Genomic DNA, 174,821 nt, shown 5'->3' with positions numbered 1-174,821 from the left:
GAACAGCTTCCGTGTCAGTTCGTGCTCGATCAACAGGCGCCGGAATTTCAGCAGCGTGGTCGCATCCGGAACGTTCTCGACTGCCAGATCGATGCCGGCGAAGGCGCGCAGCGCAATGCTGTCATACAGCGCGTCTTCCAGCCCTTCGTCCGACAGCCCGTACCACTGTTGCAGGAAATAGATCCGCAGCATTCGCTCCAGGCCAATCGGCGGACGGCCTCGCGTGCCCTTCGGGTAATGCGGTTCGATTGCAGACAGCAAACGCTGCCACGGCACAATCTGCTCCATCTCCGCCAGGAAGCGTTGGCGCCTCGTCACGCGCTTCTTGCCTGCAATTTCCGCTTCCGCGAAGCCGATCTGCCTCTTCATCCTCGTGAGTCCGTTCTGTGAGCTGCCTTCTATAACGTCTTCGGCTACGTGAGCGATGACCGCCGAGTTCCATTAATCAGCGTTTCCCTAAGCGGTCTAAAGAGAAAGAGCCGTCGGAGACTGCGTGGGGCCACATTGTCGGGCGAGCACCCTTTGCGCGACATCGACCGAATCAGCTTCGCGTCGCGCATACGTGAGAGCCACCCCGGCCAGCAACGTCTTCTCCCGGTCGGTCAGGAGCTGCAGGTTGACGCCCAGGTCTCATTTAGCAATTGATTGGTCTTCTCCAGGATGTCGTGTTCAAGCTGCAATTGGCGGATATCGCGTCGAAGCGATTCGACCTGCCGCTCCAGTTCTCCCCGCTCAGGGGCGTGCGGCGAATCGTTGTGGCGTTTCATGAAAGGCCGGACAGGAACGCTCACCACTGTCCAGAAAATCCAGGCGGTTCATTACAAGTACATGGACTACCTCCAGGTAGTCCAAGACGGTGTAAACCCGATGGATCCCGCGACGAACTGACGCGTAATATCGGTTCGGCTAAAAATCTCCTCAATTTCTTCGCCGGAGTAGGCATGCGACTGTCCGATTTTATCGTGCAGGAAATGGAGCCCATTCTGGCGCAGTGGGAGGCGTTTGCCGCCACGCTGCTGCCAGCCGCTGGCAACATGGGCACCCTCGCGTTGCGCGACCACGCGCAGCAGATTCTGGAAGCAGTAGCGAGGGATTTGCAGACTTCGCAGACCAGGGAAGCGCAGCACGAAAAATCCTTGGGGAGGGCACCCCGGCTGACGGATGCGCCGGAGACAGCTGCGCAATCCCATGCGGTCCTGCGCGCTCGAGGCGGTTTCAACATCAACCAGCTGGCCGCGGAATACCGCGCTTTGCGTGCAAGCGTGCTGCGTTTGTGGATGGATGAGTGTCAGCCCGATGCGCCTCATCTGGATGACATCATCCGCTTCAACGAGGCCATCGATCAGGCGTTGGCCGAATCACTCGGTTTTTTCAGCACACAAGTCGATCAGGCTCGCAATCTGTTGCTTGGGATGCTCGGACACGACATGCGGAGCCCGCTGCAGACGATCCAGGTGACAGCTTCATATCTGTCCGCGCTCAATGCGGGGCAGCGCGTTTCGGAAGCTGCAGCCCGTCTGGTGCGCAGCGGCGCCCGGATGCAGGCACTTCTGGATGATCTGTGCGATTTCAACCGAACAAGGCTCGGGCTAGGTATTAACGTCATACCTGCTCCCGTTGATCTGACGAACGTGTTCACTGATGAGCTGGACCAGTTGCGCGCAGTCCATCCAGACCGGCAGATCGAGCTCGAGGTGCACGGTGACGTTCAGGGTGTCTGGGACGGTCCGCGTCTGCAGCAACTGCTCGGCAATCTCGTTCTGAATGCGCTCAGATATGGCGCGCGAGACGCGCCCGTGCGCGTCGTGGTGACTGGCGAGGAGGCCGAGGTGCGCTTCGAAGTCTGCAATAGCGGACCAGCCATCGAGGGACTGTTGCTGGAGCGCATCTTTGATCCTCTTCAGCGAGGTCCAGAGCGAAAAATCAACGAGGACGCGCAAGGCAGCCTTGGGCTCGGGCTGTATATCGCGAGCGAAATCGCCAAGGCGCATCACGGCGCGATCGAGGCGCGGTCAGATAAAGCAGAGACCGCATTCGCCGTACGTCTGCCGCGCCGGGCGTAGCAGGCGAGCCAGGCTTGGTAACGGGCATGCCACGAATTATGTGGGTGGGGGGATCTGCTGGTGGTTTTACACCTGCCGAGACGCGCCTATTCCATCGCCGGTCCTCACAGACCGACCACGACTGCATGAAGCAAATCCGCGGCATCGTGGCAATAGCAAGGGTGCGCGCCCCGATTACCTATTCGGTTCGTGCTGCTCCATGCGCGCGATCAGCCTCGATCATTAGAACCCGGTCAGATCTCATCGAGAAAACGCGCGCGTGCACGCTTCGCCGTCATATCAGACCAGGATGGAGTTGCGCGGACGAACTCCGGCTCACGGCATTCGGCCTGGAAGTGCCCGACCGCGCAGCAAGGATCGCAACGGCTGAAGCGGGAAGAACCAAGGTGTCAGTCGCCGCCATGGGGGTCTCGCGTCGCCATTATTGTTTCATCGCGCCAGTTGCGTTCGAGTTTGACGCGCCTTGAGGCGACATCGCCTGCTCACGCTTCTGCATCAATGTGCCACTGGCGGGCTTGCTGTTGCCGGCGTCCGCAGCACGGCCCATGCTCTGGCCAGCGGCACCCGGCTGCGCGTTTTGAGTATCGCGGTGTGCTGGCGCAGCGTTGCCGGTGTTGGTCTGCGCAAATGCGCAAGCGCTAGCGATGATGGAAATTGCGCTGATTCCTGCCATTATCAACTTCATGATCGTCTCCCGTTCCGGACCTGCTTTTCCATCTCTGACCTGCGTGCAGCATGACGCATGCCCGGAGGAAGTGGCGAACAATAAGCGTGCGCTGTTGCCGCCCGCGAGAAGGGGAGCGAAATCTCTTGCCATCTTTTACCTTGTGTCAGCGTGCAGGCGCTGCTCTGTAGCGACGGTTCCCGTACGGGCTCATTGCTGACGATGTGACGGGTCACGACCGTTGCATCATTCCAGTCAAATCTGAAAACCCAGGTGGATGGCTCAACCCGGGTTTCAGCAATCTCGCCGCTTTGCAGGCCATCCGCTAAGAACGGGACCGGCCGTACAGCAAACACCGCCTGGCTGCGTGTGTAACGTGTGGCTTCGCATTCCGACAGCTTGGGCTTAGGGCCAGCATCGCGAATCGATGGCTCGCCAGCGCGCCGCGGCGGGGTACTCGGAGTCGCGTGGCGCCCGCGCATAGGTCAGGCGCGCTGCAATGAACCTGTCGACGGTGTCAAGCAACGCCGCTATCGAGGCAGGCTTTCGCAGGAACGCTGTCCAGCAGCGAATCTCTCCCGTAGGTTCCGGCATAGCCGACAGCAGCACCACCGGTAAGCCGGAAAACACCGCCTGACACTTCAGACGCCGGCAAAGCTCCTTGCCGTCCATTTCCGGCATCTCCAAATCGGTGATAACGAGTTCCGGAAAATCCGTGTGGGCCTTCTGCAGTGCGTCCCATCCGTTCTCCGCGAGCACAACACGGTGTCCGCGACTCTCCAATGCCAGTTGCAGCGCGCATCGGTTTTCAAGGTCATCGTCGATGAGCAGTACGGTGGACATGACACGACATGGTGGAAGGATCCTACTGGGTCTCGCAAGCGGCATACCTAGGTAGCGCCCGCTGCCTGTTCGACTACCCTCTGCGTCCAACACGTGGGCGGTCGGGCCACATGGTTGCGGCATTGCGCTCGCCCGCTTTGCTCTTACCAAAGCAGTAGCGCAAGTCCGCCGCACCCCGTTGACTATATTGGATACGTCGACCGGTGAGAGTCATCGACTTGAACCGGATAATCATAAAACTTCCGTCTGAAAGTTAATCGATTTGGTGTTTTGGTGACGGCTTGGGTCATGTCAGCGATCACAGGAGTTCCTCGCTGCGAACGCGGATGCGCCGCCGACCAATTCGCGGGACGGCCGATTCGGCCAGTTGTTACTGGTCGGAACGATTGGCGAGTTCGAGTTTTTCTGCCGCCGCGGATCATTGAAAATGGGATTTCACTGACCTGGAATTTTGCGGTTACCCGATGGATATTCACTTCTGTCTGGTGAAAAAACGGTCGTTTTTTCTCGAATTAGTGTCGGATTCTTCCGTCGTTGTTCTGTCTACGCGGGGTAGACCCACACAATCAGCGCACAGTTAATTAACGAAAAACCATAATCCTTGCAAGGCATGAATAACCACGATCGGTTATGAAAAGTTGAAACCTCGGCTGGGTTGTGTAGCGGCGGCAAGCCTTGGACTTGCAGTCGGAAGGGAGTCCGCAAATACCGTTTATGTCTGCGGCCGGTCACGACTCTGCGGCAAAAGAATTCGCTCCGGCCTTGCACGTAAATGCAGGGAACTACGTTTGTACAGTATCGCGTGATCGGTTCGATATTCGATCTGAATGAGATCGCAGTGCCGGACTGAAATTTTCGACCTGGAATACGAGGCTATTCACCCTTGGTTGCGCAAACGAAATATGGGTGTCCCATGAGGTCTTGTCCATTCTGTCCGAAACACACTGCATTGACAGTTTCGTTGCTTGCCAGCGCCGCGACGCTGGCTCCCGGCACGGGCTTCGCTCAACTGGGATGTTCGGCACGAATCCTGCGCTTCTTCACGCAGCAACGATTCTTTCCTATGATTTAAGCAACGGCGAGCCCGCCGGAGCTGCCATTGCCGAGTCGCAGGACCGGGGGGCCGCACGCCTGCGCCGTGACATCGAATCAAAGCAGCCGTGCGCGCATGTTTCGATGATTCACCGGCTACCGGGCGATCTGGATGGCAACGCTTGGGCTACCCCGCAAACGAACGGAGCGTGGCGATGAAGCGGAGCAAGTCACCCCAGCCGGTCACGATGCTCGAAGCACTGATACCGATCGCTGGCCTCGTCTTTCTCGTCAGTCTGTCCTTCTACCTGTTCGGCGATGGTGGTGCGAACGGGCCGAACCAGGTGGCACTCGTCGTGGCGACCATGCTGGCCGTATTTGTCGGTTGGCGTCGCGGTCATTCGCTCGCTTCGCTGGGCGAGGCCGCGAATGCCAGTGTCAGTTCCGGTATTGGCGCGATTCTCATCCTGTTCGCAGTCGGCGCGCTGATCGGCACGTGGGCGCTCAGCGGCACGATCGTCGCCATGGTCTATTACGGGCTGAAATTGCTGAGCCCGGACTACTTTTACGTCACGGCGGCTGGAATCTGCGCGGTGATCTCGTTCGCCATTGGGACCTCGTGGACTGTCGCGGGTACGATCGGAATCGGCCTGATGGGCATTGCGCACAGCATGGGCCTGAGCCCCGCCATAACGGCCGGTGCAGTGATTTCCGGCGCTTATTTCGGCGACAAGTCTTCGCCGCTCTCGGACACCGCGAATCTTGCGGCCGCTGCCGCGGGTGCCGATCTGTATCAACACGTGCGCGAGACGCTGCTGACATCACTCGTCGCGATTGTCATCACGCTGGCCGTGTTTTATCTGCTTCGCCGCCCGGGCGCCTTCGATGCGAGCGCCGAGGTTGCTGCAATGCAGAGCGCATTCTACATATCGCCCGTGCTGTTCCTGCCGCTCATTCTTGTCGTCGTGCTGACGCTGTTCCGGCTTCCGCCATTTACCACCATCTTTCTTGGCGCATTGGCGGGTGGCGTGGTTGCCGTTTTCGTCGAGCCAGCGCGAGTCCTCGCATTTGCCGCCGCGCGAGAGGGCGTGCCGATCCCGATTGCGATGCTCAAAGGCGTATGGCTTGCGCTTGGGAGCGGCTACAGGTCCACGACTGGAAATCCAGTGCTTGATACGCTCCTCACTCGCGGCGGTATGGACAGCATGTTGAATACTATCTGGCTGATCATCACGGCGCTGGCATTCGGAGGGGTGGTCGAGAAGTGCGGTGCGATAGAACGCCTCATTGCTCCGGTAGTCAATTGGGCCAGGAGCGGTGGGGCGCTGGTCGGCTCCCTGGTCCTGGCGACCATCGCGACGAACATCGTTACGGCAGACCAGTTCATCGCAGCCGTGCTGCCGGCCCGGATGTTCAGAAATGCATTCGCGGCACGCGGCTACGCGCCCATCGTGTTATCGCGTTCCGTTGGTGATTCGGCCACGACCACAGGCGCGCTGATCCCTTGGAACAGTTGCGGCGCGTTTATGGCGGTGACCCTTGGCGTGCCGACGCTCAGCTATGCGCCCTATGCCGTATTTTGCATGGTAAGTCCGCTGCTGACGGTGGCGATCGCCTACGCGGGTATCCGCATGCCACGCGTCCCTCCAGCCCAAGCCGGGACCTCAACGGCAGGCGGCCCCCCAACTCCGGTCCATGAAGACGCCAAACAGAATTGACGGGTATTCTTACTCGAGTCGTGAGGCACCCTCGCTCGTGGCCGATACCCGGCGCGCGATGTGTTTCCAACCTATTGCAAGCGTTCTTCCGTCCGACGAACCGTCGGCAATACTGTAAGGAGCAGTCAAGATGAAAATGCAACGAAACGCTCCCCGGATCGCGTCCATGATGCTCGCCGCGGCGTTCACACTGGCTCAGGCAGGCGTCGCGGTGTCGCAGACGGCTGCTCCGCAGAGCGCCAGCGAGATGCATAGGACCGGCATGCCCGAGACGCAGCAGCAGGGCGACATATCGTTCGTGACCGGCGGAGTGGGTCGCGACGAGTCGACTGCGCTGCGGCAGGCACGAAGGCAGTGGCCGTTGTCTCTGCAGTTCACCGGTCCCGGGGCGAGCTATGTGGCCGACGTCCAGGTGAAGATTGCCAAGGCTGGCGGCGCGGCCGTGTTCGAGGCCACGTCGAAGGGGCCGTACATGCTCGTGCGGCTGCCTCAAGGGCGCTATACGGTCAACGCCACTTACGGCAGCGTGACCAGAAGGGAGACCGTGAACGTCCGCGGCAATGGCAGCGCGCGTGCGACGTTCGCGTTCCCGTCCACCCACTGAGCGCGGTCCCGACGCCGCGCCGAAGGTCGCGCGCGTCGCGTTCGTTTGACCGAGCCATAGGCTTATTTGGCTTTTACACGCCAGTATCTGTACTTTTGCGGAACGAAAGCCTCATGCCTTGAGCACGTTCTTCCCCTTCGTCCCGAGCAACGGCAAGTCGCGGATCCGCACACCGGTCGCGTCGTCGATCGCATTCGCGAGCGCCGCGGCGGCCGGGCCTTGCGCCGCTTCTCCGACCCCGAGGAATGGCAGGCCCGGCCGGTCGATCAACAGCACGTCCACGCGTTTGGGTACGGACGAGAAGCGCATGATCGGATAAGTGCTCCAGTCATAGCTCGTGATGCGTTGCGGGTCGAAATGCGTTTCTTCATAGAGCGTCCAGCTCGTGGTTTGCAAAATGCCGCCTTCGATCTGATTGCGCACGCCGTCCGGATTGACGATCTGTCCGCAATCGACGGCTGCTACGACACGCTCGATGCTGAGCTCGCCGGTATCGCGCATGACTGTCACGTCCATCGCGACGGCAAGGTAGGCCATCAGGTTCTTGTATTGGGCAAACGCAAAGCCGGTACCGTGCGAGCGCGGGCTCGAGTCGCCCGTTCGCGCGCTGCGGGCTCGCCAGCCGAATTGATCGACTACGGCGCTAATGACGCCATGCGCGCGCGGATCATCGAGATGTTTGAGGCGAAACGCCACGGGGTCGGCGTGCGCGGCTCTGGCGAGCTCGTCGATGAAGCTCTCGATCGCGAACACGTTCATGTGCGCGCCGAGCGAGCGCATGGCAGAGACGCGTATCGGCATCGTCGGCACGAAATGATGCTGCACGTGCAGGCTGGGCACGCGGTAAAGCGGAATGCTGTTGCGGTCGCCTCCGCCTTCAGGCATCGGAATCGGCTTCGGCGGCGCGGGGGTGAACGGTTGCGCAAGGAGCTGCGCCGGCAACAGGCGGCCCGCATTCTCGATGCGGTTGTTATGCGTGTTGCTCCATAGCTCGTAACGCCAGTCGGCAAGCGTGCCTGCCGAATCGAGCGTTGCATTCGCCTCGACTGTCATGGCCGGGCCGAACGGCTCCCACATGTGTTCCTGTTCGCGCATCAATTGCACGCGCACCGGGCGGCCAGGCAGCTCGCGTGCAACGAGGGCGGCGTCGGCCGCGACATCGTCCGCGCCGTTGTGTCCGTAGCAGCCCGAACCTTCCACATGGACGCAGCGCACCTTGTCGGGTGGCATCGCGAGCATTTCGGCGATGCCCGCACGCAGCGGATAGACGCCTTGCGTGTGCGTCCACACGGTCATCACATCGTTGTCGAGCTGCGCGACAGCGCACGATGGCCCAATCGAGCCATGCGTCAGATACGGCCTCGAATAGCGCGCCCGCAGCGTCGCCACAGGCGCGGCCGCGCCCGTCGCTGCGCCCTGATCGGCCACCGCGATTTCCTGTGAAGGCAGACTCATCAGCAAGGCGTGAACGTTCGCCGGATCGGGCAGCGGCGGCCCGGCCTGCCATTGCGCAGCAAGCGCAAGCTCACGCATCGCGAGGATCGCGCGCCATTCGTCGTCGGCGACCACTGCGAGGTAGTTGCCGTTGCGCACGACCTTGATGACGCCGGGCAGCGCCTCGACGCGCCCGCTATCGACTGCGACGAGGCTCGCGCCATAAGACGGCGGCCGCACGACGCGGGCATGCAGCATGCCGTGCGGCCGCAGGTCCTGGACGTAGCTCGCGCCGCCCGTCACCTTGCCCGGGATATCCACGCGCGGCAGCATATGGCCAATCAGCGCGTAGGCCGATGGCGGCTTGTTCGGCGCGTCGGGCTGCGCGTTCTGATGGAGGTCCGCGTATCGCACGGCTTCGCCATAGCTCACGCGTCTTCCGTCGACGGCGATGATGGCGCCGTCGCGCGTCGTCAGGGCCGCTGCGTCGATGCCCAACTGCGACGCCGCGCTCGCGACCAGCAGCGCGCGTACCTGAGCGGCGGCGTTGAGGATCGCGGTGCCGCTGTCCGCCATCGTGTGACTGCCTGCGGTGTAGCCTTCGTTCGGCGTTGCGGCGGTGTCGGCGGTGATCAGCTCGATCGCATGAGGCGCGAGATCCAGCTCTTCCGCGGCGACCTGCAGCAGCGCGGTGCGAATGCCCGTGCCAAGCTCCGCCTTGCCCGTGAATACGCTCACGTGGCCGTCAGGGGCGACCTTGATCCACGCATCGAGCAACGGCGTGCTCTTGAGACTGCCCGGCAGCTTCGGGGCGCTCGCGTTGAAGGTGCCCGCTTCGGTGGTGGTTTGCGCAAGCGCGGCCATGCCGGGCACGATCGCGAAGCTCACCATCAGCGAGCCGCCAACGAGGAAGCGGCGCCGCGCGGGGTCATCGGGGCCGCTGCCGTGAGCGACGGAGGACGGGCGGCCGTCGCTCACGACTGCGCTCCCTCGTTCGTTCGCGGCGAACCCGTCGCGACTTGCCGGATCGCCGCGAGAATGCGCATGTGCGTGCCGCAGCGGCACAGGTTCGGCTGCATGTAGCGGCGGATCTGTTCATCGCCTGGGTGCGGGATTCGCTCCAGCAGCGTGTGCGCGCGCATGATCATACCGGCGATGCAATAGCCGCATTGCGCGGCTTGCTCGTCAATGAAGGCTTGCTGAAGTGGTCCCGGATGTTCCGCGCTGCCAAGTCCTTCGACGGTTCGCACTGGCCGGTCGCCAACGGCCACGACCGGCATGAGGCACGAGAACACCGGCTCGCCGCCGACGCTGACCGTGCATGCGCCGCATTGACCGAGACCGCAGCCGAACTTCGCGCCATCGAGCTGCAACTGGTTGCGCAGCACGTAGAGCAGCGGCGTTGACGGGTCGACATCGACCGTATGACTGACTCCGTTGACGTTGAGCGTGATCATCGTGGCAGGCCGTCCTTGCGAAAATGCGCGACCGCGCCGGCGTCGAGCGAGGGCCACGCGTCGCGTGCGGTGAAGCGTTCGCGCGTGTAGTTGGCGAGCTCCGCTATCTGCGCATCCGTGAATGTGTTGGCGAATGATGGCATGAAGGGCGCGCTATCGCTTTCGTGCCAGTCGATTCCATCGAGGATGATACGGACCATGTTGCGCGGGCTGTCGGCGTTGACGGCCGTGGAAAGGGACAGCGACGGTCGAGCGCCCCCGCTCGACATCGGCGCGCCTTCGGCATGGCACGATGCACAGGCCGCGGAGAATAGATTCGCGCCGCCGCCGGGCGCGGTGGACACGGGCGCGGCGGAAGCGGAGGGCGAGGCGACCGGATGCTCCGGCATGCCTAGGCCCCCGGACGACAACGCCAGCAGATACGCGGCAATCGCCTCTACGTCGGAGGCGGACGCGTCGGCGAGCATGCGCGTGACGGGGCGCATCGGACCCGCCGCCGCCCCATGGGCGCTCGCGAGGCCCGTGCGCAGATAGCTGACGAGCTGTGCCTGCGTCCAGGGCGTGGGGCGTGAAGCGAGGTCCGTCAGCGCGGGCGCATCCCATCCGTCGATCGTGCCGCCTTGCAGCGCGCGGTCGCGGCGCTCGGCACCGAGGCGGTCGAGCGGCGTGTGGCACGCACCGCAATGACCGAGGCTTTCGACCAGGTATCGTCCGCGTGCGACGTCCGGCGCTTCGGGCGGGGCCGGCGCTGGTTCGGTACCGGTATGCAGGTAAAAAAGATTCCACACGGCGATGAGGGGCCTGAAGCCGAGCGGGAAGATCAGCTCGTTGTGCGGTGCAGGCGCCTTGACGGGAGCGCGGCTCATCAGCCACGCATACAGCGAGCCCATATCGGCATCGCTGATGTGCGTGAAGTGCGGATAGGGGAACGCGGGATAGAGCAGATGGCCGTCGCTGGACACGCCGCGCCGCATCGCGCGGGCGAACGCGTCGAGCGACCAGCCCCCGATACCCGTCTCGTTGTCCGGGGTGATGTTGGTCGAGTAAATGATGCCGAAGGGTGTTTGCAGTGGCAGTCCGCCCGCGAGGGGCAGGCCGCCCGTCGCGGTGTGGCACGCGACGCAATTGCCAACGGCCGCGAGCTTCGCGCCGCGCGCCGCGGCCGCGGTATCGCTGCCGGCCGCGATGGGCGCGGTGACGGCAGCCGGCGCGGGCTCCCCAGCATGCGCGGTGGGTCCGCCGTATGCGGCCATGAGGGCAACCAGAACAACGGCCACGCCTGCACTCGCCACCCGTCCTTTCATCTAGCCTCCATCGCCGAGCCGTCCGCGCATCATGGTTCCATGACTACGTCGCGCGGCTCCAGGTGGCGCAAGCGGCGTTCCTGATATTCGCGGAAGTCTGCGGCTGTCCGCCGCTCCGCGGTTGGCCGCTGTCTACGAGGACGGAAGCTTTAGGGTCGAACAGCGGGAGGTCGCGATAACGGTCTCGCCTAGCCGGCTGCGATCGCGATGGCGATCTGCACGAAAAGCACCTTGACGATGGTCATCGACGGAAAAATCATCGCGTACATGACGTCGGGCTGATCCGTCGGCGCGATGCGGTTGGCGAAGGCGAGAATCGCGGGATTGCCGGTGGCCCCGCAGATCACGCCGACCGATGTATCGAAAGACAGTCTGAAGACCCACAGGCAGCACACAGCCGTGACGCCGACCAGCACCAGCAGCGTGATCACGCCATAAAGCAGCAGCAGCGGTCCGGCAGTGCCGACGGTCGCGACGAACTTCGGTCCGCAAGACAAACCCACCTGCGCGAGAAAAATCGTCAGCCCGAGATTGCGCAGCACGAGATTTGCAGAGAGCGGCATTACCCACACGAACGGTCCGCTGCGGCGCGCCTTGCCGAGGCACAGCGCGACCAGTAGCAACGCCGCGAGACCCAGGCTGAACGCGCCGAGACCGGGCGCGCGCAGCGGGATCGCGCCGACCAGCAGCCCCGCTGCCGCGCCGATGCCCAGACAGATGAAACTGAGGTCGGCCGTGCCCTTGATCGAATCGCCGAAAAACGCGCGGACCCTCGCGCGATGCGCGCTACTGACGAGCAGGCCGACGCGGTCGCCTGCTTCGAGAATGAGCTCTGGCGTCGACAGTAGATCGGCGTCGCCGCGCCGCACGTGCGCGACCGCGCAGTTCACGCCATCCGGAAAGCGCAGATTGCCGAGCGCCGTGCCGACGACCGACGGACTCGATGCGAACACGCGAATATAGTCCAGGTCTTCCCGATGACTCGAGATACGCCCGGGCTGTAGCTCGCCGCATAGCGCCGTTGCTTCGTCGAGCGGGCGGCGCTCGGTGGCGGTGGCAAGGAGGACGTCGTCGGCGCGCAGCGTGAAGTCGTCGCTGGGCAGTTGATTGTGATGCGCGCGCCGCACGGCCGCGATCACTACGCCGGCAGGCAGGCGAGTCGAGAGCTCCGACAGCTTGAGACCGAAGAGACTGGCATTGCGCAGCGCGATTTCCGCGGTCTCCAGCACCTTCGCGGGCGGTTTCGGTATTTTGGCTTTCAGGACCGAGTTCAGCACATAGAGGAATAGGATCGGCCCGGCCACGCCGAACGGATAGGTGACGCTATAAGCCACGGCGGCATCGCTGCTTTTCATCGATGCGATGGCAACCTGCAGGCTCGCCGTGCTGGTGCCGCTGCCGGCGAACATGCCGAGCGCATCGGCGAGCGTGATGCCGAAATGGATGAAGGCGCACGCCACCAGACCCGAAGCGATCACGCCCAGACATGCGGCCGCGTTGGCCTTCATGCCTTCCCGGCTCGTGAGTCCGCGGAAGAACTGCGCGCCGTACTGAATGCCGATGCCATACAGAAACAGCAGCAGACCGAGCGTGCCCAGCAACGCCGGCGGCGCGGATTTCGGCGCGAACGCGCCGAGCGCCAGTCCAACGAACAGCACGGCCCCCGAGCCTAGAGCCACGCCCTTGATAGTGATTTCGCCGACCAGGTAGCCGAGCGCGATGGTCAGAAAAAGCGCGAACAGCGGCTGAGTTTCGAGGAAAGTTCTGGCTGCTTCCATGCCGCCCCCTATAGGTGGACAAAGCAACGCGACTGAGCGCTTCCACCGGGCAGGCCTCGCGTTCGACGCACGGCAGTTGCTGACGATACTCGTTGCTGCTATCGCATTGCGCCTGCGAGGTTGCCCGAGCCGAGACCCACGATCAGATCGAGTGCGCCGTTTTTCAACGCTTGCGTCGCGACCACGCCCGCTGCTTTCAATGCGGCCGCGTCGATGCGCGACGCGTCCGATAGCTCGACACGCAACCGCGTGGCCGCCAGCGCGTCGAGCTTCCTGATGTTGGCCGCGCCGCCCAGCGCCGCACGAATCTTTTCCGCGCGCTCCGTTTCCTGCGGCGAGCTTTGCACCGAGGCGGCCACAGCCGCTGGAGCCGCCGCCGCTGCGCCTTCCACACCAGGCACCCCCGCCGCCGGCAAATCCGCTTCGGCGCCCGCTGTCTTCAGATAGTCCTGCATGTCGGTTTTCATGTTCTCCGACAACGGCCCGAAGATCGCCTGCACGCCGTTGCCCATGCGCACCACACCCGCGGCACCGAGCGCCTTGAGCTTGGGTTCGTCGACGCCCGCCGGGTCCTTCACGGAGATGCGCAGCCGCGTGATGCAAGCGTCGAGACTCGTGATATTGGAGCGGCCGCCAAAGGCGAGCACGAGTTCGCGCGAACGTCCTCCCGCGCCGCTCGCGGCAACCACCGCTGTTTCCGCCGCGTCGTCTTCGCGGCCGGGTGTCTTGAGGTTGAAGCGCGTGATGACGAAGCGGAACACGCCGTAATAGATCACCGCGTAAATTGGACCAAGGATGAAAACGTACCACGCGTGCGTGGCCTTCCCACCGATCAGGTTGAACATCAGAAAATCGATGCCGCCTTGCGAAAATGTGAAGCCCATGCGCATGCCCAGTGTGTTCGCCACGAACTGCGCCGACGCCGCGAGGCATGCGTGAATCAGGTAAAGCACCGGCGCGACGAACAGGAACGCGAATTCGATCGGCTCGGTGATGCCGGTGAGGAAAGAAGTCAGCGCGGCCGAGACCATCATGCCGCCGACGGCCACCTTCTTCTCCGGCTTCGCGCAATGCCAGATCGCGATCGCCGCGGCCGGCAGGCCGAACATCTTGAACAGGAACGCGCCCGCCAGGATGCCCGCGGTCCGGTCGCCCGCGAAAAAACGGGTGATGTCGCCGTGAACCGTCCTGCCGGTCGTCGGGTCGAGGTAGCTGCCCATTTCGAAGAAGAACGGCACGTTCCAGATGTGATGCAGGCCGAACGGAATCAGCAGACGTTCGACGAAACCGTAGACCGTCGCGGCGGTGCGCGGGTCGGAAACCGCCGCCCAATGCGAAAAAGCTTTGATCGCGCTGCCGATCGGCGGCCACACGAAAGACAGGATCGCGCCGAGCACGATCGAGCCGATCGCGGTCACGATCGGCACGAAGCGCTTGCCGGCGAAGAAGCCGAGATAGGGCGGCAACGTGATCCGGTAGTAGCGGTTGAACATCCATGCCGCAAGACCACCGGCGAGGATGCCGCCGAACACGCCGGTCTGGATCGACGGTATGCCCATGATCGTGTCGGTTTCGACGCCCTGGAGCTTGCCGATCACACCCAACGTGGCCGTCATCACCAGATATCCGATCGTTGCGGCGATGCCCGAGACGCCATCGTTCTCGGTGAAGCCGAGCGCGACGCCGATCGCGAAGATCAGCGGTAGGTTGCCGAAGATCACGTCGCCCGCGTTCTTCATCAGCGCGAGCACGACGGCCGGCACGTAACCGTGAAAGTCGGTGGCGCCGAGACCGAGCAGCAGGCCGGCCACCGGGAGCACGGCGACGGGCAGCATCAGCGATTTGCCGATCTTCTGCAAGACTCCGAAGGCATGCGAGAACATGGCTGATCTCCTGTTGATCCGCTCACTCGGCAAAGCGCGACAGATGCGCGCGGACTTCCGCGGCGGTGCCCAGACACAGCACCTCGGCGGCGAGCTTCCTGGCTTCTTCGGTCGTCACGCGTGCAAGCTGAGCCTTGATCGAACCGACCGCCGGAATGCTCACGGACAGCTCGTCGATGCCAAGGCCGACGAGCACCGGCACCGCCATCGCATCCGACGCGATGCCGCCGCAAATGCCGACCCATTTGCCATGCTTGTGCGCACCGTCGACCGTCATGCCGATCAGACGCAACACCGCCGGGTGCAGCGCGTCGGCCTGCTTCGCGAGTTGCGGATGGCCGCGGTCCATTGCGAGCGTGTATTGCGTGAGATCGTTCGTGCCGATCGAGAAGAAGTCGACTTCGCGTGCGAGCGGCTCGGCGATCAGCGCGGCCGCGGGGACTTCGATCATGACGCCGACTTTCACGCTCGCCGCGCGATCGCCGGCTTCTTCGAGCAGGATCTTGCGCGCTGCCCGCACCTCCTCGATCGCGGCGATCATCGGGAACATCACGTGCAGATGCCCAAGCGGCGCCGCGCGCAGGATCGCGCGCAGTTGCGTGCGGAAGATGTCGGGACGCTCCAGGCTCACGCGCACACCGCGCAGGCCGAGAAACGGGTTGTCTTCCTTCGGCAGCGGCAGATACGACAGCGGTTTGTCGCCGCCGACGTCGAGCGTGCGGACCACGAGCGGCCGCTCGCGGCCAAGCGCTTCGGCGACGGCGCAATATTCGGCGGCCTGTTCGTCTTCGGTTGGCGCGGTGTCTCGCGCGTCGAACAGGAACTCGGAGCGCAACAGGCCCACGCCTTCGGCGCCGGCCGCGACCGCGTCGCGTGCTTCCTGCGCATTGCGGATGTTCGCGACGACTTCGACGCGGTGGCCGTCGGCCGTCATTGCGAGTTTGGTTGCCGCGAGCTTTTCGTCTTCGCGTTTGGCGGCCTGGCGGCTGATGCGTTCGCGCGCCTTCTCGAGTTCCTCGGCGCTCGGGTTGCGCCGCAAGCTGCCGCGCGAACCGTCGAGCACGACGGGCGTGCCGTCGGCGAGTTGCAGCGCGCGCGCGTCGATACCGCAGATCGCCGGAATGCCGAGCGAGCGCGCGAGGATCGCGACGTGGCTCGTCGCGCCGCCGCTCGTCGTGCAAAAGCCGAGCACCTTGCTGCGATCGAGCGACGTGGTGTCGGACGGCGACAGTTCCTCGGCAATCAGGATCGATTCGTCCGGCACGTCGATCTGCGCCTGCTTCACGCCGGCGAGCAGCGCGAGCACACGGCGGCCGACGTCGCGGATATCGCCGGCGCGTTCGCGCAGCAGCGGATTGTCGAGCTTTTCGAGCGTGCTTGCCTGGTGCTGGAACGCATCGCGCCACGCGAACCCCGCGCCCTTTCCCGCGCTGATGCTGCTGATCGCGGCGTCGTTGAGGCCAGGATCGTCCAGCAGTTCGAGATGCGCGTCGAGAATCTGCGCTTTCGACGGATCGGTGAGCGTCGCCTTGAGCGCCTCGATCTGCTGACGCGCCTGATGCTGGGCCGCTTCGAGTTGCGCCCGTTCGCGTTGCGGCGACTCGCCCGCTTCGTTCACCTCGATGACCTGCTGGCGGAACTGCACGATCCTGCCGACCGAAAGCCCTGGCGAAGCGGATACGCCGATGAATTCGTTGGTGTCGGCGGGAGCCGCTTCGGTCGGTGCTGGCACCGGCGCAGCCGGTGCGGTTGGCGCAGCCGCCGCGGGCGCATCGCCGGGTTTTTCGCCCGATCCCTCGCCAAGCAGACGCGCGACGGTGCTGGCCGCCTCCGCCGCGTCGGGACCGCGGGCCTCGACGCGCAGCTTGTCGCCGAACTTCGTTGCGAGCCCCATGATCGCGACGACGGACTTGGCATTTGCGCTGGCATCGCCGCGCAGCAGCCGGATCTCGGACTTGAATTTCTTTGCCTCGACCGCGACGACCGCGGCGGGCCGTGCATGCAGGCCCGCTGGATTCGGCAGCGTGATCTCGTCGGAGAAGATCGCGCCGGTGGCGCTGGCCGTGTCCTTGTCCTCCATGCTGCCGACCAGCTCGACGTACAGCGCGACGTCGGTGCCGGCGACGACGAGCCCTTTCGCGGGAACGTAGCGCGTGACGAGATCGCCATTGGCGATCACCATTTGCGTGAGCAGGCTGGTTGCTTTTGCGCCGACCGCGATTGGGTCGAAGCGGATCAGCGGCGTGCCCGTCGCGACGGCGTCGCCTTCCTTGACCAACGGCATGAAGCCCTCGCCGCGCAGCAACACGGTGTCGAGCCCGATGTGCAGCAGCACTTGCAGACCGTTGTCGCCGGTGATCGTCGTGGCGTGGCCAGCGCTATGGAGTTGCGTGACCTTGCCGGCAAGCGGCGACAGCAGTTCATCCGAGGTCGGATCGATCGACACGCCATCGCCGACCATCTTCTGGGCGAAGACCGGATCGGGCACGCTCTCGAGAGGAACCAGTACGCCCGACAGTGGTGCCATCAACCCGATGCGCAGAGGACGCTGAGGAGCTTTCATCGCCAGGACTCCTTGTACATTGACGCTCGCCTCAGGTGGCTCGACTCGAGCCGCATGGGCGCGACATTCACACGTGCGGTCGGCACCATTGCCGCTCACGCCGCTCACCCACTTGTGAGCGGCGCACGTTACAAAAGCGTCGGTGACAAAAACTCGGGAAACCAAACAAGGTCACGCACGTCGCCCGTGTGCGCCCGCGCAGCCTCGACCGGGATGAATGGAGAAACGTCAGGCGCGCTCCGACGGCGCGGTTTGCGTTTGCCGGGCCGCCTCGTACCCGTGCGCAACCCTTTGCACCTTGGTCCCGGAAAAAAGGACCCGGAAAGCGCTCTGAAAAAGAGCATATGTTACTGAGCGCAGATTGCAAGACAAGACGATTTCGGACGGGAACGCCTGAAATTTGCAATTTCCTGGCGGGAGATGGAGCGGTCTTTATTAATTGGCGTGTGACGCGTTCATTGATCTGTGTTTTATCCGTTTAGCGAAAGGCGGCGGCCCGACAAGACGCTCACCCTTGCTGTTCAGAGTAGATCCGTGACGACATCCACCGTATCGAACTCGATGAGCAATTCCGCGCCCAACGAGGCGCCTACAGATGCAATCGGCATATTGGGGCGGTTCTCTTTTCCGAAATATGATTTTTCTAGCGCATGGAGGGCGCGCTGATAATCAGGGGACTGGAAATCCGTGAGTACCTTCACTTCATAAATAACGTTCTGGATGAGGAAATCGTTCGCAAGACAGCGCGTCGCGCCCTTGAATTGAACGCGAACCCGGTCTTTCCTATTGTCGAACATCAAGGCAAGCTCAACGATGCTTGCCTCACGGTCCGCGGATACGCCCATCAAATACCAGTCGTGGAACGCATTGAATTTCTTGATAAGGTCCATCGCGTAATTCCTTCAGGGACTCCAGGGGCTGAATGGAACAACATAATCGCCGCCATCTCGCACACCGTTGTCCCAATTGTGCGCGTGGGGCTTCAATCCGTTGTGTACATGGTCAAAGTCGAGATCAACGACCGGCTTTCTGTCATCCCCGTACAGCCGCATTTGCCCGCTACCTGGGTTTGTGTACCAGGTTCCCGGGTCTCCGAGGTTCGGAGGCTCGCGGCTTAGGCACGACAGCAATCACATCGCCGCTCTCGACGGCACACTGTAGCGCTCGAACGAGTTGCTCAGGCGCGGGGCCGCTTGCATATGCGCCGCCCTGAGCATGGCGCATGAACCTGGCGAGCCGGGCTAGCTGGCTCGCGTCGCGCGTGAGCTCCCATGAACTTGCCGAAGTAATGAACTGGCGGCCGGTGCGCACCTCGTCGCTGGACGTGTTGCCGCGATATTCGTGCCGCGTGTAGAGCGTGCAGCTCCGACGGGCCCCCACTTTCAAGTCAATCGCCATCCGCCTCCCTCGTGCGATCAGATCAGTTGGTATGCCTATCACGGGGGCTCCATTGCACGCTGCAAAAAACGAAGCCCTCAAACCGCCGCGAACGCTGCAATACCTCTATGGCGGCCCTGAGAACGCACGGCGGCGCGACTTACGAGACCTCGTAACATTGTGGAAGACTGTCAAGAAAACAGTTGGAGCGTCGATGGTTTGGCCAATGCGCATCACATTGCTGATGGCGAACGCTTCCGTGCCGACGCATATGGAAGAGCCGGCCGCGGTCGTTTCGCGAGACTAGCTGACTCATAGCGAGATATCGCCGCAGAGGCATTGTTCAGCCACACCTTCTAGTCTTTTCATCGGACGACTCTTTTTCCGACACGAGGCCCAGCCTAAAGTACGAGCCTTCAATCTGGCATCAAGGTCATCATGCAAATCGATACACCTGCAATCCCGGCATCGTTGGAAGGACATTCAACCTCCGCGGGTCAATGGCTTTCCGTCATAGCGGTAGCGGTAAGCGCATTCGCCTTCGTCACGGCCGAGTTTTTGCCTGTCGGGCTGTTGCCGCAAATCGCACACGACCTCGGCGTGTCGACCGGTGTCGCTGGCCTCATGGTCACCACGCCCGGCGTGATGGCCGCGATATTGGCGCCGACGCTGATAGTCAGCGCGGGCCGCATGGACCGCCGATACGTTTTCCTGCTCCTCACTGCGGTACTGTTGATCGCGAACGTCGTGTGTGCCATCGCACCGAACCTCGCGATCATGCTCGTAGGACGGGCTCTGCTTGGCGGCGCGCTGGGTGGCTTCTGGACTCTGGCGACGGCGGCGGCTCCTCGACTCGTGCAAGCAAAGGATGCCGCCAAAGCGACCGCGACCATTCTGACCGGCGTGACCTGCGCAACTGTGATCGGCGTGCCGCTCGGGACGTTCATCGCATCGTTTGCATCGTGGCGCATGGCGTTCGCCGCCACCGCGGGCCTCGTGTCGCTCGCCTTACTGGCGCAGGCGTTCCTCGTGCCTTCGTTGCCGTCGGCATCGGCGTTGCGGATCGCCGATTTCAAAACCCTGCTTGTCCGGCCTCATACGAGGTTGAGCATGGTGATGGTCGCGCTCGTCTTCGGCGCGCATTTCTCGACCTACACGTATATTGCGCCGTTGCTCGAACACGACTTCTCGTTGAGCGCGATCACGCTGTTGCTGTTCGGATTCGGTCTGATCGGCTTCTTCTCCAATGCGTTGACATCGATGGTGATTTCGGACCATCTAAAGAAATCCGTCGCCGCGATGGTTCTGCTGCTATTGGGCGCGATGTCGTCGATGTTGCTGCTCGAACATTCGCCGATCGGCGAGACCGCGGGGATGCTGCTGTGGGGAATCGCGTTCGGAGCGCTTCCGCTTTGCTTCAGCGTGTGGATTCAGCGCGGCACGACAGACCTGCCCGAAGCGGGGTCGGCCATGTTCGTCAGCATCATCCAGGTGGCGATTGCGGTGGGCTCGGCAGTGGGGGGCACCATTGTCGACCGTGCGGGCGTTCACGCTGACTTCACGCTGGGACTTGGACTCGCGCTACTGGGCCTCGTGGCACTGCAACGGCTTGCTGTATTGGAACGGCCGGCCACGGCGGCTTCTCTTGATTGCGCCTGCGATGCGTCGGTCGACTGACGCGTCGAGACAGTGCGTCGCGTGACTGGACCGCACCGCGCTAGCCAGCTGAGGCGACCGCCAGGCGACGGAAGCCGTCAAACAGCCGTCTTCACGACTCTGGGTTGAAACGGGGCGTTGAGCGGCACGTCGCCAGCGGCCTCCTTGCGGGCGGCGCTCGTCGATAGATAGCGCAAACAGCACACGCGCAAAAAAGACGCGAAATTCAACGGCTCTTCGCCGCGCAAGGCGACCAGTTCGTCGTGAAGCTTCACGACGAACTGGGTCGTCGTCACGTTCTCGCGGTTGGCGATTTCCCGAAGCACGTCCCAGAAGAGATTTTCGAGCCTCAGCGTGGTCACGACGCCATGAATGCGCAGCGCGCGCGTACGCGACTCGTAGAGGATCGGATCAGCGTTGACATAGACGTTGCACATATGTTCAGCCTTTCTCGCGAATGATGACGTCGCAGGACGCGAAGCGCGCGGCGCGGGCGCTCATGCCGTCGCGATCGAGCGTAACACGGTTGGTCGCCCGCGATGCCGCGCCTCGGTCGAGGCGCGCTCCTTCAATGCGCGATGCGCGTGCCCAGCAGCGCAAGGAACTGCGCGAGCCAGTTCACGTGCGAGGTCCATGCGGGCGCGGTGACGAAGTTCTCGTCCGTGATCGCGTCAGGCCAGTCGAGCGCCACGTACTGCGCGCCCGCGAGCTTCACTTCGGGCGCGCAGGCCGGATACGCCGAGATGCGCCGGCCTTCGATCACACCTGCCGCAGCCAGCAGTTGCGCGCCGTGGCAGACCGCGGCTATCGGCTTCTTCGCTTCGGCGAATTGGCGTACCCAGCCGATCACCTCGTCGTTGAGCCGCAGATATTCGGGGGCGCGGCCGCCGGGCACGAGCAGCGCGTCATATTGCGCGGGGTTCACCGACGCGAAATCGGCGTTCAGCGTGAAGTTATGGCCACGCTTTTCGGTGTAGGTCTGATCGCCTTCGAAGTCGTGGATTGCGGTGCGAATCGCGTTGCCCGCGCGCTTGTCGGGCGCGACGACGTCCACCGAATGCCCGACTGCCGCCAGTGCCTGAAACGGCACCATCAGCTCATAATCTTCGACGAAATCGCCGGCGATGATAAGAATTCGCTTTGACATGCTTCGTCTCCTCTCGAATGGGGTGGGAAATGGCGAGGCGGACGCGCTATCGCGGTGTGAAGGCGGCGGCCGTTGAGAAGCAATATAGCGATCGACGCAGTGGGCCAGGTAATACGCGGCTAAATGCCGACCAGGGATTTCACTGAGCTGAACGGAATTCAGCCCGAATGCGGCAGACGATCGCGGTGGTGGAGCAAAGAAAAAGAGTCGCGCTCCATTCGAGTGCGACTCTTTTATCATTGGGAACGTCCATTCAACCGCGCAGATTCGACACACATCGCTGCAGCACCTTGCGCAGCGTATCGACCGGGATTTCCGTTACTCCGTCCAGCATGGACGCTTCGAGCGCGTCGATCGCCGAATCGCATTCCTGCAGTACCCGACGCCCTTCGTCGGTCAGAAACAGATGAATCAGTCGACCGTGGGTAGGATGCCCCACGCGTCCGACCCAACCGTTGGCTTCCATCGTCTTGACAACTTCGTTGGCCGACTGCGGCGTGATGAACGAGCGTTCGGCGAGTTTCGCATTGGTCATCGCGCCGCTGGCGCTGATGACGGAGAGCGCGGTGAACTGAGGCAAGGTCAGCCCGAATTCACCCAGTACATCGATCAAACTGCGTTTGAGCAGGCGGTCGAGTTGGCCGACCACATAGGAAACGCGGGAAGGTGGCGCACCGGTTTTCGTTGAACCGGCCTGTTTGGCAAGGGGCGTTCGCCGCTTCTCCATTGTCTTGATCATTATCAGGTTGCCTTAGGTGTTTCTACCAGGCATATCATATTCTACTTTCAATATCAGGCATCCTGAGACTAGACTCATCATCAATTCCGGGGGTGCTGTGGGAAGGATTCTGATAAGTGGCGCAAGATCATTGTCAGAAATCTTCTCCTTCCCATGGCCGCTTCGTCGAAGAACGAAGCGTGGCTCGCCTCTGGCAATTCAATCAAAGGTGAAGGAGACGTCATGTCAAGTGTTGCTAATCGGTCGAGTGCGGTGGGCTCCAGTACTGCACTAACGTTGGCATTGTGCTTTCTCGTCGCGGTATTGGAGGGTATCGACCTGCAGTCCACTGGCGTTGCGGCGCCTCGAATGGCGCACGAGTTCGGCTTGTCGGTCAGCCAGTTGGGGCTCGCTTTCAGCGCCGGCATGTTGGGGCTTTTGCCGGGCGCGATGATCGGCGGCAGACTCGCCGACCGGATCGGCCGCAAGCGCGTTCTGATGATCTCGATGGCGATATTCGGCATCTTCTCGATTGCGACCGCGCAAGTCTGGAGTTTCGAAAGTCTGCTGATTGCTCGCGTGCTGACGGGCATCGGGCTCGGCGGCGCGATGCCGAACCTGATCGCGTTGTCGTCCGAGGCGGTCGATGCGCGTCACCGCAACACGGCGGTTAGCGTCATGTATTGCGGTATGCCGCTCGGCGGCGCGCTTGCCGCATTGATCGCCGTACTGAGCGCGGGTGCTACCGCGTGGCGTCATATCTTCTACGTGGGCGGAGTCGGACCGCTGATCATCATTCCGCTGCTGATGGCATTGCTGCCTGAGTCGCGCGAATTCGCCACCGAATCGCGGGAATTCACGACGGCGGACAAGCCGCTCCTTTCGACGCGCGAAGTCCTGTTCGGCGAGGGGCGCGCCGCCGCGACGATCGGTATCTGGATCAGCTTCTTCTGCACGCTGATCGTTCTTTACTTCCTGCTGAACTGGCTGCCTTCGTTGACCGTGGGGCGCGGCATGAGCCGTTCGCAGGCCGGGATTGCCCAGATCTTTTTCAACGTCGGCAGTGTGATCGGCGTACTGGGCATCGGTCTGCTGATGGACCGCTTCAGACAAGGCCTGTCAGTCACGGCAATCTATGCGTGCATCGTCGGCGCATTGGTCGCGCTTTCGCAAGTCGCCAGCATCGAGACGCTGTCCGTTGCCGTGCTGTTTGCCGGAATGGGCGTCGTCGGTGCGCAGTCGATGCTGTATTCGCTGTCCGCCGCCAGCTATCCGACCAGCGTGCGGGGTACGGGAGTCGGCGCCGCGGTGGCGGTGGGACGCGTCGGCTCGATTGTCGGCCCCGTAGCCGCCGGGCAATTGCTTGCGATGGGAAAGAGTTCAGCGCTCGTCATCGGCGCGAGCGTGCCGGTGACGATCATCGCGGCGATTACAGCATTGCTCGTCATTCGCTCCAACGCCGCGAAACGCTAACTCGTCGTTGATGGACCCAACTGGCCCGGCGTTTTCGCGCCGGGCCATTTTTCCTGCGTCATTCGCGATTCGTCGTGCCTCGGGCCCGCAGATCAAGCAACCTGACGGCGTTCTCCTTCAGAACGAGCGGCTTTACTTCGGGCTTGATGTCGAGCGTATCGAAGTCTTCGAGCCAGCGGTCGGGGCGGATCAGTGGGAAGTCGGACGCGAACAGCACCTTGTTGCGCAACAGCGTGTTCGCATACTTGACCAGCTCGGGCGAAAAGTACTTCGGCGACCAGCCCGACAGATCGATATACACGTTCGGCTTGTGCAGCGCGATCGACAGCGCCTGCTCCTGCCATGGCCAGGAGGGATGCGCGATCACGATCTTCATGTCGGGGAAGTCGGCGGCGACATCGTCGAGGTAGATCGGCTCCGAATACTTGAGGCGCAAACCGCCGCCGCCGCGCATGCCCGAGCCCATGCCCGAGTGTCCACTGTGAAATACCGCCGGCAGCCGGTACTCGGCAATCACTTCGTAGAGCGGGTATGCCATGCGGTCGTTGGCGAAAAAACCCTGCATCGTGGGGTGAAACTTGAAACCGCGCACGCCGTGCTCCTCGATGAGCCGCCGCGCTTCGCGCGCGCCGAACTTGCCTTTGTGCGGATCGATGCTGGCGAACGCGATCATGATGTCGGAGTTTTTCTGCGCGAACTCCGCGACCTCTTCGTTCGAAATGCGGCGGCGCCCGATGTTCGCTTCGCAGTCGACGGTAAACATCACGAAGCCGATATTGCGCTCCCGATAGTGCTCGATGGTTTCGGGAATGGTCGGGCGGCGCCCCTGTTTGAGCACGGTGCCGAAGTATTTGTCGGCGGCTTCGTCGAATTCTTTGGCAAACAGGTCCGGTGGTTGGCAGCACGACACCTCGGCATGCACGTGGGTGTCGATGGCCTTCAGTTGATCGATGTTCAATGGCGTTTCCTATGTGTAATCAAAGCTGATGCGTCAGGCTGCGCGAAGATTGCGCACGCACGTCAGCAGCAGGTTTTTCAGCATCCGTGAATCGTGTTCATCGATTTCGCCGAGCATCGATTGCTCGACCCTGTCAGCGGCACCGTCGCACTGAGCCAGCAATGTTTCGCCGGCCTTCGTCAGCGACAGCAGCCCGACGCGACGGTTGAGCGGACCGGCCACGCGCGTCACCCATCCATTCGCTTCCATCGATTTGACGACCGCGCTGGCCGCTTGCGGCGTGATCAACGAGCGCTGCGCGAGCTGTGCGTTCGACGAACGTGCGCGCGCCCGCAGCACCGACAGCGCGGTGTATTGCGGCAACGTCAGACCATGCGAGGCAAGCGCTTCGGAAAGCTGCCGCGTGAGAATCTTGTCGAGCTGCCCGGCCAGGTAGCTGAGACGCACCGGAGCGGCAGCGTGCCTTCGATCGCGCAGGTTGCGCCGCGCCGTGGCGCGCGGTGTCGATTCAGACCCTGACGGCTTTCTCGTGATCGTCGGCATAGGCGGTTAGGGGTTTGTACCAAGACTTCGATATTGTACTTTACTTATCAGGTCACCTGATATTAAATTGAGTTCAGGCCGCGAGGGCGGCATTGATACGGAGAAGCAGATGAGTTACGAAGGACGCTGGAAAACGGTCAAGGTCGCGGTCGAAGGCGGAATCGCCTGGGTCACGTTCAATCGTCCGGATAAGCGCAACGCGATGAGCCCGACGCTGAACAAGGAAATGATCGACGTTCTCGAGACGCTCGAACTCGACGCCGAAGCCCAGGTTCTCGTGTTGACCGGCGAAGGCAGTGCATGGACGGCCGGCATGGACCTGAAGGAATATTTCCGCGAAGTGGACGCGGGCCCGGACGTGCTGCAGGAGCGGATTCGCCGCGACGCGAGCCGCTGGCAATGGCAATTGCTGCGCATGTACTCGAAGCCGACGATCGCCATGGTCAACGGCTGGTGCTTCGGCGGCGGCTTCTCTCCGCTCGTCGCCTGCGATCTCGCGATCGCCGCGGACGAAGCCGTGTTCGGCCTGTCCGAAATCAACTGGGGTATCCCGCCGGGCAACCTCGTGAGCAAGGCGATGGCCGATACCGTCGGTCATCGTGAAGCGCTGTACTACATCATGACGGGCGACACCTTCACGGGTCCGCAAGCCGCGAAGATGGGTCTGGTGAACAAAAGCGTGCCGCTCGCGCAACTGCGCGACGAAACGATCGCTCTCGCGGCGAAGCTGCTGAACAAGAACCCGGTCGTGCTGCGCAACGCGAAGCATGGCTTCAAGCGTTCGCGCGAACTCACGTGGGAGCAGAACGAAGACTACCTGTACGCGAAGCTCGACCAGGCGAACTATCGCGATCCGGAAGGCGGCCGCGAACAGGGCCTCAAGCAGTTCCTCGACGACAAGAGCATCAAGCCGGGCTTGCAGACCTATAAGCGCTAAGCGGCGCACTTCAGCAGGACGACTGAGGAGACGAACACATGCATCAAACGAACCTGTTGATTGGCGGCGCGAAACGTGCCGCGTCGAACGGCAAAACCTTCGAACGCATCAATCCCGCGACGGGGTCGGTTGCCACCCGCGCCGCGGCGGCCACCGTCGAGGATGCCGATGCGGCCGTCGCCGCCGCAGCGCGCGCGTTCCCGGCATGGGCGGCGCTCACGCCTACCGAGCGCCGCAAACGGCTGCTCGCCGCCGCCGAGCGCATGGACGCGCGCACGGCCGAATTCATCGAGATCGGCGCGGCCGAAACGGGTGCGATGGCGAACTGGTACGGCTTTAACGTCATGCTCGCGGCCAACATGCTGCGCGAAGCCGCGGCGATGACGACGCAGATCGACGGCGCGGTGATTCCGTCCGACGTGCCGGGCAGCCTCGCAATGGCCGTGCGCCAGCCGTGCGGCGTCGTGCTTGGCATGGCGCCGTGGAACGCGCCCGTGATCCTCGCGACGCGCGCGCTCGCCATGCCGCTCGCGTGCGGCAACACGGTCGTGCTGAAGGCATCGGAAGGTTGTCCCGGCGTGCATGCGCTGATCGGCGAAGCGCTGAACGACGCGGGTCTCGGCGAAGGCGTCGTCAACGTGCTCACGCATGCGCCGGAAGACGCGCCCGCGATCGTCGAGCGTCTGGTCGCGAATCCTGCCGTGAAGCGTGTGAATTTCACCGGTTCGACGCGTGTCGGCCGCATCGTCGCCGAGCTGTCCGCGCGCCATCTGAAACCCGCGTTGCTCGAACTCGGCGGCAAGGCGCCGGTGCTCGTGCTCGACGACGCGGACCTCGACGCTGCCGTCGAGGGCATCGCGTTCGGCGCGTTCTTCAATCAAGGGCAGATCTGCATGTCGACGGAACGCGTGATCGTCGATCGCAAGGTTGCCGATGCGTTCGTCGAAAAGCTCGTCGCGAAAGCGCGCACGCTGAAGGCAGGCGATCCGACACAGCCGGGCTCGATCCTCGGCACGCTCGAGAGCGAAGCCGCCGCGCGGCGCATTCGCGCGCTGGTCGAAGACGCCCGCGAAAAGGGTGCGAAGCTGCCGCTCGGTTGCGAGGTGAAAGGCGCGATCATGCAGCCGGTGATCGTCGAGAACGTGACGCGCGAGATGAAGCTTTATGCCGATGAATCGTTCGGCCCGGTGGTGACGGTGCAGCGCGTGGACGGCGACGAAGAGGCGCTGACGGTCGCCAACGATAGCGAGTACGGCTTGTCGGCCGCCGTGTTCAGCCGCGATATCGCGCGCGCGATGAACGTCGCGAAACGCATCGAGTCGGGCATCTGCCACATCAACGGCCCGACCGTGCACGACGAGGCGCAGATGCCGTTCGGCGGCGTGAAGGCGAGTGGTTATGGGCGCTTCGGCAGCAAGGCGTCGATTCCCGAGTTCACCGAGTTGCGCTGGATCACGGTGCAGACGAGTCCGCGTCATTATCCGATCTAGACGTCGGCTCCCGGCCGCAACGATTGCGGCCGCCCCATCCTTGCATGAAATGGCACAACTAGGAGACAGGTTTTGGAATCGGAGCACAGCCACGCAAGCTCTCTGGCGACCGGATACCGGAGCGTCGCCATCGGAGCACCTTCAGCGCGGATCGAGAAACGCGGCGACTGCTGGTACCTCGAGACACTTGAACCTCTGGGTCCGTTTCCGGAGCGGTTTACGGACCGCCTGCTGAGCGGCGCACGCGCGCATCCCGACCGGCTGCTCGTCGCACGACGCGATGCCGGTGGCGCGTGGCAGGGCATCACGTATGCGCAGATGCTCGAGCGCGCGCGTGCGATCGGGCAGGCGCTGCTCGATCGTGATCTCAGCGCGGAACGCCCGTTGGTGATCCTGTCGGGCAACAGCGTCGAACATATGCAACTCGCGCTCGGCGCGATGTGGGCGGGTATCGCTTATGCACCCGTTTCGCCGGCCTATTCGTTGATGTCGGGCGATTACGGAAAGCTGCGCCATGTCCTCGAACTGCTCAAACCGGGTCTGGTTTACGCGGACGATATCGGCGCGTACACAGCGGCGCTCGATGCCGCGCTGGGAAGCGACGTCGAACGTGTCAGCGCGGTGCCCGCGCCAAACGCGTCGAGAGTGACGCGCTTCGACGCATTGCTCGACACGGCCCCGCGCGACGTCGACGCTGCCAACGCGCGCGTGAACGGCGACACGATTGCGAAGTTCCTGTTCACGTCCGGCTCGACGAACCTGCCGAAAGCCGTGCCGACGACGCATCGCATGCTGGGCGCAAACCAGCAGATGCTGCTCGAAACCTTTCCGCAGTTCGGCATCGAGCCGCCGGTCCTCGTCGACTGGCTGCCGTGGAATCACACGTTCGGCGGCAGCCACAACGTCGGCATCGTGCTGTACAACGGCGGCACGCTCTATATCGACGACGGCAAACCCGTGGCCGGCAAATTCGACGAGACGCTGCGCAATCTGCGTGAGGTCGCGCCGACCATCTACTTCAACGTGCCGAAGGGTTGGGAAGAACTGACCATCGCGCTGGAAAAGGATGCGGCGCTGCGCGAGCGGTTTTTCTCGCGCGTGAAGATGTATTTCTTCGCGGGCGCCGGTCTGTCGCAGGCGGCGTGGGAGCGTCTCGAGCGCGTAACGCTCGAACATTGCGGAGAGCGCATCCGCATCATGGCCGGGCTCGGCATGACCGAGACCGCGCCGTCGTGTCTGTTCACGACGGGACCGGTATCGTGCGCCGGCTATATCGGCTTGCCGCCGCCCGGGTGCCAGACCAAGCTCGCGCCCGTCGATGACAAATTCGAAGCGCGCTTTCGCGGCCCTCACGTGATGGGCGGTTACTGGCGAGCATCGCCGGCGCTTCAGAGCAGCGTGTTCGACGATGAAGGCTACTACCGCACAGGAGACGCCGTGCGTTTCGTGGACCCGCAACGTCCCGAACTGGGCCTGATGTTCGATGGCCGCATTGCGGAGGACTTCAAGCTTGCGTCGGGAACGTTCGTCAGCGTCGGGCCGATGCGCGCGCGCATCATCAGCGAAGGGGCGCCCTACGTTCAGGATGCCGTCATCACGGGGATGAATCGCGACGAAGTGGGCGCGATGATTTTTCCGCGCCTCGACGCATGTCGCTCGTTGGCGGGTTCGCCCGCGGCTGCGAGCGCCGAGGACGTGCTCAACACGGCCGCCGTGCGAGATTTCTTCAGCGAGCTCGTCGCGCGGCTGAATCGGAGCGCGACAGGCAGTGCCTCGTTCATTGCCCGCATGCACCTGCTGAGCGTGCCGCCGTCGCTCGACCTCGGCGAGATCACCGACAAAGGCTCGATCAATCAGCGCGCCGTGCTCCAGCACCGGGCCGCGCTCGTGGAAGCGATGCACGTGGCCGACGCCGCCGACGCGACCGTGATCCATGCGCGCAGAGGCAGCTAGTCCAGGGACAGGAAGAAATGACGTTGACTTATCAGGCGCCGCTACGCGACATGCGCTTCGTGATGGACGAGTGGCTCGACGCCGCTTCGTGGTGGCGCGACGTGCCCGACTGGCAAGACCTCGACTCGCAGACCGCGCAGCAGGTGCTCGAGGAAGCGGCGCGTTTCGTCGAGGAGCGCATCGCGCCGCTCAACGCGAGCGCCGATCTCGAAGGATGTCGTTTCGACGCGGGCAAGGTGACGACGCCCGCGGGCTTTCGCGAGTCCTACGCGGAATTCGTCGAAGCGGGTTGGCCGACATTATCGCTCGACACCGGGCACGGCGGACAGGGTCTGCCGCAGCTTCTCGACGTCGCACTTCAGGAAATGCTCGCGGGCGCCAACCATGCATGGTTGATGTCGCCCGGGCTCACGCACGGCGCGACGGCATGCTTGCAGACGTATGGCAGCGAACGCGTGAAAAAGGCATTGCTGCCGAAAGTCGCGAGTGGCGAGTGGCTATCGACGATGTGTCTGACCGAGCCCCAGGCCGGCAGCGATGTCGGCCTGATCCGTTCGCGCGCGACTGAAGCACCGGGCACCGACGGGTATTTCATCGACGGCAGCAAGATCTTTATCAGCGGCGGCGCGCACGATCTGACGGAGAACATCGTTCATCTGGTGCTCGCTCGAGTGCCCGATGCGCCGCCCGGCACGAAAGGGTTGTCGCTGTTCGTCGTGCCGGAATGGCTGGAAGACGGCGACGGTGGGCGCTCGTGCAATGGTGTCTATTGCGAAGGCATCGAAAAGAAAATGGGCCTGAAAGGCAGCCCGACCTGCACGATGCGCTTCGAACGCGCATTCGGTTGGCTCGTCGGTGAAGCGCATCGCGGTCTCGCGTGCCTGTTCGTGATGATGAACGCGGCGCGGCTGCAGGTTGCGATGCAGGGCCTCGGGCATGCGCACACCGCGTGGCAACGCGCGCACGCTTACGCGCAGGAACGCGCGCAGATGCGTGCAGTGAGCGTGCCGCCCGGTGCGAACGTCGCACCGGGGAAGGCTGCGCCGATTGCGTTTCATCCGGCCATGCGGCGGATTCTGATGGAGCTGCGCGCGATCGTCGAAGGCGAGCGCGCGATCGGTTACTGGACCGCGCATTGGCTCGACATCGCCGCACGTCATGCCGACGCCGCCGAACGGGAACAGGCGGCGCAGCTCGCATCGCTGTTGACTCCGATTGCAAAGGCGTTTTTTACGGCCAACGGTTTCGGCGCTGCATCGAACGCGCTGCAGGTGTTCGGCGGCTACGGCTACATCCACGAGTACGGCATTGAACAGACGTTGCGCGATAGTCGCGTGTCGATGTTGTACGAAGGCACCAACGAAATTCAGGCGATCGATCTGCTGATTCGGAAGGTGCTGCCCGATGGGGCGGTGGCGTTCGATGTGCTGCTTCGCCACGTGCGCGCGGAAGCGCGGCTGTGCCAGGAGTCCGATCCGCCGGTTCGTGCGGCCGGCGCGAAGCTCGCAGAGCTCGCACAGACAGTGGAGAGCACGACACGGTCGATCAAGGCACGCCACGCGCAAGACCCGGAGACGGCATACCGGGTCGCGGACGACTATCTCGCGATGCTTGGCTGGATGCTGCTGGCGTTCGCATGGGCGCGCGCGCTGCGAATTGCGACGCCGCAATGCGAGGCGGAAACATTCTATGTGGAGAAGCGGGAGACGGGCCGCTTCTTCTTCGACTACCCGCTCGCGGCCTTCGCTTATCGCCGCAGCCTCGTTGCAGCCGGGTGCGAGGCAACGCTGCCGTACGTTTGAAGGTCAGCTCGAGCAACACCTGCCGGATCAATACCGCTCGGCCACGTATTTAAACGGATAGTCTGGTTCCTTATAACCGTCGGGCTTTTGCCGTTTCGGCAGCGAGACCTTCTTGCGGGCAGGCTGCTTGTACGGAATCCTCTGAAGCATGTCGCTGATGATGTTCAGTCGCGCGCGCCGCTTGTCGTTTGAATTCGCTATGAACCACGAAGCATAGTCGGTGTCCGACGCCGCGAGCATCTCATCGCGGGCACGCGAGTAGTCATACCATCGGCTATAGGATTTCAGGTCCATCTCGGTCAGTTTCCAGATCTTGCGACCGTCGTGGATGCGTGCCTCGAGACGTCGGGTCTGTTCCTCGGGGCTGACCTCGAGCCAGTACTTGAGGAGGATGACCCCGGATTCGACGATCGCCCGCTCGACGAGCGGCACGGCCTTGAAGAACGTCTGCACGTCCTCCTCGGAGCAGAAACCCATCACGCGCTCGACGCCGGCGCGGTTGTACCAGCTGCGGTCGAAAATGACGATCTCGCCCGCGGCCGGCAAGTGCGGCACGTAGCGCTGCATATACATCTGGCTTTTTTCACGTTCGCTAGGCGCGGGCAATGCAACGACGCGGAAGACGCGCGGACTGACGCGCTCGGTCATCGCCTTGATCGTGCCGCCTTTGCCCGCGCCGTCACGTCCCTCGAAGACGACGCAGACCTTGCTTCCCGTTTGCACGACCCATTCCTGCAGCTTGACGAGCTCGACATGCAGATCGAAAAGCGCCTTGCGATATTCCTTGTACGACAGCGCCCTGTCTTGCTCGGGCTGCTCGTTTTCCGACTTCGTTTTGGCCATTCTCTTCTCCCCAGCGCGGACTGTTCCAGCGTACTACGCAATGATCCATTCCCAAGGTAGAGCGCGACGCGAAGCAGGGCCATACGACCTTGGTCCAATATCGCCGGTACAGGGCGCGCTGTATGCTGCGGGCGTCTGCTCGCGCCTGCCCGATCCGACTGTGCTCGTCGCGCCTCATCCGTATGCCAGCAAAGGGCAGGTTCGGTTCACGTCATCGCCACAGGAGGCCTCATGGATGCCACGGGTCACACGGAGCAGGAAAACGTCGGCGACAGGGAGCCGGTTCTCGATGTCGTCGATCGAGTGTGCGAGTCATGTTTCGGCCTCTTCATGGCGCTGACGTTCGTCGGCACCGTTTCGGCCGTCGGCGCGGGTGCCGACGCGGGGCACAAGATGTTCTACACCGCGCTCGGCTGCAATCTCGCATGGGGCCTCGCGGACGCGGTGATGTTCCTCGTGCGTACGCTGGTGGCTCGCGGCAGGCGTGTGACGCTTGCGCATTCCGTGCGAGGCCAGCCGAATGCGGCCGCGGGCGTTCGGACGCTTCGCGACGCAATGGCCGCGTGGCTCAGACCGTTGATCGGCGATACGGAGCTCGAGTCCATCCGCAGGCGTGTTGCGGCGCGGCCGGATCTGCCGCAGCGAGCAGTATTCGTGCGCGATGATTTCACCGCCGCCGCGGCTATCTTTGTGCTCGTAGTAGCCGCAACATTCCCGGTCGCGTTGCCCTTCGTGCTGTTCGCGAACGTTCCGACGGCGCTGATCGTCTCCCGTGTCTTGACTATCGCGATGTTATTCGGCAGCGGCATGGCGCTGGGGCATTACGCGGGATTTCGCGGCTGGCAGGCCGGCCTTGCGATGGCCGCGGTCGGCGTCCTGCTCACCGTGGCGATCATCGCGCTCGGCGGATGATCGAGGTCGGCCCCGCCAATCAGCTTCGCTGGCTTCGCGTTTCATTCATCATCGACACCGCGCTTCCTGTAAGACCAAGGTCCGATTCCGCAGCGGTTTCAGCGTGACATCATGTATCTGCAAGCGTTGTAGTCGTCGCATCCGGATACCGAAGAAAATCGACGCGCGGCGATGGCATTGATGGTTCCTTGGGCGGCTATGCCGCTTCACGGCGGAGAAAAAAGATCGAGGCTTCCAGCCATCAGGACTGGCGACTCGGATCGTAACCAGAACGGAGTCGATAGTGAACAGACGGAACTTTGTGCACACGCTCGCGCTTACATCCATGGCCGCGAGTCTGGCTTTGGCGGGTTGCACGACGACCGGAGGCAGTGGCGAGAGCGCCACTACCGACGCCGCCAAACGGCAGGAGATCGACGCGGCCGTGAACGGTGCGCTGTCGAAATTGTTCGATACGGTGCAAGGCTCGCACGAACTCGTATCGAAGGCGCAGGGCGTGCTGGTGTTTCCTTCGGTGAGGAAGGCGGCGTTCATCGTCGGTGGCGAGTACGGTGAAGGGGCATTGCGCGTCGGCGGAGCGACGGTCGGCTATTACAGTACCGCCGCGGCATCGTTCGGATTGCAGGCCGGCGCGCAGTCGACCGCCGTGTTCTTCCTGTTCATGACGAAAGATTCGCTCGATAAATTCCGCAACGCGAAGGGCTGGTCGGCGGGCGTCGATGCTTCGGTTTCACTGCTGAAAGTCGGCGCTACCGGCGCGATCGATACCTCGTCGGTGACCGCCGAGGTCGTCGCGATGGTCTTGACCAATACGGGCTTGATGGCCGACCTGTCGCTGGCCGGCACCAAGGTTACACGCATGAATCTGTAGCAGGGCGCGGCAAGCAGCGGCATTCGATCGAATCGTCATGGCGCTGTCACACGGCGGCGCGTCTACCGCGTGTTGCGCGGTTTCGTTACTGCGAGGCCGCGCGACACGCTACGCGTGCCTTGGCACGGCGACGCGCAGCGGATAGTTTTTGGCGGACCCACCCCACCTAGCCTCCCAATCATCCCTCCCGTTGTCCCCACGAAACGCTGCGAGCCAGATGCGCTCGCGACTCGCAGCGACGCTGCCTGTAATCTGCACTGACCTTCCTGTTTATTCAATACCGGTAGAAAAGACGAAGCCGAAACACGCCTTCTCGCCGCGGTGCTGCGTTTAGTCATCTGCCTGGCATAATTTTATTTTTTGTGGTCGATGAATGAAAATGATTCGCACTGGAATAGCGGGCGATAAAAGCGTTGAATTGCGTCAAAAAAACCTATCGCCGACCAATTAATTAAATTGGAGAATTAGCGTTGGGTATACCCGCTGACTCTGCGATTCGCGATGCATGAAAGCTTTACGGTTGGAAGTTTCCATCTGAAAGCGCTATCGCGCCGGGCTTCACGGGCTAGTGCAAATCCGTCACGGCGCAGGGAACATTGCGGCTCGTACGGCGACGTTGCCAGTTTGCTAACTTTCCTGTGCGTGCAAACGGGCGGCACGGACACTGCCTCGCCCGGCAATAACTAACTGCCTAACAAACTCTGTCGCCATTTTCAGATTGATGGCGGACAACGCAGAACACTATTGAGTAGTTTCCCGAGTAAGCGGCATAAATTAAGGTAACCCTTCGGTAAGTGATTCTGGATAGCCTATACTGACTTCCAGCCACCCGACGTGCGAAGTAGCGATTGTGAAGTCAATTATGTGGTTCGAAGCCCAAAGATAAAGACGTCGCAGTTGTACGGAATCCGTTCGCACTGGACCCGGAGGTGCCAATGATTAATCTGATCGTGTACGGCAGACACCTGGCGATCGGGGTAGCGGGAATTCTCACGGCGCTGCACGCGCAACCGCGCCACATGGGTCAATGCGGCCCGTCCCAGATCGACAATGCGCGCAACGACGGTCCTCCACTATCCGGGCACGACCGTTCCAGACAGTTTTCACCCAGGCATCACCGGTTTCAGCACGCTCGCAATATCCCCGGCGTGTCGAGCCGACAGAGTACCCGCGATACCCGCGAGCCGCCGTACGCGTTGCCGGCATGGCGGCGCTATGTCGCCGCTTGCGCGTCGTGGCTGCGAGGCGAAGGCGATAGCAGCACGCGGCGCATCCTCGACGCGAGCATGCCGCTGTGCGAGACGCTCGAAATGTTGCCGGTTCCGATCGTCACGGTCGACCAGCGGGACCAGATCATCTTCGCGAACGCGCGGGCGGCGCAACTGTTCGGCTACACGAGGGAAGAGCTGATCGGCGCGCCAACCGCCAAGCTGTTTCCGATCGATGGCATCAATGCCGATCGGTCGGGCCCAGGCAATCGTGGCGCGAAGATACAAATCCCCGGCGTCACGACCACGCAGATTCTGATCGCGCGGCGGCGCGATGGCGGCGGCTTTCACGCGGAGGCGGAAACCACGCGATGCCGCGTGCACAATCAGGAATTGCGGATCACCGCGATATCGGATTGCAGTGCGTGCGGCGAAGTCGATGGAAATACGAGGGATCTAGCGCATCTCGCGCGCGTTTCTTCATTGGGCGAACTTGCCGGATCGCTCGCGCACGAGTTGAAGCAGCCGCTTACCGCGATCCTGTTCAACGCGCAAGCCGCACGCAAATTCATGGATGCGGAGACGACCAACGTAGTGGAGCTGCGCGAAGCGCTCGAAGACATCGTGGCCGACAATTGCCGCGCGAACGAGGTGCTGCAAAGGATTCGCGCATTGGTGCGCAAAGGCGATGTCGAGTTGCAGTTGCTGGACGTCGGCAACGTCGTGCGCGACATCGCGACGCTCGTGCACAGCGATGCGTTGACGCGCAGCGTGCGCACGAGCTTCGACATTCCGAACAATCTGGCGCTCATTTGCGGCGACAAGGTTCAGCTTCAGCAGGTGATCCTGAACCTGCTGCTCAACGCTTTCGACGCGGTCAAGGATTGCCCTGCCGCGGACCGCCTCGTCGAAACGACAGCGCGTGAGGAAGCGGACGGACTGATACGGATAACGGTAAAAGATCGCGGCCAGGGCCTCGACGTCGACAGCATGGAAAGGATTTTCCGGCCATTTTTCACCACCAAACCGCAGGGGCTCGGACTGGGTCTTTCGATCAGCCGCACGATCGTCACGGCGCACCGCGGCCGGCTGTGGGCGGAAAACAACGAGGGCAAAGGGGCATCGTTTCACGTCACGCTTCCCGTCGCGACCGATATCCGACAGAGACTCGTGCCCCGATCATCATGAACCAGACCAACACTCGCGTCTTCATCGTCGACGACGACGACAGCGTGCGCAGCGCGCTCGCCCGCTTGCTGCGCGCCTCCGGCTACCAGGTCGAATGCTTCGACAGTCCTGAGGCCTTTCTCGAACGAGCCGATCTGACGAGCATGCCAGCCTGCCTCGTTCTCGACCTGCAGATGCCGGGCATGACGGGACTCGAAGTGCAGCGCAAGCTCGATCAGCTGCTGCCGATCGTATTCCTGACCGGGCACGGCGACATCAGCTCGAGCGTCGACGCGATGAAAGGCGGAGCGGTCGACTTTCTGCCCAAGCCGGTGCGCGACTCGCTGTTGCTCGCCGCGGTGGATCGCGCGCTCGCGCGCGCGTGTGTGGAAAGCAGGCGGCGCCACGAACGCGAGGAAATAGAAGAGCGGATGCGGCATCTGACCCGCCGCGAACGCGAAGTCATGGAACTCGTCGTGACTGGCCGCCTGAACAAACAGGTTGCGAGCGATCTGGGCGCGGCCGAAAAAACGATCAAGATTCATCGGGCCCGCGTGATGGAGAAGATGAAGGCCCGATCGATCGTCGACCTCGTTCATCTGGTGCGAAAGGGCGGCGTTTGTACGGCCGACGAAGAATAATCGCCCGAACCAGGCGCCGACTCCCGCGTTGCGCCGCCACTTTGAGCGGCGCTGGCCGACATCGCTAGTGGACCAAAGTCTTATATCTCATCGGGGTTTCAACCAGTACGCTAAGGCATCAGTGGTCCACTTTCCGGAGCGACTGCGCGTTCGCGCTGTCATATGGTCAACCCTAACCAATTCGTTGCGGTGGTCGACGATGACGAGTCGGTGTGCCGAGCCATCAAGCGTTTGCTGCATTCCGAAGGTATCAGGGCGGAGACGTTTTGCAGCGGTGACGAGTTCTTGAATGCGCTTGTGGCAATTCCGTCGTATCGCCCTGCCTGCGTGATTCTGGATGTCCAGATGCCGGGAACCAACGGCCTGGAAGTCCAGCGTCAGCTCGCGCAAATGGGCGTGCCGGTCATCGTGATTACCGCCTATGACGACCTCTCCGTCCGCCAGAGCGCGCTCGCGGCCGGCGCGGCCGCGTATCTGCGCAAGCCTTTCACCAGCGCGATTCTGTTCAAGGCGGTCGAGGTGGCCATCGGCGGTCCGCCGACACCCTGAACGCGCGTCTTCGCGCCGGATGATATGAGACCAAGGTCCGATTGTCGCCGTTTCTTCGGACCACCAAACTGAACTCAGTCAACGCGTCGAACCGACACCGGCTGCGCCGCACCGAATTCGAAACCGGACGGGTTGCGGCGCGTGCGTGCCTTTGCGCGTGCGATGCGCCGCGCGGAGTGCGGCAGCGTTCAAGGATAAAAGCGGGAGCGCACGTGATGAAATCAATTTCGGTTTGTCTCGCGATTCTTCTCGGTACCGCTGCGATGCAGGTGGGCGCGGCGGACTTCGACGGCAGCAAGCGGCTGATCTGCGCGACGATCGACGCGCACGCCTGCGATCCGGGCATCGCCTGCACACGCGCGTTGCCCGCGGATCTCGGTCTGCCGAAATTCCTGACTCTCGACTTCGACAAACGCGCGGTCGTCGGTCCCGCGCGCACGACGCCGATGCTGTCGGTCACCAAGGAGGCGGATCAGCTCCTGATCCTCGGCAATGAGTTGGGCTTTGGCTGGACGCTGGTCGTCGATTCGACGGACGGCGAGATGACGCTGACGATTGCCAACAGAAACGATGCCTTCGTGCTGTTCGGCAACTGCACGCCTTTGTGATCAGGCGGAGTGCGCGATGAAAACCGTACCCGTTTCCCTGGTCTCGCCGCGGCCGGATTCTCGCGGCGCTCTCCCATTGCTCGCCGTCGTCGCGGCGCTGACGCTGCTCACCTTGCTCGCGTCGTGCAAGAAGGCGCCACCGCCGCCGGTCGCCGCCGCGCCGGAAGTGACCGTGATGACCGTGACGCAACAGGACACGCCGGTCGACTTCGAATTTACCGCGCAAACGCAGAGTTCGCGTGAAGTCGAGATCCGCTCGCGGGTGGACGGCTTCCTCGACAAGCGCATGTACACCGAAGGCGCGTTGGTCAAGACGGGACAAACGATGTTCCAGATGGACCGCAAGCCGTTCGAGGCCGCGCTGCGGACCGCGAAAGGGCAACTGGCCCAGCAGCAGGCGCGTCTCGAAGTCGCCAAGGCCAATCTCGCGCGCGTGGTGCCGTTGGCGGCGCAGAACGCGTTGAGCAAGAAGGATCTCGACGACGCGGTCGGCAACGAGAAGCAGAGCGCCGCCGCGGTGATCGCCGCCCAGGGCGAAGTCGACACCGCACTGCTGAACCTCGGCTACACGACGATCAAGTCTCCGCTGAACGGCCTGTCGAGCTTCGCGCGTCTGCAGGATGGCAGCTACGTGACGGCGACCTCGAACGGTTTGCTGACCTACGTGTACCAGCTCGATCCGATGTGGGTGAATTTCAGCATCTCCGAGAACGAGATGCTGAAGTACCGGGATGACATCGCGGCAGGACATCTGCGATTTCCCGCGCACGACAATTTCTCCGTGCATCTGATTCTCGCCGATGGCTCGCCCTATGCCGAGCAAGGCCAGATCAACTTCGCGAACCCGGCGTTCAATACCGAAACGGGAACCTTCCTCGTGCGCGCGACCTTCGAAAACCCGAAGGGCACCTTGCGCCCCGGCCAGTTCGTGCGGGCCCGCGTTTCCGGCGCGATCCGGCCCAATGCGACGCTCGTGCCGCAGCGCGCGGTGTTGCAGGGCGCGAAGAGCAACTTCGTGTGGGTCGTCGATAGCGACTCGAAGGCGCATCAGCGCGTCGTCGAAGTCGGCGACTGGCAGGGCGATAACTGGTTTATTTCCGACGGACTCAAGGCGGGCGAGCGCATCGTCGTGGACGGCGCGCTGCGCGTTACCGCGGATTCGCAGCTGAAAATCATCAAAACCCTGGCGGCCGGCGGGAAAAGCCAGGCGGCGGTGGCGACCGCTGCATCGCAAGGCGCCGCGGCAGCGCCCGCCGCCGAGTGACGGGGCAGTCGCCATGAACATTTCGCGCTACTGCATCGATCGGCCGATTTTCGCGTCAGTCATTTCGATCGTCATCACGCTCGGCGGCGCATTGGCGATGTTCTCGCTGCCGGTCGCGCAGTACCCCGATATCACGCCGCCGCAAATCACGGTGTCCGCCACCTATCCGGGCGCCAGCGCCGAGGTCGTCGCGAACAATGTCGCCGCACCGATCGAGCAGCAGGTCAATGGCGCGGACAACATGATCTACATGAACTCGTCGAGTTCGTCGACCGGCAGTATGACGCTTAACGTGTACTTCCAGATCGGCACGAACCCCGAACTGGCCCAGGTCGACGTGCAGAACCGCGTGAATCTCGCGCTGCCGCAACTGCCGCAATCGGTCCAGGCGCAGGGCATTCAGGTACAGAAAAAGTCACAGGCGTTCATGATGGTGATCGCGATCTATTCGCCCACCAACCGCTACGATTCGACGTATATCGCGAACTTTACGAACATCTACGTGCTTGACGCGATCAAGCGGATTCCGGGCGCGAATCAGTCGAGTATTTTCGGCAATCCAGACTACGCGATGCGCATCTGGCTGAAGCCCGACCGAATGGCGCAGCTCGGCGTGACGGCCGCCGACGTGCAACGGGTCGTCGCGAACCAGAACCAGCAGTTCGCGGTGGGCAGTATCGGACAGTCGCCGACCAGCGGAGAGGTCCAGCAATCGTTCGCGGTCACGACCACGGGGCGCCTCGCCGAGCCTTCGCAGTTCGACAACATCATCGTGCGCGCCGCGAACGGCGGCGCGGCGATCGTGCGGCTCAAGGACATCGGCCGCGCCGAGCTCGGCCAGAAAGACTACTCGATTCGCAGCCGCTTCCAGGGCAAGCCGGCCACCGTGCTCGCCGTGTATCAGCAGCCGGGCGCCAACGCGCTCGACGTGGCGAAGCAGGTGCGCACGACACTCGCGGAACTGAAGAAGTCGTTTCCGGAAGGCATGACCTACGAAATCGCGATGGACACGACCGAGTTCACGCGAGCGTCGATCTCGGACGTGATCCATACGTTCTTCGAAGCGCTGGTGCTCGTCGTGATCGTCGTGTTCGTATTCCTGCAAAGCCTTCGCGCGACGCTGATTCCGATCATCGCGGTGCCGGTGTCGATCGTCGGCACCTGCATGTTCATGCTGCTGCTGGGCTTTTCGATCAACATGCTGACCTTGTTCGGCATGGTGCTCGCGATCGGTATCGTCGTCGACGATGCGATCGTCGTGATCGAGAACGTCGAGCGCAACATGACCGTGTACAAGCTGTCACCGAAAGAGGCCTCGAAGAAGGCGATGGACGAAGTCGCCGGCCCGGTCGTGGCGATCGTGCTGGTGCTGTGCGCGGTGTTCGTGCCGGTCGCGTTTCTCGGCGGCATCACCGGCCAGATGTACAAGCAGTTCGCGATCACGATCGCGATTTCGGTGGTGCTGTCCGGCATCGTCGCACTGACCTTGTCACCGGCGCTCGCCGCGTTGCTGCTTAAAAGCACGCACCACGAGAAGAAGGGCTTTTTCCGCTGGTTCGACAATCAGTTCGCCCGCATGACGTCGGGCTATACACGCGCGGTCAAGCTCATCATCAAGCGCTTTGTCATGGGGCTCGTGTTTTTCGCGGCGATGATCGCGCTGGCGGTGCTGATGGTGCGCTCGATTCCGTCGGCGTTCCTGCCGCCTGAAGACCAGGGTTATCTGCTCGGCGCGGTCATCATGCCGGACGCGGCTAGCCTCGACCGCACCGGCCAGGTGTCGCAAGTCATCACTGACTATTTCATGAAACAGGAGGCGGTCGGCAGCATCACCACGGTCGATGGTTTCAGCCTGCTCGACAACCAGAACAAGAACAATGCCGGCACCTTCTTCGTCGGCCTGAAGAGCTTCGACGAACGCTATACGCGCGCCAACCGCGCGACGCAGAACGCGCGCCAGGTGCTGCTCGACGCGTATCGCCACTTCGCGAACGTCCAGGAGGGCATTATTCTGCCGGTCAACCCACCGTCGATTCCGGGGCTCGGCACGACGGGCGGCACGGAGGTGTGGATTCAGAGCAAGGGCGACGCGACCATCACACAGCTCGCGGGCGTGGCCGACCAGTTCGTGCAGAAAGCGCGGGCGCGCAAGGAGCTGACCGGCGTCACGATGACCTTCAATGCGGCGTCGCGGCAACTGCTGGTCAACGTGGATCGCGACAAGTCGGAGACGCTCGGCGTGCCGGTCGAAGACGTCTATAGCGCGATGCAGACGATGTTCGGCTCGCTGTACGTATCGCAGTTCAATCGTTCGAGCCGGCTGTGGCAGGTGATCCTGCAGGCGGAGCCGCGGTATCGCCTGAAGCCTACTGATCTCGATCAGATCTTCGTGCGCAGCACGAACGGCACGATGGTGCCGATCAAGTCGGTGGCAAGCTACCGCTTTACGACGGGCCCGGACCTCGTCACGCGATTCAATAATTTCCCGGCCATCAAGGTCACGGCGAACGCCGCGCCGGGCTACAGCTCCGGACAGGTGATCTCGACGCTGGAACAGATCGCCGCGCAGATGCCGGAAGGCTACGACGTCGCATGGAGCGGCGAAGCATTCGAGGAACGGCAGTCGGGCGGCACGTCCGGGCTCGTCTTCGTATTCGGTCTCGTGATGGTGTTCCTGATCCTCGCCGCGCAGTACGAGAAGTGGTCGCTGCCGGTCGGCGTGCTGATGGCGGTGCCGTTCGCGCTGTTCGGCGCGCTGCTCGCGATCATGCTGCGCGGCCTGTCCAACGACGTCTACTTCCAGATCGGTTTGACGATGCTGGTCGCGCTCGCCGCGAAGAACGCGATCCTGATCTTCGAATTCGCGGTGCTCAATCGCGAGACCGGCGCCTCGGTGTTCGACGCGACGATGACCGCGGCGGAAGAACGGCTGCGCCCGATCGTGATGACCTCGCTCGCGTTCATTCTCGGCTGCGTGCCGCTCGCGATCGCGACGGGCGCGTCGGCCAACAGCCGTCATTCGATCGGCACCGGTGTGATCGGCGGCATGTTGGGCGCGACGGCGATCGCCGTATTCTTCATCCCGATGTTCTATTACCTGCTCGAATCCATGTCGTCGCGCTCGAAGGGAGGCAAAAAGCCGACGCCGGGCGTGGAGCCCAGCGGCGGCGCAGGACGCGAACCCTCGGCGGTGCCGGGGCCCGGTGCGTCGAGCGAGGCGCCGTCCGCGCCGCAGGCAGGTGAATAACATGCACGGCACGGCACCGGCGCGTTTGCTCGCCTCCGTCATGCTGCTCGCGCTGAGCGGATGCCTGCTAGGCCCCAACTACCAGCGCCCGGCGGTCGACGTGCCGGCCACTTATCGTTTCGCCCAGGGCGAGGCCGCGGGCATCGCCAACGCCGTGTGGTGGGAGCAGTTTCAGGACCCGGTGCTCGATCAGCTGATCGCCGCCGCGCTGCAGGACAATCGCGACGTGAAGGTCGCGGCCGCGCGGGTGGACGAGTTTCGCGGGCAGTTCGTGACCACGCGCTCCGGGCTGTTCCCGCAGCTTTCGGCAGGCGCCGACGCGTCGCGTCAACGGGTCTCGCAGGACGAAGGCGTGCCGGTGCCGACGGGCGTGAGCCCCGTCTACAACCAGTTCGACGCGACGCTGGCGGTGTCCTGGGAACTCGATCTGTTCGGCAAGGTGCGCCGGGAGACGGAGGCGGCACGCGCGAATCTGCTCGCAAGCGAAGAGGGCCGCCGCGCCACGATTCTGACGCTGGTGAGCTCGGTCGCGTCGGCCTACATCAATCTGCGCAGTCTGGACCGGCAGCTAGAGATCGCGAAGGAGACCGTGCAAAGCCGCGCGGAATCGGTGCGCGTGTTCGAGGCGCGCTTCCGCTACGGCGAGGTCTCGCAGATGGAACTCGCGCAAAGCCAGTCGGAGTATCAAGCCGCGCAAGTCACGATTCCGCAGCTCGAAGCGCAGATCGCCCAGCAGGAAGACGCGTTGTCCGTGTTGATCGGCAGGAATCCCGGCGCGATACTGCGCGGCCGTGAGCTGTCGCAGATGGGCACGCCGCCGATTCCCGAGGGGCTGCCGTCCGATCTGCTCGAACGCCGTCCCGACCTGCTGGAGGCCGAGCAGACGCTGGTCGCGCAAAACGCGCTGATCGGGGCGGCGCGCGCGCTGTACTTCCCGTCGATTTCGCTGACCGGGCTGTTCGGTTCGGTCAGCGCGCAGTTCTCGAATCTGTTCACCGGCCCGGCGCGCGTGTGGTCGTTTGCCGGCAGCGTCACGCAGCCGATCTTCACGGCGGGCAACATCACCGGCCAGGTGCACCAGGCCGAAGCGCGCCAGCAGGAATCGCTGTACTCGTACGAAAAGGCGATCCAGGTAGCGTTCCAGGAGGTCGAGGACGCGCTCATCTCCGTGCAGAAGACGCATCAGGCACTCGATGCGCAAAACCTCCAGGTCGAGGCGCTGCACACCTATGCGCACCTCGCGCGGCAGCGCTACGAAGGCGGCTATACGAGCTACATCGAAGTGCTCGATGCGGAGCGCAGCCTGTTCAACGCGCAACTGACCTATGCGCAAACTCAAGGCGCGGTGCTGGCCTCGTACGTCACGCTCTATAAGGCGACGGGCGGTGGCTGGGTGGCCGAGGCGGAAAAACTGACGGCGCCGCCGCCCGCGCCGCAAAACTCGCCGGCGATGGCGCCGGTCTCGCAGAACGCGCCCGCGCCGGCTGGAACGTCGGGTGCAGTGGAGGCGAGATGACGGGCAACGAGCTGATTGCGTGCGAAGAGTGCGACCTGCTTCAGCTCGGCGCGCCGCCCGCCGCCGGCAATGCGTTGCGCTGCCGGCGTTGCCGCGCGGAGCTCAGGCGCGGACGCTCGAACGGGCCGGAGTATGCGCTCGCATTCTCGTGCGCGTCCGCGGTGCTGCTCGTGATCTCGAACGTGTTTCCGATCGTCGGTCTGTCGCTGAACGGCCATGTCGTGCAGACGACGCTCGCGGGTTCGGTGCGCATGCTGTACAGCCACGGCTCGTGGCCGCTCGCCTTGCTGGTCGGCCTGACGACGATCGTCACGCCGGTGCTGCAAACCGCGGCGATGCTGTGGCTGCTGCTGCCGCTGCGCTTCGGGCGCGTGCCGTGGCGGCCGGCCGAGTGCTTTCGTCTGTTTCAGTTCGCGCGGCCGTGGGGCATGACCGAGGTGCTGATCCTCGGCTTGCTGGTCGCGCTGGTCAAGCTCGCGCATATCGCCAAGGTGGTGCCGGGCACTGCGCTGTGGTCGTTCATCGCGCTGATGCTGCTGCTCGCGGCCGCGGCGGCGACCTTCGATCCGCATGAGGTGTGGGCGCGCATCACGGCAGCGCGTGGCGCGCGGGCGTGGCAGTTGCCGCCGATCCGCGTGCGCCGCAACGCCATCACGGCGTCTGCCTACGGGCTCGTGCTGTGCGAAGAATGCGGCCTGCTGCTCAAGCAGCCCAGCGGCGCGGTCAAGCACGTCTGTCCGCGCTGCAAGGCGCCGTTGCACCAGCGCAAGCCCGCGAGCCTGTCGCGAACGTGGGCGTATCTGGTGGCCGCGATGGTGCTCTACATTCCGGCCAACGTGCTGCCCGTGATGGACACGAGTTCGCTGTTCGGCACGCAGAAGGACACGATCCTGAGCGGCGTGGTGTATCTGTGGGTATCGGGCTCGTGGCCGCTCGCCGTGCTCGTATTCATCGCGAGCATCGTCGTGCCGATGCTGAAGATTCTCGGCATCGGGTATCTCGCGCTGTCGACCCAGCTTCGTTGGCAATGGCTGCCGGGGCAGCGCACGCGGATCTATCGCCTGATCGAGCTGATCGGTCGCTGGTCGATGCTCGACATCTACGTGATCACGATGCTGGTCGCGCTGGTGCAGTTCCAGGCGCTGGCGACGATCAAGGCGGGGCCGGCGGCGATCGCGTTCGGCGCGGTCGTCGTGCTGACCTTGCTCGCCTCGATGGCGTTCGATCCGCGCCTGATGTGGGACGCTTTGGAGACCGAACGTGTCCACTCCGACTGAAGAGCCCGAACTGCCCGCCGCGGAGCCGGTGCCGCGCTCGCGCTGGCGGATGCAACTGGTCTGGCTCGTGCCGATCGTGGCGATCCTGATCGGCGGCTGGCTGGCGGTGAAGGCGGTGATGGAGCGCGGCGAGCAGATCAGCATCAGCTTCAAGACCGGCGACGGTCTCGAAGCGGGCAAGACCAAGCTCAAGTTCAAGGACGTCGATATCGGCGTGGTCGAAGCGGTCTCGCTGACGCCGGACCACAAGCGCGTGGTGGCCAAGGCCGAGGTGACGCGCGACGTGTCGGACCTGCTCGTCGACAACACGCGCTTCTGGGTCGTGCGTCCGCGCATTTCGGGCGGTACGGTGTCGGGGCTCGGCACGCTGCTGTCGGGCTCGTATATCGACGTCGACGTCGGCAATTCGCCAAAAGCGCGCCGCAGTTTCGTCGGCCTCGAGGAGCCCCCCGTGATCGCGAGCGACGTGCCAGGGCACGAGTACACGTTGCACGGCACGGGACTTGGCTCGCTCGACGTGGGTACGCCCGTGTTTTTCCGCAGAATTCAGGTGGGCCAGGTCGCGTCGTACCAGTTGGACCCCGACGGCCACGGCGTCACGGTGAAGGTCTTCGTCAACGCGCCGTATGACCGCTTCGTCAGAACCGACACGCGCTTCTGGCACGCCAGCGGTGTCGACATGTCGTTCGACAGCAGCGGCTTGCGCGTCGAAACGCAGTCGATCGTGTCGATCATCATCGGCGGGATCGCGTTCGAATCGCCGCCTGGATCGCAGGTAGAGACGAGCGCCGATACCAGCACCCGGTTCGACCTGTACACCACGCGCGCCGACGCGATGAAGATGCACGATCGCATCGTCGTCAAATACGTGGTGAACTTCACGGATTCGGTGCGCGGTCTGACGGTTGGCGCGCCGGTCGATTTCCGCGGCGTCGAAATCGGCGAAGTGACGGCGCTCTACACGCGCTTCGATCCGGACACCCGCCGCTTCAGCAGTCCGGTCGAGATCAATCTCTATCCGGAGCGGTTCACGTCGCGCTATCAGAACGACGGCGCCGGCGGACACCTCACCAACGACCCGCGCGGTCTCGCGAACTATCTGGTCGAGCACGGCTTCCGCTTCCAGTTGAGAACCGGCAATCTGCTGACCGGCCAGCAGTATCTCGCGCTCGACTATTTCCCCGACGCGCCGAAGGCGTCGATCGACTGGAACAAGACGCCGCCCGAAATGCCCGCGATTCCGCGCACGCTGCAATCGCTGCAGGAATCGGTCACGCGACTGCTCGCCAAGATCAACAACATACCGTTCGAGGATATCGGCAAGGATGCGCGCTCGACGCTGCGCACCACCAACGCGATGCTCGGGCAGCTCAACACGCAGGTCGTGCCGAAAGCGCGCGACACGCTGCTGTCCGCGCAATCGACGCTCGATTCCGCGAATGCCGCGCTGCAGCCCGACTCGTCGCTGCAGCAATCGACGGAGGACGCAATGCGTGAATTGACTCGCACCGCTGCCTCGCTGCGCACGCTGGCCGACTATCTGGCGCAGCATCCGGAATCGCTCGTGCGCGGCAAGTCCGAGGACAGGAAGCCATGACAGATGCGATGCGCCGCTTCGCGGCCGGCCTGATGCTCGCGCTCGCCGGCGCTCTGCTCGGCGCCTGCAAGTCGCCGGCGACGAACTTCTACACGCTGAGGCCCGACGAGTCGTTGAGCAGCACCGGCGCGAGCCGGCCGATCGCGGCGGTGATCGGTCCGGTCACGATACCCGAGATCGTGGACCGGCCGCAGATCGTCACGCGGATCGCTAACAACGAGGTCGCGGTCAACGAATTCGACCGCTGGGCGCAGCCGCTCGGTGGCGACATCGGCCGCGTAATCGCGGCCGATCTCGGCGCGCTGCTGAACTCGCAGCAGATTTCGGTATTCGATGCGGTACGCGATCCGTCCGTCGTCTGGCGCGTGCGGATCGACGTGATGCGCTTCGAGTCCGTGCCGGGGCGCGACGTCACCGTCGATGTGCTGTGGACCGTGCGGCCGCCCGGCAAGGTCCGCGCCATCACCGGCCGCTCGGTCGCGCGCGAGAGCGTGTCCGGTCCCGGATTCGAGCCGATCATCGCCGCCCACGATCTCGCGCTCGCCTCGGTGAGCCGCGATATCGCCGCAGCGGTGCAGGCAAAACCCGCTCAATGAGACGTCGCGCTGCGTCACGTCGACACGCGCCGCGCCCGAACCCGTGCGCTGCACCGGGTCGCGCGCACAATAAGACCTTGGTCCGATTGCTAGAGCTCTGGGCCAACTCCACGATTCAATCGATGCACGGCGCGTGCCTCGGCACCGATCGTGACGCGCACCTTTCAGGAGTCTTCCGATGGACGCTGAAACGCTGTTGTCACAAAGCCAGGACATTGCCTCAAAAATCACCCACGTGCTGCAGAAGCGCACGCAAATCGCCCAGCGGCATCTGAATGAACGGGTCACCGAAACGCTGGGGCTCGATCACGATGGCGCCCCGACCGCAAGCGCGATGCCCGCGCCATTCGATCCGCTCAGTGCGTGGCAATACACGGTAGATGCCGCGCAGCGCTCGCTGCTGTTCTGGGACACGCTGTACCGGCGCGGCAACGAGTTCGTCGAACGCAGCGTCAGCGGTCCCGCGCCGGTGCTGCATTTCGAGTACGACATGGTGCTGGACGGCCGCAAGTTCGAACGGCCGGTCAACTATGCGCTGCTGCAACTTCGTCCGCTCGAAGGCGTGGGCGTGGACGTGCGCAAACGCCCGTATCTGATCATCGATCCGCGCGCGGGGCACGGCCCCGGCATTGGTGGCTTCAAGGACGATTCGCAGGCGGGCATCGCGCTGCGCGCGGGCTATCCCGTCTACTTCGTGGTGTTCTTTCGCGACCCCGAGCCCGGTCAGACCCTGCTTGACGTCTGCAACGCCGAGCAGCTATTCGTGCGGAAGGTGCGCGCGCTGCATCCCGACAGTCCGAAGCCCGCGATCATCGGCAATTGCCAGGGCGGCTGGGCGGCGATGATGCTCGCCAGCTCCGACCCCGAGGAGACCGGCCCGATCGTCATCAACGGTGCGCCGATGTCGTACTGGAGCGCGGCCTGGAGCGAAGGCGAGGGCGACAACCCGATGCGTTACGCGGGCGGCATGCTGGGCGGCGCGTGGCTCGCGTCGTACGCGGCGGATCTTGGCAACGGCAAGTTCGACGGCGCGTATCTGGTGGAGAACTTCGAGAACCTGAATCCCGCCAACACGTTCTGGGACAAGTACTACCACCTGTTCTCGAACGTCGATACGGAGCCGCCACGCTTTCTGGAATTCGAGCGCTGGTGGGGCAGCTACTACCTGATGAATCGCGAGGAGATCGAATGGATCACGCGCAACCTGTTCGTCGGCAACAAGCTGTGGTCGGGCGGAGTGACGAACAGCAGCGGCCAGGCTTTCGATCTGCGTGAAATCCGCTCGCCGATCATCCTGTTCGCGTCGATGGGGGACAACATCACGCCGCCTCAACAGGCGTTCAACTGGGTGGCGGACCTTTACGGCAGCACCGAGGAGATCAAGTCGCGCGGCCAGGTGATCGTCGGTCTGACGCACCAGAACATCGGGCATCTCGGCATTTTCGTGTCCGGGAAAGTCGCGAAGAAGGAGCACAAGCAGATCATGTCCGTGCTCGAGACCATCGAAACCTTCCCGCCCGGACTCTACGGCATGACCATCAACGAGGCCAGCAACGCGGCCGGGGAGATCGAATACGAAGTCGAATTTCATGAGCGGCGGCTCGAGGAGATTTCCGCGCATTTCAACCGCTTCGGCCGCATCGACGAAAAGCCGTTCGAAGCGGTCGCCGCGGTGTCCAATCTGAATCAGCGCATGTATGAACTGCTCGCGCGGCCGTTCGTGCAGGCGATGTCGAACGAAACGAGCGCCCGCCTGCTGCGCCAGTTTCATCCGCTGCGCTGGCAGCGCTGGGCCGTGTCCGCGATGAACCCGTGGCTTGGCTGGCTGCCGGCGGCCGCGCAGTCGGTTCGTGAGAATCGCCAGCGGGCCGCCGCCGATAACCCGTGGAGCAAGCTCGAACACAACGGCTCGCAAATGTTCAGCGCGTCGCTGGACTATTACCGCGCGATGCGCGACGCGGGGACCGAGGCCAGCTTCTTCAGCGTGTACGCGAATCTGTATGCGACGTATCTGAGCAAGCCGGGCGCCGATGGCGTGGCCGCGCAAGCCGGCGCGATCGATCCGCGCGAGCTGCCGTTCGTGCGCACGGCGTTGCAGGCGATCGGCGACGGCGGCTACACGGAGGCGCTCGGGCGCGCGGCCTTTCTGTTGTCGCGCAAGGGCGGGTCGTTGCCGCTCGCGCGCCTGGAGATGCGCAAGGAGATCGCCGAAAGTTACGTGGAGTACCTGCCCGACATCAGCCCCGATCACTGGCGGCGGATCCGGGGCGAGCAGGAAATCATCGTCAGCTTCGAACCGGACGAGGCGATAGCCACGCTGCCGAAGCTGCTTTCCCACAGCGAGGACCGCGAGCGCTTTCTACAACTGCTCGACAAGCTGGCGAGCGACGAGCGCGTGTTGAACACCGCGCCCGACGCCGCGCAAAAGGAGGCGTTCGAACGCATCCGCGCGGTGCTGGGTTCGCGCGAGAGCCGCAAGCGCAACGCACGTTTGCCCGACCCCACTCGCACGTGAGCAACCGGCGCGATGCGCGGCAGGACGCAAGCGTGACGGAACCGTGTGCACGGCGCCCGTGTGCACGGCTCCCGTCAGCATGGCGTGCCACGCGTCACGAATCCAACGCACCGTACACACGAGGAATACGCAGATGGAAAAGCACGCGAAGTATCAGCGTCTGATCGATTTCTGCCGGACGCTGCCGGCGATGCCGACAGCGGTCGCGCATCCGTGCGACCAGAGTTCGCTCAATGGCGCGGTCGAAGCAGCCGGGATGGGACTGATCGCGCCGCTGCTGGTCGGGCCGCGCGCGCGCATCGAAGCGATTGCCGCCGAACACGGCATCGACATTTCGAACTTCACGATCGTCGATGCGCCGCATAGCCATGCCGCCGCGGCAGCAGCCGTGCAACTGGTGCGCGAAGGCAAGGCGGAGGCCCTGATGAAAGGCAGCCTGCATACGGACGAGCTGATGGCCGAGGTGATTCGCCGTGACACCGGCCTGCGCACCGAGCGGCGCATCAGCCATTGCTTCGTGATGGACGTGCCCGGGTACGAGAACGCGCTGATCATCACCGACGCCGCGATCAACATCTTGCCGACGCTCGAAGAGAAGGTCGACATCCTGCAGAACGCGATCGATCTCGGGCACGCGCTGAAACTTGACGAAGTCCGCGTGGCGATCCTGTCCGCGACCGAGAGCGTCAATCCGAAAATTCCATCGACGGTGGAAGCGGCGGCGCTGTGCAAGATGGTGGACCGCGGGCAGATCACCGGCGGGCTGGTCGACGGTCCGCTCGCACTCGACAACGCGATCAGCATTGAAGCCATGCGCATCAAGCAGATCGAGTCGCGGGTGGCCGGTCGCGCCAATGTATTGATGGTGCCGGACCTCGAAGCGGGCAACATGCTCGCGAAAAGCCTGTCGTTTCTCGCCGGCGCGGACGCGGCGGGCATCGTGCTCGGCGCGCGCGTGCCGATCATTCTGACGAGCCGCGCGGATTCTCTGTCGACGCGTCTCGCGTCGTGCGCGGTCGCCGCGTTGGTGGCCAAGGCACGGCGCGAGGCCGGCAAGGTGGTCGGGTGACGTCATGGCGGATGTGATCCTCGTATTGAACGCAGGTTCGTCGAGCCTCAAGTTCAGCGCCTTCGACGCGCAACAAGCGCAACTCGAGCTCATTTTGCGCGGTCAGATCGAAGCGCTGTACACGAGCCCGCGTTTTCGCGTGACGGACCGCGACGGTAATGCCAGCTCGCACGAATGGGGCGATGGCCATCGGCTCGGCCATCAGGGCGCGATCGAATATCTGGGCGGTTTTTTGCACGACCACGGCGGCGGCAATCAACTGAAGGCGGTCGGGCATCGCGTCGTGCACGGCGGGCAGCGCTTTGCCGGCCCCGTCCTCGCGACCTCCGAGGTGATCGACCAGCTGGACAGCCTGAGCCCGCTCGCGCCGCTGCATCAGCCGCATAACCTGACCCCGATCCGCATCCTCGCGCAGCTGCGTCCCGACCTTCCACAGGTCGCGTGCTTCGACACCACGTTTCATCGCACGCAGACCGAGACCGCGCAGGCCTATGCGCTGCCCCCGTCGATTACCGACCACGGCGTGCGGCGCTACGGTTTTCACGGGCTCTCGTACGAATACATCGCGAGCGTGCTGCCGGAGATCGCGCCGGCCGCGGCGGCGGGGCGCACCGTCGTCGCGCATCTGGGCAACGGCGCGAGCATGTGCGCGATGGTCGCGGGCAAGAGCGTGGCGAGCACGATGGGCTTCACGGCGGTGGAAGGCCTGCCGATGGGCACGCGTTGCGGCAGCCTCGACCCCGGCGTGATGCTCTATCTGCTCGACGAGCTGAAGATGGATACGCAGTCGATCGCGGACCTCATTTACAAGGGCTCGGGGCTGCTCGGCATGTCGGGCATCTCGGGCGACATGCGCGTGCTGCTCGACAGCAACGACCCGCGTGCCCGCTTTGCGATCGACGTCTACACCTACCGGATCGGGCGCGAACTCGGCAGTCTCGCCGCGGCGATGCAAGGTCTCGACGCACTGGTGCTGACGGCCGGCATCGGCGAGCACGCCGTCGCAATCCGCGAGCGCATCGTGCGCGATGCCGCGTGGCTCGGCGCCGAACTCGACGAAGCGGCCAATCGGGCGGGCGGCCCGCTGATCACTCGCGCCTCGAGCAGGCTGCCGGTCTGGGTCGTGCCCACCAACGAGGAACTGATGATCGCCCGCCATACGCGCGCTGTCGCCCCATAGAGGAGTATCACCATGACGATCGAGCAACCGCGTTTGATTCTGGAGGGAGCGAAGGCCCTCGTGACCGGCGTCGCCAACGAGCATTCGATTGCCTACGGATGCGCGAAGGCGTTTCGCGACCTCGGCGCGAGCGTCGCGCTCACCTATGCGAACGACAAGGCGCTTCCTTATGTGGAACCGATAGCCAAAGCACTCGATGCCGAGATCTTCATGCCGCTCGACGTAACGGGCGAGGACGAAATGGAGGCCGTGTTCGACCGGATCGAGAAGACATGGGGAAGCCTCGATATTCTCGTTCACGCCGTTGCATGGGCGCCGAAAGCGGATCTGCAGGGCGGCTTGCTGCAATCGTCGCGCGAGGGCTTCCTGAGCGCGATGGACATCTCCTGCCATTCGTTCGTGCGGATGGCGCGCCTTGCCGCGCCGCTAATGAAAGACGGCGGCACCATGCTGACAATGAGCTACTACGGCGCGAACAAGGTCGTGCCGAACTACAACCTGATGGGCCCCGTCAAGGCGGCGCTCGAAGCCTGCGCGCGCTATCTGGCGTTCGAGCTGGGACCGAAGGGCATCCGCGTGCACGCGATTTCTCCCGGGCCGCTGCAGACCCGCGCCGCTTCGGGCCTGAAGGATTTCGAGCTGCTGCTCAACGAAGCGGTGCAGCGCGCGCCGCTCGGCGAACTCGTCGACATCATGGATGTCGGCTATACCTGTGCGTTTCTGGCCACGCCGTATGCCCGGCGGGTGTCCGGTTCTACCTTGTATATCGACGGCGGATTGAACATCGTGGCATAGGGCCTGTTCACGCTAATAACGGGCTTGCGCTGGCCGCCAGAAGGGCCGAGCGCAAGGATTGCGACGCAGCGAATACTCGACGTATTCGCAAGGAGCATGACGCGGCGATCGGCCCTTCTGGCGGCCAGCCCCGGGAAGGATTTTTTTAAAACAGGGGAACGTGCCTTTCCGCGCGTATTGCGGCGTCGGTCGTCGCTTGTTTGGCTCGGCCAAACGGCGCTCCTCTCTCCTTGCACTACGCGCGGAAAGGCACGTTCGCAAGCCCGTTATTAGCGTGAACAGGCCCTATGGTCTGGAGGAGTAAGCATCATGGCTGAACTGTTTCTTGGAAACGTCGAGGAAAGCGTCTCCGACGAAGAGATCGGCGAGTTCCTGATTCGCTACGGGTTCCCGCGCTTCAGCTCGATCCAGCGGGTGCACGGCACGGGCTCGCGGCCAGGCGCGGTGGTCGTCTTCGACGACGTGCCCGCGGACGGGCTGCGCATACTGCAAAGCCGCGTCCATAACCTGTTCTGGAAGAACCACACGATCGTCGCGCAGCTGCTGCCGGAGCGCGACGAATCGTGACGGGCGACGGGAGCCGGGGATGGGTCTGCTGTCGCGGTGGCTGACCAGGCGCAACGCTTCCGAAGAGAGCGACGATCAGCAGACGAAGGAAATCGTCGAGCGGATCGTCGGGCTCTGTCCGTCGTTGCGGCTCGCGCGCAACTATGCGTCGCGCCTGCGGCCCGCCGTGCAACACACGACCGCCTATCTGCTCCGGCTCGCCGATGAAGTGCCGCCGACGCGCGAAGCGAACGCGGCGGCGTGGGCGACAGACCCGTATATCCACGCCTTTTTCGCCACACCCGACGACGTCTGCCCGGTCTTCAACCGCTCACACGAGCTGAACACGTTCTTCAGCGACCATCCCGCTGCCGATCAGGTATTCGCGGTGCTCGGCATGGCCATGGACGAGCGGCGTATTTTCGGCGTCGGGCAACACGGCGAAACGACGCAAACCGATCTCGCGCAGACGACCATCAACTTCAGCGATCACCAGGTGCGCGTGTGCGAAGAATCCGAAGCCGCGTTGCGGCGCCAAATCGTGTTGCGGATCGTCGATCAGCTCGTGCTCGAAGCGCTCGGCAAGATCGAGGCCGACACCTCGCGGCAGGACGAATTGCAACGCGAAAGGGCGCTGCTGAAAACGCGCCTGACGATTCTCGAACGGCAAGGGGCGGGCGTGCGCTCGCTGCTTGGTAGCGACGCGACGTCGAATTACGCGGAAGTGGCGAAGCTGCAGGCGCAGATCGAAGAGAACGATCAGGCTCTGGCACAGTTGGGCCTGAAGACAGAGGCGCTGGAGCGGCATCTCGACGTGATGTGCGGTGTACTGGGGGCGCCGGATGCGCATTTCTACGTGCGCAAAAGCGTGTACCGGCTCGACCGGATGAACGTCGTCCTGGAAGAGGGAGAGACGCGGCCCGCGCACGAAATCGAGTTTCGCCTTGCGCGTCTGCCGGCGAGTCCCAATGCGATACGGGTGTTCTCGACGGTGCGTTTTCGACGCGCGGACTTTACGCCTCCCCTCAGCGGCCTCGCGCAAGCGCACCGCCTGATCTGACGCGAGCCATGCCCGCTATTTGCCGGCGACCGGCTCCACGGAGATGGCCACGGCCTCGGTATAGACCGCTTGTATCTGGTCGCCTTTTTTGATCCGCTTGAGCTGTTCGGGATCCTGCACGATCAGATCCACCGTATTGCCTTGCGGGCCTTTCAGCGTGACCGCGCCGCTCTGGTGATTGACCGCGATGACGTTAGCCATGATCGTAACTTCGCGCGAGGCCGAGCCGCCGGGTTTCGCGCCCGCCGGAGTGCGTTCGAGCGTCTGCGTTTCGTTGGCGGTCAGCGGCGCGTTGCCTTTTTTCAGCATGATGGTCAGAGCCTGCGAATACTCGGCCTTGACCACGTCGCCGACCTTGATCTGATCGAAGTTGCGCGCTTCCTCGCCGACCACGACCTGCACGACCTTGCCCTTCGGGTCCTTGAGCAAGACGGTGCGCGTTGCCGGCTCGATGCCGACGACCGTCGCGGTCGTTTTGACCGTGCCCGACACGGTGACTTTGCCGGGCTCGCTCTTGACCGTGACGGGTGCCTCCGTCTGAGCGAACCCCGTATTCGCGAGACACACGAGCGCCGCCGCGATGATCAGTTTGCGGTTAATCATGCTGCTCTCCTTGCGCGATCAATTGACCGTGTAACCCCGCCCTGACATGCAGGCGGCGAAAGCGCGATTGAACGTGTCCATCGAGCCCTGCGTTTGCGACTGCGATTGTGCCGCGGCCGCGCGCCGGTTCTGCCGCGCGCGCGACCCGCCGACCATCGTGCCGGTCGCCGCGCCGATCGCCGCGCCCTTGCCGGCGTCGCCCGCAATCGCGCCGATGATCGCGCCGCCGGCCGCGCCGCGCGCGGCGCCCTGCACGCGCTCGCCGCCTCCCACCGCGGGGCCGGAAGGCGGGGGCGGGGCATTGGCGACCATGGTCGGGTCGATGCCGGTATTGCTCTTCGCCCACGAATAGCAGGCGCCTTCGTCCTGCTGCTGTTGCTGCGGGCTTTGCCCTCTGGCCGGATAGGCAATCGGCCTCGATTGCGCCAGGCCTTCCAGCGATAGCGACGCGCTCAACGCGGCGACAACGGCATATTTCGTAGACTTGTTCACGACAGCTCCTTGCGTGGGCACACGCGGGTGCGAGTCGCCGGCTTCCTGTTTGCTCAGGCGTGAGGGCGCAACCGGCACCCGTGAATGGGAATTCTGGTGGGACCGGTTGCCGCGCGGTGGATGCGCAGCAATGGCAGGTTCGCGTTCATCATGGTGTCGCGGGCCTGTCGTGCGCAATCGGACCAAGGTCGTATTTGCAATTTCGTCCATGGTTTCCAAACTGTATTCATGCGACAGGTGCAGGTCGTTTTCATTGCTTCGGACAACTGTCTGTCAAAGATCATGGCCATGCCGCCCGGGGCCGCCGACGAAGCGCAAGGGGAAGCATCGATGGACCGCGATTCGCGTGCTCGTACACGCATCATCCCGTTTGCAACGGCGCTCGACGACGAGGCGAAGCGCGCGCGACGCATCAGCCATGTACTGGGCGCCGCGCTTCTGGCGTGCTGCGGCGCGTTCTCGACTGCGGTGTCGCTGGCGCAGGCGCCGGCCGCGAACGCCCCGGCGAACGCGGCCCCGAACGCACCCGTTTCCGCCGCGGCGCTCGACAAGCTCGTCGGACCGATCGCGCTATATCCGGACGATCTGATCGCGATCATTCTTCCTGCCTCCACCTATCCCGTCGAAATCGTGCAGGCCGATCGCTTTCTCGACCAGTACAAAAACGACAAGTCGCTGAAGCTCAACGACGCGTGGCACGATCCGGTGAAGGCGCTGCTGAATTACCCCAGCATCGTCAAGAACATGAGCACCGATCTCGACTGGACGATCAATCTCGGCGAGGCCGTCGTTGCCGATCAGGGCTCGGTGCTCGAAGCGATTCAGCGCTTCCGGCGGCAAACGCAGTCGGCGGGGCATCTGAAATCCGACGACAAGCAGGTCGTGGTGGTCGAGAAGGAAGTGATCAAGATCCAGCCGGCCGATCCGCAGGTGATCTATGTGCCGCAGTACAACCCGCAGACCATCGTGGTGGCCAGCGCGCCCGTGACCTACGCCTACGCGCCCACGCCCTATCCGGCCTACTACTATCCGTACGCGCCCGGCGCCGCGCTCGCGACAGGGCTGATCTGGGGCGCGGCGATTACCGCCGCCTGGAACGGCGGGCACTATGAAACGCATTACGGAGGCGGCGGCAACAACAACATCAACATCAACCGCGAAAGAAACGTCGAACGCGGCGATAGAACCGTCGAGCGCGGCGATAGGAACGTCGAGCGCGGCAATATCAACACGGGCGACATCAACCGCGGCGGTGGACGCGGGCAGGGAGGGGGCACCTCCGCGTGGACCTCGGACAAGAAGCCGGGCCAGGTCAGCGGTATCTCGGATCGCTCGGCGCGCACGCAACGGGTCGGCGATCCGCCGTCGCGCGGCGGCGGCGCGGGTGCAGGCGCGGGCGCGGGCGGTGGGTTGGCGGGCGGCAACCGCGGCGGCGCGGGCGGCGGCGCAAACTATGCAGGTGGCGGCGCGGGTGGCGGCGCCGGCGCAAACTTCGCGGGCGGCGGTGCTGGCGCGCAAGGGCGGCCGCAGCCGTCCCAGCGTCCGACGGCGTCGGCGGGCACACGCGAGGTGAGTCAGCGCGCGTCGCCTGGGGGCGGCGGCGATGCGTTCAGCGGCTACGGCTCGGCGCGCGACGCGCAAGCCAACAGCGCGCGCGGCGCGGCGAGCCGTCAATCGACGCGTGGCGGCGGAAATTCCGGTGGCGGTGGGTTCTCCGGCGGTGGCGGCCGTGGCGGTGGCGGTGGTGGATTCTCGGCGCGGCCCAGCGGTGGCGGTGGCGGCCGCGGCGGCGGACGGCGATAAGGAGCAGCCATGAGCGGACAAAGCATCACCGGAAAGCGCCCACGCGACGATTCGCGGCGACGTGTGGCCACATCGCGTCGGCTGTGCGCGATGGTGCTCGCGCTGTCGATTCCGTTGGCCGCGCTCGCCGCGGGGCAGCGCACTTTCGCCACCCCGGAAGACGCGGTCGCCGCGCTGTCCAGCGCACTGAAGACCGACGACGAAGCGTCGCTCGTCGCGATCTTCGGCGAAGCGCACAAGAGCCTCGTGGTATCGCCGGATCAGGCGGAGAACGAGGCGAACTGGGCCAAGGCGAGCAAGGAGCTCGAGGCCTATCACGTGCTCGACGACAGGGGACCGAACCGGCGGATTCTGCTGGTCGGCGACGAGGCGTGGCCGATGCCGATACCGATCGTCAAAGAGGACGGCACCTGGCGCTTCGCCACCGAGCAGGGCGAAGAAGAACTGATCAATCGACGGATCGGCGCCAACGAACTCGAAGCGATCAAGGTGCTGCAGGCTTATATCGGCGCGCAGCGTCAATACGCGTCGCGCGACCGGAACCACGACGGCCTGCTCGAATACGCGCAGAAGCTGGCCAGTACACCCGGCAAGCAGGACGGTCTCTACTGGCCCACCGACGAAAACAGCGACGAAGAAGAGAGTCCGTTCGGCCCGCTCGTCGCCGCGAGTTCCAAATATCTGAAAGGCCACGCGGCGGGCGATCCTTACCGGGGCTACCATTTCCACATCCTGACTCGGCAGGGCAAGAACGCGCCGGGCGGCGCGTTCAGCTACGTGATCAACGGCCACATGATCGCGGGTTTCGCGATGGTCGCTTACCCGGCGCGGTACGGCACGAGCGGCGTGATGACCTTCGTGGTCAACAACAACGGCGTCATCTACCAGAAGGACCGTGGCGCGCACGCGCCGCCTGTGACCGAGTTCAATCCGGATCACACGTGGCAGCGCGTCAAGGATTCGCTCTGAGCCGCTCCGGGTTGGCTGAGGCGAAGGCCGTACAGCGCGCCCGTGCTTCCGTCAGGTCCGCTTCCGTACTCGAGGCGCTACGTTGAACCATCCACAGAGCGTCACCGGCCGCGCGTCTTCCACGCCACCCGCGCGCGGGTGGCGCTGCGCGTTTCCTCCCGCGCAGTGGCTGCGAAGCTATCAGCCTCGATGGCTCGCGAAGGACGCGGTCGCCGGCGTGACGCTCGCGGCTTATGGCATTCCGGTATCGCTCGCCTATGCGTCGCTCGCCGGCTTGCCGCCGCAATACGGCATCTACGGCTATCTGGTCGGCGGCCTCTGTTATGCGCTGTTCGGCTCGTCGCGCCAGCTCGCGATCGGCCCGACCTCGGCGATCTCGATGCTCGTCGGCGTGACGCTCGTGCCGATGGCCGGGGGCGACCCGTCGCGCTGGGCTTCGATCGCGGCGCTCACGTCCGTGCTGATCGCGTGCATGTGCGTGATCGGCTGGCTGCTGCGCTTGAGTTCGCTCGTCAGCTTCATCAGCGAGACGATCCTGCTCGGCTTCAAGGCGGGCGCCGCGCTGACGATCGCAATGACCCAGCTGCCGAAGCTGTTCGGGGTGAAAGGCGGCGGCGAATTCTTCTTCGAACGGATCGCCGTGCTGTGGGGGCAGCTTCCGCTGACCAACCTCGGCGTGCTCGGTTTCGGCCTCGTTTGCATCGCGTTGCTGCTGCTCGGCGAAAAGTTTTTGCCGGGGCGTCCGGTGGCGCTCGCCGTCGTCGCTGCCTCGATCGTCGTGTTGTCGGTCACGCCGCTGGCCAGCCGCGGCTTCACGCTCGTGGGCGCGCTGCCTCAAGGCTTGCCTGAATTCCGTCTGCCCGGGCTGCGGCTGCGCGATGTCGACGGCATCGTTCCGCTGGCGTTCGCGTGCCTGTTGCTGGCATACGTCGAGAGCGTTTCGGCCGCGCGCGCGCTCGCGCAGGCACATGGTTACGAGATCGACGCCCGCCAGGAATTGCTGGGTCTCGGCGCGGCCAATCTGGCCGCGGGATTGTTCCAGGCCTTCCCGGTTGCGGGAGGGCTTTCGCAATCGTCGGTGAACGACAAGGCCGGCGCGAAAAGCGCGCTTGCGCTGGTATTCGCGTCGCTGGCGATCGGCTTCTGTCTGATGTTCCTCACCGGACTGCTCGCGAATCTGCCCAACGTCGTGCTGGCGGCGATCGTGCTCGTGGCCGTGAAGGGCCTCGTCGACGTCGGCGAACTGCGTCATGTGTGGCGCGTGAGCCGCTTCGAATTCGCGATTTCGATGGTGGCGTTCGCGGCGGTGCTGTTGTTGGGCATCCTGAAGGGCGTCATCGTTGCGGTGCTCGTGTCGATGCTGCTGATCATCCACCGCGCCGCGCATCCGCATGTCGCGATGCTCGGGCGTATTCCCGGCACGCGCTATTTCTCGGATCTCGAACGTCATGCCGAGAACGAGACGATTGCGCATGTGCTGGCGGTGCGTGTCGAGGCGTCGTTGCTGTACTTCAACGTCGAGCACGTGCGCGAGACGATCTGGCGCATGATCCACGCCGCACCCGAACCGGTCCGGCTCGTGATTTGCGATCTGTCCGCATCGGCGGTCGTCGATCTGGCGGGCGCGCGCATGCTCGAAGCGATGCACGGCGCGCTGGAGGCCGCGGGCGCCGCGATGAAGGTCGTCGGCGCGCACGCGGACGTGCGCGACATGCTGCGCGCCGAGGGGCTCGAAGTTCGTGTCGGCCACATCGGCCGACGCGGCTCGGTGGCCGACGTCGTCGACGCGTTCCAGCAAAACGGCGATTTCGCGGACGACGCGGATCGCGGATGAACTCGAGGAGAAACCCATGTCACGTCAATTTCGTCCTGGCGCGGGCGCGCCCGCACTCGACGCCGCGTACGCCCACACGATCACGCAGTGGCTTGCGGCAGCGGCGCTGCTCGCCAGCCCCATGTTGTGTTACGCAGCGAACCTGAACTTTCTGAAAGACACGCCCATTACTTACATGCGCCAAGCCGACCGTAAAGCGCTCAACGACGCGGCGCAAAAGGCGCTCGATACAAAAAAGGATGGCGAATCGTATGAGTGGAGCAATGCGGGCACCGGCAATTCCGTTTCGATCAAGGGCACGGTGACGCCGCAGGACACGACGAAGGACGGCGATCGAACCTGCCGGACCGCGACGCTGACCGCGGTCGCGAAAGGACAGACCCAAACGTGGACGCCGATCGTCTGCAAAACCGGCAATGGGCCGTGGAAGATTCTGCGGCAATAAGCACATGCGTGTCGCTTCATACGCATCTGAACATGGCGGCGTCGCTGCGCCGCCCCAGTTGCACGAGCACGTACCATTTGCCCTGTTGATGCATAATTTGTCCAGCGTTTCGCGGCTCATGCACAAGGCAAACACATGGAACACTCTTACGCTAACGACGATACCGGCAATCTGATCCTGCTCGAACACGTCAACCTGAAAATCCCCAACCAGATTCTCGCGACCGCCTTCTACGTCACCGGCCTTGGGCTCACGCGCGATCCGTTCGTGATGACCGGGGTCGAGAATATGTGGATCAACGTCGGCCGGTCGCAGATTCACTTGCCGCACGGGGCGGCGCAACGTCTGCGCGGCAGTGTCGGTCTCGTGGTCGGCGAGCTCGAAGCGCTGGTGAGGCGGCTGCGCTCGGTCGAACCGCTGCTCGCCGGCACCGCGTTCGGCTGGACGGAGCGCGCAGGCAGTGTCGAAGTGACGTGTCCGTGGGGCAACCGCTACGAGTGCCTCGATCCTCTCAATCGATCCGCGCCGGCTCCGTGGTCGGACATCGATCTGGGCATCGCGTTCGTGAAGATGGATGTGCCGGTCGGCAGCGCGTTGCCTATCGCGCGCTTCTACCGCGATATGTTCGATGCGACCGTCGACATCGAAGAGAGGCATGGATTGCACCGCGCGGTGATCGATATCGGCACGCATCAGCAACTGCTGTACGCGGAAACGACCCAGCCCATTCCTGAATACGACGGACACCACATCGCCATTTACACCGCTGCTTTTTCGGGGCCGTTCACACGGCTCGCCGAAAAAGGTCTGGTATATGGAGAAGAGCCGCATCAATACCGGTTTGCCGACCTGCTCGATCTGTCATCCGGAGAGCGTTGCTTCCGGCTCGAACACGAAGTACGGAGCCTGCATCACCCACTTTACGCGCGCCCGCTGGTGAACCGGAATCCGGAACAGACCAACCGGAACTATCAGCAGGGGGCCGATTCGCGCGGCGGCCGGTTCTGATCGGCTCAACGAGCGGCCGCAACGCGAAGCGACCCAGGTGAAAACGCCACGACCAGGGCGGCGGTCAGCGACCACAACGGTGCACGCTGATCGCTCGCCACTCCTTAACGATTTAATCTAGAAAATCCACAACACATCGCCTACCCTTAAACGAGCCGGTTTTCCGCGGACCCGTGCATCACTTCTCCCCTCTCTGCGAAGCCGACCCGTCCTGACAAAGCTAACAACGATTCGAAGTCGTACGCTTTTGTTGTCTGCGAGGGTTGCGCCATCGTGCTCTTTCACGCTGTCGTCCGCGTGGATCCATGTCGCACTCCTGCGCTGCAATTCATAGGAACGATAAAAAGCTAGGAGACGCTCATGCCATTCAACCGTATTCAGGGAATTGTCGGCCTGCCACTGCTCGCCATCGCGTTCGGCTTGCCTGCGGCTCATGCCGCCGACGAAGTACAGAACAGCTCGACCACCACCGCCGCGCCGGTGCCATCGAGGCTTCAGCCCGTGACCCAGGATCAGCTCGATCGCGCCGGCAGCATGACGGCGGTCTGGCTCCATCCGAACGGCTCGTACGCGCAGACGCGCTATTACCCCGGCGCGCAGATCAACCGGACGAACGTCGCGAAGCTCAGGCCGGCGTTCATCTTCCAGACGGCCGTCAACGAGTCGATGGAAACGGCGCCGATCGTGAAGGACGGCGTGATGTTCCTGACCACCTCGTTCAATCACGTATACGCGATCGATGCGACGACGGGCAAAGAGTTCTGGCATTACAAGCACAAGATGGGTCCGGTCACGACGTTCTGTTGCGGGCCGAACAATCGTGGCGTCGCGATTTCGGGTGACCGGCTCTATATGGGCACGCTCGACTCCAAGCTCGTCGCGCTCGACGCCAAAACCGGCAACGTGCTGTGGCAAAGCCAGATCGCCAATCCCGACGAGGGCTACTCGGAAACGATGGCGCCGACGGTCGTCGACGGCAAGGTGCTGATCGGCACGAACGGCGGCGAGTACGGCATTCGCGGCTTCGTAAAGGCGTACGACGCGAATTCCGGCCAGTTGCTGTGGACCTTCTACACGATTCCGGAAACCGGCCAGGAAGGCGTGTGGGCCACCAAAGACGCGACCGGCCGCGACGAGAAGCGCGACATCGACGCGGAGAAGAAGCAGTTGGCCGACAAGGGCGGCGACTTCTACAAGACGCTCGGCGGCGGTGTGTGGATGACGCCGGCGATCGACCGGAAAACGCACACGGTGTACTTCGTGGTCGGCAACCCGTCGCCGGACCTGTATGGCGCGATCCGGCCGGGAGACAACCTCTATACGGATTCGCTCGTCGCGATCGATCTCGACACCGGCAAGTACAAATGGCACTACCAGTACGTGCCGCACGACGTCTGGGACCTCGACGCAGTGAGCCCGCCGGTGCTGATCGACGTGCGCGACAACGACGGCAAGATGATCCCCGGCATCGTGCATGCGGGCAAGACCGGTCACGTGTACGTGCATGATCGTGCGACCGGCCGTCTGATCCGCTTCTCGCAGGCGATGATTCCGCAGGAAAACATGTGGACCCTGCCGACAGCAGCCGGCGCGCGCATGCTGCCGGGCGCGAACGGCGGCGTCGAGTGGTCGCCGATCGCGTTCGATCCGCAAACGCGCCTCGTCTACGCGGCCAACCTGAATCAGCCGATGACGTACCAGGTCGAGGACGCCGCCTATCCGGGCGGCAGCAAGCTGTGGCTCGGCGGCGCCTTCAAGCTGATTCCGTCCGAGGCGCAATGGGGCAAGCTGTCGGCCGTCAACGTCGACACCGGCAAGATCGCGTGGGACTACAAGACCGACCAGCCGCTGATCGGCGGCGTACTTGCAACGGCGGGCGGTCTCGTGTTCAACGGCGAGGGCAACGGCCTGTTCCGCGCGTTCGATGCCGCCACCGGCAAGAAGCTGTGGGAGTTCCAGTGCGGCGCGGGCGTCAACGCGCCGGCCGTGTCGTACACGGTCAACGGCAAGCAGTACATCGCGGTCGCGGCGGGCGGCAATACGCAGATCGACTTCAAGCGCGGCAATAGCGTCGTCGTGTTCGCGGTGCCATGAGGCGGCCGGCGCCGCGGGGAGCGCCGGGTGGGGCGCGCGCTGCATGGGTGGCGCTGCTGTGCGGCGGACTGATCGCCGCATGGCTGCCGTCGGGCGCGCGCGCCGACGCCGAGGCGGGCAAGGCGAAAGCGCAGGTGTGCGTGGCCTGTCATGGGCCGATGGGCAATTCGACCAGTCCGGACTATCCGATTCTGGCCGGGCAAACCGCGCGCTACCTGTATCTGGAGCTGAAGGACTTCAAGCAGGGACGGCGCAGCGATCCGCGCATGTCGCCGATGGCGGCGAACCTGTCGAGCGAGGACATGCAGGACCTCGCCGACTACTTCGCCGCGCAGAAGCCCGTATCGGTGCCGTTCAACGCGGATGGCGCGAGCATCGAGGCGGGCAGCAAGAAGGCCGCCGAGCTGTTGTGCACGATGTGCCACCTGGGTGGCTTTTCCGGGCAGAACGAGATTCCGCGCGTCGCGGGCCAGCAGTATCAGTACATCGTCAAGCAATTGCAGGACTTCCGCTCGCACACACGCACCAACGATGCGGGCAACATGACCAGCGTGACGCGTAATCTGACCGACGACGACATCCATCATCTGGCCGCTTATATCAACAATCTGCATTAGCACGGGGAAGACACCATGACAGACATGTTCACTCGGCAGCTTGCGGCCGCCGTTCTGCTCGCCAGCGCATTCGGCGCATGGGTGCCGGCGCTCGCGCAGGACCAGGGGGAAATCAACCGCCAACTGCTCGCGGCCGCGAAGGACGACGATCAGCAGTCGGTCGTCGCGGCGCTGCAGCGCGGCGCGTCGGTCGATGCGATGAACCGGATCGGCGACACCGCGCTCGTCACCGCGTGCAAGAAGGGCGATACGGCGATGGCGCGCACGCTGATCGAGCGCGGCGCGAACGTGCAGCATGCGAACGCGCCGGGCGATACACCGCTGATGGCCGCTGCCTACGGCGGCTTCGACGAGATCGTCGCGCTGCTGCTCGCACATGGCGCCGAGCCGCTCGCGACCGATCGCGTCGGCAAGACCGCGATGGAATACGCAGCGGGCCAGGGGCAAACGAAGGTCGTCGGTCAGTTGCTCGATGCGGGCGTCGACGTGAACCGGACCTACAAGAACGAACTGACCGCGCTGATGTGGGCGGCGGGATACGATCGCGCGGAGACCGCCCAGCTGTTGCTCGCGCGCGGCGCGAACCGGTCGTTGAAGGACAATCGGGGGATGACGGCGAAAGACATCGCGGTGCAGACGAAGTCGGAGCGCGTCGCGGGGTTGTTGTCGGCGGGTTAGCGGCTCGAATCACGCACGCAATGCCGGCCGCGCTTGCGCCAGAATCGCCGGCAATGCCTCGAACGAATCGATCAGCGCGTCGCAGAGCGGCAGGTCGGCGCCGCTCGCGCTGCCATAGCCGTAGCTGACGATGAAGACCGGCAGACCGGCCGCGCGCGCCGCCGCGACATCGACCGATGAATCGCCGACCAGCACGCAACGTTCGGGCTCGACGTCGAGCAGCCGGCACGCGTGCCAAAGCGGCTCGGGCGACGGCTTCATGCTCGCCACGGTGTCGCCCCCGACCAGCCCGTCCAGATAAGCGGCAAGCCCCGTTTTGTCGAGCAGCGCCGCCGCCAGCGCCTGCGGCTTGTTGGTCACGCACGCGCAGCGGTACCCGTGCTGCTGCAACGCGCGCAGCCCGGCCATCACGCCAGGAAAAACCCGACCCAGCGCCGCGTTGGTCACTGCGTAGTGCCGCTCGAATACCGCTTGCGCGTGCTCCAGTTCGACGCGCTCACCGAGGCCCGCCGCATCCAGCGAGCGTTGCACGAGCTTGCGCAGGCCGTTGCCGATGAAGCCGGTCACCCTGTCGTACGGCAGCGGCGTGGCGCCGAAGTCCGTCAGCATCAGGCCGGCAGCCGCGACGATGTCCGGCGCGGTATCGACCATCGTACCGTCGAGATCGATCAGGACAGCGTGGTAGTCGCCGTTCATTGCCATGTCGCGCTCGCGTTCGCCTGGTCCGCGTTCAGTGCGCCGTGCGCGGCCGAATCGGGACGACGCGTGGCGTCTTGATGCCAGCGGCGCAGTGTCGCCAGATCCACCCAGCGATGCCATTCGCCGCGCACCATCGCAACGATCGGCGCGTGCGGATCGCCGAGATGAGGCAGCACGGCCAGCGCGCCATCGAAGTCCTCATGCGCGGTAAAAGCGCTCGGCGTGACGACGACGGGCACGCGCGCGGCGCGCGCTGCCAGCAGGCCGTTGCGCGAGTCCTCGAAGGCGAGACAGGCCGCGGGCTGCAAGCCGAGCTGTTCGAGCACGTGGCGATAGACGTCGGGGGCGGGCTTTTTCGCCGGCGTGGTGCCGGCGTCGCCGATCGCGGCGAAGCGATGGCGCCAACTGGCGCCGAAATGCGCTTGCAGCAGCGCGTCAAGGTTGGCGGGCGTCGTGGTCGTCGCGATCGCCACGCGTAGACCGGCCTCGTTCGCCTCGTCGATCAGACGCGCGATGCCGGGTCGTAGCGGCACGCCGCGCTCGCGCATGCGCTCGGTGTAGTGGCGCGTCTTCAGCGCGTGCAGCGCGTCGACGGCCTCTCGCGCTCGCGGGCCCCCGGCTTCCTCGCACTCGACCGTGCGCCAGTAATGCAGCAGACGCTCCTTGCCGCCCGCCACTTTCAGCAAGCTGGAATAGAGCGCTTCGTCCCAGAACCAGTCGAGGCCCGCTTCGGCGAACGCGGCGTTGAATGCGTGCAGATGAGCAGTCTCGGTGTCGGCGAGCGTGCCGTCGACGTCGAAGATGAGGGCTTGCATCGTGCGGTCCTCGCAAGGGTGGGGTGCCGTTCAGACACGCACCACGATAGCCGAGCCGTCCGCCGATTCAAATTCAGAGATTCTTTCGCCGCCGATAAGCGGGACTTTGTGTGCCGGCACGCACCGAACACGCACGCCGCGCCGCGTCATCTGCCCAACTGCGGATCGGTCACGAAGCCCAGCTTCGTCAGTCCGCCACGCTGTGCCGCCGACATCACGATCGCGACACGCTCGTACGGCACCTTGCGATCGGCGCGCAAATGCAGCTCCGGCTGCGGCGTCGCGAGGGCGGCTTGCGCGATGCGCGCGCGCAAGGCGTCGTCGGTCACCGGCTGACCGTCCCACAGCACCGTACCGTCCGCCTGCACCGCGACGTCCACGTGCGCGGGCTTGAGCGCTTCCGGCTGACTGCTTGCGTGCGGCAGATCGATCCTGACCGCGTGTTGCAGCGCCGGAATGGTGACGAGAAAAATGATCAGCAGTACCAGCATCACGTCGACGAGCGGCGTCATGTTGATCTCGTTCATCAAACCTTGATCGTCGTCGTCGGAGAAAGGGCTCATTGCCATTCGAGGTCTCCGTCGCGGTTTGCGTTCGTCGCGTTGGTGCCGCGCGGCACCACACGCATCTGCGGCCCGGCGCTCGACGGCAACTGCGAGCCGGTCACGAAGTACGCGTGCAAGCCGTGCGTGAAGCGCTTCAGGCGCGCGACGATCGAGCGGTTCGCGCGCGTCAGACCGTTGTAGCCGAGCACGGCGGGAATTGCGACGAAGAGCCCGAACGCCGTCATGATCAGCGACTCGCCGACCGGGCCGGCGACATGATCGATCGAGGTCTGACCGGTCTCGCCGATCACGATCAGCGCATGGTAGATGCCCCACACGGTGCCGAACAGCCCGACGAAAGGCGCGGTGCTGCCGATCGACGCGAGAATCGCGAGGCCGCTTTGCAGGCGCGCGATCGTCTCGTCCAGCGTGTCCTGCAGACGCCGGGTGATCCAGTCGGACACGTCGATGCGGTCGTGCAGATGCTGCTGCGTCTGCCGATGGTGCGTCGCGGCTTCATGGCCCGCCAGCGCGAGCGCTAGCAGCGGGTTGTCGTGCGCGCCCGATTCCGGATGGCCGAGGCTGCGCAGCCCGTCGTCGAAGCGGTCCGCGCTCCAGAAGCGCGCGTCGCTCCGGGTTGCGCGCCTGAGGCGGATCAGTTGCCACAGCTTCACGATGATCACCGTCCACGACAGCACCGACATGATCACGAGCACGCTCAGAATGCCGCGCGTGACGATATCACCTGAATCCCAGACGTTTGCGAGTCCGTAGTGTTGCATGGCGAGTTCCTTCGTTTGGTGTCCCTGGTCTGTTTGGCGGTGCGCTCACCCTGTCGCGTCACTCGGTCAGTCCGAACACGAACGACTGCGAGTACGCGGCGCGCACCGGCGTGCCGTTTTCGGTGTACGGCTGGCAGGCGCCCGCATGGACGGCGGCGAGCGCCGCGTCGTCGAGCCGTGCGGAGCCGCTGCTGGTTTGCAGCTGCGCCGTTTCGATATGCCCGCTCAGCCCGACGACGAAACGCACGATCGCTGTGCCATGCTCGCCGCGCCGCTTCGCGATGTCGGGATAGTCGGGCTTCGGAATCGAGCAGTCGACGTGCGACACGTTGCGCGGCTCGGTCGACGCGGGCACCGCCGGACGGACGGCGGAAGCCGATGCCGCCGACGGCGCGGCGGCTGTTGGCACGGCGGCTTGCGTGACGGGCTGCGCGGTGCTTTCGCGTGTCGGAGACGGTGTCGGCACAGGCTTTTCCACACTGCGTGGCACCCGCGCGCGAGGCTGCGGCGCCGGTTTGACGCGCACGGCGGGGTGCGTGACCGGCGGCGTTGGCGCCGTCGGAACGACAGCGGCGGGTGGGGGCGGCGCGGGAGGTGAAACAACCGGAGCGGGAGGCTCGGGGCTCAGCAGCGACGCGGTGATCGTGCGCGGCTCGACCGGACGCTCGACGATCCGGTTACGCGCGCTCAACGCGATGGCGAGCAGCACCAGATGCGCGACGATCACGGCGCCCAGCACGATGGCCGCGCGACGGTAACCGGCCGCGGCATTCGTAGGACTTGCTGGGTTCACCATGGCAACTTGCAGCATCATCGCCACCTCCGCGCTCATTGTCCCCCGCCGACCCCGCTTTTCAAACCCGCGACGGCCGGCGCGAAGCAATTCGGGAAAATCTCCCGCCGATCCGCGTTGTCAAACAATCGCCCGGTGGGCTACCTTGAAACGATGACGCGAACCATCGCGGCGCCGCCATATCAACCCGGAGTACAACGATGCTGGAGACACGGATTTTCCCCCGACCACCACGCCGTTCCCTCGCGCTGGCCTGCGCGCTCGTGCTGGCCGCGAGCGCCGCGCATGCCGCGGCCGCGCCGCTCGCCTACGTGACGAGCGAGAAGGCCGGCGTCGGCGTGATAGATCTCGACCAGATGACGCTCACGCAGACCTTTCCGGTCGGCGCCGGTGGCCCGCGCGGCCTGAGCCTGAACGCCGACGGCACGCGTCTGCTGGTCGCCAACAAGAACACGAACGATCTCGCGGTGATCGACACCGCCACGGGCAAGGTGGTCCAGCGCGTGAAGATCGGCAAAAACCCTGAATATGTGCGGGTGCGCAACGGCTACGCATACGTGACCTACGAGCCCGGCGAGGACGGCGGGCCGCCGGGAGCCAAACCCGACGCGAAGGGGGACAATAAGCCCGAAGCGAACGCGGGCAACAAGCCCGGCGCGGACGACGACGACGCGAACAAGCCGCCCGCCGAAATCGCGATCATCGATATGAAAAACTGGCACGTGATCCGTTCGGTCACGAGCGGCCACGAAACCGAAGGCATCGAATTCTCGCGCGACGGCCAGATGATGCTGGTCACCAACGAAGGCGACGATACGGTATCGATCTATCACACACGAACCGGCGCGCCGATCCGAACCGTGAAGCTCGCGGCGGGCGGGCGGCCGCGCGGCATCCGGCTGTCGCCTGACGGCAAGCATTATGTTGTCACGCTGGAGTCGCTCAGCAAGTTCGTCGTGATCGACGCGCACACGTTCGACGTAGTCAAGACCGTCGACACCAAGCTTGGTCCCTATGGCGTCGCGTTCGGCCCGAACGGTCAGCGGCTCTTCGTGGCCGCCGCGCGCGACAGGGTGGTGCAGGTGTTCGACGGCCACACGTACGAACATGTCGCCGATGTGCCGGTCGGCCAGCGCTGCTGGCATTTCAGCTTCACGCCGGACGGCTCGAAGCTGATGGTCGCGTGCGGTCGCTCCGACGCGGTCTACGTGCTCGACGCGAAGAGCTATCAGCCGCTCAAGCAGATCGGCGAGCTGCCGCTCGCGTGGGGCATCGTCACGTATCCGCACAGCGACGGCTCGATCGAATCGCATTGAGCGAAGCGGGCGAATGAGCTGTTCGCGGGTGAGGATCATTACGCGTCTTCAAAAACGAAACAGCCCCGTCGAAGCGGGGCTGTGTTGATGAAACAGGCGGGGAAATCAGGAAGTGCGACGCGCCGCGAGTGCCCGGTCGATGAACCAGAAGGTCACCGTCCGCTAAAAATTTCCATGTCACTTGACGTCCAGATGAGATTCGTCGCATCCGTAAGCGATGCAACGAGCTCGTTCAAGAAGAAGGACTCCCTAAGTCAGCAACCTATATAAGAGAGCAGGCGAGCCGCCGCGCAACCGACTACCTTTTGATGAGCCGCCTGACGGCGAGTCGGACAGACTGCGGGAGCCTGGAAAAAGCCCCGCGGGAGAGGCGATACAAAACATATCTCGTCATCACGCGGATAATCTTCTGGTCGAGGGGCAAGGAGTTCAGCGTGGTTTTTGGAAAGACCTCATAGTCGGACGGTTGCCCAAAGCCCAAAAACATCGAGATCTGGTCATTCAACCGGGTGATGAATTCGGTGTTGACGATAATCGGCTCGGACCTTTGGATTTCGCTGTCTACCTGGAGGAAGACGCTTTTCCTGACGAAATTCTTGTTGTTGACGGGCCTCGCTCTGTGTATGCCGTATGTGTTGTAGATCAGCAAGGAGCCACTGGGCATCTTGAAGCTTCTGATCGCGGACTCGTAGTTCGCTTCGATAAACTCGTCGGTATAGTCGCTATATGCCTTTTCGCCCGACCAAAGGTGAGAGCCTTCGATATATTGAAACTCGCCATCCTCGACCTCCGAGACATAAAAAATAAAGATGATTCCCGGAATATGAGCGAATGCTTTGTCAGTCTTGTTGTCGGTGTGCCACTGCATATGGTGTCCACCATATGTTTCATAATAACGCAGCGCTTTCAGCCGGAATTCGTTGCCCAGATATCGCTCGCAGATTTTGAGCACTAACGACGAGGTGGCAAAGTTGTAGAAGGTCTTCGAAACTGCGAGAAGATTGGTCAGGTAGTACTGTTTCTCGGAGTAGACGCCGCTGATGGAGTTTTCATTCAGCCCAATTCTCGTTTGGGTCGCGTCGCGCTCGATGGTTTTCAGCGTGTATTGCGATATCGCCGAGGGGAAGGCGTAATATCCATTTTCATTTAGATCGCTGACGATCTGATCGATGTCGACAGAGAGAAACTCACTGCAAAATAATGCTGCTTCATTTTGCTTGTCACCGGCCCGGACACGACGTGAGCTTGTCGCTGTCTCGTCGACGCTGATTTCAAGGCTGCAGCCCGAATCGTCAATATTGAGGGGCGCGCTTGCCATTGTTTTCTCCCATGGTTTTTTCGACCTCTCACTGCCCGTTTGTCGAATCGAAATGGACAAACGGATGTTAGTTGCAGGGATGTCGTCGAAATCGCGGAGTCGGAAGACGACAAGATTTTGGCCAGCCGAGACCCGAGGCTGCGCCAGTTAGCGAAAAGATCACGAGCCGTGATCTCTGATCGTCTCCCGTTTGTGTGACGAGAACCGCGCCTGGCGCCGCGAAGCCGAAACCGGAGCTGCGGCAGCTGAAGAGGCACCGGCGCGCGCAATCGCATCCCCAAGCTTGCCGAATGGCAGTTTGGGGTCGAGTTTAAGCATTCAGCGAGGCCACGGTAGCAGCCGTTCGAAGTCGTCGCGCGGTGAATGGCCGATCTGGAGCGATGGGCGGATGCGTTAGCGTCGATCCACGAATTTTGGGAATGGCCTGACGGTATCTTCGGCAAGAAGCACTGGTCACCGCGGACAGCTGGGAAATGCGCGCTGGCGACCGCGTCCCCGATGCCCGAAATTGACGTCAATTTTTCCACGCCCGGCTTTCTACGGCGGCTGAAGTCTCAGCCTGCACGGCCGGCGGATTCTGACTTTCGAGAATCGGTTCGTCTGTCAGTCATTTTCAGGTCAATGAAATCCATATAAATCAATAAGATACGCGACCTCCACGTCAGGCGATCGATGGCACGGGCCTTGCGTTGTTTAACGCATAGAGCATTCAACGCCATTAAAGCAGTCCACATAGGACTCACCTGCGGAGACGACATCCATGATTCGATTTATCCCCCCGCGCTCACGCGCGCGGCGCTACTAAGCCGCAACTCGACTTTTCCCACTCTGCCCTGGTCACCGACTGCCTCCCGCGGACGGCGGGACAGATGCGTCCGTCGATTGTTCGTCACTGTATCCGGCACGCCCGACGATGCCACCCCGCAGTCCATTCAGAAAGCAACCCACAAGGAGACGATATGCAAGTCACTGGTATGTTGTACGGCTCAAGACTGTTGAAATTCGGTGGTTTTCCCACTGCCGAAGTTCTCGGCCCTGACGCAAGCGAAGAGCAGATCAAAGCCCTGATCGATCGTCATGGCTCGGTATTCGTGAAGCCGATGTTCAAGGGTGGGATAGGCAAAAAGGGCAAGGCGGGACTCATCGGGCGAGCGAGCGACCTGAAAACCGCACTGAAGGAGAAGGAGCGCCTGTATTTCACCGAACATCGGCATGGAAATCAGACCGCCAAGGCTAATGGCGTGACCTTCGAAGGCGCAGTGCCGGCGCAGCACGAAGTGTATTTCTCGATCACTGATTCGACGCGCTTCAGGGCGCCCACGATGACACTCACGCATCACGGCGGCGTCGACATCGAAGAACTTGATCCGAGCATGATCGTGCACGTGCCGTTCGATCCGCTCACCGGACTGAAGGCGTTCGTCGTCGCGAACGCGCTGTCGCGCCTGAACGCGCCTAAGGAAATCATCTCGCCGCTGGTGCAACACCTGCCGAAACTGTGGGAGCTCTATCACAACTTCGGTATGACGACGCTAGAGCTAAACCCGATCCGCATGCAGGCCGGTCGCGATGGCCGGCTGACGCCAGTCGCGTGCGATTTCAAATGCGGCTTTGATCGCGACGACGTTCGCTGGCAGCGGCTCGACATACCCGCGCACGTGTTCTCGGTCGACTATTCCGATTTCGAATCAGAGATCAACCAGTTGCGGACCTACCAGGGTCAAAGCGACGTCTACGTGATCAACGAAGGCGGCACGATCCTCGCGCCGACTTTTGGCGGCGGGGCCAACTCGCTGGTGTCGGAGATTCTGGGCGACGACGCGATCATTTCCTCGGACTTCGGTGGGAATCCTCCCTACGAAAAGATGAAGGAAGTGGCTCGCATCTGTTTCAAGCACTGGCTGAAACAGACCAACGTGCTGTTCATCATCGGCGGGAAGTCGAACAACACCGATATCTTCGAGACGCTGCGCGCAATGGCCGATGCGTTGCGCGAGCATTTCAGCAAGAACGGACCGACGCCGCTTTACGTGGTGATCGGGCGCGGCGGCCCTAATCTTGTACGCGGCATGGGCGCAATGCGTGACACCTGCGATGCGCTCGGCCTGCCCTACAGCATTTTCGGGTTCGATTCGGATATCAGCGAAGTCATCCAGTACGCGAAGGCGGCGGACGCGTGGATGAAAGCAGGCGGCCGCGAGCTGGTCTCCGCGACGCTCAACAGTGCGCAAGGCTCGCCCGCCCAGGCCTGAGCCGTCATGACTCGAGCATAAATCAATCTGGAGGAAGACCATGTACAGGCAAGGTGCAGGAGATTTCAAATACTACGTCGGCATCAGTTCGCTCGCGCAGGCTGCCTGCCGCGAGGACCGCGTGTGCGTGCTGAACATACTCGGGGGCGAGTCGCGGCAAGTCACGCCGGTGGGCCACGCGTATTCGGGAGGTAACGTCGTTTTCGGCACGTCGCCCGGACGCCGCGGACAGGTGCTGGAGACTTCGCTTGGCAATATCCCCGTGTACAACAGCGTGCTGGAAGGGCTGCAGGACGGCCATCGTTTCAACTGCGGCGTGATCTATTTGCCGCCATCCGCCGCGCGCGACGGTGTGGCCGAACTGATTCGCGTTAATCCAGAACTGAAGAAGATCTTCATCGTCACGGAGAAATTGTCCGTGCACGATTCGCGCGAAATACGTGCGATGGGACAGCAAAACGGCATCGACATCTTCGGCGGCAATAGCCTCGGTATTGCCGACGCATGGAACCGCGTGCGCATCGGCGGCGCACTCGGCGGCGATAGCCCTGACGAGGCACTCAGGAAAGGCTCGATCGCGATCTTCTCAAACTCGGGAAACTTCACGACAACGATCGCGACATACCTGCGAATGGCCGGCTGGGGAACGACTACGCTGATGTCGAGTGGGAAGGACGTTTATATCCATTTCGCGGCGCCGGAGTTCGCGTTCGCGCTCGCCAATGACGCGCGCAGCAAGGCGGCCGTGCTGTACTCGGAGCCGGGCGGATACTACGAACTCGAAGCGAATTTCAGCAAGCCGGTGGTCGCCTGCGTGGTCGGCCGCTGGAAGCAGAAACTGACGCGCGCGGTCGGCCATGCGGGAGCATTGGCCGGCGGCAACGACGACGCTGCATCAAAAGAGCGCTGGTTCATGGAGAAGTTTGGCGTCGATCGACCGTTCACACCGGACGATCCGGTGTGCAGCGCAAAAGGCGCGCTCGTAACCAATATCGCCCACATTCCGGCGGCCCTGACGGCGGTGATGCATGAAAACGGCGCGCGGCCCGACTTCGCGCCAGAAGGCAGTCTCGCGCTCAAGCCGTGGTTTCGCTCGTCAATAGGAATTGCATTGCCGCCCGAGCTCGACCTGCCGGTTGTCACAGCGTTGCCGCCGTATGACGCACAGATCGCCGCGCTAAACCAACAGGTCGGCATCGTGTTGCCCCGCCAGAATATGAAGGACGCTTCGGGCGCATCGCAGATGGACCCGGACACGCAGGTGACGAGTCTGCACGGCGTGCCGGTGCTACAGGCCGCGCAGTATTCGCTCGAGGGCAACCTTTGCCTCGCGCTGTTGCACGAACCGGGGGGCACAAACGACGCGAAACTCGTCAGTGTTGCGGTCGGTGCCGAACTCAACCTGCATGGCGATACGACGCTCGCGGCGGCGCAGGCCGCTCGTGACGCGGGCAATGCGCCAAACAGCGTACTCGCGGCGGCGGCGAGCATTGTCGGCCCGGGTCGCGCCGATGGCGCGCGCCGGGCCGCGCGAGCGTTGGTCGAACTCGGCACCACGGCTGGCTTGCGGGACGCGCTCGACGAGGGGCTCGAGTTGTCGTTGCTGCAGTCCGACGATGCCGAGACGCGAGCCTTGCTCACGCGTGAGGTGCCTGACGAAAAGGCCCAGGCGATGCTCGCTGGCCTGACGGATAGAGAGGCGAAGTCCGCGTTCATCCGCTATTTACAGGGCCTCGACGGACACCCGAATGCCGATGCCGTGCTGGCTGCAATCACCACGACGCTCGCGTGGGGGCCGTTGATGCGCAAACGCGTATCGCGGATGACCGTCGAAAACCTGCCATGGTGGATGCGCCTGTTCGGAACGCTGATCGGCGCGTCGGTCGACGCCGGACAACATGAAGCGGGACGCTTCTGCGGTATCGCGATGGACGAGGTGCTAGGACAGCGCTCGCTGACCGATGTTGCGTGCGCCGCGTTGATTGGGGGTAAGCCGGATGAAGCTGAGCTGTTTGGATTTCAGACACTCGTGGGCCTGCTGCTCACGAACGGACCGGGCGCGATTTCCGCGCAGGGCGCGAAGGGCGCGGTATCGGCGGACGGTCCCGAAACGCCGGAACGAGTCCAACTCAACAAAGCGATGGTCGGCTTTCTCACCCACGCGGGCTACGCGCATGGCGGCAATGGCTTCGAGGGAGTGGCGTTCCTGCTTGAGCGTTTCAAGGAGGTCGCGATGACCGATCCCGGTGATCCGGCGCACGGTCTCGACCTGAAAGCGATGGCTGCCGGATTCGCACGTGCATATGGCGAGGAGCGGACACAACGCAAGGAGGTCGGCGCACAGCAAGCCACGGCACTGCCCTGCATCAACCATCCGGTGTTCAAGGGCAAGCCCATCAACGTCGATCCTCGTGAGGCGTTCGTGCGTCAACGCTTCGAAGCTCGGGGCGAGTACAACGTCTTCCACGACTACTACCGTGCGCTGGTGCAGGCGTTGTACGACGAAAACGTGACGCGCAACGTGTTCGCGGTCAACGTGGATGCAGTGATTGCCTCGGTGTTGCTGAAGATGCTGTGGGCGCGCCATCGGGCTGGCGAGTTCTCCAGTCAGGCGCTGGAGACCGCGGCCTTTACCGTGTTCCTGTATGGCCGGATGATCGGCTGCGCTGCGGAGGTTGACGACCACTTGAATCGCGGTCGCAACCTGGACACTCGCACACCTCAGGCAAACGTGCGATTCGTCGCGTGAGAGCCAAAAGCTGTATTACGATCGACTGATCAGTCCGAAGACCGGGCCGCATTCGACTGATTTATCGGAATGCAGCACCGGGCTTCAAACGCCGAGGAGACACGTCGTGCCAGTCACTCCACACACATCACAGCCGGTACCGGTGCCGGCGCCGCAACCCGAAATCAAGCCCCGATTCTGGCCTGAGGGCTGGTGGAAACTGATGGAATACCGGATCGGCATTATTCCGCTGCCGGTCTACGTTATCCTGCTCGCGCTGATCGCGGGTTTCGCGATCACCGGAAAGGTGCCCGGCGAGATATCAATGGCGATCGCCGTATTGGCCTTCTTCGGTTTCACCTGCGCGGAGATCGGCAAGCGCCTGCCGATCGTGCGCAATATCGGCGCGGCCGCGATCTTTGCGACCTTTATACCTTCCGCGCTGACCTACTACCACCTATTGCCCAAGCCAATCCTCACGCTTACCACGGATTTCACGAAATCGACCAACTTCCTGTACCTGTTTATTGCGTCGATCATCGTGGGCAGCATTCTGAGCATGGACCGGCGTGTGCTGATTCAAGGCTTCATCAAGATCTTCGTTCCGCTCGGGCTCGGCTCGGTCGCGGCGGGCATCGTCGGGACGCTGGTCGGCACGGCACTCGGGCTCGGCGCGCGCCATACGTTGTTCTATGTCGTGGTACCCATCATGGCGGGCGGCATCGGCGAAGGCGCGATACCTTTGTCGATCGGCTATTCAGAAATCCTTCATCTGCCGCAGGGCGAATTGTTCGCCCTGGTGCTGCCGCCCGTGATGCTTGGCAGTCTCACCGCGATCATCTTCGCGGGCGCGCTCGATATGGTCGGCAAACGCTTTCCGCATCTCACGGGTCAGGGGCGTTTGCAAGCCGGCGAGGTGGACCAGATGAACCCGGTGGAGGAAGAAATTCGCGGGCACGTCGACGTCTCCCACATCGCGGCGGCTGGAATCACTGCCATTACGCTGTACCTGCTGGGGCTGATGTGTCGCAACATGTTCGGGCTGCCCGCGCCGGTGGCCATGCTGTTTCTCGCGGTGCTGGTCAAGCTCGCGCGGGCGGTATCGCCGCCATTACAGGAAGGCGCGTTCGTCGTATATAAGTTTTTCTCGACGGCCGTGACCTATCCGCTGCTGTTCGCGATCGGCGTGGCGATGACGCCGTGGGACAAACTGATGGCTGCGTTCACGCTGGCGAACATCGTCACGATCGTCGCGACGGTGGCCACACTGATGGGGACCGGCTTCCTGGTCGGGCGCATGTTGAAGATGTACCCTATCGACACAGCGATCGTGAACGCCTGTCACAGTGGGCAGGGCGGGACCGGCGACGTCGCCATCCTCACGGCGGCCAACCGCATGCAACTGATGCCGTTTGCGCAGATTGCCACCCGCATTGGCGGGGCGATTGTCGTCACGGTCACGCTGATCGTTCTAGCGCGCATGGGATGATGAGTTGCTATTGGCAAGCGTCGGGACGCCGTTCCCCACGTCGGGATCGGCAGTCATTCTGCAATTGAGCGCCGCGGGGCGACCTTGGGCATGAAAATAAGCGGTATTCCGTTGTGGGGATGGATGGCCGCCGCCGCGCTTTACGTCGGTGTGGCTGCCGCCGCGGTCGAGTTTGCGTGGGACCGTTCGATCGGTGCGCTTGTGGAGATCGGCGCACACCGGCTCGACCTGTATGCTGCCAGCCTCGGGAGCGAGTTCGGACGCTACGAGATGATGCCTTCGATCGTCGCCAGGCAGGAAAGCGTGCGCGCGTTGTTGAGTGCGATGCCCCACCCACCGGCCGGACTTCTACAGACGGTCAATACCTATCTTGACGCAGTGAATCGCGACGCCGGCAGCGTTGCCGTAGACGTGATCGACCAGCACGGTCTGGTCATCGCCGCGAGCAACTGGAATCGGCCAGAAAGCTTCGTCGGCACCAACGTGTCTTATCGGCCGTATTTCCAGGACGCGCTCGCACATGGATCGGGCCGGTTCTTCGGTATCGGCACGAACACCGGCATGCCTGGCCTCTATTTCGCGAGCGCGGTGCGAGAGGATGGCGGGCCGATCGGGGCCACGGCCGTCAAGGTCAGCGTAGACGCGCTTGAATCTGCGTGGAGAGTGCCGGGCGTCGCGGCGATGGTGATCGATAGTAACGGCGTGATTGTCATTTCCACGGTTCCGGCGTGGAAGTTCACGTCGCTTAGACCGATAACGGCACAGCAGCAACGCCAGATCCAGGCATCGCGGCAATATGCCGGCCGTAGCGTAGAAGCGCTGCCATACCGGCGTCTCGGTGACTGGGACACTTCGGCGTGGTTTGCACGCTTTCCCGACTGGAGTCGCCCAGGCCACGAGCGGCGATACCTGGCAATGTCGCGAACCGCGCCCCAGGCCGGCGATTCGATCATGATTCTGCTCGACGTGTCCAGCGCGCGGCGCCAGCAACAAATCGCGCTTGCGTTCGTCACGGGGGGCTTCCTCATCATCGGACTGTATTGCCTCTATGCGATCCAGCGCCGCCGCGCCATAGCGGAAAAACTCAGGGCACAGGACGCGCTGCGCAGCGCCAATGATCGGCTGGAGATCACGGTTCGCGAGCGCACGGCGGCACTGACGCAGGCCAATGAAAGGATGCGGGAGGAGATTGTCGAGCGCACACGCACCGAGCAGCTACTGCGGGATTCCCAGCAAGAGGTCGTGCATGCGGGCAAGCTCGCGGTGCTCGGACAAATGGCGGCCGGTCTGACGCATGAACTGAACCAGCCGCTCGTTGCCATCAAAACGCTCTGCGACAATGCACGGACGTTTTTCGAACGCAATCAGCCTGCGCCTGCCATCGGAAACCTCGAGCGAATTTCGCGGCTCGTCGACAGCATGGCGATACTCACAAGCGAACTTAAGACCTTCGCCCGCAAGCCTGAATTCGAACGTGTCGCGGTGTCACTGAATGAAGCGGTCGCGCATGCGGTGCTGATCTACGAAGCACGGATTCGCGATGAGCAGGTGCAACTCGATGTCCTGATCCCGGCCGGCACGACGATATGCGCAGAGCCGAGCCAGCTGCAGCAGGTGATCGTCAACCTGCTCGGCAATGCGCTGGATGCCGTCGCGGATCAGGATAAGCGCGTGATCGCCATCGAAGCTTCCAGAACCGAACGGCCGAGCCGTGTGCGGTTCACCGTCAGCGACAGTGGCGCGGGCATCGCGCCGGAGGTTCTGGCGCATCTATTCGAACCATTCGTGACGACGAAGCCGCGAGGCCGCGGCCTGGGTCTCGGGCTCGCGATTACCTCGCGTCTTGTGGACGGCTTTGGGGCGCGAATCTCCGCTGCAAACCGACCCAACGGCGGCGCACAATTCACGATTGAATTCTCCGTGGCGACGGAGCAGGAGGCAGCCAATGGGCGATGAGATCAGCGTTGTTGTGGTCGAAGACGATGAGAACGTGCGTCTCGGCGTCGAGCAGGCGGTTGCTTTGGCTGGCTTTCCAGTGCGGGCGTATGAGTCGGCGGCCGCGGCGCTGGCGGAGGTCGCACCGGGTGCACCGGTGGTGATCGTGTCCGATGTACGGATGCCGGGCATCGACGGTCTGAAATTGCTCGAACGTGTCCTTGCGATCGATCCACAGATCCCTGTTGTACTGATCAGCGGGCACGCGGACATCGCGACAGCGGTGGGGGCGATGCGAACGGGCGCCTATGATTTCATCGAGAAGCCTTTTTCGTCGGACCACATCGTGAGTCGTGTAACACGCGCTGTCGAGAAGCGCCGTTTGACGCTCGAAGTGCAGGGTTTGCGCGCGGCGCTGCACAACTGGCGGGGAATAGAGGCGCTTGTGCTCGGCAAGTCGCCCGCGATCGTCGAGGTTCGACGGAAAATCCTGCGGCTGGCGGATACCTCAGTGTCGGTGCTGATTACCGGCGAAACGGGCACGGGCAAGGAACTGATCGCCCGTGGACTGCACGATTTCAGTGGGCGCCGCGATCATCATTTCGTTGCGCTCAACTGTGGCGGCTTACCGGAGCAGCTATTCGAGAGTGAGCTATTCGGTCATGAGGCCGGTGCGTTCACGGGTGCAATCAAGAACCGCATCGGCAAGATCGAATGGGCCACCGGCGGCACGCTCTTTCTGGACGAGATCGAAACCATGCCGATCGCATTGCAGATCAAGATGCTGCGGGTATTGCAGGAACGCCAGATTGAGCGACTGGGCTCGAACGAGGCGATAGCTGTCGATTGCCGGATCGTGGCGGCATCGAAGGCAGATCTCGTCGAACTTGCGACAGACGGACGTTTCCGCGCTGACCTGCTGTATCGGTTGAACGTCGCGCTGATCGATTTACCCCCTCTGCGCGAACGTCGAGAAGACATACCGCTGCTATTCGAGCACTTCGTACTCGCTGCCGCACTTCGTTTTGGGCTGTCGGCTCCGATTGTGTCTGCATCCCAGGTCTCGGAGCTAATGACGCATCAGTGGCCGGGCAATGTGCGGGAATTACAGAACGTCGCGGATCGCTTTGTCCTTGGGCTCGATGGCGACCGCCTGCTGCCGGCCGGCGGGCAGCGGATTAAAACCGGAACGCTTGCGGAGCAACTTGCCCATTTCGAACATATGCTGATCGCGGATATGCTGCGGCGGCACAACGGGAATATCGCCGAGGCCAGCGCTGAACTGGGAATGCCGAAAAAGACGCTCTATCACAAGGTGCGTCAACTGAAGTTTCCGGGCGGAGACGAGCAAAGCGAAGGACTCGACGCTTGAGGGAGCGCCCCGATCATGCAGCGCTCAATATCGCGAATCGTGGCTGCTTCCTGAGTGGAACGGACGTGTGAATGTCCGAGTAACGACGCGAACGAATGACGGTTGATGGCCGCACTGAGACCGACGATCTGACATCGTCTGTCCGACCAAGTCCTACTTTCTACGCAGCAACTGACTACCCGGCAACGGCGATGTCGCAGCCGAATGGACAAACCGGCACAGCTGGTCGCACGATTCGATATAACGATATTTCGGCACACTGCCAAGCACCTCGTCGTAACGCGACGCGACTTGGCCGACAGTGACGGTTTGTTCCGTCGACACCTGCCAGCCATGCCCCTGTGCGGCAGCGGAGATACTGCTGTCCAGCACGGTCCCCGCTTCGCGAAAAAGCGCGACGTGTGCTTCCGGGCAAGCGGTTCCGAGCATGAAGTACGTCATATAGAGCATCCGCAGCAGACTCACCATCGTCTCTGCCGTCCCGTGCCCGGATCGAAAGACTGCCAGAGCAAGATGGCCTTCCAGAGAAAGATCGCGCAAGAAAGCCACGCGCACCATAAAACCCTCGATTGAAGAGCTGCTGCATAGGGACCGGCAGCTTTTGCGTCAGGAATACAAATGCGGTGCCGTCGACAACCCAGTACCGTACGAGCCATCTGCCGCCACAGCCAGTCCCTGCTGATCGAGGATTGTTCAATCAGTGCCGTATTGAGGTGACCGTGGCCCGTAAAGCAGCCCGTTCGGCGGCCCGGCATGCAGAAGCCGATAGCTCGTCACTCCGGCAATATCGTGCCCCCTGTCCGTCAGCGAATTCGCAACCTGCTTGATCGCTGCCATGACCAGCATGCCGATCAGGCTACCGCCAGCATTGTTGTTGCCCTCATTGCTGTTGGCGCTCGCACTACCCTGCCATAGCACGTCACCGGTCTTGAGATCGACCAGCCTGGCGGACGCCGTTACTACTGTTGCACTGTCGACGATGTGGTACACGGAGCCGTACTGTGTGATCTTCGAATACAGCGCGGCGTCAGCACCGAAGATCTCCCGAAGCTTCGCGGGGGAGGTTGCCTGAATATCGGCCGGGACGGTCAGGCCGTTCTGGCGGAATGTCTCATCCATCACCGCCACTGGCACCACGTAGTAACCCGATTCGGCGAGTGGCATCGTCATCTGCGAAAGCATGCTGTTCGTCGCCTGCACGTCGGTCGTCTCGTTTTCGGGCGGTAGAACGAGGATTGAGTGCGGCCGGCTGTTCCTGAAAGCGGTGTAATCGGCATGCTTGACGGGTTGCGCACACGCAGCTAACAACGCGAACGTCGAGCGGGCAAACCAAAGTCTGAAAGAAAGGAATCTGGACATGACGGCTCGCTTAAGGCTGTTTCGTTTTATGTTTCATCAGGAAGTCCATGTAGGTCGAGGACTCCGGAAACAGCTGCTTCTCGGACTCGAACTCCTGCATGGCCTGGGTATCGTTCCCGACACTCGCGTACAGCATGCCCAGTTGCGCATGAAATCCCGGCGGCGGCGTGTGCCCCTTGCCGCGGATGTCCTGGAGGGCCTTTTCCAGCGCCTCGATCTGCTCCTGCGGAGCCTTTTCTCCCTTGAGATAGTCGTACACGGCCGGCTGGTAGCCGGTCCACTGGTAAAGCGGCTGGGGGCGGTTCGCCGCGCATCCCGTGAGGAGCATGGCTGTCGCCATTACTGGCAGACAGATTCCCCGCATCATGCGGCTATGTTTCATCGTGAATCGCGTCATTATGTTTATTGCAGCTACGGTTGAAAGTGAATGGCCGCAATGGCCCGGCGCACTTACTGTGCGGCCTTCAGCGTGCCTGCATCGACCTGCTCGACCAGATGATTGACGGCCTCCTGAATCGCCAGATCGAGCACCTTGCCGTTCAGCGTCGAGTCGTAACCGGCGGTGCCGCCAAAGCCGATGACTTCACGGTTCGAAAGGCTGAATTCACCTGCCCCCTGGCTCGACGCCACGACTTCCGATGTCGTCGTGTCGACGACGTTCAGACTGACCTTTGCGTAGGCCACCTGACTCTTGCCACGGCCGAGGATGCCAAATAGCTGCCGGTCGCCAACCTCCTTGCGACCGAACTCCGTTACGTCGCCGGTGATGACGAAGCGCGCCCCCTTGATCGATTGTGCTTTTTTGAGGAAGCCTGCTTCCTGGCGGATTTCGTCGAGGTTGTCGCGATCGAGCACATTGAAGCGCCCAGTCTGCTGGAGCGCCGTAATCAGGATGGTTTTGGACTGACCACCCAGACGGTCAACGCCGTCCGAGAAGATGCCGCGCATATAGCTCGACCGGTTGTCGAACTTGCCGACTGAAATGCCGATGGGTTGGCCCACTGCTGGCTTCTGCGCACTGGCGACGGGAGGCACCGGCAGCGAGCGCGACGACTCGGTTGCACATCCGCCCAGCGCCACGACAACGGCAACAGCAACGGCTCCAAGACCATTCGTTTTCGATAACTTCATTTTGTTTTCCTCTTTGTTGAAACGCCGAAAACCCGGATAGCGTCGACGGGGTGAATTTCAGAATTGAGCGGTCAACTGGAAACCGAGCGTCACGCGCGCAGTGGGAAAATCTGACGGCTTGTAGATCGGCGTCCCGGCGAACAGGTCATAGGCGAGCGCGCCAGCCTTTGCTGATGCACTACCGCGCATTCCGAGCACCGCACCTGCCAGCTGTGTACCGGCGAGATATGTGGCGTTCGGTCCGAACACGTGCCCGTAGTCGATGCCTGCGTAAAGTGACTGTCCGGTCGATCCAACCGGTAGCTGCAACTCGTTGCGCCAGAAGAAACCGCGTTCGGCCGCGAGCATCGTTTCGCCGTCGAAGCCGCGCACCGTGTAGCGGCTGCCGATGGTCAGGTCATCGATATAGTTCAGCGTATTGTTCGTGAACTGGCCGTGCACGCTCGTCACGTAACGCAATGGCTGGCTTGCTATCCTGAACGGCACCGACAGGTTCGCGTCGAGGATGGCCATGCGGAAGCGGTAAGTCGGGCCATTCTCGTAGAAGTCTGGTGTCGCCCCGAGTCCGCCCACGCCCTGACGGTACGCGAGGCTGCCGTCGAACTGCGACGCGCCGAAGTAGTGGCGATCGGTCAGGCCGGCCTCGATGAACGTGTTGTTGCGCCGCTGCTGCGGGATGTCGGTGTCTTCAATGAAGCTTTCACCGAAGCGCTTCGTCAGGCGGAACTGCGCGCCAAGTACGTTGTTCTGGCTGCGCATGAGCACGCGCTGTAGCCTGAAGTCCGCCGTCTGTGCATTGCCGCTCGAAACGAAAGTCGCGTTAGCGCCCGCGATCTGCTGGTAGTACGTGTTCGTGTAGGCCGATAGCGTGCCGGTCCAGTAGCCCCACGGAATCGAATACGAGCCGTTCCAGCCGTGCGAACCGAGGCCTTTGTCGCCGAATTCGAGGTCCTGACTCACGCCGACGTTGAAAATGTCGTTCAGCCCGAGCGGATTGTCGATGCCAAGGCTCAGGTTGCCTTGCAGCTTGCCGGTGGCCCGCGTGCCCGAGTTGTCCACCGACGCAACCACCGTCCACGGCTTCGCGCGCTTTACCGTGACGACAACGTCGCTTTCGCCAGGTACGTCAGTGGGTTCGATTTTCATGTCCACGTCCTGACTGCTAACGCGCTTCATCTGTTCGAGTCCCTGTTCGAGGTCGCGTAGATTCAGCACGTTGCCGTTTTGCGTCGGGAATGCCGACTTCCATGTGCCGCGCGTGGCAGGATCGGCAAAGCGAACCTTGCCGATGACTCCCGGCACCAGCGCAAACTTCAGCGTCCCGGTTGACAGGTCCTGCTCGGGCAGCAGCACGCGCGTGGTGATGTCACCCCGGCTCAGGATGGTCTGTTGCAGTCCCTTCGTGAGCGTGTCGAGTCCCGCCTTGCCTACACATTGGCCCGTGTAGTGGTCAAGCCATTCGCGCGCGAACGCGAAGCGGTCCAAAGGCAATGCAGATGCGCCTTGCGAGCGGACGGCATCAGGTAGCGACACTGGCACGTCAAGCACGAACGAGTCAATGCGGAAGCACGGCGTTTCAACCGGCAGATCAGGCCAGCCAGAGGCGTGCTCAACCTTCGAACGCACCGAGGGCGCATTGACAGTGGCATTGCGTTCCTGCGCATTGCGTTGCTGCTCAACCTGCTGGTTCTGTTCGGCGCTGGCGCGTGCCGCCGCTGCGGTGTCGGCTGGCGTAGGCGCTTGTTGAGCGTTTGACGCGAACGATACCAAAGCCGTAAGCGGCAGCGCCGCCAGGCTCTTGCTGATTTCCATTGCTAAATAATTTTGTGATGCCTATATGGCCGCATCGCGAACCTTATATAGGGTTCGCGTGCGGTCAACAGCCGGGTGGATTTATCGAGGGGTGAATACCCTGTATAGCAAGTCAAAACCTGCCGCTTGAACTATCGACCTTGCTTGTTCAAAGAATCGAACTCCTGCGACCGACAAGGGATATTTCGAAACAAGCTCGATTTCACATCTGGCGCCCGTAGCATCGGGGTAGTTTTGATACAGCTCGCCGCCCTCTACGAACCGAAGGTAAGAATTGATCTTCTCTTGCAAAAGCCAAAGATGTTCCTTTTCTTCTTCGGGGTCATCCCATGCAAGATGGTCAGAAATTGCCAGGCGCGCGATCTTTTTAGCCGGATCAATACCGATAAAGTCAACTACGTTCGTTTCAGAAATCGACATTTACTTAGATTGACCCAATAAGGTCACTTGCCGGCAGTCGTCTCAGTAGTTCGCTTGAATCCGAACTGACTTCCTCTTTGCCAAAAGTGATTTTTACGTGACCGTCTTTGAGTATGGCCGACGACGAAGCAGGCAACGCCAGAAACGGAATTACTTCCGGCCGCTTGCTCGCGATTTCAAACAGTGACGCTAAACGTCCATCTCCAGAAGTATTCTCTTCAGTCGTGAACAGCCATCCTGAACCAGTGCCCTTCGGCGGATCGCGGAACATCTGAAAATTCTTCGCCTCCATGAAGTCGGGGGAGATGACTCCAGACTGTCTCAACGAGGGGAACGAAGGCTCTACACCCAACAGTTCCGCGACCCTCTTTTGAACGATCAATTGTCTGTACATTTTGCTTGCGCCGCGTTCCCAAACAATCGGAACCTCACTGAACCGAGGTTCCCAAACGTCCAGCTCACCAGTTTCAGTGGACTTCAGCATTAGCATCATCCAACCCATCTGAACGGTTTCTCCCGCCTTGAAGACAGTCCCCTGTCGAACTGCATCTTCAAAGTAAGAGAGTATCGGTTCTGCTCCGAACGCTGGACCGGATGGTAACGAGACTACGATATCGGGATGTCCGAAGAGTCCCCGAAAGTTCGTTTTCGCTTCAGTCATGATCTGATTTACGCGCCTATACGATGGATAACCGACTCAGATCAAGCAGATCGGGATTGGCGTTTTCAAGCGCATCTTCGAATCGGTTCCATCCGTGCTCTTTTACGAACAAGCATTCCGCTTCGATCAACGGGACGAGCCACACAATTACCGTCGGGATTGCGTCGCCATCGTAACAAACCAGCGGCTCAGGAAAAATGACCGGGCTCGTCGCATATATTGAATCCGCCGCCACCCCCGGTATCAGCGGAACACTTGGCCCGACTACGTCGCCGCGCAGTAATGGCCGCTTTTGGTCCCTGACATATGTGGCGAAGGTCAGCAGGAACGATGCGACATGTGCGGCTGGGTAGCTATCCCATGCAGCGAATATGAATTCCTGGCGGCAATACTTACCCTTGGGGAGCAAAACCTTGGATTCGCTTAGGCTAATAGTTGAGAACGTCGACGCACCCTTAAATGGTTGATTCGCGAAACGCACGACCTGCAGCACGTCACCAACGGCCGAATCGTCCTTCCAGCCTTCAGCGATAAAGCCAAGATTCGTTTCCAGATGTTCAATGAGTGTCATGTTATTGGCCTGCTGGATTCGCACCACGCGATTTCGGGCAAATAACGTGTCTCAACTGCATACGGCCTTCATGTTCGCGAGTGAGCCATCCAAATTGCTCGACATTGATCGGTTGCCCGCAGATGAAGCACTGGTTCGGCCATCCATGAGCACGCCAGTTTGCGATGTTCTGGAAGTCCGCTCCGTGTCCATATGCGGTCCACTCGTATCGAGACATACCTAGAAGCTCATGAACTGGAACAGTTCTGTTCATGTCTTCCAAAATCTCGCTGAGAATGTCTTCGGCATTCTCTTCCGTAATCTTCCCTTCAATCAGGTCTTGCAATACGTCGTACTTTTTCATGGCCTTAACGATTATTTAGCTTTCGACCAGGAACGGCATCCTTGTACAGTTCACCCGTCATCGGGTCCGCCGACCCCAAATGCACCCCTCGTTTGTTGTAGACCTCAATATCGTTATGAGTGTAGTCCCATTCATAGAGCAGCTTTCCATCAGTCTTTACGCCATTGCCTGCGTTACTCAGACCTTGCCAAATCGGGCTATCAGCTTTCGACGGATTAGCTTGGCGGCCGTTTTCTCCGTTGCCGCCAGCGTTCAACGTCGCGATGTCAGGTTGGTACGCCGCTGATCCAGCGCCCGCAACGAGCGCTTGGCCCGCGCCATTCGCTATCACCATCCCCGGACTAGCAGTAGGCGGCACGCCACCACCCACACCAACTATCGCATTCAAGCCGTTCGCAATGCCTTGCAGCGCCAGAGAGAACAGAGACGGAGACTTCTTCCCGAGGTCGCCCGTCAACGTACGCTCATCATCCATCGACTGGTTGTACAGTTGCACATTCGATGCCATCGCCGCGCCGGCCGTACCGCCGACGACAGCTCCACCGACGCCCGCTGCAATGTTGGCCGCGAGATTGCCGATCAGCTCCGATCCCGTCGCTGACGCTACACCCTTAGAGATATCGTTCAGCGAACCGGCCATCTTCGACGCCACGCCCGCGCCAGCAGCGCCTCCAATCGTGCTGAACGCGCTACCGCCACCGAGCCCACCAATCAGCGCACCGCCCGCAACGTGCAGTTCGGCGCGCGAATCACCACCCTCCTTCCAGTTGTTGTAGTCAGCCGCTGCTGCGGCCATGCCTTCGCTGTCGCCGCGATCGGACGCGGCCTTGTAGGCCGCCGCCGCTTCGTCGCGCTTCATATCCGCATACGCACCGATACCTTGCGACACCGCCTGACCCGCCGCCTGTGCAGCCTGCATCGTGTCGGCCTGCTGCGAAAGGATAGCGTTCACGTCCGGCGTTTTCGCAACCGTCCCGTTCGTGTTCGTCGTGTCGCGCGACAGGTTCGCAACGTCCTGCGTCTGGTCCGCGCCGTTCGTCAGGTTGATCGTACCCGCGCTGATCGCGCTGCGCGTCGTTGCGCTCTGGTCGCCGCTTTCGTTCTGCGAAATCATCGGCGACACGCCTGGATGGCCGCTCACCGAACCGGGGCCAACCGCCTTGCCGGTGTTACCTCCAAAGCCCACGCCCGCACTGATGCCGTTGCTGTTGGCGTCATAGTGGGACTGGTTCTGGATGTCGCTGAACGTGAGCGTGCCGGTCGTCAGGCTGTTCTGCGACGCGTCGGCCGTGCTCGATACCACACCGCCCGTCAGATCCGTGTTGCCCTTGACATTGATGTTGAATCCACCGTCCCCGGCATTTATCCCGGCCTGTTCGTTGACGCCTGCATAGTTCGAATCGGCATGGCCGTTCTGCGCGCTGAAGCTGGCGCTGCCACCGCCCTGGCTGATCGTGAATCCGCCGCTCGTGCTGCTCTGGTGCGCAGCGCTGTTCGTCACATCCTGCACACTCACGATATTCAGGTTGCCGCCCACGTCAGCCGCGATCTGCTTGCCGTTGATCTGCGAGCCGATGATGTTCGTGTCGCCGCCCGATATCACCGTGACGCTGTTCGCGCCGTTCACATGCGAAGCATTCTGGATTGACGCGTCGCTGTTCGCGTCGCCATGCGCGTTCGACATTGCAGCCGAAACGCCAAAGCCGCCGCCCAGCGTGTACTGCACGCCAACGCTTGCGCTGCTGGAACTGTTCGAGCTACGCGTCGAATCGGTGTCGGTCGTGTTAATGACGTTCACCTGGTTTTTCGCCGCCAGAATGACATCGTTCGCGCTAATGTTCGACCCGGCGATAGTCAGGTCGCCGTTCGTCGCCACGAATCCCGCCGTGCCGCCTGCCTGTACGCCGGAGCCGCGTTGCACCGTTTGATCTTCCGACGACTGGCTTTCGCTCTTGCTGGACCCGATGCTGACCTTGATGCCAATATCCGGCTTGCCGTCCGCTGTCACGCCCGCAGAGGTCAGGCCGGTCAAGGCAACGTCGCCCGCCGCCGCAATGCTATGCAGCGCAGCCGCACGTTCGTTGCCTGTGCTGGTCGAATTCTTCGCGGCCTGACTTTCCGAATACGCGTTGTTGATCGCATCACCGACCGAACCCGCCAGGCCAATCGTGAGGCCGCTGCTGCTCGTCTTCTGCGTCTGCGCCTGGTGCGATGTATCGGTGGCCGCGTCGATGATGACGTTGGCCGCCGTTCCGGCGAGGTTCCCACCTGCGACAAGATCGCTGCCCGTGACGTGCAGGGTGTTGCCCGCCTGAATCGACAGGTCGCCGTTCAGCGAGCCGATTGTGCTCGCGTTGTTCGTGACACTCGATGCCTCGTCGGTCGTCGCGAGTTTGTTGGTGCCGACCGTGACGCTCAACCCGCTTGTTCCCAGACCCGTTCGCGTCTCCTCATAGGTGCTGGACGACTGCATGGTGTCCTGTGACGTGGTGATCTTCACGTCATGCGCGGCACTGAGCGCGACATCGTTCGTCCCGACAATCGTGCTGCCCTTGACGTTGATGTCGTTGCCACTGGCGATAGTCACGGCGTCTGCGGAAACCATGCTGCCCTGCGAGAGCGTGGCGGTGGTGTTGCCCGAACTCGCCACTTCCTTGCCGCTTACGATATTGCTGTGGCTGTGCTGCTCCTGTTCGTTGTCGACGTGCGTTTCCGTTGCCGCACCGATGTTGACGTTACCGGCTGCGGCGAGCGTCGCGGTTCCCTGGTCGAGACTGATCGCGCTGCCCGTGACATTGATATCCTTGCCTGATACAACGGTCAGCGAATTGCCTGCATTGAGCGTCGTAGCCGTGAGCGTATCGTCCGAGCGGTGCGACGACTCCGAGTAACTGACGTGGCTATCGCTACCGGAACCGTTGCTGTCAACTGTTGAAGTTGATTTTGCCGCCTGCAAGTTCACATTGCCATTCGCAGCAAGTGTGCCGCCGCCCGCGAGATTAATGTTCGCGCCCGTCGCCGTCAGATCGCCGCCGACGCCAATCTGCGAAACGCCGCCAACGTTAATCGAACTACCCGTCGTCTGGTTGATGTCGGTATTCGACACCCCGTTCGCGCGCTCGACGATCTTGTGTTCGCCGGTCTGTACCGACCCAATATCGTAGTTCCCGCCCACGGCCATACCGAGGTTGCCGCCCACGTTCAGGTTGCCCGCGTTCTGCTCGACGTTGCCGCCCGTGACGATCACAGCATCGCCCGCCACGTTCAGGTTCGCAACAGGGCCGAGCGTCGTCGTGGTGCGCGTCGCACCCGTCGCGCTAACCTGATCAACGGTCTTGACCGCCGTGTTCAGCAACAGGTCGCCGCCCGCGTTCAGCGCGAGGCTGCCCGCGTTCACGGTGGCCGAGGTCAGGTCAACATTGCCGGTGGTCGCCAGCGACATCAGGCCGCCGCTTTGCAGCTTGCCGAACGCATTGTCGATCTGCTGGCCCTGGATCGACAGCGTATTGCCTGCCTGCATCGTGCCGCTATTCGTGAACGTCTGCGTGTTCTGAAGGTCGATGTCGGTCGCCGCGATTAGCGGTCCGTTCATGTCCTGCTGGCTGGCCTTCGCGAGATAGACGACGGGCACGAGTACCTGTTGCCCGTTGACGGTCTCGGTCTGCATGATGATCACGTTGCTCGTGAGCGCTGCCACCTGTTCAGCCGACAGGCTCATGCCGAGCGGCAGATCAAGCGACTTCGACAGCGACGCGCCCGCGTCGAGCATCGCCTGATACATCGACTGAAGGTCGGTGTACGGACCGAGTACCGCCTTGCCGGTGAGCGACGTAATCTGGTTCCGAACCAGTTGCTGTTCGTAGAATCCATCGCCCAGGCGCTTTTCCGTCGTCTGCGGATTCAGGCCAAGCTGTTGCAGGTAGTAGTCGCTCGATATGAACGTCTTCTGGTTCGTGAACGCCGGGTTGGTCTCGATCAGGTAGGTTGCACCCGGTGCGGTCGCGGGGCTGAACAGTCCGCCCTGGGGAATCGAGAGGTTTTGCAGCACGTTCTGCGCAGTCGCATTGGCAATGACCGGATTGACCATACTGCCGCCGCCATTGACCGAAGCTGCCCCGGCCTTCGTGCCATTCGCGTTGCCGCTCACGCCGCCGACAGTGACGCCGCCCAGCGACTGACCGGGGGCAAGACCGAGCGACGGAATGCCCGCGTTGCCCGCCGTGTTATCGATGTTCACGCCCGTGCCGGAAAGCGTTCCGCCCGCGACGAAGCTCGACTCGTAGCTCGGGAGCGCGTAAGAGCGGATATCAGCCGGTGCCGCCTGGGTATAGCCGCCCGGCCGTGAGCCAACAAACGGCGCATCGCCAAACGGTAGCGTCCAGTTGTGTTCGGTGTTGTCGTAGTTGTTGTAGTGGTAGTAGCCTGAGTACGTGACCTGCACTTCGGGCGCGCTCTGCCCCTGCCAGCTATTCTGGTCGAGCGTGATAGGCGCGGCGATATTGCCCACTGCCGCGACCGCGCTCCAGTAGTTCTGGAACAGGCCGACCTTCGACGCGTCCAGATTGCCGCCCGCCATGATTTGCGCCTGCGGACTGATGCCCGCAATCAGGTTCGCGAGTGCTTCGCCCGTATAGGTCGTGTACTGGTAGCCGCTATTCCACTGACCGCCGTGCGGCGGGATCGTGTACACACCGCCAATCATGGTCAGGAATGCCGGGTTATCCGGCTGGGAGATGCCCCAGCCTATGTCCTGACCGGAGCAGGCGGCCATGTCGACCGCCGTGCAGCCCGACAGGCTGATGCCGAGCTGCGCGAGCAGGGCCGGATCGACCGACTGATTCAGGCCCGTCGTGGTCATCGTCGTGCGCGTGTTCGTCACCTGAGCGGCGTGCAGTTCCATGTCGCCGGCCGACTCGATCAGCGCCGACTGGTTGCGGATCAGGCTAGCGTTCGTGTAACTGCCGTCCGCATTCTTTCCGCCCGCCAGTACCACCTTGCCAAGACCGTAAATCGCCGTCGTCGCCTGGGTGTCGGTCGTCGTCGTGTCGTCGCGGTTCTCGATGTCGTTCGACAGCAGTTCGAGCGTTCCGTTACTGTCCGTCGCGCCGATCAGCGCGGTTGACCCGACGTTCGTAATCGATTGCGTGGCGTTCAGCGAGACGCTGCCGCCGACCATCGTCCCTGTGTTCTCCAGCGTGTTCGAATGCGTCGCGAGAGTGCCGCCTGCCATCATGACGCCGCTATTCTGGACGTCGGTGGCATTGATGTTCAGGTTGTTCGCCGCCTCAACCAGCGCGCCATTGCTGAACGTGCCCGGCAGGGTAAAGGACAGGTCATGACCGGCGTTGAACTGCACATCTGGCGTGGGCACGAAATCGCCCTGAACGCTCACTGCAACGTCATTGGCCGCGCTGTAGGCACCGCCGCCCGTCAGCGTCGCGGCATTCACGGTAAGGTCATGCGTCGCGCCAATCTGGCCGTTCGCATTCGTCAGCGCGCCCGTCGTCGTGATTGCGACATCGCCATTCGAACCGGCAAGGTTGCCGATCTGGCCGCCGCTGTTGTCCACGATGTCCGCCTGAACCGCGAGGCTCGCGCCGCTCAGTTGACCGCCCTGCGTATTGGAGAGCGATGACGTGTCGACGGCCACGTTACCGTTGCCCGTCATCACGCCGCCACTGTTGACGGTCTGACTGCCGCCTTGCACGGTCATGTCGCCCGTGCCGAGATTGCTGACGAGACCGTTCGTGTTATTGACCGACGCGGCCTGAACGGCGAGCGTGCTCGCGTCGCCCGCCGCACCCGTGCCGGACTGGATCTGTCCGTTCATGTTCGTCAGCGTGCCGCTGCTGGAGAGAGACAACGACGAGAGAGAACGAACCGAGCCTTGCGTGTTGTTCAGGTCGCCCGCGATGTTCGCAGCGATATTGCCTTGTGCCGCGAGCACGCCATACAGGTTGTTCAGGCTTGCCGCCTGCACTGCGATCTGCCCCGCCGCAATGATCTGGCCGCCGATGTTCGAGAAAACGCCTGCGCCATAGCCGGGTGCGATTGTCAGCGTGCCCGTACCGGCATTGAGAATAGTACCGTAGTCGTTGACGAGCGCACCGGGCGCGAGCGTGAAGTCTACGCTGTTCGTTTGCAGCGTGCCGCCGTTTGAATTGTCGAACGTGCCGCTGATGCTGAAGCCCATCGACGACGGCCCATACTGCGTGATCGTGCCGCCGTGGTTCAGCAGGTCCGTCGCTTTCAGTGCGAGCTGGTTTCCCTCAATATCGCCGCCGCCATTGTCGAGCGTCGTGCCCGTCGTCAGCGTGAGGTCGGGCGCGACAATCGAGCCTCCGTCATTGGTCAGCGAGCCCGTGCTGATGGTTTCCTTCGTACCCGCACCGATCTGGCCGCCGTTATTGTTGAACGTGCCGCTCGTGATGTTCGTATCCGTGTTCGACAGCAGCTTGCCGTTCGTGTTGTCCAGTTCCCCGCCGACTGTTGCCGTCAGGCCGTTCTGTGCGATCACCGAACCCGATGCGTTATCGAGCGCGCCGCCCTGAATCGAGCCCTCGCCGTTCGTGGCAATCCTGCCGCCGACGTTGGATACTTCGCCAGCACCATTACCCGAATTGATCGACAGCTTGCCGGTCCCGGCATGCGTAATCGTGCCGCCATCGTTGTCGAGCGCGGCTGGTGCAAGAGTCAGGTCCGTGCTGTTGGTCTGGAGTGTGCCGCCTGCCGAGTTGTCAAGCGTGCCGGTCAGGTCGAGCGTCGTCGCGCCAGTTCCGGTCTGCGTGACCGTGCCGCCGTGGTTCACAAGGTTAGCGGCGTGCAGCGTGAACTGGTCGGCGCTGGTCGTCCCGCCGCTGTTGTCGAACGTCGCGGCGAGAAGTGTGAGCGCGCGGGCCGCGCCAAACTGGCCGGTGTTCGTCAGCGTCGTGCCGGCCGAAAGCGTCATGTTCGCATTGGTCGCGAACGTGCCGCTGTTGAACAGAGCCTGCACGGCCGACGCAATCAGGCTCTGGACCGCAGTGATAGACCCTGCATTGGCGACCTGTCCTGACTGGATGCTGACGTTCCCGTTGCCGCCGATAGCGCCGCCCGCGCCGTTGTTGAGCAGGCCGGTCGTCGTGATGGCAACGCCGTCTGCGTTTAGCGACGCGACGGTTCCGCCCGAGTTATCGAGCGAACCACTCGACGAAGAAAGCGCGCCTGCGGCCTGCATCGTGCCGCCCTGGTTATTGATTGCGCCCGTAACGGACTCGGTCAGCGTGCCACCCGAAACGATCTGGCCATTGTGGTTCGAGAGTGCGCCCGCAGTGATGGTTTGCGCACCACCCGACGACATTGCGCCGTTGTCGTTCGTGAGCGTACCGGCCGCACGCGCGTCAAGCGCTCCGCCCGCCGTCGCGGTTGCGCCCGACAGGTTCAGGTCACCGCTGTTCGCAGCGAGTGAAAGCGCGCCGTTCGCCGACGTGCGACTGCCAGCGAGATTCACGCCGCTGCCTGAGAGCGACGCACTACCACCTGCGACATTCTGGCCATTGGCGTTCAACTGGCCGGATGCCGTTACGTCCAGGTCGCCGGTCTGCGCGAGAGAGCCGTCGCCGTTCACGCCCGCCGCGAGCGTGCCAGTCGAAGTCACCGAGCCAGCGCTCAGGGAAGTATTCTGCTGCGCGGCAACCATGCCGCTGTTCGTGACCGTACCGCTGGCCGAGAGCGTCGCGCTTTGCTGCGCGTAAGTCGTGCCACTGTTCTGGATATCGCCGCCGGTTGCGGCAAGATTGCCGCTTGCGCTCGTCTTGCCGGTGAGAGCTAACAGACCGTTCGATTGCAGCGTCAGGTCGCCCGCCTGCGCGGCGATCACGCCCTGGTTCGAAACACCTACGCCATACTCGTTGCTCGCCAGAAAAATCCGCCCGCTGTACATCCCTCCCAGCTGGCTCACATCAATCGAGACGGCTGGTGCGGGTCCGTCGCCTGCGATCGGCGTGAACGCAAGTGAGTCGTGACCGATCTGGTTTGCGCCCGTGATAACATTCAGGCTCTTTCCGGCGTACACCTCCGCATTGACCTGCACCGCGCGGGCCAGGAGGTCAACCTGGTCCACAGTCGAACCGTCGAGTCCCGCGCCTTGCACGGTGATGTTGCCGCCCCTTACACTAAAACCGGTGAGCGAACCATCGGGTGCGAAGTTCGGCGTACCGGTCGTCAGAATGGCACGCGAGGTATTCAGAAAGCCGCCGCCATTCACCGAAATGCCGGAGCCGTTAGCGATCACCACCTCTGCGCGTTGCCCTGCAACTTCGAGATGGCCGTTGATCTGACTCGCCGCGCTGCTGTTGACCTGGTTCAGGATGATGCGCGCGGCCTGGTTCGCCCCGAAGTTCGCGTTGCCATTGATCTGCCCGGCCTGCTGCGTGCCGGTGATAACGGGCGAATTATTGAGAATTGCGCCGTTTTTCTGTACGTCGAACTGTCCGTATGTATTTACGGATACACCAGCCGAAGACGGACGGTTAATGTCAACCTGTGGCAGACCATTCTGTGTCTGGATCACGGACGGCGCATGGGTACCACCCGGCACAATCTGCGCATGGGCGAGCATCGGGGCAAACAACGCGCCGCCCAGCCCCACCAGCACGGCAAATGCCACAGGGTGCAGCGCGAACCGGAAAGCATGCCGCCCGCTCGATTGAGCGATATGTGCCGCGCCTGCTACTTCTTCCTGATCGGTCTTGCGTGCGCCGCTCGCCGTTTCCTCAACCGCGACCAGCATACCTCTACATTGGCTGAAAACCAGCCTGAACATGTTCTTATTCATTCTGTGTAGCGTATTTTTTGACGTGTCGAAAATACCTCAAGCCACTGCTCGAGTAAGTCAAAGATTGTCAGCGTGTGCAGAGCAACAACGAAAACTGAAAACAAGATCTATCTGATGGACGCGTACGACAACATATGCAATCACAATATGCAAAACGAATAGACGTCTGCTTATCGCCGTGCAATTGAAAAAGGCGGCATCAAGCCGCCTTCATTGGATTGCTGACAGAGCCAGTTAGTGCTTCGTCGTGGTAGTGCCAGGAGTCGCAAGTCTGTCCTCAGCGCTTCGCGCGGCATCGGCCAGCAGGTCTGCCGCATCGCGGGCGGTGAGACGACGGTTCGGAATACCCTTGGCGTCGAGCGCCAGAACCGTGAACAGTTCATGATCGCAATTGTTCATGCGCCTGTAGTCCTCGCCGATATGGATCATGACCTCAAGCGGATTCCGCTGATCGCTTAGTCTCTAGTTCCAAGTGCAACACCTTGAATGAGGTAGGGTGTTGCGATAAAGAAGAACTACAAGCATTTGAGTGCGGAAGAACGCGCGGCGATCATGATCGAACATCAAAAGGGCGGCAGCATAAGAACTATTGCGGGGCTGCTGGGGCGCAGCGCTTCGACGGTGTCGCGCGAACTGGCGCGTAATTGCAGCGTGGACGCGCCGCGCTACTGTGCGACGCAGGCGGCCTCGGCCTATCGGCTGCGTCGTCGGCGCTGCGTACGGCCGCGCAAGTTGATCGAAGGCAGCGCGCTTTATCGGCATGTGCATGATCACCTGGTCTACTGGCGCTGGTCGCCGCAGCAAATCGCTGCCAAACTGCGGGCCATGTATCCAGACGACCCAAGTCAGCACGTCAGCCACGAGACGGTCTACGCTGCCATTTACACTTATGCACGTGGCTCGCTGAAACCGGCCATGGTCGCAGCCTTGCGCCAAGAAAAACCGGCGCGCGGAAATCGGCGCACGACGCTTGCTGGCGGCAGCTATGTTCCCGAGGACTTGCGCATCCAATATCGCCCCGAGCAGATCGAGCAACGGCTGTTGCCGGGGCACTGGGAGGGCGACTTTCTTTAAGAAGAACTTAATGGGTGTCGAAGCTGCAATCAATCGTGACGTGAAGGTCTTTCTGCATCAGTACGAATACGACGCCCTCGTATCAGTGCTTTTTAATACGGGTGAGAACCACAGCAGGATTGACGCATGGTATCCAGAAACTCGGTGTCATCATCTCGCCGGGTACCTCAACCGGGGGGAGTACCAAAAAATGGGGGACGTAATTCGATCTTTCATCGCGCAACGAGTGCCAAAGCGCCGAAAATCCGAAGCAAAGCTATTTGAAACGGGTATGTACGATGCGAGCCACTAATATTGCGATTCTTCTTTTCTTGGCATCTTCGCCAGCATATCCGTCAAGCTCGATCTATGGCTCTGCGTTCGACCACACGAAAGCCACGCCGACTAGTCAATACTTCGCCGGCAAAACTGAAGAACAAATCCAACGATTTTGCAAGAATGATGCCGTTGCAACAATGGACGTTTCGGCTTGCGCTCAACACGATTTCGAGCGCGTTACACAGACGCTCGAAAAGAAAGTATCCGCAATAGAGCGGATCATGGCTGACGGCGACAAGGAACTTCGGACGCGTGGCGAACCCGAGGCACTTCCCTATTTTCGGAGAGGACAGGAGAACTGGAAGCTCTATCGCGACAACGAATGTTATGCAGACGTGTATGAGGTTGGACAGGCATCGTTGCGATTCGTCGAGTTTTGGGACTGCATGACTAGAATTACCAGGAACCGGCTTGATGAACTGACAAAGCCAATTAATGAGTAAGCCTGGTAAAACGAGTGCTAATCACTAACGGGCGCAACCCCGCTTGCCACGAATGCGCGCGATGGCCTCGACCAACGAATCAGGCTGGATAATGTCGTGACGGTTTGCCGTGCTCAGGACAGCTTCCACGAAGTGAAACATGGCGGCGCCCGGCCGCCGCGCTTCAATATGATCCGCCCCGCCAAGCACCACTACTTCCACGCATACCTCATCCCCACCCAGAACCCCCTCGGCGCACCCGGCCCGACGAACTGCTCGTTGACCGGCGCCGTGCCGTTGAACGTATTGCCCGGTCCGGTAAAGAAGTTCTCCCCGAGCGCGCCGAAGCTCGCATAGCGCTTGTCGAGCAGGTTCGACACCGACGCGAACACCTGCAACTGTTTCGTCACCTGGTAGCTGGTGTCCATATCGATCAACAGATAGCCGGAGATCTTGCCGTTCACGTCCTGGTTGTTCTCGTCGCCCTGCGCGTAGATGCTGCCGCGCCACGTCAGATTCGTGCCGATTCGCCATTTCGCGGTGGCCGCGTAATCGAGCCGCAGCTTGACGGTCGTCGCCGGAATGCTCGGGATGTGATCGCCGGGATGCACGGTGATGTTGCCGTTCGCGTCGGCGCTCGAGTTGCTGGGGCTGCTTTCGACCCATGTCGACTGGTAGGTCGCATTGACGTAGCTATAGCTGCCGGTCACCGTGAACGGACCATACTTCGTCTGCCCAGCCAGTTCGACGCCTTGCCGGCGCGTGCGCCCGACGTTCTGGAAAAACCCCTGCGAACTGCCCGCGCCGGTGCTGCTGATGAACTCGATGTCGTTGTCGAGCGTCGTGCTGTAGGCAGCCGCGCTCCATGTCGTGTTGCCGCCGATCCTGCCGCGCGCGCCGACTTCATAGGTCTTCGAAATGACCGGCTGCAACGACGGATCGGAGATGAAGTCGTTCGGCAGCGAACACGGCGCGTTCGGATCGGCGCAGGCCAGCTCGATCGCGGTCGGCGAGCGCATGCCCTCGTTGTAGGTCGCGTAGGCGGTGAGCGCCGGCGCCGGATTCCAGTTGATGCCGACCGCCGGATTGAAGCGCGAGAACGTATGGTGGCCGTCGAGCTGCGGCTGCGTGCCGGATTCGTCGCCGATCGTCGCATCGGCCCAGTTGTAGCGGCCCGACAGCGTCAGCGACCACTGCGGCGTCAGCGACAGCGTGTCGGTCAGGTAGATGCCGTAGTTCGTGTTGTGCGTGTTCGCGTTGGTCTGCTGTGCGAAATTCCCGATGCCGACCGTCGCGCGCGAATCGGTAAACGTCGCGTCCTGCGACGACTGCGTGAAGCGCGAGTCGGCGGCGTCGACGGCCATGCCCGCGATGAACTGGTTCTGCATGCCGCCGAGCTTGCCGAGCAGCGTCAGTTGCAGGCTCGCGCCGTAGCTGTCGGTCGTCACGGTGGACTGTACGTTGGTCGCCTGCAACGTGTCGACGGTGCCGTCGGGATTGATCGTGCCGTAGTCGTTGTTGACGTTGCTGCTGGTGTTGGCATTGCGAAAGTGCCGGTAGTACGCGTTGCCGCTCAGTTCGACGTTGTCGTTGAAGTAATGATCGCCCGACAGCGTCAGATAGCCGGCGCTGTTCTGATTCTGATCGGGATACGTGTACGGTTGCCTGGGGTTACCGAGGAACGAGCGCGGAATGGTTTGCGCGCCGTGCAGATCGTTGTCCGCGCCGCCGGCCGATAACGACAGCGTCGTGTCGGCGTCGGTATAGCGCAGCTTGCCGAACGCCTGGCGGATGCGGCTCTCGTTCTGCTCGGCCCAGCCGTTGTCGTTCGCGGCGTTGGCGGTGAAGTAGTAGTCGAGGTTCTGGCCGATCGTGCCGCCCTGTTCGATCTGCGCGGCCTTGCGTCCCCACGAGCCGCCCTGAATTTCGGCCTCGCCGACCGGGTTGTCCTTGCCGTTTTTCGTCGTGATCGACAGCGCGCCGCCGAGCGTATTGAAGCCGAAAGTCGGATTGGAGCCGGGGATCAGCTGCATCGTGTCGATCGCCTGTTGCGGCAGCAGGTCCCAGTTCACGACGTCGCCGAACGGTTCGTTCACGCGCACGCCGTCGACGAATACCGACAAACCTTGCGGCGTGCCCAGCAGCGGCGACGCGGTGAAGCCGCGATAGAACAGGTTCATCTGATACGGGTTGCCCTGCGCGTCGGAGATCGTGACGCTAGGCAGATTCGCCGCGAGGTAGTCGCTGAGTGTCTGGCGGCCCTGCCGTTGGATATCGGCCGCGTGGACCGTCTGCACGTTGGCCGGCACCAGCGTGAGCGGCGTGCCGATGCCGAGCAGCGGCGTGGTGCCTACGACGACGATCGGCGCGAGGGTCGTGGTGGGTGTCGTGTTGCTGTTGGCGTTGTCGTCGGCTGTGCCGGAAGAGGCAGCGGAAGAGGCAGCGGAAGACGCCGAGGCCGGCGCCGACGCCGCGACTGGCGGCTCCGCCTGCGCCCATACGCTCGTGGACAGACCGGCGAGCGCGCCGCCGACGCAGAAGGTGATGCCGGCACGCCGCTGAAGCCGGCGTTTGCGGCGTGCTTGTGATCGCATGCTCATCGTTATTGTCTCCTGCCGGCTTGATTTGTACGCGTGTCGCGCGTTGTTTGACCTTGGTGTAAAGCTTCGCATACGCGTCTGTAAGACGCGCGGGAGCTTTTCCCGATCTGCCGGGGAAGCGTTCCCAAACTCGCGCAAAACCCGCTGCGTGTGCCGGCGCTGAGTAGAATGCAAGCGTCATGTCAAGCGAACCGATCCATTCCTCTTCCGCTGACCGAGCGCCGCCATCGTCGCCGATATGGCGCGACCTCGGCTGGGTCGTCGCCGTGACCGTGCTCGCGGCGGTGCTCGGCGCCGCCTTCGATCTCAGCGAGAAGGTCTACCGGTTCACGCGTGGCATGGAGCGCTTCCAGCTCGACGAGTTGCCGGGCGCGCTGTTCGTGCTGTCGATCGCGCTCGCGTGGTTCGCGTGGCGCCGCTATCGCGATGCGCGCCGCGAACTGCGCCATCGCCGCATGCTCGAGGAACAGGCCGAACGGCTGCTCGCCGACAACCGGCGCCTTGCCAGTCAGGCGCTGCAGGCGCAGGAACTGGAGCGCCGCCATCTGGCGCGCGAGCTGCACGACGAGCTGGGTCAATACCTGAACGCGATCTCGCTCGACGCGGCGCGCATCCGCGATCTATCGGGCGAGCGCGAGCCGGAAATTCATCGCATCGCGCTTGGGCTGATGCAGAGCGCGACGCATGTGTACCGCGAGATCGGCGGCATGATCCGCCGCCTGCGGCCGATCGGTCTCGACGAATTCGGCTTGCCGAGCGCGCTCGAACATTGCGTCGACGGCTGGCGCGAGCGCTTGCCCGAGGCGTCGTTCTCGATGACGATCGAAGGGGATTTCAGCGGCCTCAGCGATGCGTTGACGATCACGCTGTACCGGCTCGTGCAGGAAGGACTGACGAATGTGTCGAAGTTCGCGCGCCGCTCGCGCGTCGAACTGTTCATGGTGCGCGCGCCGCGCGAACACAACGGCGCGCAGATCGACGAGATCGTCGTGACGATGGCCGACGACGGCCCCGGCACCGATCTGACCAGGCCGCGCAGCGGGCTCGGGCTGATCGGCATGCGCGAACGCGTCGAGGCGCTCGGCGGCGAATTTCACATCGCGAGCGAGCCGCAGCGCGGTTTTCTGTTCTGCGCGCGCGTGCCCGCTCAGGCGGGGCTGGCCGAGCCCGTGAACTGAAGCCCGAGGCGGCTTGCCATCTGCGCAAGTTGTACGCCGTTGTCGGCGCCGAACTTCTGCCGGATCACCGATTGGTGGTTGGCCACCGTTTTCTGACTCAAGCCCAGCTTTTCGGCGATGCTCGGCAGCGTATAGCCCTGCACGAGCAGCCGCAGCACCTCGAACTCGCGCGCCGACAACTGACGCCCCGGCGGCCCTTCGTTGAACGCGGTGCGCAGCGCGAGCGCCTGCGAGATGTCCGGGCTCAGGTAGCGGGCACGCCGCGCGATCGAGCGCACCGCTTCGACCAGCACGTCGGGCGCGCTCGCCTTGGTCACGTAGCCGAGCGCGCCCGCGTCGAGCGCGCGCCGCACGAAGATCGATTCCTCGTGCACGCTGAAGATCAGCACGCGCGCGTCCGGTTCGCGCGCGAGCATGCGCCGCATCGCTTCGATGCCGCTTGCGCCCGGCAGCGCCACATCCATCACGACCACGTCGGGCCGCAGCGCGCAAAAACGCTGGTAGGCCTGCGCGGCGTCGCCCGCTTCGCCGCGCACCTCGACGTCGGCATTCAGTTCGAGCAGACGCCGGTAGCCTTCGCGCACGACCGCATGGTCGTCGACGAGCAGAACGGAGATGGTGTCGGCACTCATGATTGGACTCCGGGTGACGCCCGGTTATCGCCGCCGGCGTCGGGCTCGCGGGCAGCGGCCGCGAACTTGCGTGAGTTGGCGTCGTTGCGGAACAGGATCGGCTGTTCGCGGGCCGCTGCTGTCGCCCCGGTTGCGGATGCAGATCCCGATGCTGCACGCCGCACGATCTTGACCACGGTGTCGTGAAACGGCGACTTGTCGCAGACGGGGTCGGCGTTGGCCGCGTCGCCGGTCAGCAGGAAGGCCTGGCAGCGGCAGCCGCCGAGGTCGAGGTCCTTTTCATCGCAGCTGCGGCACGGCTCCTTCATCCACCGCAAACCCCGAAAGCGGTTGAACGCGTCGCTGTCGTACCAGATCTCGCGCAACGGCATGTCCTTCACGTTCGGCAGCGTCAGGCCGGGCAGGCCGCGCGCCGCGTGACACGGCAGCGCGGCGCCGTCGGGCGCGACGCCGAGGAACACCGCGCCCCAGCCGTTCATGCAGCGCTTCGGACGGCGCTCGAAGTAGTCGGGCACGACGAAGAAGATCTTGCAGCGCTCGCCATGCGTGCGGCGATAGCGCGCGACCACCGCTTCGGCTTCTTCGAGCTGCTGTTGCGTCGGCATCAGTTGCGCCTGGTTCTCGCGCGCCCAGCCGTAGAACTGCGTGTTCGCCAGCTCCAGATATTCGGCGCCGAGAGCCAATGCCATCTCGATGATCTTGTCGACATGCGGCAGGTTGTAGCGATGCAGCACGCAGTTCATCACCATCGGAAAGCCGTGCCGCTTGAGCGCGACGGCGACGCGCTGCTTCAGTTCGAAGGTGCGCGTGCTGCTCAGGAAGTCGTTCAACTGCTGCGTCGAATCCTGGAAGGACAGCTGGATGTGATCGAGCCCGGCGGCCTTCAGATCGCCGAGGCGCTGATCGGTGAGACCGACGCCCGACGTGATCAGGTTCGTGTAGAAGCCGAGCCTGTGCGCTTCTTCGACGAGTACTTCGACGTCGTCGCGCACCAGCGGCTCGCCGCCCGAAAAGCCGAGCTGCACCGCGCCGAGCGCGCGCGCCTCGCGCAGCACGTCGAGCCATTGCCCGGTGGTCAGTTCGCGGTTGTGATCGGTGTAGTCGAGCGGGTTGTAGCAGAACGCGCAATGCAGCGGACAGCGATAGGTCAGCTCCGCGAGCAGCCACAGCGGCGGCGGCACGACGGCGGCCGCGTCGCTTTGCACTTGCGCGCCGGGTTGAGAGGCAGGTTGAGAAAGATCGGTCATCGCGCTACTCCAGCCAGCCGCGCCCATGCGCGTCGGCGATGAAGGCCCGCACCTCGCTGCCGATGCCGGTCGTGTTGAACGCCTGTTCGAGCTCGGCGATCAGCGTATCGATGTCGCGTGTGCCGTCGCAGCGCTTGAGGATTTCTCCCGCGCTTTGATTGAGCTTCACCATGCCCTCCGGGTACAGCAGCACGTGCGCGTTCTGCGCGGGCTCCCATTGCAGGCGGAATGGCTTCGCGATCGCGAGCGGCGTGGCGGGGTCGGCGCGTGTCGAGTCGTTCATTGCGGAAATGCCTTCTCGATCGCGTCGAGCATGGTCCACAGAATGTCGAGCTTGAACTGCAGGATGTCGAGCGCCCGTTCCTGCTGATCGCGTCGCGTGAAATGGGCAAGCGTGACCTCGAGTCCGTGCTGCACATCGCGCTGCGCGAGTGAGATGCGCGAACGGAAATACGCGAGGCCCTCCGCTTCGATCCACGGATAGTGCTCGGGCCAGCTCGCGAGCCGGTCGCGATGCACCTGCGGCGCGAACATTTCGGTCAGCGACGAGCACACTGCTTCCTGCCACGGCGCGCGGCGCGCGAAATTCACATACGCATCGACGGCGAAGCGCACGCCCGGCGTCACGTGTTCGAGCGACCACAGTTCGTCGCGTGTAAGGCCGACCGCATCCGCGAGACGCGCCCAGGCTTCGATGCCGCCTTCCGCGCCATCGTAGCCGTCGTGATCGAGGATGCGCAGCACCCAGCGGCGGCGCGTCTCGCGGTCCGGACAGTTCGACAGCACGGCCGCATCCTTCAGCGGAATGTTGATCTGGTAGTAGAAGCGGTTCGCGACCCAGCCGCGAATCTGCTCGCGCGAGCAGCCGCCGCTATTCATCTTCACGTTGAACGGATGGTGGATGTGATAGGCGGTGCCCTTCGCGCGCAACTGCGCCTCGAATTCTTCACGGCTCCAGGCGGGTCGGTCGATGCCTTGAGTTCCCGTGGTACTCGCGTCGCGTGTTGGTGTCGTGTCCTGAATGTCTTTCGCGTTCATGCCGTCTCCGTTTTATCGTCGTTCACAGCCGCGCCTCGTTACCGCATCGCTCCGTACTCTTCACTGCGCGCCTCAAAGCTCGAAGCTCATTGCGTCGTACGCGACCTCGATGCCATGCTCGCCCAGCATGCGCCGCTCGGGGCCGTCTTCGATCAGGATCGGATTCGTATTGTTGATATGGATCAGCACTTTGCGTTTCGCGCCGAGCGAATCGAGCGTTTCGATCATGCCGCCCGCGCCGCTCTGCGGCAGATGGCCCATATCCGCCGAGGTCTTCTTCGACAGGCCGAGGCGGATCATTTCGTCGCCGGTCCACAGCGTGCCGTCGACGAGTAGCAGATCGGCCTCGCGCATCGCCGCCAGCACGTGCGGCTCGATCGCGCCGAGCCCCGGCGCGTAGAACACGCGCCGGCCCGATTGCAGGTTCGTCAGCACGAGACCGATGTTGTCGCCGCGCTCCGGCGCATCGCGATGCGGCGAGTACGGCGGCGCCTTGCTCGACAGCGGCAGCGCGTCGATGCGGATGCCGGGCAGCGCGTCGACGGCGAGCGGCGCGCCGTCGAGCGCGATCCGGCGGTGCTCGACTCCGCAGTAGTGCGACAGGATCGGCGCGACCGGAAAGCCGGAGCGGAGGTCTTGCCAGACCGCATCGGTCGCGTATAGCGGCAGCGGGGTGTCGCGTTCGCGCAGCATCAAGAGGCCGGTCACGTGGTCGATCTGCGCGTCGATCACGAGCACCGCGGCGATGCCGCTGTCGCGCGCGCGCCGCGCGGGTTGAAGTTCGGGATGTGCGGCGATCTGCGCGAGCAGATCGGGCGATGCATTGACGAGCAGCCAGTCCTCGCCATTCGCGCTGACCGCGATCGACGACTGCGTGCGGCGCGTCGCCTTCACCGTGCCGCGACGCACTCCGTCGCAATTGCGGCAATTGCAGTTCCACTGCGGAAAGCCGCCGCCAGCCGACGAGCCGAGTACCTTGATCTTCATGCCGCGCGACGCATGCTGCTGCGCCCCTCTTCGACGGTGGGAGTGAACATCGCGGTGAGCGCCTGCGCGACGCATGCATGCAACGCGGGGTCGCTCGTCAGATGACCCGCCGCGCTGACAGACTCGACGCGCGCCGACGGAACCGCGCGCGACAGACGTCGCAGATTGCCGCGCGGACACACCGGATCGCGCGCACCATGCACGGCCGCAATCGATACCCCGGCCGCCGCCGCGCGGCGCGCGAGCGACAGCAAACCCGTCTCGCCGAGCCAGCAGCGATGCGCGAGGTAGTGCGCCTGAATCCGGTATTTGCCGATCAGCTTGCGCACGTGGCGTTGGGATTCGCGTGGGTTTCGCAGGTTCGCACGTCGTTGTGCGGCGCCTCGCGGCGATGCGCTCGCGAGCACCGCGTTTTCATAGCCGCGCCAGGCCAGCGCGAGCGCGCGTTGCCGCGCTTCATTCGCGCCGTATTGCAAGGTGTCGCCGCAACGCGCGGCCAGTGCCGCGGGCTGCTCGCAGCGAGCAGCGGCACGCAGTCTCGACCACGCACGCGGCGCACGCTTGCGTGACGCGATGAACAAACCGCGCACTTCGCGCGCGGACGTCAGGAACAGGCCGCGCAGCACGACGCCCGTCACCGACCGCGGACACTGCCCCGCATAAGCGAGCGCGAGCGCCGCGCCCCACGATCCGCCGAGCACGCCCCAGCGCGCGAAGCCGAGCCGCGCGCGAATCGCTTCGAGATCGGCGATCAGATAGTCGGTGCGGTTGTGGCGCACGCTGCCGTGCGGCGTCGAGGCACCGGTGCCGCGCTGGTCGATCAGCACGACGCGAAAGCGCTGCAGATCGAACAGCCGCAGCACGCCGGGCTGACTGCCGCTGCCTGGGCCGCCGTGCAGCACCGCGACCGGCACGCCGTCGCGCGCGCCGGCCAGCGCATACCACACGCGATGACCATCGCGCGTGCGCAGCGTATGGACTTCGAGCGCGGCGGCTGCCTGCGTGTGGCGCGATAAGCCTCGCATCGTCATGGCAGCATCCTCGCGAGCAGGTTGTCGCGATCGATCCACTGATGCTTGAACGCGCCCGCCACGTGCAGCACGATCAGCGCAATCAGCGCGAAGCCGATGGCGTGGTGAAGGCCGAAGAACAGCGCGCGCAGATGCGCGTCGTCCCAGCCCCACTTCGGCAGCAGGATGCCCCAGAAGCGCGTGCCGTAGGTGTTGAACGACGAGCCGAGATACCCGGCAAGCGGCATCGCCACCATGCCGACATATAAAAGACCCTGCGTAGTGCGCGCGGCGGCGCGTTGCCACGGTGGCATCGGCGGCAGCGGAGGCCGGTGAAGGACCAGCCGCGCGACGATGCGCAAAAGCACCAGCAGGAAAACCGTCATTCCGAGCGACTTGTGCAGATTGATCAGCGTCGCCTTGACGGGCAAGCCCTTCGGCAAGCCGACCATATAAAGCCCGAGTGCGAGCAGCCCGACGATGCCGAGCGCGATCAGCCAGTGCAGCGCGATCAGCAGCCCGGCATAGCGCGGGCCGCCGGCGCTGGCATTTGCGTTGACGTCGATATCAGGCTTCGCGTTTGCAGAATCCGCTGTCCTCATGCCCTGTCTCCATGCAACATCGTTGCGGGACGTTTCTTTTTTGCCGAACACCGTTTCAGTCGCGGCTGACATAGCTGGTTCAGCCGGCGATCAGTATTTCACCGCGGCCGTCGACCGCGAGGTCGCCCGTGAAACGGACCGGCAGACGGTCCGCGCGCCACTGCGAAAACGGCGCGATTTCGGCCGTGAGACTGCGTATGAGCAATGACCAGAATACGTCGAAACCGTGTCCGCCGCCGGTGAAAGTAGGGGGCGGCAGTGGCTCTGGCCGTTGCGCGAGCAGGAGCGTGCCACGCCTCATTGCATAGGCATAATGCGCGCCCAGTTGCCCCGCCACGCCGACGGTTCCCGCCACCAGCCGCGACGCCGCGAAGTCGCCCGCGTTGCCGCCGACCAGCACGAGGCCGCGGCGCATCCGGTCGGCGAGCCGCGCGCCGGCGTTGCCGTGGATCGTCAGCGTGCCGCCGCTCATGCCTTCCATATCGCCCGTCAGTGCGCCGGCGGCGAAGTCGCCGCTGTCGCCGCGCACCGTCACGCGTCCGCCGCGCATTTCGCAGCCGGTGAAATGCCCCGCGTCGCCGTCGATTTCAAGCAAGCCGCCGCTCATTCTGAAGCCGCTGTAGTCGCCGACCGAGCCGCGCGCGACGAGCCGTCCGCCGTCCATCTGCGCGCCGAGCCGGTCCAGCCACCGCGCGGCGCCGTCGATCAGCAGCGTGGCCATGTCGTCGCCGGACGCAGGCGCGTCGTCGCGCGAAACCTCGAAGACGTCGCCGACCACGCAGCGCTCGTTGCCCGCCGGCAGCACGATGCGCTCGATCTCGGCCACGCTCATGCTGGCCAGCGCCGCGGGTGACAGCGCTGCGGCATCGACGCGAAAGCCGGGTGGTGTCTTCACGCGCAACGTGGTCGTGCTCATGCGTGACTCCCATTGAGCCCCGCCGCCAGTTCGTGCAGATGAAAGTGGTACGGCCCGAGCTTGCCGCCGTAGTTGCCCGCCGAAATGCGCAGCACGCCGGCCGCGCGGCCGAGTCCGGCGGCCGCGCCGATCCCGGCCGTCATCGCCGCGCCGACGTCGGCGTCGGTCAGACCGTCGATGACGATCTCCAGCACGCAGCCAACGTCCGCGCTCAACTCGCTGCGCCGCGCGAGGCCGATCAGGCTCGGGCAGAACGCGTCGTTGGTCGACGCGGTCGCGCCCGCGTATTTCGAGCCGATCTTCGAGCCCGAGCGCACGATGCCGCCGGGAAACGGCATGATCACGTTCGGCAGCCGGCGCATCGCGGCGACCGCGGCTTCGGCCGCCGCGAGCGCGGCGCCCAGGTCGCGCGCGAGCAGCAGCAGGTTGCCGCCGCCGACGGCCTTGACCGTCGTCGCCATGTCTTCGCAGACGAACTCGCCGTCCATCACCGGCACGCGCCAGTAACGCGTGGGTCCGTTCCCCGCGTCGATCATCTTCGCGATCTGCCAGCCGTCGCCGAAAAAGCGCAGCCCGCTGCCGAGCGGCGCCGGGTCCGACAGCGGCGCGCGGCTCGTGGCCGGATCGATGCCGCCGTAGACGGCCGTGCTCGGACAGGTGAGCACGCACTGGCCGACGCGCCGTCCGATCTGCTTCGCGAGCTCCTTCGACGACACCGCGAACAACAGCACCGCGACGCCGGGCCGGCCGTCGGGCGTGGCAGCGGGCGCGAGCGCACGCTCGACGCCCGCCTCGCAGCCGCAACCGATCACCGAGGTCGCGAAGCCCGCCAGCGAGTTCGCCGCGTGCATCGCCCACGTCGGCGTGTGCGCGGTGATCACGAGCCGGGTCGCCTTCATCGGAAAGGCTTCGGCGAAGGTCGCGTCGATCGCGGTGCCGTTGATGTCGAGTGGGGCGGGAGCGTTCATCGTGGACGCGTCAGGTTAGACATTCGACGGGCAATAGCCGTCCGCCGCGGCAGCAGCGGCAGGCTTCGTCGTCGCTGATCGCGGCGTGCGCGAAGTTGCTCGCGAGGTTCGCGTCGCTATACGCGCGCAGCGTTGTCTCGATGCCGCGATCGAATTCCGGCGCGACGAAATGGATACCGCCCGTTGGCGTCGCGACCAGCGTGCCGTCGCGCGCGACCAGCTCGCCGTCCTTGAACACATAGGCCGGCGACGTGAACATCCGCTCGCGGTCCGGCTCGTCGCGATAGACGGCGATGTCCGCCGCCGCGCCCGCGCCGAGATGGCCGCGATCGCGCAGGCCGAGCAGCCGCGCGGGACCGGCGCGCGTGATGATCGCGATCTCGTACAGCGAGAATTCGCGTTTGAGCTCCGGCAACGCACTGGCGACCTGCGCCTCGGGATGCAGCTTCGCCAGTTGCTCATCGCGAAACGGCTTGTCCATCAGCAGGCGAATCAGATGCGGGTAGCTCGTGAACGGTCCGCCGTTCGGATGATCGGTGGTCATCGCGACGCGCCACGGGTCGTCGACGAGCAGGAAGATTTCGAGGCCGATGATCCATTGCAGCGCGTTCACGTAGCTCTGTTCGCGATAACGGAACGGCAGCACGCCGCAACCCGCGTCGCACTCGATATCGCCCACCACCCACTTGTGCGGCCGCGCGAGCGGCGCGTTGCGGAACTGCATCATCGTGTCACCGGAGGCCGTGACGGTCTGTCCGAAGATGATCTGACCGACGTCGATCGACACGTTCGGCCGCGCGTTCACGGCCTCGGCAATCTGCCGCGCGCCCGACGAAAACTTGCGCGAACCCTCGGTGCCATAGCTGTGAAACTGGATATGCGTCAGATGGATCGGCAGACCGTCGGCGGCGTCCATCGTCGCGATGGTCGAGGCGAGGTTGCCGGGCACGCCGAGGTTGCTCGTGTGCACGTGCAGCGGATGCGGCACGCGCAGCTCGGTCAGCGCGCGCGTTAGCGTGCGCAGCACGTCGCGCGGCGTGATGCCGTAGTGCGCGTGCGGCTCGTCGACGTTTAGCGAGCGCTGGTTGAACTTGAACGCCGAGATGCCGCCGGGGTTCACCACCTTGACGCCGAGCGCCTTGCTCGCGGCGATCGTCCAGCCGACGTAATCGCGCAGACGTTCGAAGTCGTCGCGCGCGGCGAGCATCCGCAGGAACAGCTCGTCGTTGCCGAGCATCACGTACGCGCCATGATCGATGATCGGCGTGTCGCCCATTTCGAGGTGCGTGTGGCGCGCGTTGGACGGCATCATCGCCGGCTCGAACGCGGCCGTGTAGCCCATTTCGGCGTAGCGATAGCCGGTCGCGAGCGTGCCCGGCGTGCAGACGCCGCACGACGGCAGGCGCAGGTAGCGGCCGTTGTCGTCGCGCGCGGCTTCGTAGGCGGCCTCGCGCGGCGCATGGGCGCCCCGCGCATCGGCGCGATGGTCCTCGGGCAGCAGCAGGCGCGACAGATTGGTCTTGCCGCCGCCGATATGCGAATGCAGGTCGATGCCGCCCGCCATCACGGTCATGCCGGTCGCGTCGTATTCGCGATCGACGGGCGTGGTGGCGGGCACGTCGACGATGCGGCCGTCGCGGAACGTCAGGTCGCGGCGCTCGCCGTTGACGTTGTGGATCGGGTCGAACACCGTGCCGCCCTTGAGCCGGACGAGAGTCATGGCTGATCCTCGCGCGTACTCGAGCGTTCGCTCAGTTGCCCGCTCAATCGCCCGCTCAGCTTCGCGGCAATCGACGCCACCGACTCCAGCGCGGCACCACGCGCGGCGGTGAGCGGCATCACGACCGTGCCGTCGACGCGAAACAGATGCCCGCCGCTATCGACGCCCGGTGTCGCGACCGGCACGAACACGGTGTTCGCGCCGCGCGCCTTGGCGGCATCGGCGAGCGCCGGATGACCGAGCACGATCAGGGCAAGCGCGGGATCGAGCGACGCCGGCCACGCGTGCGGCGCGAAGCCCGCGATCCACAGCAGCGCATCGACTTCGCGTTCGGCGAGCAGCCGAGCCGTCCGATAGCGGTACGGATCGTGATCGAGCGGCGCGGTGCCCGCGGCGTGCGCCGGCATCGACACGCGCGTGCGCAGCGGCAAGCCGGACAGCCACGTGACGGTCTGATTGACCGTCAACGCGCCGTCGTCGCCGCCGAGCGCGAGACATGCCGCGCGCGTCGTGCGATTCACGGCCTTCACGATCCGGTTCAGCGCTTCGATCAGCAGCGCCGCGTGCGGCGCGGGCAGTGCGGCCGGTTCGTAGACGACCACCGTATAGCGCGCGCCGGCGATGCGTGCGTGCAACGACGCGAGCGCGGTTGCCACGTTGGCTGCGCTGCCATCGCCGTGGCTCAGCGCGGCGGCGTCGCGTCCTTCCGCGAGCGCTGACCACAGCGCGAGCGTGTCGTACGGATCGGTGTCCGGCAGCAGCGTGTCGATGCGCGTTTGCGCGAAGCCGGCCGCGGCGGGGTCCGCTTCGCAGCCGACGAAGACCAGCTCGCGCGCGAGGTCGGTGCCCGCCAGCGCGCGCGTGAAAAAGCGCGGATAGCGCCGCGACGGCTGACAGCCGAAGAACACCAGCAGGTCGGCGCGCGCGCGCACTTCGGAGAGCGTCGTAAAGAACGAGCCGCGGTCTTGCAAAGCGAGCGTCGCGGGCGTCAGCGCATCGCCGTGCAGATGATCGAGGATCGCGCCGCAGGCGGCGGCAAGCGGATACAGCGCGCGGATGCCGGCGACGTCGGTGGCGAGGCCGCCGAATAGCGGGCGGCGCGCGTTCGCGAGCCACTGCGCGGCGCTCGCCAGCGCGGCATCCTTGTCCGCTTCGTCGCCATCGACGGTGCAAGCGCATTGCGCGTCCGTCGCGCCGTACTGCGCGAGCGCGTGAGCGAGCCGCGAACATTCGGTGTCCGGCACATCGAGCGTGCCGTCGTCGTGGGCAGCGGCGGCCAGGTCGTCGCACAGCAAAGGGCAGAACGGACAGATCCAGTCGCGTGTGAGCGCCGCGGCGCGCGTTGCGCTCGGGCTGGGGGTCGATGGATCGATGGAGGGGCTATGCATGGGGCAGGTTTAGCAAGCTCCATGCCGATCTGTCGACCCTGCGGTAAACGTGCCTGATCCTGCGTCGGCGCGCGCGTCAAAGGCCCACCGCGCCATACAAAATGTGTGCCGTTCTGGAGCAGAGTGTCAAGCAGAGTGTCACACGCGAACAGTCCGGCTTGTGTTGCGTTTACCGACAGCGCTGTCAGGACGCGTGGCATGGAAATTGTATGGAAGGCCTACGCGGAATCGGAATTCGCGCAGTCGATCTGTCGATCGTGCAGCGCGGAGGCCACCAGCCAGGCGCTTGCGCCGGTGCCGGCCGCGGCGGCCAGATCGTCGCGATTGCGGATGCCGCCCGCGCCGATCAGCGTGGTGTGCGCGGCGGCCTGCGCGCGCACGCGCTCGAACGTTGCGAGATCGGGGCCGGCGTAGCTGCCGACCTGGTCGAGCGTCATCGCGATCACGCGCGGCGGCCACCACGCCGACGAGCGGTCGAGCGCGGCCGCGGCGAGCAGTTCGCCCGCCCGCTGATCTAGCGACAGGATCGGCGCAAGGCCGGCGCGCTGAGCCGCGTGCAGTGCGTGGATATCGCGCAGCGTCTCCGAGCCGAACACAGGCACGAGAGTCGCGAGGTGGGAACCGGCAGCAGGGCTGTCGTGTTGATCGATGGCGTCGTCGATGCGCTCGAATAGCGCGCGCATCGACGCGTAGTCCGCGAAACCCGCGTCGAGCCACAGTTCGATGCCGGGCAGCGCGGCCCGCAATGCGGCGAGCGTCGAAGCATGCGCGCCGCGCTGCAGGATGGCGCCGAGATCGGCGATATAGAGCGTGCGCGCGCCGCTGGCTTCGAGCAGCGCGCGGGCGGTGGCAAGTGGGTCGCTCGTCGCGACGAGGCGGGACTGGATGGGCCGATAGGCGCTCCGCTCGCCGCGCACCGCGCGTACGACCTGGCCGTCGAGCAGATCGAGAACAGGTATCACCTGCATAGGGGCGCTTTCCTTTGACCAGAATCTTTGTCTACGAGTATCTCACCGGCGGCGGCATCGACCCCCAGCTCGCCGGCCCGGGCAGTCTCGCCGATTTGAGCGCGCTGATCGTCGAAGGACGCGTGATGCGCGACGCGCTGGTCGACGCTCTGCGTGAACTCGACGGCGTGCAGGTCACGTTCGCGACCTCGCGCTTCGAAACGCCAGGGGCGGGCGAGGCCCATTGTATGGCCGCGCCCGGCGAATCGATGACGGCGTTCGTCGCGCGCGCGGCGCGCGAGCACGATTACGCGTGGGTCGTCGCGCCGGAATGCGACGGGCTGCTGCTGCGCTTTCACGATGCGGTCGGTACTGCGCGCTGGCTCGGCTGCGCGAAGGAAGCGATCCGCGTCGCGTCGAGCAAGAGCGCGACGGCGGCGTGTCTTGCCGCGCATGGCATTGCGACGACGCCGGCGCTCGAACCCGGCGATTCAGCCGCGCAGCACGACGGCCGGTGGGTGGTCAAACCGGACGACGGCGCGGGCGGCCTCGACACCATCGTGTACGAGCGCTTCGCCGATGCCTGCGCCGAGTACGAGGCGCGCGCGGCGGCGGCGCGCAATCCGGTGCTGCAGGCGTGGGTCGATGGCGAGCCGTTGAGCCTGTCGCTGATCTGCCGCGGCGACGCTACCAAGCTCCTCAGCATCAACCGTCAGCAGATCGGGCTGAGCGGCGGCGACGCGTCGGGTGATGTTGCGCGGATCGTCGAGTTCGACGGCGTGCTGGTCGATCAGATCGACCAGCACAGCGACATGGGCCGCGCGCTCGACACGCTCGCGCATCGCGTCGCGCGGGCCATCCCGGGTTTGCGCGGCTTCGTCGGCATCGATGTCGTGTGGCATCCGCAACTCGGGCCGGTCGTGATCGAAGTGAATCCGCGTTTGACGGTCGCTTATGCGGGGCTGTCGGCGGCGCGCGGCAGCGGCCTGACGCGCGCGCTGCTGGCCGCGCATGGCGTGCGCATCGAGCGCTGCGGCGCGGCGCGCGCCAATTCGGCGACGTACGAGGTGCGCCCTTGAGCCCCGCCCGTTCGAACCCGGCGGCGCGGTTCGGCTGGGACGTCGGCGGCGCGCACGTGAAGGTGTCGCTCGTCGACGGCAGCGACGCCGTGCTGGACGTCGTGCAATGGCCGTGTCCGCTTTGGCAGGGGCTCGACCATCTGCACCGCACGATCGACCTCGTCTTCGAGCGCTGGCCGCAGGCCCGCACGGACGCCGCGCAGCATGCGGTGACGATGACCGGCGAGATGGTCGACCTGTTCGCGGATCGCGCCGAAGGCGTGCGCGCGATCGTGGCCGCGCTCGCGCAGCGGCTCGGTCCATCACTGCGTTTCTACGCCGGCGCCGCCGGCTGGCTCGCCGCCGCCGACTGCGCGGCCGGCTGGCGCCACGTCGCGTCGGCGAACTGGCTCGCGACCGCGAGCTGGGTCGCTACCTGCATGGCGAACGCGCTGCTGATCGACATCGGCAGCACCACCACCGACATCATTCCGATCGTCGACGGCCGCGTCGTCGCGCGTGCCGCGACCGATGCGGGCCGGCTCGCGACCGGCGAACTCGTGTATCACGGCGTCGTGCGCACGCCGTTGTGCGGCGTCGCGCAGCGGATCGAATTCGGCGGCGCCATGCTGAACGTGATGAACGAATGGTTTGCGACGACCGCCGACGTCTACCGGCTGACCGGCGAACTGGACCCGCTGCACGACGTGCAGCCGAGCGCCGACCAGGGGCCGAAGACGCAGGCGGCGAGCCGCGCGCGGCTCGCGCGCATGATCGGGCACGACGCGCACGACGCGTCGGACGTCGAATGGCTGCACTTTGCGCGGCGCTGGCGCGCGCTGCAGGTGCGCGAAATCGGCGCGAACCTGATGCGCGTGGTCGCCGCGCAGCCGGCGCTCGCGGCCGCGCCGCTGGTGGCCGCCGGCTGCGGCCGCTTCCTCGTCGCCGCATTGGCGCGCGACGAGGCGCGCGGCTATATCGACTTCGGCGCGCTGGCGGGCGTGCCCGATGCTTGCGCGGCATGGGCGGCGACCTGCGCGCCGAGCGTGGCGGTCGCGCTGCTCGCGGCGCGCGAGCCGGGCGCCCAACGGCGCGGCGCGCGTGGTATCGCGGCGCGCGCGGCATGAGTCGAGAGGCGCGGCGCGCAATCCGGGGACGCGGCGCGCCGGCGCACGAGTAGCGCAAAGAGGGGCAGGGGACACGATATGGCGAGCGGGACAAGTTCGGTGATGAACGAGGTTGCGAAACGACGCGACCCGGCCGGGCACTCAACTGGACACGAGGGCAACAGTCATGTGGGTGGTCAAGATCGGAGGCAGCCTGAGTCACGACCCGGCACTGCGCCACTGGCTCAGTGAGCTATGCGAAGTCGGCGGCGGACGGGTCGTGATCGTGCCCGGCGGCGGCGATTTCGCGGACAAGGTCCGCCAGTACCAGGGCGAGTGGAACTTCGACGATCTGGCCGCGCACAACATGTGTCTGCTCGCGATGACGCAATATGCGCTGCTGATGCAGGGTGTTTCGCCCGAACTGGTGATCGCGTCGAGCGAGGCGAAGATTCGCCGCACCCTGCGTGACGGTCATGTCGCCGTGTGGGCGCCGACCGCGCTGATGCGCGACACGCCCGACGCGATGAGCAACTGGGACACGACCTCGGACAGCCTCGCCGCCTGGCTATCGACGATGCTCAACGCGGAGCGGCTGGTCGTCGTCAAATCCTGTCCGATCGCCGTCGACGATCCGCTCGAAACGCTGGCCGCGTCGGGGGTGATCGACCGCAAGTTCGTCGACTACGTGAACGATGCGAACTATGTGGTCGAATTGCTCGACAAGAGCAACGTCGCGCTGATGCGCGACCGTTTGCTGAATATTCCGGTGATGTGATCGGCTGCTACAGCCGCGTCGCGTTCGTCGAGCCCGGCAACGGCGCCGCGCCATCGACGCGAATCTCTCCAGCCGGCCGATGCAACGCGCTCGCCCATTGCGCGACGCGCTCGGGGTCGAGCCGCGAGCGGCGCCCGTCGGCGCACAGCGCGGTGCGAAAACCGGCCACGTCGGGCGCCAGCGCGCGGATCTGCGGCAGTTGCGCCCAGCCGAGCGCACCGGCGATGCCCGCCATCGCGCCGCGCTGACGCGCGAGCCGCAACCAGCGCGCGAGCGAGTCGACATCGACGTGATCGAACAGCGTGCCGCCGTCCTTGCTCGCGGTATCGAACATCAGGCCGGCGAAACCGAGCGCCGCGGTGTGGCTGACCAGTTCGTCGTCCATGCCGCCGTCGCATAGCAGCACCGGCACGACGCTAGCCGGCAGATTCGCGAGCTGCTCGAGGCAGCGGCGCGCGGCCGGTCCGCGCGCGACGCCGACCTTCACATAGTCGACGCCGGCATCGCTGACGTCGATCACGCGCGCGGCGATCTCGTCGAACGCATCGGCCGGCACGTCGCCGATCGCCGCGCTGATCGGCTTGACCGGGTAGCGCGCGCGAAGTTGTTGCGCGATGTTGGTGATGGCGCCGATCGACAGGCCGCCGAGCGCGCCGTCGTCCGGCTCTTTCAGGTCGATCAGCTCGGCGCCGGCGCGGGCGGCGTCGAATGCTTCGTCAGCCGAGCGGACGCTCGCGAGCAATGCGGTCATCGGGGTTCTCCGCGGAAGGAAGGGTTTTCAGTGATGGGCCGAAGCGGCGGCCTGATGCGCCGCGTCTGCGAGGCTCGCGCGATATCGCGCGATCGCGGCGACGAGCCAGCTCCATGCGGTGCGCTCGTTGTCGCCGGCGGTTTTGTCGATCGCGATCTGCAGATACGCCATTTCTCGATCGACCTTGTCGGCCGGCAGCATGAAGAGCCGGCTCACCAGAATCGCGCCTTCCACGACCGCCGACTGCGCGCGATTGAAGCCCGCGAACGGCGCGTGGTTTTCACGGTGCACGCATTTCATCACCAGCACCGGGCGCTCGGCGTCGTCGCGCAGCTCGTCGAGTTCGAGCTCGGCGTGGGCCAGCGACTCGGCCAGACGTACGCTCGGCACGCGGCTCGCGGCCACGGTCGGCCAATCGGTCGCGCAGTGCGTGACGCAGCCCGCGAAGATACGCACGTCGATGGTGAAATTCAGCACGGCCGCGCGCGTCGCGATCACGTTGTCGAGCGTGACCGACGGACGGAAAGGCGCAAGGATGATGCGCTCACCCTCGTGGCGCGCGCCCATTGGCGCGATATGAGGACGGCCATCGCACGCTGCCGTGGTGACGATCGTTTCGTGGATCATGGCTGGGAACGCGTGTCCCGACAGCGCCGGAAGGCCGGCCGTCAGCAGAGGTCAAACACAAACGGGAACCGCAAGGGGGCCGCGGCGTGCGGCCCGGTTGCGGGCTTAACGCGTAGCGACATACATCACGATTTCAAAACCGAGGCGTACGTCGGTGTAGCTCGGAGTCGTCCATTGCATACGTGCTTTCTCCTTCGGTTGAAACAGCGGGTGGAACAGCGTTGCGCCGCCGGCCCGGCGTGATGCCCGGTGTCGACGGCAGCCGGCATCATGCAAGCTCCGTGCCCGTGCGCGTTCCGGCCGGCCAGGCGTGCGTGCATTCGACGGCCAATACAGCACCCGGCGAATTGCGCCACGCCGTGGCGCTCGCGCGGGTTGCCAGACGCAAAGAGCCGCGCGGTGTGGCGAAAACGAAGCAAAGTGTGCCATCGCGATTCGCTAATTCGATTGCGCTGTCACGCCGCGCCCGCCTCGCTCACCAACACATTCTGCTCCCATTCGCGTCGCACGGCTCGAAAAAGAACCTCACGATGTGGTAGCCGAAGTTGGAGTAATAACCGATCCGTTAAGTCTGCCAAATAAAATCGTGAATTCACCTTGGGCGTGTCCGTGCCTACAGTGCAACTCAAGCGCTTCGTTCTTCCGGCAGTGCGCTTGCCACCTTCGAGGACACGTCATGAACGATTTCAGTCAACCGCCGATCCAGCCCGAACCTCAAGCGCGCGATCCGCACAATCCGCGCGAACGGTACGCGGCGGGCGTGATGAAATACCGCGAGATGGGGTACTGGCAACCGGACTACGAACCGAAAGACACCGACGTGATCGCGCTGTTTCGCATCACGCCGCAACCCGGTGTCGAACCCGAGGAAGCAGCGGCCGCGGTGGCCGGCGAATCCTCGACCGCGACGTGGACGGTGGTGTGGACCGACCGGCTCACTGCCTGCGACATGTATCGCGCGAAGGCGTATCGCGTCGAGCCGGTGCCGGTGTCTCGCGCCGACGAGCCGCAGTACTTCGCGTATATCGCTTATGAACTCGATCTGTTCGAAGAGGGCTCGGTCGCGAACCTGACCGCGTCGATCATCGGCAACGTGTTCGGCTTCAAGCCGCTGAAGGCATTGCGGCTCGAAGACATGCGCATTCCCGTCGCGTATCTGAAGACGTTTCAGGGGCCGCCGACCGGCATCGTCGTCGAGCGCGAACGGCTCGACAAGTATGGTCGGCCGCTGCTCGGCGCCACGGTCAAGCCGAAGCTCGGTCTGTCGGGCAAAAACTATGGACGGGTGGTCTACGAAGGCCTGCGCGGCGGCCTCGACTTCCTGAAGGACGACGAGAACATCAACTCGCAGGCGTTCATGCACTGGCGCGACCGCTTCCTGTTCGCGATGGAGGCGGTGAACCGCGCCCAGGCGGAGACTGGCGAGTTCAAAGGGCACTATCTGAACGTGACGGCCGGCACGATGGAGGACATGTACGAGCGCGCCGAATTCGCGAAGGAGCTCGGCTCGTGCATCGTGATGATCGACCTCGTGATCGGCTGGACCGCGATCCAGTCGATGTCGCGCTGGGCCCGCAGGCACGACATGATCCTGCATCTGCATCGCGCGGGGCATGGCACCTACACGCGGCAACGCAACCACGGCATCTCGTTTCGCGTGATCGCCAAATGGCTGCGCATGGCGGGCGTCGATCACGCGCATGCGGGCACCGCGGTCGGCAAGCTCGAAGGCGATCCGCTGTCGGTGCAGGGCTACTACAACGTGTGCCGCGACGCGCACAACGCGGTCGATCTGTCGCGCGGCATTTTCTTCGACCAGCCGTGGGCCGGCTTGCGCAAGGTGATGCCGGTCGCCTCGGGCGGGATTCACGCGGGGCAGATGCATCAGCTGCTCGATCTGTTCGGCGACGACGCGATCCTGCAGTTCGGCGGCGGCACGATCGGCCATCCGGCCGGCATCCAGGCCGGCGCGACCGCGAACCGCGTCGCACTCGAAGCGATGGTGAAGGCGCGCAACGAGGGCCGCGACATTCTGCGCGAAGGGCCCGACGTGCTCGAAGCCGCCGCGCGCTGGTGCACGCCGCTCAAGCAGGCGCTCGATACGTGGCGCGACGTGAGCTTCAACTACGCATCGACCGATACGCCCGATTTCGCCGCCACGCCGACGGCGGCCTAGCCACGCCGAGCTTTTCCCGCGAGCGCCTCACGAGCGCATCCGCGACGCGGTGCAACGGCACCGCGCGGGGCACCGTTGACGCCGTTCCGAACGCGACATCCATCCACGAGGTTCGTCATGCGTATTACTCAAGGAACGTTTTCTTTTCTGCCCGAGCTGACCGACGAGGAAATCGGCTTGCAGATCGACTACGCGCTGCGCCAGGGCTGGGCCTGTTCGGTCGAATTCACCGACGACCCGCATCCGCGCAACACCTACTGGGAAATGTGGGGTCTGCCGATGTTCGACCTGCACGACGCGGCCGGCGTGTTGCAGGAGGTCAGGGCTTGCCGCGAGGCGCGGCCGCAGCACTACATCAAGGTCAACGCGTTCGATTCCGTGCGCACCTTCGAGACGATGCGCCTGTCGTTCATCGTCAACCGGCCGGACGTGGAGCCGGGCTTCCGGCTGTTGCGGCAGGACGGGCAGGGGCGCACGCAGCGCTACAGCATGACGGGCTACGCGGGCGACCGGCCAGCGGGCGAGGGTTACGGCGCGGCGGGCTGACGCCGCTGATCGCACAACAACGCACACGACGACCCGCAGCGAGGAGCAACCATGACAGACGCCGCCATCGTGGACGCACTGCCCGCGTCCACCGCGCACAGCGACGCCGCCGCGCCCCACATCGACCTCGCGGCACTGTACCGCGACTCGGGCATCGGCGACGTGCTCGGCGAACTCGATCGCGATCTGGTCGGGCTCGCGCCCGTGAAAACGCGCATTCGCGAAGTCGCCGCGCATCTGCTGGTCGAGCGCGCGCGGGCTTCGCTGGGTCTCGCGGGCGGCGCGCCGACCTTGCATATGTGCTTCTCCGGCAACCCCGGCACCGGCAAGACGACGGTTGCGCTGCGCATGGCGGAAGTGTTGCACCGGCTCGGCTACATTCGCTGCAATCATCTGGTGTCGGTCACACGCGACGATCTGGTCGGCCAGTACATCGGCCACACTGCGCCGAAAACGCGCGATGTGCTCAAGCGCGCGATGGGCGGCGTGCTGTTCATCGACGAAGCGTATTACCTGTATCGCCCGGAGAACGAGCGCGACTACGGGCAGGAAGCGATCGAAATTCTGTTGCAGACGATGGAGAACCAGCGCAGCGACCTGGTCGTGATTCTGGCCGGCTACGCGTCGCGAATGGAAGTGTTCTTCGAGAGCAATCCGGGTTTCCGCTCGCGCATCGCGCATCACATTACGTTTCCCGATTACGAGGAAACGGAGTTGCTCGAAATCGCCGAGCGGATGCTCGGCGCCATGCATTACCGCTTCGATGCCGCGTCGCGCCGCGCGTTCGCCGACTATCTGGCGCGCCGCATCCGCCAGCCGAATTTCGCCAACGCGCGCTCGGTGCGCAACGCGCTCGACCGCGCGCGGCTGCGCCAGGCGAACCGCCTGTTCGCGAGCGCCTTGCAAGGCGGCGAGCCGATCGACGCCGCCACGCTGACGCTGATCGATGCCGCCGACGTGCGCGCGAGCCGCGTGTTCGACGCGCCGCCGCAGTCCTCGCAATCGCCTTCCACCGCGCGCGCCGTCACGTCGCCGCCGGGCTGAATCACGACACCATCGACGGAGAACGCCATGCAGGACGGACGCACGACACTTTCGAAGTTCCTGATCGACACGCTCGATCGCCCGCCGTGTACGGACGACACGCGCGACACTGCAGGACTCTCCGCGCTGCTCATCGACGTAGCGGCGGCCATCAAGTCGATCTCGGCGATGCTGACCAAGGGCGCGCTAGGCGGCAACTACGGTTCCGCGCAAACGCTCAACACGCACGGCGAGCAACAGAAGAAGCTCGACGTCTCGAGCAACGAGATCTTCGTGCAGCAATGCGAGTGGGACGGCTTGCTGGCCGCGATGGTGTCCGAGGAAATGGAGCACGTCTACGCGATTCCGCCGGACTATCCGCGCGGCGAGTATCTGCTCGCGTTCGATCCGCTCGACGGCTCGTCGAATATCGACATCAACGGCGTGGTCGGCTCGATCTTCTCGGTGCTGCGCACGCGCGACCCGGCAGAGGATGCAACCAGCGAAGCCGCGTTCCTGCGGCCGGGCTGCGAACAGGTCGCGGCCGGCTATGCCGTGTATGGACCGTCGACGATGCTGGTGCTGTCGGTCGGCAATGGCACGCATGGCTTCACACTGGAGCGCGAGATCGGCAACTTCGTGCTCACGCATTCGAACATCCGGATTCCGGAGGAAACCGGCGAGTTCGCGATCAACGCATCGAACGAGCGCTTCTGGGAGCCGCCCGTGCGCCGCTACGTGCAGGAGTGCAAGGACGGCCGCAGCGGTTGCCGCGCGCGCGACTTCAACATGCGCTGGATCGCGTCGATGGTCGCGGAAGTGCATCGCATCCTGATGCGCGGCGGCGTGTTCATGTATCCGCGCGACTCGAAAACGCCGGCGATGGAAGGACGCCTGCGCCTGCTCTACGAAGCGAACCCGATGAGCTTCCTGGTCGAGCAGGCGGGCGGTCTCTCGATCACCGGCCGGGAACGCATTCTCGACGTCGCGCCGCGTGCGCTGCATGGCCGCGTGCCGGTGATTCTCGGCTCGAAGAACGAGGTCGAGCGCATTGCGCGCTATCACGGCGAATACGACCGCGGCGAGGACAAGCCGTTCACGTCGCCGCTGTTCGGCACGCGCTCGTTGTTCCTGCCGGATTTCACGGCGTGATCGGCGACCGACGGCGCGCTCAGCGTACAGAACACAGTCATCCGGAGACAAACGCATGTCAGTCAAACATCCGATCATCGCGGTGACCGGCTCGAGCGGCGCCGGCACCACCACCGTCATGAAGAGTTTCACGCATATCTTCAGACGCGAGCACATCAATGCGCAGATCGTCGAAGGCGACGCGTTCCATCGCTACGACCGCAACGGCATGCGCGCGGCGATGCAGGAGCGCGAACGCGACGGTGTGCCGAATTTCAGCCACTTCGGGCCGGAAGCGAATCTGCTCGAAGAACTCGAAACGCTGTTCACGCGCTACGGCGAAAACGGCAGCGGGCAGTTTCGCCACTACGTGCACGACGCGGGCGAAGCGCAACTGTACAAGCAGGACGGCGGCACCTTCACGCCGTGGGAGGGGGTCGCGCCCAATACCGACCTGATGTTCTACGAAGGGCTGCATGGCGCGGCGGTGACCGAGAAGGTCGATATCGCGCGGCATGCGGATCTGCTGATCGGCGTCGTGCCGATCATCAACCTCGAATGGATCCAGAAGCTGCACCGCGATCAGACGATGCGCGGCTACACGCACGAAGCGGTGGTCGACACGATCCTGCGGCGCATGCCCGACTACGTGAACTACATCTGCCCGCAGTTCTCGCGCACGCATGTGAACTTCCAGCGCGTGCCGACCGTGGACACGTCGAATCCGTTTACCGCCCGCGAGATTCCGCAACCGGACGAGAGCTTCGTCGTGATCCGCTTCGCGCGGCCGAAGGGTATCGATTTCCAGTATCTGCTGACGATGCTGCACGACTCGTTCATGTCGCGCCCGAACGTGATCGTCGTGCCCGGCGGCAAGATGGGACTCGCGATGCAGCTGATCTTCACGCCGATGATCCTGCAACTGATCGACCGACGCTCGCGCGCCTGAGCGGTACCAGACGGATACCGAGGTTCATTTCGCAAGGAGAGATTCGATGAGTGCAGTCGCGCAACCGCTTGACGCACCCGCCACGCGCTCGATGGCCGACGCGCTGCGCATGCTCGCGCTCGACGAAGCGCGGCGCGTCGCGGACCGCGCGCGTTGAGCCCGCCGCTCGCCAAGATTTCATTTCATATCGAGGAGCACGCAATGGCCTTCATCACCCTGCGGCAACTGCTGGATCACGCGGCCGAACACGACTACGGCGTGCCCGCGTTCAACGTCAACAACATGGAGCAAATTCACGCGATCATGCGCGCGGCCGAGGCCACCGATAGCCCGGTGATCCTGCAGGCGTCGGCCGGCGCGCGCAAGTATGCCGGCGAGCCGTATCTGCGCCATCTGGTGCTCGCCGCGCTCGAAGCGCACCCGGACATTCCGCTCGTGCTGCATCAGGATCACGGCGCGAGCCCCGCGGTGTGTCAGCAGGCGATCCGCTCGGGCTTCACGTCGGTGATGATGGACGGCTCGCTGCTGCCCGATCAGAAAACCCCCGCCGCGTACGACTACAACGTCGACGTGAGCCGGCGCGTGGTGGACGCCGCGCATGCGGTCGGCGTGTCGGTGGAAGGCGAACTCGGCTGTCTCGGTTCGCTCGAAACCGGCACGGCAGGCGAAGAGGACGGCGTCGGCGCACAAGGCAAGCTCACACGCGAGCACCTGCTGACCGATCCGGACGAAGCGTGGCGCTTCGTCGACGCGACCGGCGTCGATGCGCTCGCGATCGCGATCGGTACTTCGCACGGCGCGTACAAGTTCAGCCGCGAGCCGACCGGCGACATCCTCGCGATCGACCGGATCGCCGATATCCATGCGCGCATTCCGAACACGCATCTGGTGATGCACGGTTCGTCGTCGGTGCCGCAGGAATGGCTCGCGGTGATCCGCGAATATGGCGGCGAGATTCCGACCACCTACGGCGTGCCCGTCGACGAAATCCGCCGCGGTATCGCGAACGGCGTGCGCAAGGTCAACATCGACACCGACATCCGTCTCGCGATGAGCGGCGCGATGCGCAAGTCGCTCGCCAATGCGCGCGCGGAGTTCGATCCGCGCGCGGCATTGAAGGCCGCCACCGCCGCGGCGAGCGCGATCTGCGTCGAGCGATTCGAGGCGTTCGGTTGCGCGGGTCAGGCGGCGCGCATCAAGCCGCTGCCGCTCGACACGATGGCGAGCCGCTACCACTAACGCCACTGGACGGAGAACGCAATGCGCGAATTCCTGATTGCTCCGTCGCTGCTGTCGGCGGATTTTGCCCGGCTCGCCGACGAGATTCGCGACGTGACGGCGGCCGGCGCGGACTGGATTCATCTGGACGTGATGGACAACCACTACGTGCCGAACCTGACAGTCGGCCCACTCGTGTGCTCGGCGATCCGGCCGTACACGACGCTGCCGTTCGACGTGCATCTGATGACCACGCCCGTCGATCCGCTGGTGTCGGCGTTTGCCGAGGCCGGCGCGAACCTGATCAGTTTTCATCCGGAGGCGACGCTGCACGTGCATCGGACCATCGAACTGATCCGCTCGCACGGTGCGCGCGCGGGGCTGGCGCTGAATCCGGCCACGCCGCTCGCGGCGCTCGATCACGTGCTGGAGATGCTCGACGTCGTGCTGGTGATGTCGGTGAATCCGGGCTTCGGTGGCCAGGCATTCATCGCCGAAACGCTCGACAAGCTGCGGCTGCTGCGCGAGCGCGTCGACACGACGATGCAGCGCACCGGGCGGCCATTGCTGATCGAAGTGGACGGCGGCGTGAAGGCGTCGAACATCGCGCGTGTCGCCACGGCGGGCGCGGACGTGTTCGTTGCCGGGTCGGCCGTGTTCGGTGCGGGCGATCGCGCGCAGGCGATCCGCGGCATGCGCGGCGAACTGGCTACTGTCGACGAACCCGCGGGGGTGGCCGCCATGCAGTGATGGCGCTGCTGTTTCAGCGCTTTTTCAGCGTCTCGCCCGGCGCGCACCATGCGCTGAGATCTTCTTCAGGCCGGTCGACCGCGCAGCCCCAGTCGAGCGGCTGGTCCTGATCGAAGCGCTTGCCGAGCCGCCATGCAATCTCGGCGCGCGCAAGCTGCACGCCCATATAGAACGCGTGGCCGCCGTCTGTTTCGAGGTTCAACTGCGGGTACAGCGCGAACGGATCGTCGCCGCGACGATGGCCGTCGCGGTTGTACACGTGAATGCCATCGGCGCTGATCTGCACGCGGAAATTCGGGTCACGCACGCCGCGCGCGAATTCGTCGATTTCTTCGGCGCTGTACGGAAACGGCCGTTTCGCGTGGACCGTCGCGAGTTCGGTGCTGATGCCCTTCGGCAGCACCTGCGCATCGCGCGCGGCATGCATCACGCGGCGCGCGACATCGGCTTCGCGCAACGCGCGCCGCGCATGCTGGCTCACCGACGTCGCCAGCACCGCGCCAACGCGCAATTCAGCCGCCATGCCGAGCAGCACCGCGTTGATGCCGCTCGTGTCGGCCTCGGTCAGTTCGGTCACGTTGCCGATGCCCATCATGATCGCGATGTCGGGATAGCGCTCGCGCAAACGCACATAGCGCGCAATCGACGCGGCCAGCCCGAACGGAATCGGATCGAGAATCGGATCGGCGAGAAACGCGCGGCCGCGCGCGGACAGCGCGTCGATCGCGGCGTCGAGCGAAGCGGGGTCGGCCGGTTCGCGCGCGACGAGGATCGGCGTCGACGGCACTTCGTCGGCGATCCATAGCGTGTCGAGGTTCAGGCTCATCAGATAGTCGGCGCCCGCGCGCCCGCCGCGCAGCAGTTCGTCGTTGCGCATCGAATCGACGCTGACGCGATAGCCTTCGGCCTTCAGCCGCCGCACCGCGTCTTCGAGAAGCGGAAACGGCGTGTCCGGCAGACAGCCGATGTCGATCACGTCCGCGCCTTGGGCCGCATACTCGCGCGCCCTTGCCGCGATGCCGTCGAGGTCGAGGCGCGGCGCATCGACGATCTCCGCGAAAATCTCCGTGTCGTAGCGGCTCAGATCGAACGGCTTCGCCTTGTGGCCGAAAAATTGCGGCAAGTCCTTGACCTCCTCGGGACCGCGTTCGAACGGTACGTCGTAGTGCGCGCTCAGCGCGTCGAGATCGCCACGGCAGCGGCCCGGCACGATCACGCGCTGCGCGGCGAGCGGCGCGCTCACGCGGCGCTGGATCAGGTCGGCGGTCATCAACCCGGCCACTTGCAGGCCGATTTCGCGCACCTCCCAACTGAACGGCGTCGGCGCCATGCCGTCGAGCACGCGCCGCAGGCTCGGTTCGGCAAGCCGGCCGGTCAGGAAGAGGAGGTGGTCCATGCGAGGTCGAGGGTCGCGAGGCGTTGGGTGAGCGCCGCTTCGAGTTCGTCGAGCGAGCGCGCGAGCGTCGTGTATTCGAAGCGCGCCAGACGCTCGACGTTGTCGAGTTCGATCGCCCGTGGCCGCAGTTCGACCCATTCGTCCGGGCTATGCGTGATCACGCTCGGTTCGGTGTCGCACGCAAAGACGATGCCGGGGATGCATTGCTTGCCGGCCTGCGCGTACATATTGGTCGGCAGTGTATCCGAGATGCCGTAAGCGCATTTGGCGACCGTGTTGCTGGTGGCGGGTGCGATCACGACCGTGTGATACACGCCGTGATACAGCATGCCGACCGGCACGCCGCTCGCGCTGTTGTCGCGCAGTACGCGAAAGTGTTCGCGCAGCTTGTCGAGCGACCAGCCATAGAGCGGCAGCACTTCCTCGGCCGCCGCGGACAGAAACAGATCGACGCGGGGCAAGCGCCGCGCGAGCGCGATCGATTCTTCCAGCATATGACCGGAGCCGGTCACGCACCACGCGAAGTGCGCATCCGGCCTGAAGTCGGCGAGATCGCGGGCGCCCTTGCGAGCAGACTCGCTGGAGGACCTGAGGGACGACCCGGTCATGCGTCGAGATCGAACGGCATGCCGTCGGCCGGCGAGCCTTCATGCGACAGCCGGATGTGCAGCCGGCGCATCTTGCGATACAGCGTATTGCGGCTGATGCCGAGCGCCTTCGCGACGTTGCTGACGTTCCAGCGGTGCTCGTCGAGCAGCGACAGCACCGTTTCGCGCTCGTTCAGCTGGATCGCGTTCAGCGAAGAAATGTCCGCCTCGTCGGCGAGATGCCCGTCCATGTCCGCGTTCGCGAGGCGCAGCGCGATCGGCAGGTCGACCGCCGACGTGCGTTGCGTGACCTCGGGCGGCAGATGCTCGCAGCGGATCGGCTCGCCGTCGGACAGCGCGATGGCCATCTGCAACACGTGACGCAGCTGACGGATGTTGCCGGGCCACGCGTAGGTGAGCAGCGCGTGTTCGGCTTCCGGCGTCAGATCGGGCGGATCGTCGGTTTCGTTCGCGAGCAGATGATGGATCAGCGGCAGCTTGTCGACGCGCTCGCGCAGCGCCGGCAGATTCAGCTCGACGCCCTTGAGCCGGTAGTACAGATCCTCGCGGAATTGCCCGCTTTGCACGAGTTCGAGCAGATTGCGGTGGCTCGCGCTGATCAGCTGGAAATTGACCTTGACGGTGGTCTCGGCGCCGAGCGGCGTGACCTCGTGTTCCTCGATCACGCGCAGCAGGCGTGCCTGCAACACGAGCGGCATGTCGCCGATCTCGTCGAGAAACAGCGTGCCGCCGTTGGCCTGCACGATCTTGCCGCGCCGTCCTTCGCGCTGCGCGCCGGTAAACGCGCCCGCGCGATAGCCGAACAGCTCGCTCTCGATCAGGTTCTCCGGCAGCGACGCGCAGTTGACCGGCACGAACAGACCGGCGGCGTGCGGGCTGATGCTATGCAAGGCCTGCGCGAAGACTTCCTTGCCGGTGCCGGTCTGGCCGCGCAGCACGATCGGAATCTTGCGCTGGATCACGCGCGCGGCCAACTGGATCTGCGAGGCCATGCGCGGGTCGCCGAATTCGAGGTGCGCGATCTCGTCGAGCTTCGGCACCGGCGGATGTTTCTCGTGTTTTTCGGCGGCGTTGGCGCGCATGGCGGAGTCGGGGACGAGCACGCGCGTCACGCGCCCCGTGGCGTTTTGCGGCGTCTGCGCGACGAGGAAAAAGCGGTTCGTCGCGTTTGCGCTGTAGACGGTGACCGGATGGAACGAGCCGCGAATGCTGCGCGCGATCATGTCTTCGAGCGACGCGTTGAATGCTTCCTCGATGCGCCGGCCGCGCAGCTCGCTCAGCGAGCGGAAGCCCAGCTGGAACAGCGCGCTGCGATTCGCGGCGAGCACGGTGCTGTCGTCGCCGACCGCGAGCTTGCCGCCGTGCAGCGTGCCGACGAATTCCGGGCGGCTGTGGAAATGGATCATGTTGGCGTGCCGGTAGCGCGCATCGAGCAGACGGTTTTCGATCATCTGACGCGACATGCCGACCAGCACCAGCGAGTGCTGCTGCAGCAGCTTCGAGCGGCTCGTGACGTCGAGCACGCCGGCGATTTCGCCGCCGTCGTCGAAGATCGGCGCGGCCGAGCACGTCAGCGACGTATAGCGCGGATAGAAATGCTCGTGCTGACAGACGGCGATGCAGTCACGCTCCGCGAGGCAGGTGCCCATGCCGTTGGTGCCGGCTTCGCGTTCGCTCCACAGCGCGCCGACGCGAAAGCCGTCGACGGCGACCGCCTCGGCGAACGGCACGGACGACACCTGATGCACGATCACGCCGCCAGAATCGACGAGCACGACCGCGAGCTCGGGATCGGCCAGTTGCTGGTAGAGCGTCGTCATCTCGAGCTTCGAACACGCGATCAGATCGCCGAGCGCCTCACGGCGCGCGCTGAGTTCGTACTCGGTGAGCACCGGCGGCGGCACGAAACGCGCGGGGTCCAGCTGGAATTCGTTGATGCAGCGCGTCCACGACTGAGCTACGGGTTCGCTTGTCGGGCGCGTGGTCAACTGATGGTTGACCACGTTCAGAACTTCCCGGACGTGCGTACTGCTGTCAGCGAGCAACGACATGGGATTTGCCTCCGTTGCGTCATTTCGCAAGCGTGACTGCTTCGCACGCCGCGAATGCCGCTTTATCAAGCCTGCCTGCCCCTGGCGCGGCGCAATCTCGGTTCGCCTGCGCCCTCCCGACCGGCCCTACTACGAGGCGGGTGTTGAAAACTGTACGCCCGATGCAGGATTGGTTCAACAGAAAGTCACACTGGGTTTACCTCACTGTGCCCGGAATTTGCTTTTCTCGATGCGCGACGCGTTAAACGGGTTGCAGGTTGCATGCCTGTCGCAGCTTCGGCACAGAGTGTGCCGCGCGTCGTTCAGTTCTACTGTTCTACTGTTGCATCGTTTCGCTCGTCATCACAGGCTGTTCAATCCTGGGCCGCGCCGCGGCGGAGATCAAATCATGGATCGTTTCGATACTATTCGCCTTGCCGAATTTTCCAGCCTCGGCGCCAATCCCGGCCCGCAAGTCGGCGCGTTGCCCGAGCGCCTGGACATCGTATTCATCGAGAATTTCATCGGCCAGACGGTCATCGGTATCGATAGCAGCGAGTTGCATGTTGCGCAACCGGTGCGTGTGAACCTGGCTATCGGCATGCCAGCGATCCGCGCCTGCGCGACGGACCGGATCGAAGATACGGTCAACTACGCGGCCGTGCGCGGGGCGCTGCTCGAGCTGTTCGCGTCGCATCGCGTGCGGCTGCTGGAGGCGCTTGCCGAGACGATCGCGCAACTGCTGATCGCCGACTTCGGCGCGCACTGGGTGCGCGTGTCGCTCGCGAAGCCGGCCAAGTTCGCCGACCTCGCGGCCGTCGGCGTGCAGATCGAGCGGCGTCGCGGCGATGGCTCGGCGGCGGCCGTGGGTCTCGCGCGGTACGCGTCGCTGGGCGAGGGGCTGGTGCCGAATTGAGGGGGGCGCCGAGCTGGGCGCGCCGAGCGGGGGGCGCCGAGCCGGGGGCGCCGAGCCGGGCGCGCCGAGCGGGGGGGCGCCGAGCCGGACGCGCCGAGCGGGGCGCGCAGAACGCCCGGCGCGTTTCAGGCCGTGGTCATTTCGCCACGGTCGACGTCTTCTGCGGACCGAGTCCGCACGCGTGATATGCGGTGGTTTGCAGCGCGCGGAAGCGCTTGGTTTGCGCCTTGGCGTGGTCGACGCGGAATTCCGCGCCGCCTTCGCCGCCTAGCGTCGCGTACTTCGAGAAGGTCGACTGGTCGACGAATTCGTCGTACGGCAACGACGCGGCCATCTTGTCGATCACGCACGAGCACTTGTAGACGTTCGCGAACTCGTGGCCGTTATCGTCCATGCAACTGAGCACGTATTCGACGCGACCCTCGGTCGGATAGTTGTAGCCGCCCGCCCACGCGAGCGGCGCGGCGAGCAGGAGCGAGGTAAAGGCGAGAAGCGCGCGACATCTGTTGGTCATTGAATGCCTCTGCGAAAGCATTGAGCCTGCTTCGCGAACCGCTGCGCGAGATGCGTGCCTTGCGGCCGCGAGGCGACGGGATGCGCGAGGAGGCGGGGCCGGCAACGGCGCCGGGTCTCCTGCGCTTGCATGCGCCGTCAGTTCGGCGCGAACGGATGCGCGACGCTGCCCTTCTTCGCCAGCACTTCAGCCGCGCTCGGGTCGCCGCTGACCGCGCGCTTGATGGCCTCGCGCGTCGCCTGATAGTTGAACTGCTGGATCTTCTTGTCGTCCTCGGCCTGCCAGTGAATGAACACGCCGACGCAGAGGAACAGATCGTCGGCTTCTTCCTGCGGGATCGTGCCGTCCTCGACACTGTCGGCCACCGCGAGCGCGACCGCGTGCTGCGCCGGGCCGAACATCTGCACGGCCTGCTTGGCGCCTTTGATCGTCACCTTGTTGAACAGGATCGTATTGGGCTTCGTGATGAGATTGGGCGCGACGACGGCGAGTAGCGACGTGAAGCCGTCCTTGTTGTTGGTGAGGGCGTTGCAGAACGCGGTTTCCGCAGCCGAACCTCGCGGTCCGATCAGCAAGTCGATGTGCGCGACCTCGTTGCCGTCGCCGACGAGCGACTCACCGATCATGACGCGGTTGATCTTGGCCATTCTGTTCCTCCAAAAGAGTAGGTATGGACCTGCTGACGAGGCGCCGCCCGCGATCGTCCAGATCAGCATCGCGAGAGCGGTGCGGGAATGCACGGCGGTACTAACTAACAGGTTCCGTGCCAGTTGTGGCAAAGGGCCTGCTGGCGCGCCTGTCCGGGTCGTGTTCAGTCCAGACGATTCAGGGTTAACCGCGCCCTTCGACGCAGCGCGCAAGAAACAGCGTGGCCACCGCGAGGTCCGCGCTGGTGCCGGGATTGATCGCGCGGGCCTTCAATTCGGCGTCCCAAGCATCGAGTTGCGGATCGCTTGCCGAGCAGCGCGCGGCGGATCGCGTTTGGCGCCAGCGCGCGTGCTGTTCGCGTGCCACGAGCGTGACACTCTGCGCCAGCGCGAGGCCGTGCTTGCGCACAATGTGAGAGTCGGGCCAGCCGCCGAGGAACGTGAGAAACACGTTGAGCATCGCGATTTCGCCTGGATCGGCGGGCGCGGGTTCGGGCGTCGGTATCGAGGCTTCGAAGTAGGCGGCGAGGCCGGTGTCGAACAGGTCGGCGCAACCGTTCGCGTATTGCCGCGCGATGCTGTCGCGCTCGCTGGCGAGCCGCATCGCGTCGCGCAGGCCGATCGTCGGCGGTGCGTGGACCGATTGCTCGGGCGCGTCGCCGAGGCCGCCGGGATTGGCGAGCGCGATCGCGCGGTAAGCAAGCCGAGCGTCTTCGACGTCGAGCCGGCTCAGCACGTCGCCGACGGCCGCGCGCCACGCTTGCGCCGACACCGGCGGTTCGCCGGTTTCGTCGAGGGCCGCGGCGAGCGGCGCGACCAGCAGCACGATGCCGAGATTCGTATTGCAGCCGACGGCCTCGCGCGTGTGCGTGACCGCGTCGAGAATGCGCTGTCCGACGCGCTCGCCGCGCGCGAATAGCGCGTCGAGCGACGCGTCCGCGCTGGCGAGGAACTGGGCCGCGTGCATGCCGTGGCCGGGGCTTTGGGTGCTGACGTTGCCGGGTTTCGGCGTGGTGACGTCGAGCGCGCAGGCTTCGAGGAAGGCCGTGCGCGCGTGCTCGACGGGAATCGCATGAGTGTCGGGCATCGCGCTCAAGCCCGGCGCTGCGGAGACTGCTCGGGCAACCCGGCGCTAGCGGCTTGCTCGGCCAGCCTGCGATCGAGCAGATCGTCGACGAGCGCCGCCGCGACATCGAGCGGCACGACCGACTGCAAACCGCGCCACGCGGCCACGCCGTTGACTTCGAGCACGAGGGGCAGCGCGGCGTCGTCGGCATTCGGGATCAGGTCCACGCCCGCGTAGTCGAGCCCGAGCGCGGCGGTTGCGCGCACTGCCGTCTGTGCGAGCGGGACCGTGAGCTCGGCGGGCTCGCAGCGCGCGCCTTGCGCGACGTTGTGAATCCAGCCCTTGCCGCCGCTGCGCCGCATCGCCGCAACCGCCTTGCCGCCGATCACGAGCACGCGCCAGTCGAAACCCGGCCGGTCGCTCGCGACGAAGCGCTGCAGATAAGCGACCTGCCGATAACGGGCGAGCGACGGCAATGGCGCGAGCAGCCCGCCGCGCGCGCCGAGCCGTTTGAGCCCGTGGCCTTGCGAGCCGAACAGCGGCTTGAGCACGACCTGACGGCCGGCGGCCGCTTCGCGCATCAGTACGCGTTGCGCGAACGCGGCGGATTCGCCGGCCCAGGTGGCCGGTGTCGGCACGCCCGCGCGATGCAGCAGGAAGCTCGTCATCGACTTGTCGACGCTGCGCTCGATCGCGCGCGCGTCGTTGTACACCGGCACGCCCGATTCACGCAGCGCGTGCAGGATGCCGAGCCGCAGCGTCACCTGCTCGAAGCTGCCGCCGGCGATGCCGCGTACGAACACCGCGTCCGGCAGCGTGCGGCCGAAGCCCGGGATCGCGAGGCCGTGCGGCAGCCACGTGGTGTCGATGCGGCAATCCGCGAGATCGACGCAACGCGCCTCGGCGCCGCGCGCGCGGAACGCCTTTTTCAGCCGGCCGGTGTGCCAGCCGGTTTCGTCGGTCATGATCGCGATGCGCACGCCTGATGTGATCATCATCGCGCGACGGACTCGCCGCCCCACTGTTTGCGCAGCAGGCCGCCGTCGAGCCGGCCGCCATGATAGGTCGCGCCGCTTTCGAGGCTGCTGACCCACACCTCGGCGGGCGCGAACAGCGCGGGATCGAGCTGATAGAAGTCGAAGTTGACGGCCGTGAAGACGTCCGCGAACGGCCGGCCGTAGTCGCGCGAATTGGCGGAGGGGAGGGTGTCGGCGAGACGTTGCGCGATCTCGTCGTGCTGGACGCTCAGGTGCACGCGGCCGCCGTACAGGATCGCGTCGTTGGTGCGGCCCATTGCCTGAATGCCGTCGGGCGCGGGCGGCGGCAGCGGCGCCGAGCCCGTCCCCGCGACGATCTCATCGAGCGGTACGCCGAGCACGTGCACCTTGTGCAGCGCAACTTCAACCACGCGGGCGACGACCTGTACCGTTCCCGCGACAGAGTGTGTCGGCGTGACGATCAGCGTCAGGTGTTCGGGCGCGAGGCCGCAATCGTGCAGCACCTTGTCGATCACGACCTGCGGCGGCAGGCAGTCCACTTCGAGCACCAGCGCGCCGCGCTCGTGGCGGTCGCGATAGCCGAGTTCGTCGAATAGCGGCTCCTTGACCGCGAGCGCGCGCGCGGGCCCCGAGCCGAGCGAAAAGAATTTCTTGCCACCGCTCTGCTCCCCGGTCGCCGACAGGCTCCAGCCCGCGTACTGGCTGCCGAGACAGGCGAGCACCGGCGACGAGGTGCTGACCTCGAGCATCGTCGGCCACAGCGGCGCGGCGTCGAAGTTCGCGCGTACCGCGACGCGGCCGAGACCGCCCATGCAGATGCGCGCGATCAGCACGCCGGCGTCGAGGCCGCCGCGCGCCTCGACGCCGGCGTCCGCGATCACGGTGCCATCGCGCGTGCGCGTCAGTGCGACGCCGAGCTGTGCCGCTTGATCGACGAGCCGTGCTACGAGGCGCTCTGAAAGCGCGTTCACGCTCGGCAACGCGGCGGGCGCGGAAGTCTCAGCTGTGGGCGTGGAGGCAGGCATGGTCGGGTTCATCGCAGGTTTCGATTCGTTGGACGACGCGTTCGTGCTGCGCGTCGAGCGCGGTGAGCACCGCGTCCACCGATGCCGCTCGCACGTGCAGCGTGCAGACCGGCTGCCCTGCGTCGACGCGGGTGCCCGGCATCGGCACGTCGCGGCATTGCGGATCGCGCACGCAGGCGTCCGAGAACGCGGCCGAGACGCTGAACGGCCGCTGCGCGAACAGCACGCGCTGACCGGCACGCCAGCGCGGCGCGCGGGCGAGCGCGAGGCTCGCGGCCGACGGCGCGCGGCCGTGGCGGCACGCGTCGAGGTGGCAGGCGAGCAGGCCGGCCGGCCATGCATCGGGCGACGCGGTTTCGTAGAGCGCCATCGTCGACGAAGGGCGCGGGTTGATTTCGAGCACGTCGAACGAGGCGCCGTCCGACAGGAAGTCGCAGCTGTTGATGCCGACGAGGCCGGTGTTTGCGCACAGCGCGTCGAGCGCTTGCTGCACGCGCGCGATGAACGCTGGCGGCAAGTCGATCGGCCCGATCGAGCCCGCATGCACGAAGCGCAGATCGCCGATCGCGCAGGTGAATTGCTCGGCGAAACCGATCAGATGCGCGACGCCGTGCGCGCCGATGAAAAGCGCCGACAGCGAGCGGCCTTGGCCAATGCGCTGGAAGTAGCCGTGCGCGGAGTCGGTCGTTAAATGGAACGGGTCGGCCGCCTCGATATGCGTACCGCCACAACCATCCGCCTGCTTGAACAGCCAGCCCTCGGCCGTCGCGGGCCGCTCGAACGACACAGCCGGATGCGCAATCCGCAACGCGTCGAGCAGCGCGAAAAAACGCCGCGGCTCGCGCACGGCCGCGATCGCCTCGGCAGCGTTGCCGAGAAAGCGCGGCAAGCCGGATTCGCGGCACAACTGAGGCATCAAAGGTTCGAGCCCGCTGCCGCCGATCCAGCCAAGCAAACCCGGCAAGCGCGCGACACGCGCAAGCGCATCGACGAGCCGCGCCCGGTCGATCCCGAGCGCGCCATCACCACCGCCGATGTCGAACCATAGCTCGGCGGCCTCGCGCGTGTCGCGGTCGCCGAAGACGTCGAGCGCGGCGACATGCAGGCCGGCGCGCGCCGCGGACTGCGCGAGCAAGCGCGCGGACTGCCCGACGACCGCGACCAACGGCGCATGCATGAGCGGGCGGTGCGACTTCATGACGAGCGCGCTCAGCCGAGACCGGCCGCGACCGCGCGGGCCTCGTCGTAGGCTTCCGGGAAGCCCAGGTAGACCGGCTTACCACCCGTGCGCATGCGCATGAAGAGGCGATGCTCGACCTGATATTTGACGTTGCCGATCGCCAGCGCGCCGATGCCGACCGCGCCCGCGTTCGGCACGCCGTCGATCGGTTTGCCGTCGTTCATCACGTTCACGCCGGCGATCCCTTCGGGCGGCACCGCGTTGACGTCGGCGGCGACGAGCAGGCGCTTCGCATGCATGAGGTCGTCCCTGCCGACCACCTGCGCGCCCGCGACGGCGGTGGCGAGCACGATTTCCGCGTCGGCGAGCGCGCCGCGCAGTTCGTCGGGCGTCGTGGCGCTGATGCCGTTCGTGAAGATGCCGAAGCGCTTGTTGACTTCGGCCGAGGCCCCGAGCGCGCGATTGCGGTCGTGGTGGCTCGCGATCGTCACGTCGGCGCCGCGCGACGCGGCGATCGCCGCCGCGATGCGCCCGACCGCGCCCGTTCCGCCGAGAATCAGCACGCGCTTGCCGCCCAGCTCCACGCCGTGCTGTTTGCCCAGATGCCGCTCGACCAGCGCGACGAGCGCGGCCGCGGTCGTGTACGAACCGCTCGGATCGGCGAACACCGAGACCTCGAACGGCGGGACCATCGCGCGGCGCGCGGTGTCGAGCATGTCGGCGGCCTGCATCACGTCCCGTCCGCCGATGAAGATGCCGGTGCGCGACACCCCTTTCGGGCCGCGCGAGAAGATCGCGTCCTGCGTCAGATTCGCGACCATGCCCGCTTCGACGTTGCAATACGGCACGATGACCTGATAGCCGGCGTCGGCGGCCATGTTGACGTCGAACGGACTCATCTGCGGCGTGGCCGTGAACATGTGCAGGATGTAGGGCCTTTCAAGGGTTTCTGACATGGCAGGGCTCGTTTTAGTGGCAATCTCGGGGACGGCGCAAGGCAAGGCCGCGCCGCGCGTGGCAGCGCCTTACATAAGCGGCGGCCTGAGCGGTGCAGCGCATCATGCGGCGTCGATGTGCGGCGCGCGCGCCTCGGCGCCGCTGATCGCCGCGCCGCTGTTGCGGCCCGCGACGACGCTGCATTCGATATGCGGCAGCGCGCTCGCGACGGCGCGCGCGGTCGCGAGCGCGCGGTCGGCCTCGCGCGCGCTCGCGAGCACCGCGAAGCCAGTCGGGCCCCACGAGGTCTGGCCGATGCCGGCGGTGCGTTCGGCGGCGACCGCGCGCAGTACGTGCTCGACGTCGGGACTCGCGAACACGCCGCCTTGCGCGCTCGCAAAATATTCGCCGATGGTCTGCTGCAGCTCGGTGAGGCCGTGCGCGAACGGCGCGAAGTTATGTTCGGCGGCGCCGGGCAGAATCTGCATCAGCACCAGATGGCATAGATGCGCGGCGAGCCGCTGCGGAAACGGCGCGAGCGATGCGAGCGCGCTGCGTTCCTCGGTACCGTGCAAGCCCTCGCGGCTGTTGTCGCTGACGAGCAGCACGCGCCACGGCTGCGGAAACGGCTGGCGCGACAGCAGCGGCGGCATGCTCTGGCGCAGATCGCCGGGCGGGCCGCCATCGAGCAGCAGGCCGCCGCACTCGAAGCCGAGTATGCCGATGCCGGAGCGGGCGCCGCGCCCGAGCAGACTGGCGAGCTCGGCGCTCCTCGCCGGCTGGCCGACGAGGCGCGCGAACGCGGTGCCGACCGCCAGCGCCAGCTGCGTGCCGGAGCCGAGGCCGGTGTGCGCGCGCGGTGCCTCCAGCACGTCGATCGCAAGTGTCGCCGGTCCATAGGCGGCCTGCAGCCGCGCGAGACTCAGCGCGATGCGCTCGCGCTCGGCCTCGCTGACCACGCCGCCGATCTGCTCGCGTTCGGCGAGCCGCGCTTCGATCCGCGTGCCGTGCGTATCGATGACGAGCCCCAGGCTGCCGAACGCACGCCCGAGCGACGCGTTCGGATCGAGAAAGCCCAGATGCAGCCGCGCGGGCGCATCGATCGTGATGGGGGCGCGTGGCGGCAGGCGGCGGAGCTGAAGCGGCATCTCGAGTGTCCTCAGGTGTCCTTGCGGGTGCGCAAGACCGGGTTCGGCCGCGGGGCGTCCGCAACGCGTCGCGGGTTCCAGCGATAGTGCGCCCGGCGACGTCAAGCGAAAGCCGTACCAGGCACGCGCAACGGCCGCCGCCGCGGGTTCGGCCCACTGGAACCGCTAAACGGGCACGCCGCGCCCACGCGGTTTCGCCGCCGCATGGACGCTGTGTGACGCCGAAGGCGCACTGTGTCACGCGCTGTTTCATCCGGCGACAGGAACGCGTGTCAACTGCCTTGCGCGGGTTTGGGCGCGTCGTACTTGATATAGCGGAAGCGCTGATCGTCGGCGGGCGTGCCTTCGAGCGGACCGTCCTCGAGGCCGGGCTGCCAGTGGACCACCGATTCGATCTTCGTCGCGAGCGCGAAGTCCTTGTCGGTGATGCCCTTGGCGCTGTGCGTCTTCAGCTTCACGGTCACGAAGGCGTACGAGACCGTCAGATCGGGGTGGTGCCAGGCGGCTTCCGCGAGGTGGCCCACGGTGTTGACCACCATCAGCGTTCCCTTCCAGCCCTCGGTGCGGTATTTGCGCCGCAGCCAGCCATCTTCCATATACCAGTGCTGCAGCGGACCGACGAGGCGCTGCTGGATCTCTTCGTCGGTATAGACGTGCTCGGTGTTTGCCATGGCTGTTGCTCCTCGAATGCGCGAATCGATCGCCGAACGAAGCATCGTTGCAAGTGACAGGCCCGTGCCGCGGCGTGTGATTCGCAAAGGACACGATTCGTATCACGCAAGTGACACAGTATGTGCCGCATCGCGTGATGCAGGCCCTTCAGCTTACCGCCATGCAAGCATCGGCGTGCAACGCCCGAGTGCCGCGATATCTCGCGCGTGCCGAGTCGCCGGGCCAGCGCAGCCAATAGCGGTAACCGTTGCCGCTATTCCGGCATGGAATATGCGTCGGCCGTTCATGCGTCGCGAAGCCCGACATCGATCGGGATAGCGCGTTAATCGTTACCTGCACTCGAGAAGGCGCGCACGATGCGATGAGGTAGCGTGGGTCATTCGTGAGTTGAACAGCAGGACAATTCTGGAGGAGACATGAACTTACGCACTGTAGTTCTTGGGCTCGCGATCCTCGCATCCGCAGCCTTTGGCTCTCTGGCTGCGCAGGCCGATTCGCAGCTCGACGCGCTGATGAAAAATCCAGCCAACTGGGCGGCCCAGGCGGGCGATTATGCGAATCACCGCTACAGCCCGCTCAAGCAGATCAACGAGAACAACGTCGGCAAACTTCAGGTCGCATGGACCATGTCGACCGGGGTGCTACGCGGCCATGAAGGCGCGCCGCTCGTGATCGGCGACACGATGTATGTCCACTCCCCGTTTCCGAACAAGGTCATTGCGGTCAACCTGAAGGATCAGACGTTCCTCTGGCAGTATCAGCCGAAGCAGGACGAGCAGGTCGTCTCCGTGATGTGCTGCGACACCGTCAATCGCGGTCTCGCGTACGGCGACGGCAAGATCTTCCTGCAGCAGGCCGACACCAAGCTCGTCGCGCTGAACGCGAAGACGGGCGACGTGGTGTGGACCGCGCAGAACGGCAATCCGAAAGCCGGCGAAACCAACACCAACGCGCCGCACGTATTCGGCGACAAGGTGCTGACCGGGATCTCGGGCGGCGAGTTCGGCGTGCGCGGGCGTCTGATCGCGTACGACATCAAGACCGGCAAACCGGCCTGGACCGCGTACAGCACGGGCCCCGACAACGATATGCTGCTCGACCCGCAAAAGACGATGACGTACTCCAACGGCCAGATGGTGCCGGTGGGCACGGATTCGTCGCTGAAGTCATGGAAGGGCGATCAGTGGAAGCTCGGCGGCGGCACCACGTGGGGCTGGTATGCGTGGGATCCGAAACTCAACCTTGTGTACTACGGTACCGGCAATCCGGGCACATGGAACCCGACGCAACGTCCGGGCGACAACAAATGGTCGATGTCGATCTTCGCGCGCGACCTGAATACCGGCATGGCCAAATGGGTCTACCAGATGACGCCGCACGACGAATGGGACTATGACGGCGTCAACGAAATGATCCTGTCCGATCTGACGATCAACGGCAAGCAGGTGCCCGCGATCGTGCACTTCGACCGGAACGGCTTCGGCTATACGCTCAATCGCGTAACCGGACAGCTGCTGGTCGCGCAGAAGTACGACCCGGCGGTCAACTGGGCCGACCGTGTCGACTTGCAAAGCGGCCTGCCGATCCGCAACGCGGCGTACTCGACGCAGGCGGCCGGCTCCGATCACAACGTGAAGGGCATCTGCCCGGCGGCACTCGGTTCGAAGGACCAGCAACCGGCGGCATACGATCCGAACTCGCACCTGTTCCTCGTGCCGACCAACCACGTCTGTATGGACTACGAGCCGTTCGATGTCGACTACGTGTCGGGACAGCCGTATGTCGGCGCCACGCTGTCGATGTATCCGGGCCCGAACGAGGGCAACGCGATGGGCAACTTCATCGCGTGGGATGCGAGCAAGGGCAAGATCGTCTACTCGAAGCCGGAGAGGTTCTCGGTGTGGTCGGGTGTGTTGGCGACCGGGGGCGGCATCGCGTTCTACGGCACCCTGGAAGGCTACCTGAAGGCGGTGCGCATCAAGGACGGCAAGGAACTGTGGCGCTTCAAGACGCCGTCGGGAATCATCGGCAACGTCTTCACGTATGAGTATCAGGGCAAGCAGTACGTCGGCGTGTATTCGGGCATCGGCGGCTGGGCCGGCATCGGCATGGCGGCGGGTCTGGAGAAGCCGACCGAAGGTCTGGGTGCGGTCGGCGGCTACAAAGATCTCGCGAAGTACACCGCGCTCGGCGGCACGCTGTTCGTGTTCGCGATTCCTGGCGAGAAGAGCTGAACGAACGGCTGAAATGAAAGGCTGAACCAGCGGGGCGGCTTGAACAGGCACGGCCGCCCCGTCAGCCTCGCGCAAGCATTGAATCACCCCCAGATCGCGCCCGTTGGTGGATGCGTCGATGAAACGCATCGGGGCGCGGCTTATTCCCAGATGGAGACATGTGCATGAAAGGCCGATCTATCCTGTTGCTCACGGTGTTGCCCGCAGCGCTCGTCGTGCTGCCCGTCGGATACGCGCAGAACAATCCTTCGATTGCGCAGGTCGCGTACAAGGTGGTCGACGGCACCAAGGTGGACAGTAATACGCTGCTTGGCTGGAAGACGTGGCGCGCGCTCGCTTGCGAACGCTGCCACGGCGCGCAGCAGCAGGGCATGGTCGGGCCGTCGCTGATCGACGCGTTCAAGACGCTGGACAAGACCGAGTTTCATCGCACGGTGTTCGGCGGCCGGGTGGACAAGGGCATGCCCGATTTCAGCACGAGCCAGATGATGCAGAAGAACTGGGAAAACCTCTACGCGTACCTGAAAGGGCGCTCCGATGGACAGATCAAGCCGGGCGATCTGAAGGCCATCGACGCCAAATAACGCCGTGCCGTCATTCTTACGGAGGCTCACGATGCGTGATAAGAGAAGCATGTCCGTGCATGTCAGCGTGATCGCGGCCGCGTTGTGCGGCGCGGCGCTCGCGAGCGCCGCGGTCCGGGCGGACGGCCCCGCGCTGCCGAACAACGACGGCGCGGACGGCGTGCTCAGGGTGTGCGCGGACCCGAACAACATGCCGTTGTCGAACGACAAGGGCGAGGGCTACGAGAACCGCATCGCGGCCCAGATGGCGAGCGACTTCGGCTACAAGCTCGAATACACGTACTTTCCGCAGCGCATGGGCTTCGTGCGCCACACGCTGCGCGAGAAGGAGGACGGCAGCGAGCGCTATCGGTGCGACCTGATCATCGGCGTGCCGAAGGGCTATGAAATGACGTCGACGACGCAGCCGTATCTGCGCTCGACCTACGCAATGGTGCTGCCGAACCGCCCCGAGTTCGCGAGCATCAAGACGCCCGACGACCTGCTGAAGCTGCCGCCCGATCAACTGCACAAGCTGCGCTTCGGCATCTTTTCGCAAACCCCCGCGGTGGACTGGCTGCTCGGCCACAACCTGATCGACCAGGCGGTGTCGTACCAGGTGCAAAGCGGCGATCCGGCCGTGTACCCGGGCCAGATGATCGAGCACGACCTGCGCGCGGGCAACGTCGACGTGGTGTTCCTATGGGGGCCGATTGCCGGCTACTTCGCGAAGCGCTCCGGTGATTCGGTCAGACTCGTGCCGTTCCCGCCGGGGCCGGGCATCCGCTTCGACTACACGATTTCGATGGGCGTGCGCTACGGCGAGAAGGACTGGAAGGACAAGGTGGATCAATGGATCGGCGCGAATCACGACAAGATCGACAGCATCCTCGCGACCTACCAGGTGCCGATGCTCAAACCGGTCGACGCGCCGGCGGGCAAGCCTGGCGACGCGTCGCAATGACGCGCGCGGGCGGCGCCTGGCTGCGCGCGGCACGCGCCGCGCTGATGGGGACGCTGTGTGTGCTGTGCCTCGCGCCGGCCGCCGCGCGTGCGGCGAGTCCGGCGTCGGCGCCGGGCGGCGACGAGATCACGCCGGCCGAGCGGCTGATTTTTCTGACCGATCATCTGCACGGCGTCGCCGCGCAGACCGAACTCGACTACGCGCTGATCGATTCCGGGCAGCCGTCTCGCAGCGCCGATGTCGTCAAGGTGCTGGTGCTGAGCGAGAACAACGCGAAAGGCGACGCACAGGTGTCCGACCATAGCGGCAGCGTGAACCTGCCGATCGGCGGCCTGCAGTGCAATCCGGCAATCATTTATTTTCTCGAACACGACATCGCGGAGATGCAGGGTCTCACCGGCGGGCAGCGCCGCTATTTCCAGCAGCGTCTGCGTCTCGCGCTCGCCGCGGGGCCGCAGATCGAGAGCGTGCCGAGCGAGGTCGGCGGCAAGCCGGTCAGCGCGCGGCGCATCGTCGTGCAGCCTTATCTGAACGATCCGAACGCAGAGCGCTTCGCACAATACACGGGCAAGCGCTACACGTTCCTGCTCGCCGACGGCGTGCCGGGCCAGGTCGTGCAGATCCGCACCGACGTGCCGGGCCCCAACAACGACTTTGCGCATCCGGCGCATACGGAGTCGTTGAGCTTTCAATCGGCACTGAACAAGTTGCCCTCGGGCAAGGCGCCGGCGAAACCGTCATCGAATGCGCCGCGAGCGAGTCGCTGAATCAAATGCAGAATGCGAGTTTCGCGACGAACCGGGTCAAGCTGAATTTCGTTCGCACGCTGACCCTGCGGCAGTTGCAGATTTTCGTCGTCGCGAGCCGCTATACGAGTTTCGCGCGCGCGGCCGAGGAGCTGCATCTGACGCAGCCGGCGGTGTCGATGCAGATTCATCAGCTCGAAGAGGCGGTCGGCCTGCGGCTGTTCGAGCGCATCGCGCGCAAGCTCACGCTGACCGAAGCGGGCGAGGTGCTGACCCATCACGCGAGCCGCATTCTCGGCGAAATCAAGGACACCGAAGACGCGATGATGTCGCTGAAGCAGGCCGACAGCGGCTCGATCAACGTGGGCATCGTCAGTTCGGCGACCTACTTCGCGCCGAAACTGCTGGCGATGTACTCGCACCTATACCCGAAGGTCGACGTGGACTTCTCGGTCGGCAATCGCGACGCGTTGCTGCGTCTGTTGCAGGACAACGCGATCGATCTCGCGATCATGGGCCGCCCGCCGCCCGAACTCGATACGACGGCCGAGCCGCTCGCGAGTCATCCTCAGGTGGTGATCGCGCCGCTCGATCATCCGCTGTGCGGCGCGCGCCGCTTCGATCTGCAGGAGTTGCGCCGCGACACCTTCCTGCTGCGCGAGCCGGGCTCGGGTACGCGCATGGCCGCCGAGGCGATGTTCCGGCAGCATCTGTTCACACCCGCGAAAACCATCACGCTCGGCAGCAACGAAACGATCAAGCAGGCGGTGATGGCGGGCATGGGCGTGAGTCTGATCTCGCTGCATACGTTGCAGCTGGAGTTGCGCACCGGCGAGATCGCGCTGCTCGACGTGAACGGCACGCCGATCGAACGCGCGTGGCAGGTCGTGCATCTGCGCACGAAGCAGCTTTCGCCGACCAGCATGATGTTCCGGCAGTTTCTGCTCGAGCATGCGGCGGTGCATCTGGAGCAGGAATATGCGCAGTTTGCAGGGGTGTTTGCGAAACCGCCGGTCGGCGCGAAGCGGTAGCGTCATGCGCGGGTTGCGCGACTGCGCCCGTCGGCTTGCTGGTGAACGACGCGTCCCAGCCAGCGTCGATGGCACAGTCTGTACCCGGCTGTCGTGACAGGCTGCCAACTTTTCGCATTCGATTTAACTCCTGGGTCCCGTGCTCACGATCGGCATAAACCATGCTTGAACGGAAGGCTGGCGAGCGCTTGAAGCGCGTCGACGTTCGAGCGTCGTGCAAATAAACGCCAGCCACCACGGAAGGGGATCGCAGCGATGGTTTCCGGCGAGCAGCTTCAGGACTGGCGTTCTCACGCCCAGCGGATCGAAAACGAAGTCGCGAGAGTCGTCGTCGGTCAGCAGCAAACGCTGAGGCTCATCAACGTCGCGCTGTTCGCACGCGGCCACGTGCTGCTCGAAGGCGGCGTGGGGGTCGGCAAGACGACGGTGTTGCGGGCGTTCGCGCGCGTGGTCGGCGGCGATTTCGAGCGCGTCGAAGGGACGATCGATCTGATGCCGGGCGACCTCGTCTATCACACCTATGTCGATGCCGACGGCAAGCCGCGTATCGAACCGGGCCCGCTGCTGCGCCACGGCGAGCAACTGACCACCTTCTTCTTCAACGAGATCAATCGCGCGCGTCCACAGGTGCAATCGCTGCTGTTGCGCGCGATGGCCGAACGTTCCGTGTGGGCGTTCGACCGCGAGCACCGCTTTCCGCACATGACCGTATACGCCGACCGCAACAAGGTCGAGAAGGAAGAGACCTTCGAGCTCGCGTCGGCGGCGCGCGACCGCTTCCTGTTCGAGCTGAACATGCCGACGCCGACCGACGAGGACGCGCGGCGCAGCCTCGTCTTCGACACGAGGTTCCACGACGTCGACGGCCTGCTCGCGCAGCTGACTCCGTCGATCGTGCCGTGGGAGCAGTTGAACCGGATCGGCGCGGCGATCCAGCAGGGCGTGCAGGCGAGCGAGACGATCGAGCGCTACGTGCACGACATCTGGCAGGCGACGGAAACGCCGGCGCGCTTCGGCATCGCGCTCGACGGCGTCGACATGGAGCAGCTGATTCTCGCGGGCGCAAGTCCGCGCGGCATGAGCGCGCTGCTGCGGGCCGCGCGCGTGGTCGCGTGGCTCGCGGGACGCACGCATCTGCTTCCGGAGGACATTCACGAAGTGCTGCTGCCGGCGCTGGGGCATCGCGTGTTCTTCACACCGATCTACGAGCTGCGCCGCCAGGAGCTGGCCGAGGCGCTGATCGCGCGGATCGTCGCGAACGTCGCCGTGCCTCGCTGACCGGCGGCGCGCGCACCACGATGAACGACACCGCGGAATTCCACTACCGTCTGCCGATGCGCGCGGCCGGCGCGCGGCCCGGCTCGCATCCGGGCTCGAGCTTCGGCTCGGGTCAGCAGTTCGCGATGCACGGCCGGTTGTTCGACTACCCGGACCCGCGCCGGCTCGATCTGCGCGCGAGCTTGCGCGCGGCGCGCGACGAGTGGCTCGTGCGCGTGCATTTGCAGCGCGTCGCGGTGCCGGTGTTCGTGATCGTCGACGTATCGGCGTCGATGCGGTTCGGCAGCCGTAAAACGAAGCTGGAGCTCGCCGCCGATTTCGTCGAAGCGCTCGGCCATAGCGCGTTCCGGGTCGGCGACCGGCTCGGCATGCTGGCCTTCGATGGCGGCGAACGCGACGATCTGTTCATGCCGGCGCGCACGGGGCGGGGCACCGGCTCGCTGCTCGCGAGCATGCTGCGCGAACGCGCCGGTGAAACGGCTGATCGTCAGGCGAATGGTCTGGCAGAACGTCAGGCCGGAGGTCAGGCCGGACCCGCGGCCGTCGAAGGATTGCGGCGTTGCGCGATCCGTATCGCTGGACGCCAGGCGCTCGTGTTCGTCGTGTCCGATTTCCACTGGCCGCTCGCGCGACTGTCGTCGGTACTCGACATGCTGGTGCATGCGTGTGTGGTGCCGATGGTCGTGTGGGACGCGGCCGAGATCACGCCGCCGCAGCACGCGTCGCTGCTGGCCGTCAACGATGCGGAGTCCGGCGAGGAGCGTCGCGTGTGGCTTTCCCGCGATGTGCGCGAGCGCTGGCGCGAAGGCGTCGCGCGCCGTCGCGACGAACTCGCCGCGGGGTTCGGCGTGCGCGGCATCCGGCCGTTCTATGTCGAAGGCGCGTTCGATCCGGAAGCGATGTCGCGTTACTTTCTGGAGATGACGGTATGAGCGCGCGCGGTGTGCGCGGTGGCGTCGCTCGTCGGGCGGCGCTGCTTATGCTGATCGCGTCGCTTGGCGGCGCCGCGAGCGCGACGGCCAGCGCCGCCGTGGCGACCGCGCTCGTTCAGGAGCCGCGCGCGTTCGGCTATGTGCTCGGCGATGTGCTGACGCAGCGCGTGCTGCTGGAGGCCAACGATCGGGACATCGGCGCGGTCACGCCGCCTTCGGTCGGACGCACGGGCGTGTGGCTCGAACGCCGGCCCGTGACGCTCGAAACCGATGCCAACGGCCGCAAGTGGATGGTGATCGCGTATCAGGTCGTCAACGCGCCGCAGACGCTCACGCAGATCACGTTGCCCGCGTTGACGTTGACGTCGGCGGCGGGCACGCAATTGCAGGTCGCCGAATGGCCGGCGAGCATCGGACCGTTGACGCCGCAAACCGCGTTCGCCGCAGGGGATTTGCAGCCGCTGCGGCCCGATCGTCAGGCACCCATGCTGGGCACGGCCGGCTGGCGTCGGCAGATCGCGTGGGCGCTCGGCTTGCTGCTCGCGACCCTGCTCGCGTGGGCAAGCTGGTGGTGGGCGCGCAACCGACGCGAGGCGGCACGGCTGCCGTTCGCGCGTGCATGGCGGCAGATGCAGCGGCTGCCGGAGGCGCCCGCTGCTTCATCGAACGATGCGTGGGTCTGCCTGCATCGCGCACTGAACGAAACCGCCGGCCAGGTCGTGCATGCGGCTTCGCTATCCGCGTTGCTCGCGCGCGCGCCCTATCTGCAACCGCTGCGCGCGCAGCTCGAACGCTTCTATCTGGCGTCGTCCGAGCGCTTTTTCACACCGGCGCCGAAGGCCGTCGGGAATCCCGGCGAGCTGTCGTTGCACGCGCTGTGCCGTGCGTTGTATCGGGCGGAGAGGCGCCATCAGCGATGACCATGAGCCTCGATTTCGCTCTGCCGTGGATGCTGGTGCTGCTGCCGCTCGCCGCGCTGCCGCTGCTGCGGCGACGCAGCGACACGCTGGTGTTTTCGAGCGTCGCGTGGCTGCCCGCCGACGATCTCGGGCGCGCGGCCGGCTGGCTCGTACGCGGCGGCGCGGCACTGGCGATCGCCGCGATCGTCGTCGGGCTGGCGGGGCCGGGGCGCTCGCAGTTGCAGGTGCTGCGCACCGGCAGCGGCGCGCAGATCCTGATCCTGATGGACCGCAGCGCGAGCATGGACGAGCCGATGGGCAGCAAGGGCGTCGAGGCGCCGCGCGGCGACTCCAAGAACCACGTGGCGCGCGCCGCGTTGACGCGCTTCGTCGAGCAGCGGCCCAACGACCGGCTCGCGTTCATGATGTTCGGCACCAACCCCGTGCTGGCGATGCCGTTCACGTACAACCATCGCGTGATCGAGGCCGCTGTCGCGGCGACGGCGATTGGCCGTGGCATGCCGGACACCGAGCTCGATCGCGGCATGCTCGCGGCGATCGCGCAGTTCGACGGGCGCCTGTCGTCGGGCCGCCGCGCGATCGTGCTCGTCTCCGATGGCGGCGCGTTGCTCGACGAAACGATGCAACGGCGCATCGAGGCGGGACTGCGACGCAACCGGATCGCCCTCTACTTCATCTACTTGCGCAGCAGCGTCTTCAGTCCCGATCTGAACGCGACGCAGCCCGTCAGCGGAACCTCGGCCGAAGCGCAGCTGCATCGCTTCTTTCTGACGCTCAGGACACCGTATAGGCTGTTTCAGGCCGAAGACCCGAAGGCGATGATGGCGGCGATCGCGGAGATCAACCGGCAGCAGAACGCGACGACGACGTTCGTCGAGCATCTGCCTCGCCAGGACCTGAGTCTGTACTGTTTCGCGCTCGCGCTGTTCTGTTCGGCGCTGCTGGTGCTGCTGCACCAGTTGCAGGTCAGGAGCTGGGCATGAAGCGCACGCTGATCCACACGCTGTTCGGCACCGTGGCGATCTGTTGCGCCGCGTGGGCCGCGTCTGGCTTCGTTCGTCTGCAGCACGCGGAGCGCGTCGATCAGGCCATTCTCGCGACGAACGCCGCTTCGCGCGACCAGGCTGCCGGCGACGACGCGCGCGAGGTCCAACTGGCCCGCGCGATAGCGCTGTCGAAAGCGGGCGCGTATGACGCGGCGGCGCGGCTCTATAACGGTCTGATCCCCGAGGGCAGCCCGCCTGACGAAGTCGGCCGCGCGGCGCTGTTCGATCTCGGCAACCTGTACCTGCGCGAAGGCAGCGGCGACACGGCGCAGACGGTCAGGTCTCTCGCGATGATCGGTGAGGCCAAGGCGCGCTACCGGCTCGCGCTGCGCGCGGCGCCCGACGATTGGGACGTGCGCTACAACCTCGAGCGCGCGCTGTGGCTTGCGCCGGAAACGCCGTCCGCGCTCGCCGGGCCCGATGTGAAAGAGCAGCACAACGTCAAGCTGCGTGACCCGCAGAGCCAGGACTTGCCATGAGCGGCGTCTCGCGCGAGCGCGGCTTCGCAAGCTGGCGTCAGGCGTTGACGCCGCTCGCGCTCGTCGCATTGATCGCGGCGGTTGCGATGCCGGACGTCACTTTGCCGCGCAACACGTTTAACTACATCGTGACGTTCGATATCACGCAAAGCATGGACGTCGAGGACGTGGTGCTCGACGGCGCTCCGGTCAGCCGGCTCAAATTCGCGCAGGCCGCGATGCGCGACGCGCTCGGGCGCTTGCCGTGCGGCTCGAAGGTCGGCTGGAGCGTGTTCACGGGGCAACGGGCGTTGCTGCTGATGGCGCCGGTCGAAGTCTGTGGCAACTACGACGCGCTGCTGGTGTCGCTCGACGGCATCGACGGGCGCATGCGCTGGACCGACTGGAGCCGCATTGCCGAGGGCGGTGTGTATTCGGCCGCGCGGGTCGCGCAGGAGGTCGGCGGCGGCGCGGCCATCGCGTTCGTCACCGATGGTCAGGAGGCGCCGCCGGTATCGGCGGCGCGCCCGCTGATGGAGGGCATCAATGCCGCGCGAATCAGGGGCTGGCTGATCGGCGTCGGCGGCGACCAGCCCGCGGCCATTCCGAAGACCGACGCCAACGGTAACCGGATCGGCTACTGGCAGGCCGACGACGTGATCCAGCTGCCGCCGACGCCAGGCTCCGGTGTCGAGGCGCAAACGCACGAGGAGTTGTCCGAATTGCGCGGCGAGTACCTTGCGTCGGTGGCGGGGCAGACTGGCCTCGACTACCGGCGCCTGCTGAACGTGACATCGTTCGGCGATGCGCTGCTCGATGCGCGCTTCGCTCGCCGCGAACCGGTGCCGACCGATCTGCGTTGGTGTCCAGCGCTGCTCGCGTTGCTGCTGCTCGTCGCGCGCTTCATGCCGGATGCCGTTCTCGCATGGCCGCGCGCCTGGCGAAAGCGCATTCGAACGATCGTTTTGCAGATCGCGCCGGCATTCAATGGCCGGCCGACACGAGTCGACTGACTCACGCGAGCGCGACCGTTGACGCTGCAACGGTTGAAGGTGCAGGTATCCGATCGAACCGCGTAGTTGCTTGCGAAACCTCGCAAGAGTTGCCGGATTCGATCGACTCACGAGGCTTACGCCAGAAGCTCTTGCCGGTCTTCGAGGCCGGAGAGCGTTGCCAGGAATCATTCTCAATCGGTTCACTTCGACGTCGACTCCAGCGCTGAGTCGCGAAGGCGCATGCGCTCGCCACACACGCGAGATACCTAACACTTTGACCTACCAGTACGCCAATGACTGACTACAATGTCTGAGTGCAAGCGACGCTGCAAGGCGCTCGGTTCGACGGGAGCGCCGTGTCATGTGACCTTTCAATTCCTTCACTGGAGGCATGCGATGACGTGCCAAAACGAGAGGATTGTCGGAGCGGTACTCGTCTTGATGAGCGGCTACGCGTTTGCGGGCGGCCCTTTCGGCGATGTGCCGCAAGCGATGATGGTCGCCAACATCGTCGCGTCGCCCGTCGAAGTCGTGCCGCCGATTCCCGAGCCTCGGCACTACTTCGAGCAGCAGCGCTATGCGATGGAGTATCACGGGGATCAGGGCAAGCCGTTCTTCGCGCAAATGGAGAATTACTATAGTGTGGACGTGACGCGCGATGTCCAGCTCGGCACTGCGAAGGCATTGGTGTCGTCCGGACCGGAGTTCGCGCCGGTGTCCGAACCGGGCGCAAAACCTGCCGCGCAAAATGCTTCGAATCCTTTGCAGCTGGGTCCATCTACCGCGCCGCAATTGTCTATCGTTCAGATGAACAGTTCAGTGTTGTCGATAGGCGAGTCACCGCAGCGACGCTTGTCCTTGACGATCGACGACTGGGTGTTCTCCGGCACCGCGCGCGTCGCGGTTCTGCATTCTCACGATACGGGCGCGACGCTGATCGTCAAACGTCGCTACTGAGTGATGTCGGACGGCCGCGCATTTCGCGTCGACGAGTCACGTCGATGAAAAGCGCTCGCGATACATCTGCGGCGCCACGCGCAGCTGACGCACGAAGCTGCATCGCATCGTTTCCTCGCTGCCGAATCCACACCGCGCCGCGATTCGTTTGATCGACCAGGATGTCTCGCTTAGCAAGCGCTGTGCCGCTTCGATGCGCAACTGCTCGACCGCGCGGGCCGGCGTGCGGCCCGTTTGCGCCTTGTAGTGGCGCATGAAGCTGCGCTCGCTCATATGAAGCCTTCGCGCGAGCGCGGGGACCGACAGGTCGGATGCGAGATGCGACGTCATCCATGCATGCAATTCGCCGAAACGGTCGTCGGCATGTTGCAGCGACAGCGTCGCGCTGAACTGCGACTGACCCCCCGGCCGCTTCAGAAACACGACGAGCTCGCGCGCGACATCGAGCGCCAACGCGCGCCCGTGATCCTCTTCGAGCATGGCCAGCGCGAGGTCGATGCCGGCGGTGACGCCCGCCGATGTCCAGATAGCCCCGTCGCGAATAAAGATTGGATCGGCTTCGACGCGCAGTTGCGGATACGCCTGCGCGAGTTCGTCGCAGCGCCCCCAATGCGTGGCGACGCGGCGGCCGTCGAGCAGTCCCGCCTCGGCGAGCAGGAACGCGCCCGAGCAGACCGAGGCAACGCGTCTGCAATGCGGCGCATGGCGCTGCGTCCAGCGGATCAGACGCTGATCGGCCGATGCCTGACGAATCCCCCAGCCGCCCGGGACGATCAGCGTATCGACCGGCGCTTTCACCGAGCGCAGCGAACCGGCGAGTACCGCAAGTCCCGACGACGACGTGACGGGCCCGGCTTCGGCTGCCACGACGCGGGGTGAGTAGAGTTCGTCGAGCCCACGCTGCGCGACGAGTTCATTGGCGGACGCAAATACCTGCAGCGGACCGCTGACGTCGAGCAGTTGCATGTTGGGGAAGGCGAGCAGCACGATGGAGGGGGGAGCGCTGGACATATCGTGTGTAACAGGGGCTGTAAGAGAGAGCGCACGTGGCAGAAAAACTGGGGTTAATGGCAGTCTTGCCAAAGACTACGCGCATAGAATCAGTCCGTCCACCTGGAAGACGCGGCGGATCACGCGTTTCGATTTCTCCCTGAATAAGGTATCCCTATGAACCTGCAAATCGGTTTTCTGGTGTTTCCGAAAGTACAGCAACTCGATCTGACTGGCCCGCACGACGTACTTGCATCGTTGCCGGGCGCCACGATGCATCTGATCTGGAAGACACGGGAGCCCGTGGTGTCGAGTAACGGGCTCGTGCTGACGCCGAGCACGACCTACGAAAGCTGCCCGCCGCTCGACGTGATCTGTGTGCCAGGCGGAAGCGGCGTGACCGACCTGTTGCAAGACGAGCAAACGATCGACTTCGTTTGCCGACAGGCCGCCAGCGCGCGCTACGTGACGTCGGTCTGCACCGGCGCGTTGCTGCTTGGCGCGGCCGGCTTGCTGCGCGGGCGGCGCGCGACGACTCACTGGGCGTTTCACTCGCTGCTTGCACCGCTCGGCGCGATACCGACGCATGCGCGTGTGGTCCGCGATGGCAATCTGATTACCGGCGGCGGCGTGACGGCGGGCATCGATTTCGGGTTGACCGTCGCGGCCGAACTGGCGGGCGTAGAAGAGGCGCAGGCGATCCAGCTCGAACTCGAATACGCGCCAGCCCCGCCGTTCGACGCGGGAGATCCGGCGTTGGCGCCGCAAGCGGTGGTGGAACTGGTCCGGCGACGGTCGGCGGAAGGCTTGGCCGCGCGGCGCCGGGTGGTGATGGAGATCGCGGAGAGAAGCTAAGTCTTGCATGCGGGTACGGGCATTCCATTAAACTGTGTGGCTCTACCCGTTTCCGCCAGTCGGATCGATGCGATGAAGTACGGCGAATTTTCCCCGGGGCACTCCCCATGCGCGTAGGCAAGCCCGTCAAGGCACTGCCGCAGCCGTCATGCGACTACTGCGGCAACCGTGCGTTGCTCGCGCGTTACGGCGACGAGTCCTACCCCTATCGCAGCGATCAAGGGCCGCTGTGGATCTGCACCGCATGTCAGGCGTGGATCGGCGTTTATTCGCGCAGCAAACACAACCTGCCGCTCGGCCGCCTCGCCGACGCAACGTTGCGCGAGTCGAAGAGCAAGCTGCACGATGCGCTTGAACCGCTCGTTGCCGGGAAGGTGCGCCGCGATGGTGTCAACGCGTTCGAAGCCCGCGCGAAAGCGATCCGGTGGGTCGCGACCGAGCTTGGCTTCGATCCGGTTCCGGCGAGCATTCACGCGTTCACGCCCGAGCAGTGCGAACAGGCGCTGCGTTATGTCGAAGCTTTTATCGAAGCTCGGCGTGCGCGATAGCGCAATAGCCCCAAACCGCTAGCTCCCTTTCATTCCTCCAATACCACCCCGCCATACCGCCTTCCCCGCGCCTCTTCATCCCCACCAAATTGGCAGTTCTCGTGCGATGCGGCCCGGCAGTCGGATCGCACCTGCGTTCGGGTGCATATTTCCGGTTGCGTCCGTCGCTATCGTGAACTACAAATCTAAAGTTACGCGCTGGTTCGATTTTTGGCGGGCCGGGCTTCCGTTCAGAACCGTTCGAACGACAGGGAGAGTGCCGTCATGAGAATGCGCCCCGATCCTACCTTTCATGCATCGCCGAAGCTCGCGATGGATGCGCCGGCGGAAGAATACGCGTACACGGTGCTGCTAAGTCCGGACTCCTCGCAGCCCGACGCGCTCGCCGTGATCGACGTGAAGCCCGGTTCGCCGACTTATAGCCAGGTGGTCCACACGGTGCCGGTGCCGAACAAGGGCGACGAATTCCATCACTTCGGCTGGAACGCGTGTTCGTCCGCGTTGTCGCCGTTGACGGGCCACGCGTTTCTGGAACGTCGCTATCTGATCATTCCGGGCATGCGCTCGTCGCGCATCTATATCGTCGATACGAAGCCGCATCCGACCCAGGCGAAGATTCACAAGATCATCGAGCCGGAGGAAATTTTCCGCAAGACCGGCTATTCGCGCCCGCACACCGTGCATTGCGGACCGGAGGGCATCTACGTGAGCACGCTCGGCGGTGGTGGCAAGGACGGCACCGACGGGCCGCCCGGAATCTTCATCATGGACTGCCAAACATTCGAGGTGCTGGGCCGCTGGGAAATCGAGCGCGGCGCGCAGGAAAAGCATTACGACTTCTGGTGGAATCTGCCGCGCGACTACATGGTGTCGACCGAATGGGCGCTGCCGCCGCAATTCGAAAACGGCATCGTGCCCGAAGACCTGCTCGCGAACAAATACGGCCATCGCGTGCACTGCTGGGATCTGCGCGCGAGGCGCAACGTGCAGACGCTCGATCTCGGCGCGAATCATCAGATGGCGCTCGAAGTGCGGCCCGCGCACGACCCGAGCCGCGAGTACGGCTTTATCGGCGTCGTGGTCGATACGACGAATCTGGAAGGGTCGATCTGGACCTGGTGGCGCGAAGGCGGCCACTTCCACATCGAGAAGACCGCGACCATTCCACCGGAGCCCGCCCATGCCGACGAGTTGCCGCCGCTGCTGCAAGGTTTCGGCGCGGTGCCGCCGCTCGTCACCGACATCGATCTTTCAATCGACGATAAATTCCTCTACGTCTCCTGCTGGGGCACCGGCGAGATGCGCCAGTACGACGTGAGCGAACCGCGCAAGCCGAAATTGACGGGCTCGGTGCGCATCGGTGGAATCGAACATTGCGCGCCGCATCCGAACGGCAAGGCTTTCGCCGGCGGTCCGCAGATGGTCGAGATCAGTCGCGACGGCAAGCGCATCTACTGGACCAACTCGCTCTATTCGACGTGGGACGACCAGTTCTACCCGGATGGTGTGCCCGGCGTGCAAGTGATGGCGCATGCCGAGCCCAATGGCGGTCTCGAGCTCGCCGAAGATTACTTCGTCGAGTTTCCCGCCGGCTATCGCGCGCACCAGATTCGCCTCGAAGGCGGCGACTGCTCGACCGATTCGTTCTGCTATCCCTCGGTGGGCGTTTGAGCGGCGCGGTGTCGCCGCAAGCGGCACTGTGGCTGGCCGTCCTCGCGAGCGGTGTGTATCACGGACTCAATCCGGCGATGGGGTGGCCGCTCGCGGTGTCGAACGCGCTGATGCAGCGGCGCTCGCAAGCGCTGGTCGTAGCGCTTCTTTATCTCGCGGCGGGGCACGCGCTCGCCATATTGCTGATGATGCTGCCGTTCGCGATGCTGGCCGGCGTGCTCGCGTGGCAGCGTCAGATGCAGATCGGCGCGAGCGTGCTGGTGATCGGCTTCGGTCTGGTGTTGCTGATGCGCCGGCGCCATCCGCGCGTACTGGCGAGAATTCCGCCGTCGCGGCTCGCGCTCTGGTCGTTCGCGGTGGCGATCGCGCACGGCGCCGGCTTGATGCTGGTGCCGATCTACCTCGGTCTGTGCCGCGCAGACGCAATGGACAGCGCGCACCAAGCCGCCCAAACGCTGATAGAAACGAGTCTGCGCATGGCGCTGTCGGTCTCCGCGGTGCATGCGGCCGCGATGACGATGGCCGGCGGCGTGCTCGCATGGCTCGTTTATCGCTACCTCGGGCTCAGGTTCGTGTCGCGCAGCTGGTTCAATCTCGATGCGGTGTGGGCGTCGAGTCTGATTCTGGTGGGGGGCGTGTCGCTGGCGTTGAATGCGGCGGCAGCGGGCGTTTCCGGTTGATTTCGACGCGGCCGATCCGGCCTATGAGGCTCCCGGGCACGGCATATGCTGCGTAGCTTCGGTGCAGGGACGCCATTCCGTGCGGGTCCTGATTTTTCCTCTCGTCATCTACACCCGGAGAAGATCATGCCGCTGAAGAAAGGTACATCGAAAGAGACCGTGTCGCACAACATCAAGACCGAGTCGAAGCATGGCAAGCCGCACAAGCAGGCTGTCGCGATCGCGTTGAATCAGGCGCGCAAGTCGGGCGCGAAGATTCCGAAGAAGAGTGAGAAATAAGCTGCTTCAGCACGCGCGGTCGTACCCATGACCGACAGGCCGCAGAAAAAGCGCGCGCATGGCGAGCCGCAATCGGAGCCAGCGGATGTCGAACCCGATCAGCATCCGGCGAAGCTCGACGATTGCCGCCGTTGCGCGCTCTGGCGCAATGCGACTCAGGCCGTGCCCGGGGAAGGGCAGCGGCATGCGTCGATCGTGCTGGTCGGCGAGCAACCCGGCGACATGGAAGATCTGCAGGGCAAGCCCTTCGTCGGGCCGGCCGGCGCGTTGCTCGACAGCGCGCTCGAAGAAGCGGGCGTCAAGCGTAACGACGTCTACGTGACGAACGCCGTCAAGCATTTCAAGTGGATCGCGCGCGGCAAGCGTCGCTTGCACAAAACGCCCGCTCAGCGTGAAGTGGATGCTTGCGGCTACTGGCTGGAGCAGGAACTCGACATGCCGCATGTGCGCGTGGTCGTGGCACTGGGCGCGACCGCGTTGAAAGCGGTTGTTCACGACTCGCACGCGCGCTTGCAGGACGCGTTCGACAAAACGCTCGAGCGCGGCGAGCAACGCGTGGTCGCGACGTACCATCCGTCGTTTGCGCTGCGCGCGCCGGACCCTGAAACGCGTCGCGAGGTGTACGAACGCATCGTCGCAGCATTGCGCACCGCACAGAAGCTGGCCCACGGCGGCAAGCGCTCAGGATGACGCCGGCGCGTGCGTCGCTCGTAATCCGAGGCCTTTCATCAATCGTTGTGCGTCGAACGGCGCCCGAGCTTTTACATCGTTGTCGAAGTAGCAGTAGACGTCTCGCGCGGCTGGGCGAGGCGGCCGGAGTTGCGGCGCGATCAAGCGCGCGTCGGCCGGTTGCGAGCCGCCGCGCCATGCATCGATTCGCTCGGCCCATCGTTGCAGAGCGTCGTCCCCATATGAACCCGAGTATTTGGCTTCGCTGCCGTGCAGGCGAAGATAGACGAAGTCCGCCGTCAGATCTTCGGCGACGGGCCACGGTTCGGTGGAATCTGAAACGACGAGCGCGACCCCGTAATGCCGAAGCAAGGTCACGAACGCCGGATCGACAAAGCTCGCGTGGCGCACTTCGACCGCGTGACGCAACTTCCGCTTGCGATCGATGGCGACATAAGGCGTCTTGACACGCGCATCATGTTGCTTCGCCAGCGCCGATGCGCTCGCGACGTCGGACGGCAACACGCTCAGAAAGCGCTCCATTGCCTCGGGCTCGAATCGGAACGACGGCGGAAATTGCCATAGGATCGGACCAAGCTTTTCGTTCAACGCGAGTAGCCCCTGCGCGAAGAAGTTCGCGATGCCGACACGTGCGCTCGCATCGCGAAACCGCAGCATATGAGTCAGATAGCGCGCGCCTTTGATGCCAAACACGAAGCCGTCAGGCGTTTGCGCGTACCAACGCTGCCAGCTATCGAGCGATTGAAGGCTGTAATGCGTGCCGTTGATTTCGATCGTGCCGAATAGCGCCGACGCGTACTGTAATTCCGCTGCATGTTTGAGATCCTCTGGGTAAAAGCTGCCGCGCCAACCTTGGTAGCGCCAGCCGGAAATGCCGATACGCACATCGCCGGTTTTCTTCATTCGCGCGTCGAGTCCGGCGGAATGGGGTTCGGCGTCCGGCTCCGACTCGACGGATCGTAGCGTCATTGAATACGCGCGATTTGCTTCGCGACGGCGGCCGGGCTGTCGAAATTGTGATCGGGCAGACGGTCGACCAGATCGACGATGTCGGTATTCGCCTGATTTTTGCGCGCCTGCGCGGCCAGCTTTTCGCGTGTGGTCGGGTAATTCACACCACTGATTGCTTTTTCGACGTCAGCGGGATTCGGCTGACCGGGGTGGCGGTGATCCTGGGAATGGGCGGGGTGCTGTGACATGGTTCCTCCTTGAATGAGTACATCACGACTGCGCGCCTACTGCTACGTGTCGCATATCTCGTGCCTCAGCGCGCGGGCTCGAGTTGCGTTTTCCAGCGGCGCACGTCGTGCGAATGAAAAAGAACCCCGCGATGAGGAACGCGGCTTGCGTGCAGCCGGCAAAATAGCGCCGCTGACACAGGACCTTTCAAGGAGAAGGCCATCATGAGCACGATGCTCGCATATCGCATTCACCGCTTCGGCGGTCCCGAGGTGTTCAAGGCCGAGAAGATCGAGATCCCCGAGCCTGGCGCCGGCCAGGTGCTGGTGCGCGTGCGCGCGGCCAGCGCCAATCCGGTGGACCTGAAGACGCGCTCGGGCCAGTACCCGTTGATTCGTGAAGAGAAACTGCCCTATACGCTCGGGCGCGATTTTTCCGGAGTGGTCGAACGGGTCGGCGAGGGCGTCGGGCAATGGCGCGCGGGCGAGCAGGTGTATGGCTTCGTTGGCCAGGGACAGGGTGCGTACGCGGAATTCGTCGTCGTGTCCGCGAGCGCGTTAGCGCATGCGCCGGAAAAACTGGATGTGGGGTCCGCGGGCGCCGTGCCGCTCGCCGCGTTGACCGCATGGCAGGGCCTGTTCGATCACGGCTGCCTCGAAGCCGGCGGCCGCGTGCTGATCCATGCGGGCGCGGGCGGCGTTGGACATTTCGCCGTGCAGTTCGCCAAGCAGAAGGGCGCGCAAGTGTACGCTACGGCGTCCGGCGACGGCATCGAGTTCGTGCGCTCGCTCGGTGCGGATCGCGTGATCGACTATCACGCGCAGCGTTTCGAAGACGTCGCGCGCGACATCGACCTCGTGTTCGATCTGATCGGCGGCGATACGCAGCGCCGCTCGTGGTCGGCCGTGGCGACCGGTGGCGCGCTGGTCTCGACGCTCAACGAGCCGTCGCAGACCGAGGCGTCGAGCCATGGCGCACGGGCCACGCGTTATACCGCGCGACCCGACGGCCGGCAATTGACGGAGATCGCGTCGTTGCTCGACAAGGGCAGCGTGCGTGTCGTGGTCGCCGAACGGTTTGCGTTCGAAGCGACGGCCAAGGCGCTGGAACGGCTCGCGAAAGGCCACGTGCGCGGCAAGATCGTGGTGGAGGTGGCATCGTAGTACGGAGACCGCACTGTCTGCTAGTTCGGATTCGCGTCGTCGCTCGCGCTGCGCAGCGGCGCGCGGCTCTGATCGTTATTCAGATGCACGAACTTTCTCAACAGTCTCAATAGCTCTCGCGCATCCTCGTCTCCCATCCCGTCGAGCAGGCCGTGATTGAGCGCGTTGACGCCGGGGATCAATTCATCGAGCAACTGCTCTCCAGCCGGCGTCAGCAATAGACGACGCTGGCGGCGCGGCAGAACTTCGCGCACGATCCAGCCTTTCGCTTCGAGCCGTACCGCGATATCGGCGGTGGTCGACGTGTCGAGGCCGACTCGCTGCGCGAGCGTGACCTGATCGAGTCCGGGCAATTCCTGCAGCATTCTGAGCACCGCATACTGAACGGGCGTCACCTCGCGTCCGATCAGATCATGAAACATGGACACCGAAATCTGATGCGCGCGTCGGATCAAATGACCGGGCTGGTCGTACAGATCGATGCTGATCGCGGAAGTGCTGGTATCGGTTGAAGTGACCATATTAGTTCTGAAGACCTCGCGCCTTTTCGTTGCGCATGGAAATGGCGAACCGGCGTTCGTGTTACCTGATTGAAAGTTCGTCTAGGGGAAAACCTTCATTTAATCATTAAAGACGCATTGAGTACACTGAATCTCAATGAGTAGGCTGAATGCAATCCATGAATAATCCAGGAAGTGAGACTGACATGTTTCCCAAGAATGCGTGGTACGTCGCATGTATGCCCGATGAAGTCGCGGATAAGCCGCTCGGCCGGCAGATCTGCGGCGAGCCGATGGTTTTCTATCGCAACGCGGAAGGCGCCGTGGTGGCGCTCGAAGACTTCTGTCCGCATCGCGGCGCGCCGCTGTCGCTCGGTTTGGTGCGCGATGGCACACTCGTGTGCGGCTATCACGGCCTCGAAATGGGCTGTCAGGGCAAGGCGACCGGCATGCCGGGGCAACGCGTCAACGGCTTTCCATCGATTCGCAGCTATCCAGCGATCGAGCGCTATGGCTTCGTCTGGGTGTGGCCCGGCGATGCGGCGCAGGCCGATGCCGCCAAGCTGCATCATCTGGAGTGGGCCGAGAGTGCCCAATGGGCGTACGGCGGCGGTCTTTATCACATCCGCTGCGATTACCGGCTAATGATCGACAACCTGATGGATCTGACGCACGAGACCTATGTGCACGCGAACAGCATCGGGCAAAAGGAAATCGACGAAGCCGCGCCCAAAACCGTGGCCGAAGGCGATACCGTGCGCACGAGCCGTTTCATGGAAAACGTCGCGGCGCCGCCGTTCTGGAAGATGGCGTTGCGCGGCAATGGTCTCGCCGACGACGTGCCCGTCGACCGTTGGCAGATCTGCCACTTCACGCCGCCGAGTCACGTGCTGATCGAGGTAGGCGTCGCGCATGCCGGGCATGGCGGCTATCACGCGCCGGCCGACCAGAAAGCGTCGTCGATCGTGGTGGATTTCATCACGCCGGAAACGGAAACGTCGATCTGGTATTTCTGGGGCATGGCGCGCAATTTCCGTCCCGACGATGCGGCGCTGACCGCGAGCATCCGCGAAGGGCAGGGCAAGATCTTCAGTGAAGATCTGGAGATGCTCGAACGTCAGCAGCAGAACCTGTTGCGCTGGCCCGAGCGCAATCTGCTGAAGCTCAATATCGATGCGGGCGGCGTGATGTCGCGTCGCGTGATCGATCGGCTCGTCGCGCAGGAACGCGCGGAGACGGGCGCGCCGCAGGCTGAAGTGAGGCGCGTCATTCCCGTGCGGACGGCGACATGAATCATCCCGTGCTGAATGTGGTGGTGGCGCGCCGGCGCGACGAAGCGCTCGGTATCGCGAGCTTCGAACTCGCGAGCGAAAACGCTCAAGCGTTGCCGGCGTTCGACGCCGGCTCGCACGTCGACGTGCATTTGCCAAACGGGCTCGTGCGTCAGTACTCGTTGTGCAACGATCCGCGCGAAACGCATCGCTATCTGATCGCGGTGCTGCGCGACGAAGGGGGACGCGGCGGATCGAAAGCGGTGCACGATCTGGTCCGCGAAGGCGATCGCCTGCAGATCAGCGCGCCGCGCAATCATTTCGCGCTCGCTGACGATGCGGCTCATCATCTGCTGCTCGCGGGCGGGATCGGCGTCACGCCGATTCTTTGCATGGCCGAGCGGCTTGCCGCCACGGGCGCTTCGTTCGACATGCACTACTGCACGCGCTCGAAGGAACGCACGGCGTTCGTCGAGCATCTTGCACAAGCTGGCTTCGCGAAGTCGGTCCAGCTTCATCACGATGACCATCCGGGCGGCTCGACGTTCGATATCGAGCAGACGCTCAGCGATGCGCCGGCCGGCACCCACCTGTATGTCTGCGGTCCGCGCGGCTTCATGGACTTCGTGCTCGAGACCGCGCGTGCGAAGGGCTGGCCGGAAAACAGGCTGCACTACGAGTTCTTCGGCGCGGCCGCGAATCAGGCGGCGACGGGACGCAGCTTCCAGGTGCGCATCGCGAGCAGCGGCGCGACGATCGACGTGCCGCCCGAATGCACGGTCGTGCAGGCGCTGGCCGCGCATGGCGTCGAAGTGATCACGTCGTGCGAGCAGGGCGTGTGCGGTACCTGTTTGACGCGGGTGCTGTCCGGTGAGCCGGATCATCTGGATTCGTATCTGACCGATGAGGAACGCGCGGCAAACGACCAGTTCCTGCCGTGCTGCTCGCGCGCGAAATCGCCGCTGCTGGTGCTCGATCTGTGAGTTTCTGCGGTACGACGGGCCTGTTGCCCGTCGTACCGCTTATTTATTGCGCTTTTCCCTCAGAATCCGACGAACTTACCGTGCGCACACTCAACGCCGGATCGTGCCCAATCGCTTCTTCGGAGAACGGAATAAACGTCCAGCGTTGGGCCGCGTAATCGCGCGTCCCGTCGGCATAGTGCGGCGACGCCGGGTCATCCGATTCTGACGGTGCGAGCAGCGTGCGCGCGATCACCTGAGCGCCGGCGAACGACACTATCTGCAGATAGGTGTCGCCCATTGGCTTGACGTTCATCGAATAGCCGCTCGCATCGAAGGGATTCGCGGCACACGCCGAGGTGAAATAGCCGCCCGCGTCGCAACCCCCGAATAGCGCAATGCGCTCGTCGTTGCGTTGCACGTAGAGCGCCGCGCTGCGCGGTGCATCGATCGCGATGCCGGCGCGTTGCAGTGCCGCGAGCGCGTCATGCAGCGCGGCGGCGAGCTGCGCCGGATCGGCGGCGATGCCCGCGGGTGTGGTCAACGGCTTCGCGGGATCGAACGGTACCGCGTATAGCTGCGCGGGCGGTATCGTCAGCAGACGTCGCCACAGTTCGTCCCACAAGGTTGCCCCCACTGCGTCGGCCGCGGCCGTATCGTCCCATGCGGCGAGTACCTTGCACGCCGCGCGCTGCGGGTCGGCGTTCGGGCCGGCCGGCAGGGCCGCGAGTGCGTCGCTGCCGCACAGACGGTCGAGCACGGGTTGCTTGAACAGCAACGCCGACATCGAGCGGCTGTCGAGCGCAGCGTGGCCGAGTGTATCGGCGCAAACGCCATGCGGATCGCTCTGCAATTGCGCCGCGATCGTATGGCCCAGTCGCGTGCGCAGCGTCTGCGGCGTCGCGGTCGCACCGATGATCTTCGCATAGCCGGTCATCGGTTCGGCCGGGTTGCTGAGCCAGTAACTGTCGTTGAAATTGCCGACATAGTCGCGCCGAAGCAGCGACGGCATCTGCGCGACCGGCAACGCATGATGCTGTACCGCGCCGGGCTCGTCGCGCCAGTCGCAGTCGCTGCGCGAACCGTCGAGGACCGGCACGCCGGGCATGATCCGCGCCAGTGCCCGGCCGACCGGCGGCGTGCAACGCTGCGTGAGTTCGTCGGGCACGTCCGGGGTCGCGCCGATATCCGCGTACCAGACGCGCGGATCGTCACGGCCGATCGCAAGCGTGTTGACCCATGGCACCGCCGCGTTCTTCTTCTGGATGGCGATGAAATCGTCGAGCGAGGCCGCCTGATTCCATGCGCGGAAGTTTTCGAACACGCGGAAGTTGTCGGTATTGATATCGCGCAGCGCGAACGCCTGCTGCGCATTCCACGCGAGCGCGGGCGACATCGTGCCGAGATTGGCCAGCGGTCCGAAGCGAGAACGATACAGCGTGCGCGACACGGTATGCAGCGAACCGTCGGCGGCGCGTACCTCGACGTTCACGCGCGTCGGCGTCATCGCTTCGCTGTTGCCGTCGACCTGATACCGGGTTGGCGCGCCAGGTTCGAGCGTCAGCTTGAAGAGGCCGAAGCGCTTCGCGGTGGAGACGGTATGGGTCCAGGCGACGTTGTCGTTGAAGCCGATCATGATCAGCGGTACGCCGAGAAACGACACGCCGCTGACGTTCAGCTTGCCAGGAATAGTGAGTTGAGCCTGGTAGAAGCGATCGGGGCCGGTCCAGAACCAGTGCGGATTGCCGAGCAGCAGCGCGTTGCCGGTGTGCGTCGCGTCCGCGCCGAACGCGAGCGCGTTGCTGCCGATGCCCGCATGGCCGCCGAATTCCGCGAGCGGTGGGTCGACGGGGGCCTCGTCGTGCAACGCGCTTTGCGGCGGCACCGGCATCGGCTGGGGCGGTTGCGCGGTCGCGATCGCGTTGATGAAGCGCGCCTCGCCACCGGCCAGATTCGCCGCGATCTGACGCCGGTACAAGTCCGCGTTGCTGATCTTGCCGAGCCACGGCGCCGCGCGGCAGGCCGCATGCGCGCCCGGGAAATCCCCGTGCGCGAGATCGGCGAGGTAGCGGTTATAGCCGGCGACGAAGCCGTCGATCAACGCGCGCATGTCGTCGGTCTGGCTTTTGCGGTAACGCGCGACGGTCGCATCGTCGACGATGAAACGGAAGAAGAAATCCGAATTGAGATTGTTGGGCTGGCCGAACGTCGCGCCGAGCGTGGGCCGCGCGTCGGCGCCGAAGAAGCGCGAGCGTTCGCCGCGATAGGTGACGAAGCTTTCGGCCATCGTGCACAGATTGTCTTGCGCCTGCGCGTAGCCGTATCCATAGCCAAGGCTGCCCCAGTTGTCGGCGTTGATGTGCGGAATGCCGAGCGCGGTGCGGCGGATGTCGGCGCGATACGGGCCGGTGTGCGCGACGTTGTCCGCATCGGGACTCGCGCAGCTTGGCAGAGCGGCGGCGACGGGCAGGGCGATCAGCAGGGCGGCGAGGTGGCGGAGCAGAGAGACGTTCGAACGCATGGCCTTTTGTGGTTGGGCGAACGTTGAGCGGTGACGGGCGTGTCGGTCGGCGTCAAGAAAGATTGTGACTGGACGCCCCGTTTGGGCGTGCTCTGATTTCTTTCGAACGGTCAGTTAGCTATTAATGTCATGTGGCTAGAAAGCAGTGCTCCCGCATTCCGGTCATCAGTAGTTTACGAACGTTGAATCTGGAGCGAGAAGCTATACCGCGTGTCGTCGAACGTCGTGCATTTTTGATCAATGAATGTCTTCAGGAGCAAGGCCCTGCGATCGGTTCCCGCCTGGGTGTTCATCGTAACGACGAGTGTAATTATCGCGCTCGGAGCGGTCCACTATCGTTCCGCGGTCAGGCAAATGACAGAAGCCACATTTCACGATCAGAAATCAGATGACGGGAAATACATCGCGCGGTATGCATATCTGCCCCGTGACCGGATCGCCTTGAGGCTGTACCGAGCAACTACGGCGGAATTGCTCGCCGAGCGAGTTTATCGATATCCGGAGCGAATCCGGCTGTTCTGGACAGAGGACTCTCTGATATACGACACATCGGCGGAAGGCGACGACGGAGAAATTGAGCTACCGCCGTCATGGTGGGACCGTGCCAAGGCAAAACTGCCTTGAAGAATGTTCTCGGTCCACGAGTGCAAGAAGCCTTGCCGAAAGCGCTGGGCGCCGTCAATGGCATGACACGATTTTCAAGGCTGGGCGACCGGACGTGCGAGCGGAGCTAGCCGCGCGAAACCCGCTGGGCGGTGGGCTTCAGGCGCAACTTTTGGTGCTGAGACAGCGATTATTTCCACCGGGAGATGGCTAGTCGTCAAGCTTTCGCTGACCACGCTTCCTGCTCCGCCGGAAAACCAGCACAGCTGCGGCGCACCCTAGCACGATTGCGGCCGACGACATGAGGAAGGCCAGGTCGGATTCTTGATATGCCGTCTTGACCCCATACATACGAACCGCCCATTTCCATATCGGGTTCGAAAAGTTCAAGGGCGTATCCGGATGCCAAATCCACCAGACTGCATTAGCAGAGATTGCGAGCGCGAAAGCTATGCCGACAGCTAGACAGAGCAGGATTGTTTTCATGCCACCGTCACTACGCCGTACGCTTTAAGTTCAGACCCGGGTACTGATACTTTCGGTGTATCGATGAGTATCGAGCGGATACGCTGCCAATCACTTTGCTGGTCGATCGTTATACACCCCTCGCTCCTACCGAATCTCCCCTTTGGATGCAAACGAAACTGGCCGCGAACGATGTTATCGCAAAGGACCGAGTCATCGTCGATATCCCCGTCGATTGCATGGAGCGCAAACCATTCGCTCTTGTTATTGCCGTTCAGGTTGAGCGCATCTTTCCACGGACCGAGCTTGCCGCCCGATCTTCGATCAAAAAGATAGTATCTGCCGACCGGTATGGCGCCGAAGACAGGCGTGCACGTTAGAGCCACCTTATTGATATAACCTTGCTGCCCAGAGTAAGCACAAAACGATAGTGCGCCAATCCGAAATTCGCTCATCGGTTTATTATTCAGTTTGAATGAACATTGAAGCATCAGTCCTCCATATCGACTGGAAAGAGTGAAATAAGAAATAGTTCAGTGATGCCGTGCGGCCATTTTAAAGGCGATTTATTTTGAGAAAACCACTATTAAAAAATTTCCGCGCCAACAGCGACTATTTCCACCGTGAGATGGTTAGTCGTCAAGCTTTCGCTGACCACGCTTCCTGCTCCGCCGGAAAACCAGCACAGCTGCGGCGAACCCTAGCACGATTGCGGCCGACGACATGAGGAAGGCGAGGTCGGATTCTTGATATGCCGTCTTGACCCCATACAGACGAACCGCCAATTTCCATATCGGGTTCGAAAAGTTCAAGGGCGCTTCGGGATTCATCATCCACCACAGCGCATTGGCAAAGATTGCGAGCAGTAAGCCGAAACCGACCGCGAGGCAGATTAGGAGCTTTCTCATCTCACCGTCACTTCACCGTACGCTTTAAGTTCCGAACCGGGAACTGAAACTTTCGGCGTATCGGTTAGTATTGAACGGATATGACGCCAGTCCGCGAGTTGATCGATAGTTATGCAGCCCTCGCTTTTCCCCAATCTTCCCTTTGGATGCAATCGGAATCGGCCGCGAATGATTCCGTCGCATAAGAGTTTGTCGTCATCAATATTGCCGTCGATAGCGTGGAGCGCGAACCATTCGCTCTTGTTATTGCCATTCAGGTTAAGCCGATCTTTCCATGGTCCGAGAATGCCTCCGGATCTTCGGTCGAAGATGTAATATCTGCCGACGGGAATAGCGCCATACTTCGGCGTGCACATTCCAACAGCCTTATTGATATAATTCTCCTGCCCCGAGTATGCGGGAAAGGATAGAGCGCCAATGCGAAATTCGCTCATTGGCCTATTATTCAGTTTGAGTGAGCATTGAAGCATCAGTCCTCCATATCGACTGACAAGTGTGATATAAGAAAAATAGTTCAGTTATGCCGCGCGGCCATTTTAAAGGCAATTTATTTTGAGAAGGCCATTATTGAAAAAATTTCCGCAGCAACAATTCCTGCCTACGCAGCAACTCGTCTACGCGTTCGCATAACCGAGCGAATGCAACCTTCTGCTGACCTATTCAAGTCAGCGCGAACCTCACGCCCGCACTCTCGGCAGACGCGGCCTGATTTTTGCTGATGTGCTCGGACGTCGCCTTCGCAGGGGACGGCGCGTGTCGAGAGGTCATCACTGTCAGCGGGGTTCTCAGTGGCAGCAGCGGAAGCATCCGGAACGTCAGGCCGGCGCGTCACGCGCGGCAGCGTCACGTTGTTACCGGCGCTGGCTATCGGTTTCGCCAACTCCGCACACGCGAACACGGTGGCGCCGCTGAACTATTTCCTGCACGCGGCTGGCCCGGCGGCTCGTCCGACGCTGTACCTCGGCTGGGTTTTCACCGCGATCGTGACGCTGGTCACGCTGATCGTCGCTGGCCTGTTGATCGGCGCGATGGTCCGCAAGCGTCCCGCGGCGCAACCGGATGCGCTGAGCGCCGAGCCCGGCGGCATCCGCTGGGTGTTCATCGGCACCGCGGTGTCGTCGGTCGTGCTGTTGGCGATGCTGGTCTATGCATTGATCACGCTCGAATCTGTGGCGTCGCCCGCGTCGGATCCGCAATTGACGATCACCGTGACCGCTTACGACTGGTGGTGGAAAGCCGATTACCGCGACGATCCGAACCCCGCCCGCAACTTCAGCACGGCGAACGAGATTCATATTCCGGTCGGTGAGCCGGTGAAGATCGAGCTCAAAAGCGCGGACGTCGTGCACGCATTCTGGGTACCGCAACTCGCGGGCAAGACGGAGACGATTCCAGGCCAAACCAACGAGCAGTGGCTGCAGGCGGACCGTCCCGGTATTTATCGTGGGCAGTGCTCGCAGTTCTGCGGCGCGCAGCACGCGCATATGGCGTTCGAAGTGATCGCGCAGGACGCCGCGGCGTTCAACGCGTGGCGCGACGCGCAGGGACGCGCGGCCACCGTGCCCACGGGCGACGCGGCCGTCGCGGCCGGCCAGCATCTGTTCGAGGAGCGCTGCGCGGGTTGCCATACGATTCGCGGCACCAAGGCGACTGGCGTGCAGGCGCCCGATCTGACCCATCTCGGTTCGCGTCGCACGATCGCGGCAGGCGCGCTCAGCAACACGCCCGACCATCTGCTCGACTGGATCGAGCACGCCCAGCGGATCAAACCCGATGCATTGATGCCCAGTATCGCGCTGACCACCAGCGAGGCCGCCGCGTTGTCGGCGTATCTCGCGACGCTGCATTGAAGCGCATCGCACCCGAGGAGCCCGTTCAATGTCCGATCATCCCGCTTCCGCTTCGCTACCCGCGCTGACCCGCACGCCGCGGCGCGGCCGTGTCGAGCCCGGCAGCGAGCAGGAAAAGCGGCTGCGCGAAATCTGGGAGTCGCGGCCCGGCTGGCGCGGCTGGTTCTCGACGGTCGATCACAAGACCATCGGTTTGCGCTACCTGGTGAGCGCGTTCATCTTTCTGCTGATGGGCGGCGTCGAAGCGCTGATCATGCGCGTTCAACTGGCGCGCCCCAACGCAACGGTGCTGACGCCCGAACAGTACAACCAGCTGTTCACGATGCACGGACTGACGATGATCTTTCTGTACGCGCTGCCCGTTCTGTCCGGCTTCTCGAACTATCTATGGCCGCTCGTGCTCGGCGCGCGCGACATGGCCTTTCCGCGCCTGAACGCGCTGTCGTATTGGGTGTTCCTGTTCGCCGGCATCTTCCTGTACGCGAGTTTTCCGACGGGACAGGCCCCCGACGCCGGCTGGTTCAACTACGTGCCGCTGTCCGGCCTGGAGTACAGCAACGGCCCGAATATCGACGTGTACGCGCTCGGCATGGTGCTGCTCGGCATTTCGACGACGGTCGGCGCGATGAACTTCGTCGTCACGCTGTTGAGGATGCGCGCGCCGGGCATGTCGCTCGATCGCGTGCCGGTGCTCGTGTGGGGCACGCTGACCGCGTCGGCCGGCAATCTGTTGGCGGTGCCGTCGGTGAGCCTCGCGTTTCTGATGCTGTGGATGGACCGCCGCATCGGCACGCATTTCTTCGACGTGCTCAATAGCGGGCGGCCGCTGCTCTGGCAGCACCTGTTCTGGATTTTCGCGCACCCGTGGGTCTACGTGGTCGTGTTGCCGGCCATGGGCATCGTGTCGGATGCGTTGCCGGTCTTTTGCCGCCGGCCGCTGGTCGGTTACGGGCCGGTCGCGTTGGCGACGGTCGCGACGATGGTGGTCGGCTTTGCCGTGTGGATTCACCATATGTTCGCGACCGGTATCCCCGCGCTCGCGCTGTCGTTCTTCGGCTCGGCCAGCATGGTCATCGCGGTGCCGAGCGCGGTCGCGACGTTCGCCTGGGTCGCGACGATCTGGACCGGTCGCCCCGTGTATCGCGTGCCGTTCCTGTTTTTCGCGGGCTTCGTGCTGCTGTTCGTGATCGGCGGCGTCTCCGGCGTGATGACGGCCGCGGTGCCCTTCGACTGGCAACTCACCGACACGTACTTCGTCGTCGCGCATCTGCACTACGTGCTGCTTGGCATCAACGTATTTCCGGTGATCGGCGGCATCTACTTCTGGTTTCCAAAATTCACCGGCAGGATGACGAACGAGTGTCTCGGCAAGCTCGCGTTCTGGGTGCTCTTCATCGGCTTCAACGTTGCGTTCTTTCCGATGCATATCGCGGGACTGCTCGGCATGCCGCGCCGCATGTACACGTATCCCGCCGACATGGGCTGGAACACGGTGAATCTCGTCACGTCGCTCGGTTCGTTCCTGTTTGCGGCCGGCGTGCTGCTGTTTCTGATCGATATCGCGGTGAGCCTGAGGCGCGGAAAGGTCGCCGGCAACAATCCGTGGGACGCGCCGACGCTCGAATGGTCGATCAGCTCGCCGCCGCCGCCGTACAACTTCGCGGTGGTGCCGACGCTCGCGAGCCGGCATCCGTTGTGGGAAGGCCGGATCGAAGAGCCGGGCGACGCGGTTCAAACACGCTCGCAACTCGACGAAGGCTATCTGCTCGCGCAAGGTCGCGAAGCGTTGGGCACGACCGCGCTCGAGGCGAGTCCCGACGTGATCCTGAAGATGCCCGAAGATTCGTACGCGCCGTTCTGGCTCGCGGTCTTTGCCGCGCTATTGTTCGCGGGGCTCGCGTTGACCGCCTGGGTGTTCGTGGGGGCGATGCTGGCCGGCTGCGCGGTCTCGATCATCACGTGGCTGTGGCCCGAGCGCGCGCTGATCCAGCGCGAGCCGGTCGCGGTCGAGGATGCGGGAGGCTGACATGAGCGATGCACTGGATCTCAATCGCTCGTCGAGCGAACCGGACGAGACCGCGCGTGCGTTGCCGGTTGGCAGCGCCGGCGAGCGATCGAGCGGCTGGTGGGGCTGCTTCACGCTGATCACGACCGAAGGCGCGCTGTTCGGCTATCTGATCTTCTCGTATCTGTATCTGGCCTCGCAAAGCCAGCAGCATTGGCCGCCGGAAGGATTGCCGAAGCTCGGGCTCGGCAGCGCGAATACGGTCATTCTGCTATCGAGCAGCGTGTTCGTCTGGTTCTGCGAGCGCTGCGTGCGTCGGCGGCGATTGCGGCTCGGTGTCGCGTCGATGGCGGTGGGCATCGTGCTGGGCTGCATCTTCCTGGGCATTCAGTTGCGCGAATGGCACAACCACCCCTATGGGCTGACCTCGCATCTCTATGGTTCGCTGTACTTCACGATTACCGGCTTTCACATGGCGCACGTACTGGTCGGGATCGTCGTGCTGACGCTGCTGGCGATCTGGACCGCGCTCGGCTATTTCGACGACAAACGCTGCGCGGCGCTGTCGGTCGGTGGGCTGTATTGGCACTTCGTCGATGTCGTCTGGCTGTTCATTTTCAGCACGCTGTATCTGACGCCGTATCTGTTCCGGGAGTGGTCATGACGACAGCGCCCAGAGACTCGCACATCTCGATGCCCTACGTGCTGATCGGTCTGCTCGCGGCGCCGTTCGCGTGGCTGTTGCAGATGATGCTCGCGGAAGCGCTCGCGGCGCAGGCCTGCTATCCGTACAACCATCCGCTCGGCGCGCCGCTCGTGTCGTGGATGCGTCCGGCGCTCGTCGCGCTCGGCACCGTGTGTCTGATCGCGGGCGCGTTCGGCACGTGGGTCGCGTGGCGCAATTTGCGCCGCGTCGCGCCACTGAAGTTCGGTGCGCTGAACGGCGAGCGCCGCACGCGTGCCGAACTCGACTGGTTTCTGACGCACGTCGCGGTGATGTGCAGCACGCTGTTTCTGTTCGCATTGATCGCAACGGATGCCGCGGTCGCGATCGTATCGCCGTGCAGGTGGTGGTGATGAAGCGCGACGTTCTCAACGCGCTCAGGTTCGCCATCGCGGCCGCATGCCCGCTGACGATAGCAGCGACCGCAAACGCCGCCAGCGCCTCCACCGACGCCGCGCAGGTCGCGCGCGGCGCATATCTCGCCAAAGCCGCCGATTGCGCCGGTTGCCACACCGCCGCGCCGCGCGTCCCGCATCCGGGCGCGGCGCCTGAGGCCACACCGCCGTTTGCCGGCGGCCTCGGCATGGGTTCGCCGTTCGGCACGATCTATACGTCGAACATCACGCCGGATCCGCAATACGGCATCGGCCGCTATAGCTATGACGACTTCGCACGCGCGTTGCGCGAGGGCATCGCGCCCGGGGGCAAGCGGCTTTATCCGGCGATGCCGTACCCGTCGTTCGCGAAGATCACCGATGACGACATGCATGCTCTCTACGCATACTTCATGCACGGCGTGCAACCGGTCGCGGCGCCTGCCCCGCAAACGCGCTTGCCGTTTCCATTCAATCAGCGCTGGGTATTGATGTTCTGGGACTGGGCATTCGCGCCGAAAGGCCAGTTCAAAGCCGATGCGAAACGCGATGCGCAATGGAATCGCGGCGCGTACCTGGTGCAATCGCTCGGCCATTGCGGCGCCTGCCACACGCCGCGCGGACCGGCGTACGAAGAGCGCGGCTATGACGAGTCGGCATCGGCCTATCTGACGGGAGGCACCAACGATCACTGGTTCGCGCCGAACCTGAGCGCCGACCCGGGCTCGGGGCTCGGCCGCAGTTCCGCGACCGACATCGTCGAGTTCCTTCGAAACGGCCACGGCGGCGGACTCATCCCGTTCGGCAGCATGGTGCAGGTCGTCGAAGACAGCACGCAGTACCTGAACGACGACGATCTCGCGGCGATCGCCGCGTATTTGAAGAGCCTGCCGCCGCGCGCGCCAAGCGGCTATTTCAACGCCCGCTCCGCCGCCGCGCAGCAAACCGTACGGGCGCTGAAAACCGGGGATGTGGAAAGACCCGGCGCGGGCATTTACGCATCGTATTGCGCGCGCTGTCATCAGATGGACGGGGCGGGGGTGCCGAACAAGTATCCGCGCCTCGCGGGCAACCCCGCGGTGTTGTCGGCGTCGAGCGCGTCATTGGTGCGCTTGCTGGTCGAAGGCGGGGGCAGTCCGCATACCGAGTCGGGACCGGAGCCGCGCAAGATGCCGTCTTTCGCCGGCAAGCTGACGGACACCGAAATGGCCCGCGTGCTCACGTTTGTTCGGACCACATGGGGAAATACGGCCGGACCGGTCACGCGAAACGATGTGTCGAGCGTGCGCGGCGCATTGCGCAAGTAAATGCCAACGCGCCTCGTCATGCGGTGTTCTCGTTGCCGTCGCAGTGGCCATTGGCGGCGCTGAACAGCGTCTTCAGCTTCGCATTGACCGCGATCAACTCCCGTACTGGCGCCGCCGCGAGTTGCTGATCGAAGAGCGTGAGAACCTGACCGAGTAGCGCGTAGGCGTCGTGATCGACCACGCAGAGGCCCGTTTCGAGTCCTGCCTGCCGGCAGCGCAGAATCGCGCCCTCCGCGTCGCGAAACAGCTCGGGTACGGCCGAACCATAGCCGCGCTGATTCAGCAGCATCGCCATGTAAATGGCCTGCGCCATGCTGCCGACGTGATACTGATTGGCGACGCCGCTGCGTAATGCCTCGAGCGTCATGTGATAGTCGAGCGAAATTTCGCCTGCTTTGGCAGGTACGATCGGGCGCAGCATAGCCTTCGGGTGCGTGCGCGGCGACTTCGCGGGTGCAGCGCGAGTAGGGCTCGCTTTTCTGGTCATAAGCTCACTGAGGCGGCCGGCTCGCGCCGGCCGCTACACCATCACGGAACCTGACAACGTCCATAACGGAAAACGGCTGCGCCGCGCGCGACGCGGCGCCGTTCCCGTTAGCCCATATGCAGACCGCCGTTCAGCGAGAAATCCGCCCCGGTCGCAAAGCCCGCTTGATCCGACGCGATCCACGCGACGATCGACGCAATCTCTTCCGGCGTGCCGAGACGCCGTACCGGAATTGTCGCGACGATTTTTTCCAGTACTTCCGGACGGATGGCCTTGACCATGTCGGTGCCGATGTAGCCCGGCGACACGGTGTTGACCGTCACGCCCTTGGTCGCCACTTCCTGCGCGAGTGACATCGTAAAGCCATGAATGCCGGCCTTGGCCGTGGAGTAGTTGGTTTGCCCGAACTGGCCTTTCTGGCCGTTGACCGACGAGATGTTGATGATGCGCCCAAAGCCTCGGCCGACCATGCCCTCGATGACCTGTTTGGTCACGTTGAACAGGCTCGTGAGATTGGTGTCGATCACCGCTTCCCAGTCTTCGAACGTCATCTTGCGGAACATGCCGTCGCGCGTGATGCCCGCGTTGTTGACGAGCACGTCGACTTCACCAACTTCTTTCCTGACCTTCTCGAACGCTTTCGCGGTGGACTCCCAATCCGCGACGTTGCCTTCCGATGCGACGAAGTTATAGCCGAGCGCTTTCTGATCTTCCAGCCATCGGGCTTTGCGCGCCGAGTTCGGGCCGCAGCCCGCGATGACGGTGTAGTTCTCTTTGTGCAAGCGCTGGCAAATGGCGGTTCCGATACCGCCCATGCCGCCGGTTACGTATGCAACACGGTTTGCCATAAGTCCTCCTTCTTGTTTGGGGTGAATTGAGCAAGTTTGATTGGAGGATGGACCTATTATTGGCAGCGGCCAATGGCTGGGACGATGGGCATTTTCACCTACGGGTTAACTGCCAAATCACGGGGTGGAATCGTTGCTTGACGGGGCAATGAATTACGTCGATTGCGGGTTGCATGCTTTGCGAACTCCGGGGTCGCTCGAGACTGCCGGCCGCCCTCCCGTCCTTGCCTGCGCGCCGTCTTCCTCTTACCCTTAGCGTTAGCCTTAAGTACCTGCCCCGGACACCGTGCGGCACACTGCCTGCACGGTCGTCGATGCGAGGCGCGAAGCCGTCCCTCGCTCCCGCTCTATTCGTGTGATCATCAGAGGCACATCAGGATGGCTGATTATCTTGCTGACATCGATCCCGACAGGTTGAACTTCCTTGGGATCTTCGGGCTGTTGATTGGCGGCCTCGCGCTGTTTCTTCTCGGTCTGGAGTTCTTGACCGGCGGCCTGAAGGCGATCGCGGGATCGAAACTGCAGTCGCTGATCGGCGTGCTGACCGCAAGCCGGTTTCGCGGCGTGGTGGCGGGCGCCGTCGTGACCGCGCTGCTGAATTCGTCGACCATCACGACGGTGCTGATGGTCGGTTTCGTGTCCGCCGGCCTGATGACGTTGACCCAGGCGGTGCCGATGATCATGGGCGCGAACATCGGCTCGACCATCACCGCGCAGATCATCGCCTTCGACGTTTCGCGTCTGACGCCGTACATGCTGTCGATCGGCTTCGTGCTGCACGCGTTTGCCCCGCGCGAGCTGCTGCGGCAGATCGGACGCGTCGTAATGGGGCTAGGACGAATGGCACTTACTTAAGCCCGTGGAGCGTGCCCATATTTTTGGACGCGCTCACGTGCGATGTGACGAGGCTCTTTCAGCCATGGGTAGGACTTCGGTCTTCGTTTGCGCATTCGTGGTTCGATGC

General features: G+C 64.1%; 156 protein-coding genes and 2 pseudogenes. 84 read left to right on the top strand and 74 right to left on the bottom strand.

All coding sequences use genetic code 11. The features are described 5' to 3' along the window. Window positions 1-369, bottom strand: a 369-nt coding sequence (locus tag F6X37_RS12700; protein WP_187611542.1) for a transposase, incomplete at its 3' end; no start/stop codon positions are given. Between the two features lie 210 nt (window positions 370-579). Continuing rightward, window positions 580-767: pseudogene (locus F6X37_RS12695) on the bottom strand (IS3 family transposase); the annotation flags it as partial. Between the two features lie 174 nt (window positions 768-941). Between F6X37_RS12695 and F6X37_RS12690 the strand changes: the two are divergent. Then, window positions 942-2,063 (top strand): sensor histidine kinase, encoded by a 1,122-nt coding sequence (locus tag F6X37_RS12690; protein WP_187611541.1) that lies wholly within the window; start codon window positions 942-944, stop codon window positions 2,061-2,063. Between the two features lie 421 nt (window positions 2,064-2,484). Here F6X37_RS12690 and F6X37_RS12685 read toward each other — a convergent pair whose 3' ends face one another. Continuing rightward, on the bottom strand, window positions 2,485-2,748 hold the full coding sequence (locus F6X37_RS12685; protein ID WP_184052165.1) for a hypothetical protein: 264 nt from the start codon (window positions 2,746-2,748) through the stop codon (window positions 2,485-2,487). A 384-nt stretch (window positions 2,749-3,132) separates the two neighbouring features. Continuing rightward, the gene (locus tag F6X37_RS12680; protein WP_187611540.1) at window positions 3,133-3,570 is read right to left on the bottom strand and encodes a response regulator; all 438 of its coding nucleotides are present in this window, start codon (window positions 3,568-3,570) and stop codon (window positions 3,133-3,135) included. Window positions 3,571-4,817: 1,247 nt separating this feature from the next. Here F6X37_RS12680 and F6X37_RS12675 point away from each other — a divergent pair. Both F6X37_RS12675 and F6X37_RS12670 read left to right on the top strand, forming a co-directional pair. Next, window positions 4,818-6,320 carry a Na+/H+ antiporter NhaC family protein gene (locus tag F6X37_RS12675; protein WP_187611539.1) on the top strand — a complete coding sequence of 501 codons (1,503 nt, stop codon included), beginning with the start codon at window positions 4,818-4,820 and terminating at the stop codon, window positions 6,318-6,320. Window positions 6,321-6,450: 130 nt separating this feature from the next. Continuing rightward, window positions 6,451-6,924, top strand: a complete 474-nt coding sequence (locus tag F6X37_RS12670) for a carboxypeptidase regulatory-like domain-containing protein (RefSeq protein WP_187611538.1) — start codon at window positions 6,451-6,453, stop codon at window positions 6,922-6,924. A gap of 111 nt (window positions 6,925-7,035) precedes the next feature. Here F6X37_RS12670 and F6X37_RS12665 read toward each other — a convergent pair whose 3' ends face one another. The 7 genes from F6X37_RS12665 to F6X37_RS12635 form a co-directional block, all read right to left on the bottom strand. After that, window positions 7,036-9,336, bottom strand: a complete 2,301-nt coding sequence (locus tag F6X37_RS12665) for a xanthine dehydrogenase family protein molybdopterin-binding subunit (protein ID WP_187611537.1) — start codon at window positions 9,334-9,336, stop codon at window positions 7,036-7,038. Then, window positions 9,333-9,815, bottom strand: a complete 483-nt coding sequence (locus F6X37_RS12660; protein WP_187611536.1) for a (2Fe-2S)-binding protein — start codon at window positions 9,813-9,815, stop codon at window positions 9,333-9,335. The genes F6X37_RS12665 and F6X37_RS12660 overlap by 4 nt, the downstream gene beginning before the upstream one ends. After that, window positions 9,812-11,119, bottom strand: a complete 1,308-nt coding sequence (locus tag F6X37_RS12655) for a c-type cytochrome (protein ID WP_187611535.1) — start codon at window positions 11,117-11,119, stop codon at window positions 9,812-9,814. Before F6X37_RS12655 ends, F6X37_RS12660 begins: the two co-directional genes overlap by 4 nt. 188 nt (window positions 11,120-11,307) lie before the next feature. Continuing rightward, window positions 11,308-12,897: an aspartate:alanine exchanger family transporter gene (locus F6X37_RS12650; RefSeq protein ID WP_187611534.1), complete on the bottom strand. Its 1,590-nt coding sequence runs from the start codon at window positions 12,895-12,897 to the stop codon at window positions 11,308-11,310. Window positions 12,898-12,995: 98 nt separating this feature from the next. Further along, on the bottom strand, window positions 12,996-14,780 hold the full coding sequence (ptsG, locus tag F6X37_RS12645) for a PTS glucose transporter subunit IIBC (protein ID WP_187611533.1): 1,785 nt from the start codon (window positions 14,778-14,780) through the stop codon (window positions 12,996-12,998). A gap of 22 nt (window positions 14,781-14,802) precedes the next feature. Next, window positions 14,803-17,343, bottom strand: a complete 2,541-nt coding sequence (ptsP, locus tag F6X37_RS12640; RefSeq protein ID WP_187611532.1) for a phosphoenolpyruvate--protein phosphotransferase — start codon at window positions 17,341-17,343, stop codon at window positions 14,803-14,805. 521 nt (window positions 17,344-17,864) lie between these two features. Next, window positions 17,865-18,233, bottom strand: a complete 369-nt coding sequence (locus F6X37_RS12635) for a hypothetical protein (RefSeq protein ID WP_184064479.1) — start codon at window positions 18,231-18,233, stop codon at window positions 17,865-17,867. 925 nt (window positions 18,234-19,158) lie between these two features. Here F6X37_RS12635 and F6X37_RS12630 point away from each other — a divergent pair. After that, complete coding sequence (locus F6X37_RS12630; protein WP_184032360.1) at window positions 19,159-20,397, top strand: MFS transporter; 1,239 nt, start codon at window positions 19,159-19,161, stop codon at window positions 20,395-20,397. Between the two features lie 77 nt (window positions 20,398-20,474). Here F6X37_RS12630 and F6X37_RS12625 read toward each other — a convergent pair whose 3' ends face one another. The 3 genes from F6X37_RS12625 to F6X37_RS12615 all read right to left on the bottom strand — a co-directional run bounded on the left by F6X37_RS12625 (window position 20,475) and on the right by F6X37_RS12615 (window position 22,262). Then, window positions 20,475-20,813: a ribbon-helix-helix domain-containing protein gene (locus F6X37_RS12625; protein ID WP_187611531.1), complete on the bottom strand. Its 339-nt coding sequence runs from the start codon at window positions 20,811-20,813 to the stop codon at window positions 20,475-20,477. 131 nt (window positions 20,814-20,944) lie between these two features. Then, window positions 20,945-21,523: a DJ-1/PfpI family protein gene (locus tag F6X37_RS12620; protein ID WP_187611530.1), complete on the bottom strand. Its 579-nt coding sequence runs from the start codon at window positions 21,521-21,523 to the stop codon at window positions 20,945-20,947. A gap of 253 nt (window positions 21,524-21,776) precedes the next feature. After that, window positions 21,777-22,262, bottom strand: a complete 486-nt coding sequence (locus F6X37_RS12615; protein ID WP_090808939.1) for a MarR family winged helix-turn-helix transcriptional regulator — start codon at window positions 22,260-22,262, stop codon at window positions 21,777-21,779. A gap of 222 nt (window positions 22,263-22,484) precedes the next feature. Between F6X37_RS12615 and mhpT the strand changes: the two genes are divergently transcribed. After that, window positions 22,485-23,714: a 3-(3-hydroxy-phenyl)propionate transporter MhpT gene (gene mhpT / locus F6X37_RS12610; RefSeq protein ID WP_184061885.1), complete on the top strand. Its 1,230-nt coding sequence runs from the start codon at window positions 22,485-22,487 to the stop codon at window positions 23,712-23,714. A gap of 58 nt (window positions 23,715-23,772) precedes the next feature. On the opposite strand, the gene F6X37_RS12605 is transcribed toward mhpT, so the two are convergent. Continuing rightward, complete coding sequence (locus F6X37_RS12605; RefSeq protein ID WP_187611529.1) at window positions 23,773-24,672, bottom strand: amidohydrolase family protein; 900 nt, start codon at window positions 24,670-24,672, stop codon at window positions 23,773-23,775. A 33-nt stretch (window positions 24,673-24,705) separates the two neighbouring features. Continuing rightward, complete coding sequence (locus F6X37_RS12600; protein WP_316251957.1) at window positions 24,706-25,119, bottom strand: MarR family winged helix-turn-helix transcriptional regulator; 414 nt, start codon at window positions 25,117-25,119, stop codon at window positions 24,706-24,708. A gap of 205 nt (window positions 25,120-25,324) precedes the next feature. On the opposite strand from F6X37_RS12600, the gene F6X37_RS12595 reads away from it, so the two are divergent. The 4 genes from F6X37_RS12595 to F6X37_RS12580 all read left to right on the top strand — a co-directional run bounded on the left by F6X37_RS12595 (window position 25,325) and on the right by F6X37_RS12580 (window position 31,397). Next, on the top strand, window positions 25,325-26,152 hold the full coding sequence (locus F6X37_RS12595; protein ID WP_090810398.1) for a p-hydroxycinnamoyl CoA hydratase/lyase: 828 nt from the start codon (window positions 25,325-25,327) through the stop codon (window positions 26,150-26,152). Between the two features lie 38 nt (window positions 26,153-26,190). Next, entirely contained in the window at window positions 26,191-27,642 is a 1,452-nt protein-coding gene (locus F6X37_RS12590; RefSeq protein ID WP_187611527.1) for an aldehyde dehydrogenase, read from the top strand. Between the two features lie 72 nt (window positions 27,643-27,714). After that, entirely contained in the window at window positions 27,715-29,595 is a 1,881-nt protein-coding gene (locus tag F6X37_RS12585; protein ID WP_187611526.1) for a feruloyl-CoA synthase, read from the top strand. Window positions 29,596-29,612: 17 nt separating this feature from the next. Further along, window positions 29,613-31,397, top strand: coding sequence for an acyl-CoA dehydrogenase family protein (locus F6X37_RS12580; protein ID WP_187611525.1), 1,785 nt, complete (start codon window positions 29,613-29,615; stop codon window positions 31,395-31,397). Between the two features lie 27 nt (window positions 31,398-31,424). Here the strand turns inward: F6X37_RS12580 and ppk2 are convergent, their stop codons facing one another. After that, window positions 31,425-32,240, bottom strand: coding sequence for a polyphosphate kinase 2 (gene ppk2, locus F6X37_RS12575; protein ID WP_187611524.1), 816 nt, complete (start codon window positions 32,238-32,240; stop codon window positions 31,425-31,427). Window positions 32,241-32,471: 231 nt separating this feature from the next. On the opposite strand from ppk2, the gene F6X37_RS12570 reads away from it, so the two are divergent. From F6X37_RS12570 to F6X37_RS12485, 18 genes are all read left to right on the top strand, one after another. Then, window positions 32,472-33,152: a hypothetical protein gene (locus tag F6X37_RS12570; RefSeq protein WP_187611523.1), complete on the top strand. Its 681-nt coding sequence runs from the start codon at window positions 32,472-32,474 to the stop codon at window positions 33,150-33,152. 283 nt (window positions 33,153-33,435) lie between these two features. Then, complete coding sequence (locus tag F6X37_RS12565) at window positions 33,436-34,023, top strand: YSC84-related protein (protein ID WP_410451272.1); 588 nt, start codon at window positions 33,436-33,438, stop codon at window positions 34,021-34,023. Window positions 34,024-34,958: 935 nt separating this feature from the next. Then, on the top strand, window positions 34,959-36,419 hold the full coding sequence (locus F6X37_RS12560; protein WP_187611522.1) for a PAS domain-containing sensor histidine kinase: 1,461 nt from the start codon (window positions 34,959-34,961) through the stop codon (window positions 36,417-36,419). Next, window positions 36,416-37,039 carry a response regulator transcription factor gene (locus F6X37_RS12555; RefSeq protein ID WP_187611521.1) on the top strand — a complete coding sequence of 208 codons (624 nt, stop codon included), beginning with the start codon at window positions 36,416-36,418 and terminating at the stop codon, window positions 37,037-37,039. Before F6X37_RS12560 ends, F6X37_RS12555 begins: the two co-directional genes overlap by 4 nt. A 162-nt stretch (window positions 37,040-37,201) precedes the next feature. Continuing rightward, window positions 37,202-37,588: a response regulator transcription factor gene (locus F6X37_RS12550; RefSeq protein WP_184061877.1), complete on the top strand. Its 387-nt coding sequence runs from the start codon at window positions 37,202-37,204 to the stop codon at window positions 37,586-37,588. 215 nt (window positions 37,589-37,803) lie between these two features. Then, complete coding sequence (locus F6X37_RS12545) at window positions 37,804-38,196, top strand: hypothetical protein (protein WP_090808966.1); 393 nt, start codon at window positions 37,804-37,806, stop codon at window positions 38,194-38,196. 16 nt (window positions 38,197-38,212) lie between these two features. Continuing rightward, the gene (locus F6X37_RS12540) at window positions 38,213-39,460 is read left to right on the top strand and encodes an efflux RND transporter periplasmic adaptor subunit (RefSeq protein ID WP_187611520.1); all 1,248 of its coding nucleotides are present in this window, start codon (window positions 38,213-38,215) and stop codon (window positions 39,458-39,460) included. A 13-nt stretch (window positions 39,461-39,473) separates the two neighbouring features. Continuing rightward, on the top strand, window positions 39,474-42,707 hold the full coding sequence (locus F6X37_RS12535; protein ID WP_187611519.1) for an efflux RND transporter permease subunit: 3,234 nt from the start codon (window positions 39,474-39,476) through the stop codon (window positions 42,705-42,707). A gap of 1 nt (window position 42,708) precedes the next feature. Continuing rightward, entirely contained in the window at window positions 42,709-44,223 is a 1,515-nt protein-coding gene (locus tag F6X37_RS12530) for an efflux transporter outer membrane subunit (RefSeq protein WP_187611518.1), read from the top strand. Next, on the top strand, window positions 44,220-45,500 hold the full coding sequence (locus F6X37_RS12525) for a paraquat-inducible protein A (protein ID WP_187611517.1): 1,281 nt from the start codon (window positions 44,220-44,222) through the stop codon (window positions 45,498-45,500). Before F6X37_RS12530 ends, F6X37_RS12525 begins: the two co-directional genes overlap by 4 nt. After that, the gene (locus tag F6X37_RS12520; protein ID WP_187611516.1) at window positions 45,484-47,097 is read left to right on the top strand and encodes an intermembrane transport protein PqiB; all 1,614 of its coding nucleotides are present in this window, start codon (window positions 45,484-45,486) and stop codon (window positions 47,095-47,097) included. The genes F6X37_RS12525 and F6X37_RS12520 overlap by 17 nt, the downstream gene beginning before the upstream one ends. Next, window positions 47,094-47,693, top strand: coding sequence for a membrane integrity-associated transporter subunit PqiC (locus F6X37_RS12515; protein ID WP_187611515.1), 600 nt, complete (start codon window positions 47,094-47,096; stop codon window positions 47,691-47,693). Before F6X37_RS12520 ends, F6X37_RS12515 begins: the two co-directional genes overlap by 4 nt. Window positions 47,694-47,871: 178 nt before the next feature. After that, window positions 47,872-50,208 (top strand): DUF3141 domain-containing protein, encoded by a 2,337-nt coding sequence (locus F6X37_RS12510; protein ID WP_187611514.1) that lies wholly within the window; start codon window positions 47,872-47,874, stop codon window positions 50,206-50,208. Between the two features lie 79 nt (window positions 50,209-50,287). Continuing rightward, the gene (locus F6X37_RS12505) at window positions 50,288-51,277 is read left to right on the top strand and encodes a phosphate acetyltransferase (protein WP_187611551.1); all 990 of its coding nucleotides are present in this window, start codon (window positions 50,288-50,290) and stop codon (window positions 51,275-51,277) included. Window positions 51,278-51,281: 4 nt separating this feature from the next. Beyond that, a complete protein-coding gene (locus F6X37_RS12500) occupies window positions 51,282-52,457 on the top strand; it encodes an acetate/propionate family kinase (RefSeq protein ID WP_187611513.1) in 1,176 nt (391 codons plus the stop codon). Window positions 52,458-52,469: 12 nt separating this feature from the next. Beyond that, on the top strand, window positions 52,470-53,252 hold the full coding sequence (fabI, locus tag F6X37_RS12495) for an enoyl-ACP reductase FabI (RefSeq protein WP_187611512.1): 783 nt from the start codon (window positions 52,470-52,472) through the stop codon (window positions 53,250-53,252). A 309-nt stretch (window positions 53,253-53,561) separates the two neighbouring features. Beyond that, on the top strand, window positions 53,562-53,819 hold the full coding sequence (locus F6X37_RS12490; protein WP_187611511.1) for an RNA-binding protein: 258 nt from the start codon (window positions 53,562-53,564) through the stop codon (window positions 53,817-53,819). A gap of 19 nt (window positions 53,820-53,838) precedes the next feature. After that, window positions 53,839-54,858 (top strand): hypothetical protein, encoded by a 1,020-nt coding sequence (locus F6X37_RS12485; RefSeq protein ID WP_187611510.1) that lies wholly within the window; start codon window positions 53,839-53,841, stop codon window positions 54,856-54,858. A gap of 15 nt (window positions 54,859-54,873) precedes the next feature. Here F6X37_RS12485 and F6X37_RS12480 read toward each other — a convergent pair whose 3' ends face one another. Together F6X37_RS12480 and F6X37_RS12475 are read right to left on the bottom strand one after the other, a co-directional pair. Then, window positions 54,874-55,461, bottom strand: a complete 588-nt coding sequence (locus F6X37_RS12480) for a hypothetical protein (protein WP_187611509.1) — start codon at window positions 55,459-55,461, stop codon at window positions 54,874-54,876. Window positions 55,462-55,479: 18 nt separating this feature from the next. Then, window positions 55,480-55,953: a glycine zipper family protein gene (locus F6X37_RS12475; protein ID WP_184061863.1), complete on the bottom strand. Its 474-nt coding sequence runs from the start codon at window positions 55,951-55,953 to the stop codon at window positions 55,480-55,482. Window positions 55,954-56,241: 288 nt separating this feature from the next. Between F6X37_RS12475 and F6X37_RS12470 the strand changes: the two genes are divergently transcribed. From F6X37_RS12470 to F6X37_RS12435, 8 genes are all read left to right on the top strand, one after another. Then, window positions 56,242-57,756: a DUF3300 domain-containing protein gene (locus F6X37_RS12470; RefSeq protein ID WP_262419875.1), complete on the top strand. Its 1,515-nt coding sequence runs from the start codon at window positions 56,242-56,244 to the stop codon at window positions 57,754-57,756. Between the two features lie 9 nt (window positions 57,757-57,765). Next, window positions 57,766-58,725, top strand: coding sequence for a DUF2950 domain-containing protein (locus F6X37_RS12465; protein WP_187611507.1), 960 nt, complete (start codon window positions 57,766-57,768; stop codon window positions 58,723-58,725). Between the two features lie 82 nt (window positions 58,726-58,807). Beyond that, window positions 58,808-60,559, top strand: a complete 1,752-nt coding sequence (locus tag F6X37_RS12460) for a SulP family inorganic anion transporter (RefSeq protein ID WP_187611506.1) — start codon at window positions 58,808-58,810, stop codon at window positions 60,557-60,559. 16 nt (window positions 60,560-60,575) lie between these two features. Then, complete coding sequence (locus F6X37_RS12455; protein WP_187611505.1) at window positions 60,576-61,004, top strand: RT0821/Lpp0805 family surface protein; 429 nt, start codon at window positions 60,576-60,578, stop codon at window positions 61,002-61,004. 135 nt (window positions 61,005-61,139) lie between these two features. After that, window positions 61,140-62,012: a VOC family protein gene (locus F6X37_RS12450; RefSeq protein WP_187611504.1), complete on the top strand. Its 873-nt coding sequence runs from the start codon at window positions 61,140-61,142 to the stop codon at window positions 62,010-62,012. A gap of 360 nt (window positions 62,013-62,372) precedes the next feature. Continuing rightward, the gene (locus F6X37_RS12445) at window positions 62,373-64,106 is read left to right on the top strand and encodes a pyrroloquinoline quinone-dependent dehydrogenase (protein ID WP_187611503.1); all 1,734 of its coding nucleotides are present in this window, start codon (window positions 62,373-62,375) and stop codon (window positions 64,104-64,106) included. Then, on the top strand, window positions 64,103-64,723 hold the full coding sequence (locus F6X37_RS12440; protein WP_187611502.1) for a c-type cytochrome: 621 nt from the start codon (window positions 64,103-64,105) through the stop codon (window positions 64,721-64,723). The genes F6X37_RS12445 and F6X37_RS12440 overlap by 4 nt, the downstream gene beginning before the upstream one ends. A 15-nt stretch (window positions 64,724-64,738) precedes the next feature. Further along, complete coding sequence (locus F6X37_RS12435; RefSeq protein ID WP_187611501.1) at window positions 64,739-65,401, top strand: ankyrin repeat domain-containing protein; 663 nt, start codon at window positions 64,739-64,741, stop codon at window positions 65,399-65,401. Window positions 65,402-65,410: 9 nt separating this feature from the next. Here the strand turns inward: F6X37_RS12435 and gph are convergent, their stop codons facing one another. From gph to F6X37_RS12410, 5 genes are all read right to left on the bottom strand, one after another. Next, the gene (gene gph / locus F6X37_RS12430; protein WP_187611500.1) at window positions 65,411-66,103 is read right to left on the bottom strand and encodes a phosphoglycolate phosphatase; all 693 of its coding nucleotides are present in this window, start codon (window positions 66,101-66,103) and stop codon (window positions 65,411-65,413) included. After that, a complete protein-coding gene (locus F6X37_RS12425) occupies window positions 66,094-66,915 on the bottom strand; it encodes an HAD family hydrolase (protein ID WP_187611499.1) in 822 nt (273 codons plus the stop codon). The genes gph and F6X37_RS12425 overlap by 10 nt, the downstream gene beginning before the upstream one ends. A 146-nt stretch (window positions 66,916-67,061) precedes the next feature. Continuing rightward, complete coding sequence (locus F6X37_RS12420) at window positions 67,062-67,484, bottom strand: ExbD/TolR family protein (RefSeq protein ID WP_090809009.1); 423 nt, start codon at window positions 67,482-67,484, stop codon at window positions 67,062-67,064. Further along, window positions 67,475-68,242, bottom strand: a complete 768-nt coding sequence (locus F6X37_RS12415) for a MotA/TolQ/ExbB proton channel family protein (protein ID WP_187611498.1) — start codon at window positions 68,240-68,242, stop codon at window positions 67,475-67,477. The genes F6X37_RS12420 and F6X37_RS12415 overlap by 10 nt, the downstream gene beginning before the upstream one ends. A gap of 58 nt (window positions 68,243-68,300) precedes the next feature. Then, window positions 68,301-69,056, bottom strand: coding sequence for a TonB family protein (locus F6X37_RS12410; protein ID WP_262419874.1), 756 nt, complete (start codon window positions 69,054-69,056; stop codon window positions 68,301-68,303). A gap of 179 nt (window positions 69,057-69,235) precedes the next feature. Here F6X37_RS12410 and F6X37_RS12405 point away from each other — a divergent pair, with 179 nt between their 5' ends. Beyond that, window positions 69,236-70,351, top strand: a complete 1,116-nt coding sequence (locus tag F6X37_RS12405; protein ID WP_222944828.1) for a beta-propeller fold lactonase family protein — start codon at window positions 69,236-69,238, stop codon at window positions 70,349-70,351. Between the two features lie 298 nt (window positions 70,352-70,649). On the opposite strand, the gene F6X37_RS12400 is transcribed toward F6X37_RS12405, so the two are convergent. Next, window positions 70,650-71,669 carry a phytanoyl-CoA dioxygenase family protein gene (locus tag F6X37_RS12400; RefSeq protein WP_187611496.1) on the bottom strand — a complete coding sequence of 340 codons (1,020 nt, stop codon included), beginning with the start codon at window positions 71,667-71,669 and terminating at the stop codon, window positions 70,650-70,652. Between the two features lie 959 nt (window positions 71,670-72,628). On the opposite strand from F6X37_RS12400, the gene F6X37_RS12395 reads away from it, so the two are divergent. The 5 genes from F6X37_RS12395 (at window position 72,629) to F6X37_RS12375 (ending at window position 81,445) form a co-directional block, all read left to right on the top strand. Continuing rightward, window positions 72,629-73,921: an ATP citrate lyase citrate-binding domain-containing protein gene (locus F6X37_RS12395; RefSeq protein ID WP_187611495.1), complete on the top strand. Its 1,293-nt coding sequence runs from the start codon at window positions 72,629-72,631 to the stop codon at window positions 73,919-73,921. Between the two features lie 40 nt (window positions 73,922-73,961). Continuing rightward, the gene (locus F6X37_RS12390; protein WP_187611494.1) at window positions 73,962-76,670 is read left to right on the top strand and encodes a CoA-binding protein; all 2,709 of its coding nucleotides are present in this window, start codon (window positions 73,962-73,964) and stop codon (window positions 76,668-76,670) included. A 142-nt stretch (window positions 76,671-76,812) separates the two neighbouring features. After that, entirely contained in the window at window positions 76,813-78,138 is a 1,326-nt protein-coding gene (locus F6X37_RS12385) for a 2-hydroxycarboxylate transporter family protein (RefSeq protein WP_311734819.1), read from the top strand. Between the two features lie 90 nt (window positions 78,139-78,228). Beyond that, window positions 78,229-80,094, top strand: a complete 1,866-nt coding sequence (locus tag F6X37_RS12380; protein ID WP_184061846.1) for an ATP-binding protein — start codon at window positions 78,229-78,231, stop codon at window positions 80,092-80,094. Next, window positions 80,084-81,445 carry a sigma-54-dependent transcriptional regulator gene (locus F6X37_RS12375; RefSeq protein ID WP_187611493.1) on the top strand — a complete coding sequence of 454 codons (1,362 nt, stop codon included), beginning with the start codon at window positions 80,084-80,086 and terminating at the stop codon, window positions 81,443-81,445. The genes F6X37_RS12380 and F6X37_RS12375 overlap by 11 nt, the downstream gene beginning before the upstream one ends. A 153-nt stretch (window positions 81,446-81,598) precedes the next feature. On the opposite strand, the gene F6X37_RS12370 is transcribed toward F6X37_RS12375, so the two are convergent. The 11 genes from F6X37_RS12370 to F6X37_RS12320 form a co-directional block, all read right to left on the bottom strand. Further along, entirely contained in the window at window positions 81,599-82,003 is a 405-nt protein-coding gene (locus F6X37_RS12370; protein ID WP_262419873.1) for a hypothetical protein, read from the bottom strand. 135 nt (window positions 82,004-82,138) lie between these two features. Then, window positions 82,139-82,804 carry a DUF799 domain-containing protein gene (locus tag F6X37_RS12365; RefSeq protein WP_187611492.1) on the bottom strand — a complete coding sequence of 222 codons (666 nt, stop codon included), beginning with the start codon at window positions 82,802-82,804 and terminating at the stop codon, window positions 82,139-82,141. A 10-nt stretch (window positions 82,805-82,814) separates the two neighbouring features. Beyond that, the gene (locus F6X37_RS12360; protein WP_262419872.1) at window positions 82,815-83,186 is read right to left on the bottom strand and encodes a DUF4810 domain-containing protein; all 372 of its coding nucleotides are present in this window, start codon (window positions 83,184-83,186) and stop codon (window positions 82,815-82,817) included. A gap of 68 nt (window positions 83,187-83,254) precedes the next feature. After that, complete coding sequence (locus tag F6X37_RS12355; RefSeq protein ID WP_184061842.1) at window positions 83,255-83,935, bottom strand: CsgG/HfaB family protein; 681 nt, start codon at window positions 83,933-83,935, stop codon at window positions 83,255-83,257. Window positions 83,936-83,992: 57 nt separating this feature from the next. Beyond that, window positions 83,993-85,747, bottom strand: coding sequence for a ShlB/FhaC/HecB family hemolysin secretion/activation protein (locus F6X37_RS12350; RefSeq protein ID WP_187611491.1), 1,755 nt, complete (start codon window positions 85,745-85,747; stop codon window positions 83,993-83,995). Window positions 85,748-85,828: 81 nt separating this feature from the next. Next, window positions 85,829-86,167 carry a DUF6572 domain-containing protein gene (locus F6X37_RS12345; RefSeq protein WP_187611490.1) on the bottom strand — a complete coding sequence of 113 codons (339 nt, stop codon included), beginning with the start codon at window positions 86,165-86,167 and terminating at the stop codon, window positions 85,829-85,831. A gap of 4 nt (window positions 86,168-86,171) precedes the next feature. Beyond that, on the bottom strand, window positions 86,172-86,828 hold the full coding sequence (locus tag F6X37_RS12340; protein ID WP_187611489.1) for a hypothetical protein: 657 nt from the start codon (window positions 86,826-86,828) through the stop codon (window positions 86,172-86,174). A gap of 16 nt (window positions 86,829-86,844) precedes the next feature. Then, window positions 86,845-87,399, bottom strand: coding sequence for a suppressor of fused domain protein (locus F6X37_RS12335; RefSeq protein ID WP_187611488.1), 555 nt, complete (start codon window positions 87,397-87,399; stop codon window positions 86,845-86,847). A 1-nt stretch (window position 87,400) separates the two neighbouring features. Next, window positions 87,401-87,742 (bottom strand): hypothetical protein, encoded by a 342-nt coding sequence (locus tag F6X37_RS12330; protein WP_187611487.1) that lies wholly within the window; start codon window positions 87,740-87,742, stop codon window positions 87,401-87,403. Window positions 87,743-87,746: 4 nt separating this feature from the next. Continuing rightward, on the bottom strand, window positions 87,747-96,557 hold the full coding sequence (locus F6X37_RS12325) for a hemagglutinin repeat-containing protein (RefSeq protein ID WP_187611486.1): 8,811 nt from the start codon (window positions 96,555-96,557) through the stop codon (window positions 87,747-87,749). 234 nt (window positions 96,558-96,791) lie between these two features. Next, complete coding sequence (locus tag F6X37_RS12320) at window positions 96,792-96,986, bottom strand: hypothetical protein (protein ID WP_187611485.1); 195 nt, start codon at window positions 96,984-96,986, stop codon at window positions 96,792-96,794. A 96-nt stretch (window positions 96,987-97,082) separates the two neighbouring features. Between F6X37_RS12320 and F6X37_RS12315 the strand changes: the two genes are divergently transcribed. The 3 genes from F6X37_RS12315 to F6X37_RS12310 are packed head-to-tail and all read left to right on the top strand — an operon-like array spanning window position 97,083 to window position 98,392. After that, complete coding sequence (locus F6X37_RS12315) at window positions 97,083-97,631, top strand: IS30 family transposase (RefSeq protein ID WP_262419871.1); 549 nt, start codon at window positions 97,083-97,085, stop codon at window positions 97,629-97,631. Continuing rightward, window positions 97,543-97,923: a lysozyme gene (locus tag F6X37_RS37935; protein ID WP_410451260.1), complete on the top strand. Its 381-nt coding sequence runs from the start codon at window positions 97,543-97,545 to the stop codon at window positions 97,921-97,923. Before F6X37_RS12315 ends, F6X37_RS37935 begins: the two co-directional genes overlap by 89 nt. Then, window positions 97,910-98,392 (top strand): lysozyme inhibitor LprI family protein, encoded by a 483-nt coding sequence (locus tag F6X37_RS12310; RefSeq protein WP_187611484.1) that lies wholly within the window; start codon window positions 97,910-97,912, stop codon window positions 98,390-98,392. The genes F6X37_RS37935 and F6X37_RS12310 overlap by 14 nt, the downstream gene beginning before the upstream one ends. Before the next feature lie 191 nt (window positions 98,393-98,583). On the opposite strand, the gene F6X37_RS12300 is transcribed toward F6X37_RS12310, so the two are convergent. Then, complete coding sequence (locus F6X37_RS12300; protein ID WP_187611483.1) at window positions 98,584-100,971, bottom strand: TonB-dependent receptor; 2,388 nt, start codon at window positions 100,969-100,971, stop codon at window positions 98,584-98,586. A 179-nt stretch (window positions 100,972-101,150) separates the two neighbouring features. Here F6X37_RS12300 and F6X37_RS12295 point away from each other — a divergent pair, with 179 nt between their 5' ends. After that, window positions 101,151-102,149, top strand: a complete 999-nt coding sequence (locus F6X37_RS12295) for a histidine kinase (protein WP_187611482.1) — start codon at window positions 101,151-101,153, stop codon at window positions 102,147-102,149. On the opposite strand, the gene F6X37_RS12290 is transcribed toward F6X37_RS12295, so the two are convergent. The 12 genes from F6X37_RS12290 to F6X37_RS12235 form a co-directional block, all read right to left on the bottom strand. Next, the gene (locus F6X37_RS12290; RefSeq protein ID WP_187611481.1) at window positions 102,119-102,781 is read right to left on the bottom strand and encodes a response regulator transcription factor; all 663 of its coding nucleotides are present in this window, start codon (window positions 102,779-102,781) and stop codon (window positions 102,119-102,121) included. The genes F6X37_RS12295 and F6X37_RS12290 overlap by 31 nt on opposite strands. After that, a complete protein-coding gene (pqqE, locus tag F6X37_RS12285) occupies window positions 102,778-104,028 on the bottom strand; it encodes a pyrroloquinoline quinone biosynthesis protein PqqE (protein WP_187611480.1) in 1,251 nt (416 codons plus the stop codon). The genes F6X37_RS12290 and pqqE overlap by 4 nt, the downstream gene beginning before the upstream one ends. Window positions 104,029-104,032: 4 nt before the next feature. Next, window positions 104,033-104,311: a pyrroloquinoline quinone biosynthesis peptide chaperone PqqD gene (gene pqqD / locus F6X37_RS12280; RefSeq protein ID WP_187611479.1), complete on the bottom strand. Its 279-nt coding sequence runs from the start codon at window positions 104,309-104,311 to the stop codon at window positions 104,033-104,035. After that, window positions 104,308-105,066: a pyrroloquinoline-quinone synthase PqqC gene (gene pqqC / locus F6X37_RS12275; RefSeq protein WP_090809035.1), complete on the bottom strand. Its 759-nt coding sequence runs from the start codon at window positions 105,064-105,066 to the stop codon at window positions 104,308-104,310. Before pqqC ends, pqqD begins: the two co-directional genes overlap by 4 nt. A gap of 72 nt (window positions 105,067-105,138) precedes the next feature. Then, window positions 105,139-106,053, bottom strand: a complete 915-nt coding sequence (gene pqqB / locus F6X37_RS12270) for a pyrroloquinoline quinone biosynthesis protein PqqB (protein WP_184052047.1) — start codon at window positions 106,051-106,053, stop codon at window positions 105,139-105,141. Then, the gene (locus tag F6X37_RS12265) at window positions 106,050-107,084 is read right to left on the bottom strand and encodes an alpha/beta fold hydrolase (protein ID WP_187611478.1); all 1,035 of its coding nucleotides are present in this window, start codon (window positions 107,082-107,084) and stop codon (window positions 106,050-106,052) included. The genes pqqB and F6X37_RS12265 overlap by 4 nt, the downstream gene beginning before the upstream one ends. Next, window positions 107,081-107,665: a cytochrome b gene (locus F6X37_RS12260; RefSeq protein ID WP_410451257.1), complete on the bottom strand. Its 585-nt coding sequence runs from the start codon at window positions 107,663-107,665 to the stop codon at window positions 107,081-107,083. The genes F6X37_RS12265 and F6X37_RS12260 overlap by 4 nt, the downstream gene beginning before the upstream one ends. Window positions 107,666-107,744: 79 nt before the next feature. Continuing rightward, the gene (locus F6X37_RS12255; protein ID WP_187611477.1) at window positions 107,745-108,581 is read right to left on the bottom strand and encodes a formylmethanofuran dehydrogenase subunit C; all 837 of its coding nucleotides are present in this window, start codon (window positions 108,579-108,581) and stop codon (window positions 107,745-107,747) included. Beyond that, entirely contained in the window at window positions 108,578-109,549 is a 972-nt protein-coding gene (gene fhcD, locus F6X37_RS12250) for a formylmethanofuran--tetrahydromethanopterin N-formyltransferase (protein ID WP_187611476.1), read from the bottom strand. The genes F6X37_RS12255 and fhcD overlap by 4 nt, the downstream gene beginning before the upstream one ends. A 10-nt stretch (window positions 109,550-109,559) precedes the next feature. After that, window positions 109,560-111,269, bottom strand: coding sequence for a formylmethanofuran dehydrogenase subunit A (locus F6X37_RS12245; protein WP_187611475.1), 1,710 nt, complete (start codon window positions 111,267-111,269; stop codon window positions 109,560-109,562). Further along, complete coding sequence (locus tag F6X37_RS12240) at window positions 111,266-112,657, bottom strand: formylmethanofuran dehydrogenase (RefSeq protein ID WP_187611474.1); 1,392 nt, start codon at window positions 112,655-112,657, stop codon at window positions 111,266-111,268. Before F6X37_RS12240 ends, F6X37_RS12245 begins: the two co-directional genes overlap by 4 nt. Before the next feature lie 218 nt (window positions 112,658-112,875). Next, on the bottom strand, window positions 112,876-113,625 hold the full coding sequence (locus tag F6X37_RS12235; protein ID WP_187611473.1) for a HisA/HisF-related TIM barrel protein: 750 nt from the start codon (window positions 113,623-113,625) through the stop codon (window positions 112,876-112,878). A 14-nt stretch (window positions 113,626-113,639) separates the two neighbouring features. Here F6X37_RS12235 and F6X37_RS12230 point away from each other — a divergent pair, with 14 nt between their 5' ends. From F6X37_RS12230 to F6X37_RS12220, 3 genes are all read left to right on the top strand, one after another. Then, window positions 113,640-114,683, top strand: a complete 1,044-nt coding sequence (locus F6X37_RS12230; RefSeq protein WP_090809052.1) for an ATP-grasp domain-containing protein — start codon at window positions 113,640-113,642, stop codon at window positions 114,681-114,683. Then, window positions 114,680-115,789: a hydantoinase/oxoprolinase family protein gene (locus F6X37_RS12225; RefSeq protein WP_187611472.1), complete on the top strand. Its 1,110-nt coding sequence runs from the start codon at window positions 114,680-114,682 to the stop codon at window positions 115,787-115,789. The genes F6X37_RS12230 and F6X37_RS12225 overlap by 4 nt, the downstream gene beginning before the upstream one ends. Window positions 115,790-115,955: 166 nt before the next feature. Continuing rightward, window positions 115,956-116,546: an aspartate/glutamate/uridylate kinase gene (locus F6X37_RS12220; RefSeq protein ID WP_018424588.1), complete on the top strand. Its 591-nt coding sequence runs from the start codon at window positions 115,956-115,958 to the stop codon at window positions 116,544-116,546. A 7-nt stretch (window positions 116,547-116,553) separates the two neighbouring features. On the opposite strand, the gene F6X37_RS12215 is transcribed toward F6X37_RS12220, so the two are convergent. The 3 genes from F6X37_RS12215 to pqqA all read right to left on the bottom strand — a co-directional run bounded on the left by F6X37_RS12215 (window position 116,554) and on the right by pqqA (window position 118,104). Next, complete coding sequence (locus tag F6X37_RS12215; protein ID WP_187611471.1) at window positions 116,554-117,297, bottom strand: (5-formylfuran-3-yl)methyl phosphate synthase; 744 nt, start codon at window positions 117,295-117,297, stop codon at window positions 116,554-116,556. Window positions 117,298-117,324: 27 nt separating this feature from the next. Further along, complete coding sequence (locus F6X37_RS12210; RefSeq protein WP_187611470.1) at window positions 117,325-117,924, bottom strand: DUF447 domain-containing protein; 600 nt, start codon at window positions 117,922-117,924, stop codon at window positions 117,325-117,327. A 105-nt stretch (window positions 117,925-118,029) separates the two neighbouring features. After that, entirely contained in the window at window positions 118,030-118,104 is a 75-nt protein-coding gene (pqqA, locus tag F6X37_RS12205) for a pyrroloquinoline quinone precursor peptide PqqA (RefSeq protein ID WP_113062024.1), read from the bottom strand. Between the two features lie 496 nt (window positions 118,105-118,600). Between pqqA and F6X37_RS12200 the strand changes: the two genes are divergently transcribed. From F6X37_RS12200 to rpe, 7 genes are all read left to right on the top strand, one after another. Continuing rightward, window positions 118,601-120,100, top strand: coding sequence for a form I ribulose bisphosphate carboxylase large subunit (locus tag F6X37_RS12200; RefSeq protein ID WP_187611469.1), 1,500 nt, complete (start codon window positions 118,601-118,603; stop codon window positions 120,098-120,100). Window positions 120,101-120,217: 117 nt separating this feature from the next. Then, complete coding sequence (locus F6X37_RS12195) at window positions 120,218-120,646, top strand: ribulose bisphosphate carboxylase small subunit (protein WP_187611468.1); 429 nt, start codon at window positions 120,218-120,220, stop codon at window positions 120,644-120,646. A gap of 51 nt (window positions 120,647-120,697) precedes the next feature. After that, window positions 120,698-121,690 (top strand): CbbX protein, encoded by a 993-nt coding sequence (gene cbbX / locus F6X37_RS12190; RefSeq protein ID WP_187611467.1) that lies wholly within the window; start codon window positions 120,698-120,700, stop codon window positions 121,688-121,690. 27 nt (window positions 121,691-121,717) lie between these two features. Beyond that, window positions 121,718-122,821, top strand: a complete 1,104-nt coding sequence (locus F6X37_RS12185) for a class 1 fructose-bisphosphatase (RefSeq protein ID WP_090809068.1) — start codon at window positions 121,718-121,720, stop codon at window positions 122,819-122,821. A gap of 55 nt (window positions 122,822-122,876) precedes the next feature. After that, entirely contained in the window at window positions 122,877-123,749 is an 873-nt protein-coding gene (locus F6X37_RS12180) for a phosphoribulokinase (RefSeq protein WP_187611466.1), read from the top strand. Between the two features lie 201 nt (window positions 123,750-123,950). Next, window positions 123,951-124,988 carry a class II fructose-bisphosphate aldolase gene (gene fba / locus F6X37_RS12175; protein ID WP_187611465.1) on the top strand — a complete coding sequence of 346 codons (1,038 nt, stop codon included), beginning with the start codon at window positions 123,951-123,953 and terminating at the stop codon, window positions 124,986-124,988. 21 nt (window positions 124,989-125,009) lie between these two features. After that, window positions 125,010-125,717, top strand: coding sequence for a ribulose-phosphate 3-epimerase (rpe, locus tag F6X37_RS12170; protein ID WP_184052012.1), 708 nt, complete (start codon window positions 125,010-125,012; stop codon window positions 125,715-125,717). A gap of 13 nt (window positions 125,718-125,730) precedes the next feature. Here the strand turns inward: rpe and F6X37_RS12165 are convergent, their stop codons facing one another. From F6X37_RS12165 to F6X37_RS12155, 3 genes are read right to left on the bottom strand one after another with little or no spacing between them, the layout of a single operon-like run. Continuing rightward, window positions 125,731-127,113 (bottom strand): DUF6513 domain-containing protein, encoded by a 1,383-nt coding sequence (locus F6X37_RS12165; RefSeq protein ID WP_187611464.1) that lies wholly within the window; start codon window positions 127,111-127,113, stop codon window positions 125,731-125,733. Beyond that, on the bottom strand, window positions 127,092-127,721 hold the full coding sequence (locus F6X37_RS12160) for a flavoprotein (protein WP_187611463.1): 630 nt from the start codon (window positions 127,719-127,721) through the stop codon (window positions 127,092-127,094). The genes F6X37_RS12165 and F6X37_RS12160 overlap by 22 nt, the downstream gene beginning before the upstream one ends. Beyond that, the gene (locus F6X37_RS12155; RefSeq protein WP_187611462.1) at window positions 127,718-129,772 is read right to left on the bottom strand and encodes a sigma-54-dependent Fis family transcriptional regulator; all 2,055 of its coding nucleotides are present in this window, start codon (window positions 129,770-129,772) and stop codon (window positions 127,718-127,720) included. The genes F6X37_RS12160 and F6X37_RS12155 overlap by 4 nt, the downstream gene beginning before the upstream one ends. Window positions 129,773-130,160: 388 nt before the next feature. On the opposite strand from F6X37_RS12155, the gene F6X37_RS12150 reads away from it, so the two are divergent. Then, window positions 130,161-130,667 carry a dihydroneopterin aldolase gene (locus F6X37_RS12150; RefSeq protein ID WP_187611546.1) on the top strand — a complete coding sequence of 169 codons (507 nt, stop codon included), beginning with the start codon at window positions 130,161-130,163 and terminating at the stop codon, window positions 130,665-130,667. A 136-nt stretch (window positions 130,668-130,803) separates the two neighbouring features. Here F6X37_RS12150 and F6X37_RS12145 read toward each other — a convergent pair whose 3' ends face one another. The 9 genes from F6X37_RS12145 to F6X37_RS12105 form a co-directional block, all read right to left on the bottom strand. Next, window positions 130,804-131,181 carry a hypothetical protein gene (locus tag F6X37_RS12145; protein WP_187611461.1) on the bottom strand — a complete coding sequence of 126 codons (378 nt, stop codon included), beginning with the start codon at window positions 131,179-131,181 and terminating at the stop codon, window positions 130,804-130,806. Window positions 131,182-131,318: 137 nt separating this feature from the next. Continuing rightward, window positions 131,319-131,828, bottom strand: coding sequence for a formaldehyde-activating enzyme (gene fae / locus F6X37_RS12140; protein ID WP_090809086.1), 510 nt, complete (start codon window positions 131,826-131,828; stop codon window positions 131,319-131,321). Window positions 131,829-132,012: 184 nt separating this feature from the next. After that, complete coding sequence (locus tag F6X37_RS12135) at window positions 132,013-132,915, bottom strand: triphosphoribosyl-dephospho-CoA synthase (protein ID WP_187611460.1); 903 nt, start codon at window positions 132,913-132,915, stop codon at window positions 132,013-132,015. Window positions 132,916-132,920: 5 nt separating this feature from the next. After that, window positions 132,921-133,892: a RimK family alpha-L-glutamate ligase gene (locus F6X37_RS12130; protein WP_090809088.1), complete on the bottom strand. Its 972-nt coding sequence runs from the start codon at window positions 133,890-133,892 to the stop codon at window positions 132,921-132,923. Beyond that, window positions 133,889-134,929, bottom strand: coding sequence for a methenyltetrahydromethanopterin cyclohydrolase (gene mch / locus F6X37_RS12125; protein WP_262419870.1), 1,041 nt, complete (start codon window positions 134,927-134,929; stop codon window positions 133,889-133,891). Before mch ends, F6X37_RS12130 begins: the two co-directional genes overlap by 4 nt. Then, window positions 134,892-136,115: an ATP-grasp domain-containing protein gene (locus tag F6X37_RS12120; protein ID WP_187611459.1), complete on the bottom strand. Its 1,224-nt coding sequence runs from the start codon at window positions 136,113-136,115 to the stop codon at window positions 134,892-134,894. Before F6X37_RS12120 ends, mch begins: the two co-directional genes overlap by 38 nt. Window positions 136,116-136,126: 11 nt before the next feature. Beyond that, window positions 136,127-137,053 carry an NAD(P)-dependent methylenetetrahydromethanopterin dehydrogenase gene (locus tag F6X37_RS12115; RefSeq protein WP_187611458.1) on the bottom strand — a complete coding sequence of 309 codons (927 nt, stop codon included), beginning with the start codon at window positions 137,051-137,053 and terminating at the stop codon, window positions 136,127-136,129. 102 nt (window positions 137,054-137,155) lie between these two features. Further along, window positions 137,156-138,181, bottom strand: a complete 1,026-nt coding sequence (locus tag F6X37_RS12110; protein WP_090810411.1) for a beta-ribofuranosylaminobenzene 5'-phosphate synthase family protein — start codon at window positions 138,179-138,181, stop codon at window positions 137,156-137,158. 272 nt (window positions 138,182-138,453) lie between these two features. After that, complete coding sequence (locus tag F6X37_RS12105) at window positions 138,454-138,852, bottom strand: 4a-hydroxytetrahydrobiopterin dehydratase (protein ID WP_187611457.1); 399 nt, start codon at window positions 138,850-138,852, stop codon at window positions 138,454-138,456. A 417-nt stretch (window positions 138,853-139,269) separates the two neighbouring features. Here F6X37_RS12105 and F6X37_RS12100 point away from each other — a divergent pair, with 417 nt between their 5' ends. The 12 genes from F6X37_RS12100 to F6X37_RS12045 all read left to right on the top strand — a co-directional run bounded on the left by F6X37_RS12100 (window position 139,270) and on the right by F6X37_RS12045 (window position 150,977). Continuing rightward, on the top strand, window positions 139,270-141,087 hold the full coding sequence (locus tag F6X37_RS12100) for a methanol/ethanol family PQQ-dependent dehydrogenase (protein ID WP_187611456.1): 1,818 nt from the start codon (window positions 139,270-139,272) through the stop codon (window positions 141,085-141,087). 164 nt (window positions 141,088-141,251) lie between these two features. After that, window positions 141,252-141,671, top strand: a complete 420-nt coding sequence (locus F6X37_RS12095; protein ID WP_090810412.1) for a c-type cytochrome — start codon at window positions 141,252-141,254, stop codon at window positions 141,669-141,671. 31 nt (window positions 141,672-141,702) lie between these two features. Beyond that, the gene (locus F6X37_RS12090) at window positions 141,703-142,614 is read left to right on the top strand and encodes a substrate-binding domain-containing protein (RefSeq protein WP_184067360.1); all 912 of its coding nucleotides are present in this window, start codon (window positions 141,703-141,705) and stop codon (window positions 142,612-142,614) included. After that, window positions 142,611-143,381 (top strand): hypothetical protein, encoded by a 771-nt coding sequence (locus F6X37_RS12085; protein WP_187611455.1) that lies wholly within the window; start codon window positions 142,611-142,613, stop codon window positions 143,379-143,381. The genes F6X37_RS12090 and F6X37_RS12085 overlap by 4 nt, the downstream gene beginning before the upstream one ends. Before the next feature lie 5 nt (window positions 143,382-143,386). After that, window positions 143,387-144,391, top strand: coding sequence for a LysR family transcriptional regulator (locus F6X37_RS12080; protein WP_187611454.1), 1,005 nt, complete (start codon window positions 143,387-143,389; stop codon window positions 144,389-144,391). Window positions 144,392-144,646: 255 nt separating this feature from the next. Then, window positions 144,647-145,669, top strand: coding sequence for an AAA family ATPase (locus tag F6X37_RS12075; protein WP_018424618.1), 1,023 nt, complete (start codon window positions 144,647-144,649; stop codon window positions 145,667-145,669). A gap of 20 nt (window positions 145,670-145,689) precedes the next feature. Beyond that, window positions 145,690-146,601: a DUF58 domain-containing protein gene (locus tag F6X37_RS12070; protein ID WP_187611453.1), complete on the top strand. Its 912-nt coding sequence runs from the start codon at window positions 145,690-145,692 to the stop codon at window positions 146,599-146,601. Next, window positions 146,598-147,521, top strand: coding sequence for a calcium incorporation protein MxaA (locus tag F6X37_RS12065; protein ID WP_187611452.1), 924 nt, complete (start codon window positions 146,598-146,600; stop codon window positions 147,519-147,521). The genes F6X37_RS12070 and F6X37_RS12065 overlap by 4 nt, the downstream gene beginning before the upstream one ends. Further along, entirely contained in the window at window positions 147,518-148,504 is a 987-nt protein-coding gene (locus F6X37_RS12060; RefSeq protein ID WP_090809112.1) for a vWA domain-containing protein, read from the top strand. Before F6X37_RS12065 ends, F6X37_RS12060 begins: the two co-directional genes overlap by 4 nt. Further along, entirely contained in the window at window positions 148,501-149,046 is a 546-nt protein-coding gene (locus F6X37_RS12055; RefSeq protein ID WP_187611451.1) for a tetratricopeptide repeat protein, read from the top strand. The genes F6X37_RS12060 and F6X37_RS12055 overlap by 4 nt, the downstream gene beginning before the upstream one ends. Further along, window positions 149,043-150,038: an MxaL protein gene (locus F6X37_RS12050; protein WP_187611450.1), complete on the top strand. Its 996-nt coding sequence runs from the start codon at window positions 149,043-149,045 to the stop codon at window positions 150,036-150,038. Before F6X37_RS12055 ends, F6X37_RS12050 begins: the two co-directional genes overlap by 4 nt. A 378-nt stretch (window positions 150,039-150,416) precedes the next feature. Then, a complete protein-coding gene (locus F6X37_RS12045) occupies window positions 150,417-150,977 on the top strand; it encodes a hypothetical protein (RefSeq protein WP_187611449.1) in 561 nt (186 codons plus the stop codon). Between the two features lie 36 nt (window positions 150,978-151,013). Here F6X37_RS12045 and F6X37_RS12040 read toward each other — a convergent pair whose 3' ends face one another. Next, complete coding sequence (locus F6X37_RS12040; protein ID WP_187611448.1) at window positions 151,014-151,988, bottom strand: GlxA family transcriptional regulator; 975 nt, start codon at window positions 151,986-151,988, stop codon at window positions 151,014-151,016. A 156-nt stretch (window positions 151,989-152,144) separates the two neighbouring features. Between F6X37_RS12040 and F6X37_RS12035 the strand changes: the two genes are divergently transcribed. The 6 genes from F6X37_RS12035 (at window position 152,145) to F6X37_RS12010 (ending at window position 156,690) form a co-directional block, all read left to right on the top strand. After that, the gene (locus F6X37_RS12035) at window positions 152,145-152,822 is read left to right on the top strand and encodes a DJ-1/PfpI family protein (protein WP_090809122.1); all 678 of its coding nucleotides are present in this window, start codon (window positions 152,145-152,147) and stop codon (window positions 152,820-152,822) included. Between the two features lie 107 nt (window positions 152,823-152,929). Continuing rightward, window positions 152,930-153,370, top strand: a complete 441-nt coding sequence (locus F6X37_RS12030) for a zinc-finger-containing protein (RefSeq protein WP_090809124.1) — start codon at window positions 152,930-152,932, stop codon at window positions 153,368-153,370. A 264-nt stretch (window positions 153,371-153,634) separates the two neighbouring features. Then, window positions 153,635-155,041, top strand: coding sequence for a selenium-binding protein SBP56-related protein (locus F6X37_RS12025; RefSeq protein WP_090809127.1), 1,407 nt, complete (start codon window positions 153,635-153,637; stop codon window positions 155,039-155,041). Further along, on the top strand, window positions 155,038-155,721 hold the full coding sequence (locus tag F6X37_RS12020) for a hypothetical protein (RefSeq protein ID WP_187611447.1): 684 nt from the start codon (window positions 155,038-155,040) through the stop codon (window positions 155,719-155,721). The genes F6X37_RS12025 and F6X37_RS12020 overlap by 4 nt, the downstream gene beginning before the upstream one ends. A 126-nt stretch (window positions 155,722-155,847) precedes the next feature. Beyond that, window positions 155,848-156,000 carry a DUF6496 domain-containing protein gene (locus F6X37_RS12015; RefSeq protein ID WP_018437257.1) on the top strand — a complete coding sequence of 51 codons (153 nt, stop codon included), beginning with the start codon at window positions 155,848-155,850 and terminating at the stop codon, window positions 155,998-156,000. A gap of 27 nt (window positions 156,001-156,027) precedes the next feature. Beyond that, window positions 156,028-156,690 (top strand): UdgX family uracil-DNA binding protein, encoded by a 663-nt coding sequence (locus F6X37_RS12010; RefSeq protein ID WP_187611446.1) that lies wholly within the window; start codon window positions 156,028-156,030, stop codon window positions 156,688-156,690. On the opposite strand, the gene F6X37_RS12005 is transcribed toward F6X37_RS12010, so the two are convergent. Next, window positions 156,682-157,593 (bottom strand): DUF72 domain-containing protein, encoded by a 912-nt coding sequence (locus F6X37_RS12005; RefSeq protein ID WP_187611544.1) that lies wholly within the window; start codon window positions 157,591-157,593, stop codon window positions 156,682-156,684. The two genes, F6X37_RS12010 and F6X37_RS12005, sit on opposite strands and share 9 nt — an antisense overlap. 62 nt (window positions 157,594-157,655) lie before the next feature. Beyond that, complete coding sequence (locus F6X37_RS12000; RefSeq protein WP_090809131.1) at window positions 157,656-157,889, bottom strand: DUF2795 domain-containing protein; 234 nt, start codon at window positions 157,887-157,889, stop codon at window positions 157,656-157,658. A 204-nt stretch (window positions 157,890-158,093) separates the two neighbouring features. Between F6X37_RS12000 and F6X37_RS11995 the strand changes: the two genes are divergently transcribed. Next, window positions 158,094-159,032, top strand: a complete 939-nt coding sequence (locus F6X37_RS11995) for an NADP-dependent oxidoreductase (RefSeq protein ID WP_187611445.1) — start codon at window positions 158,094-158,096, stop codon at window positions 159,030-159,032. Between the two features lie 20 nt (window positions 159,033-159,052). Here the strand turns inward: F6X37_RS11995 and F6X37_RS11990 are convergent, their stop codons facing one another. Beyond that, window positions 159,053-159,553: a MarR family winged helix-turn-helix transcriptional regulator gene (locus F6X37_RS11990; RefSeq protein WP_090809135.1), complete on the bottom strand. Its 501-nt coding sequence runs from the start codon at window positions 159,551-159,553 to the stop codon at window positions 159,053-159,055. 185 nt (window positions 159,554-159,738) lie between these two features. Between F6X37_RS11990 and F6X37_RS11985 the strand changes: the two genes are divergently transcribed. Both F6X37_RS11985 and F6X37_RS11980 read left to right on the top strand, forming a co-directional pair. Further along, entirely contained in the window at window positions 159,739-160,824 is a 1,086-nt protein-coding gene (locus F6X37_RS11985) for an aromatic ring-hydroxylating oxygenase subunit alpha (protein WP_187611444.1), read from the top strand. Continuing rightward, complete coding sequence (locus F6X37_RS11980; protein ID WP_187611443.1) at window positions 160,821-161,786, top strand: PDR/VanB family oxidoreductase; 966 nt, start codon at window positions 160,821-160,823, stop codon at window positions 161,784-161,786. The genes F6X37_RS11985 and F6X37_RS11980 overlap by 4 nt, the downstream gene beginning before the upstream one ends. A gap of 43 nt (window positions 161,787-161,829) precedes the next feature. Here F6X37_RS11980 and F6X37_RS11975 read toward each other — a convergent pair whose 3' ends face one another. After that, window positions 161,830-164,286: a penicillin acylase family protein gene (locus F6X37_RS11975; protein ID WP_187611442.1), complete on the bottom strand. Its 2,457-nt coding sequence runs from the start codon at window positions 164,284-164,286 to the stop codon at window positions 161,830-161,832. Window positions 164,287-164,640: 354 nt separating this feature from the next. On the opposite strand from F6X37_RS11975, the gene F6X37_RS11970 reads away from it, so the two are divergent. Beyond that, window positions 164,641-164,910 (top strand): hypothetical protein, encoded by a 270-nt coding sequence (locus F6X37_RS11970; protein ID WP_187611441.1) that lies wholly within the window; start codon window positions 164,641-164,643, stop codon window positions 164,908-164,910. 461 nt (window positions 164,911-165,371) lie between these two features. Here the strand turns inward: F6X37_RS11970 and F6X37_RS11965 are convergent, their stop codons facing one another. From F6X37_RS11965 to F6X37_RS11955, 3 genes are all read right to left on the bottom strand, one after another. Beyond that, window positions 165,372-165,845, bottom strand: a complete 474-nt coding sequence (locus F6X37_RS11965; protein ID WP_187611440.1) for a DUF2778 domain-containing protein — start codon at window positions 165,843-165,845, stop codon at window positions 165,372-165,374. Between the two features lie 141 nt (window positions 165,846-165,986). Continuing rightward, the gene (locus tag F6X37_RS11960; protein WP_090809143.1) at window positions 165,987-166,262 is read right to left on the bottom strand and encodes a hypothetical protein; all 276 of its coding nucleotides are present in this window, start codon (window positions 166,260-166,262) and stop codon (window positions 165,987-165,989) included. Then, window positions 166,259-166,696 carry a DUF2778 domain-containing protein gene (locus F6X37_RS11955; RefSeq protein WP_262419869.1) on the bottom strand — a complete coding sequence of 146 codons (438 nt, stop codon included), beginning with the start codon at window positions 166,694-166,696 and terminating at the stop codon, window positions 166,259-166,261. The genes F6X37_RS11960 and F6X37_RS11955 overlap by 4 nt, the downstream gene beginning before the upstream one ends. A gap of 354 nt (window positions 166,697-167,050) precedes the next feature. Here F6X37_RS11955 and coxB point away from each other — a divergent pair, with 354 nt between their 5' ends. From coxB to F6X37_RS11930, 5 genes are read left to right on the top strand one after another with little or no spacing between them, the layout of a single operon-like run. After that, window positions 167,051-168,112 (top strand): cytochrome c oxidase subunit II, encoded by a 1,062-nt coding sequence (coxB, locus tag F6X37_RS11950; RefSeq protein ID WP_410451246.1) that lies wholly within the window; start codon window positions 167,051-167,053, stop codon window positions 168,110-168,112. Window positions 168,113-168,140: 28 nt separating this feature from the next. After that, the gene (gene ctaD, locus F6X37_RS11945) at window positions 168,141-170,138 is read left to right on the top strand and encodes a cytochrome c oxidase subunit I (protein ID WP_187611438.1); all 1,998 of its coding nucleotides are present in this window, start codon (window positions 168,141-168,143) and stop codon (window positions 170,136-170,138) included. Between the two features lies 1 nt (window position 170,139). Continuing rightward, entirely contained in the window at window positions 170,140-170,781 is a 642-nt protein-coding gene (locus F6X37_RS11940; protein WP_090810416.1) for a heme-copper oxidase subunit III, read from the top strand. Beyond that, window positions 170,778-171,194, top strand: a complete 417-nt coding sequence (locus F6X37_RS11935; protein ID WP_184064815.1) for a hypothetical protein — start codon at window positions 170,778-170,780, stop codon at window positions 171,192-171,194. The genes F6X37_RS11940 and F6X37_RS11935 overlap by 4 nt, the downstream gene beginning before the upstream one ends. Then, complete coding sequence (locus tag F6X37_RS11930; protein WP_187611437.1) at window positions 171,194-172,522, top strand: c-type cytochrome; 1,329 nt, start codon at window positions 171,194-171,196, stop codon at window positions 172,520-172,522. The genes F6X37_RS11935 and F6X37_RS11930 overlap by 1 nt, the downstream gene beginning before the upstream one ends. A gap of 16 nt (window positions 172,523-172,538) precedes the next feature. Here the strand turns inward: F6X37_RS11930 and F6X37_RS11925 are convergent, their stop codons facing one another. After that, entirely contained in the window at window positions 172,539-172,943 is a 405-nt protein-coding gene (locus tag F6X37_RS11925) for a Fis family transcriptional regulator (protein WP_184067430.1), read from the bottom strand. A 173-nt stretch (window positions 172,944-173,116) separates the two neighbouring features. After that, window positions 173,117-173,857: a 3-ketoacyl-ACP reductase gene (locus tag F6X37_RS11920; RefSeq protein WP_090809155.1), complete on the bottom strand. Its 741-nt coding sequence runs from the start codon at window positions 173,855-173,857 to the stop codon at window positions 173,117-173,119. A gap of 378 nt (window positions 173,858-174,235) precedes the next feature. Here F6X37_RS11920 and F6X37_RS11915 point away from each other — a divergent pair. Continuing rightward, window positions 174,236-174,694, top strand: a pseudogene (locus F6X37_RS11915) (Na/Pi symporter); the annotation flags it as partial. Between the last annotated feature and the right edge of the window lie 127 nt (window positions 174,695-174,821).

It is taken from the genome of Paraburkholderia sp. 31.1 (assembly GCF_014397645.1).
GTDB lineage: Bacteria > Pseudomonadota > Gammaproteobacteria > Burkholderiales > Burkholderiaceae > Paraburkholderia > Paraburkholderia tuberum.
This window is presented reverse-complemented; position numbering and strand designations above follow the sequence as displayed.

What these genes read in the sequence shown, in the direction of transcription:
- F6X37_RS12690 (WP_187611541.1), top strand. Translation starts at nt 942, where the DNA reads ATGCGACTGTCCGATTTTATCGTGCAGGAAATGGAGCCCATTCTGGCG.
- F6X37_RS12685 (WP_184052165.1), bottom strand. Translation starts at nt 2,748, where the DNA reads ATGAAGTTGATAATGGCAGGAATCAGCGCAATTTCCATCATCGCTAGC.
- F6X37_RS12680 (WP_187611540.1), bottom strand. Translation starts at nt 3,570, where the DNA reads ATGTCCACCGTACTGCTCATCGACGATGACCTTGAAAACCGATGCGCG.
- F6X37_RS12675 (WP_187611539.1), top strand. Translation starts at nt 4,818, where the DNA reads ATGAAGCGGAGCAAGTCACCCCAGCCGGTCACGATGCTCGAAGCACTG.
- F6X37_RS12670 (WP_187611538.1), top strand. Translation starts at nt 6,451, where the DNA reads ATGAAAATGCAACGAAACGCTCCCCGGATCGCGTCCATGATGCTCGCC.
- F6X37_RS12660 (WP_187611536.1), bottom strand. Translation starts at nt 9,815, where the DNA reads ATGATCACGCTCAACGTCAACGGAGTCAGTCATACGGTCGATGTCGAC.
- F6X37_RS12655 (WP_187611535.1), bottom strand. Translation starts at nt 11,119, where the DNA reads ATGAAAGGACGGGTGGCGAGTGCAGGCGTGGCCGTTGTTCTGGTTGCC.
- F6X37_RS12650 (WP_187611534.1), bottom strand. Translation starts at nt 12,897, where the DNA reads ATGGAAGCAGCCAGAACTTTCCTCGAAACTCAGCCGCTGTTCGCGCTT.
- ptsG (WP_187611533.1), bottom strand. Translation starts at nt 14,780, where the DNA reads ATGTTCTCGCATGCCTTCGGAGTCTTGCAGAAGATCGGCAAATCGCTG.
- ptsP (WP_187611532.1), bottom strand. Translation starts at nt 17,343, where the DNA reads ATGAAAGCTCCTCAGCGTCCTCTGCGCATCGGGTTGATGGCACCACTG.
- F6X37_RS12635 (WP_184064479.1), bottom strand. Translation starts at nt 18,233, where the DNA reads ATGGACCTTATCAAGAAATTCAATGCGTTCCACGACTGGTATTTGATG.
- F6X37_RS12630 (WP_184032360.1), top strand. Translation starts at nt 19,159, where the DNA reads ATGCAAATCGATACACCTGCAATCCCGGCATCGTTGGAAGGACATTCA.
- F6X37_RS12625 (WP_187611531.1), bottom strand. Translation starts at nt 20,813, where the DNA reads ATGTGCAACGTCTATGTCAACGCTGATCCGATCCTCTACGAGTCGCGT.
- F6X37_RS12620 (WP_187611530.1), bottom strand. Translation starts at nt 21,523, where the DNA reads ATGTCAAAGCGAATTCTTATCATCGCCGGCGATTTCGTCGAAGATTAT.
- F6X37_RS12615 (WP_090808939.1), bottom strand. Translation starts at nt 22,262, where the DNA reads ATGATCAAGACAATGGAGAAGCGGCGAACGCCCCTTGCCAAACAGGCC.
- mhpT (WP_184061885.1), top strand. Translation starts at nt 22,485, where the DNA reads ATGTCAAGTGTTGCTAATCGGTCGAGTGCGGTGGGCTCCAGTACTGCA.
- F6X37_RS12595 (WP_090810398.1), top strand. Translation starts at nt 25,325, where the DNA reads ATGAGTTACGAAGGACGCTGGAAAACGGTCAAGGTCGCGGTCGAAGGC.
- F6X37_RS12590 (WP_187611527.1), top strand. Translation starts at nt 26,191, where the DNA reads ATGCATCAAACGAACCTGTTGATTGGCGGCGCGAAACGTGCCGCGTCG.
- F6X37_RS12580 (WP_187611525.1), top strand. Translation starts at nt 29,613, where the DNA reads ATGACGTTGACTTATCAGGCGCCGCTACGCGACATGCGCTTCGTGATG.
- ppk2 (WP_187611524.1), bottom strand. Translation starts at nt 32,240, where the DNA reads ATGGCCAAAACGAAGTCGGAAAACGAGCAGCCCGAGCAAGACAGGGCG.
- F6X37_RS12570 (WP_187611523.1), top strand. Translation starts at nt 32,472, where the DNA reads ATGGATGCCACGGGTCACACGGAGCAGGAAAACGTCGGCGACAGGGAG.
- F6X37_RS12560 (WP_187611522.1), top strand. Translation starts at nt 34,959, where the DNA reads ATGATTAATCTGATCGTGTACGGCAGACACCTGGCGATCGGGGTAGCG.
- F6X37_RS12555 (WP_187611521.1), top strand. Translation starts at nt 36,416, where the DNA reads ATGAACCAGACCAACACTCGCGTCTTCATCGTCGACGACGACGACAGC.
- F6X37_RS12550 (WP_184061877.1), top strand. Translation starts at nt 37,202, where the DNA reads ATGGTCAACCCTAACCAATTCGTTGCGGTGGTCGACGATGACGAGTCG.
- F6X37_RS12545 (WP_090808966.1), top strand. Translation starts at nt 37,804, where the DNA reads ATGAAATCAATTTCGGTTTGTCTCGCGATTCTTCTCGGTACCGCTGCG.
- F6X37_RS12540 (WP_187611520.1), top strand. Translation starts at nt 38,213, where the DNA reads ATGAAAACCGTACCCGTTTCCCTGGTCTCGCCGCGGCCGGATTCTCGC.
- F6X37_RS12535 (WP_187611519.1), top strand. Translation starts at nt 39,474, where the DNA reads ATGAACATTTCGCGCTACTGCATCGATCGGCCGATTTTCGCGTCAGTC.
- F6X37_RS12530 (WP_187611518.1), top strand. Translation starts at nt 42,709, where the DNA reads ATGCACGGCACGGCACCGGCGCGTTTGCTCGCCTCCGTCATGCTGCTC.
- F6X37_RS12525 (WP_187611517.1), top strand. Translation starts at nt 44,220, where the DNA reads ATGACGGGCAACGAGCTGATTGCGTGCGAAGAGTGCGACCTGCTTCAG.
- F6X37_RS12515 (WP_187611515.1), top strand. Translation starts at nt 47,094, where the DNA reads ATGACAGATGCGATGCGCCGCTTCGCGGCCGGCCTGATGCTCGCGCTC.
- F6X37_RS12510 (WP_187611514.1), top strand. Translation starts at nt 47,872, where the DNA reads ATGGACGCTGAAACGCTGTTGTCACAAAGCCAGGACATTGCCTCAAAA.
- F6X37_RS12505 (WP_187611551.1), top strand. Translation starts at nt 50,288, where the DNA reads ATGGCGTGCCACGCGTCACGAATCCAACGCACCGTACACACGAGGAAT.
- F6X37_RS12500 (WP_187611513.1), top strand. Translation starts at nt 51,282, where the DNA reads ATGGCGGATGTGATCCTCGTATTGAACGCAGGTTCGTCGAGCCTCAAG.
- fabI (WP_187611512.1), top strand. Translation starts at nt 52,470, where the DNA reads ATGACGATCGAGCAACCGCGTTTGATTCTGGAGGGAGCGAAGGCCCTC.
- F6X37_RS12490 (WP_187611511.1), top strand. Translation starts at nt 53,562, where the DNA reads ATGGCTGAACTGTTTCTTGGAAACGTCGAGGAAAGCGTCTCCGACGAA.
- F6X37_RS12485 (WP_187611510.1), top strand. Translation starts at nt 53,839, where the DNA reads ATGGGTCTGCTGTCGCGGTGGCTGACCAGGCGCAACGCTTCCGAAGAG.
- F6X37_RS12480 (WP_187611509.1), bottom strand. Translation starts at nt 55,461, where the DNA reads ATGATTAACCGCAAACTGATCATCGCGGCGGCGCTCGTGTGTCTCGCG.
- F6X37_RS12470 (WP_262419875.1), top strand. Translation starts at nt 56,242, where the DNA reads ATGCCGCCCGGGGCCGCCGACGAAGCGCAAGGGGAAGCATCGATGGAC.
- F6X37_RS12465 (WP_187611507.1), top strand. Translation starts at nt 57,766, where the DNA reads ATGAGCGGACAAAGCATCACCGGAAAGCGCCCACGCGACGATTCGCGG.
- F6X37_RS12455 (WP_187611505.1), top strand. Translation starts at nt 60,576, where the DNA reads ATGTCACGTCAATTTCGTCCTGGCGCGGGCGCGCCCGCACTCGACGCC.
- F6X37_RS12450 (WP_187611504.1), top strand. Translation starts at nt 61,140, where the DNA reads ATGGAACACTCTTACGCTAACGACGATACCGGCAATCTGATCCTGCTC.
- F6X37_RS12445 (WP_187611503.1), top strand. Translation starts at nt 62,373, where the DNA reads ATGCCATTCAACCGTATTCAGGGAATTGTCGGCCTGCCACTGCTCGCC.
- F6X37_RS12440 (WP_187611502.1), top strand. Translation starts at nt 64,103, where the DNA reads ATGAGGCGGCCGGCGCCGCGGGGAGCGCCGGGTGGGGCGCGCGCTGCA.
- F6X37_RS12435 (WP_187611501.1), top strand. Translation starts at nt 64,739, where the DNA reads ATGACAGACATGTTCACTCGGCAGCTTGCGGCCGCCGTTCTGCTCGCC.
- gph (WP_187611500.1), bottom strand. Translation starts at nt 66,103, where the DNA reads ATGGCAATGAACGGCGACTACCACGCTGTCCTGATCGATCTCGACGGT.
- F6X37_RS12425 (WP_187611499.1), bottom strand. Translation starts at nt 66,915, where the DNA reads ATGCAAGCCCTCATCTTCGACGTCGACGGCACGCTCGCCGACACCGAG.
- F6X37_RS12420 (WP_090809009.1), bottom strand. Translation starts at nt 67,484, where the DNA reads ATGGCAATGAGCCCTTTCTCCGACGACGACGATCAAGGTTTGATGAAC.
- F6X37_RS12415 (WP_187611498.1), bottom strand. Translation starts at nt 68,242, where the DNA reads ATGCAACACTACGGACTCGCAAACGTCTGGGATTCAGGTGATATCGTC.
- F6X37_RS12410 (WP_262419874.1), bottom strand. Translation starts at nt 69,056, where the DNA reads ATGATGCTGCAAGTTGCCATGGTGAACCCAGCAAGTCCTACGAATGCC.
- F6X37_RS12405 (WP_222944828.1), top strand. Translation starts at nt 69,236, where the DNA reads ATGCTGGAGACACGGATTTTCCCCCGACCACCACGCCGTTCCCTCGCG.
- F6X37_RS12400 (WP_187611496.1), bottom strand. Translation starts at nt 71,669, where the DNA reads ATGGCAAGCGCGCCCCTCAATATTGACGATTCGGGCTGCAGCCTTGAA.
- F6X37_RS12395 (WP_187611495.1), top strand. Translation starts at nt 72,629, where the DNA reads ATGCAAGTCACTGGTATGTTGTACGGCTCAAGACTGTTGAAATTCGGT.
- F6X37_RS12390 (WP_187611494.1), top strand. Translation starts at nt 73,962, where the DNA reads ATGTACAGGCAAGGTGCAGGAGATTTCAAATACTACGTCGGCATCAGT.
- F6X37_RS12380 (WP_184061846.1), top strand. Translation starts at nt 78,229, where the DNA reads ATGAAAATAAGCGGTATTCCGTTGTGGGGATGGATGGCCGCCGCCGCG.
- F6X37_RS12375 (WP_187611493.1), top strand. Translation starts at nt 80,084, where the DNA reads ATGGGCGATGAGATCAGCGTTGTTGTGGTCGAAGACGATGAGAACGTG.
- F6X37_RS12370 (WP_262419873.1), bottom strand. Translation starts at nt 82,003, where the DNA reads ATGGTGCGCGTGGCTTTCTTGCGCGATCTTTCTCTGGAAGGCCATCTT.
- F6X37_RS12365 (WP_187611492.1), bottom strand. Translation starts at nt 82,804, where the DNA reads ATGTCCAGATTCCTTTCTTTCAGACTTTGGTTTGCCCGCTCGACGTTC.
- F6X37_RS12360 (WP_262419872.1), bottom strand. Translation starts at nt 83,186, where the DNA reads ATGAAACATAGCCGCATGATGCGGGGAATCTGTCTGCCAGTAATGGCG.
- F6X37_RS12355 (WP_184061842.1), bottom strand. Translation starts at nt 83,935, where the DNA reads ATGAAGTTATCGAAAACGAATGGTCTTGGAGCCGTTGCTGTTGCCGTT.
- F6X37_RS12350 (WP_187611491.1), bottom strand. Translation starts at nt 85,747, where the DNA reads ATGGAAATCAGCAAGAGCCTGGCGGCGCTGCCGCTTACGGCTTTGGTA.
- F6X37_RS12345 (WP_187611490.1), bottom strand. Translation starts at nt 86,167, where the DNA reads ATGTCGATTTCTGAAACGAACGTAGTTGACTTTATCGGTATTGATCCG.
- F6X37_RS12340 (WP_187611489.1), bottom strand. Translation starts at nt 86,828, where the DNA reads ATGACTGAAGCGAAAACGAACTTTCGGGGACTCTTCGGACATCCCGAT.
- F6X37_RS12335 (WP_187611488.1), bottom strand. Translation starts at nt 87,399, where the DNA reads ATGACACTCATTGAACATCTGGAAACGAATCTTGGCTTTATCGCTGAA.
- F6X37_RS12330 (WP_187611487.1), bottom strand. Translation starts at nt 87,742, where the DNA reads ATGAAAAAGTACGACGTATTGCAAGACCTGATTGAAGGGAAGATTACG.
- F6X37_RS12325 (WP_187611486.1), bottom strand. Translation starts at nt 96,557, where the DNA reads ATGAATAAGAACATGTTCAGGCTGGTTTTCAGCCAATGTAGAGGTATG.
- F6X37_RS12320 (WP_187611485.1), bottom strand. Translation starts at nt 96,986, where the DNA reads ATGATCCATATCGGCGAGGACTACAGGCGCATGAACAATTGCGATCAT.
- F6X37_RS37935 (WP_410451260.1), top strand. Translation starts at nt 97,543, where the DNA reads ATGTTCCCGAGGACTTGCGCATCCAATATCGCCCCGAGCAGATCGAGC.
- F6X37_RS12310 (WP_187611484.1), top strand. Translation starts at nt 97,910, where the DNA reads ATGCGAGCCACTAATATTGCGATTCTTCTTTTCTTGGCATCTTCGCCA.
- F6X37_RS12300 (WP_187611483.1), bottom strand. Translation starts at nt 100,971, where the DNA reads ATGAGCATGCGATCACAAGCACGCCGCAAACGCCGGCTTCAGCGGCGT.
- F6X37_RS12295 (WP_187611482.1), top strand. Translation starts at nt 101,151, where the DNA reads ATGTCAAGCGAACCGATCCATTCCTCTTCCGCTGACCGAGCGCCGCCA.
- F6X37_RS12290 (WP_187611481.1), bottom strand. Translation starts at nt 102,781, where the DNA reads ATGAGTGCCGACACCATCTCCGTTCTGCTCGTCGACGACCATGCGGTC.
- pqqE (WP_187611480.1), bottom strand. Translation starts at nt 104,028, where the DNA reads ATGACCGATCTTTCTCAACCTGCCTCTCAACCCGGCGCGCAAGTGCAA.
- pqqD (WP_187611479.1), bottom strand. Translation starts at nt 104,311, where the DNA reads ATGAACGACTCGACACGCGCCGACCCCGCCACGCCGCTCGCGATCGCG.
- pqqC (WP_090809035.1), bottom strand. Translation starts at nt 105,066, where the DNA reads ATGAACGCGAAAGACATTCAGGACACGACACCAACACGCGACGCGAGT.
- pqqB (WP_184052047.1), bottom strand. Translation starts at nt 106,053, where the DNA reads ATGAAGATCAAGGTACTCGGCTCGTCGGCTGGCGGCGGCTTTCCGCAG.
- F6X37_RS12265 (WP_187611478.1), bottom strand. Translation starts at nt 107,084, where the DNA reads ATGACGATGCGAGGCTTATCGCGCCACACGCAGGCAGCCGCCGCGCTC.
- F6X37_RS12260 (WP_410451257.1), bottom strand. Translation starts at nt 107,665, where the DNA reads ATGAGGACAGCGGATTCTGCAAACGCGAAGCCTGATATCGACGTCAAC.
- F6X37_RS12255 (WP_187611477.1), bottom strand. Translation starts at nt 108,581, where the DNA reads ATGAGCACGACCACGTTGCGCGTGAAGACACCACCCGGCTTTCGCGTC.
- fhcD (WP_187611476.1), bottom strand. Translation starts at nt 109,549, where the DNA reads ATGAACGCTCCCGCCCCACTCGACATCAACGGCACCGCGATCGACGCG.
- F6X37_RS12245 (WP_187611475.1), bottom strand. Translation starts at nt 111,269, where the DNA reads ATGACTCTCGTCCGGCTCAAGGGCGGCACGGTGTTCGACCCGATCCAC.
- F6X37_RS12240 (WP_187611474.1), bottom strand. Translation starts at nt 112,657, where the DNA reads ATGCATAGCCCCTCCATCGATCCATCGACCCCCAGCCCGAGCGCAACG.
- F6X37_RS12235 (WP_187611473.1), bottom strand. Translation starts at nt 113,625, where the DNA reads ATGCAGGTGATACCTGTTCTCGATCTGCTCGACGGCCAGGTCGTACGC.
- F6X37_RS12220 (WP_018424588.1), top strand. Translation starts at nt 115,956, where the DNA reads ATGTGGGTGGTCAAGATCGGAGGCAGCCTGAGTCACGACCCGGCACTG.
- F6X37_RS12215 (WP_187611471.1), bottom strand. Translation starts at nt 117,297, where the DNA reads ATGACCGCATTGCTCGCGAGCGTCCGCTCGGCTGACGAAGCATTCGAC.
- F6X37_RS12210 (WP_187611470.1), bottom strand. Translation starts at nt 117,924, where the DNA reads ATGATCCACGAAACGATCGTCACCACGGCAGCGTGCGATGGCCGTCCT.
- F6X37_RS12200 (WP_187611469.1), top strand. Translation starts at nt 118,601, where the DNA reads ATGAACGATTTCAGTCAACCGCCGATCCAGCCCGAACCTCAAGCGCGC.
- F6X37_RS12195 (WP_187611468.1), top strand. Translation starts at nt 120,218, where the DNA reads ATGCGTATTACTCAAGGAACGTTTTCTTTTCTGCCCGAGCTGACCGAC.
- cbbX (WP_187611467.1), top strand. Translation starts at nt 120,698, where the DNA reads ATGACAGACGCCGCCATCGTGGACGCACTGCCCGCGTCCACCGCGCAC.
- F6X37_RS12185 (WP_090809068.1), top strand. Translation starts at nt 121,718, where the DNA reads ATGCAGGACGGACGCACGACACTTTCGAAGTTCCTGATCGACACGCTC.
- F6X37_RS12180 (WP_187611466.1), top strand. Translation starts at nt 122,877, where the DNA reads ATGTCAGTCAAACATCCGATCATCGCGGTGACCGGCTCGAGCGGCGCC.
- fba (WP_187611465.1), top strand. Translation starts at nt 123,951, where the DNA reads ATGGCCTTCATCACCCTGCGGCAACTGCTGGATCACGCGGCCGAACAC.
- rpe (WP_184052012.1), top strand. Translation starts at nt 125,010, where the DNA reads ATGCGCGAATTCCTGATTGCTCCGTCGCTGCTGTCGGCGGATTTTGCC.
- F6X37_RS12165 (WP_187611464.1), bottom strand. Translation starts at nt 127,113, where the DNA reads ATGGACCACCTCCTCTTCCTGACCGGCCGGCTTGCCGAACCGAGCCTG.
- F6X37_RS12160 (WP_187611463.1), bottom strand. Translation starts at nt 127,721, where the DNA reads ATGACCGGGTCGTCCCTCAGGTCCTCCAGCGAGTCTGCTCGCAAGGGC.
- F6X37_RS12155 (WP_187611462.1), bottom strand. Translation starts at nt 129,772, where the DNA reads ATGTCGTTGCTCGCTGACAGCAGTACGCACGTCCGGGAAGTTCTGAAC.
- F6X37_RS12150 (WP_187611546.1), top strand. Translation starts at nt 130,161, where the DNA reads ATGGATCGTTTCGATACTATTCGCCTTGCCGAATTTTCCAGCCTCGGC.
- F6X37_RS12145 (WP_187611461.1), bottom strand. Translation starts at nt 131,181, where the DNA reads ATGACCAACAGATGTCGCGCGCTTCTCGCCTTTACCTCGCTCCTGCTC.
- fae (WP_090809086.1), bottom strand. Translation starts at nt 131,828, where the DNA reads ATGGCCAAGATCAACCGCGTCATGATCGGTGAGTCGCTCGTCGGCGAC.
- F6X37_RS12135 (WP_187611460.1), bottom strand. Translation starts at nt 132,915, where the DNA reads ATGCCCGACACTCATGCGATTCCCGTCGAGCACGCGCGCACGGCCTTC.
- F6X37_RS12130 (WP_090809088.1), bottom strand. Translation starts at nt 133,892, where the DNA reads ATGATGATCACATCAGGCGTGCGCATCGCGATCATGACCGACGAAACC.
- mch (WP_262419870.1), bottom strand. Translation starts at nt 134,929, where the DNA reads ATGAACCCGACCATGCCTGCCTCCACGCCCACAGCTGAGACTTCCGCG.
- F6X37_RS12120 (WP_187611459.1), bottom strand. Translation starts at nt 136,115, where the DNA reads ATGAAGTCGCACCGCCCGCTCATGCATGCGCCGTTGGTCGCGGTCGTC.
- F6X37_RS12115 (WP_187611458.1), bottom strand. Translation starts at nt 137,053, where the DNA reads ATGTCAGAAACCCTTGAAAGGCCCTACATCCTGCACATGTTCACGGCC.
- F6X37_RS12110 (WP_090810411.1), bottom strand. Translation starts at nt 138,181, where the DNA reads ATGCCGCTTCAGCTCCGCCGCCTGCCGCCACGCGCCCCCATCACGATC.
- F6X37_RS12105 (WP_187611457.1), bottom strand. Translation starts at nt 138,852, where the DNA reads ATGGCAAACACCGAGCACGTCTATACCGACGAAGAGATCCAGCAGCGC.
- F6X37_RS12100 (WP_187611456.1), top strand. Translation starts at nt 139,270, where the DNA reads ATGAACTTACGCACTGTAGTTCTTGGGCTCGCGATCCTCGCATCCGCA.
- F6X37_RS12095 (WP_090810412.1), top strand. Translation starts at nt 141,252, where the DNA reads ATGAAAGGCCGATCTATCCTGTTGCTCACGGTGTTGCCCGCAGCGCTC.
- F6X37_RS12090 (WP_184067360.1), top strand. Translation starts at nt 141,703, where the DNA reads ATGCGTGATAAGAGAAGCATGTCCGTGCATGTCAGCGTGATCGCGGCC.
- F6X37_RS12085 (WP_187611455.1), top strand. Translation starts at nt 142,611, where the DNA reads ATGACGCGCGCGGGCGGCGCCTGGCTGCGCGCGGCACGCGCCGCGCTG.
- F6X37_RS12080 (WP_187611454.1), top strand. Translation starts at nt 143,387, where the DNA reads ATGCAGAATGCGAGTTTCGCGACGAACCGGGTCAAGCTGAATTTCGTT.
- F6X37_RS12075 (WP_018424618.1), top strand. Translation starts at nt 144,647, where the DNA reads ATGGTTTCCGGCGAGCAGCTTCAGGACTGGCGTTCTCACGCCCAGCGG.
- F6X37_RS12070 (WP_187611453.1), top strand. Translation starts at nt 145,690, where the DNA reads ATGAACGACACCGCGGAATTCCACTACCGTCTGCCGATGCGCGCGGCC.
- F6X37_RS12065 (WP_187611452.1), top strand. Translation starts at nt 146,598, where the DNA reads ATGAGCGCGCGCGGTGTGCGCGGTGGCGTCGCTCGTCGGGCGGCGCTG.
- F6X37_RS12060 (WP_090809112.1), top strand. Translation starts at nt 147,518, where the DNA reads ATGACCATGAGCCTCGATTTCGCTCTGCCGTGGATGCTGGTGCTGCTG.
- F6X37_RS12055 (WP_187611451.1), top strand. Translation starts at nt 148,501, where the DNA reads ATGAAGCGCACGCTGATCCACACGCTGTTCGGCACCGTGGCGATCTGT.
- F6X37_RS12050 (WP_187611450.1), top strand. Translation starts at nt 149,043, where the DNA reads ATGAGCGGCGTCTCGCGCGAGCGCGGCTTCGCAAGCTGGCGTCAGGCG.
- F6X37_RS12045 (WP_187611449.1), top strand. Translation starts at nt 150,417, where the DNA reads ATGACGTGCCAAAACGAGAGGATTGTCGGAGCGGTACTCGTCTTGATG.
- F6X37_RS12040 (WP_187611448.1), bottom strand. Translation starts at nt 151,988, where the DNA reads ATGTCCAGCGCTCCCCCCTCCATCGTGCTGCTCGCCTTCCCCAACATG.
- F6X37_RS12035 (WP_090809122.1), top strand. Translation starts at nt 152,145, where the DNA reads ATGAACCTGCAAATCGGTTTTCTGGTGTTTCCGAAAGTACAGCAACTC.
- F6X37_RS12030 (WP_090809124.1), top strand. Translation starts at nt 152,930, where the DNA reads ATGCGCGTAGGCAAGCCCGTCAAGGCACTGCCGCAGCCGTCATGCGAC.
- F6X37_RS12025 (WP_090809127.1), top strand. Translation starts at nt 153,635, where the DNA reads ATGAGAATGCGCCCCGATCCTACCTTTCATGCATCGCCGAAGCTCGCG.
- F6X37_RS12015 (WP_018437257.1), top strand. Translation starts at nt 155,848, where the DNA reads ATGCCGCTGAAGAAAGGTACATCGAAAGAGACCGTGTCGCACAACATC.
- F6X37_RS12010 (WP_187611446.1), top strand. Translation starts at nt 156,028, where the DNA reads ATGACCGACAGGCCGCAGAAAAAGCGCGCGCATGGCGAGCCGCAATCG.
- F6X37_RS12005 (WP_187611544.1), bottom strand. Translation starts at nt 157,593, where the DNA reads ATGAAGAAAACCGGCGATGTGCGTATCGGCATTTCCGGCTGGCGCTAC.
- F6X37_RS12000 (WP_090809131.1), bottom strand. Translation starts at nt 157,889, where the DNA reads ATGTCACAGCACCCCGCCCATTCCCAGGATCACCGCCACCCCGGTCAG.
- F6X37_RS11995 (WP_187611445.1), top strand. Translation starts at nt 158,094, where the DNA reads ATGAGCACGATGCTCGCATATCGCATTCACCGCTTCGGCGGTCCCGAG.
- F6X37_RS11990 (WP_090809135.1), bottom strand. Translation starts at nt 159,553, where the DNA reads ATGGTCACTTCAACCGATACCAGCACTTCCGCGATCAGCATCGATCTG.
- F6X37_RS11985 (WP_187611444.1), top strand. Translation starts at nt 159,739, where the DNA reads ATGTTTCCCAAGAATGCGTGGTACGTCGCATGTATGCCCGATGAAGTC.
- F6X37_RS11980 (WP_187611443.1), top strand. Translation starts at nt 160,821, where the DNA reads ATGAATCATCCCGTGCTGAATGTGGTGGTGGCGCGCCGGCGCGACGAA.
- F6X37_RS11975 (WP_187611442.1), bottom strand. Translation starts at nt 164,286, where the DNA reads ATGCGTTCGAACGTCTCTCTGCTCCGCCACCTCGCCGCCCTGCTGATC.
- F6X37_RS11970 (WP_187611441.1), top strand. Translation starts at nt 164,641, where the DNA reads ATGACAGAAGCCACATTTCACGATCAGAAATCAGATGACGGGAAATAC.
- F6X37_RS11965 (WP_187611440.1), bottom strand. Translation starts at nt 165,845, where the DNA reads ATGCTTCAATGTTCATTCAAACTGAATAATAAACCGATGAGCGAATTT.
- F6X37_RS11960 (WP_090809143.1), bottom strand. Translation starts at nt 166,262, where the DNA reads ATGAGAAAGCTCCTAATCTGCCTCGCGGTCGGTTTCGGCTTACTGCTC.
- F6X37_RS11955 (WP_262419869.1), bottom strand. Translation starts at nt 166,696, where the DNA reads ATGAGCGAATTTCGCATTGGCGCTCTATCCTTTCCCGCATACTCGGGG.
- ctaD (WP_187611438.1), top strand. Translation starts at nt 168,141, where the DNA reads ATGTCCGATCATCCCGCTTCCGCTTCGCTACCCGCGCTGACCCGCACG.
- F6X37_RS11940 (WP_090810416.1), top strand. Translation starts at nt 170,140, where the DNA reads ATGAGCGATGCACTGGATCTCAATCGCTCGTCGAGCGAACCGGACGAG.
- F6X37_RS11935 (WP_184064815.1), top strand. Translation starts at nt 170,778, where the DNA reads ATGACGACAGCGCCCAGAGACTCGCACATCTCGATGCCCTACGTGCTG.
- F6X37_RS11930 (WP_187611437.1), top strand. Translation starts at nt 171,194, where the DNA reads ATGAAGCGCGACGTTCTCAACGCGCTCAGGTTCGCCATCGCGGCCGCA.
- F6X37_RS11925 (WP_184067430.1), bottom strand. Translation starts at nt 172,943, where the DNA reads ATGCTGCGCCCGATCGTACCTGCCAAAGCAGGCGAAATTTCGCTCGAC.
- F6X37_RS11920 (WP_090809155.1), bottom strand. Translation starts at nt 173,857, where the DNA reads ATGGCAAACCGTGTTGCATACGTAACCGGCGGCATGGGCGGTATCGGA.